The 230,686-nt window shown below is 72.5% G+C and carries 167 protein-coding genes and 13 pseudogenes (1 of these 180 running past the window's edge); 81 read left to right on the top strand and 99 right to left on the bottom strand.

The genetic code is table 11. The annotated features are described in order from the left end of the window. The 4 genes from AC0665_RS12595 to AC0665_RS12580 form a co-directional block, all read right to left on the bottom strand. Nucleotides 1–429, bottom strand: the 5' end (the start) of a protein-coding gene (locus tag AC0665_RS12595; protein WP_478704968.1) for an HSP90 family protein. Its footprint begins 1,428 nt before the window's first position; the window shows 429 of its 1,857 coding nt (coding positions 1–429); it begins with the start codon at nt 427–429; its stop codon lies off the left edge, out of view. A gap of 254 nt (nt 430–683) precedes the next feature. Further along, nucleotides 684–1,670, bottom strand: a complete 987-nt coding sequence (locus AC0665_RS12590) for a hypothetical protein (protein ID WP_478704967.1) — start codon at nt 1,668–1,670, stop codon at nt 684–686. 177 nt (nt 1,671–1,847) lie between these two features. After that, the gene (locus tag AC0665_RS12585) at nt 1,848–3,566 is read right to left on the bottom strand and encodes a PP2C family protein-serine/threonine phosphatase (RefSeq protein WP_468404471.1); all 1,719 of its coding nucleotides are present in this window, start codon (nt 3,564–3,566) and stop codon (nt 1,848–1,850) included. A gap of 304 nt (nt 3,567–3,870) precedes the next feature. Continuing rightward, nucleotides 3,871–4,737: an endonuclease/exonuclease/phosphatase family protein gene (locus AC0665_RS12580; RefSeq protein WP_478704966.1), complete on the bottom strand. Its 867-nt coding sequence runs from the start codon at nt 4,735–4,737 to the stop codon at nt 3,871–3,873. 152 nt (nt 4,738–4,889) lie between these two features. Between AC0665_RS12580 and AC0665_RS12575 the strand changes: the two genes are divergently transcribed. Beyond that, nucleotides 4,890–5,585: a GAF and ANTAR domain-containing protein gene (locus tag AC0665_RS12575; RefSeq protein WP_478704965.1), complete on the top strand. Its 696-nt coding sequence runs from the start codon at nt 4,890–4,892 to the stop codon at nt 5,583–5,585. A gap of 38 nt (nt 5,586–5,623) precedes the next feature. Here AC0665_RS12575 and AC0665_RS12570 read toward each other — a convergent pair whose 3' ends face one another. Continuing rightward, a complete protein-coding gene (locus AC0665_RS12570; RefSeq protein ID WP_478704964.1) occupies nt 5,624–6,364 on the bottom strand; it encodes an SDR family NAD(P)-dependent oxidoreductase in 741 nt (246 codons plus the stop codon). Nucleotides 6,365–6,500: 136 nt separating this feature from the next. On the opposite strand from AC0665_RS12570, the gene AC0665_RS12565 reads away from it, so the two are divergent. Continuing rightward, nucleotides 6,501–8,186: a ribonuclease J gene (locus tag AC0665_RS12565; protein ID WP_468404463.1), complete on the top strand. Its 1,686-nt coding sequence runs from the start codon at nt 6,501–6,503 to the stop codon at nt 8,184–8,186. 161 nt (nt 8,187–8,347) lie between these two features. Here AC0665_RS12565 and AC0665_RS12560 read toward each other — a convergent pair whose 3' ends face one another. From AC0665_RS12560 to AC0665_RS12515, 10 genes are all read right to left on the bottom strand, one after another. Beyond that, nucleotides 8,348–8,656 (bottom strand): SCO5918 family protein, encoded by a 309-nt coding sequence (locus AC0665_RS12560; protein ID WP_478704963.1) that lies wholly within the window; start codon nt 8,654–8,656, stop codon nt 8,348–8,350. A gap of 111 nt (nt 8,657–8,767) precedes the next feature. Then, a complete protein-coding gene (locus AC0665_RS12555; protein WP_478704962.1) occupies nt 8,768–10,261 on the bottom strand; it encodes a DEAD/DEAH box helicase in 1,494 nt (497 codons plus the stop codon). 284 nt (nt 10,262–10,545) lie between these two features. Continuing rightward, nucleotides 10,546–10,749, bottom strand: a complete 204-nt coding sequence (locus tag AC0665_RS12550) for a cold-shock protein (protein ID WP_023586116.1) — start codon at nt 10,747–10,749, stop codon at nt 10,546–10,548. Between the two features lie 436 nt (nt 10,750–11,185). Beyond that, the gene (locus tag AC0665_RS12545) at nt 11,186–11,395 is read right to left on the bottom strand and encodes a DUF6243 family protein (RefSeq protein WP_468404457.1); all 210 of its coding nucleotides are present in this window, start codon (nt 11,393–11,395) and stop codon (nt 11,186–11,188) included. Nucleotides 11,396–11,752: 357 nt separating this feature from the next. Then, nucleotides 11,753–12,265 carry a GNAT family N-acetyltransferase gene (locus tag AC0665_RS12540; protein ID WP_468404455.1) on the bottom strand — a complete coding sequence of 171 codons (513 nt, stop codon included), beginning with the start codon at nt 12,263–12,265 and terminating at the stop codon, nt 11,753–11,755. A gap of 102 nt (nt 12,266–12,367) precedes the next feature. Then, entirely contained in the window at nt 12,368–12,571 is a 204-nt protein-coding gene (locus AC0665_RS12535; protein WP_468404453.1) for an MbtH family protein, read from the bottom strand. 95 nt (nt 12,572–12,666) lie between these two features. Then, on the bottom strand, nt 12,667–32,580 hold the full coding sequence (locus tag AC0665_RS12530) for a non-ribosomal peptide synthase/polyketide synthase (protein WP_478704961.1): 19,914 nt from the start codon (nt 32,578–32,580) through the stop codon (nt 12,667–12,669). Between the two features lie 13 nt (nt 32,581–32,593). Further along, complete coding sequence (locus tag AC0665_RS12525; RefSeq protein WP_478704960.1) at nt 32,594–51,199, bottom strand: non-ribosomal peptide synthetase; 18,606 nt, start codon at nt 51,197–51,199, stop codon at nt 32,594–32,596. Nucleotides 51,200–51,480: 281 nt separating this feature from the next. Further along, the gene (locus AC0665_RS12520) at nt 51,481–52,836 is read right to left on the bottom strand and encodes a serine hydrolase domain-containing protein (RefSeq protein WP_478704959.1); all 1,356 of its coding nucleotides are present in this window, start codon (nt 52,834–52,836) and stop codon (nt 51,481–51,483) included. An 88-nt stretch (nt 52,837–52,924) separates the two neighbouring features. After that, nucleotides 52,925–54,049 carry a cytochrome P450 gene (locus AC0665_RS12515; protein WP_468404445.1) on the bottom strand — a complete coding sequence of 375 codons (1,125 nt, stop codon included), beginning with the start codon at nt 54,047–54,049 and terminating at the stop codon, nt 52,925–52,927. Between the two features lie 1,491 nt (nt 54,050–55,540). Between AC0665_RS12515 and AC0665_RS12510 the strand changes: the two genes are divergently transcribed. Both AC0665_RS12510 and AC0665_RS12505 read left to right on the top strand, forming a co-directional pair. Next, entirely contained in the window at nt 55,541–56,200 is a 660-nt protein-coding gene (locus AC0665_RS12510) for a hypothetical protein (protein ID WP_478605644.1), read from the top strand. Nucleotides 56,201–56,202: 2 nt separating this feature from the next. Beyond that, nucleotides 56,203–56,364: pseudogene (locus AC0665_RS12505) on the top strand (tyrosine-type recombinase/integrase); the annotation flags it as partial. A 90-nt stretch (nt 56,365–56,454) separates the two neighbouring features. Here AC0665_RS12505 and AC0665_RS12500 read toward each other — a convergent pair. Beyond that, complete coding sequence (locus AC0665_RS12500; protein ID WP_389971237.1) at nt 56,455–56,724, bottom strand: hypothetical protein; 270 nt, start codon at nt 56,722–56,724, stop codon at nt 56,455–56,457. Beyond that, nucleotides 56,721–57,167 carry a hypothetical protein gene (locus tag AC0665_RS12495; RefSeq protein ID WP_478605646.1) on the bottom strand — a complete coding sequence of 149 codons (447 nt, stop codon included), beginning with the start codon at nt 57,165–57,167 and terminating at the stop codon, nt 56,721–56,723. Before AC0665_RS12495 ends, AC0665_RS12500 begins: the two co-directional genes overlap by 4 nt. Before the next feature lie 281 nt (nt 57,168–57,448). Between AC0665_RS12495 and AC0665_RS12490 the strand changes: the two genes are divergently transcribed. The 3 genes and pseudogenes from AC0665_RS12490 to AC0665_RS12480 form a co-directional block, all read left to right on the top strand. After that, nucleotides 57,449–57,850, top strand: a complete 402-nt coding sequence (locus AC0665_RS12490; RefSeq protein ID WP_478605649.1) for a gas vesicle structural protein GvpA — start codon at nt 57,449–57,451, stop codon at nt 57,848–57,850. 211 nt (nt 57,851–58,061) lie between these two features. After that, entirely contained in the window at nt 58,062–58,550 is a 489-nt protein-coding gene (locus AC0665_RS12485) for a hypothetical protein (protein ID WP_478605652.1), read from the top strand. 29 nt (nt 58,551–58,579) lie between these two features. Beyond that, nucleotides 58,580–58,690: pseudogene (locus tag AC0665_RS12480) on the top strand (IS5/IS1182 family transposase); the annotation flags it as partial. A 17-nt stretch (nt 58,691–58,707) separates the two neighbouring features. Here AC0665_RS12480 and AC0665_RS12475 read toward each other — a convergent pair. Further along, nucleotides 58,708–58,902, bottom strand: a complete 195-nt coding sequence (locus tag AC0665_RS12475) for a hypothetical protein (protein WP_478606287.1) — start codon at nt 58,900–58,902, stop codon at nt 58,708–58,710. A 231-nt stretch (nt 58,903–59,133) separates the two neighbouring features. Next, nucleotides 59,134–59,298 carry a hypothetical protein gene (locus tag AC0665_RS12470; protein ID WP_478704958.1) on the bottom strand — a complete coding sequence of 55 codons (165 nt, stop codon included), beginning with the start codon at nt 59,296–59,298 and terminating at the stop codon, nt 59,134–59,136. Here AC0665_RS12470 and AC0665_RS12465 point away from each other — a divergent pair. Beyond that, nucleotides 59,297–59,512 carry a hypothetical protein gene (locus AC0665_RS12465; protein WP_478704957.1) on the top strand — a complete coding sequence of 72 codons (216 nt, stop codon included), beginning with the start codon at nt 59,297–59,299 and terminating at the stop codon, nt 59,510–59,512. The genes AC0665_RS12470 and AC0665_RS12465 overlap by 2 nt on opposite strands. Nucleotides 59,513–59,573: 61 nt before the next feature. On the opposite strand, the gene AC0665_RS12460 is transcribed toward AC0665_RS12465, so the two are convergent. Both AC0665_RS12460 and AC0665_RS12455 read right to left on the bottom strand, forming a co-directional pair. Further along, entirely contained in the window at nt 59,574–59,879 is a 306-nt protein-coding gene (locus AC0665_RS12460) for a DUF6415 family natural product biosynthesis protein (protein ID WP_478704956.1), read from the bottom strand. A 64-nt stretch (nt 59,880–59,943) separates the two neighbouring features. After that, the gene (locus AC0665_RS12455) at nt 59,944–60,531 is read right to left on the bottom strand and encodes a TetR/AcrR family transcriptional regulator (RefSeq protein WP_478508680.1); all 588 of its coding nucleotides are present in this window, start codon (nt 60,529–60,531) and stop codon (nt 59,944–59,946) included. 248 nt (nt 60,532–60,779) lie between these two features. Here AC0665_RS12455 and AC0665_RS12450 point away from each other — a divergent pair, with 248 nt between their 5' ends. The 5 genes from AC0665_RS12450 (at nt 60,780) to AC0665_RS12430 (ending at nt 69,208) form a co-directional block, all read left to right on the top strand. Further along, the gene (locus AC0665_RS12450; RefSeq protein WP_478704955.1) at nt 60,780–64,001 is read left to right on the top strand and encodes a bifunctional cytochrome P450/NADPH--P450 reductase; all 3,222 of its coding nucleotides are present in this window, start codon (nt 60,780–60,782) and stop codon (nt 63,999–64,001) included. A 195-nt stretch (nt 64,002–64,196) separates the two neighbouring features. Further along, a complete protein-coding gene (locus AC0665_RS12445; RefSeq protein WP_478704954.1) occupies nt 64,197–65,405 on the top strand; it encodes an MFS transporter in 1,209 nt (402 codons plus the stop codon). Between the two features lie 154 nt (nt 65,406–65,559). Next, nucleotides 65,560–66,906 (top strand): flavin-containing monooxygenase, encoded by a 1,347-nt coding sequence (locus tag AC0665_RS12440; RefSeq protein WP_478704953.1) that lies wholly within the window; start codon nt 65,560–65,562, stop codon nt 66,904–66,906. Further along, the gene (locus tag AC0665_RS12435; RefSeq protein ID WP_468404426.1) at nt 66,903–67,781 is read left to right on the top strand and encodes an SDR family NAD(P)-dependent oxidoreductase; all 879 of its coding nucleotides are present in this window, start codon (nt 66,903–66,905) and stop codon (nt 67,779–67,781) included. Before AC0665_RS12440 ends, AC0665_RS12435 begins: the two co-directional genes overlap by 4 nt. Further along, nucleotides 67,778–69,208: an aldehyde dehydrogenase family protein gene (locus AC0665_RS12430; protein ID WP_478704952.1), complete on the top strand. Its 1,431-nt coding sequence runs from the start codon at nt 67,778–67,780 to the stop codon at nt 69,206–69,208. Before AC0665_RS12435 ends, AC0665_RS12430 begins: the two co-directional genes overlap by 4 nt. A gap of 32 nt (nt 69,209–69,240) precedes the next feature. Here the strand turns inward: AC0665_RS12430 and AC0665_RS12425 are convergent, their stop codons facing one another. Beyond that, nucleotides 69,241–70,302 (bottom strand): AraC family transcriptional regulator, encoded by a 1,062-nt coding sequence (locus tag AC0665_RS12425; protein ID WP_478704951.1) that lies wholly within the window; start codon nt 70,300–70,302, stop codon nt 69,241–69,243. Nucleotides 70,303–70,406: 104 nt separating this feature from the next. Between AC0665_RS12425 and AC0665_RS12420 the strand changes: the two genes are divergently transcribed. Next, entirely contained in the window at nt 70,407–70,784 is a 378-nt protein-coding gene (locus AC0665_RS12420) for a hypothetical protein (RefSeq protein WP_478704950.1), read from the top strand. Nucleotides 70,785–71,068: 284 nt separating this feature from the next. On the opposite strand, the gene AC0665_RS12415 is transcribed toward AC0665_RS12420, so the two are convergent. Continuing rightward, a complete protein-coding gene (locus tag AC0665_RS12415) occupies nt 71,069–71,224 on the bottom strand; it encodes a hypothetical protein (protein WP_093436216.1) in 156 nt (51 codons plus the stop codon). A gap of 98 nt (nt 71,225–71,322) precedes the next feature. Between AC0665_RS12415 and AC0665_RS12410 the strand changes: the two are divergent. Beyond that, a pseudogene (locus AC0665_RS12410) lies at nt 71,323–71,682 on the top strand (CobW C-terminal domain-containing protein); the annotation flags it as partial. A gap of 103 nt (nt 71,683–71,785) precedes the next feature. Here the strand turns inward: AC0665_RS12410 and AC0665_RS12405 are convergent. Beyond that, the gene (locus AC0665_RS12405; RefSeq protein ID WP_478704949.1) at nt 71,786–72,751 is read right to left on the bottom strand and encodes a pirin family protein; all 966 of its coding nucleotides are present in this window, start codon (nt 72,749–72,751) and stop codon (nt 71,786–71,788) included. A 133-nt stretch (nt 72,752–72,884) separates the two neighbouring features. Here AC0665_RS12405 and AC0665_RS12400 point away from each other — a divergent pair, with 133 nt between their 5' ends. The 3 genes from AC0665_RS12400 (at nt 72,885) to AC0665_RS12390 (ending at nt 74,240) form a co-directional block, all read left to right on the top strand. Continuing rightward, a complete protein-coding gene (locus AC0665_RS12400) occupies nt 72,885–73,367 on the top strand; it encodes a MarR family winged helix-turn-helix transcriptional regulator (RefSeq protein ID WP_478605685.1) in 483 nt (160 codons plus the stop codon). Then, the gene (locus AC0665_RS12395) at nt 73,364–73,810 is read left to right on the top strand and encodes a MarR family transcriptional regulator (protein ID WP_478704948.1); all 447 of its coding nucleotides are present in this window, start codon (nt 73,364–73,366) and stop codon (nt 73,808–73,810) included. Before AC0665_RS12400 ends, AC0665_RS12395 begins: the two co-directional genes overlap by 4 nt. A gap of 70 nt (nt 73,811–73,880) precedes the next feature. Further along, on the top strand, nt 73,881–74,240 hold the full coding sequence (locus tag AC0665_RS12390; RefSeq protein ID WP_468404410.1) for a tetratricopeptide repeat protein: 360 nt from the start codon (nt 73,881–73,883) through the stop codon (nt 74,238–74,240). Nucleotides 74,241–74,307: 67 nt separating this feature from the next. On the opposite strand, the gene AC0665_RS12385 is transcribed toward AC0665_RS12390, so the two are convergent. Continuing rightward, nucleotides 74,308–75,711, bottom strand: a complete 1,404-nt coding sequence (locus AC0665_RS12385) for a PepSY-associated TM helix domain-containing protein (RefSeq protein WP_478704947.1) — start codon at nt 75,709–75,711, stop codon at nt 74,308–74,310. A gap of 153 nt (nt 75,712–75,864) precedes the next feature. Between AC0665_RS12385 and AC0665_RS12380 the strand changes: the two genes are divergently transcribed. Together AC0665_RS12380 and AC0665_RS12375 are read left to right on the top strand one after the other, a co-directional pair. After that, nucleotides 75,865–76,509 carry a peptide deformylase gene (locus AC0665_RS12380; RefSeq protein ID WP_468632795.1) on the top strand — a complete coding sequence of 215 codons (645 nt, stop codon included), beginning with the start codon at nt 75,865–75,867 and terminating at the stop codon, nt 76,507–76,509. 126 nt (nt 76,510–76,635) lie between these two features. Then, nucleotides 76,636–76,832, top strand: a pseudogene (locus AC0665_RS12375) (ABC transporter ATP-binding protein); the annotation flags it as partial. A gap of 48 nt (nt 76,833–76,880) precedes the next feature. Here the strand turns inward: AC0665_RS12375 and AC0665_RS12370 are convergent. Further along, entirely contained in the window at nt 76,881–78,311 is a 1,431-nt protein-coding gene (locus tag AC0665_RS12370; protein ID WP_478605694.1) for a dihydrolipoyl dehydrogenase family protein, read from the bottom strand. Nucleotides 78,312–78,431: 120 nt separating this feature from the next. Here AC0665_RS12370 and trxA point away from each other — a divergent pair, with 120 nt between their 5' ends. Further along, complete coding sequence (gene trxA, locus AC0665_RS12365; protein WP_363116583.1) at nt 78,432–78,812, top strand: thioredoxin; 381 nt, start codon at nt 78,432–78,434, stop codon at nt 78,810–78,812. A gap of 45 nt (nt 78,813–78,857) precedes the next feature. Here trxA and AC0665_RS12360 read toward each other — a convergent pair whose 3' ends face one another. The 3 genes from AC0665_RS12360 to AC0665_RS12350 all read right to left on the bottom strand — a co-directional run bounded on the left by AC0665_RS12360 (nt 78,858) and on the right by AC0665_RS12350 (nt 82,339). Then, nucleotides 78,858–80,294 carry a benzaldehyde dehydrogenase gene (locus AC0665_RS12360; protein WP_468404400.1) on the bottom strand — a complete coding sequence of 479 codons (1,437 nt, stop codon included), beginning with the start codon at nt 80,292–80,294 and terminating at the stop codon, nt 78,858–78,860. A gap of 244 nt (nt 80,295–80,538) precedes the next feature. Beyond that, nucleotides 80,539–81,588, bottom strand: a complete 1,050-nt coding sequence (locus tag AC0665_RS12355) for a LacI family DNA-binding transcriptional regulator (protein WP_468404398.1) — start codon at nt 81,586–81,588, stop codon at nt 80,539–80,541. Between the two features lie 82 nt (nt 81,589–81,670). Then, nucleotides 81,671–82,339, bottom strand: a complete 669-nt coding sequence (locus AC0665_RS12350) for a TetR/AcrR family transcriptional regulator (RefSeq protein WP_478704946.1) — start codon at nt 82,337–82,339, stop codon at nt 81,671–81,673. Between the two features lie 128 nt (nt 82,340–82,467). On the opposite strand from AC0665_RS12350, the gene AC0665_RS12345 reads away from it, so the two are divergent. Continuing rightward, entirely contained in the window at nt 82,468–83,031 is a 564-nt protein-coding gene (locus AC0665_RS12345) for an NAD(P)H-dependent oxidoreductase (RefSeq protein WP_468404395.1), read from the top strand. Nucleotides 83,032–83,214: 183 nt separating this feature from the next. Here the strand turns inward: AC0665_RS12345 and AC0665_RS12340 are convergent, their stop codons facing one another. From AC0665_RS12340 to AC0665_RS12325, 4 genes are read right to left on the bottom strand one after another with little or no spacing between them, the layout of a single operon-like run. Then, complete coding sequence (locus AC0665_RS12340) at nt 83,215–84,339, bottom strand: XdhC family protein (RefSeq protein WP_478705039.1); 1,125 nt, start codon at nt 84,337–84,339, stop codon at nt 83,215–83,217. Beyond that, nucleotides 84,332–86,446: a xanthine dehydrogenase family protein molybdopterin-binding subunit gene (locus tag AC0665_RS12335; RefSeq protein ID WP_478704945.1), complete on the bottom strand. Its 2,115-nt coding sequence runs from the start codon at nt 86,444–86,446 to the stop codon at nt 84,332–84,334. The genes AC0665_RS12340 and AC0665_RS12335 overlap by 8 nt, the downstream gene beginning before the upstream one ends. Beyond that, nucleotides 86,443–87,435, bottom strand: a complete 993-nt coding sequence (locus tag AC0665_RS12330; protein ID WP_478704944.1) for an FAD binding domain-containing protein — start codon at nt 87,433–87,435, stop codon at nt 86,443–86,445. Before AC0665_RS12330 ends, AC0665_RS12335 begins: the two co-directional genes overlap by 4 nt. Beyond that, a complete protein-coding gene (locus AC0665_RS12325; RefSeq protein WP_363116591.1) occupies nt 87,432–87,977 on the bottom strand; it encodes a (2Fe-2S)-binding protein in 546 nt (181 codons plus the stop codon). Before AC0665_RS12325 ends, AC0665_RS12330 begins: the two co-directional genes overlap by 4 nt. A gap of 242 nt (nt 87,978–88,219) precedes the next feature. Here AC0665_RS12325 and AC0665_RS12320 point away from each other — a divergent pair, with 242 nt between their 5' ends. The 3 genes and pseudogenes from AC0665_RS12320 to AC0665_RS12310 all read left to right on the top strand — a co-directional run bounded on the left by AC0665_RS12320 (nt 88,220) and on the right by AC0665_RS12310 (nt 90,955). Beyond that, nucleotides 88,220–88,798 carry a TetR/AcrR family transcriptional regulator gene (locus AC0665_RS12320; RefSeq protein ID WP_478704943.1) on the top strand — a complete coding sequence of 193 codons (579 nt, stop codon included), beginning with the start codon at nt 88,220–88,222 and terminating at the stop codon, nt 88,796–88,798. Between the two features lie 119 nt (nt 88,799–88,917). Beyond that, nucleotides 88,918–89,503, top strand: a pseudogene (locus AC0665_RS12315) (helix-turn-helix domain-containing protein); the annotation flags it as partial. Between the two features lie 261 nt (nt 89,504–89,764). Continuing rightward, complete coding sequence (locus AC0665_RS12310) at nt 89,765–90,955, top strand: CaiB/BaiF CoA transferase family protein (RefSeq protein WP_468404384.1); 1,191 nt, start codon at nt 89,765–89,767, stop codon at nt 90,953–90,955. Between the two features lie 86 nt (nt 90,956–91,041). Here the strand turns inward: AC0665_RS12310 and AC0665_RS12305 are convergent. The 3 genes and pseudogenes from AC0665_RS12305 to AC0665_RS12295 all read right to left on the bottom strand — a co-directional run bounded on the left by AC0665_RS12305 (nt 91,042) and on the right by AC0665_RS12295 (nt 93,550). Then, a pseudogene (locus AC0665_RS12305) lies at nt 91,042–92,039 on the bottom strand (TerC family protein). Nucleotides 92,040–92,122: 83 nt separating this feature from the next. Next, nucleotides 92,123–92,770 (bottom strand): phosphoribosyltransferase, encoded by a 648-nt coding sequence (locus AC0665_RS12300; protein ID WP_478605711.1) that lies wholly within the window; start codon nt 92,768–92,770, stop codon nt 92,123–92,125. Between the two features lie 120 nt (nt 92,771–92,890). Beyond that, complete coding sequence (locus AC0665_RS12295) at nt 92,891–93,550, bottom strand: dienelactone hydrolase family protein (RefSeq protein WP_478704942.1); 660 nt, start codon at nt 93,548–93,550, stop codon at nt 92,891–92,893. Nucleotides 93,551–93,740: 190 nt separating this feature from the next. Between AC0665_RS12295 and AC0665_RS12290 the strand changes: the two genes are divergently transcribed. The 5 genes from AC0665_RS12290 to AC0665_RS12270 all read left to right on the top strand — a co-directional run bounded on the left by AC0665_RS12290 (nt 93,741) and on the right by AC0665_RS12270 (nt 97,789). Continuing rightward, on the top strand, nt 93,741–94,730 hold the full coding sequence (locus tag AC0665_RS12290) for a GlxA family transcriptional regulator (protein WP_478704941.1): 990 nt from the start codon (nt 93,741–93,743) through the stop codon (nt 94,728–94,730). Then, complete coding sequence (locus AC0665_RS12285) at nt 94,727–95,329, top strand: DJ-1/PfpI family protein (protein WP_478704940.1); 603 nt, start codon at nt 94,727–94,729, stop codon at nt 95,327–95,329. The genes AC0665_RS12290 and AC0665_RS12285 overlap by 4 nt, the downstream gene beginning before the upstream one ends. 57 nt (nt 95,330–95,386) lie before the next feature. After that, nucleotides 95,387–95,842 carry an archease gene (locus tag AC0665_RS12280; protein WP_468404375.1) on the top strand — a complete coding sequence of 152 codons (456 nt, stop codon included), beginning with the start codon at nt 95,387–95,389 and terminating at the stop codon, nt 95,840–95,842. Between the two features lie 101 nt (nt 95,843–95,943). Beyond that, a complete protein-coding gene (locus AC0665_RS12275) occupies nt 95,944–96,396 on the top strand; it encodes a YbhB/YbcL family Raf kinase inhibitor-like protein (protein ID WP_468632773.1) in 453 nt (150 codons plus the stop codon). A gap of 133 nt (nt 96,397–96,529) precedes the next feature. Next, complete coding sequence (locus tag AC0665_RS12270; protein WP_478605719.1) at nt 96,530–97,789, top strand: MFS transporter; 1,260 nt, start codon at nt 96,530–96,532, stop codon at nt 97,787–97,789. Nucleotides 97,790–97,803: 14 nt separating this feature from the next. Here the strand turns inward: AC0665_RS12270 and AC0665_RS12265 are convergent, their stop codons facing one another. Together AC0665_RS12265 and AC0665_RS12260 are read right to left on the bottom strand one after the other, a co-directional pair. Beyond that, nucleotides 97,804–98,232 carry a VOC family protein gene (locus tag AC0665_RS12265; RefSeq protein ID WP_363116602.1) on the bottom strand — a complete coding sequence of 143 codons (429 nt, stop codon included), beginning with the start codon at nt 98,230–98,232 and terminating at the stop codon, nt 97,804–97,806. A 211-nt stretch (nt 98,233–98,443) separates the two neighbouring features. Then, complete coding sequence (locus AC0665_RS12260) at nt 98,444–98,893, bottom strand: hypothetical protein (RefSeq protein ID WP_478605721.1); 450 nt, start codon at nt 98,891–98,893, stop codon at nt 98,444–98,446. Nucleotides 98,894–99,150: 257 nt separating this feature from the next. Between AC0665_RS12260 and AC0665_RS12255 the strand changes: the two genes are divergently transcribed. After that, nucleotides 99,151–100,353: a serine hydrolase gene (locus AC0665_RS12255; RefSeq protein ID WP_478704939.1), complete on the top strand. Its 1,203-nt coding sequence runs from the start codon at nt 99,151–99,153 to the stop codon at nt 100,351–100,353. Nucleotides 100,354–100,416: 63 nt separating this feature from the next. Here the strand turns inward: AC0665_RS12255 and AC0665_RS12250 are convergent, their stop codons facing one another. The 3 genes from AC0665_RS12250 to AC0665_RS12240 form a co-directional block, all read right to left on the bottom strand. Continuing rightward, a complete protein-coding gene (locus tag AC0665_RS12250) occupies nt 100,417–101,973 on the bottom strand; it encodes a protein kinase domain-containing protein (protein WP_478605726.1) in 1,557 nt (518 codons plus the stop codon). Next, entirely contained in the window at nt 101,970–102,770 is an 801-nt protein-coding gene (locus tag AC0665_RS12245) for a serine/threonine protein kinase (protein WP_468404364.1), read from the bottom strand. Before AC0665_RS12245 ends, AC0665_RS12250 begins: the two co-directional genes overlap by 4 nt. Nucleotides 102,771–103,049: 279 nt before the next feature. Further along, nucleotides 103,050–103,985: an SCO2400 family protein gene (locus AC0665_RS12240; protein ID WP_478704938.1), complete on the bottom strand. Its 936-nt coding sequence runs from the start codon at nt 103,983–103,985 to the stop codon at nt 103,050–103,052. Between the two features lie 344 nt (nt 103,986–104,329). On the opposite strand from AC0665_RS12240, the gene AC0665_RS12235 reads away from it, so the two are divergent. Further along, the gene (locus AC0665_RS12235) at nt 104,330–104,779 is read left to right on the top strand and encodes a spore-associated protein (protein ID WP_468404360.1); all 450 of its coding nucleotides are present in this window, start codon (nt 104,330–104,332) and stop codon (nt 104,777–104,779) included. A 54-nt stretch (nt 104,780–104,833) separates the two neighbouring features. Here the strand turns inward: AC0665_RS12235 and AC0665_RS12230 are convergent, their stop codons facing one another. Continuing rightward, on the bottom strand, nt 104,834–106,222 hold the full coding sequence (locus tag AC0665_RS12230) for a glycoside hydrolase family 43 protein (RefSeq protein WP_478704937.1): 1,389 nt from the start codon (nt 106,220–106,222) through the stop codon (nt 104,834–104,836). A gap of 239 nt (nt 106,223–106,461) precedes the next feature. Between AC0665_RS12230 and AC0665_RS12225 the strand changes: the two genes are divergently transcribed. From AC0665_RS12225 to AC0665_RS12210, 4 genes are all read left to right on the top strand, one after another. Continuing rightward, complete coding sequence (locus tag AC0665_RS12225; protein ID WP_478704936.1) at nt 106,462–107,913, top strand: amidase; 1,452 nt, start codon at nt 106,462–106,464, stop codon at nt 107,911–107,913. Nucleotides 107,914–107,932: 19 nt separating this feature from the next. Next, entirely contained in the window at nt 107,933–108,151 is a 219-nt protein-coding gene (locus AC0665_RS12220; protein ID WP_362238327.1) for a hypothetical protein, read from the top strand. A gap of 135 nt (nt 108,152–108,286) precedes the next feature. Beyond that, the gene (locus tag AC0665_RS12215; RefSeq protein WP_366049605.1) at nt 108,287–109,756 is read left to right on the top strand and encodes an SPFH domain-containing protein; all 1,470 of its coding nucleotides are present in this window, start codon (nt 108,287–108,289) and stop codon (nt 109,754–109,756) included. A gap of 107 nt (nt 109,757–109,863) precedes the next feature. Next, nucleotides 109,864–110,310, top strand: a complete 447-nt coding sequence (locus AC0665_RS12210; RefSeq protein WP_363116612.1) for a type II toxin-antitoxin system PemK/MazF family toxin — start codon at nt 109,864–109,866, stop codon at nt 110,308–110,310. Here the strand turns inward: AC0665_RS12210 and AC0665_RS12205 are convergent. After that, entirely contained in the window at nt 110,273–111,118 is an 846-nt protein-coding gene (locus AC0665_RS12205) for a TIGR02452 family protein (RefSeq protein ID WP_478704935.1), read from the bottom strand. The two genes, AC0665_RS12210 and AC0665_RS12205, sit on opposite strands and share 38 nt — an antisense overlap. A gap of 291 nt (nt 111,119–111,409) precedes the next feature. Here AC0665_RS12205 and egtA point away from each other — a divergent pair, with 291 nt between their 5' ends. The 5 genes from egtA (at nt 111,410) to AC0665_RS12180 (ending at nt 116,142) form a co-directional block, all read left to right on the top strand. Beyond that, a complete protein-coding gene (gene egtA, locus AC0665_RS12200) occupies nt 111,410–112,711 on the top strand; it encodes an ergothioneine biosynthesis glutamate--cysteine ligase EgtA (RefSeq protein WP_468632756.1) in 1,302 nt (433 codons plus the stop codon). After that, complete coding sequence (gene egtB, locus AC0665_RS12195; protein WP_478605738.1) at nt 112,708–114,045, top strand: ergothioneine biosynthesis protein EgtB; 1,338 nt, start codon at nt 112,708–112,710, stop codon at nt 114,043–114,045. The genes egtA and egtB overlap by 4 nt, the downstream gene beginning before the upstream one ends. Beyond that, the gene (gene egtC / locus AC0665_RS12190; RefSeq protein WP_468404348.1) at nt 114,045–114,839 is read left to right on the top strand and encodes an ergothioneine biosynthesis protein EgtC; all 795 of its coding nucleotides are present in this window, start codon (nt 114,045–114,047) and stop codon (nt 114,837–114,839) included. Before egtB ends, egtC begins: the two co-directional genes overlap by 1 nt. Further along, nucleotides 114,836–115,798 (top strand): L-histidine N(alpha)-methyltransferase, encoded by a 963-nt coding sequence (gene egtD, locus AC0665_RS12185; protein WP_468404346.1) that lies wholly within the window; start codon nt 114,836–114,838, stop codon nt 115,796–115,798. Before egtC ends, egtD begins: the two co-directional genes overlap by 4 nt. A 128-nt stretch (nt 115,799–115,926) precedes the next feature. After that, nucleotides 115,927–116,142: a dodecin gene (locus AC0665_RS12180; RefSeq protein ID WP_033307910.1), complete on the top strand. Its 216-nt coding sequence runs from the start codon at nt 115,927–115,929 to the stop codon at nt 116,140–116,142. Between the two features lie 61 nt (nt 116,143–116,203). Here AC0665_RS12180 and AC0665_RS12175 read toward each other — a convergent pair whose 3' ends face one another. Continuing rightward, complete coding sequence (locus AC0665_RS12175; protein ID WP_478704934.1) at nt 116,204–116,698, bottom strand: phosphatase domain-containing protein; 495 nt, start codon at nt 116,696–116,698, stop codon at nt 116,204–116,206. Nucleotides 116,699–117,108: 410 nt separating this feature from the next. Here AC0665_RS12175 and AC0665_RS12170 point away from each other — a divergent pair, with 410 nt between their 5' ends. Together AC0665_RS12170 and AC0665_RS12165 are read left to right on the top strand one after the other, a co-directional pair. Further along, on the top strand, nt 117,109–117,510 hold the full coding sequence (locus AC0665_RS12170) for a DUF485 domain-containing protein (protein ID WP_478705038.1): 402 nt from the start codon (nt 117,109–117,111) through the stop codon (nt 117,508–117,510). Beyond that, nucleotides 117,504–119,099, top strand: a complete 1,596-nt coding sequence (locus AC0665_RS12165) for a solute symporter family protein (protein WP_478605748.1) — start codon at nt 117,504–117,506, stop codon at nt 119,097–119,099. The genes AC0665_RS12170 and AC0665_RS12165 overlap by 7 nt, the downstream gene beginning before the upstream one ends. 36 nt (nt 119,100–119,135) lie before the next feature. Here AC0665_RS12165 and AC0665_RS12160 read toward each other — a convergent pair whose 3' ends face one another. Then, nucleotides 119,136–119,846 carry a nucleotidyltransferase domain-containing protein gene (locus tag AC0665_RS12160; RefSeq protein WP_468632744.1) on the bottom strand — a complete coding sequence of 237 codons (711 nt, stop codon included), beginning with the start codon at nt 119,844–119,846 and terminating at the stop codon, nt 119,136–119,138. Nucleotides 119,847–119,981: 135 nt separating this feature from the next. On the opposite strand from AC0665_RS12160, the gene AC0665_RS12155 reads away from it, so the two are divergent. Together AC0665_RS12155 and AC0665_RS12150 are read left to right on the top strand one after the other, a co-directional pair. Beyond that, the gene (locus AC0665_RS12155) at nt 119,982–120,968 is read left to right on the top strand and encodes an LLM class flavin-dependent oxidoreductase (RefSeq protein ID WP_478605752.1); all 987 of its coding nucleotides are present in this window, start codon (nt 119,982–119,984) and stop codon (nt 120,966–120,968) included. A gap of 11 nt (nt 120,969–120,979) precedes the next feature. Continuing rightward, entirely contained in the window at nt 120,980–123,325 is a 2,346-nt protein-coding gene (locus AC0665_RS12150) for an ATP-binding cassette domain-containing protein (protein WP_478704933.1), read from the top strand. Nucleotides 123,326–123,330: 5 nt separating this feature from the next. Here the strand turns inward: AC0665_RS12150 and AC0665_RS12145 are convergent, their stop codons facing one another. From AC0665_RS12145 to AC0665_RS12125, 5 genes are all read right to left on the bottom strand, one after another. Further along, nucleotides 123,331–124,146, bottom strand: a complete 816-nt coding sequence (locus tag AC0665_RS12145; protein ID WP_478605768.1) for a lysophospholipid acyltransferase family protein — start codon at nt 124,144–124,146, stop codon at nt 123,331–123,333. Further along, complete coding sequence (locus AC0665_RS12140; protein ID WP_366049615.1) at nt 124,146–124,913, bottom strand: GNAT family N-acyltransferase; 768 nt, start codon at nt 124,911–124,913, stop codon at nt 124,146–124,148. Before AC0665_RS12140 ends, AC0665_RS12145 begins: the two co-directional genes overlap by 1 nt. 226 nt (nt 124,914–125,139) lie before the next feature. Continuing rightward, the gene (locus tag AC0665_RS12135) at nt 125,140–125,886 is read right to left on the bottom strand and encodes a succinate dehydrogenase/fumarate reductase iron-sulfur subunit (RefSeq protein WP_468404325.1); all 747 of its coding nucleotides are present in this window, start codon (nt 125,884–125,886) and stop codon (nt 125,140–125,142) included. Continuing rightward, entirely contained in the window at nt 125,883–127,832 is a 1,950-nt protein-coding gene (locus AC0665_RS12130; protein WP_468404324.1) for a fumarate reductase/succinate dehydrogenase flavoprotein subunit, read from the bottom strand. The genes AC0665_RS12135 and AC0665_RS12130 overlap by 4 nt, the downstream gene beginning before the upstream one ends. A 1-nt stretch (nt 127,833) precedes the next feature. Further along, complete coding sequence (locus AC0665_RS12125; protein WP_468404322.1) at nt 127,834–128,538, bottom strand: succinate dehydrogenase; 705 nt, start codon at nt 128,536–128,538, stop codon at nt 127,834–127,836. Between the two features lie 83 nt (nt 128,539–128,621). Here AC0665_RS12125 and AC0665_RS12120 point away from each other — a divergent pair, with 83 nt between their 5' ends. Further along, the gene (locus AC0665_RS12120) at nt 128,622–129,506 is read left to right on the top strand and encodes a LysR family transcriptional regulator (RefSeq protein ID WP_478605770.1); all 885 of its coding nucleotides are present in this window, start codon (nt 128,622–128,624) and stop codon (nt 129,504–129,506) included. A gap of 8 nt (nt 129,507–129,514) precedes the next feature. Here the strand turns inward: AC0665_RS12120 and AC0665_RS12115 are convergent, their stop codons facing one another. Beyond that, nucleotides 129,515–130,120, bottom strand: coding sequence for a peroxiredoxin-like family protein (locus AC0665_RS12115; protein WP_478704932.1), 606 nt, complete (start codon nt 130,118–130,120; stop codon nt 129,515–129,517). Between the two features lie 99 nt (nt 130,121–130,219). Here AC0665_RS12115 and AC0665_RS12110 point away from each other — a divergent pair, with 99 nt between their 5' ends. Further along, entirely contained in the window at nt 130,220–130,834 is a 615-nt protein-coding gene (locus AC0665_RS12110; RefSeq protein WP_478508722.1) for a TetR/AcrR family transcriptional regulator, read from the top strand. A 28-nt stretch (nt 130,835–130,862) separates the two neighbouring features. Here the strand turns inward: AC0665_RS12110 and AC0665_RS12105 are convergent, their stop codons facing one another. From AC0665_RS12105 to AC0665_RS12095, 3 genes are all read right to left on the bottom strand, one after another. After that, on the bottom strand, nt 130,863–133,007 hold the full coding sequence (locus AC0665_RS12105; RefSeq protein WP_468404314.1) for a putative bifunctional diguanylate cyclase/phosphodiesterase: 2,145 nt from the start codon (nt 133,005–133,007) through the stop codon (nt 130,863–130,865). After that, entirely contained in the window at nt 133,004–133,816 is an 813-nt protein-coding gene (locus AC0665_RS12100) for an SAM-dependent methyltransferase (RefSeq protein WP_478704931.1), read from the bottom strand. Before AC0665_RS12100 ends, AC0665_RS12105 begins: the two co-directional genes overlap by 4 nt. Before the next feature lie 331 nt (nt 133,817–134,147). Beyond that, nucleotides 134,148–135,122, bottom strand: a complete 975-nt coding sequence (locus AC0665_RS12095; RefSeq protein WP_468404310.1) for an SCO0930 family lipoprotein — start codon at nt 135,120–135,122, stop codon at nt 134,148–134,150. 788 nt (nt 135,123–135,910) lie between these two features. On the opposite strand from AC0665_RS12095, the gene AC0665_RS12090 reads away from it, so the two are divergent. The 3 genes from AC0665_RS12090 (at nt 135,911) to AC0665_RS12080 (ending at nt 137,590) form a co-directional block, all read left to right on the top strand. Further along, complete coding sequence (locus AC0665_RS12090; RefSeq protein ID WP_468404308.1) at nt 135,911–136,042, top strand: hypothetical protein; 132 nt, start codon at nt 135,911–135,913, stop codon at nt 136,040–136,042. A 24-nt stretch (nt 136,043–136,066) separates the two neighbouring features. After that, nucleotides 136,067–136,831: a bestrophin-like domain gene (locus AC0665_RS12085; RefSeq protein WP_468404306.1), complete on the top strand. Its 765-nt coding sequence runs from the start codon at nt 136,067–136,069 to the stop codon at nt 136,829–136,831. 225 nt (nt 136,832–137,056) lie between these two features. Continuing rightward, entirely contained in the window at nt 137,057–137,590 is a 534-nt protein-coding gene (locus AC0665_RS12080) for a hypothetical protein (RefSeq protein ID WP_478605779.1), read from the top strand. Nucleotides 137,591–137,739: 149 nt separating this feature from the next. On the opposite strand, the gene AC0665_RS12075 is transcribed toward AC0665_RS12080, so the two are convergent. Next, on the bottom strand, nt 137,740–138,369 hold the full coding sequence (locus AC0665_RS12075; RefSeq protein ID WP_478704930.1) for a hypothetical protein: 630 nt from the start codon (nt 138,367–138,369) through the stop codon (nt 137,740–137,742). 360 nt (nt 138,370–138,729) lie between these two features. Here AC0665_RS12075 and AC0665_RS12070 point away from each other — a divergent pair, with 360 nt between their 5' ends. Then, the gene (locus AC0665_RS12070) at nt 138,730–139,398 is read left to right on the top strand and encodes a class F sortase (protein ID WP_468404302.1); all 669 of its coding nucleotides are present in this window, start codon (nt 138,730–138,732) and stop codon (nt 139,396–139,398) included. 40 nt (nt 139,399–139,438) lie between these two features. On the opposite strand, the gene AC0665_RS12065 is transcribed toward AC0665_RS12070, so the two are convergent. Further along, a complete protein-coding gene (locus AC0665_RS12065; protein WP_468632719.1) occupies nt 139,439–140,278 on the bottom strand; it encodes a polysaccharide deacetylase family protein in 840 nt (279 codons plus the stop codon). Nucleotides 140,279–140,367: 89 nt separating this feature from the next. Next, nucleotides 140,368–143,652 (bottom strand): bifunctional lysylphosphatidylglycerol synthetase/lysine--tRNA ligase LysX, encoded by a 3,285-nt coding sequence (gene lysX, locus AC0665_RS12060; RefSeq protein ID WP_478605786.1) that lies wholly within the window; start codon nt 143,650–143,652, stop codon nt 140,368–140,370. 87 nt (nt 143,653–143,739) lie between these two features. Here lysX and AC0665_RS12055 point away from each other — a divergent pair, with 87 nt between their 5' ends. After that, nucleotides 143,740–144,201, top strand: coding sequence for a universal stress protein (locus AC0665_RS12055; RefSeq protein WP_478605789.1), 462 nt, complete (start codon nt 143,740–143,742; stop codon nt 144,199–144,201). 110 nt (nt 144,202–144,311) lie between these two features. Further along, a complete protein-coding gene (locus tag AC0665_RS12050) occupies nt 144,312–145,742 on the top strand; it encodes an amino acid permease (protein ID WP_363116641.1) in 1,431 nt (476 codons plus the stop codon). 3 nt (nt 145,743–145,745) lie between these two features. Here the strand turns inward: AC0665_RS12050 and AC0665_RS12045 are convergent, their stop codons facing one another. Further along, nucleotides 145,746–146,897, bottom strand: a complete 1,152-nt coding sequence (locus tag AC0665_RS12045) for a CapA family protein (RefSeq protein ID WP_478605793.1) — start codon at nt 146,895–146,897, stop codon at nt 145,746–145,748. 222 nt (nt 146,898–147,119) lie between these two features. On the opposite strand from AC0665_RS12045, the gene AC0665_RS12040 reads away from it, so the two are divergent. From AC0665_RS12040 to AC0665_RS12025, 4 genes are all read left to right on the top strand, one after another. Next, on the top strand, nt 147,120–147,665 hold the full coding sequence (locus AC0665_RS12040) for a sigma-70 family RNA polymerase sigma factor (protein ID WP_468632710.1): 546 nt from the start codon (nt 147,120–147,122) through the stop codon (nt 147,663–147,665). Between the two features lie 153 nt (nt 147,666–147,818). Continuing rightward, nucleotides 147,819–148,331 (top strand): hypothetical protein, encoded by a 513-nt coding sequence (locus AC0665_RS12035; protein WP_468404290.1) that lies wholly within the window; start codon nt 147,819–147,821, stop codon nt 148,329–148,331. A 151-nt stretch (nt 148,332–148,482) separates the two neighbouring features. Then, entirely contained in the window at nt 148,483–149,133 is a 651-nt protein-coding gene (locus AC0665_RS12030) for a zf-HC2 domain-containing protein (RefSeq protein WP_468632708.1), read from the top strand. A 91-nt stretch (nt 149,134–149,224) separates the two neighbouring features. Further along, the gene (locus AC0665_RS12025) at nt 149,225–150,406 is read left to right on the top strand and encodes a PP2C family protein-serine/threonine phosphatase (RefSeq protein WP_478704929.1); all 1,182 of its coding nucleotides are present in this window, start codon (nt 149,225–149,227) and stop codon (nt 150,404–150,406) included. A gap of 19 nt (nt 150,407–150,425) precedes the next feature. On the opposite strand, the gene AC0665_RS12020 is transcribed toward AC0665_RS12025, so the two are convergent. From AC0665_RS12020 to AC0665_RS12010, 3 genes are all read right to left on the bottom strand, one after another. After that, on the bottom strand, nt 150,426–151,289 hold the full coding sequence (locus AC0665_RS12020) for an Fpg/Nei family DNA glycosylase (protein WP_468404284.1): 864 nt from the start codon (nt 151,287–151,289) through the stop codon (nt 150,426–150,428). Nucleotides 151,290–151,311: 22 nt separating this feature from the next. Next, nucleotides 151,312–153,399 carry a SpoIIE family protein phosphatase gene (locus tag AC0665_RS12015; protein ID WP_478704928.1) on the bottom strand — a complete coding sequence of 696 codons (2,088 nt, stop codon included), beginning with the start codon at nt 153,397–153,399 and terminating at the stop codon, nt 151,312–151,314. 77 nt (nt 153,400–153,476) lie between these two features. Next, nucleotides 153,477–154,637, bottom strand: coding sequence for a DUF6777 domain-containing protein (locus tag AC0665_RS12010; RefSeq protein ID WP_478704927.1), 1,161 nt, complete (start codon nt 154,635–154,637; stop codon nt 153,477–153,479). Between the two features lie 145 nt (nt 154,638–154,782). On the opposite strand from AC0665_RS12010, the gene AC0665_RS12005 reads away from it, so the two are divergent. After that, nucleotides 154,783–156,204, top strand: a complete 1,422-nt coding sequence (locus AC0665_RS12005) for a lipase maturation factor family protein (protein ID WP_478704926.1) — start codon at nt 154,783–154,785, stop codon at nt 156,202–156,204. Here the strand turns inward: AC0665_RS12005 and AC0665_RS12000 are convergent. From AC0665_RS12000 to AC0665_RS11985, 4 genes are all read right to left on the bottom strand, one after another. Beyond that, on the bottom strand, nt 156,192–157,025 hold the full coding sequence (locus AC0665_RS12000) for an amidohydrolase family protein (protein ID WP_478704925.1): 834 nt from the start codon (nt 157,023–157,025) through the stop codon (nt 156,192–156,194). The genes AC0665_RS12005 and AC0665_RS12000 overlap by 13 nt on opposite strands. A 106-nt stretch (nt 157,026–157,131) precedes the next feature. Beyond that, nucleotides 157,132–158,118: an aldo/keto reductase gene (locus tag AC0665_RS11995; protein ID WP_478704924.1), complete on the bottom strand. Its 987-nt coding sequence runs from the start codon at nt 158,116–158,118 to the stop codon at nt 157,132–157,134. Next, nucleotides 158,115–158,870 carry an SDR family NAD(P)-dependent oxidoreductase gene (locus AC0665_RS11990; protein WP_478704923.1) on the bottom strand — a complete coding sequence of 252 codons (756 nt, stop codon included), beginning with the start codon at nt 158,868–158,870 and terminating at the stop codon, nt 158,115–158,117. The genes AC0665_RS11995 and AC0665_RS11990 overlap by 4 nt, the downstream gene beginning before the upstream one ends. Then, complete coding sequence (locus AC0665_RS11985; protein ID WP_478508736.1) at nt 158,871–160,199, bottom strand: L-fuconate dehydratase; 1,329 nt, start codon at nt 160,197–160,199, stop codon at nt 158,871–158,873. A gap of 328 nt (nt 160,200–160,527) precedes the next feature. Between AC0665_RS11985 and AC0665_RS11980 the strand changes: the two genes are divergently transcribed. Further along, nucleotides 160,528–161,232 (top strand): FadR/GntR family transcriptional regulator, encoded by a 705-nt coding sequence (locus tag AC0665_RS11980; RefSeq protein WP_468404268.1) that lies wholly within the window; start codon nt 160,528–160,530, stop codon nt 161,230–161,232. Between the two features lie 28 nt (nt 161,233–161,260). Here the strand turns inward: AC0665_RS11980 and AC0665_RS11975 are convergent, their stop codons facing one another. Beyond that, nucleotides 161,261–161,734: a carboxymuconolactone decarboxylase family protein gene (locus AC0665_RS11975; RefSeq protein WP_468404266.1), complete on the bottom strand. Its 474-nt coding sequence runs from the start codon at nt 161,732–161,734 to the stop codon at nt 161,261–161,263. A gap of 177 nt (nt 161,735–161,911) precedes the next feature. Between AC0665_RS11975 and AC0665_RS11970 the strand changes: the two genes are divergently transcribed. The 3 genes from AC0665_RS11970 (at nt 161,912) to AC0665_RS11960 (ending at nt 165,029) form a co-directional block, all read left to right on the top strand. Further along, nucleotides 161,912–162,934: an alpha/beta hydrolase family protein gene (locus tag AC0665_RS11970; protein ID WP_478704922.1), complete on the top strand. Its 1,023-nt coding sequence runs from the start codon at nt 161,912–161,914 to the stop codon at nt 162,932–162,934. A 120-nt stretch (nt 162,935–163,054) separates the two neighbouring features. Then, complete coding sequence (locus tag AC0665_RS11965; protein ID WP_478704921.1) at nt 163,055–164,398, top strand: amidase; 1,344 nt, start codon at nt 163,055–163,057, stop codon at nt 164,396–164,398. 211 nt (nt 164,399–164,609) lie between these two features. Next, nucleotides 164,610–165,029, top strand: coding sequence for a VOC family protein (locus AC0665_RS11960; protein ID WP_478704920.1), 420 nt, complete (start codon nt 164,610–164,612; stop codon nt 165,027–165,029). Nucleotides 165,030–165,059: 30 nt separating this feature from the next. On the opposite strand, the gene AC0665_RS11955 is transcribed toward AC0665_RS11960, so the two are convergent. From AC0665_RS11955 to AC0665_RS11925, 7 genes are all read right to left on the bottom strand, one after another. Further along, on the bottom strand, nt 165,060–165,542 hold the full coding sequence (locus AC0665_RS11955; RefSeq protein WP_468404258.1) for a GNAT family N-acetyltransferase: 483 nt from the start codon (nt 165,540–165,542) through the stop codon (nt 165,060–165,062). Nucleotides 165,543–165,596: 54 nt separating this feature from the next. Next, nucleotides 165,597–165,770, bottom strand: coding sequence for a hypothetical protein (locus AC0665_RS11950; RefSeq protein WP_102913158.1), 174 nt, complete (start codon nt 165,768–165,770; stop codon nt 165,597–165,599). A 433-nt stretch (nt 165,771–166,203) separates the two neighbouring features. Continuing rightward, nucleotides 166,204–167,706 (bottom strand): SDR family NAD(P)-dependent oxidoreductase, encoded by a 1,503-nt coding sequence (locus AC0665_RS11945; protein WP_468404256.1) that lies wholly within the window; start codon nt 167,704–167,706, stop codon nt 166,204–166,206. Nucleotides 167,707–167,810: 104 nt separating this feature from the next. Further along, nucleotides 167,811–169,154 carry a wax ester/triacylglycerol synthase family O-acyltransferase gene (locus AC0665_RS11940; RefSeq protein ID WP_478704919.1) on the bottom strand — a complete coding sequence of 448 codons (1,344 nt, stop codon included), beginning with the start codon at nt 169,152–169,154 and terminating at the stop codon, nt 167,811–167,813. A 249-nt stretch (nt 169,155–169,403) separates the two neighbouring features. Then, a complete protein-coding gene (glgC, locus tag AC0665_RS11935; RefSeq protein ID WP_468404252.1) occupies nt 169,404–170,624 on the bottom strand; it encodes a glucose-1-phosphate adenylyltransferase in 1,221 nt (406 codons plus the stop codon). A gap of 51 nt (nt 170,625–170,675) precedes the next feature. After that, nucleotides 170,676–171,827 (bottom strand): glycogen synthase, encoded by a 1,152-nt coding sequence (gene glgA, locus AC0665_RS11930; protein WP_478508742.1) that lies wholly within the window; start codon nt 171,825–171,827, stop codon nt 170,676–170,678. Nucleotides 171,828–171,866: 39 nt separating this feature from the next. After that, nucleotides 171,867–172,634 (bottom strand): (2Fe-2S)-binding protein, encoded by a 768-nt coding sequence (locus AC0665_RS11925; protein ID WP_478605823.1) that lies wholly within the window; start codon nt 172,632–172,634, stop codon nt 171,867–171,869. 210 nt (nt 172,635–172,844) lie between these two features. Here AC0665_RS11925 and AC0665_RS11920 point away from each other — a divergent pair. Then, a pseudogene (locus tag AC0665_RS11920) lies at nt 172,845–173,670 on the top strand (DMT family transporter); the annotation flags it as partial. A gap of 627 nt (nt 173,671–174,297) precedes the next feature. On the opposite strand, the gene AC0665_RS11915 reads toward AC0665_RS11920, so the two are convergent. Further along, a complete protein-coding gene (locus AC0665_RS11915) occupies nt 174,298–175,521 on the bottom strand; it encodes a transglycosylase family protein (RefSeq protein ID WP_478704918.1) in 1,224 nt (407 codons plus the stop codon). Between the two features lie 351 nt (nt 175,522–175,872). Between AC0665_RS11915 and gndA the strand changes: the two genes are divergently transcribed. Then, nucleotides 175,873–177,312 (top strand): NADP-dependent phosphogluconate dehydrogenase, encoded by a 1,440-nt coding sequence (gndA, locus tag AC0665_RS11910; RefSeq protein ID WP_468404245.1) that lies wholly within the window; start codon nt 175,873–175,875, stop codon nt 177,310–177,312. Nucleotides 177,313–177,798: 486 nt separating this feature from the next. On the opposite strand, the gene AC0665_RS11905 is transcribed toward gndA, so the two are convergent. The 3 genes from AC0665_RS11905 to AC0665_RS11895 form a co-directional block, all read right to left on the bottom strand. Then, nucleotides 177,799–178,173 (bottom strand): GNAT family N-acetyltransferase, encoded by a 375-nt coding sequence (locus AC0665_RS11905; protein ID WP_468404243.1) that lies wholly within the window; start codon nt 178,171–178,173, stop codon nt 177,799–177,801. 24 nt (nt 178,174–178,197) lie between these two features. Further along, nucleotides 178,198–178,617, bottom strand: a complete 420-nt coding sequence (gene panD, locus AC0665_RS11900; protein WP_468404241.1) for an aspartate 1-decarboxylase — start codon at nt 178,615–178,617, stop codon at nt 178,198–178,200. Nucleotides 178,618–178,747: 130 nt separating this feature from the next. After that, nucleotides 178,748–178,882, bottom strand: a complete 135-nt coding sequence (locus tag AC0665_RS11895; protein WP_478704917.1) for a winged helix-turn-helix transcriptional regulator — start codon at nt 178,880–178,882, stop codon at nt 178,748–178,750. Between the two features lie 463 nt (nt 178,883–179,345). Here AC0665_RS11895 and AC0665_RS11890 point away from each other — a divergent pair, with 463 nt between their 5' ends. After that, complete coding sequence (locus AC0665_RS11890; RefSeq protein ID WP_478704916.1) at nt 179,346–180,545, top strand: threonine aldolase family protein; 1,200 nt, start codon at nt 179,346–179,348, stop codon at nt 180,543–180,545. Between the two features lie 108 nt (nt 180,546–180,653). On the opposite strand, the gene AC0665_RS11885 is transcribed toward AC0665_RS11890, so the two are convergent. From AC0665_RS11885 to AC0665_RS11875, 3 genes are all read right to left on the bottom strand, one after another. After that, nucleotides 180,654–181,469, bottom strand: a complete 816-nt coding sequence (locus tag AC0665_RS11885; protein ID WP_468404861.1) for an oxidoreductase — start codon at nt 181,467–181,469, stop codon at nt 180,654–180,656. Nucleotides 181,470–181,576: 107 nt separating this feature from the next. Further along, nucleotides 181,577–182,146, bottom strand: coding sequence for a TetR/AcrR family transcriptional regulator (locus AC0665_RS11880; RefSeq protein ID WP_478605829.1), 570 nt, complete (start codon nt 182,144–182,146; stop codon nt 181,577–181,579). 276 nt (nt 182,147–182,422) lie between these two features. Next, the gene (locus AC0665_RS11875) at nt 182,423–183,547 is read right to left on the bottom strand and encodes a 4Fe-4S binding protein (RefSeq protein WP_478605832.1); all 1,125 of its coding nucleotides are present in this window, start codon (nt 183,545–183,547) and stop codon (nt 182,423–182,425) included. A gap of 241 nt (nt 183,548–183,788) precedes the next feature. On the opposite strand from AC0665_RS11875, the gene AC0665_RS11870 reads away from it, so the two are divergent. After that, entirely contained in the window at nt 183,789–184,490 is a 702-nt protein-coding gene (locus tag AC0665_RS11870; RefSeq protein WP_478605834.1) for an SDR family oxidoreductase, read from the top strand. 135 nt (nt 184,491–184,625) lie between these two features. Then, on the top strand, nt 184,626–185,513 hold the full coding sequence (gene argB, locus AC0665_RS11865) for an acetylglutamate kinase (protein WP_478704915.1): 888 nt from the start codon (nt 184,626–184,628) through the stop codon (nt 185,511–185,513). On the opposite strand, the gene AC0665_RS11860 is transcribed toward argB, so the two are convergent. The 3 genes from AC0665_RS11860 to AC0665_RS11850 are packed head-to-tail and all read right to left on the bottom strand — an operon-like array spanning nt 185,500 to nt 187,846. Continuing rightward, nucleotides 185,500–186,021 carry a GNAT family N-acetyltransferase gene (locus AC0665_RS11860; RefSeq protein WP_478704914.1) on the bottom strand — a complete coding sequence of 174 codons (522 nt, stop codon included), beginning with the start codon at nt 186,019–186,021 and terminating at the stop codon, nt 185,500–185,502. The two genes, argB and AC0665_RS11860, sit on opposite strands and share 14 nt — an antisense overlap. 29 nt (nt 186,022–186,050) lie before the next feature. After that, nucleotides 186,051–187,625, bottom strand: a complete 1,575-nt coding sequence (locus AC0665_RS11855; protein WP_478704913.1) for an amidohydrolase — start codon at nt 187,623–187,625, stop codon at nt 186,051–186,053. 8 nt (nt 187,626–187,633) lie between these two features. After that, on the bottom strand, nt 187,634–187,846 hold the full coding sequence (locus AC0665_RS11850) for an MbtH family protein (protein ID WP_352118251.1): 213 nt from the start codon (nt 187,844–187,846) through the stop codon (nt 187,634–187,636). 93 nt (nt 187,847–187,939) lie between these two features. On the opposite strand from AC0665_RS11850, the gene AC0665_RS11845 reads away from it, so the two are divergent. Further along, on the top strand, nt 187,940–189,046 hold the full coding sequence (locus tag AC0665_RS11845) for an alpha/beta hydrolase-fold protein (RefSeq protein ID WP_478704912.1): 1,107 nt from the start codon (nt 187,940–187,942) through the stop codon (nt 189,044–189,046). Nucleotides 189,047–189,144: 98 nt separating this feature from the next. Here AC0665_RS11845 and AC0665_RS11840 read toward each other — a convergent pair whose 3' ends face one another. The 8 genes from AC0665_RS11840 to AC0665_RS11805 all read right to left on the bottom strand — a co-directional run bounded on the left by AC0665_RS11840 (nt 189,145) and on the right by AC0665_RS11805 (nt 209,157). After that, on the bottom strand, nt 189,145–190,845 hold the full coding sequence (locus AC0665_RS11840; protein WP_478605845.1) for an ABC transporter transmembrane domain-containing protein: 1,701 nt from the start codon (nt 190,843–190,845) through the stop codon (nt 189,145–189,147). After that, complete coding sequence (locus AC0665_RS11835; protein ID WP_478704911.1) at nt 190,835–201,733, bottom strand: non-ribosomal peptide synthetase; 10,899 nt, start codon at nt 201,731–201,733, stop codon at nt 190,835–190,837. The genes AC0665_RS11840 and AC0665_RS11835 overlap by 11 nt, the downstream gene beginning before the upstream one ends. A gap of 57 nt (nt 201,734–201,790) precedes the next feature. Further along, nucleotides 201,791–203,578, bottom strand: a complete 1,788-nt coding sequence (locus tag AC0665_RS11830) for an ABC transporter ATP-binding protein (RefSeq protein ID WP_478704910.1) — start codon at nt 203,576–203,578, stop codon at nt 201,791–201,793. Nucleotides 203,579–203,582: 4 nt separating this feature from the next. After that, on the bottom strand, nt 203,583–204,641 hold the full coding sequence (locus AC0665_RS11825) for an iron-siderophore ABC transporter substrate-binding protein (RefSeq protein ID WP_478704909.1): 1,059 nt from the start codon (nt 204,639–204,641) through the stop codon (nt 203,583–203,585). A gap of 88 nt (nt 204,642–204,729) precedes the next feature. Then, nucleotides 204,730–205,587 carry an ABC transporter ATP-binding protein gene (locus tag AC0665_RS11820; protein ID WP_478605854.1) on the bottom strand — a complete coding sequence of 286 codons (858 nt, stop codon included), beginning with the start codon at nt 205,585–205,587 and terminating at the stop codon, nt 204,730–204,732. A gap of 42 nt (nt 205,588–205,629) precedes the next feature. Beyond that, nucleotides 205,630–206,691 carry a FecCD family ABC transporter permease gene (locus AC0665_RS11815; protein ID WP_478605856.1) on the bottom strand — a complete coding sequence of 354 codons (1,062 nt, stop codon included), beginning with the start codon at nt 206,689–206,691 and terminating at the stop codon, nt 205,630–205,632. Next, nucleotides 206,688–207,749, bottom strand: a complete 1,062-nt coding sequence (locus AC0665_RS11810) for a FecCD family ABC transporter permease (protein ID WP_478605858.1) — start codon at nt 207,747–207,749, stop codon at nt 206,688–206,690. Before AC0665_RS11810 ends, AC0665_RS11815 begins: the two co-directional genes overlap by 4 nt. Before the next feature lie 52 nt (nt 207,750–207,801). Continuing rightward, nucleotides 207,802–209,157 carry a lysine N(6)-hydroxylase/L-ornithine N(5)-oxygenase family protein gene (locus AC0665_RS11805; RefSeq protein WP_468632639.1) on the bottom strand — a complete coding sequence of 452 codons (1,356 nt, stop codon included), beginning with the start codon at nt 209,155–209,157 and terminating at the stop codon, nt 207,802–207,804. Nucleotides 209,158–209,405: 248 nt separating this feature from the next. On the opposite strand from AC0665_RS11805, the gene AC0665_RS11800 reads away from it, so the two are divergent. Further along, the gene (locus AC0665_RS11800) at nt 209,406–210,353 is read left to right on the top strand and encodes a methionyl-tRNA formyltransferase (protein WP_468404207.1); all 948 of its coding nucleotides are present in this window, start codon (nt 209,406–209,408) and stop codon (nt 210,351–210,353) included. A gap of 7 nt (nt 210,354–210,360) precedes the next feature. On the opposite strand, the gene AC0665_RS11795 is transcribed toward AC0665_RS11800, so the two are convergent. The 3 genes from AC0665_RS11795 to AC0665_RS11785 all read right to left on the bottom strand — a co-directional run bounded on the left by AC0665_RS11795 (nt 210,361) and on the right by AC0665_RS11785 (nt 213,808). Then, the gene (locus AC0665_RS11795; protein WP_478705037.1) at nt 210,361–211,062 is read right to left on the bottom strand and encodes a response regulator; all 702 of its coding nucleotides are present in this window, start codon (nt 211,060–211,062) and stop codon (nt 210,361–210,363) included. 288 nt (nt 211,063–211,350) lie between these two features. After that, nucleotides 211,351–211,839, bottom strand: a complete 489-nt coding sequence (locus AC0665_RS11790; RefSeq protein WP_478704908.1) for a hypothetical protein — start codon at nt 211,837–211,839, stop codon at nt 211,351–211,353. 85 nt (nt 211,840–211,924) lie between these two features. Next, entirely contained in the window at nt 211,925–213,808 is a 1,884-nt protein-coding gene (locus tag AC0665_RS11785) for an ABC transporter ATP-binding protein (RefSeq protein WP_478606261.1), read from the bottom strand. A gap of 216 nt (nt 213,809–214,024) precedes the next feature. On the opposite strand from AC0665_RS11785, the gene AC0665_RS11780 reads away from it, so the two are divergent. The 3 genes from AC0665_RS11780 (at nt 214,025) to AC0665_RS11770 (ending at nt 217,551) form a co-directional block, all read left to right on the top strand. Continuing rightward, nucleotides 214,025–215,008: a lysylphosphatidylglycerol synthase transmembrane domain-containing protein gene (locus AC0665_RS11780; RefSeq protein ID WP_468632634.1), complete on the top strand. Its 984-nt coding sequence runs from the start codon at nt 214,025–214,027 to the stop codon at nt 215,006–215,008. Between the two features lie 153 nt (nt 215,009–215,161). Continuing rightward, nucleotides 215,162–215,689, top strand: a complete 528-nt coding sequence (locus tag AC0665_RS11775) for a MarR family winged helix-turn-helix transcriptional regulator (RefSeq protein WP_478605866.1) — start codon at nt 215,162–215,164, stop codon at nt 215,687–215,689. After that, nucleotides 215,686–217,551 carry a Bcr/CflA family efflux MFS transporter gene (locus tag AC0665_RS11770; protein ID WP_478704907.1) on the top strand — a complete coding sequence of 622 codons (1,866 nt, stop codon included), beginning with the start codon at nt 215,686–215,688 and terminating at the stop codon, nt 217,549–217,551. Before AC0665_RS11775 ends, AC0665_RS11770 begins: the two co-directional genes overlap by 4 nt. 101 nt (nt 217,552–217,652) lie before the next feature. Here the strand turns inward: AC0665_RS11770 and AC0665_RS11765 are convergent, their stop codons facing one another. Further along, nucleotides 217,653–218,255 carry a sugar O-acetyltransferase gene (locus AC0665_RS11765; RefSeq protein WP_478704906.1) on the bottom strand — a complete coding sequence of 201 codons (603 nt, stop codon included), beginning with the start codon at nt 218,253–218,255 and terminating at the stop codon, nt 217,653–217,655. A gap of 483 nt (nt 218,256–218,738) precedes the next feature. On the opposite strand from AC0665_RS11765, the gene AC0665_RS11760 reads away from it, so the two are divergent. Beyond that, nucleotides 218,739–219,836, top strand: a complete 1,098-nt coding sequence (locus AC0665_RS11760; protein ID WP_363116689.1) for a mechanosensitive ion channel family protein — start codon at nt 218,739–218,741, stop codon at nt 219,834–219,836. A gap of 35 nt (nt 219,837–219,871) precedes the next feature. Here AC0665_RS11760 and AC0665_RS11755 read toward each other — a convergent pair whose 3' ends face one another. Beyond that, nucleotides 219,872–221,416, bottom strand: a complete 1,545-nt coding sequence (locus AC0665_RS11755) for a M1 family metallopeptidase (RefSeq protein ID WP_478704905.1) — start codon at nt 221,414–221,416, stop codon at nt 219,872–219,874. 187 nt (nt 221,417–221,603) lie between these two features. On the opposite strand from AC0665_RS11755, the gene AC0665_RS11750 reads away from it, so the two are divergent. Then, on the top strand, nt 221,604–223,823 hold the full coding sequence (locus AC0665_RS11750; RefSeq protein ID WP_468404191.1) for an NADP-dependent isocitrate dehydrogenase: 2,220 nt from the start codon (nt 221,604–221,606) through the stop codon (nt 223,821–223,823). Nucleotides 223,824–223,981: 158 nt separating this feature from the next. Here the strand turns inward: AC0665_RS11750 and AC0665_RS11745 are convergent, their stop codons facing one another. Next, nucleotides 223,982–224,323, bottom strand: coding sequence for a DUF5713 family protein (locus tag AC0665_RS11745; protein WP_478605876.1), 342 nt, complete (start codon nt 224,321–224,323; stop codon nt 223,982–223,984). Nucleotides 224,324–224,403: 80 nt separating this feature from the next. Between AC0665_RS11745 and AC0665_RS11740 the strand changes: the two are divergent. From AC0665_RS11740 to AC0665_RS11725, 4 genes and pseudogenes are all read left to right on the top strand, one after another. Then, a pseudogene (locus AC0665_RS11740) lies at nt 224,404–224,511 on the top strand (N-formylglutamate amidohydrolase); the annotation flags it as partial. Next, a pseudogene (locus AC0665_RS11735) lies at nt 224,505–225,486 on the top strand (IS110 family transposase); the annotation flags it as partial. The pseudogenes AC0665_RS11740 and AC0665_RS11735, both read left to right, overlap by 7 nt. Next, nucleotides 225,483–225,809 (top strand): annotated as a pseudogene (locus tag AC0665_RS11730) (hypothetical protein); the annotation flags it as partial. The pseudogenes AC0665_RS11735 and AC0665_RS11730, both read left to right, overlap by 4 nt. 135 nt (nt 225,810–225,944) lie before the next feature. Further along, the gene (locus tag AC0665_RS11725) at nt 225,945–226,658 is read left to right on the top strand and encodes a hypothetical protein (protein ID WP_478606291.1); all 714 of its coding nucleotides are present in this window, start codon (nt 225,945–225,947) and stop codon (nt 226,656–226,658) included. Between the two features lie 11 nt (nt 226,659–226,669). Here AC0665_RS11725 and AC0665_RS11720 read toward each other — a convergent pair. Beyond that, nucleotides 226,670–226,935: pseudogene (locus tag AC0665_RS11720) on the bottom strand (transposase); the annotation flags it as partial. Here AC0665_RS11720 and AC0665_RS11715 point away from each other — a divergent pair. Continuing rightward, a pseudogene (locus AC0665_RS11715) lies at nt 226,930–227,082 on the top strand (transposase); the annotation flags it as partial. The pseudogenes AC0665_RS11720 and AC0665_RS11715 overlap by 6 nt on opposite strands. Nucleotides 227,083–227,607: 525 nt before the next feature. Beyond that, nucleotides 227,608–227,790: pseudogene (locus tag AC0665_RS11710) on the top strand (ankyrin repeat domain-containing protein); the annotation flags it as partial. Here AC0665_RS11710 and AC0665_RS11705 read toward each other — a convergent pair. Next, nucleotides 227,762–228,561 (bottom strand): IS5 family transposase gene (locus tag AC0665_RS11705; RefSeq protein WP_478705036.1). Its coding sequence is split into 2 segments (ribosomal slippage): nt 227,762–228,222 and nt 228,222–228,561, totalling 801 coding nucleotides; the frame shifts between segments, so codons are not numbered across the junction. The pseudogene AC0665_RS11710 and the gene AC0665_RS11705 sit on opposite strands and share 29 nt — an antisense overlap. A 240-nt stretch (nt 228,562–228,801) precedes the next feature. Here AC0665_RS11705 and rfbA point away from each other — a divergent pair. Beyond that, nucleotides 228,802–229,689, top strand: a complete 888-nt coding sequence (rfbA, locus tag AC0665_RS11700; protein WP_478704904.1) for a glucose-1-phosphate thymidylyltransferase RfbA — start codon at nt 228,802–228,804, stop codon at nt 229,687–229,689. The last annotated feature ends 997 nt before the right edge of the window (nt 229,690–230,686 follow it).

Genomic DNA, 230,686 nt, shown 5'->3' with positions numbered 1-230,686 from the left:
GGGGGTGCGGGCGGAGCGGCTCAGGACGTGGATCTCGTCCGCCACGAGAAAGCAGGAGAGCAGGCCGATGCCGAACTGCCCGATGAAGTCCCCGCGTTGCTCGGCGATCCGGTCGGCCCGCTTGCTGCTGCGGCCGATGGTGGCGAGGAAGCTGTGCACATCGGCCTCGGTGAGTCCGACGCCGTCGTCCTCGACGCGTACGACCGAGCCGTCGGCGTACAGACGGACACCGAACGCGCCGGTGGGGGCGGCCGGTTCGAGGGTGTGCCGGGCGGTCAGCGCGTCCACCGCGTTCTGCATCAGTTCGCGCAGGTACACGCGCGGGCTGGAGTAGAGGTGGTGGGAGAGGAGATCGACGAGGCCGCGCAGGTCCACCTGGAAGGTGCGGTCGGCGCCGGGCGAGGTCGGGGCGGTGTCGGGGAGAGTCATGAGGCAGTCCGGGGGTGGGATGGATGGCGGCGTGTGGGAATGACGGTGGGGCGGCGCGGGGCCGACGGGGGCCGGGCGGGGAGGGGCGTGTGCGGCTCGGGTGTGAGCGGCGGGCCGGGGTGGTTCCGACGCGGTCCCGGCACGGGTGCTGGAACTTGTACGCCCAAACCCGGCTCGGCCGGACCGGTCGCCCGGACCCGCGCGCCCTCGGCTCGCGGCTTGTGGCTCACTGTTCGCGGGTCGCGGGTCGCTGCTCAGGCTCGGCGGTGCGCTCGGGCGAACTGCTTCTCGGGCTCGGCGAAGTACGTCCAGGGCCATGGGGTGTAGGCGCCGTCCAGCGTCTGGAAGACGCGGCGCACCGTGTGGCGCTCACCGGACAGGGACAGGGCCATGGCGAACATGTTGAAGTCGTGCTGCCAGCCCGGGCGCCACACATAGGCGGGGTGGAGGATGCTGTGGTCGGCCGCCTCGCGCAACTGCGCCTGGATCTCGGAGGTGACGAGGTAGTCCCCGCGCTCCGCCTCGACCCACTCCTCGATGTACGCCATGGCGATCACACAGCCGAGGGGATGCCCCTGCGGGGCCCGGGAGAACGCGTCCTGGGCGAACGCCAGGGCCTGCCCCGGCTTCCCGCCCCAGCGCGGCTGGAGCTGCGACAGCCATCCGAGGTGGGCGTCCAGGTTCAGCGGGTCACGGCGCAGGGCGGCGTCGCGGCGGGTCTCGTTCACGGCGCGGTCCAGCGACATGCCGCGGCCGGAGGTGAGGAGGTGGCACCAGGGGGTGACCCATTCCGGCCGCAGTTCCGCGGCCTCCAGCAGCTGCTCCTCGGCGATCTCGAGCCGCTCGTGGAAGACCCGCCACTGCTCCCGCGTGACGTTCACGGCGCGTTCGGCGGTACGCGCCTCCCAGCCCCAGGTGATGTGACGGGCCCCGGATATCAGCAGGGCGGTCGCCCGGTGTTCCTTGTCGTCCTCGACGGCCCGGCCGATCCAGTCCTGCACGCCGTCCAAGTCGGCGAGCTCCGCCAGAACCCGGCGGTCACGGCCGAGGTCGAAGGGGGGCAGCGCCGCCTTGACCGCCTCCCAGTCCCCGGCGTCGGCGGCCTCGACCAGCGCGAGCACCCGTGTGTCCCCGAGCGCGCGCAGCGTGTACATCCCGTTCTTCTGCCTGCGCGGCGCCGGAAGGACGTGCGGATCCGCCGCCGGTCTCTCCGCACCCCTGCCGAACAGCTTGCCGAACATGCCGCGCCCTCCCCTGGTCCCGCGTGATCGTCCGGTGCAGCATAAGGGGGCCCACCGACACACCCTCCACCGGGTTTTCACCGCGACTTCACGAGGTCGTACGCCCACGGGGAGGGCACCGCCCGCGGGTCGCCGCGCAAGGGCGAGCGACACGCACACCGATGTCGCAGGGGCTGCTCAGCCCTCGGGCACCCGTACCGCCAGGAGGGCCACGTCGTCGTCGTTGCCGGCGGGCCGGACGCGGCGCAGGAGTTGGTCGGTGAAGGAGGTCAGGGGGCGGTGTGCGAGGGCGGCGGCGTGCTGGCGCAGCAGGTCCAGGCCCTCGTCGAGGCTGCGGCGGGGCGCTTCGACGAGGCCGTCCGTGTAGAGCACCAGGGTGGAGCCGGGCGGGAGCAGCGCGGTGGCGTCGGGGCGCCGGGTGCCCGTCTGGGTGCCCAGGAGGATGCCGTGGCCGTCGGTGAGGTAGCGGGCCAGGCCGTCCCGGCTGATCAGCAGCGGCGGCGGGTGGCCGGCGTTGGTCCAGGACAGTCGCCAGTCGCCGTCGTCGGCCGGTTCGACCCGGGCGAAGATCGTGGTGGCCATGGTGACGTCGGTGATGTGCTGGATCGCCTCGTCGAGCCGTTCGACGATCCGGCTGGGGGGTTCGTGCTGGGACCAGGCGTAGGCGCGGAGCATGTTGCGGACCTGCGCCATGCCGGCCGCCGCCTCCAGGTCGTGACCGACGACGTCTCCGATGGCCAGGGCCGTCGACGCGTCGGACAGCGCGAAGGCGTCGTACCAGTCGCCGCCGACCTGTGACGCGTCGGGCGCGGGCAGGTAGCGGACGGTCATCTGCAGGCCCTCGACGCCCGGCATCTGGGGCAGCAGATGGTTCTGCATGGTCTCGGCCACCTTGCGCTGGCGCTGGTAGAGGCGGGCGTTGTCCAGGGCGAGACCGGCACGGCGTGCGATGTCCTCGATGAGGGGGAGGTCCACGGACGTGAAGGCCGCCGGGTTCTCGTCGCGGCCGAGGGTCAGGGCTCCGAGGACCGAGCGGGTGCTGCGGATGGGCGCGATGGCCGCGGAGTGCATGCCGGTGACGTCGAACAGGCGTCGCTGCTCGACCGCGATGCCGGAGTCCGGTGCCCCCTGGTAGGTCTGCGGCCCGGCCAGGTTGGAGGCGACACCGCGCAGGGCCCTGGACAGCGGCATCGGCGATTCCTCCGGGATCGGCGGCATGGGGCCTTGGAGGTCCTCGTGGTGGACGAGCTTGTCCCCGTCGGCGTGGACCACGACGGTTCGCCACACCTCGTCCCGCTCGGTGATCAGGTCGATCACCGCCCAGTCCGCGAGGCGGGGCAGCACCAGGCTCACCAGGCGCCGGAGCGCCTCCTCGACGTCGAGCGTCGAGGTCAGCTGCGCGGTGGTCTCGGCCAGCAGGGCCAGCCGGTGCAGTTCCGACAGCGGCTGGGCCACCGGTTCCCGGTGCGGCTCGCCGGCCTGCGGACGGCCGGGCGTGTGGAACACCACGAGCGTGCCGCCGGGCCGGCCGTCGACGTCGTACGGCGTGATCAGCCAGGAGATGCGCAGCAGGGAGCCGTCGGAGCAGGCGAAGTAGTCCTCGTCGGCCTGGGCGGTGCGACCGGCGTGGAACGCCTGCCGCATGGCGCACTGGGTGCGGGGCAGGAGCTGCCCCTGCGGGCCGCGGTGCAGCAGGTCGTGCGCGTCGTGCCCGATCATGTCCTGCGCGGGCAGGCCCAGCAGGTGCTCGGCGCGGGCGTTCACGGCGATGATGCAGCCCTGCTCGTCCACGACGTAGGCGCCGGTGCCGATGGCTTCCAGAGACCCGGTCAGCGCGATGGACGCTGTCGACACGGACGGCCCGTGAACGGCGTCCGTGTGCTGCGGCCCCGTCATCGCGGCCTCCCTGCTCCTCGGGCCGGCGTCCCGCTCGCCGGCATGCCCTGCTTGCTTGCCCTCCCCGTATGCCCCTACGAGCGTAAATTCCACGTCGTACGGTCGGAGCGCCCCCTTCCGGCCGCCCGTCCGAGTCGCTGACCTGCGGTTTCGCCGATTCGGGCGGTCCTGGGAGGTCGAGACCGCACGCGCGTTCCCGCTCTCCGTGAGCAGGTCGACGAGTGCGGCGGCGGTCAGCTCGGCGGAGCCGGTTCGTGCCGGGCGGCGGAACCCGGCAGCGGCCCGGAGAACCCGGGGCGTCCGCTCACGTCAGGTCCAGATCGGCGTACAGGGGGTGGTGGTCCGAGTACGGGCTCGGCAGCACCCGGTGTCCGAGCGGGGTGATGCCGCGCAGGAAGACGTAGTCGAATTTGCTCTGCCAGTCGGTGGTCGGCAGGCAGGTCCCGGTGGGCGAGGGACGGCACTGCGGATCCGCGTCGGTGGCCAGGGCCCAGATCCGGCCGAGCTCGGGGGCGTCCGGCACGGCGTTGAAGTCGCCGAGCAGGATCGCGCGGTCGTGCCGGGCGACCTCCGCGGCGAGCACGCGCGTCTGCTTGTCCCGGACCGTTTCCTGGCGTCGCTGGGCGAGATGGGTGTTGAAGACCCGCACGGACCGGCCGCCGACCGTGGTGGTGACCGCCATGTAGCCACGGTCCTCGGACCCGCCGTCGGGGTACTCCACGGTGACGGGGTCCGTCATCGCAGCGGCCGAGAGGATCGCCTGCCCGTAGGCCCCCGGGTTCCACGGCGCGCCGCCGCAGCGGCCCCATTTGCGCAGTACGGTCCCGTACTCGACGCGGTAGACCAGTCCGTGGAGGTTCTCCAGGTACTCCCGGATCCTCTCGACGTCGCGCACGCACGCTTCCTGCACGCCGATGACCTGGGGCGCGTACGCGGCGATCTCCGCGGCCCGGTCCACGTCGCTGGTGTCGCAGGGGTTGCAGAGGTTCCACGTCATGACCCGGTTCGGTACGGCGTCCCGGGCGGCTACGGCGGGCCGTCCCCCGGCGTAGAGGGCGCCGCTCGGGGCACTGGGGCCGACCAGCACCACGCAGAGCGCCGCAAGGGCGCCCGCGAGCAACCGTGCGCCCGTGCCGCTTCCGAGCACCTTCGCCTCCCCACGGTGGAACACCCGACGTCTCCCGCACGAGGTTATGGGACGCGGCTGTGGACCCCGCGCGCGGTGCCCTCCCGGACACGGGACCCGGCCCTGGCGCCTTCGCCGGTGAGGGGTCAGGCTGTGCGTAGGGTGGGCGGATCGATGATCGACACGGGCGGTGGCACATGGAGTGGCAGAAGTTCGCCGAGGACATGGCCGTGCTCGCGCGGACCTTGCTGAAGCAGGACTCGGTGCAGCAGACGCTGGACGAGATCGCGGCGTCGGCCGTGAAGCTGGTGGAGGGCTGTGACGCGGCCGGGATCCTCGCGGTGCGCAAGGGCCGTGCCGTCACCGTGTCCTCGTACGGGGACATGGTCGAGGAGTCCGACCGCATCCAGGGCGAACTGGGCGAGGGGCCGTGCTTCGATCTGGCCCGTCGCGCCGACGAGGACCGCGTGTTCCGGATCAAGGACATGACCCTGCCCCAGCCGGACTGGCCGCGGTACGCCGAGGCCGCCCGCGGCCTGGGCATCGGCAGCATGACCGGGGTCCTGCTCTACACGCACGACGAGGACTTCGGCGCGCTCAACCTGTACTCCCGCCGGCCGGGTGTCTTCACCGAGGAGAACGCCACCGCCGGCTGGCTGCTGGCCTCGCACGCCGCCGTCGCCCTCGCGGACGCCCGCACCATCGACCAGCTCGAACACGCCCTGGAGACCCGGCACGCCATCGGTGAGGCCATGGGGATCCTCATGGAGCGGCACGGGATGAGCGAGGACGACGCCTTCAGCGTGCTGCGCAACATCTCCCAGCACCACAACGTCAAGCTGCGCGACGTCGCCCAGCGGATCAGGGACAAGCGCACCGGCGATCGGGCGTGATCAGCCCGGCCCCTCCGCGGCGCGCGCCGGCGCCGCCCTCAGGTCAGGTTCAGCCCGCCGTCCAGGACGACGACCTCGCCGGTGAGATAGGTGCCGGCGACGAGCGTGGCCACGAGGTCGGCCACGTCGTCGGGGCGGGCCGGGCGACGCATGGGGGCGCGCTCCCGCCACAGTTCGTGCGCCTGGGTCCAGTCCTTCGTCATGGGCGTGTCCACCAGCCCCGGCGCCACCGCGTTCACCCGCACCTGGGGCCCGAGCGCGGCGGCGAGCAGCCGGGTCACGTGGTTGAGCGCGGCCTTGCTCGCCGCGTACGGCACCGAGGAGCCCTTGGGCCGGACGCCGGCGTGGCTGGTGATGTTCACGATGCTGCCGCCCGCCGGGGAGCGGCGCAGCGCCGGAACGGCCGCGGTGCACAGCACCCACGGCGCGATCAGGTTGACCTCCAGCAGGTGCCGCCAGTCCGCCGGTGTCGCCGCGGCAAGGTCGTCGTGCGGGATGGGCCAACTGATGCCGGCGTTGTTCACCAGCACGTCGAGCCGTCCGCACCGGTCGAGAGCCGTCTCGACCAGTGCCCGGGCCTCTTCCTCCTCGGCCAGATCCGCCTGTACGTACGTCCCGCCGAGCTCCGCCGCCAGGGCCTCTCCGGCCTCGGTGCTGCGCCGCGAGTGCACGACGACGCGCATCCCGTCCGCCGCCAGCCGCCGGGCGACGGCCTCTCCGATGCCCGAGGTGGATCCGGTGACCAGGGCCACGGGCTGATCCGCTTGTTCGAACTCCATGCCGCCGGATCCTGCCACGCCGGTGCCCGGCGGCAGAGCGGACGTTCCCCGGCGGGGCCTCGCCGTTTCACCCGCTGCCCCAGGGAGAACACGGGCAACGGATCATGCCGCCCCTAACTCCGGGTACCGTCAGGGTATGAGTCACCCGCACCCCGAACTGAAAGCCGCCCCTCCCCTTCCCGAAGGAGGTCTGCGGGTCATCGCCCTGGGCGGCCTGGGTGAGATCGGCCGCAACATGACCGTCTTCGAATACGCCGGCAAGCTGCTCATCGTCGACTGCGGCGTGCTGTTCCCCGAGGAGACCCAGCCCGGCGTGGACGTGATCCTGCCGGACTTCACCTCGATCCGGGACCGGCTGGACGACATCGTGGGCATCGTCCTCACCCATGGCCACGAGGACCACATCGGCGGCGTGCCGTACCTCCTGCGCGAACGGCGCGACATCCCCGTCGTCGGCTCCAAGCTGACGCTGGCGTTCCTGGAGGCCAAGCTCAAGGAACACGGCATCCGGCCGCGCACGGTGCGGGTCCGGGAGAGCGACCGGCGCGGCTTCGGACCCTTCGACCTCGAGTTCGTGGCGGTCAACCACTCCATCCCGGACAGCCTCGCGGTCGCGATCCGCACCGGCGCCGGCATGGTGCTGCACACCGGCGACTTCAAGATGGACCAGTTCCCCCTCGACGACCGCATCACCGATCTGCGCGCCTTCGCCCGGCTCGGCGAGGAGGGCGTGGACCTGTTCCTCACCGACTCCACCAACGCCGAGGTGCCCGGCTTCACCACCTCCGAGCGTGAGCTGAACCCGGCGATCGAGCAGGTGATGCGCACGGCGCCGCGACGGGTCATCGTCTCCAGCTTCGCCAGCCATGTGCACCGCATCCAGCAGGTTCTGGACGCCGCCCACCAGCACGGCCGCAAGGTCGCCTTCGTCGGCCGTTCCATGGTCCGCAACATGGGCATCGCCCGCGACCTGGGCTATCTGAAGGTCCCGTCCGGCCTGGTCGTGAGCACGAAGGAGCTGGAGAAGCTCCCGGATCACAAGGTCACTCTGGTGTGCACCGGCTCCCAGGGCGAACCGATGGCCGCGCTGTCGCGGATGGCCAACCGCGACCACATGATCCGCATCGGCAAGGGCGACACCGTCCTTCTCGCCAGTTCCCTCATCCCCGGCAACGAGAACGCCATCTACCGGGTGATCAACGGACTGACCCGGTGGGGCGCCCACGTCGTCCACAAGGGCAACGCCAAGGTGCACGTCTCCGGGCACGCCAGCGCGGGCGAACTCGTCTACTGCTACAACATCGTCAAGCCCCGCAACGTCATGCCCGTACACGGCGAATGGCGCCACCTGCGGGCCAACGGCGACCTCGCCATCCGTACCGGTGTCGACCCCGACCGTGTCGTCATCGCCGAGGACGGCGTCGTCGTCGACCTCGTCGACGGGCGCGCGTCCATCACCGGCAAGGTCCCCGCCGGCAACGTCTACGTGGACGGAATGGAAGTCGGCGGCGCCACCGAAGCGTCCCTGAAGGACCGCCTCACCCTCGCGGAGGAAGGCGTGGTCACGGTGGTGGCCATCGTCGACGCGGACACCGGCGCCCTCGCCGAGGCCCCCGACTTCCTGGCCCGCGGCTTCGTCCACGACGACGCCACCTTCGAGCCCGTCATCCCCGTCATCGAGAAGACCCTGGCCACCGCGGCCGAGGAAGGCGTCGGGGACGCGCGCCAACTCGAACAGCTCCTCGCCCGCGCCGTGGCGAACTGGGCCTTCCGCACCCACCGCCGCAAGCCCCTCATCATCCCCGTCATCATCGACGCATGAGCCACGGGCCGGGGAGGTGATGGGTCAGCCCTCGCAACGTCAGGTATGTGCGAGGGCTGACCGACGCCGACGGGAACCGGCCGCACACAGTGTGGGCCCGACCGGTACGCCGGTCGGGCCCACACTGCTGCTCAGGTGCCGGCTCGTGTCTGTTGACCCGGTCAGACCGTGACGGGGGTGCCGAGCATCGCGGAAGCCTGCTGCATCGGGCTGAGATCCTCCTGGGGCGCTGCCTGGGGTGCGACGCGGCAGGTGAAGCCGAGTTGCGCCATGGCCCGCAGGACTTCGGCGGCGCTGAAGTCACGGCGGTCCTGGCGCGTGATGACCTGGCCGACCTGCTTGACGGGGTAGTGGCGGCGGCCGATGATCACCGACTGGCCGGTGACCGGTTCGGGCTTGACGCCCTTCATCGATTCCAGCACACCGCCCTTGGTGAGCTCGAAGGGGAAGCGGGCGATGACGCAGCGCATGTGGCCTCACAGAGAGAAGAGAAGAACGGTCCGGGCAGGGGCCAGGTGTTCGGGCAGGAGAGGGCGAGGAGGCCCAGGGCGCTGCCTTGCCGCTTCCTGACCACGAGGGTTCTAGGCCACCGGGCCGAAGCCGGACTGGCGTGCGGGGGTGCGCCTGGTCGCGGAGGTGGGGCGGCGGCGACCTCGGGAGGTGGCGCTGCGCTTGGGGCGTTCGACCACCGGTGCGGTGATGACCACCGGGATGCCGGACGGGGCCTGGGCGCCGGTGATCCGGCTCAGGGCCTCGTCGCCCGAGCGGACCTGGGTGGTCTGCGGCCGGATTCCGGCGTCCGACATCAGACGGACCATGCCTCGGCGCTGGTTCGGCGTGACCAGGGTGACGACGCTGCCGGACTCACCGGCGCGTGCGGTACGGCCGCCGCGGTGGAGGTAGTCCTTGTGGTCGGTCGGCGGATCGACGTTGACGACGAGGTCGAGGTTGTCGACGTGGATGCCGCGCGCCGCGACGTTGGTCGCCACCAGCACGGTGACGTGCCCCGTCTTGAACTGCGCCAGCGTGCGGGTGCGCTGCGGCTGCGACTTGCCGCCGTGCAGCGCGGCGGCCCGCACCCCGCTGTCGAGGAGGTCCTGGGTCAGCCGGTCGACGGCGTGCTTGGTGTCCAGGAACATGATCACGCGGCCGTCACGGGCGGCGATCTCGGTCGTGGCGGCGTGCTTGTCGGCGCCGTGGACGTGCAGGACGTGGTGCTCCATCGTCGTGACCGCACCGGCCGACGGGTCGACCGAGTGCACGACGGGGTCGGTCAGATAGCGGCGCACCAGGAGGTCGACGTTACGGTCCAGGGTGGCGGAGAACAGCATCCGCTGTCCCTCCGGGCGCACTTGGTCGAGCAGCGCGGTGACCTGGGGCATGAACCCCATGTCGGCCATCTGGTCGGCCTCGTCCAGCACCGTGATGCCCACGTGGTTCAACCGGCAGTCGCCGCGGTCGATGAGGTCCTTGAGCCGCCCCGGTGTCGCGACGACAACCTCGGCTCCACCGCGCAGCGCGCCGGCCTGCCTGCCGATGGACATGCCGCCCACCACCGTGGCCAGCCGCAGCCGCACGGAGCGGGCGTACGGGGTCAGCGCGTCGGTCACCTGCTGTGCCAGCTCACGCGTGGGGACGAGGATCAGCCCCAGCGGCTGGCGGGGCTCGGCACGCTGGCCTGCGGTGCGGGCGAGCAGGGCGAGGCCGAAGGCGAGGGTCTTGCCGGAACCGGTGCGCCCGCGGCCCAGCACGTCACGGCCCGCCAGGGAGTTCGGCAGCGTCGCTCCCTGGATGGGGAACGGAACGGTCACACCCTGCCGCCGGAGTTCGGCCAGGAGCTGCTCGGGCATGTCGAGATCGGCGAAGTCCTCGACGGCGGGCAGCGCGGGGGTGATCGTCCTGGGCAGCGCGAACTCACCCTGCACCGCGGCGGGCCGACGGCCGTAACCGCCGGAGCGGACGGGCCCGCCGGTACGGCGCGGTGCCTGCGAGCCGTAGCCGCTGCCGGCCCTTCCGGAATCGGTACGGCCGTCACGGGTGCGGGCGGGGCGGTCGTTCGTGTACGTGCGGTTCATGCGGAACCTTCCTCGATGTGGCGCATATCAAGGAATTCCCGCCGCGATGAACGGCACGGAGAATTACAAGTATGGACCGGTGACAAGAGACAGCAGATCTGGCCGACCGAAATCTTTTCCGGAGGGGCGCAGGTGCTGAAATGGGTGACGCGAGGGGGACCTTGCGATCCGGGCGCCGGCTATTCTCCGGGCGTCCCGCGGGTGAAAACCACTGCGGGATACGCGTGCAGCTGGGGCCCGCACCCCGGAGGATGCGGGCCCCAGCTACAGATGGTGCGTGAGCGTCAGGCAGGAACGATGTTCTCGGCCGTCGGGCCCTTCTGGCCCTGCGCGATGTCGAAGGTCACCTTCTGGCCCTCGAGCAGCTCACGGAAGCCCTGCGCGGCGATGTTCGAGTAGTGGGCGAACACATCGGCGCCGCCACCGTCCTGCTCGATGAAGCCGAAGCCCTTTTCCGCGTTGAACCACTTCACGGTACCAGCAGCCATGTCATATCTCCTTTGGGGCAGTGCATCGGCGTCCGCACCGTGCGGACGCCGTGTCGCCGCGATGATCACCCCGCCCGGAAATGACCGGAAATACAAAAGTGCTCCCGGTCGGCAGAAGCCTGGCGGGGGCACTTGAAGTTTCGGGAACCACAACTGCAACTGAGATCGACAGTAGCACGCCGGAACGGCCCGTGCACGCTCAAGAATTCCACTCCGCTCTTCGCGGCAAAAAACTCCCGCTGCACAGCCCTCCAAAACTGATCCATGGGGAACAGATATTGTGGATTTCGCCCGGGGAATCCATCAGATCCGGACGATGCGGGGCTCGGCCGAGAGCTGAGCGGGACCGGCCGCGCCCCGTACGGCAGCAGGGCCCGGACCGCGCGTCGCGGTCCGGGCCCTGCCCCGTGCGGTGCCGCCCTGCGGCGGCGGTGCGTCAGCTCTGTGCGGTGTCGTCGCCCGTCTGACCGGCGCCCTCGGCCGCGCCTGCCTTCTCGCGCATCTTGCGCACCAGCTCGGCCTTCTGCTCGGCGGCACCCTGGCGGTCGAGGTTGCGGTGCGGACCGTTGTTCTGCCGTTCGGCGCGGGACAGCCTCTTGCGCTTGCCGCCGCCCATGCCCACGGGGTTGTTGATGTTCTTGCTCACGGGTTCTCCCGGAATGAAGTGAAGTAATCTACGGATTCATCGGTGGGGGACGGGCGCGGCGACGTCGGAGGACATCAGCAGGGGCCCGTCACGCTCTCACTCGTAAATCGGCGTCGGGAAGAACATGACCGAGACGTTACCCGGTTCCGCCGGCCCCGCACACCAGCTTTTCCGCCGTCCCGTGTCGACCGGTGCCGGGTGGGACCGCTCTACCCGACCGCCATCCGCCCGGCGGCCACCCGTGCAGGCGCGTTCCCGCAACACGCTCGTCGTCGGCGGCCTGCCGCGACTCACGGGCACCGCGGGCGGACCGCTCGTGCGCAGCGCCTGGAGGGCCGGCTGAGACGCCCTCCTGGGTCATTCGGCTTCCGTTGTCGCGATCACCATCAGCTTGGTCACCTTCCCGTCGTCGCCGGTCACGTCCCGTACGTGCCGGAAGCCCAGGCGGCGGCACAAGGCCAGGCTGGCGGCGTTGTCGGCTCCCACCATGCCGTAGGCCTCCTTCAACCCGAGGTTGTCGGCGGCGTGGCGCAGCAGGCCGTGGACCGCTTCCGTGCCGAGACCGCGACCCCAGTAGGGGGGTGCGAGGGCGGCGATCAGCTCGTGCCCGTCGACGTTCCCGGTCTTCTTCACCTCGGCGTGCCCGACGAAGACGTCCTCCTGCCACAGGCCCCACACGTCGAACAGGCGCTGAGGGTAGACGTCCTTCAGGATGGCGCGGAACAACGTGCGGATGTCCGCCTCGGGCACGCGTTCCTGGCCCATCCAGCGGCAGACCTCCTCGTCGCGCAGCAGGGCCACGAAGGCGTCCTCGTCGTCGGGACGATACGGGCGGAAGGTGAGTCGTGCGGTGTGCAGGACCGGTGTCATGAGGGCTCCGTGAGATGGGTGGGCAGAAGGGCGGACCGGGCCGGGGCGCGCTGCCGGTGAGGCGCGCCCCGGCCCGGTCCCGCGTGACCGCGCGTGGGCGGGTCAGGCTTCGGCGTTCTCCATGCGCTCACGCAGGCTGCGCGGGCGCATGTCGGTCCACACCTCGTCGACGTAGGCGGAGCACTCGGCCTCGGTGCCCTCCTTGCCCACGGGCTGCCAGCCGGCGGGGACCTCGATGCCGGCGGGCCACAGCGAGTACTGCTCCTCGTCGTTGCGCAGCACCTGGTAGCGGGTGTTCTCGTCCATGTCTGTCGGCTCGCTCTCTTTGTTCGTGACGGGTGACGTCGGTTCGGGTCGGTCGTGCGGTGACGGCGGTGGGGCCCGGCCCACGGGGCGGGGCGTCATCGGCGGTCGCGGGCGTGGTGGGCGATGTGGCGCAGGGCGTGGGCGAAATCCTCGGCGACCTGGCGCACGGTGTCGGTGGCGTGCAGGGCGGGCCGGTGGTGCCAGGTGAAGGACAGCCGGCCGCGCTGGACGGCGCCGACGATCTCCAGCGGGTGGGAGCCGCTGTCGCGCGGGTCGTGGTGGCGGCCGAACGAGCCGTGTTCGGCGCGTACGAGGCCGTCCCCGGGGTTCTCCGGGCGGGCGTCCCACTGTCCGAGGTAGTTGAAGACGACCTGCCCGTGGGCGGCGCGGCCCAGGCGCTCGCGCACCTCGGGAGGGCCGAAGGTGCGCAGCGCGCCGAAGCCGAGGCCGTTGCCGGGTACGGCGCGCAGCTGGCGGCGCACCGACTTCACCAGGGTCCGCCAGTCGCGGGCGGGGCCGAGGTCGGCCGGTTCGGGCACCTGGAGGGCGACGGGGTGGACGGTGGTGAACCAGCCGACCGTGCGGGTCAGGTCGACATCGTCGAGGACGTCCTCACGGCCGTGTCCCTCCAGGTCCAGGCGGACGTCCTCGCGGCCGGTCCAGCGGGCCAGGGCGAGGGCGAGGGCGGCGAGCAGCACGTCGTTGACGCGGGTGCGGTAGGCGGTCGGCGCGGCGCGCAGCAGTGCTTCGGTGTCCGCCTCGTCCAGTTCGACGGTGAGCGTGCCGACGGCGCCGGTGTCGGGGCCGGCCGCCGGTTCGGCCGGGAGGGGTTCGGTGTCCACCGCGCGTTCCCAGTAGGGCAGTTCGTGGTCCAGGGCGCCGGAGGCGACGTGTGCGGCGAGGCCCCGGGCCCAGTCGCGGAAGGAGGTGGTGCGTTCGCCCAGGGTCACGGGTTCGCCCTGGGCGGCCTGCCGGTAGGCGGCCTCCAGATCGTCGCGCAGGATGCGCCAGGACACGGCGTCCACGACCAGGTGGTGGCCCACCAGGAGGAGGAAGTCGGGCCGGTCGGCGGCGCCGGTGAACAGGGCCGCCCGCAGCAGCGGGCCACGCGCGAGGTCGAAGCCGGTGTGCAGCTCGTCGGCGGCCTTCTCCATCGCCGCGTCGGCATCCGTGGACGTCAGTCCGCCGAGGTCGTGACGGGTCAGGAGCCCGTCGCGGTCGGTGTCGGCCGCTGGTGGGTTGTACTGGCGCCAGCCGTCCCGGCCCGCGGTGAACCGCATGCGCAGGGCGTCGTGGTGGTCGAGCAGGGCGTTGAGGGCCGTTTCGAGGGCGGTGGCGTCCGCGCCGGGGGCGAGTTCCACTAGCAGGGACTGGTTGAAGTGGGTGTGGCTGGCGCGCGGGCCGGTCAGGAACCATTCCTGGATCGGGGTGAGCGGCACCTCCCCGCTCACCGCCTCGTCGCCGGAGTGCCGGGGTGCGGTGGTGACGACGCCGGCCAGCTCGGCGACGGTCTGGTGGGTGAACAGGTCGCGGGTGGTCACGTGCAGCCCGTCGCGCCGCATCCGGGAGACGACCTGCATGCTGAGGACGGAGTCGCCGCCGAGGTGGAAGAAGTTGTCGTGCGCCCCGACGTCGGCCACGCCGAGGACGTCGGACCAGATGCGGGCGATGCGGCGTTCGGTGTCGGTGCGCGGCGGGGTGTGCGGCCCGGTGGCGGTGTGGGCGGGCCCGGGTTCGGGCAGCGCGTTGCGGTCGGTCTTGCCGTTCGGGGTGAGCGGCAGCTGGGCCAGCGGCACGAACGCCGAGGGGATCATGTGCGCCGGGAGCAGCCCGGCGAGGTGGTCGCGCAGCTCGGGGACCGGCAGGGTCTCCGGGGTGCCGTCGGCGGGGACGACGTGGGCGACCAGCCGTGCGCCGGAGCGGCCGTCCGGGTCGCTGCCGCCGGCGCGTACGGTGACCACCGCGTCGCGCACCAGCGGGCTGCCGCGCAGCGCGCTCTCGATCTCCCCGGGTTCGATGCGGAAGCCGCGCAGTTTGAGCTGGGCGTCGGCGCGTCCGGCGAAGCGGAGTTCGCCGCTCGCGTCCCAGCGGGCGCGGTCGCCCGTGCGGTACATGCGCCCCCCGGGGGCGCCGAACGGGTCGGCGACGAAGCGGGACGCGGTCAGGCCGGGCCGGTGGAGGTAGCCGCGGGCCAGGCCGGGTCCGGACACGTAGAGGTCGCCGGTGACGCCGGGCGGGACGGGGCGCAGGGCGGCGTCGAGGACGTGGACGCGGGTGGCGCCGGCCGGGCGTCCGATGGGCGGTGCGCCCGTGCCCGGGGTGAGCGGGCCGGTCCAGGTGGCGACGACGGTCGCCTCGGTCGGGCCGTACGAGTTGATCATCCGTCGGCCGGGGGCCCACCGTTCGACGAGGTGGGCGGGGCAGGCCTCGGCGCCGACGATGAGGGTGCGCAGGTGCGGCAGGGCCTCGGCGGTCCCCGGGTCGACCGTCGCGAGGGCGGCGGGCGGAATCAAGGTGTGGCTGACGCGCCGCCCGGCGAGGACCTCGGCGAGGCGCTCGCCGACGAGGGGGCCCTCCTCCCCGGTGAGCAGGGTCGCGCCGCTGAGCAGGGACACGCACAGTTCCAGCACGGAGGCGTCGAAGCTGGGTGAGGCGAACTGCAGGACCCGGTCGCCGGGTCCCGCGTCGTAGCGGTCGGCGGCCGAGGCGGCGAAGGCGGCGAGGCCGCGGTGTGTCACCGTGACGCCCTTGGGGGTGCCGGTGGAGCCGGAGGTGTAGATCACGTACGCCGGGTGGTCGACGGTCAGCGGGGCCGTGCGGTCGGCGTCCGTGGGCGCGGTGTCCGGGCCGTCGGCGTCCCATACGGCGGCGGGGTCGTCCAGGACGAGCCGGGCGCCGGCGTCGCGGAGCATGAACTCCCGGCGCTGCTGCGGGTAGTCAGGGTCGACGGGCAGGAAGGCGCCGCCGGCCTTGGTGACGGCGAGCTGCGCCACGACCGTCTCGGCGCTGCGGGGCAGGGCCAGCGCCACGATCCGCTCGGGTCCCACGCCCCGGGCGATGAGGTGGTGGGCCAGCCGGTTGGCGGCGCGTTCCACGTGCGCGTACGTCAGCTCCCGGCCGTCGGCGTCGGCCAGGGCGACGGCGTCGGGGGTATGGGCGGCCTGTCGTTCGAACAGCTCGGGCAGGGTGGCCGCCGGGACGGGGCGGGCGGTGGCGCGGCCCTGGTCGAGCACGGCCTTGAGCGTCTCGTCGGTGGCGAGCGGCAGGGCGCCCAGGGGCCGGTCGGGGTTCTCGGCTACGGCGGTCAGGAGGGTGCCGAGCTGGTCGGCCATGCGTTCGGCGGTGGCCGCGTCGAACAGGTCGGTGTTGTAGGTGAGGACGCCGTGCAGTTCGCCGGTGCCGGTCTCGGCGAACTCCAGGGTGAGGTCGAACGCGGCGTGCCGCAGCTCGGTGTCGATGTCGCCGGCCTCCAGGCCGGGCAGGTCGAGGGCGGCGGCCGGGGCGTTCTGGAGGACCACCATGACCTGGAACAGCGGGGTGCGGCTGGTGTCCCGGACCGGCTGCACCTCGTCGACGACCTGCTCGAACGGGGCCTCCTGGTGGGCGAAGGCGTCCAGGACGGTCCCTCGGACCTCGTCGAGGAACTCGGGGAACGGGCGGTCGGGTTCGACGCGGGAGCGCAGGACGAGGGTGTTGACGAAGAACCCGACGAGGTGCTGGACCTCGGCACGGTCACGGCCGGAGGTGACCGTGCCGATGGTGATGTCCTCGCCGCCGGTCAGCCGGGCCAGGTAGGCCTGGGCGGCGGCGACCAGCGTGGTGAACAGGGTGGCCTGCCGGTCCCGGCCCACCCGGACCAGGCGGCGGGTCGTGTCGCGGGGCAGGACGAGCCGTACGGAGGCGCCGGGGTGGGTGCGCACCGCCGGGCGGGGCCGGTCGGTGGGCAGGTCCAGCGTCTCCAGCCCGGCCAGGTGCTCCTTCCAGTACGCGAGGTGGTCGTCGGTGCCGCGCCCGCGCTGCCAGTGCGCGTAGTCGGCGTACTGCACCGGCAGCGGCGGCAACGTGCCCGTCTCCGCGCCGAGTTCGGTCCGGTAGAAGTGGGCGAGGTCGCCGGTGAGCACGCCGGTGGACCAGCCGTCGGTGACGATGTGGTGCAGGGTCAGCGTCAGGACGTGCTCGTCGTCCGCGAGCCTGAGCAGGCCCGTGTGCAGGAGCGGGCCGCGCCGCAGGTCGAAGGTGCGGGCGCGTTCGGCGTCCAGCAGCTCCGCGAGCCGGGCGTCGCGTTCCCCGTCCGGGAGCGCCGACAGGTCGTGCAGGGTCAGCGGCACGTCCCCGGCCGGGTGGACGATCTGCACGCCGTGGCCGTCGACCGCGTCGAAGGTGGTACGCAGCGCCTCGTGCCGCTCCACCAGCGCGTGCAGCGCCGCGGTGAGGGCGGGCACGTCGAGCCGGCCGCGCAGCCGCAGGGCCAGCGCGGTGACGTACTCGCCGCTGCCCGGCGCGAACTCCTCCAGGAACCACAGGCGTTGCTGGGCGTACGACATGGGGGCGGGCGTGTCCCGGGTGACGGGGACGATCGCCGTGGGCGCGGTGTCGCCGGGGCGTTCCTCGGTGAGCAGGGCGGCGAGGGCCTCGGGGGTCGGGTGGGTGAACACCGCTCGCGGGGACAGTTCGGTGCCGAACGCCTCGGACAGGCGGACGGCCAGCCGGATGCTCAGGATCGAGTCGCCGCCCAGCTGGAAGAAATCGTCCCGCACGCCGGGGCGCGGCACGGACAGGACGTCGGCGAAGACCTCCACCGTGCGGCGCTCCGCGTCGGTGCGCGGCTCGACCGGTGTGCCCTCGGACGCGCCGCCCGCGGGCTCCGGAGCGGGCAGAGCCGCCCGGTCGACCTTGCCGTTGCGGCTGAGCGGCAGCGCGGGCAGGACGACGAACGCCGACGGCGCGAGGTAGTCCGGCAGGGAGCGCCGGGCGAACTCCCTCAGGGCGGTGACGTCTTCGGTGCCGACCACGTAGGCCACCAGGCGGCGGCTGCCGGGCCGGTCCTCGCGGGCCAGCACCGTCACGTCGCTGACGGCGGGGTGCGCGGCGAGGACCGCCTCGACCTCGCCGGGTTCGACGCGGAAGCCGCGGATCTTCACCTGGTCGTCGGCGCGGCCGAGGAACTCCACGGTGCCGTCGGGGAGTCGGCGGGCCAGGTCGCCGGTGCGGTACATACGACTGCCGGGCGGACCGGCCGGGTCGGCGAGGAAGCGGGCCGCGGTGTCGCCCGAGCGGCCCAGGTAGCCGCGGGCCACGCCTTCGCCGGCGAGGTACAACTCGCCCGGGCAGTCCGGCGGCACGGGCCGCAGCCGGCCGTCGAGGACGTGCACGCGCATGTCGTCGAGCGGGTGGCCGATGGGCACGGTGTCGGGGACGGTGACTGCGTCGGTGAGCGCGAAGGACGTGGCGAACGTCGTCGTCTCGGTGGGGCCGTAGCCGTCCACGACGGCCAGGCCCGGGCAGGCGGCCAGGACGCGGCGTACGGCCGCGGCGGGCACGACGTCGCCGCCGGTCCACACCTGGCGCAGGCCGGTGAAGCAGTCCGGTGCGTCCTGCGCGAGGAGCCGGAACAGGCCGGCGGTCAGCCACAGCGCGCTCAGGCCGCTGTCACGGACCAGTCGCCGCAGCAGCGCGGCGTCCAGCGGCCGCGAGGGTGCCACGACGACGCAGCCGCCGGTGAGCAGCGGAGCCCACACCTCGAAGGTGGCGGCGTCGAAGGCCACCGGGGAGTGCAGCAGCACCCGTTCGCACACGCCGCCGGTGAAACGGCTGTCGGTGGCGAGGGCCGCCACGTCACGGTGGCGTACGGCGACGGCCTTCGGTTCGCCGGTCGACCCGGAGGTGAACATCACGTAGGCGAGCCGGTCGGGGTCCGCCGGTGCGGCGACGGGTGCGCCCGGCACGGGAGCGCGCGCGGCGGTGACGTCCTCGGCGGTCAACTCGGTTGCCACGCCCGCGCGTTCGATCAGGGTGCGGCGCCGGTCCTCGGGGGCGCGGGCGTCCACGGGCACGTAGGCGCCGCCCGCCTTGAGGACCGCGAGCTGGGCGACGACGAGTGCGGCACCGCGGTCCATGAGCAGGGCCACCCGGTCCTCGGCCCGCAGTCCGCCGGCGAGGAGCCGGGAGGCCACCGCGTCGGACCAGGCGTCCAATTGACGGTACGTCAGCTCCGTGTCGCCGTCGCGCAGCGCGGGTGCGTCGGGGGTGCGGCGGACCTGCTCGGCGAACAGGTCGACGGGGCTGCGCGGCTCCGCCGGGCGGACGGCGGTGTTCCACCGGTCCAGCACGGCGCGGTCGTCCTCGGTCAGCGCTTCCAGGCCGGTGACGTCCGCGTCGGTCTCCAGGGCGTCGGCGAGGGCGCGCAGGACGACCGTGAGCCGGTCCGCGAGGCGGTCGGCGGTGTCCGCGTCGAAGAGGCCGTCGTCATAGGCGAGGTCGAGGCCGAGCCGGTCGCCGAGGTGGGCGCGCAGGCACAGCGGGAAGGTGGGCGCGTCCTCGGCGCGCACCTCCTCGACCTGTACGCCCGTGCGGGCCGTGGCGGACTCGTCGACGGGGTAGTTCTCGAACACCACCATGCTGTCGAACAGCGGCTCGCCGGGCGGTGTCTCGCTCAGCGCCTGGATGCGGGGCAGGGCGAGGAAGTCGAAGCGCCGGGTGTCGCTCTGGCGCTCCTGCACCGCGCGCAGCCAGGCCACCGCTCCCCCGCCCGCGACGCTGATGCGGGTGGGCACGGTGTTGATGAACATGCCGATCATCGACTCCACGCCGGGCAGTTCGGCGGGGCGTCCGGAGACGGTGGTGCCGAACACGACGTCGTCGCGGCCGCTGTGACGGGCGAGGAGCAGCGCCCAGGCGCCCTCGATCACGGTGTTCACCGTGAGCCCGGCCCGGGCGGCGCTCTGCCGCAGCCGCGCCGACAGGTCCTCGTCCAGCCGCCGGTGGGTCAGGGCTGCGGCGCGGGCGCGGTGCTCCTCGGCCGGCGTGCGGTCGTACGGCAGCGGGGTGCGGTCCGTGAACCCGGCGAGGGTCTCGGCCCAGTGGGCCTCGGCGGCGGTCTCGTCCTGGTCGTGCAGCCAGCGCAGGAAGTCGGCGAACGGGCGCCTGACCGGTGCGGGGGCCTCCCGGCCGCCGGTGAGGGCGGCGTAGCGCTCGCACACCTCGGTGAGGAGCTGTCCGGTGCTCCAGCCGTCCAGGATCAGGTGGTGCGAGGACCACAGCAGCAGGACCTCATCGTCGGACAGCGCGGCCAGGGTGACGCGGGTGAGCGGTGCGGTGGTCAGGTCCATGCCCGCGGCCCGGTCGGCGGCCAGGAGTTCCCCGGTGGCCGCCTCGCGCTCCTCGGGCGTGAGGCGCCGCCAGTCCAGGTGGGTGACGGGCAGTTCCACGCGCCGGTGCACGACCTGCACCGGGTGCGGCAGGCCCTGCCAGTGGACACTGGTGCGCAGGGCCTCGGTACGGTCGGCGACCTCTTGCCAGGCGGCGGCGAAGCCCTGCGGGTCGCTCACCCCGGACAGGCGCACGGCCACGCGGTCGGAGTAGGCGCCCTCGGTGTCCACCAGGCCGTGGAAGAGCATGCCGGCCTGCAGCGGTGTCAGCGGCAGCACGTCGGTCACGTGCCGTCCGTCGCCCACCAGGCGGTCCAGCTCGCTCTGGGCGAGCCCGGCCAGCGGGAAGTCGGACGGGGTGCGGCCACCCGCGTCCGGGCGGGCGCAGTGGGCCGCGATCTCGCGCAGCGCCGCGCACATCTCCTCGGCGAGCGCGCGGACGGTGGACTCGTCGTAGACGGCCGGCGGGTAGGTCCAGCCGAGTTCGAGCCGGCCGCCCTGCACCACGCCGGTGATGTCCAGCAGGTAGGGCCGGGGGGCGTCGGGGTCGGTGTCCGAGCCGGCCGGGGGCAGGGCCGCGCCGTACAGGCCGCTGCCACCGCCGTCGGCGTCCCACTGGCCGTGGTAGTTGAAGCCGACCCGGGGCGCCGGGGCGCCGGCCAGGGGGCTGTCGGGCAGCAGGTGGCGCAGCGCGCCGTGGCTCAGCCCGTGCAGGGGCACCGCGCGCAGCTGCTCCTTGACCGAGCGCAGGGTGTCGTGCCAGCCGGCGTCGGGGGTGACGGTCAGCGCGAGGGGGAACTCGGCGGTGAACCAGCCGACCGTCCGGGACAGGTCCAGGTCGTCGAAGAGGTCCTCGCGGCCGTGGCCCTCGACGCCGACCAGCACGCTGTCGCGTCCGCACCAGCGGGCCAGGGTGCGGCCGAGGGCGCTGAGCAGGACGTCGTTGACCTGGGTGCGGTAGACCTCCGGGACCTGCCGCAGCAGGGCCTCGGTGATCTCCGGCTCCAGTTCCACGGTGACCGTGGCGGCGGTGCCATGGGTGTTGGGGCCGGACCGGCCCGCGGGCAGGTCGGCGGGGGCCTCGGCGGTGCGCCGCCAGTGGTCGAGGTCGCCGTCGAGGGCGCCGGAGCGGGTGTGGGCCTCCAGGCGGGCCGCCCAGTGGCCGTACGCGGTGGTGGCCGGGGGCAGCTCGACGGGGTGTCCGGCGGCGGCCTGCCGGTGGGCGGTCTCCAGGTCGGCCAGCAGGATGCGCCAGGAGACGCCGTCGACGGCCAAGTGGTGCACGAGGAACAGCAGTTGGGCGGGTGCGTGCGGGCCGCGGTCGAGGAGCAGGACGCGTACCACCCGGCCCTCGGTGGGGTCGAGGGCGGCGCGGGCCTCGTCCGCTAGGCGGGCCGCCTCGGTCTCCAGGGCGGGGCCGTCGAAGCCGGTCACGTCGTGCCGGGTGACGGTGCCGTCCGGGACGCCGGGCAGGACCTCCTGACGCCAGCCGTCCTCGTGGCGGCGGAAGCGGGTGCGCAACGCCGGGTGGTGGCGTACGAGGGCGTCCACGGCGGTGCGCAGCACCATCAGGTCGGTGCCGGGGGCGAGTTCGAGGCGCTGCGACATGGTGAAGCGCAGTGGGTCGCCGGGGCTGCGGTCGTCGAGGTACCAGTGCTGGATGGGGGTGAGCGGCGCCTCGGCGGGGGCGGTCGTGTCGGTGGTGACCGGCGCCGACTCGGTGACCCGCAGGGCGAGTTCGGCGACCGTCTGGTGGCGGAAGACGTCCTTGGTGGTCAGGGCGAGTCCGGCCTGGCGGGCCCGGGAGACGATCTGGATGCTGAGGATCGAGTCGCCGCCGAGCGCGAAGAAGTTGTCGCGCGCGCCCACCCGTTCGACGCGCAGGACGTCGGCCCAGATCGTGGCCAGTGTCTGTTCGGTGCCGGGGCGAGGTGCCACGTAGACGGCGGTGGTGTCGGGCTGCACGGGCGGGGCGGGCAGGGCGCGCCGGTCGGTCTTGCCGCTGGTGGTGCGCGGGATCCGGGTCAGCGGCACGAACGCCGCCGGCACCATGTGGTCCGGCAGGGTGCGGCGCAGCGCGAGGCGCAGTTCGTCGGCGGACGGGGCGGTGTCCCCGACGGGCACCAGGTACGCCACGAGCATCAGCCGGCCCGCGTGCTCGCGTGCCGTGACGACGGCGTCGGTGACGTCCGGGTGGGCGAGCAGCGCGGCCTCGACCTCACCGGGCTCGATGCGGAACCCGCGGATCTTGATCTGTTCGTCGGCGCGGCCGAGGAACTCCAGCACTCCCTCTTCGTCGCGGCGGGCGCGGTCCCCGGTGCGGTACATCCGCTCCCCCGGCGCGCCGAACGGGTCGGCGAGGAACCGCGTCGCGGTCAGCCCGGGGCGGTTCAGGTAGCCGCGGGCGACCTGCGCACCGGCGAGGTACAGCTCGCCGGGCGTGCCGGGCGGCACCGGGCGCAGGGCGCCGTCGAGGACGTAGGCGCGCAGGTTGGCGCCGGGGCGTCCGATGACCGGCCTTTCCGGGCGGTCGGTGACGCGGCCGTAGGTGGCGTCGACGGTGCACTCGGTGGGGCCGTACATGTTGTAGGCGGTGACGCCGAGTTGTGCGGCAGCGGACAGTTCGCGCCAGGTGTCGGGGCCCGTCGCCTCGCCGCCGACGAGGAGGACGCGGGGGTGGTGGCGGCCCGGTGCGAGGAGTCCCGCGGCGAGCAGTTCGCGCAGGAACGACGGGGTGACGTTGACCAGGTCGAGGCGCCGCTCGGTGACCTGCGCGCAGAACGCCTCGGGGTCCAGGCGTACGTCGTCGTCGACGAGGTGGACCTCCTGGCCGAGGGCGAGCAGCAGCGGCCCCTCCCAGGAGGTGTCGAAGGAGAACGAGGCGCTGAGCGCGGCGCGCAGCCGCACTCCGTCCGCGGTGTGCGGGGCGACGAGCCCTGCGCGGTGGTCGTGGCAGAGGTTGACCAGCTGGCGGTGTTCCACGACGACGCCCTTGGGGCGGCCGGTGGAGCCTGAGGTGTAGACGATGTAGGCGGCGTGGTCCGGGCGCAGGGGGGCCGGGCGGTCGCTGTCGGTCGGGTTGTGGCCGGGCAGCCGGTCCCAGGGAGCGGCGCGCAGCGTGTCGGCGGTGAGCACGGTGTGCGGGGCGGCGTCCGCCAGGAGCCCGGCGGCGCGTTCGGCGGGCAGGTCGGGGTCGAGGTAGAGCAGGGTGGCGCCGGCCTTGGCCACGGCGAGGACCGCGACCATCAGCTCGGAGGTGCGCGGCAGCCGGACGGCGACCACCCGCTCGGGGCCGGCGCCCAGGGCCACCAGGTGGTGGGCGAGCCGGTTCGCGCGCTCGTTCAGGGCGGCGAAGTCGAGGGTGGCGTCCCGGGCCACCAGGGCGGTGGCGTGCGGGGTGCGGGCGGCCTGCGCCTCGAACAGGGCGGGGAAGGTGGTGTCCGGGACGGTCAGGAGCGGTCCCTGGCCGTCGTGCAGCACCCGCCGCCGTTCGTCGGCGGCCATCAGCTCCAGTGCCCGTACGTCGCGGTCCGGGTCCCGCACCGCCGCTTCCAGCAGCAACCGCAGGCGGGCGGCCAGGCGGCGCACGGTGTCCTCGTCGAACAGGCCGGTGTTGTACTCCAGGTGGCCGGTGACGCCGCCGTCGCCCTCCACGAAGTCGAAGGCCAGGTCGACGGTGGCGTGCCGGACCGGCGGCAGCACCGGTTCGGCGTCCAGGCCCGGCAGCGCGGGTGCTTCGGCGCCCAGGTTGTGCAGGGCGACCATGACCTGGAACAGGGGGGTGCGGCTGGTGTCCCGCTCGGGCTGGAGGGCGTCCACCAGCCGTTCGAAGGGCACGTCCTGGTGGGCGAACGCGTCCAGGACGGTGCCGCGCACCTGCTCGAGGAGCGCGCGGAACGACGTGCCGGGCCGCACCTCGTTGCGCAGCACCAGCGTGTTCACGAACATGCCGACGACATCGTGCAGTTCGGACCGCTCACGGCCCGCGGTGACGGTGCCGACGGCGAAGTCGTCCTGGTCGGCCCAGCGGGACAGCAGGACCGTGCACGCGGTGAGCAGGGTCATGTAGAGGGTGGCGTCGGCCTCCCGGCCCCGCTCGCGCAGCCGGTCGGTCAACTCGGCGGGCAGGGTGAAGGTCACGAGCGCGCCGTCGCGGGTGCGTACGGCAGGACGCGGCCGGTCGGTCGGCAGCTCCAGGGGCGGCACGCCGGCCAGCTTCTCGCGCCAGTGGGCGAGTTGGCGCTCTACCTGGTCGGTGCGGGCGCGCTGCCAGGTGGCGTGGTCGGCGTACCGCACGGGCAGGCCGGGGAGTTCGGGGTGGCGGCCCTCGGTGGCGGCCGCGTACAGCTCGCCCAGGTCCCGGCCGAGGACGCCGAGCGACCAGCCGTCGGTGACGATGTGGTGCACGGCGAGGGCCAGCACGTGCTCGTCGTGCGCGGTGCGGGCCAGGCGGGCGCGCAGCAGGGGTCCGGTCGCCAGGTCGAAGGGCGTGGCGGCCTCGCGCTCCAGCAGCTCGTCCAGTGCGGCGCGCGGATCGGGGGCGGCGGTGAGGTCGTCCACGGTTAGGGCGGCCGGGTGCGGTGGGTGCACCACCTGCCGGGGCTGCCCGTCCTGTTCGGTGAAGGTGGTGCGCAGGGCCTCGTGGCGGGCGACGAGTCCGTCCAGGGCGGTGCGCAGGGCCCGCTCGTCGAGCGGGCCGCGCAGGCGCAGCACGGACAGCGTCGTGTAGTCGGTGCTGCCGGGCTCGAACCGGTCGAGGAACCACAGGCGTTGCTGGGCGTACGACAGGGGCGCCGGGGTCTGCGGGGCGGTCGCCGGGATCGCGTCGGCGGGCGGCGCGGAGGGCTCGCCGGCCGGTTCGCCCAGTTCGGCGGCGAGCGCGGACAGCGTGCTGTGGGTGAACAGCAGGCGCGGGGAGACGTCGGGCCCGAACGCGGCGCGCAGCCGGGCGGTGACACGGACGGCGAGGATGGAGTCGCCGCCGAGCGCGAAGAAGTCGTCCCCGGCGTACACCTCCTCGACCCCGAGGACGTCCGACCAGGCGGCGGCGACGGCCTGTTCGGCGGGGGTGCGCGGTGCGGTCCGTTCGGTGTCGGCGGCGTAGCCGTCCGCCGTGGGGGCGGGCAGGGCCCGCCGGTCGAGCTTGCCGTTGACGGTGAGCGGGAGGGCGTCCATCGGGACGTAGGCGGCGGGCACCATGTGGGACGGCAGCAGCCGTTCCAGGTGGGCGCGCAGCTCGGCCGCCGGGGGTGTGGCGCCGCCGGTGCCGACGACGTGCGCCACCAGACGGCGGGTGCCGGAGGCGTCCTCGAACACGCCGACGGCGGCGTCGGCGACCCCGGGGTGGGCGTGCAGGGCGGCCTCGATCTCGCCGGGCTCGATGCGGTAGCCGCGGATCTTCACCTGGGCGTCCGCGCGGCCCAGGTACTCCAGGGTGCCGTCGGGCCGCCACTTCGCCCGGTCGCCCGTGCGGTACATGCGGCTGCCGGCCGGGCCGAACGGGTCGGCGAGGAACCGGGTCGCGGTCAGGCCGGGGCGGCCCAGGTAGCCGCGGGCCAGGCCCTCCCCCGCCACGTACAGTTCACCGGTCGCGCCCGGCGGCAGGGGTGCCAGGTCGGCGTCCAGCACGTACACCCGGAGGTCGGGTATGGCGACGCCGATGGGGCTGGCGGGGCCGTGCGCGGCGGTGGCGGGGTCGAGCGGGGCGTGGGTGACGTGCACGGTGGTCTCGGTGATGCCGTACATGTTCACCAGGCGCGGCGCGTCGGCCGGGTGCCGGGCCCACCAGTCGGTGAGCCGGCCGACGTCGAGGGCCTCACCGCCGAAGATCACGGTGCGCAGGGCGAGGCGGGCACTGGTGTCGGGGTGTTCGGCGTCGGCGCGGACGAGCGGGTAGAACGCGGACGGCGTCTGGTTGAGGACGGTGACCCCTTCGTCGGCCAGCAGCCGCAGGAAGTCCTCCGGGGAGCGGGCGGTCCCGTCGGGTACGACGACGAGCCGGCCGCCGTGCAGGAGCGGGCCCCACAGTTCCCACACGGAGAAGTCGAACGCGTAGGAGTGGAACAGCGTCCACACGTCGTCCGGGCCGAACGCGAACCAGGGTCGGGTGCGGGTGAACAGCCGCACCACGTTGGCGTGCGGGATCACCACGCCCTTGGGGCGGCCGGTGGAGCCGGAGGTGTAGATGGCGTAGGCGGGGCTCTCCGGCAGGGGGCGGCGGGCCGGGTCGGGTCCTGTGGCCGGGCGCCGGGCGAGGTCGGCCTCCACGTCCGGGTCGTCGAGCAGGACGACGGGCACACCGGTGCCGTCGAGGCGGGCCGCGGTGTCACGGGTGGTCACCAGGGTCACCGGGGTGGCGTCGGTGACGAGGTGGGCGATGCGTTCGGCGGGCGAGTTCGGGTCGATCGGCAGGTAGGCCGCGCCGGACTTCAGCACGGCGAGCATCGCGACGACCTGGTCGGTGGAGCGGGGCAGGGCGAGGGCCACGAACCGCTCGGGTTCGGCGCCGAGTTCGGCGAGCCGGTGGGCGAGCCGGCCGGCGCGGGCGTCGAGGGTCGCGTAGTCCAGGTGCTCGGTTCCGCAGGTGACGGCGATGGCGTCGGGGGTGCGGGCGGCCTGCGCCTCGAACAGGTCCACCAGTGTCTCGGCGGGGCGGCCGGACTCGGTGCCGTTCCAGTCCGTGAGGATCCGGCGCCGTTCCTCGGCCGTCGTCCACGTCAGGGCGCGCAGCGGCCGGTCGGTGCCGTCGGCCAGCCCGGTGAGGAGCAGGCACAGCCGGCCGGCGAGGGCGCGGACGGTCGCCGCGTCGAACAGGTCCGGGTCGTAGGCGAGGTCGAAGCCGAGTCGCTCGCCGTGGTAGGCGCGCAGGACGAGCGGGTAGTTGGTGGCGTCGCGGGAGGTCACCTCGGCCAGCCGGATCCCGGACCCGGCCGTGCGGGCCTCGTCGAAGGGGTAGTTCTCGAAGGCGACCATGCTGTGGAAGAGCGGACTGCCGGACGGCACGTCGCTCAGCTGGGTCAGCTCGGCGAGCGATACGGCCGCGAACCGCCTCGACTCGGCCTGGGCGTCCTGGAGTTCACGCAGCCAGGTCCCGGCGGGACGCCCGGCGTCGACGCGGACCCGGGTGGGCACGGTGTTGATGAACATGCCGACCATCGACTCGACGCCGGGCAGGTCGTCGGGCCGCCCGGAGACGGTCGTGCCGAACACCACGTCGTCCTGGGCGGCGTAGCGGGCCAGCAGCAGGGCCCAGGCGCCCTGGACGACCGTGTTGAGGGTGAGTCCGGCCGCACGGGCGGTGCGCACGAGACGGGCCGACGCCTCCGCGTCCAGACCGGCCGTGTGCACCTCCGCGGAACGGGCCTGGTGGGCTTCGCGCAGGGGGCGGTCGGTGGGCAGCGGGGTGGGTTCGGCGAACGCGGCGAGGACGCCCTGCCAGTGGGCGCGCGCGGCGTCGGGATCCTGGTCGGCCAGCCAGCGCACGTAGTCGCCGAAGGGGCGCCGCAGCGGCGGCCGGAGCTCGGTGCCCGCGGTGAGCGCCGCGTACTCCTCGCACACCTCGGTCAGCACCTGGGCCAGGCTCCAGCCGTCCAGGATCAGGTGGTGGGAGGTCCACAGCAGGTGCAGCCGGGCATCCGGCAGCCGGACCATGGCCAGCCGCAGCAGGGGCGCGGCGGCGAGGTCGATGCCCCGGGCCAGGTCGTCGGCACGCAGCCGGTCCAGGCGTTCGGCGCGGTCCGCCTCGTCCAGGTCGCGCCAGTCGAGATGTGTGACCGGCACCCGCACGTCACGGCGCACGACCTGGAGGGGTACGGGCACGTCCTCCCAGACGACGCAGGTGCGCAGGGCGGGTGTGCGGTCGGTGACGCGCTGCCAGGCGACGGCGAACGCGTGCGGGTCGGCGACGCCGTCCAGGAGCAGGCCCGCCTGGTCGACGTAGACGTCGTCGGGGCCGCCGACCAGCCGGTGGAAGAGCATGCCCTCTTGCAGTGGGGTCAGCGGCAGGACGTCCTCCACGGCCCGGCCGTCGCCGACCAGCCGGTCCAAGCGGTCCTGGTCGAGGCGGGCCAGCGGGAAGTCGGAGGGAGTGCGGCCGCCCGCGCCGGGCCGGGCGCAGTGCTCGGTGATCGCGGCGAGCGCGCCGGTCATGCCGTCGGCGAGGGCGCGGACGGTGTCCTCGTCGTGCACCTGGTCGCTGTAATGCCAGGTGATCCGCAGTTCGCCGTCGGTGACCACGGCGGAGACGTCCAGCAGGTGGTCCAGCGGTGTGTCCGGAGCGATGTCGCGGCCGGGTGCCTCGCCCGCCGGGGCGAAGTCGCCGCCGTCGGTGGCCTCCCACTGGCCGTGGTAGTTGAAGCTGATCTGCGGCAGCGGCACGTCCCGCAGGGCGCGGGCGGCCGGGTCGGGCGAACCGAGGCGGGCCAGGGCCTCGTGGCTCAGGCCGTGCCGGGGCACGGACCGCAGCCGTTCCTTCACCGCCTTGAGGGTGGCGCCCCAGTCGGGCGCCCCGGACGGTCCGGCGGGCGCGAGGGTGACGGGGTACTGGGCGGTGAACCAGCCGACCGTGCGGGACAGGTCCAGCGTGTCGTCCTCGCGGCCGTGACCCTCCAGCAGGACGGTCACGCGCTCGCCGCCCGTCCAGTCGGCGAGGACCCGGCCGAGCGCGCCGAGCAGCACGTCGTTGACCTGGGTGCGGTAGACGGCGGGCACCCGGCGCAGCAGCGCCTCGGTGGTGGCGCGGTCCACACGGGTGTCGAGGGTGCGGACCGAGCCGGCCAGCGGGGTGCCGGGGCGGTCCACGGGCAGCGGAGTGCGGGGCTCGGCGGCCTCGGCCGTCCAGTGCGGCAGGTCGGCGTCGAGGCCGCCCTCGCTCACCCGGCGCGCGAGGTCCGCGGCCCAGTCGGTGAACGGCGTGGCGACGGGCTCCAGCCGGACCGCCTCTCCCCCGGCGGCCTGCCGGTAGGCCTCGGCGAGGTCGGCGAGCAGGATCCGCCAGGAGACGCTGTCCACCGCCAAGTGGTGTGCGGTGACGAAGAGTTGGGGGCGCTCGCCGGTACGGGTGAACAGGGCGGCACGCAGCAGGGCGCCGGTTGCCGGGTCGATCGCGGCACGGGCGGTCCCGGCGGCGCGTTCGCGCTCGGCCGCCGGGTCGGCGGCGTCGGAGAGGTCGTGGCGGGTGAGCAGGCCGGTGGCCGGGCCCTCGCCGGGGTGCTGGAGCCAGGTGTCCCCGGAGCGGGCGAAGCGGGTGCGCAGCGCCGGGTGGTGGGCGGCCAGCGCCTCCAGGGCACGCTCCAGCGCCGGGGCGTCGAGGTCGTGCGGCAAATCCAGCAGCATCGACATGGTGAAGTGCCGCAGCGGGCCGTGGGTGGCGAGGAACCACTCCTGCACGGGGGTCAGCGGCGCCGGGCCCCGCTCGGCGGCGCGGCGGGGCGCGGGCACCTGCGCCGTGCGCACGGACGCGGCGGCGGCGAGGTCGGCGACGGTCTGGTGGCGGAAGACGTCCCGCGAGGTCAGGTGCAGCCCCGCCGCGCGGGCGCGGGAGACGGCCTGGATGCTGAGGATGGAGTCGCCGCCCAGCTCGAAGAAGTTGTCGGTCACGCCGACCCGGCGCGCGCCCAGCACCTCGGCCCAGATGTCGGCGAGGGTCTCCTCCTCGGGGGTGCGCGGGGCGACGAACTCCCGCTCCCGCTCGGCACCTTCGAAGTCGGGGGCGGGCAGGGCACGCCGGTCGACCTTGCCGCTGACGGTCATGGGCAGGGCGTCGAGCGCGGTGAAGGAGGACGGCACCATGTGGTCGGGCAGCACCCGCCGTACGGCGGACCGTACGTCGCCCGCGGCGGGCGGCGCGTCGGGGTCGGCGGGAACGAGGTGGGCGGCGAGCCGGACGTGGCCGTGCGGGTCGGTGACGGCGACGACCGCGGCGGCGGCGACCTCGGGCAGGTCGGTCAGGGCCGCCTCGACCTCGCCGGGCTCGATGCGGTGGCCGCGCACCTTGACCTGGTCGTCGGCGCGCCCCAGGTAGTCCAGGCGTCCGTCGGCGCTCCAGCGGGCCAGGTCTCCGGTGCGGTACATGCGGGTGCCGGGCGGGCCGAACGGGTCGGGCAGGAACCGAGCGGCCGTCAGTCCCGGCCGCCCGCTGTAGCCACGGGCCAGTTGCACACCGGCCAGGTACAGCTCGCCGCCGACGCCGGGCGGCACGGGCCGCAGCCGGTCGTCGAGGACGTAGGCGCGCACGTTGGGCAGCGGCCGGCCCACGGTCGGCCGGCCCTCGCCCTCGATGCGGCAGGCCAGCGCGTCGACGGTGCACTCGGTGGGCCCGTAGAAGTTGTAGGCGGCCACGTCCCGCCGCGCCGCCAGTTCCCGCCACAGGGCGGGTCCGACGGCCTCGCCGCCGAGCATGAGGACGCGCGGGTGGTGGCGTGGGTCGTCGAGCAGTCCGGCGGGCAGCAGCTGGCGCAGGTAGGTGGGGGTGAGGTCGAGGAAGTCGACGCGGTGCTCGACGACGTACTCGACCAGGGCGGCGGCGTCCAGGCGGGTCGCCTCGTCGACCAGGTGCAGCGGGTGGCCGTCGGCCATCAGCAGCACGCCTTCGAGCGAGGTGTCGAAGGAGAACGACGCCGTGAGCGCCACGTTCAGCGGCCCGCCGCCGGCCTCGGCGACGAACCCTTCGCGGTGGCCCGCCAGGAGGTTCGCCGCGGACCGGTGGGTCACGGTCACGCCCTTGGGGCGGCCGGTGGAGCCGGAGGTGTAGATGACGTAGGCGGTGGTGTCGGGGTGCGGCGGGGCGAGCGGACCATCGGTGGTGTCGTCGGCCTCCCGCAGGGCGGCCTCGTCGAGGACGAGCGCGGGCCGCGCGTCCTCCAGCAGGAACCGCACCCGGTCCTCGGGCAGCGCCGGGTCGAGGGGCAGGTAGCCGGCGCCGGCCTTCCAGACGGCGAGGATCGCCACGATCATGTCGGCGGTGCGCGGCAGTCGCAGGGCGACCAGGCGCTCGGGTCCGGCTCCCCGCGCCACCAGGTGGCGGGCCAGGCGGTCGGCGCGCGCGTCGAGCGTCGCGTAGTCCAGGCGTACGTCGCCGGCGACGAGGGCGGTGGCGTGCGGGGTGCGGGCCGCCTGCCGGGCGAACAGCTCGGGCAGGGTCTCCTCGGGCACCGGGCGCGCGGTGGCGTTCCATTCCCGCGTCACCTGCCGCTCCTGCTCGGGCGAGAGCAGGGGCAGGGCGCCGAGCGGCCGGTCGGGGCCGGCGGCGGCGCCGTCCAGGGTGCGCAGCAACTGGTCCGCCATGCGCTCGGCGGTGGCCGCGTCGAACAGGTCGGTGCGGTACTCCAGCAAGCCGGTCAGCCCGTCGCCGTCGGGCACGAACTCCACGCTCAGGTCGAAGGTGGCGGCCCGCCGGGGCACGGCGACCGGGGAGGCGGTCAGGCCGTGCGGGTCGGGCGCGGTGGGCGGCGCCGGGTGCAGCAGGACCATCACGTCGAACAGGGGGTTGCGGCCCGCCTCGCGGGTGGCGCCGACGGCCTCCACCAGCCGCTCGAACGGCGTGTCGGCGTGCGCGAAGGCGTCGTTGACGGTGTCGGCGGCGGAGGTGAGCAGGTCCCGGAAGGTGCCGCTCGTCTCGACGCGGGTGCGCAGGGCGACGGTGTTGACGAAGAACCCGACGGCCCGCTCCAGGTCGGTGCGTCCGCGCCCGGGGGTGAGCGAGCCGACGGTGATGTCGTCCTGTCCGGACCAGCGGGCCAGCAGGGTCTGGCAGGCGGCGACCAGGGCGGTGAACAAGGTCGTGTGCTGCTCGGCCGCGAGCTGCTTCAGCCGGGCCGTGGTGGCCGCCGGGACGGTGAAGGTGTGCACCGCGCCCGCGCCGGACTCCTCTGCGCGGCGCGGCCGGTCCAGCGGGAGTTCGGGGGCGACCGCTCCTGACAGTCTCTCCTTCCAGTGCGCCAGCTGACGCTCCAGCCGGGTGCCGGACAGCTGCTCGCGCTGCCAGACGGCGAAGTCCGGATACTGCGTGGCCACCGGCGCCGGGGCAGGGCTCGTGCCCTGGGCGAGGGCGTCGTAGGCGGTGCACAGCTCGTCGAGCACGACGCCCATGGACCAGCCGTCGGTGACGATGTGATGGGCCGTCAGCAGCAGGACGTGCGCGTCGGGTGCCTCCCGCAGGAGCAGGGCGCGCAGCAGTGGCCCGGCCTCCAGGTCGAAGGGCCGCTCGTACTCGGCCAGCAGGGCCGCCTCCAGGTCGGCGCCGGCCGCACCCGTGAGGTCGTGCACGGGCATCGGTAGGGGCCCGGCGGGGTGGACGGTCTGCGCGGGGGTTCCGTCGTGCTCCTGGAACGTGGTGCGCAGCGCCTCGTGCCGCCCCACCACGTGCTCCAGCGCGGCGGACAGGGCGGTGCGGTCGAGGGCACCGGTCAGGCGCAGCGCCACGGCGCTGTTGTAGCGCGGGTCGCCGGGGCGCAGCCGGTCCAGGAACCACAGGCGCTGCTGGGCGAAGGACAGCGGCAGCGGCCGGGTGCGGTCGGCGCGCGGGATGCCCTGCCGGGCCGCGCCGGGGGCGCCCGCGGCGGCCCGTCCGGCCAGCCGGCGGCGGAGTGCTTCCTGGAGGTCCTGCGGGAGGGCCTCGGCACGGTTTCGCTTCGAAGACGTCATGGTCGTCCGGTCCTCACCGTTCTTCGTGGTCGCTGTCGCCGCGTGCGGCGTCTTCGAGTTCGCTCAGCACCTGTTCCTCCACCAGGTCCGCCAGGGCGGCGACGGTGCGGCCCACCAGGACGTCGCGGGGCGTGAGGCTCACGCCGAAGGTGTCGTTGGCGCGGGAGGCGATGAGCAGGGCGCGCAGGGAGTCGCCACCCAGGGCGAAGAAGTCGTCCTCGGCGCCCACGGTGGTCTCCAGGGCCTCCTCCCACAGGGCGGCGACGGCCTCCTCGGTGGGCGTGCGCGGCGCTGTGTACCCCGCGTCGGGCTCCCGGGTCTCCGGGACGGGGGCGGGCAGGGCGGCGCGGTCGGTCTTGCCGTTCTCCGTGAGCGGGAAGCGGTCCATGACCACGAACGCCGAGGGCACCATCGGGCCGGGCAGGGTGCGGGCGGCGAGGGCCCGCAGATCGGCGCCGGTGGGCGGTTCGGCGCCGGGGGCGGCGAGCACGTGGGCCACCAGTCGCGGCAGCCCCGGTTCGTCCTCCCGCACGCTCACCACGGCGTCCAGCACCGCCGGGTGGCGCACCAGGGTGGCCTCCACCTCGCCGGCCTCGATGCGGTGGCCGCGCAGTTTGAGCTGGTGGTCGGTGCGGCCCAGGTAGCGCAGTTCGCCGCGGGCGTCGCGGCGGACCAGGTCGCCGGTGCGGTACATGCGTGTGCCGGGCGGGCCGAACGGGTCGGCGGTGAAGCGGGTCGCCGTCAGGCCGGGGCGGCCCAGGTAGCCGCGGGCCAGGGCCCGTCCGGCCAGCCACAGTTCGCCGGGGACACCGTCCGGGACGGGACGCAGGCGCGCGTCGAGGACGTAGGCGGCGGTGGCGGGCAGGGCGCGGCCGATGGGCGGTGCCTCGCCGTCGGGTTCCAGCGGGTCGGACCAGGTGGCGACGACGGTGGCCTCGGTGGGCCCGTAGGAGTTGACCATGCGGTGGTGCGGTGCCCACCGGGCGACCAGCTCGGCCCGGCAGGCGTCCGCGCCGACGATCAGGGTGTGCAGGTCGGGCAGGGTGCCGGGGGTGTCCGGCGGGAGGGTGGCGAGCGCGGCGGGCGGCAGCAGGGTGTGCGTGATGCGCGCGTCGCGCAGGACGCCGGCCAGGTCGGCGCCGAGCAGCGGGCCGGGCGGCGGTACGACGAGGGCCGCGCCGTGCGGCAGGGACATGCACAGCTCCAGCACCGAGGCGTCGAAGCTGGGCGTGGCGAAGGCCAGCACGCGGTCCCCTCCGCCGACCTGGTAGTGCGCGGCCTCGGCGGCGGCGAACGCGGCCAGTCCCCGGTGGGTGACGACGACGCCCTTGGGGGTGCCGGTGGAGCCGGAGGTGTAGATGACGTACGCCGGGTCGTCGAGGTGCAGCGGGCGGAGGCGGTCGGGGTCGGCGGGCCGGTGGCCGGGCGTGCCGTCGGGCGGTGCGGCGAGCAGGCCGGCGACCTCCTCGGCGGTCAGGGTGACGGCGGGCCGCGCGTCACGCAGCATCAGCTCGACCCGCTCGGCCGGGTAGCCGGGGTCCACCGGGAGGAACGCGGCGCCCGCCTTGGCCACGGCGAGCTGGGCGAGGACCATGTCCGCCGAGCGCGGCAGGACCAGCGCGACGAGGTCGCCGGGCCCCGCCCCACGCGCGATCAGCCGGTGGGCCAGCCTGTTCGCGCGGGCCTCCGCCTCGGCGAAAGTGAGCGTCGACTCCCCCGACTCGACTGCGAGTTGGTCGGGCCACCGGTCGACGGCCGCCTCGATCAGCGTGGGCAGCGTCGCCGGGAGCGGCGGCGCCAGGTGCGGGCGGGCGGGGCCGTGCAGCAGCCGGTGGCGCTCGGCGGGCGGCAGCACGTCCACCGCGTGCAGCGGCGCCTCGTCGCCGGACGCGGCCAGGGCCGTCAGGGCGTGCACCAGCCGGGAGGCCAGGGCCTCGGCGGTCGTCTCGTCGAAGTACCGCGGGTCGTAACCGAGTTCCACGGTCAGTTCGTCGCCGGGCGAGATCACCACGGTGAGCGGGTAGTTGGTCGCCTCGCGGGCGTCGAGGCCGTGCACGCGCACGCCGTGCGCACCGGCGGTGGCGTCACCGACCGGGTAGTTCTCGAACACCAGCAGACTGTCGAACAAGGGCGTACCCGGCGGCAGTTCGCCCCACTGGTGCAGGTCCGTCAGCGGCACGTGGTCGAAGCGCCGGTCCTCGGCGCGGACGGCCTGCAACTCCCGAAGCCAGGCGGTGCACGGCGTGGACTCGTCCACGGTGACCCGCGCGGGCAGGGTCGTGATGAACAGGCCGGTGATGGTGTCCGCGCCGGGCAGGTCGGCGGGCCGGCCGGAGACCGTGGTGCCGAAGCACACCTCCCGACCGCCCCCGGCGCGCGCCAGCAGCAGCGCCCAGGCACCTTGGACCAGGGTGTTGAGGGTGAGCCGGTGGCGGCGCGCGAAGTCGGTCAGCCGGGCGGTGCCGTCCGCGTCGAGCCGCTGCGACAGCCAGGTACCCGACCGTGCGGCGGCACCCGGGGCGGGCCTGCGGTCGTACGGCAGCGGGGTCGGCGCGGCGTATCCGGCGAGGGCGGCCTTCCAGTGCTCCTCGGCGGCGGCGGTGTCGCGGCCGGCCAGCCAGGCGGCGTAGTCGGCGAAGGGCCGCCGCTGAGGCAGCAGCGGCTCGGTCCCTGCGGCGAGCGCGGCGTGCGCCTGGAGCACGTCCGACAGCACGTGGAAGACGCTCCAGCCGTCCAGCAGGACGTGGTGGAAGGTCCACACCACGCGCACCTCGTCCGCGCCGAGGCGGATCAGGGTGACGCGCAGCAGCGGGGGGCGGTGCAGGTCGATGCCGAGGGCCTTGTCCTCGTCGAGCAGCCCGCGCAGTTCGCTTGCCTGCCGTGCCGGGTCGAGGTCGCTCCAGTCGAGCCGGGTGACGGGCAGCGGGAGGCGGCGGTGCACGGTCTGCAGCGGCGTCGGGACCCCGGTGAGGGCGACGGCGGTGCGCAGTACGGGCGTGGCGTCCACGACGTGCTGCCAGGCGTCCGCGAGCAGCGCGGGGTCGCGCACACCGTCGGCGACGAAGGTGATCTGCTCGACGTACAGGCCCTCGCCGGGTTCGTCCATGCCGTGCACGACCATGCCGGTCTGGGTGGGGGTGAGCGGGTAGACGTCCGTCACGTCCCGGCCGTCGCCGACGAGCCGGTCGACTGCGGCCTGGTCCAGGGCGGCCAGCGGGAAGTCGGACGGCGTGCGGCCGCCCGCGCCGGGCTCGGCGCAGTGCCGGACGATCCGGCGCAGTTCCTCGGCCGTCTCCTCGGCGAGGCGGGTGACGGTCTCCGGCCGGTGCACCGCGCGGGAGTACGACCAGGCGAACTCCAGCCGCTTGTCGGTAACCCGGCCGAGCACGTCGATGAGGTGGGGCCGGTCCGCCGAGCGGTCCATGCCACCGGTCAGGCCCTCGTGGGGCGCCCGCAGCAGACCGTCTCCGGTGGCGCTGAAGTCCTGCTGCCCGAGGTAGTTGAAGCCCACCTGCGGCAGGTCGGGCAGTTCGGGTCCCGACGGGTGCAGGTGCCGCAGCGCGCCGTAGCCCACTCCCCCGCGCGGTACGGCCCGCAGGTTCTCCTTGACGGTCTTCAGCGCGGTGCCGAGGCCGGCGTCGCGGGGCACGTCGAGGCCGACGGGGAACATGGTGGTGAACCAGCCGACGGTGCGGGACAGGTCGACGCCGTCGAAGAGGTCCTCGCGGCCGTGTCCCTCCAGCGCGACCACCACCCGGTCCCGTCCCGTCCAGCGGGCGAGGACCCGGCCGAGCGCGCACAGCAGGACGTCGTTGACGCGGGTGCGGTAGGCGTCGGGGACCTCCTTCAGCAGGCGCTCGGTCTCCTCGGCGCCGAGGCTCACCGTCACGGTCTCCTCGTCGGCGGCGGTGTTGCCGCCGGGGAGGTCGGCCGGCAGGTCGGTCGGGTGAAGGGCGCTCCAGTGGGCGGCCTCGTCGTCGAAGCCGCCGTCGGCGGTGTGCGCGGCCAGGCGCCGGGCCCAGTCGCGGAAGGAGGTCGTCTTCGCGCCCAGGTCGGGGGTTCCCCCGGCGAGCAGTGCCCGGTAGGCGGTGTCGAGGTCTTCGAGGATCACCCGCCAGGACACCGCGTCGACGACCAGGTGGTGTGCGGCCAGCAGCAGGACGGGCGGCAGGTCGCCGTCCCGGTGGCACAGGGCGGCCTTCAGCAGCGGGCCGCCGGTCAGGCCGAACCCTGAGCCGAGAGCGGCGGCGACGGCGGCCGGTTCCTCCGGAGCGCGGTGCACCTCAAGGTGCGGTGCGGCGCCGGGCGGGGTGCCCAGCTGCCGCCACCGGCCGTCGCCCGCGTGCTCGTACCGCGTGCGCAGCGCGTCGTGCTGCTCCAGCACCGCCGCGAGGGCGGCGCGCAGCAGTGTCTCGTCGGTGTCGGGCGCCACCTCGAAGGAGACCGCCTGGGTGAAGTGGGCCGGGTCGCCGGTGAGGGTGTCGAACAGCCAGTGCTGTACGGGTGTGAGGGGGACGTCCCCGACGACCGGGCCCTGGTCGGCCGTGGCGGGGGCCGGGCCGGCCGGTGAGGCGTCGACCGCGGCGGCGAGTTCGGCGATCGTCTGGTGGGCGAAGAGGTGACGGGGTGTCAGGGCCAGTCCGGCCCGGCGGGCCGCGGAGACGATCTGGATGCCCAGGATGGAGTCGCCGCCGAGCGCGAAGTAGTTGTCGGCGGCGCCCACTTCGGGCACGCCCAGCACCTGTGCCCAGATCGCGGCGAGGGTCTGCTCGGTGGCGGTGCGCGGCGGCCGGGAGTCCTCCGTGGTCGGAGCCGCGGACCACACCGGTTCCGGCAGGGCGCGCCGGTCCAGCTTGCCGGTGGCGCCCAGCGGCAGCCGCTCCAGGGGCACCACGGCCGCCGGGACCAGGTGGTCGGGCAGGGTGTGGGCGAGGAACGCCCGCAGCCCGGTCGGTGCCGGGAGGTCGCCGGCGCGCGGCACGGCGTAGCCGACGAGGCGCTTGTGGCCGTCGTGTTCAACCACGCGGGCGGCGGCCGCGGCGACCCGCGGGTGCCGGGCCAGCGCGGCCTCCAGCTCGCCGAGTTCGATGCGGAAGCCGCGCACCTTGACCTGGTCGTCGCCGCGGCCCAGGTACAGCAGGTCGCCGTCGGCGGTCCAGCGGACCAGGTCGCCGGTGCGGTACATGCGGCTGCCGGGCGGCCCGAAGGGGTCGGCGAGGAAGCGGCCGGCGGTCAGGCCGGGCCGGTTCAGGTAGCCGCGGGCCACCCCGGTCCCGGCGAGGTACAACTCCCCGGGCGCCCCGACGGGCACGGGACGCATACGGGCGTCGAGGACGTAGGCGCGGGCGCCGCCGATGGGCCGGCCGATGGGCGGGACGCGGTCGGGGTCGCCCGGGTCGCAGGTGAAGGCGGTGGCGTAGACGGTGGCCTCGGTGGGGCCGTAGATGTTCATCACGCGGCAGCCGGGGATCGCCTCGCGCACCTGCCGGACGGCGCGGGCGGGCAGGGCCTCCCCGGCCAGGACGACGGTGTCGGCGCCGACGTGCACGGTGTCCTCGGCCAGCAGCCGGCCGAGGGCGGAGGGCACGGCACTGAGCAGCCCCGCCCGCCACGGCGAGGACCGCTCGGCGAGGGCCAGCAGGTCGCGGACGACCTCGACCCGGCCGCCCGCCAGCAGCGGCGAGAAGATCTCGAACACCGACACGTCGAAGTTGAGCGAGGTGGACGCCACCACGTGGGCGAGTCCGCGGCCGGTGAACTCGGCCGCGGCCCAGTCGGTCAGCGCCACCACCGAGGCGTGCGGGACGACGACGCCCTTGGGCCGGCCGGTGGAACCGGAGGTGTGGATGACGTAGGCCGGGTGGTCCGGCAGCAGACGGGCGCGCCGCTCGCCGTCGCCGACGGGTGCGGCGGACGCGGCGGCCAGCCGGGCGGCGCAGGCCGGGTCGTCCAGGGCGATCCGCGTGTACGGGCCGTCCGGGAGCCGCGCGGAGCTCTCGGCGCAGGTGATGACCGCGTCGGGGCGTACGTCCTCGAAGAGGAACGCGATGCGCTCGGCCGGGTAGCCGGGGTCGACGGGCAGGTAGGCGGCGCCGCTCTTGAGGACCGCGAGGAGCGCCACGATCAGATCGGCGGTGCGGGGCAGGGCCAGGGCGACGAACCGCTCCGGCCCGGCTCCGGCGTCGATCAGCAGGCGGGCGAGCCGGTTGGCGCGTTCGTCGAGCTGCCGGTAGGTGAGGTGCTCGGCGCCGGCGCTGACGGCGGGTGCGTCGGGGGTGCGGGCGGCCTGGGCCGCGAAGGCGTCCGGGAGGGTGTGCCGCGGGAGCCGCGCGCCCGGTCCGGCGAGGCGGTCCAGCAGGCGGCGCCCGTCGGCCGGTGAGAGCGGGGTGAGGTCGGCGAGGGGGCGGTCGGCGTCGGCGGCGAGCTGCGTCAGGAGGGTGCGCAGGCTCGCGCCGATCCCCTCGACGGTGGCCGCGTCGAAGGCGGCCGGGTCGTAGTCGAGACTCACGGTGACGTCGTCGCCGGGGGCGACGACCACGCTGAGCGCGTAGCTGGTCGGCTCGACGTCGCGTTCCTGCTCGACGGCGATTCCGTGCCGGGCCAGGGCGCCCGCGTCGAACGGGTAGTTCTCGAAGACGACGATGCTGTCGAACAGGCCGGTGCCTCCGGGCACTTCGCTCCACGACTGCAACTGGGCCAGGGACACGAAGTCGTGGCGCCGGGACTCCGACTGGGCGGCCTGCACCTCGCGCAGCCACTCCAGCAGGGGACGGTCCCGGTCGATGCGCAGCCGGGTGGGCAGGGTGTTGATGAACAGGCCCACCATGGAGGTCACGCCGGGCAGTTCGGCCGGGCGGCCGGACACGGTCGTACCGAAGACGACGTCGTCACCGCCGCCGTAGTGGTGCAGCAGCAGCCCCCAGGCGCCCTGGAGCACGGTGTTGACGGTCAGTCCGGCCCGCTGGGCGGTGTCCCGCAGCCGTGCCGACACCTCCGTGCCGAGGGTCACCCGCACCGTGCCCGACGAGGACGCGCGGTGGGCGTCGGCGGGGCGCCGGTCGCGGGGCAGTTCGGTGGGCACGGCGAATCCGGCGAGGGTCTCGCGCCAGTGCTGTTCGGCCCGGGCGGTGTCCTGGGCGGTCAGCCACTCCAGGTAGCGGGCGAAGCGGGCCCGGTCGGGCACCTGCGGGCGGCGGCCGGCGGTCCGGGCCGCGTACCGTTCGCACACCTCGTCGAAGACCTGGGCCGCGCTCCAGCCGTCGAGCAGCACGTGGTGGAACGTCCACACCATGCGCACCCGGTCCGGTGCCAGCCGGATCAGCGCGAGCCGCATCAGCGGGGCCGCGCCGAGGTCGATGCCGGCCTCGCGGTCGGCGTCGAGCAGCGCTTCGGTATCCCGCGCGCACCGCTCGGCGGTCCGGTCGGTCCAGTCGTGGTGGGTGACCGGCACGACGGCCCGCCGCTCGACCACCTGGAGGGGTTCGGCGGTCTCCTGCCACACCAGGCGGGTGCGCAGGATCGCGTTGGCGTCCGCCGTGTCCTGCCACGCAGCGGCGAGTGCGTGCGGGTCGGTGACACCGTGCAGGACGACCTGCACCTGGTTGACGTAGGTGCGGCCCTGGGGGTCGAGGAGGCTGTGGAACAGCATGCCCGCCTGCATCGGGGTCAGCGGGTACACGTCCTCGACGCCGCGGCCGTCGCCCACGACCCGGTCCACGGCCGCCTGGTCGAGCCGGGCCAGCGGGAAGTCGGAGGGGGTACGGCCACCGGCCCCGGGCGCGGCGCAGTGCGCGACGATCTCCTCCAGCGAGCGCAGCATGCCCTCGGCGAGGGCGGCGACGGTCTCCTCGCGGTGGCGGCCGCCGCTGTAGTGCCAGGTGACCTCCAGCTCGTCGTCCTCGACACGGGCCACCACGTCCAGCAGGTGCGGACGCGGCGCCCCGGGGTCCTCGGCGCCGTCCAGGCCGCCGGGCACGGCCCGGACCAGCTCGGCGTCGGCGGCGGACCAGTCGAACCGGCCCAGGTAGTTGAAGCTGATGCCGGGCAGCGGCGCGGCGGCGAGCCGTTCGTCGCCCGCGAGGTGACGCAGCGCGCCGTAGCCGATGCCCCGGTCGGGCACGGCCCGCAGCTGTTCCTTCACGGCCTTCAGCGCGGCGCCCCAGTCGCCCTCGGGCAAGTCGAGGGCGACCGGGTAGAGGCTGGTGAACCAGCCGACCGTGCGGGACAGGTCGAGGTCGTCGAAGTGCTGGTCCTCGCGGCCGTGCCCCTCCAGGCCCACGGCGACGGTCCGACGGCCCGTCCAGTCGGCCAGGACGCGGCCGAGGGCGGTCAGCAGGACGTCGTCGACGCGGGTGCGGTACACGCCGGGGACCTTGCGCAGGAGGTCCTCGGTGCGCCGGCGGTCGAGGCGTACGGTCACGGCGCGCAGGTCGGCGACGGTGTTGCCGCCGTCCAGGTCCTCCGGCAGCGGTTCGGCGCAGTGCCGGGCGACGTCCGCCCAGTGGGCGCGCTGCGCGGCGAGGTCCGCCTCGCCGGTGCGGCCGGTGAGCCGCCGCACCCATTCCCGCACGGACGTGGTGCGCTCCGGCAGCCGGACCGGCTCCCCGGCCCTGGCCTGCCGGTAGGCGGTCTCCAGGTCCTCCAGCAGGACGCGCCAGGAGACGCCGTCGACGATCAGGTGATGGGCCGTCAGCAGCAGGCGCGGGGTCCGGCCGGCGCCGGTGAACAGGCGCGCGGCGATCAGCGGTCCGGTGTCCAGGCGGAAGCCGGTGTGCGCCTCGTGGGAGAGGCGGGCCTCGGCCTCCGAGGCGGCCTGCGCGTCGTGATCGCTCAGGTCGTGCACCCGCAGCAGCTCCGGCACGTCGTCGTCCGCGGCGGAGTACTCCTGGCGCCAGGTGCCGTCCGACGCGCGGGGGAAGCGGGCGCGCAGGGCGTCGTGGTGGGTCCACAGTGCGGCCACGGCGGCGCGCAGCGCACGGGCGTCGACGTCCTCGCCGGTCTCGACGACCACCGACTGGTTGAAGTACTCCGGGCGCGGCGGCTCGGCGTCCAGGAACCAGTGCTGGATCGGGGTGAGCGCGACCTGCCCGGACACCGGGCCGGTGTCCGCGACGGCCGCGCGGGCGCCGGTCGAGGCGGCGGCCAGACCGACGAGCGTGGGGTGGCGGAACAGGTCCCTCGGCGTCAGCGCGAGGCCCGCGGTGCGGGCGCGGGAGACGACCTGGATGCTCACGATGGAGTCGCCGCCCAGCATGAAGAAGTGGTCATCGAGGCCCACGCGTTCCACACCCAGCAGCTCGGCCCAGATGCCGGCGAGCACGCGTTCGGCCTCGGTGCGCGGCGCGCGGTAGGCGGTGTCGGCCGCCGCGGACCACTCGGGCTCGGGCAGCCGGCGCCGGTCGACCTTGCCGTTCGCGGTCAGGGGCAGCTCGGCCAGACCGACGAACGCGGCCGGGACCATGTAGTCGGGCAGTTCCGCGGCCACGTGGGCACGCAGCTCGGCCGCGGGCGGCACGACCGCGCCGGGAGCCGGCACCAGGTGCGCGACCAGGCGTTTGCGTCCCTCGTGCCGGGAGACCGACACGACCGCCTCGGCGATCGCCGGGTGGGCGGTGAGCCGGGCCTCGATCTCGGCGGGCTCGACGCGGAAGCCACGGATCTTGATCTGGTCGTCGGCCCGTCCCACGAAGTGCAGTGCGCCCTCGGCGCTCCAGCGCACGATGTCGCCGGTGCGGTACATCCGCCCGCCGGGCGGTCCGTAGGGGTCGGCCAGGTAGCGGGCCGCGGTGGCGCCGGGGCGCCCGGCGTAGCCACGGGCCAGTCCGGCACCGGCGAGGTACAACTCCCCCGGTACGCCGGGCGGTTGCGGCTGGAGGGCGCCGTCCAGGACGTAGGCGCGGGTGTCGTCGAGGGGACGGCCGATGGGGAGGGCCGCGGGCAGCGGGTCACCGGCGTGGAAGGCCTGGCGGGTGGCGAAGGTGGTGGTCTCGGTCGGGCCGTACACGTCGACGACGGTGAGGCCGGGGCAGGCGTCCAGCACGCGCCGTACGGCGGCGCCGGGCACGGCCTCACCGCCCGTCCACACCTCCCGTGCGCCGCGCAGGCAGGCCGGGTCCTCCTGGGCGAACAGGCGGAACAGGCCGATCGTCAGGAACAGGCAGCTCACGCCCTGTTCGGTGATCGCGTGGCGTACGGCGGAGGCGTCCAGGTCGCCGGGCGGGGCGAGCACGGCCGTGCCGCCGCGCAGCAGGGGCACCCACAGCTCGTAGGTGGAGGCGTCGAAGGCGTGCGGGGAGTGCACGAGCACGCGGTCGTGGCCGGCGAAGGCACGGTCGCGGGCGAGGGCCGCGACGTCCCGCTGCCGCGCGGCCACGCCCTTGGGGGTGCCGGTGGAGCCGGAGGTGAACATGAGGTACTGGACGTTGTCCGGGTGCACGCGCGGCACGGTCGTGAGGTCAGCGGTCGGCCCCTCGGCGTCCGCGTCCGGGCGCAGGACGCGCCCTTCGGGGAGCAGGTCCGCCGCCGTCTCGTGCCACTCCGCGTCCGTGAGCAGCAGGCCGGCGCCGGCCTCCGCGAGCATGGCCCGCAGCCGTTCCCGGGGTGCCCGGCCGTCGAGCGGCACGTACACGCCGCCGAGGCGGGCGAGGGCGAGCTGGACGACGACGAGGGCGGCCGAGCGGTCCATCAGCACGCCGACGGCGGCCTCCGGACGCACCCCCTGCGCGGCCAGTCGGCCGGCCAGGGCCGCCGCCCGGGCGTCGAGTTCGCGGTAGGTCAGCCGCTCGGCGCCGGCCAGCAGTGCCAGGGCGTCGGGGGTGCGTTCCGCCTGCGCAGCGAAGAGGTCCGCGGTGGTCGCGGCGGGGGTGCCGGTAGCGGTGTCGTTCCAGGTGCGGAGCACCTGCTCACGGCGGGCGGCCGTCAGCAACGGCAGGCGGGAGGGGGCCTGTTGCGGGGTGGCGGCGAAGCCCTCCAGCAGGACCGTGAGGTACTCGGCCATCCGCTCGACGGTGCCGGCGTCGAAGAGGTCCGGGTCGTAGCCGAGGCGCAGGGCGAGTTCCGTGCCGGGGTAGGCGACCAGGCTCAGCGGGTAGTTGGTGGTCTCGACACCGTCCAGGCCGGTCAGCCGCAGTCCGTGCGCGGCGGCGAGGTCGTCGTCGACCGGGTAGTTCTCGAACACGACGATGCTGTCGAAGAGGGCGGCCCGCTCGGGCAGGTCGGTGTACGCCGTCATCCGGTGCAGCGGCACCTGGTCGTGGCGCCGGTCCTCGCTCTGCTCCTGCTGGAGCCGGGCCAGCCAGCTGAGCAGCGGCTCGTCGCGCGGCACGGTCACACGGGCGGGCAGGGTCGCGATGAACAGGCCGGTGATGGCGTCGGCCCCGGGCAGTTCGTCGGGCCGTCCGGAGACGGTGGTGCCGAAGACCGCCTCGTCACGGCCCGCCTGACGGCTCAGCAGCACCGCCCAGGCACCCTGGACGAGGGTGTTCATCGTGAGGCCCGCCGTCCTGGCCAGGTCATGCAGCGCCTTCGTGGCGGACTCGGGCAGGGTGACGCGCACCGCCGCGGTCGACTCCGCGCGGTGGCTCTCACGGGGCTCGCGGTCGAAGGGGAGCGCTGTGGTCTCGCTCAGACCGTTCAGGCGGGTCCGCCAGTGCCGTTCGGCCTCGGCCAGGTCGGCGCGCTCACGCAGCCAGGCGACGTAGTCACGGAAGGGACGGCGCTCGGGCAGCGCGATCTGCACCGCGCCGGACAGTCCCGCGTGGCAGGCGAAGACGTCGGAGAGGACCTGGAACAGGCTCCAGCCGTCCAGGATCAGGTGGTCGAAGGACCACACGACGCGGACCTCACGGTCGGAGAGCCGGGCCAGCACCAGGCGCTGGAGCGGTGCGCGGGTCAGGTCGACGCCTCGGGCGCGGTCGCGGTCGAGCAGGTCGCGCAGCCGCTCGTCCCGTTCGGCGGCGGTCAGGCCGCGCCAGTCGGACAGTTCCACCGGCACCGCCGCCCGGCGCTGCACCACGAGCAGCGGCTCGGGCACGTCCTGCCACACCACCCGCGAGCGCAGCACCGGCGTGCGGTCCGTGACCCGCTGCCAGGCCTCCGCCAGCAGCCGGGGGTCGGGCACGCCGTCGAGGACGAACGTCAGCTGCTGGAAGTACACGGCGCGGTCGTCCTGGGAGAGCCGGTGGAAGAGCATGCCGGCCTGAGTGGGCGTCACGGGGTGGACATCCTCCACACCGGCGGGGTCCTCCCCCACGATGCGGTCGACGTGGGTCTGGTCGAGCCCGGCCAGCGGGAAGTCCGACGGGGTGCGTCCGGCGGTACCGGGCCGGGCCGCGTACCGGGCGAGGCCGGCCAGCGCGTCGGCGTAGCGTTCCGCCAGGTCGGTGACGGTCTCCGGCCGGTGCACCCGGTCGGAGTAGAACCAGGTGAATTCCAGGCCGTCACCGTCCAGCCGCCCCACGACCTCCAGTGCGTGCGGGCGCGTCGCCGACGGGTCGGCGTCCAGCTCCAGCGGGCGGACCAGCCCGCGGTACAGGCCCTCGGAGGTCTCGGACAGGCCGAACCGGCCGAGGTAGTTGAAGCTGATCTGCGCGCCGGTCGCCGGGAGGGGTGCGCCGTCGCGGCCCGGCAGGGCAAGGGCGCCGTGGCCGATGCCGTGCCGGGGCACGGCGCGCAGGTGTTCCTTGACCTGCTTGAGCACGGTGTCCCAGGAGGCCTGGGGCGGGACGGCCAGGGCGACGGGGTGGCGGGTGGTGAACCAGCCGACGGTGCGGCTGGTGTCGAGGTCGGCGAAGAGCTCCTCACGGCCGTGTCCTTCGACGTCGACCAGGACCCGGTCGTGCCCGCTCCAGCCGCACAGCACCCGTCCGAGGGCGGCGAGCAGGACGTCGTTGGCCTGGGTGCGGTACGTCTCGGGGAGCGTCCGCAGCAGCGCTTCGGTGTCCTCGGGGCCGAGTCGCACCGTCACCGAGCGCTGGGAGGCGTAGGTGTTGGTGCCCTCCCGGTCCGCGGGCAGAGCCGCCCCGGCCCCTTCGGTCTCGCGGATCCAGTACGCCTGTTCGTCGTCGAAACCGCCGGCGGCGGTGTGCGCGGCAAGGCGCTCGGCCCACTGCCGCAGCGGGGAGGACTTGCGGGGCAGGGCGGCCTCGCCGTCCCGGCCCTCGCGGCGGGCGCGGTAGGCGCGTTCGAGGTCTTCGAGGAGCAGGCGCCAGGAGACGCCGTCCACGACGAGGTGGTGGACGGACAGGTGCAGGACGGGCGGCCGTCCGTCGCCCCGGTCGTGCAGGACGGCGCGCAGCAGCGGGCCCCGGCCCAGGTCGTACGGGCCGAGATGCGGGGTGTCGGTGTCCGGGCCGGTGTGGTGGGTGAGGGGGCAGCGGACGGCCGGGCCGTCGATCAGCCACCGTACGCCCGTGTCCTCGGCGTGGAAGCGGGAGCGCAGTGCGTCGTGGTGTGCGACCACGTCGTCGAGGGCGGCCCGGAGCGTGCTCGCGTCGACGTCGGCAGGCAGTTCCACCGAGAGGGTCTGGGCGAAGTGTCCGGCCCGCTCGGCGGCGCTGTCGAAGAGCCAGTGCTGAATGGGTGTCAGCGGTGCGGCGCCGGTGGCCTCGTAAGGAGCGGACGGGGCGGCGTCCCGCCGGGTGCCCGTCTCGTCGGCGCGGCGGGCCAGGGCGGCGACCGTTTGGTGCTGGTAGACGTCCCGCGAGGTGATCGTCAGACCCGCCTGCCTGGCCTGGGCCACGACCTGGATGCTGAGGATGGAGTCGCCGCCCAGCGCGAAGAAGTTGTCGTCCGCTCCGACCCGCTCCACGTGCAGGACGGCGGCCCAGATGGCGGCGAGGGTCCGTTCGGTGGGCGTGCGGGGCGCGACGTGGCGTGCGGCGGGTTCGGCCGGTGCCGGATCGGGGAGCCGGTCGCGGTCCAGTTTGCCGTTGGGGTTGAGCGGCAGGGCGGGCAGCACCAGGACGGCCGAGGGGACCATGTAGTCGGGCAGGGTGCGCCCGAGTTCGCGGCGTACGGCCTCCGGCTCCACCCGGGCGCCGGGGGTGGCGACCACGTATCCGGCCAGGCGGCGGTGGCCGTCACCGTCGCGGACGGTGGCGGCGGCCTCGGCGACGCCCGCGCAGCCGCGCAGGGCCTCCTCGACCTCGCCCAGTTCGATGCGGAAGCCGCGCACCTTGACCTGCTGGTCGACACGGCCGAGGTACTCGAGCCGGCCGTCGGCGCTCCAGCGCACCAGGTCGCCCGTGCGGTACATGCGATCCCCGGGTGCGCCGAACGGGTCGGCGACGAAGCGGGCGGCGGTCAGCCCGGGCCGGCGCAGGTAACCGCGTGCGAGTCCGCCGCCGCCGAGGTACAGCTCGCCGATGACGCCCGGCGGCTGGGGGCGCAGCAGCCGGTCCAGCACGTAGGCGCGGGTGCGGGCGACGGGACGGCCGATGGGAGGGGCCTGGTCGGGGACGGTGCCGTCGGCGAACCAGGCGGTGGCGTAGACGGTGGCCTCGGTGGGGCCGTAGATGTTCGCCACCTCGGCCGCGGGCATGGCGTCCTTGATGTCCCGGACGGTCCGGGCGGGCAGGGCCTCGCCGGCCAGGACGACGGTGTCCGCGTCGATGGCACCGTCGCCGCCGAAGACGCGGGACAGCGCGGACGGCACGCCGCTGAGCAGTCCGGCCCGGCGCGGGCGGGAGCCGTCCGTGAGGTCGGCGAGGGCGGTGAGATCGGCGACCACCTCGACGCTGCCGCCGGCCAGCAGGGGGCACAGCAACTCGAACACGGACACGTCGAAGTTGAGGGAGGTGGAGGCGACGACGTGGGCGAACCCGCGCGAACCGAACGTGTCCCCGGCCCAGGCGGCGAGCGCGGCCACGCTGCGGTGGGTGACGACCACGCCCTTGGGCCGGCCGGTGGAGCCGGAGGTGTAGATGACGTAGGCGGGATGGGACGGGTCGAGCGGTCCCGTCCGGTCGGCGTCGGTCAGGTCCGTGGCGTCGGTACCGGCCGGATCCGCGACGTCGGCCTCGGCCGGGTCCGGGGTGCCGACGGCGAAGGGGGCCACGTCCTCCAGCAGCAGCGGCTCGCAGTCCTCGGGGAGGGCGTGCGCCGTTTCCCGGGTGGCCAGGACGAGGGCGGGGGCCGCGTCGGCGAGCATGAAGCGGATGCGTTCGGCCGGGTAGCCCGGGTCGACGGGCAGGTATCCGGCGCCCGACTTCAGTACGGCCCACAGCACCGGGAGCAGGCCGGCGGTGCGCGGCAGGCACAGCGCCACCAGGGACTCCGGCCCCGCACCGCGCGCCGCCAGCAGCCGGGCGAGACGGTTGGCACGCCGGTTCAGCCCGGCGTAGTCCAGCCGGGTGTCGCCGCAGGTCACGGCGGTCCGGTCGGGAGTGCGGGCCACCTGCTCCTCGAAGAGCGCCGGGAGCGTGGCGCCGTCTGCCCGGTTCTCGCCCGACGCGGGTGGGTTCCAGGACTCCAGGAGCACGTGCCGCTCGTCGTCGGACAGCAGCGGGAGTTCGGCCAGCGTCCGGTGCGGGCCGTCCGCCATGCCTTCGAGCAGGTGGTGGAGTTGCCGGGCCATCCGGGCCACGGTCGCCGTCTCGAACAGGTCGGTGTTGTACTCGACCGTCAGCTCGTGGCCGCCGTCGGCGCGCGGCGCGAACTCCAGCACGAGGTCGAAGCGGGCGGCCGGGCGGGGCAGGGGATGTTCCTCGATGCGTACTCCGGCGGCGGCCGGCGGCCGGGCGGGCGCCGCCTGCTGGACCACGAGCGCCTGCACCAGCGGGGTGCGGCTGGGGTCTCTCGGCGGGGCGAGTTCTTCGACCACCCGGTCGAAGGGCACGCCGTCATGGGCGAACGCGTCCAGCACGGTCGCGCGCATGGTCTGCATGAACCGGTCCACGGTGGCGGCGTCGTCGACCTCGCCGCGCAGTACGACGGTGTTGGCGAAGAAGCCCGTCACGTCCTCCAGTTCGCGGCGGTCCCGCCCGTTGGTGACGGTGCCGAACGCAACGTCCCGCTGCCCGGAGTAGCGGGCGAACAGCACGGCCGCCGCCGCGGCGAACACCGTGAAGACGGTGGTGTCGCGGCCCGCGGCCAGTTGCCGCAGCCGGTCCACCAGCTGGCGCGGTATGTCCTGGCGGTGAGCCGCGCCCGCGGTGGTGCGCACCGCGGGGCGCGGCCGGTCGGTGGGCAGGTCGAGCTGCTGGAGGCCGGCGAGGTGGCGTTTCCAGTAGGCGAGGTCGTCCGCGTCGGCGTCGGGCGTGTGCCGCTCGACCTCCCACAGCGCGAAGTCCGGGTACTGCACGTCCGGCCGGGGCAGGTCGTCGGGTTCACCGGCGGCCTCCGCGCGGTAGAGCGCCGCCAGGTCCCGGGTCAGGACGCCGACCGACCAGCCGTCGGTGACGATGTGGTGCTGGGCCAGCAGCAGCACGTGGTCCCCGGGTGCCCGGCGGATGAGCAGCGCCCGGGTCAGGGGCCCGGTCGCCAGGTCGTGGGGCCGGCGGAGTTCCTCGGTCAGCAGGCGCTCGACGGCCTGGTCACGCCGGTCGTCCGGCACGTGGCCGACATCGGTGGTGCGCAGCGGCAGCTCCGCCTCGGCGGCGACGAGCTGGACCCCCTGTCCGTCGACCGTGGCGAAGGTGGTGCGCAGTGAGTCGTGGCGGGCGGCGAGCCGGTGCAGGGCGCGTTCCAGGGCCGGTGTGTCGAGGGGGCCGCGCAGCCGCAGCGCCACGCCGGTGTTGTACTCGGTGCCGCCGTCGGCGAGGTCGTCGAGGAACCACAGGCGCCGCTGGGCGCTGGAGAGCGGGACGGGCTCCGAGCGCGGGGCGGCGGGGATCGGTTCCGGCGGGGCGGCGGCGGACGGATCGGCGGTCAGGGGGGCGAGCGCGCCGACGGTCCGCGCGGTGAACACGTCGCGCAGGGTGAGCCTGGCGCCGAACGCCTCCCGGATGCGGGTCAGGGTGCGGGCCGCGAGGATCGAGTCGCCGCCCAGGTCGAAGAAGTCGTCGGTGACGCCGACGGTGTCGACGCCGAGGACGTCGGCCCAGATCACGGCCAGGGTCCGTTCGTCGTCGGTGCGCGGTTCGACATGCTGCTCGGCCTGCGCGCCGCCGGGGGCGGGCAGCGCCCGCAGGTCGATCTTGTGCTGCGGGGTGAGCGGCAGCGCGTCCAGCACGACGACGGCGGAGGGCACCATGTGGACCGGCAGGGCGGCGGTGAGGCCGGCCCGCAGCCGGGCCGGGTCGGGCCTGCGAGCGGGGTCGGCGGGAGTGACGTAGCCGATGAGCCGGCCCCGGGCGGGTTCCTCGTCACGTACCACGACGACGGCCTCGCGGATCTCCGGGTCCCGGAGCAGGGCGGCTTCGATCTCGCCGGGCTCGATGCGGAAGCCCCGGACCTTGACCTGCCGGTCGGCCCGGCCGAGGAACTCCAACTCGCCGTCGGCGCGTCGGCGCACACGGTCACCGGTGCGGTAGAGCCGGGCGCCGGGCGGCCCGGACGGGTGGGCGACGAACCGTGCCGCGGTCAGACCGGGGCGGTTGAGGTAGCCGCGGGCCAGTCCGTCGCCGCCCACGTACAACTCGCCCTCGGTGCCGGGCGGCACCGGGCGCAGCGCCGCGTCCAGGATGTGCGCCTCGGTGCCGGGAAGCGGGCTGCCGATGGCGGGTGTCCCCGTGCCGGCGGTCAGTGGTCCGGTCCAGGTGGCGACGATGGTGGCTTCGGTCGGCCCGTAGGAGTTGATCATGCGGCGGCCGGGCGCCCACCGGTCGACGAGCGTGGCCGGGCATGCCTCGGCCCCGACGATCAGGGTGCGCAGCGACGGCAGGCCTCCGATGTCCGCCGGGTCGGGCAGCGTGGCGAGGGCGGCCGGCGGTATGAGGGCGTGGCTGATGCGGTGTTCGTCCAGGACGGCGGCGAGTTCGTCGCCCAGCCAGGGCCCGTTCGGCGGGACCACCAGCAGGGCGCCGGACAGGACGGAGACGCACAGTTCCAGTACGGAGGCGTCGAAGCTGGGCGAGGAGAACTGCAGCACACGGTCGCCCGGGCCGACGGCGTAGCGTTCGGCGGCCGCCGCGGCGAAACCGGCGATGCCGCGGTGGGTGACGGTGACGCCCTTGGGAGTGCCGGTGGAGCCGGAGGTGAAGATGACGTACGCCGCGTGATCGGGGAGCGCCCGGCTCGGGACCGGGTCCGTCTCCGGCTCCTGGCCCTCCATCAGTGCGCGTACGCGGTCGAGGTCGTCCAGGACGACGGCGGGAGCGGCGTCGTCGAGCATCAGTGCCCGTCGTTCGGCCGGGTAGTCGGGGTCCACGGGGAGGAAGGCGGCACCGGTGAGGGCCACGGCCAGCTCGGCGGCGATCAGTTCCATCGAGCGCGGCAGGACCAGGGCCACCGTCCGCTCCGGTCCGGCGCCGCTCGCGACGAGATGGGCGGCGAGCCGGCCGGCCCGCCGGGCGAGTTCCGCGTACGACCAGGTGCTCCGGCCGTCGGTGACCGCGGGGGCGTCGGGGTCGCGCGTCACCCACCCGGTGAACAGCTCACCGAGCGGGACGTGACGGGTGACGTCGCGGACGGGGGCCGGGGGGACGGGCATGGCGGGGCGCTGGGCGTGCGGGTCCGTCATCGGGGTGCAGTCCTTCGGGCGGGGGCGGCGCGCGGACCCGGCGCGCCGTTCTCGGGCGGCGCGTGGGCACGCCGGAGCGGTGCGGGTCCTTGCGTACGGGTCGGGTGCGGGGCGCGATCGGGCCGTGCCGGTGGCGCGCACGGCCGGACCAGTGCCGGTCCGGCGCGCGGCGGGAACGGTGCCGGTCCGGCGCACGGTCGTCAGGCGGTGCCGGGGCGGCACGCGGTCGTCGGACGGTGCCGAATCGGTACGCCGTCAGGCAGTGCCGGTCCGGCGCGCGGTCAGGGGGTGCCTGTGCGGCGCGCGGTGCGTCCGGAGATCTGCAGGCGATCGATGGCCCCGGTGGCGGGATCACGGTGGAAACGGCCGCCCGGTTCGACCCGGCCGGTGGCCGGATCCATCAGGTCGCAGGACAGGTCCGGATAGCAGACCAGCGGGATGGGGTAGTCGCCGTCGACGGACAGGGTCGGCGTGTCGTCCCCGTCCAGTTTGACCACGTACTCGGTGCCCCCGTTGCGGTAGGTTCCGGCGCACTCCGGGAGCGACACGGCGAGTCCGCGGCGGGTGCCGGCGGCCGGGGCGGTGGGCACGCGAACGCCGGTGAGCCGGGTGAGTTCTGCGACCATGTCACGCCACAGGGCGGTGGCGGCGCCCGCATTGCCGGTGAAGGCGACGACGACGCCGCTGTCCGGGTCCGCCCGCAGGTGGCAGGAGGTGCCCTGGGCGTTCCCGTCGTGGCCGCACCACACCCGGCCGTCCTGTCGGAAGAGGGCCAGGCCCAGGCCCCAGGAATCGGCGAGGGCACCGGGGTCGGCGGACGGTTCGGGGTGCCGCATCCGGTCGGCGACGGCGGCCGGCAGTCCGGCGGACCTGCCGATCACGGCCCTGCCCAGGGCGACCAGGTCCTCGGCGCTCGCCAGCAGCGCTCCGGCCGGGGCCTCCACGGGGGCGAGGTTCTGATGGGCCGGGCGTACCAGGCCCGTCGCCGTGTTGAGGGCGTGGCCGCTGGCGAGCGGCCGGGAGGGGGTGGTGTCGCCCAGGAAGGCGGGGACGATGCCCAAGGGCTCCAGGACGAGCGCTGCCACTGCTTCCTGCCAGGTCATGCCCGTCACTTCGGACAGGATGCGGCCGGCGGCGACGTAGCCCGCGTTGGAGTACGAGAAGCCGGTGCCTGGCGGGAACAGGGTGTTCCGGGCGGTGCAGACCGCGGAGAGGTACCGGGAGGCGGTGGTGCCGACGGCACTGTCGGAGTCGGGTCCGGTGGGGAGGCCGGCGGTGTGACTCAGCAGGTGACGCACCGTCACATCGGGTATCAGCCCTGATAAGTCGGGCAGCAGTTCGCTGACGGGTTCGTCCAGGTCCACGTCTCCGTCGTCGGCGAGGAGCAGGACGGCCGCGGCCGTGGCGGCCTTGGTGACGGACCCCAGGGGGACGGCCGTCTGCGCGGTGAACAGGGTGTTCGCCACGGCGTCGGCCGTGCCGGTGTGCGCGCTGAGGACATGGGTTCCTGTGTGGACGGCCAGTTGGGCGCCGGGCACGCGGTGGACGCGCGCGAGGGAGTCGAGGTGGCTGCTCAACTCCTGCTGCAAGGAGGTCGGCGGCCGGTGTGCGGCCGGAGCGGCGGTGGGGTACGGCATGGGGAGGGAACTCCTGGTGAGAGCGGGTGCGGGGAGGGGGACGCGGCCGGCCCGCGAGTGAGCGGTGCGGGTGTGCCCGTCGGCGCGCTTACGGCCTGCTGACGAGGATCGGCAGGTGGCGTACGCCGACGATGACGGCCGGATTCTGGTACGTGACGTCGTCGTACGAGGGCACCACGATGGAGGAGAAACGTTCCATCATCAGTTGCAGGGCGATACGGGCTTCCAGCCGGGCCAGTGGGGCGCCGAAGCAGAAGTGGATGCCATGCCCGAAGGTGAGATGGGGATTGGGGTCGCGGGCCGCGTCGAAGACATCCGGTGCGGTGAAGCGGGAGGGGTCACGGTTGGCAGCCCCCAGGTGCACCATCAGCAGGGTGTCGGCCGGGATCTCATGCCCGCCGAGCACTACCGGCCGGGTGGTGCGCCGGCCCAGCTCGGGGAAGGGCGGCAGCCAGCGCAGGACTTCCTCGACGGCGTCCGGCACCCGGTCCGGGTTCTCCCGCAGTGCGGTGAGCGTGCCGGGATGCCGGTCGAAGGTGACCATGGCGTTGCCGAGGAGCGCGGTGGTGGTGATGTGCCCGGCGACCAGCAGCAGGGCGACGAACCCGACGATCTCCTGGTCCTCAAGCCGTGTTCCGTCGACCTCGGCGGTGAGGAGTCTGCTCGTCAGGTCGTCACCGGGGTGGGCGCGGCGGTGCCGGATGTGGTCGAGTACGTAGCCGTTCATCTCACGCACGGTCGGGGCGATGGCCTCCAACGCCCGTTCCAGATCGGCCATGTCGAGGCTGTCCCCTAGCTGGTCGCCGCCGAAGAGGGTGGCGGCCCACTCCTGGAACAGCCGGTGGTCCTCGGCGGGGATACCGAGGAGTTCGGCGATCACGATGATCGGCAGCGGATAAGCGAGGGTGTCGACCAGGTCGAACCGGTCACGGTCGGCGACGCCGTCGAACAGCCGCGCGCACACGGCCTCGATGCGCGGTGCGAGGCCATGAACCACTCGCGGAGTGAAGGCCTGACTCACCAGGGTGCGGAGCTTGCGGTGCTCCGGCGGGTCCATGCCGACGAAGTTGCCCTGCCGGAAGGCCTCGAAGTCCTCCTGGGTGGGGGCGATCGGCGTCATGTCGGAGGAGTACGTCGCCGGGTCGGACAGGACCGCCGAGACGCCCCGGTGGTCCACGACGTGCCACTGCCGCCGCTCTTCGTCGTACGTCACGGGGCCGGCGTCGCGTAAGGACCGCCATCGCCCGGGTAACGCGTCAAGAGGCGATTCGGCCCCGGTCAGCTGTGTGCTTGTCACCGTTTCTCCTTGAGTGTGGGCGTGCGTGCCCGACGGTGGACCACCGACGGTGCGCGGTGGCCGACCGCGGGCAGTACCGGCCGTCACGGGTTCGGCCATCGGGGGTGCGGCACGGCGGAGCGGTTGTCGCTCCGCGCCGGGTGGACCCTCGCGCGGCTCAGCCGGGCCGGCCCACTGAGGGCGGCCGGCTTGTCCACCCCTCAGGCAATGGCAGCCCTGGCGTCAGCGAAACCGAGGACGGGACAGGGGACGGTGGGGCGGCGGTTCCGAGTGGTCCGGACGCCCGCCGAGCCGCGGACAAGCCTCCACGTGCGCAGCCCGGCATGACGCGCCCAGGGCACCTTGCAGACACCACCACGTCCCCCAGTGACTTCCCCGCGCAGCAGCCCTGCGCAGAACTCCCCTGTCCTTCGATGCCCGTGTCAAGAACACACTTCGACACGATCATCTCGGCCGATTGCGCTCACAGTTTTCACGTTGGGTCACAGGTTGGCAACCCCCCGAAGTTGAAGGGGATGTGACCGTTCAGCGACCCGCCAAAGAGGCCGTGTATCCCGCTCTTTCACCCTCAAACCAAGATTCTGAAGAGAAGGTCGGGCCGCACCACGACGCCTCGGGACACCATCGCGTCCGTCATCCTTGGCCGCACAGCCGCCCGCCTGCCGATTCCGTCACGACGGCCGCTGAACGGCGGTGTTGCCACAGCGGCCTCGAAACAGCCACAAGGCGACCTTCGAGGATCAGACATCGCGGCACCGCCACCCACCGGCCCGGCCACCTCTTTTGAGCCAACCCTGCCCCCTAGGACAACACGGTCCGGGCTCTGTGCGAGAAATGATCACCGTGCGCTGAGCCGGAGGATGAGTGAGGCGATCCGGAGGCCGACGAGACACGAGGCGGCCGGCTCGTCGAAACGGGTGGTGGCATCCCGGAACTGCTCGACTCCTGCCGATACAGCGCCCGATGACCTCACGGTCCTTGCACCGCTTGAGGTCGAAGTTCGGCGGCCGACCCCGGCCCGTGCACGGCGCCGTCAACCCGCGACACCAAGGTGGAGACCGGCGCGGCGCGCTCGCACCCGCAGTTCGCGCACCCGCGTTCGACGGCGGAGTGACGGATCACAACCTCCGCTTGTCACATGCATTTTCGGCCAATCAGCACAACGGTCGGAAGGCCGCTCCTGCCGCATGTCGTCCAGTTCGTGCGTGCTGTGGTTCCAGCCGCCGAGGTGCGCGAACTGCGGCCGGGTTCGAGTGCCAAGCGGGAGGGTACGGCCCAGAGTGCTCGCGTCTTGAGGCTGTGGTCGCCGCGTCGGGGAGCGGACGGTGACCGTTTGGGGGGGGCTGGCTCATGTCGGATGTGATGCGGAGGCGGGAGTACCGGGCGTCTGCTTCTACCACCAGAACCGTGCTTCTCCTCGTGGGACTCAGCCTTGCCGGCGCGGCGGTGGAGATCGCGACTGTCGGCGGAATGCCGGGCCGGCTCAAGGTGGCGGTCATCGTCTGCCTGACGGCTCTGTTCGTCCCTCTGCTCGCTTGGAGTCTGCGGAGCGCGACCGTCATCTCCCGCGAGGGCGTGACGGTCAAAGGACTCAAGCGTGCAAGACGGACGGCCTGGCGGGACATTCAGGGCATCGACATCGAGCCCGGCCCGGGGAGCCATCCCAGAATGCTTGCCGTGATGTACGACCGGCAGGGTCACCGTACGGCGCTGCCGCATCTCGACGACCGGAACGTGGCGTCGCTGGAGGACGAGGTGCTCGCCCTTTGTGCGCAGTGGAAACGGCTGCGCGGTGCGGACTGGCAGCCGGTGCAGCAGGTGGCCACCGCACAGGGATTTTTCCTTGACCTGGCGAGTTCGGTGATGGCCGGCCTCATGGCCGCACTGGCAGCGATCATGTGGTCGGCCGGTGTCTTTGTCGTCCTGCTGCTGCTCGGCGTGCCACAGGAGGCCGAGGACTACGGCCCGCCCCTGTCGGTCCTCCTCTCGGCCGAGATGCTGCTCATCGTGCCTGCTCTGGCATTCACCGTCACCACGATCCGGGTGATGCTCCACCGCGAGCGTTGAGGCGGCACTTCTTCGCCTCCACCTGCCTCGCCCACGGCCTCCCCATCACTGACGTCGCCGAGCGGATGGGCCACAGGACCATCGAGATCACCTTCAAGATCTACCGCCACCTCATGCCCGGCTCCATCAGCGAAGCCGCCAAAACCCTCAACCACGCCCTCGCCGATAAGGCAGCCGGTCGGGTAGACAGCGCTCGTCTCCGATGCGGTCGGCTTGAAGATCTCTCGTCGTAGCGGGTGCGCTGGGCTGCTGGATCAGCTGCCGGCTGGCGTCACGCCGAACATCAGGGTGTGGCGTGGGACGTCGTACTGGACTGTCTGATTGTGCTCCAGCAGATCCTTCAGGACGTCGGCGTCGTCGGCGTCGACCGTCAGGACTTCTTCTCCGGCTCCTTCGTCCAGCACCAGCTGCAGGGTGAAGGTGCCGCGCTGGCCGGGTTCCCCGGCCACCCAGCTGAACTGGTAGTGGTTGACTTGGCGAACCTTGATCGCGGCGTCTGTCAGGGGCTGCTCGACCTGTGTCATGACTGCCGACTCCCTTTCTGTTCCTGTGTTCTTGCCCATGCCTTCCCGGACTCCTGAAATCCACTGTCTGAGGGCAGCGTCTCGAAGTTGCGTACGACGTACTTGCGCAACTGCGCCCGGTCGGCCTCGCGGCGCTCAGTGCCGACGTTCATGCGTTCCTCCGAGCGCGTTATGGCGTCAGCGCCGCCGGCACCGGTGTCTGCGGAGCGCGTCATGTCGGTCGTCTCGCTGATCTCGGCGCGGGCCCACCCGCCCGCTCCGGGCTGGTTGGCCTTTTGCCAGGCCGCGTCCCAGTCGATGCCGTAGCGCTCATACAGGCGGCGCTCCTCGTCCTCGGAGAGGTGACCGCCTGCGTCCACGCCGGGTGCGTCCTTGACCTTGCACTTCGGGTAGGGGACTGCCAGGTGGTCGAGCACCCTAGGGATGTGCTCCAGGGTGATCACAGGCCGCTCACCCTCTCTCTTCTCGCGCGCGGCTCGCTCCATATCCGGCTCACCACCCCAAAGGGTGTGAAACAGGAACAAGCATGTTGAATAGCGAAGCGACAAGCGCGTTCCGGAGGCTGCTCTCACTCCCGGACCGGACCGGGTGGTGTACATCTCACCAAGCCCGTACACGCGTTTGGTGGCAGGTGGTGGGGCTACTCGCACCGGCAAGCCTGCGTCGCAGCAAGGAACAGCGTCGACGGGACCGCGCAGAGACAGACGACAAGGGGTTGGTCGCGATGACCGTCGCGACACAGCAGGGCGGCGGGGGCGGTTCCAGCGGCCTCTACGACGTTCTGGAACTCATTCTCGACCGCGGGCTGGTGATCGACGCCTACGTGCGGGTCTCCCTCATCGGTATCGAGCTCCTCACGATCGACATACGGATCGTGGTGGCCAGCGTCGACACCTACCTTCGCTTCGCCGAGGCGTGCAACCGCCTCGACCTGGAAGCGGGGCCGCGCAAACCGGCCGGGCTCGCCGAGCTCACGGGGCAAGCGACTGAGTCCGGCGCGCGTGGCAAGACCAAGGGAGCCCTGACCGGCGCCGCCGAGACAATCTCCGACGCCTTCCAGCAGACACGCGACGACGGCCGGGAACGTCAGGGCGAGCGGCCCGCCCCGCGCGGCAGAGGTGAATGAGAGAGGAGCACCTACCTCTACGGGATCATCCGCCCCTCCCATCCCTCCTTCCGCGAGGACCTGGACAGCATCGGCGACCCCCGCGGCCGTATGCGTGCTGCGCCAGTCACCTCCTCACCCAACGAGGCGCCACTGGGGATTCCCCACTGGCCCCGAGTACAGGAAAGCCCGGCCTCGCACGGCGGCGAACTGATGTTGAGAAACTCCGGCTATGGGATCTTGGGGAACGTTGGGGCCGGCGCTGTTGTCTCTGGCGGGTGTTGCGCTCGGTGCGGGCGGATCGCTGTTTGGCCAGTACCTCGTCTCGCGAGTAAGCACTCGGCAGCTCGAAGTGCAGGAGTCAGCCGCGCATCGCGCGGAGCTCAAGAACGCGGTCCTGAAGTTCCTGGGCATTGCGTCGCAGGTGGAGAAGGCGGCACTCGCCCACTCGGGCAGTGGCGACACCTCGGCCGATCCCGTGCTCGACCACCTCGTCGACGACCTGTGGTTGGCTCATGCGGAGATCGACCTGGCGGCCAGAAGCGAGCCCCTGCGGGGCGCCGCCTATCGTTATGCAGCCCGCCTCGCCGAGGCCGCCCGGGGTGAGATAGCCGACGGGGCCGCGCTGCGCGGGCCGCAGGCGCAGTTCTTCGACGCGGCGTATAGCGATATGTGGCCTGGCCGGCGACGGGCGGCCGGGGATTCCGTGGCACCTCAGTGAGACGGTGCTGAGAGTGGGGCGATCTTGTCGTGGCTGGTGTGATCACGGCGTCAGAGCCGTCTTGGATACCCCCGTTCAGCGGACTGAGCCCGCGCAGCTTCCGCAAGCTGATCACCGCGCTACGCCGAGAAGGCACGGATCAACACGGCAACCGGGACTACAGCGGGGGCCGGCCGTTGATGGCGCCGCCGGGGTCGTCTGCCAGAGCGAGGCGCGCGGTGATGCGTTTGCCGACCGGCTCGCGCTGGGCTTCGAAGCCCTGGGCGACGGCCATGACGATGTCCAGGCCGTGCTGGCCGACCCGTCCGGCGTCCACGGCCCGGGCTATCGGCAGGGCGGGGCGGAGGCCCACACCTCGATCTCGACCAGTCAGCGGCGGCCCCGGCCGGATGCAGCGGTTCAGGGTGCTGTCCGACGGATCATGTGAGCGCTCTACGTCCGGGACGTCAGGTCTTGCGTGGAGCGGGTGGTCTGACGAATGACGAGTGCGCCCGGCTGAATCCGCATCTTCCCAAGTCAGGACAGCGAGGTGGCCGGTGGGCCAGTCACCGCAAGTTGATCAGCGGGTTCTCAGCCGTGAGGGCTACCGCCCTGTGCCGTAGACGGCGGCCATGGGTGAGCTGCCTGTGGTGACGAAATCGTGGATGCCCGTCAGGTAGGCGTCACGGTCGACCAGTCCGTCGCAGTCAGCGTCGAGCGCGTCCGCCGCCGCCCGGTTGAGGGTGCGCCGTGCCGACTTCGACCGCATGGTGCGGCTCGGATGGGTCCGCTCCCCGCAGTCGATGGAGGTCCGCTTCGGCACGAGCCAGGCCGGGGCCGTCGACGTCGCGCTCTACACCACGACGTTCGTCGACGCGGTGGTCCACGCCCATCCGGTGGTCGACTGGGAGCAACTGCGCGCGGTGGAGAAAGGCCGGCGCTCTCCGCTCGCCTCCCTGCGCCCGGAACCGGCACCCGCGTAAGCCTGCTGAGGGTGCGGCCCTCCGCACCCGGGCCCCTGGTCTCGCCGGGTGCGGAGGGTGGTCATACGGCGTGGGGGCGCGCGGTCTCCAAGCGGTGCAGGCGTTCGTAGAGGGCGCGGACGAGGCGAGCGCGGTTCTGGACGCAGCGCACCGTGCCTCCGATCGTCACGGACAGCCGGCCTTCCGCCTCTCGCAGGACGATGTCGGCGAGCGCCCGGGGGCCGCTGTCTCTCGGCAGTTGGTAGGCGCGGCGGCGGACGTCGCAGGTGAGGGCGCGGGCGTGACCGGTGAGCTGCCCGGCCATTCGTTCGAGGACACGTTCGGCGACGGCGAGTCGTCCCGCTCGGCCCGCGCTTCCGCCATCCATGCACCCCGCCGGGAGCTCGTCCGGCGGGGTGCCGGCATGTGGCCGTTTCAGCCACGGAGTCACCTCAGGCCATGGCCACGACGGCCGAGATCAAAGCCTGTAGGCAGACCCTTTCGGCCTCCTCGTCCGGCAGCGAGAGGTGCTGCATCGTCAGTCCGTCGAAGCCCGCGAGGAAGAACCTCGCGATCGTCTCGGCGGGCTGGGCCAGTTGGTGGCCGGTGCGTTCGGCGGCCTCTCTGATGAGTTTTGCCGTCACTGCCGAGATCCCGCTGTAGTGGCTGTGCAGCGCCTCCCTCAGGCGGGGCGTACGCAAGGCGAACATGGTCAGCTCGGTGAGGAGCTGGTGTGACGCGGGCTGCTGCAGCACGGTGCCCCAAAGGGCCTCGGCGAGCGTGACGATGGTCTCCTCGAAGCTCGCGTCCGTGGGTGCGGTCCGCTCCACCTGGGCGACCAGGTCTTCGGTGAGCTGCTCCATGACGGCCCGGTAGAGGTCTTCCTTCGTGCCGAACGTGTAGTGCACGGTCGCCTGTGCCACTCCCAGCTCCGCGGCGATGGCGCGGGTGCTGCCGGCGGCGACGCCTTCCCTGGTCATCAGGTCGATGGCCGCCTTGATCAGTTGTGGGCGGCGCTCCGCCGCGGATACGTGAGCCATTCCTGCATCCTATGCGACTCAGTCTGCCGAACTGGTCACTCGACAATATCGCCGCTGCGGCAGGGGGTCACGGGTGCGACGCGTGGAGGCGATTGCCCGGCCTGTAGTCCCCGCCGGACGTCTTCAGGCCTCCGATCGTTCCATCAATCGACTGTGTCGACCAACACAATCGAGTGACATTGTCAGCTGACAAAGTCGCCCGTATGGTTCTGGCCAGCGACAGCCTGCGCCGAACGAAAGGCAAGCCCGTGACCCACGAGACCCTGCGCGGAACCGAGCCGATCCCCCAGCGTCCCGCCCTGCCCTTGGTCGGCCACGCCTTCGACATCCCCGGTGGCGCCGACGGCCTGCTCCACGTGATGAAGGAGGCCAAGGAGCTGGGGCCGCTGTTCAAGCTCCGCATCTTCGGCAACGAGATCAACTTCGCCTCCGGCCTCGACCTCGTCACCGAGCTGGCGGACGAGAGCCGGTTCCGCAAGAACGTGCACCCCGACCTCGTGATCCTCCGGGAGATCGGCGGCGACGGACTCTTCACCGCGTTCAACGACGAGCCCAACTGGCGCAAAGCGCACGACGTCCTGATGCCGGCGTTCTCCCTCGGCGCGATGCGCGGCTACCACTCGACGATGCTCAAGGTCGCCCGTGAGCTGATCGGCAAGTGGGACCGGGCCGCCGGCACGGAGCCCGTGGACGTCGCCGACGACATGACACGGCTGACGTTCGACACGATCGGTCTGTGCGGTTTCGGCTACGACTTCGAGTCGTTCAGCCGTGCCGAGCCGCACCCCTTCGTCACGGCCCTGTCGCGAGCGCTCGGCTTCGCCCAGGCCAAGGGGGAGTCCATCCCCGGCACGGAGCTGTTCAAGTGGAGGCAGGCCGAGCGGTTCCACGCCGACGTGACCCTCATGAAGAACCTCGTCGACGACGTGATCCGGGAGCGCCGGGCCTCCGGAGACCAGAGCACCGACGACCTGCTGGGGCGGATGCTGCACACCCCCGACGCCGTCACGGGCGAGCCCCTGGACGACGTCAACATCCGCTACCAGGCGATCACGTTCCTCATCGCCGGCCACGAGACCACCAGCGGTGCCCTGTCCTTCGCCCTGTACTACCTGACCAAGCACCCCGAGGTTCTGGCACGCGCCCAGGCCGAGGTCGACGCGCTGTGGGGCGACTCGGACGCGCCCGAGCCGGACTACGGGGACATCGGCAAGCTGACGTACATCCGCCAGGTCCTCAACGAGAGCCTGCGTCTGTGGCCGACGGCCCCCGCGTACGCCGTGGAGCCGCTTGAGGACACCGTCATCGGCGGGAAGTACGTCGTGCGCAAGGGCGAGTCGATCCAGGTGCTCATCCCGCAGCTGCACCGGGACCCCGCCTGGGGCGAGAACGTCGAGCTGTTCGACCCCGACCGGTTCCTGCCCGAGCGGGAGGAGGAGCGCCCGGTCCACCTGTTCAAGCCGTTCGGCAGTGGAGAACGCGCCTGTATCGGCCGCCAGTTCGCGCTGCACGAGGCGACGCTGGTCCTCGCGCTGGTGATCCACCGCTACCGCCTGATCGACCACACCGACTACCAGCTGAAGATCAAGCAGTCGCTCACCCTCAAGCCCGACGCGTTCACCCTGAACCTGGCCCGGCGCACCAGCGGGGAACGCCGCCTGCCCACCGCCGCGGCCGTCGCCGCGGGCAATGCTCCCGCAGGCCAGGACCGGCATTCGGTCCGGCGTGCCACCGGCACCGCGCTGACCCTCCTGCACGGTTCCAACCTGGGCACCTGCGCGGGCATCGCCCACGAGCTGGCGGCAGACGGCGAAGAGAACGGCTTCAGCCCGTCCGTCACCCCCCTCAACGACGCCGTGGGCAAGCTCATCCCCGGTGGCGGTCCGGTGGTGATCGTGGCCGCCTCCTACAACGGCAGGCCCACCGACGACGCCACGGATTTCGTGGCCTGGCTGGAGGGCCTCGAGCCCGGCGCACTCGACGGCCTGAAGTACGCCGTACTCGGCGTCGGCGACCGCAACTGGGCCGCCACCTACCAGCGCGTCCCCACCCTCATCGACGAGAAGCTCACCGCCGCGGGCGCCACGTCACTGCTCGAACGCGGCGCGGCGGACGCCGCCGGCGACTTCGCCGGCACCGTGGACCGCTGGACCGGCGACCTGTGGACCACCCTGCTGGATCGGTACGGGGCCGCCGGAGAGGCACCGGAGGCCGAACCGGCCGCCGCCCAGGAGATCGGACTGTACGAGCTTCAGGACGCGACCGACTCCATCATCGGAGGGCTCGCGGCACGGCACGGTGTGCAGCCGATGGAGGTGCTCGACGCCTACGAACTGGTCGACACGAGCCACGAGTTGGGTCGCTCCAAGCGATTCCTGAGGCTGCGGCTGCCCGACGGCGTCACCTACCGCACCGGCGACCACCTGGCCGTCCTCCCCAGCAACCCCGACACCCTCGTCCGGCGGGTGGCCGACCGCTTCGGCCTCGACCTGGACCGTACGGTCCGGCTGCGGGCCCGCCGCCGCAGCCGGGGCGCCCTGCCCATCGACCGGCCGCTCACCCTGCGCCGCCTGCTCACCGACTTCGTGGAACTGCAGGATCCCGCCACCCAGGAGCAGATCGCCGTGCTCGCCGAGCACACCGCCTGCCCGCCCGAGAAACAGCCCCTGGCCGCACTCGCGGCGGCGGCCCCCGAGGCCTTCCACGAGCAGGTGACCGCCACCGGACGCAGTGCCCTGGACCTGCTGGAGCGCTACCGCGCCTGCGAGCTGCCCTTCGAACGCTTCCTGGAACTGCTGCCCGTCCTGCGCCCGCGCCACTACTCGATCTCCTCCTCCGCCCAGGCGGCACCCGGCGAGGTGGACCTGATGGTGTCGCTGCTCGCCGCGCCCCACCGGGGCGGCGAGGGCACGTTCCACGGCATCGCCTCGCACTACCTCCAGACCGTGCACGCGGGCGACACCGTCCAGGCCAGGGTGCTGCCCTGCAGTGAGGCCTTCCGCCTGCCGCAGGACACGTCGGTGCCGGTGATCCTGGTCAGCGCGGGCACCGGTCTGGCGCCTTTCCGCGGAGCGGTCCTCGACCGCCACCACACCCGGTCCACCGGAAAGCTGCTGTGTTACTTCGGCTGCGACCACCCCGACGTCGACTACCTCCACCGCACGGAGTTCGAGGAGGCCGAGGCGGCCGGAGCCGTCAGCATGCGGCCAACCTTCTCCTGCGCCCCCGAGGACGGTGCCCGCTTCGTCCAGGACCGCATCGCGAAGGAGCGCGACGAGGTCTGGGCCGTACTGGAGGCCGGCGGACGCGTCTACATCTGCGGGGACGGCCGTCGCATGGCTCCGGCGGTGCGGGAGTCGTTCATGGCGATCTACCGCACGTTCACGGGCGCGGGTGACGACGAGGCCACCGCCTGGCTGGCCGCCCTCATCGAGTCCGGCCACTACGTGGAAGACGTCTGGGCCGGCTGACCGCCCAGCGTGCGATGGCAGACGCCCACCGCCCCGCATCCCCGATCTACGGGCCGCCGACGTCCGACACGTCGGTGGCCGCGCCCCGAAACGCGGCTCATGCCCCCTGACTCGTGAGGCTCTCATGCTTGTTGCAAGCTCGGCACACAGCCGAGGAACCCCGGTGACCTCCGACTCCGCACTGAGGAGCGCGCGGTGAACGCGCGAAGCGGCTCCGCCCTGACCTTCGGCGTGGCGGTGGCGCTCATCGCCGGAGTCACCCTCGGCAACGGCGGGGCGAACGTGATGCCCGTGTTCGTCGACGACTTCGCCTCACGCTTCGGGCTGTCGGACTCCGGCGCCGGGCTCGTGGCTGCGACCCAACTGATGGCGACGGCGGCGGTGACGCTGCTGCTGGCCAAGCGGGCCGCACGGGCGGGACGGGTGCTGATGACCCGCTTCGGGCTGGCGCTCGCGGGAGCCGGCTTCCTGGGAGCGACAGCGGCCACCGGCCCGGTGACCCTGGTCATGGCCAACCTCGTCCTCGGTGCGGGGCTCGGCGCGGTCTACGCGGCGGCCACCGCGGCGCTCGCCGCCACCGACGACACCGACAAGGCGTCCGCCGTCACCATCTCCGGCACGGTCGGTGTGACCGCACTGCTGATCATGGGCGTCCCCGCGGCCAACCACGAGCTCGGGGAGGGCACCGGCTTCCTGCTCATGGCGTTGTGCTGCTTCCTCGCCTGGCCGCTGATACGCCGACTCCCCGACGGCCCCGCCGGTCCCTCGACTCCGGACGCCGGGCCCGCCGGTACGGCGGAGGCGACCGCGGCCAGGCCGTCGGTGGTCCTGCTCCTCGGGACCGCGCTGCTGTGGGCGGTCACCCAGGGCGCGTGGTCGTACGCCTCGGTCCTGGGCCGCCAGCACACCGGTATGTCCCACTCGGCTGTGTCGGCCGTCCTCGCGACCTCCAGCGTCGTGGCGCTCGTCGGAGCGGTGGTGGGCCCCATCGCGGCGCGGCGCTTCGGACGGATGCGGTCGATGGCCGTCTTCGTCATGGCGCAGGCCCTCGCGATGGCGGTCGTCGTCCTCACCCACGACCCCGTGCTCTTCACCATCGCGGCGGTCTTCTGGCAGGCCTGCCAACTGGCCGTCCTCGTACAGATGCTCGCAGCCGCGGCGCTCATCGATCCGACCGGACGCCTGGTCGCCTCCCTCAGCGGCGCGGGCGCCCTGGGCACAGGCGTCGGACCGCCGGCCGTCGGGGCCGTCCTGGACGCCGCCGGGGCGGCCGTCCTCGGCCTCGTCCTGGCGCTCGGCACCTTCCTCGCCTCGCTGCCCCTGCTCCGGATGACGGTGGCCGGCACGGAGGCATCGGCCGGGGGCGGACTCGCCGCCTCCTCCTCCGCCGAGACCGCTCGGTGACCGGACCGGGGGACACCGCCTCGGCGGCCCCGGACAGCAGCGGTCTGTTAGTGGCCGCTGCGGTCCCCTCTGTGGCCGCGGGGGTCAGTTCCCGGCGCTCATGCGGTGCATAGGTTCCCCGCAATCCCTGATCCATCGAAGAAAGGAACAACCGGTGAGTGAGAACGAGTACGACACCTGTGTGATCGGTGCCGGACCCGCAGGACTGGCTGTCGCGAGGGCGCTGACGGAGCGGGACCTGCCGTACACGCACATAGAGCGTCACACGGGACCGGGCGGGCTGTGGGACATCGACAACCCGGGCAGCCCGATGTACGAGTCGGCCCACTTCATCTCCAGCAAGACACTCTCCGGCTACGGCGGCTATCCGATGCCGGACCACTTCGCCGACTACCCGCCGCACCGGCAGATCCTGTCCTATCTGACGTCGTTCGCCGAGGCCTACGGACTCACGGACCGGATCGAGTTCGGCACCGAGGTCCGCAGCGTGGACAAGAACCCGGACGGCACCTGGACGGTCACCCGGGCCGACGGCCGGGCCACTGCACACCGGCAGGTCGTCGTGTGTACGGGCGCGCAGTGGCATCCCAACGTCCCCGACCTGCCCGGCGAGTTCACTGGAGAGATCCGCCACACGGTCACCTACCGCAGCAGCGCCGAACTGCGGGGCAAGCGGGTGCTGGTCGTGGGCGCGGGGAACTCCGGGCTGGACATCGCCTGCGACGCGGCGCGGTCCGCCGGCCACGCGGCGATCAGCATGCGCCGTGGTTACTGGTTCATTCCCAAGCACCTCTTCGGCCGACCGGTGGACACCATCGCCGCCGGCGGCCCGCACCTTCCGATGTGGCTCCAGCAGAAGCTGTTCGGCGGCCTGCTGCGGCTCATCAACGGCGACCCGCGCAGGCTCGGTCTGCAAAAGCCCGACCACAGACTGTTCGAGACCCACCCGGCCATCAACTCGCTGCTGATCCACCACCTCCAGCACGGGGACATCACCGCCCGGCCCGGCATCGCGCACACCGACGGCCGGACCGTCCACTTCACCGACGGCACCAGCGACGACTTCGACCTGATCCTGCTGGCCACGGGATACGTCCACAAAGTCCCCGTCGCGCAGAAGTACTTCGGCGACGAACAACACCCCGACCTCTACCTGTGCTCCTTCTCCCGCGAGCACGAGGGCCTGTTCGGCGTCGGCTTCGTGGAGACCAACTCCGGGGCCTACCAGCTCTTCGACAGGCAGGCCCAGCTGATCGCCTCCTTCATCCGGGACGCGAGGGCCGGGCTGCCGACCGCCGAGCGGTTCACCCGCATGATCCGCGGTGACCGGCCGGACCTGTCCGGCGGACTGAAGTTCGTCGACTCGCCACGCCACACCGGCTACGTGCACAGTGACGCCTTCGTGAAATACCTCGGCAAGGTCGCCGAAGGGATGGGCTGGCGGACCGATGGCCTGCCGCCCCGGGCAACGTCCGTGGGACAGCAGGCGGTGGCGTCATGACGTACGACTTCCGTGACAAGGTCATCCTGGTGACCGGCGGCGCCGGAGGCATCGGCAGCGCCCTGTGCCACCGCTTCGCGGGAGGCGGTGCCCGTCTCCTCGTGGTCGACATCGACGAGGTGCGGGCGAAGCGGACCGCCGCCGAGCTGCCCGGGAGCGGTCACGCCGGGCTGGGCTGCGACCTGCTGGACGGCGCCGCCGTGCAGCGGATGCTCGACGGCGTCGCGGTCACTCATGGCCGTATCGACGTCCTGGTGAACAACGTGGGCATGACCAGCGCCGAGCGTTTCGACGTGCGCAGCGTCGAGAGCATCGAGCGGGAGATCGACGTCAATCTCGTCGCCCCGCTGGTCACGACCCGGCTCGCCGTTTCGCTGCTGCGGGCCTCCGGCGACCCCCGGGTGGTCACCACCGTGTCTCTCGGCGGGATCTTCCCGCTGGGCGAGACCCCGATCTACACCGCCTCGAAGTTCGGGCTGCGTGGCGCGATGCTCGCCATCGGGCTGGACCTGCGGGGCAAGGGCATCCAGGCCGGCTCGGTGCTGCCGTCGGCGACCGACACGCGGATGCTCCGCCAGGAGGCCGTCGACGGCGGGAACTCCATGCAGTTCCAGGACGCGCCGCAGCAGCCGTCCGACGTCGTCAGGGCGGTCGTCAGCCTGCTGGACAAGCCCCGCCTGGAGTCCTACGTCCGGCCCGGCGAGTCCCGGCTGGTGCGATTCGCGATGCTGGCGCCGAATCTGCTGCCCAGGCTCTTCCCGCTGTTCCGCAAGCGGGGGGAGCGGGGCATGGCCCGCTATCTGGAGGACCTGCGCCGCAGGGGACTGGCCCGCCAGGTCGGCGGCGGCCGGTGGGAACTGGTGGAGGAAGCATGAGCGGCACGGTCATCACCGGTGTCGCGGAGACGCTCGACGTCGTCAACCCCGCGACAGGCGCACTGATCACGACCGTACCGGCGGCGAGCGAGCAGGACGTCGTGCTGGCGGCCGAGCGGGCGCACGAGGTCTTCGTCAGCGGCGTCTGGGCCGGCCGGTCCCCGCGGGAGCGAGCCGCCGTCCTGCTGCGCCTGGCCGACCTCATGGAGCGCCATGCCGGGTTTCTGGCCCGGCTGGACTGCGAGGACGCGGGCAAGCCGATCGCGGAGTGCCGTACGGGAGACGTGCCCGCGGCGATCGAATCGATCCGCTGGTTCGCGGAGGCGGCCGACAAGGTCTTCGGCCGCGTCGCCCCCACCGGTCACGAGAACCTGGGCCTGGTGAGCCGGGAACCGGTCGGGGTGGCCGCCGCCATCCTGCCCTGGAACTACCCCCTGGCCATGGCCGCCTGGAAGGTCGGCCCCGCGCTCGCCGCGGGAAACTCCCTGCTGCTCAAGCCCGCCGAGGCCACCCCGCGCTCCACCCTGCACCTGGCCGCCCTGGCCGCCGAGGCGGGCCTGCCGGACGGCGTGCTCACCGTCCTGACCGGCCACGGCAGCGTCACCGGTACGGCGCTCGCCCGCAACCCCCTGGTGCGCGCACTGTCGTTCACCGGTTCCACGGCCACCGGACGCCGCGTCCTGGCCGACGCCGCGGAGACCAACTTCAAGCGGGTCTCCTTGGAGATGGGCGGCAAGAGCCCGCAGATCCTCATGCCGGACGCGCTCGAGTACGGCGACGAACTGATAGACCACATGACCCAGGCCGCGTTCCTGACCATGGGGCAGAACTGCACCGCCGGCTCCCGCGTCCTGGTCCACCACAGCATCGCCGAGGAGGTGCTGGACCGGTTCACCGCCGCCGCGCAGAACCTCACCATCGGCGATCCCGCCGACGCACGCACCCAGGTCGGACCGCTCATCAGCCGTGCCGCCTTCGACCGGGTCGCGGCGGCGGTGGAGGCGGCCCGCTCCGCCGGGGCCCACATCCACACCGGCGGTCTGCCGCACGGACTCCCACCGCGCGGTGCCTACTACCCGCCCACCGTGATCAGCCGGGCCCCGGCCGACAGCGACGTGCTCACCAAGGAGCTGTTCGGCCCTGTCGTGGCCGTCCAGACCTTCACCTCACAGGACGAGGCGGTGCGGTTGGCGAACGCCGGCGAATACGGGCTGGCCGCCTCGGTGTGGACCCGCGACCTCGACGCGGCGTTCCGGCTCGCGCGGGGTGTCCAAGCCGGGGTGGTCTCCGTCAACGCGTACAGCGAAGGCGACATCACCACCCCCTTCGGCGGGTGGAAGCAGTCGGGATTCGGCGGTGCGGAGAAGTCCACCGACGCCTTCGCGCAGTGGACTCGGGAGAAGACCGTCTGGATCCGCACGCGGTGACCGGGTGGCCCGGTGGCGCGTGGGCGGTCGCCTCACTGTTCCGCGGCCTCCCCGCGCAGCCGGGCCGGGGTCACGCCGTGCCAGCGACGCACCGCCCGCCGCAGTGCTCGCACATCGGAGAAACCCGCCTGCCGGGCGATGTCCCGCAGGGTCAGCTCGGGTCGGCGCAGCACCTGCTCGACCCGCTCGCGGCGCACCCCGTCGACGACCGCCTCGTACGTCGTGCCGCACTCGGCCAGCCGACGGCGCAGCGTGCGCTCGCTGGAGGCGTGCCGTCGGGCCTGTTCGACGAAGGACGGTACATCGGGCAGGCTCTGCGCGATCGAGATCTCCAGTACTTCCAGCAGGTCCTGCTGATCGCGCCTCGACGCCACCTGCTCTTCCAGAATCTCCACGACGGCGGTGTAGGTGACCTGGTCGCGGCCCGGCATCGGACGCCCGGCCCACGCCGTGGGGAACACCAGGCGGTTCCCTGCGGCGCCGAAGCGCAGGGGGCAGCGGAACAGCTCCGTGAACGGCCCCGTGTCGTGGGGGGCGGGGAAGGCGAACTCGACGCTCTGCGGGGCGAATTCCGCGCCACAACTCAGCCGCGTGAGGGCGACGACGCTGGCGAACGCCTCCTCCGCCAGGAAGACCGCGACCACCGGATCGAGGGCTGGATCGGGCAGCTCGGTCCGCAGTACGTAGCCGGTTTCCTCCGGCCCGGCGGACCAGACCACCATCGCCCCGGACAGGTTCTGGAAGCGCACGCCAGTCTCGATGGCCTCCCGCAGTGTGTCGGCGGCCATCTGAGCGAACCCCAGCAGACCCCAGGAGGTCAGGTGCTGTGCGGCGCCCACCCGCAGGCCCAGGTGGGCGTCACCGGTGAGCTCCAGCGCACGCCGGATGACGGCACCGCCCTGGCGGTAGGAGACCCGCAGTGCCGCCGAGCGCATCATCGCCTCGTCCAGCCCGACCCGGTCCAGCTCGGGCCGGAGGTCGACCCCGTACCCGTCGGTGACCGGGGCAAGGCAGCGCAGGATGTTCGGCGGGATCGTCGCCGAGGTGCTGCGGCTGGTTCCCGGCGACTGCGCCGGGGCGGGGCTGTCGGGCATGGCGTTCCTTGTGACCGGGTGTGCTCGCTGCGCACACAGTAGAAGGGGCGTGTCCCGATGCTGCTGGAGGGGGCGTCCTCCTCGTCGCCGGCAACGCGCGTGGCTTGACCGGCTTGGCTTTGTCTTTCGTTTGCGCACGCCGCTGCTGCGGCGTCACCGGCTTCTACACCACCGACCGGTTGATCATCGCCAGCGCCGCGTTCCTCGCCGGACGGCTCCCTCTCGCAACCCAGCCCGCGCCGTTCGCGGCCACCGCCGCAGTCGCCGTGCCTGGTGCGTTCCTGACCGTCGTGATCGCCTGCGCCTACGTGACCACCGATGCCCTCGCCCCTGCGGGCCGGACCAGCGAGGCATGCGCATGGCTGATCCTCTCGATCAGCGTCGGACCCTCCGCCGGTACCGCTCTGGCCGGACGCCTCGCCGAGCAGACGCTGGCCAGGGCGGCGCTCCCCGCTTGTACGCCACCATCGCTGCTGTGTTGATCGAGCCGATCTGCCACGTGGCCACGGACTACCTCACCCGCTACGGACGGCTGTGGCCATGAGAGTTGATCTGGCCGCTGCATTGAGTTGTGCAGGGCATGACGGAGGGGCGGTCCGAATTCGGACCGCCCCTCCGTCATGCCAGCCGTTCCACCCTGCGCCCCAGGCGCTCCTGCACGGGGTTCAGCTTGATCGGGCGGGCGAGCTCATCACGGTGTGGACTTTCCGCAGAGAAAGTCATGGACACGTCACTCGTCGCGGAGAGTTGGCGAGGCGCCCTGACTCTAAAAGAAGTGCTTGCGTCCACCGACCGCGCGACCGGTCGCACCCAGGATCCACAGGATGGCGCCAACCAGAATGAGGATGCCACCGATCGTCGTCAGCAGACCCATGCCGACCAGCATGCCGATGATCAGCAGAATAAGCCCAAGAATGATCATTTTAACCCCATCGTCAATTCCGGCTCAGGCGCGTGTGCGTATGAGCTTCACAAGGGCCTGAGTTCGTCCCTTTGTGGGTAGATCCCGACCAGCTCCGAATGCCAGGACCTCGGTGCGATAGCCCTTGTGCCCAGCGACACGGCGTTCACGCCCTCCTTCGAAACTTCGTTCAGTACGCCATCTCCTCGCCCGTCCTCTACTCCGGGAGGTCCGATCACCCCGGACCGGTTCGGACGTTGGTGCCGGAGACGCCGGGCAGCGGCGCCTGCGGGCAGGTCCTCAGGTCCAAGGGCTTCTTCACCCTCGCCAGCCGGCCCTGGGTGACGGGACCGTGGCCGCAGGCCGGTTCGGTGGCTCGCTTCGAGCCTTCCTCTGCTCGTCACACCGCCAGCCCTGATGCGCAGGTACTCGTCTTCATCGACACCCAGATGGACGCGGAGCTGCTGCGGGCCGACCAGAACGGCTGCCTCATGCAGGAAGGCGTAGCTCTGCCCGCTTCGGGCGAGAATGGCCCGACCGTCTTCCGACCCGCGGCCACCAATGCTCACGCGTTTCCGCAGGTCAGCGCACCCTTCCCCGCGCTTTCAACGGCACCGGCGGCAGTTCCGGTGCGGGCAGTGGAGCCCCGTCGTACCCCTTCACCTCCCCGAACCGCGTCCCCTCCATCCAGTCCCGCCGCGCCTGCTCGATCTCCGCCTGCGAGCGTCCGATCCAGTTCCAGAACATGATCAGTTCCTCGTCGAACGGTTCACCGCCCAGCAGCATCAGGCCCGCGTCCGACTCCGCCCGCAAGGGCAGTTCGTCGCGGCCGCAGCCGAGGTAGAGCATGGATCCGGGCAGGAGCGGGACCCCGTCGACGTGGGCCTCGCCGGACATGGACAGCACGGCGTACTCGAAGTCCGGTTCCAGGGGGAGGCGTACGTCCGCGCCCCGGGTCAGGGCCAGGTCGGCGCCGACGATCGGGGTGTAGGCCGTGCCGGGGGACGTCGCGCCGTCGAGGTCGCCGAGGATCAGCGTGGCCGTGAGCCCGGGGGCCGTGACGACCGGCAGCTCGGTGTGGTGTTCGAAGCGCGGCTCGGTGTGGCGGTGGCCGTCGGGGAGGGCGACCCACAGTTGCGCGCCGTGCAGGAAGCGGGCGTGGGAGCGCGGGCTCTCCTCCGAGTGGCTGATGGCCCGCCCGGAGGTCATCAGGCCGAGTTCGCGCGGGCGGATCGTCTGGAGGCTGCCGGTGGAGTCGCGGTGCAGCACCTCCCCCTCGTGAAGCCAGCTCACCGTCTGAAGACCCATGTGGGGATGCGGCGGCACCTGCATGCCCGGCTCGTCGGCGATGTCGTCGGGGCCGTAGTGGTCGACGAAGCACCAGGCGCCGACCATCCGGCGGCCGAGGTTGGGCAGCAGCCGGCGGACTTCGCCGGACTCGCCCAGCCTGACCCTGCGAGGGCTGAGGAGTTCACGCACCGGCTCCGCCACCACGAAGCCACGGCCACCGCACAGGGAGGGGGCCGCCTCGCGCTCAAGATTGCTCATGACGCACAACCTAGTCCGGCGCGGGGGCCGGCGTCAGCGTCACGTTCGGGCGGCACCTCGACGCCTCGGCACCTCGGCACCTCAGCCCGAAGAATAGTAGCCATGTACATAGTAGCCATGTACCGTATCCCGCATGAGCAACGGTTCCGAAGGCGCGACACCCGGATTCCTCGTGTGGCGGCTGTCGACGAAGTGGCGGGTCGCGGTCGACCGCGCGATGGCTCCGCTGGGGCTCACCCACGCGCAGTACGCCCTGGTGGCCTCCCTGCACGGCATGCAGCGCTCGGGCGAGCGGCCCAGCCAGCGCCGCCTCGCCGACCACACAGGACTGGAGCCGCTCTACGTGTCGAAACTGGCCCGCGCACTGGAGACCGCCGGTCTCCTGGAGCGCACCCGTGACCCACGCGACCCGCGCGCCGTGCAACTCGCGCTCACCGAACAGGGTCAGGAGGTCACCCGGCGGGCGATCGAGGTCGTGCACGGGCTCCTCCGACAGCTCCTCGGCCCGCTCGGCGGCCTCGACAGCACCCGCACCCGGGAGTTCACACGTGAGCTGACGGCCCTGCTCGACGCACCTCTTGATCCCTCCAGCGAGAACGAGACGGAGCAGTCATGACTACCACCGCACCCCGCGTCGACCCGCGTGTCATCGCCCTGGCCCACTACGTCGGCCGCGCCCTGCTGGAGCACGTGCTCGACCGGCACGGCGTCACCTTCCAGCAGTCGGTCACCCTGCGGCTCGCCGCCCTCGCCGACGGCCCGGTCGCGCGCGAGCGCCTCGTCGACGGCGTCACCGACGCCCTGAAGACCGGCGCGGCCGAGGTGCACGGCGTGCTCGACGAGCTGATCGACGCGCGATGGCTGGCTCCGGACGGGGCGTCGGACGTCCGGGTCACGGACGCCGGGCGTGAGCTGTACGCCACGACCTCCCGCGAGACGGCGCCCATCACCGCCCGCATCTACGCCGGCATCCCCGCGGAGGACCTGGCCGTCGCGGGCCGTGTGCTGAGCCTGATCACCGAGCGGGCCGGTGCCGAACTGGCCGCCCTGAGCCGCTGATCCGACCCCCGTCCGGCCGGTGGAATAACGAGCCGGAGGGCTCGGTTGTCGGCCTCGAAGGAGGCACCGAGTGAACACGATCCAGGACACGACGTACTACGCCCACGGGACTCCGGCCGAGCGCTGGGAGCGCGCGCGGCTGTTCTTCGACGCCAAGGACTACGCGGCCGCGGCGCGCGTCCTGGCCGGGCTGGTCGAGGAGGTGCCCGAGCAGACCGGGCCCCGGCTGCTCCTGGCGCGCTCCTACTACCACTCGGCGCAACTGCGGCGCGCCGAGGACGAGTTGCGGACGATCGTCGAGAAGGACCCGGTGGAGCACTACGCCCGGCTGATGCTCGGCCGCACCCTTGAGCGGCAGAACCGGCACGAGGAGGCGGAGTCGCACCTGCGGATCGCCTCGGCGCTCGCCGGTGACTTCGAGCAGCGCTGACCCACGCTCCGCCCCGGATGCCCGACCCCCCGTGGGGCCGGGCATCCGCGCGTCGGCAGGCGGTCCGCTACCCCTTCGGCGTCGCGTACGACCGCCGTCCCCGCCGGTGGGCGATCTCGCCCAGCAGGATGTCGACGGCGAGGAAGGCCGCCAGCGGGATGCCGAACAGCGGCAGGAAGTATCCGAGGACGGCGACTCCCGCCAGCAGCGGCACGAGGATCCGCGGCGGAACCTGCTGCCAGGCGCCGCGCGGGATCGGACGACCGAAGGCGCTGCCCCGGCCGCGCTGCCACCACATGCGGTATCCCCACACGATCAGCAGGATCAGGGAGCCCGCGAGCAGCATCAGGGCGATCTGGTTGGCCAGCCCGAAGAGGACGCCGGTGTGCAGGTCGATGCCCCACCGGGTGAGCTTGGCGAGCACGGGGTAATCGGCGAATCGCACCACGTCCGTGACCTGGCCGTCGGCCGGGTCGATCGCGACGGCGTCCTGTTTCGAGGGCCAGCCGCGCTGCACCTGCTTCACCACGTACGCCGAGGCCGCGTCGGCGGGCGGCACGATCTCCACCGGGTCGCCGAGGCCCTCGGCCCGGGCCGCCGCCAGGACCTTGTCCAGGCCCACGCCGTGCGCGGCGTCGCTCGCGCGCCCGGTGGCCACGTCGTGACCGGCGTGTTCACCGCCGGCCGCCGCCGACACCGACGGGGTGGCCTGGCCCAGCGAGGTCCGCAGCTCGTCGATGGTGGTTCCGGCGTAGGCCGACCAGGTAAGACCGGTCGCCGACAGGAAGAAGAATCCGGCCGCCGCCCATACGCCGACCGTGCCGTGCAGGCCGAGCGTGCGCCGGCGCCCCTTCGTCCCGCGTACCGTGCGCAGGGCCCTGCGGCGGGAGAACCACAGCACCAGCCCGCCCGCCGAGATGACCCACAGCCAGCTGGCCGCGAGCTCGCTGTACAGCCGCCCCGGCTCACCCAGGTGCAGATCGCGGTGGAACTCGTCGATCCAGGTGCGCAGCGGCAGCGCGCCCGTCGAGCCGTACTGTTCGAGGGAGCCGCGCACCTTCGCGGTGTACGGGTCGACGAACACGGCGAGGGTGTGGCCCTCGCCCACGCCCGGGACGCCGGACAGCATGACCCTGGTCGTCGCGTCGGCCTCGGGTGAGGGGCGTACGGCCGAGATCGTGCCCTCGGGGTGGGCCTTGCGGGCGGCGGCCACCTGCTCGCCGATCGGCAGCTTCTTCTCGCCGGCCGGGACGGTCAGTTCGTGGTCGTACACGAGCTTCTCGGCCTGGAAGGAACCGGCGTACAGCAGGCCGGTGACGGCGGCGACGAGGAGGAACGGCGCCACCAGCACCCCGGCGTAGAAGTGCAGGCGGAGGATCAGCGGGCGCAAGGGGGCCCAGCCGCCCTTCGACGGTGCCGGGGCGGCTGGTTGCGGGGCCTCGTCCGTGGTGGTCGAGGGAGCGGTGGTCATCGGCGGGCTTCTCCGGGGACGTCGTCAGGGCCGTTGCGGTGGGGGCGGTGGCCGTTGCGGTGCAGTAGTCGGGACGGAGGGGCGTCGAGTTCCCGGCGAACCTGTGTGACGTGCGTCACGCTGGAGTGGGAGGTGGCGTGCCATCCTGGCGCGATGGGAACACCGAGCCATCGCCCGCCCCTGGCCGAGCGGGTGGAACAACTCCTCGAAGCGGGGCTCCCGTTGACCGTCGTCGCGGCCGGCGACCCGGTGCTGCGGCAGGGCACCGAGCCGTACGACGGGCAGCTGGGGCCCGGCCTGCTGGCCCGGTTCGTCGAGGCCCTGCGGATCACCATGCGTGCGGCGCCCGGGGTGGGTCTGGCCGCTCCCCAGGTCGGGGTGCCGCTCAGGATCGCGGTGATCGAGGATCCGGCGCCGGTGCCGGAGGAGGTGCGGGTGGCGCGCGGGCGGGTGCCGCAGCCGTTCCGCGTGCTGGTGAACCCCGCCTACGAGCCGGTCGGTGACGCGCGGGCGGCCTTCTTCGAGGGCTGTCTGAGCGTGCCGGGCTGGCAGGCGGTGGTGGCGCGGCCCGCCGAGGTGCGGCTGACCGGGCAGGACGAGCGGGGCCTGACGCTGGACGAGGTGGTCACGGGCTGGCCGGCCCGGATCGTGCAGCACGAGACGGACCACCTCGACGGCGTGCTGTACCTGGACCGCGCCGAGCCGCGTTCACTGTCGTCCCACCAGGCGGTGGCGGAGCGCTGGGGCCAGCCGACCCCGCGGGAGGCCGCGCGGGCGCTGGGTTTCGAACTGCCGTAGCGCGAGCGGTGCCGCTCCGCCGACATTTCGGCGGCGCCCGTGGCGGGGTCCCCGTTCCCGTGACCGCATGTCTACGCCCCGAATTTCCTAGCCGAGGACCCCCTCTCACGCCACCCGTACGTCCTCGGCGAGAAGACCCGGCTCGCCCTGCCGGGTCTGGTGCACTCGGGGGCGAACCTGCTGCTCGCCTACCCGGGCGCGATCGTCATGGTCGCGCACGACGAGGGCGCCGTGGACGCCCTGCGGCCGGACCGGGTGCTTCGCCGCCGGAGGCGGAGGAGGACTTGTGGGACGACGGCCACCGGGAGCTGGTGGTGTCCGCGCACGGGTGGTCCCGGCCGGTGCCGTCCGGGGCGCCGGCCGGGGGCGGCTCACGCGTCCCGGTACGCCTCCAGCAGCCGCAGCCACACCTCGCTGATCGTCGGGTATGACGGGACGGCGTGCCACAGGCGGCCGACCGGGACCTGGCCCGCCACCGCGATCGTCGCGGAGTGGATGAGTTCGCCGACGCCGGGGCCGACGAGGGTGACGCCGCGCAGGATCTCGTCCTCGAGGTCGACGATCATGCGGGCGCGGCCCTGGTAGCCGTCGGCGTACAGGCCGGCCCCGGCGACGGTGGACAGGTCCACGTCGACGGCCCTGACGCGGTGCCCGGCCTGTTCCGCCTCGGCCAGGGACAGGCCCACGGCCGCGGCCTCCGGGTCGGTGAACACGACCTGGGGGACGGCGGCGTGGTCGGCGGTCGCGGCGTGGGCGCCCCAGGGCTCGGCCGCGAGGGTCTCGCCGGTGGCGCGGGCGGCGATGGCGGCACCCGCGATGCGGGCCTGGTACTTGCCCTGGTGGGTGAGGAGGGCGCGGTGGTTGACGTCGCCGACCGCGTACAGCCAGTCGTGGCCGCTGACGCGGAGGCTGTCGTCGACCGGCAGCCAGGAGCCGGGTTCCAGGCCGATGGTCTCCAGGCCGATGTCGTCGGTGCGGGGGGCGCGGCCGGTGGCGAAGAGGATCTCGTCGGCCTCGATGCGCTCGCCCGTGCCGGTGACGGCCACGACCGTCCCGTTCTCCCGGGTCACCGACTCCACCGAGGTGCCCGTACGGACGTCCGCTCCGGCCTCGGTGAGCGCCTCGGCGATCAGTTCCCCGGCGAACGGCTCCATCCGGGGCAGCAGGCCCTTGCCGCGGACCAGCAGGGTGACCTTCGAGCCGAGGGCCTGCCAGACCGTGGCCATCTCGGTGGCGACCACTCCGCCGCCGACCACGATCAGGCGGCCGGGCACGGTCTTGGAGCTGGTGGCCTCCCGGCTGGTCCACGGCTTGACCGCGTCGAGTCCGGGCAGGCCGGGCAGGGCGGCGCGGCTGCCGGTGCAGACGGCTACGGCGTGCCGGGCGGTCAGGACGCGTTCGCCGCCGTCCGGGCCGGTGACCGTGACCGTGCGGGGGGCGGTGAGCCGCCCGTGGCCGCGGTACAGGTCGGCGCCGATGGAGTCGAGCCACCCGACCTGTCCGTCGTCCTTCCAGTCCGAGGTGTAGTAGTCCCGGTGGGCGAGGACCGCGGAGGCGTCGAGGTCGCCCTGCACCGACTGGCGCAGGCCCGGTACGCGGCGGGCGTCGGCACGGGCGATGACCGGTCGCAGCAGGGCCTTGCTGGGCATGCAAGCCCAGTAGGAGCACTCGCCGCCGACCAGTTCGCTCTCCACGACCGCGGTGGTCAGCCCGGCCGCGCGGGTGCGGTCGGCGACGTTCTCCCCCACGGGCCCGGCCCCGAGCACCACGACGTCGTACGCGTTGGTTTCCGTTTCCGTCATGGGGTCAGTCTGGTGGGTGGTGTGCGCCCTGGCCACATGGGTAGGGGCGCGGAATACGTGTCCGGTCGGCCGTGTTGTGCCGACGGCTTGACCCCACCCCAGGAAGTAGGGATGTACGCCATGAGCAGCACCGTGGAGCTCACCAAGGAGAACTTCGACCAGACGGTCACGGACAACGAGTTCGTCCTGATCGACTTCTGGGCCGACTGGTGCGGGCCGTGCAAGCAGTTCGCCCCGGTGTACGAGAAGGCGGCCGGGGAGAACCCTGACCTGGTGTTCGGCAAGGTGGACACCGAGGCTCAGCCCGAGCTGGCCGCGGCCTTCGGTATCCAGTCCATTCCCACGCTGATGATCGTCCGGGACCAGGTCGCCGTGTTCGCCCAGCCGGGCGCCCTGCCGGAGGCCGCCCTGACGGACGTCATCGGGCAGGCCCGCAACCTCGACATGGACGAGGTGCGCAAGACGATCGCCGAGCAGCAGGCCCAGCAGCCGGCGGAGTGACCCGCCGGGCCCTTGTGACGGGCCCGGCGAGGGGCGGGACGCGTCCTAGAAGGGGTAGGGGGCCACGTCTCCGCGTACCGTCGTCCAGCGCAGTTCGGTGAACGCCTCCAGATTGGCCTCACCGCCGAAGCGGGCGCCGGTGCCGGAGGCGGCGACCCCGCCGAAGGGTGCCACGGCCTCGTCGTTCACGGTCTGGTCGTTGATGTGGACGATGCCGGTCGGGATGCGCTCGGCGAGGTCCAGGCCGCGGGCCGGGTCCCTGGTGATGATGCCCAGGGAGAGGCCGTAGGGGCTCTGCGCGGCCAGCGCCGCCGCTTCGTCGGCGGTGGTGAAGGAGCGGACGGGCGCCACCGGGCCGAAGACCTCCTCGGTGTACGCGGGGCTGTGGTCGTCGACGTGGGCGAGGACGGTCGGCCGGTAGAAGAGCCGGTCGTGGGTGCCGCCGGCGGCGAGCTTGGCGCCCGCGCTCGTGCTGGCCTCGACCAGGCCGCTGATCTTCGTGAGCTGGCCCGCGTCGATGATGGGGCCGAGGTGGACCTGGTCGCGGTAGGGGTCGCCGACGGCGAGTGAGTCGGCCTTGGCGGCCAGCCGCTCGACGTACTCGTCGTAGAGGGACGCGTGCACCAGATGGCGTCCGGTGGTCATGCAGATCTGGCCCTGGTGGAAGAACGAGCCCCAGGCGGCCGTGGAGATCACCGCGTCGAGGTCGGCGTCCTCCAGCACGATCATGGCCGAGTTTCCGCCCAGTTCCAGGTGGGCCCGCTTGAGGTGACGGCCGGCGGCCTCGCCCACGGCCCGTCCGGCGGCGGTGGAGCCGGTGAACGAGATGACCGGCACCCGCGGGTCGGCGACCAGGGCCTGGCCGGCGTCCGGGCCGCCGGGGAGCACGTGCAGCAGGTCCTCGGGCAGGCCCGCGGCGGCGAAGACCGCGGCCAGGGACAGCCCTCCGCAGACGGCCGTGCGCGGGTCCGGCTTCAGCAGGACCGCGTTGCCCAGGGCCAGGGCCGGGGCGACGGACCGGATGGACAGGATCAGCGGGGCGTTGAACGGCGAGATCACGCCCACCACACCGGCCGGGACCCGACGCGTGTACGACAGGCGCGGCGCCTCGCTCGGCAGGACCTGCCCGGCGGGGCGGGAGGCGAGGGCGGCGGCCTCGTAGCACTCCTGGGCGGCGACGTGCAGTTCGAAGTCGGCCTTGCCGGGGACGGAGCCCGATTCGCGCACGAGCCACGCGCGCAGTTCGGCGGCGTGCTCGGTGAACAGGTCGCCCGCCTTGCGGAGCACGGCGGCCCGGGTGAAGTGCGGGGTGCGGCCCCAGGCGCGCTGGGCGGTGGCGGCCCGCCCGGCGGCGGCCCCGACGTCCTCGGGCCCGGCGAGGGTGAGGGTGCCGAGGGCCTGGCCGGTGGCGGGCTCGGTGACGGTGTACCCGGGCCCCGTGAGGCGGTGGGGCTGCCAGCTCCTGGTGTCGAGCAACGGCATGACGGCTCTCCGATCGATCGGTCACCGGCTGACGGGGCGGTCGGACTCCCGTGCGTGCGCGGCCGGTTCGGCGGTCACATGGCGGGACGCGCCGAACGGGCGCGGCGGTGTGCGCCTCGGCCCGCGGGTGAACACGTCCCCGTTTTGTTGAGCATGCAACATCCTAGCCGTGCCGCGGCACGAAAGCCCGGTCCGCCGTCCGTCCCCCGGCCGGTCGCGTCGCGTCCCGTCGCGTCGCGTCGGATCAGCTCGACGCGCGGTGCACCACCGTCGCGCCCAGCACCTTGTGCGTCTCGGGTGCGGTGGCGGGCTGGCGGACCGTGCGGTCGACCAGTTCGGCGAGTTCGCGGCCGGAGGGCAGTTCCAGGCGGACGGTGCTGAGCCGGGGCCGCAGCAACCGGCCGAGCACCAGGTCGTCGGCGCCGATCACGGCCGTCTCCTCGGGGATGCGGATGCCCTCGTCCAGCAGGGCCCGCATCAGCAGCATCGCGTACTCGTCGTTGTAGGTGAACACGGCGTCCAGGCCGAGCCCGCGCCACCGGGCGGCGAGCCGCGCCGCGGCCTGCTCGTCGTAGGCGAGGGGCAGTTCGGTGAGCGTGGCGTCCGTACCGCGCAACGACTGGCGCACACCGTCGAGGCGGGGTGCGGAGAACGCCTCGAGACCGGGGTCCTGCGGCACCACGACGCCGATCCGGCGCCGACCGCGGTCGTAGAGGTGGGCGCCCGCGCTGTGGCCGACGACGTCGTGGTCCATCAGCAATGCGTGTGCGCCCTCGATGGTCTCGGGGCCGAGGGTGACCACCGCCCGCGCTCCCGAGCGCTTGAGCACCGCGACGCCGCGCGGGCCGAGCCCGGAGCCGGGCACGAGGACCGCCACGGGTCGTAACTCGGCCCAGGCGCGGGCGGCTTCGTCGCCGTGCGGACCGCCGGTGCCGTACTGCACGACCGTGTAGTCGAGCCCGGCGAGCGAGCTCTGGAGGTCGGCGAGGAACCGGCTGTAGAGCGGGCCGACGGGGAAGGTCGGCGCGGGGATCAGGACCATCCGGCTGTGCCCCGCGCGCAGGCTGCGGGCCGCCGCGTGCGGTACGTACCCCAGTTCCCTGGCGGCCTCGCGCACACGGCGGCGGGTGGGTTCGCTGATCCGTACGGCACTGGTGTTGTTCAGGACGTAGGAGACGGTCGCGCGCGAGACGCCGGCCAGGCGGGCCACATCGGCGCTCGTGGGCACGGAGCGCGACGGTGCGGGGGACGGGGGCGCGGGCGTTTTCGGTATCTGCACCATGACGTACGGCATCTTGGCAGAAGCCCCAATGCGCGTTTCCGGCGGGGGAGTTGTGAGGAAGCCGTGAGCGCTCACGCCGACGGGCGGGCGTGAGTCAGCGCGCCGTGCCGGCCTCCGTCACCCGGTCGACCAGGTCGACCCACGCGGCCTCCAGGCGGGACAGCGGCAGGCCGCACTGCTTGGTCAGGTGATGGATCAGGGCCGGATCGAGCTGCGCCATCAGCGCGTGGGAGAGCAGTTCGCCGTCCGCCTCGGGGACCGCCTGCCGCAGCAGCATCTCGATGTGGTGCCGCAGGACGCGGCGGGCGGGGACGACGTAGCGGCGGCTCGCGCCGGGCTCGGCCGCCAGTTGCAGCTCCAGCTCGTCGGCCGAGCGGCGCAGCATCGCGAGGCCGAACGCCCGCAGCCGCTCCACGGGCGGCGCTCCGGGTCCGAGGGGCGGCGGGCCGCTGAGGAACGCGGCCTGGAACTTCTTCTCGGAGTGGTCGAGCAGTGCCGTCAGCAGGCCGGTGCGGTCGCCGAACCTACGGAAGACCGTGCCCTTGCCGACGCAGGCCTCGGCGGCCACGGCCTCCATCGTGACGGCCTCCGCGCCGCGCTCCGCCACCAGCCGTGCGGCGGCCTCCAGCAGCCGGGCGCGATTGCGCGCGGCGTCGGCCCGCAGGCACGGCTCGTCGGCCTCCAGGGCGGTGCCGAGCTGGAGCAGCTCGGGGTGGTCGACGGGCTCCTGGGGCGTCGGGAGGGGCGGCGGGACGGCGGACATGAAGCCAGCGTAAAGCATCGGGAACAAAACTGGACCGCGGTCCGGTTAGGATGCTAGAACGTTAAACGGACCCCGGTCCGGATCGAAACGCACTGTCTCAGAGCAGTACCTCATACGTGGGAGTCAGCATGTCCGTTCGTATCCTCGCCCTGGTCGGCAGCCTTCGCGCCGGCTCGCACAACCGCCAGCTCGCCGAGGCGGCCGTCAAGCTCGCCCCCGAGGGTGCCGAGGTGGACCTGTTCGAGGGGCTGGCCGAGATCCCCTTCTACAACGAGGACATCGACGTGGAGGGCAACGTCCCGGCCGCCGCCGCGCGGCTGCGCGAGGCCGCGAACGCCGCCGACGGTCTGATCCTCTTCACCCCCGAGTACAACGGCACCATCCCGGCCGTCCTGAAGAACGCCATCGACTGGCTGTCCCGCCCGTACGGCGCCGGTGCGCTGAGCGGCAAGCCGGTCGCCGTGGTGGGCACCGCCTTCGGCCAGTACGGCGGCGTGTGGGCGCACGACGAGACCCGCAAGGCCGTGGGCATCGCCGGCGGCACCGTGCTGGAGGACGTCAAGCTGTCCATCCCCGGCTCGATGACCCGTTTCGCCGAGACGCACCCGGCCGACGACGCCGAGGTCGCCGAGCAGCTGACCGAGGTCATCGCCCGTCTGCACGGCCACGCCGGCGCGACCGCCGCGGCCTGACCGCCCTCACCGCGTGCCCACGGAGGGGCCGAGGCCGGCAACGGCCGTCGGCCCCTCCGGCATGCCGGGAGGGGCCGACGACTCCCGGGGCAGCCCCTCCGGCATGTCCCGGAGGGGCCGACGGCTCCCGGCTGACGCTCCGGCATGTCTCACAGGCGCCCACGGCTCCCGGCCGCACGCCGCTCAGACCGGCTGCGGCGCGCGCCCGGCGCGGTGGATCGGCGTGCCGGAACCGGTGAGCGGCGCACCCGTGCCGCCCTGCCGGACCGCGACGATCTCCGCCGCGATGGACACGGCCGTCTCCTCGGGCGTCCGGGCCCCCAGGTCGAGGCCGATCGGCGACCTCAGCCGGGTCAGCTCGCGCTCGCTCACGCCCGCCTCCCTCAGCCGCCGGTTGCGGTCCTCGTGGGTCCGTCGTGAGCCCATGGCGCCGACGTACGCCACCGGCAGCCGCAGCGCCTGTGTGAGCAGCGGGATGTCGAACTTCGCGTCGTGGGTCAGCACGCACAGCACCGTGCGCCCGTCGGTCCCGGTGCGCCGGAGGTAGCGGTGGGGCCAGTCGACGACGATCTCGTCGGCCTCCGGGAAGCGGGCCCGGGTCGCGAAGACGGGCCGGGCGTCGCACACGGTGACGTGGTAGCCGAGGAACCTGCCCATACGGACCAGGGCGGCGGCGAAGTCGATCGCGCCGAAGACGATCATGCGGGGCGGCGGGACGGCCGACTCGACGAGCAGGGTGACACCGCCCGGGCAAGGCGACCCGTCCTCGGACAGCTCCACCGTGCCGGTACGGCCGCCGTCGAGCAGGGCTCGGGCCCGGTCCAGCACTGCGCGGTCGAGGTCCGGGGTGCCGCCGAGGCCACCGTCGGGTGAGCCGTCGGGGCGGACGAGCAGGGCACGGCCCAGCAGGCCCGACGGGCCCCTCACCACCCGGGCCAGGGCCACCGGTTCGGCCCGGACGGCGGCTTCCAGCGCCGCCCTCTCGACCGGACGGCCGCCCACCCGCGGGGTGATCATGACATCGATGGTCCCGCCGCAGGTCAGACCCACCGCGAAGGCGTCCTCGTCGCTGTAGCCGAACCGCTCGACGAGCACCTCGCCGTCCCTGAGGGCCTGGAGACACAGGTCGTACACCGCTCCTTCCACGCAACCGCCGGAGACCGAGCCGACGGCCGTGCCGTCGGCGGAGACGGCGAGCGCGGCGCCGGGAGGGCGCGGGGCGCTGCCGCCGACGCCGACGACCGTGGCGACGGCGAAGTCCCGGCCCTCCTCCGTCCACGCGTGCAGGGCCCCCGCCAGATCAAGCATCGCCACCCGCCCGCAGCACACGGTCGGGCCGGATCGGCAGATGGCGGTGGCGTACGCCGGTCGCGTGCCACACCGCGTTGGCGACCGCCGCGGCGGCGCCGACGATGCCGACCTCGCCGATGCCCTTGATGCCGACCGGGTCGTCCGGATCGGGGTCGTCCACCCAGTCGGCCTCGATGTGCGGTACGTCGGCGTGCGCGGCGACGTGGTAGCCGGCGAGGTCGGCGCCGTAGAGGCCGCCGCTCGCCCGGTCCCGGACGGCTTCCTCGTGCAGGGCCATGGAGATGCCCCAGATCATGCCGCCGACGAGCTGGTTGCGGGCGGTCAGCGGGTTCACGATCCGGCCGGCCGCGAAGATGCCCAGCATGCGGCGCACACGGACCTCTCCGGTGCCCGGGTCGACGGCGACCTCGGCGAACTGGGCACCGAAGGCGTGCCGCTCCCTCTGGGCGAGGGCCCCGAGGGCCTCGGCCGTGTTCGACCGTACGGTGACGCCTTCCGGCGGGATGTCCGCGCCCGGCGCGAGAACGTCGCGCAGTTCCCGGGCGGCGGCCGTGACGGCCCAGCTCCAGGAGCGGGTGCCGGCCGAACCGCCGGCGATCGACGCGGGGCCGAGGTCGCTGTCCCCGATCCGCACCCGGACCCGGTCGGCGGGCACCTCCAGGGCGTCCGCGGCGACCAGGGTGAGCGCGGTGCGGGCGCCGGTGCCGATGTCCGCGGCGTTGATCCGCACCGAGTAGGTGCCGTCCGCCTCCGCGGTCAGGGCCGCCGTGGACGGCATGGCCATCGTGGGGAAGGAGGCCGCCGCGGTGCCCGTGCCGAGCAGCCAGCGGCCCTCCCGGCGCACGCCGGGCCGCGGGTCCCGTCCGTCCCAGCCGAACCTGCGGGCGCCTTCCCGGAAGCAGGGGATCAGGTTGCGGCTGCTGAACGGCAGCCCGGAGACCGGGCCCACCGCCGGCTCGTTGCGGACCCGCAGCTCGATGGGGTCGACGCCGCACCGCTCGGCGAGCTCGTCGAGCGCCGACTCCAGCGCGAACGAGCCCGGTGCCTCGCCCGGCGCGCGCATCCAGGTCGGCGTCGGGACGTCGAGCTTCACCAGCCGGCTGGCCGTGTGGTGGGCGTCGGCGGCGTACATCGAACGGCTCGCCGCGGCGCTCGGCTCGACGAAGTCGTACACGGACGAGGTCTGGTTCAGCGACCGGTGCTCCAGGGCCCGCAGCCGGCCGTCCGCGTCGGCGCCGAGCCGGACCCGCTGGGCGGTGGGGCTGCGGTAGCCGGCGAGCGAGAACATCTGGCGGCGGGTCATGACGACCCGGACCGGGCGTTGCAGGACGGTCGCGGCCATCACCGCGGCCACCTGGTGCGCACGGGCACCCTTGCTGCCGAAGCCGCCGCCGACGTGCTCGGACCGCACCCGCACCGCGCCGGGGTCGAGGGAGAACAGCTTGGCGAGCTCGTCGGCGACCCAGCCGGTGCCCTGGTTGGAGTCGACGACCTCGAGCCGGCCACCCTCCCACCGGGCCGCCGCCGCGTGCGGCTCCATCGGGTTGTGGTGCTCCTCCGGGGTGGTGTACTCCGCGTCCACCACCACGGTGGACGCGGCGAGTTGGGCCTCCAGGTCGCCCTTCTCCACCACGGCCGGCATGTGCCCGTCGAGAGCGTACGCCTCCGTCTCGCGCCCGGCGTTGAACGCCACGTCGTGCGGCTCCTGGTCGTAGTGCACCACGAGGGCCTCGGCGGCCTCCCTGGCCTGTTCGGAGGTCTCGGCGACGACCAGGGCGACCGGCCAGCCCGCGTGCCGGACCCGGTCGTGCTGGAACAGGCCGACGCTCGGGTCCGGTGGGACGCCCATGACGCCGATGTAGCCGGTGTCGACGCGCGGGGCGTTGTGGTGGTGGAGCACGGTGAGGACGCCGGGCATGCCGAGCACGGCCTCGGTGTCCAGGGCGCGGACGCGGCCGCGGGCGACGGTGGACAGCACCAGCCAGCCGTGGGCGAGGTCGGCGAAGGGGATCTCGCCGGCGTAGCGGGCCGCTCCGGTGACCTTGTCGCGGCCCTCCACGCGCGTGTGCGCGGTGCCGACGGCTGACTTGGTCGCGGTGGTCATCGGGCCGCCTCCTCGGCGAGTTCGCTGAGCACGGCCACGACGAGGTTGCGCATGAGGGTCACCTTGTATCCGTTGTCGGGCAGGGGCCGCGCGGCGGCCAGTTCGGCGTCCGCGGCGGCCGCGAAGTGCGCGGCGTCGGCCGGTGCGCCGGTCAGGGCGCGTTCGGCCGCGCGGGCGCGCCAGGGGTGGGAGGCGACCGCGCCGAAGGCCAGGCGCACGTCGTGGACGTGGCCGTCCCGTACGTCGAGTGCGGCGGCGACGGAGCCGATGGCGAAGGCGTACGAGGCGCGCTCGCGCACCTTGCGGTAGCGGGAGTTGGCCGCCGTGGCGGTGGGGGGCAGGGTGACGCCGGTGATGAGCGCACCCGGCGGCAGGGCTGTCTCCAGCTGCGGGGTCTCCCCCACCGGCAGGTAGAAGTCGGCGAGCGGCAACTCGCCCGCCCCGGCGGCCGTTTCGTACGACACGCGCGCGTCGAAGGCGGCCAGCGCCACGCCCATGTCGGAGGGGTGGGTGGCCACGCAGTGGCCGGAGGCTCCGAGGACGGCGTGGTTGTGGTGCTCGCCCGCGATCGCCGGGCAGCCGCTGCCGGGAACGCGCTTGTTGCAGGGTGAGGTGACGTCGGTGAAGTAGCCGCAGCGGGTGCGCTGGAGCAGGTTGCCACCGACGGTGGCCATGTTGCGCAGCTGCCCGGAGGCGCCGGCCAGCACCGCCTGGGCGAGTGCCGGGTAGCGGCGCCGGACCTCGGGGTGGGCGGCCAGGTCGCCGTTGGTGACGGTCGCCCCGATGCGCAGTCCGCCGTCGTCGGTCGACTCCACCCTGTTCAGGGGCAGTTCGCGTATGTCGACGAGCCGGGAGGGCCGCTCGACACCGGTCTTCATCAGGTCGACGAGGTTGGTGCCGCCGCCCAGGAAGCGGGCCTCGTCGTCCCCGTCGAGCAGCGCCACGGCGCCGGAGACGTCGTAGGCGCGCTGGTAGCCGAACTCCCTCATGCCGCCGCCCCCTTCGTCTCCCGTGCCGCGCGGGCCACGGCCTGGACGATCGACACGTAGGCGCCGCAGCGGCACAGGTTGCCACTCATGCGCTCGCGGATCTCCTCCGGGGTGAGCGGTGGTGGCCCCGCTTCGGGCCGGACGTCGCCGGTGGCCGCGCTCGGCCAGCCGGCCGCGTGCTCCTCGATCACGGCGATCGCCGAACAGATCTGGCCCGGCGTGCAGTAGCCGCACTGGAAGCCGTCGAGGTCGAGGAACGCCTGCTGCACCGGGTGCAGCCGGTCCCCGTCGGCCACGCCTTCGATGGTGGTGATCTCGCGCCCTTCGGCGGCGACCGCCAGTTGCAGGCAGGCCACGCTCCGGCGGCCGTCGATCAGGACGGTGCAGGCGCCGCACTGCCCCTGGTCGCAGCCCTTCTTGGTGCCGGTCAGGTCCAGGCGCTCACGCAGGGCGTCGAGCAGGGTGGTGCGGTGGTCGACGGTCAGCGTGTACTTCTCGCCGTTGACGGACAGGGTGAGGTCGCTGGACGTCGATGGGGGCATGGAAGCCTTCTCTCTCACATCGTGAGGTCATGGAGCACGGGCGCGCCGGACGGCGGTGCCGTCGCGCGGCCCCGCGGGATGCGGGCGGGCCGGCCCGGGGCGCGGCGGCCCCGGGCTGTGCGTACGGACGGCACGCCGATACGATGGGACAAGCGGACAGTTGTCCGTTACCGGGAAAACGTAACGGACAACTGTCCGCTTAACAAGGGTCCGGTTTCGGCCACGGCCCGCGAGGAGAGCGAGTGCGGCAGAACAAGGACGCTCCCCTGCGCTCGGACGCGCAGCGCAACCGCGAGCGCATCCTGGAGGTGGCGCTGGTCGAGCTGACGCGCTCGGCGGACGCCCCGCTGAGCACGATCGCCAAGAAGGCGGGCGTCGGGCAGGGCACCTTCTACCGCCACTTCCCCACCCGCGAGGCACTCGTCCTGGAGATCTACCGACACGAGATGCAGCAGGTCGCCGACACCGCGGCAGCGCTGCTGGAGAGCCGGGAGCCGGACCGGGCGCTGCGCGAATGGATGGACCGGCTCGCGCGGTTCGCCATGGCCAAGGCGGGCCTGGCCGACGCCATCCGCCAGGCCACCAGCGCGCCGGGGCAGCCGGCGAAGCCCGGGCACGCCCCGGTGACCGAGGCGGCCGAACGGCTGCTCCGGGCCGCCGAAAAGGCCGGCACCATCCGGCCCGGAATCACGGCGGACGACCTCTTCCTCGCCATCGGCGGGCTGTGGACGATCGACCCCCACAGCGACTGGCAGCCCCGCGTGACCCGGCTGCTCGACTTCGTCATGGACGCGCTGCGGGTGGGGGCGCCCGGGCGGTGACGCGGGCCCGGACGGCCACGCGGGTTTTGGCCCGTCCGGCCCGTCGGGCGATCGCCTCGCGGGCCAGGTCCGCGGTTCCACGAGCGCGGCGGCCGGCGCCGGCCGGGCGTGAGGGACCCACCCGACCTCGGAGTCCCCTGGCCCCGCCGGGACAGCCCGAGGAGCTCGCGGCCGCGCAGGCCGCTTCGGAGTCCCGGACCGGGCCCGTCACCGCCCCGGCCGCCCCCGTCGCCGAGACGCCCGCCACTCCCCCGGTGCCCCGCCTCCCCGCCGGGCGACTCGGGGTGGGCCCCGCCGTCCCCGTGCTCGAACTGCCTCGGTCCTGGGCCGAGGCCCGCACCGCCCTGCGGTTCACCGCCGAGGGCACCCCGCAGGATTCCGGCCCCCGGGTCGGGCACGCCGATGAACTGGGCGGTGTCGCGCTCCTCGCCGAAGTCGTCGCGCCGGGCGCGGAGCCGCCGCCGGACGTCCGCGCCCTCCAGGCCGCCGCGGCGACGACGACGCCCTGGCTGACGGCCACGCCTCACGCGGTGGTGTCCACGGCGAGCCTGCGGGCCGACGGCCGCCGAGATCAACGTCCACCACTCCACGCTCCAGGACCGCCTGGCCCATGCCGAGCACCTCCTCGGCTGGCCGATCCGCACCGCGCAGGGCCGGTTCCGGCTGCGACTGGCCCTCACGATGCGGCGCCTGACCCGGCCGTGACCCTCCCTCGTACGCCGGGCGGTGCCGCCGCACGCCCGGGCCGTGTTCGGGGACAGGCCCGATGGTGAGCTGCGCCGCCCTCGCGCCGCGCCACGTCGCCTCGCGCCGCCTCGCGCCGGGGAACCGCACCACACCGGCGTCACCGCCCCGCGAAACCACCCCTCGGCGTGATCCGGATCGCGTCGGTGGCCCGCCCCGGCGTCCTCGGCCTGCGGCAGACTGTCCGAGCGCCCTCCGTCCACGATTTCGGGAGCTTGAGGCATGAGCGTGCAGCGGTATCCCCTGACCGGGGTCACGGTGGTCAGCGTCGAGCAGGCCGTGGCGGCGCCCTACGCCACCCGGCAGCTCGCCGACCTCGGCGCCCGGGTGATCAAGGTGGAGCGGCCGGGCGGCGGCGACTTCGCGCGCCGGTACGACACGACCGTGCACGGCCACTCCAGCTATTTCGTCTGGCTCAACCGCTCCAAGGAGTCCCTCACGCTCGACCTGAAGGACCCCCGCGGCCGGGAGATCCTGCACGACCTCCTCGACGGCGCCGACGTCTTCGTGCAGAACCTCGCCCCCGGCGCCGCCGCCCGGCTCGGCCTGGACGCCGCGACCGTCACCGGCCGCCGCCCGGGCCTGATCCCCTGCACCGTCTCCGGCTACGGCACGACCGGGCCCTGGGCCGACCGCAAGGCCTACGACCTGCTCATGCAGTGCCAGACCGGGCTCGTGTCCCTGACCGGGACGCCCGAGGGGACCGCCCGGACCGGGATCTCCGTCGCCGACATCGCCGCCGGGATGTACGCCTACAGCGGCGTTCTCACGGCCCTGTACACGCGTGCCACCACCGGTGAGGCCCATCCCGTGGAGGTCTCCCTGTTCGAGGCGCTCGCGGAGTGGATGGGCCAGCCCGCCTACTACACCCGCTACGGCGGCACCCAGCCCCCGCGTCTGGGCACCCAGCACGCCACCATCGCGCCGTACGGCACGTACACCGCCGGTGACGGCAAAGAGGTGCTGTTCTCCATCCAGAACGAGCGAGAATGGATGGCCCTGTGCGCCGAGTTCCTCGGCCGGCCGGAGCTGGCCGACGATCCCCGGTTCGCCACCGGATCCGACCGTGTCACCCACCGCGAGGAGCTCAACGCCGTCGTCGCCGAGCGGTTCGCCCGTTCCGGCTCCGACGAGATCCTCAAGGACCTGGAGCGCATCGGCATCGCCTGCGCCGGGGTCAACGACGTGCCCGCCTTCCTGGACCACCCCGTGCTGGCCGCCCGCGGCCGCTGGAGCGAGGTCGAGGTGCCGGGCGCCACGGTGGAGGCCCTGCTCCCGCCCGCCGACCTCGCCGGGGTGCCCGCGCGCATGGACCCGGTCCCGGATGTGGGCGAGCACACCGAGGCGATCCTCACCGAACTGGGCCGCACCCCCGAGGAGGTGGCCGCCCTCCGCGCCGACGGAGTCGTCTGACCGGCGCATTCGGTTCAGCGCCGCCGCACATGGACACCTGCGGCCGGCGCCCCTGGTCCGAACGTCACCCGGAGACGGGCATCAGCTCACGAACCGTCCTCCGCGAGGGAGTCGGCGGCCGGTCGCGCCGCAGCCTCGGCCTCCTGCTTCTTCGACGCCCGCAGGCTGGTGAACGTCGTCACCGCCAGCACGAGCACGATGAAGCCCAGCGAGAACGGGATGCTGATCTCGGGGACATGGACGCCGGACTCGTGCAGCGCGTGCAGGACCAGCTTCACGCCGATGAAGCCGAGGATGATCGACAGGCCGTAGGAGAGGTGCACGAGCTTCTTCAGCAGGCCGCCGATGAGGAAGTACAGCTGGCGCAGCCCCATCAGGGCGAAGGCGTTCGCGGTGAAGACGATGTACGGGTCCTGGGTCAGCCCGTAGATGGCCGGGATCGAGTCGAGGGCGAACAGCACGTCCGTGGAGCCGATGGCGAGCATCACGACCAGCATCGGGGTCATGATCCGCTTGCCGTTCTCGGTGACGAACAGCCTGGTGCCGTGATAGCGGTCGGCCACGCCGAAGCGCCGCTCCGCGATCTTCAGCAGCTTGTTCTCCTGGTACTCCTCCTCGTGCTCCTCCTTGCGGGCGTCCTGGACCAGCTTCCAGGCGGTCCAGATCAGGAACGCGCCGAAGAGGTAGAACACCCAGGAGAAGGCGGAGATGATCGCCGCGCCGGCCGCGATGAACACCGCCCGCAGCACCAGCGCCATCAGAACGCCGATCATCAGCACCCGCTGCTGGTACTGCGAGGGCACCGCGAACTTGCCCATGATCAGCACGAAGACGAAGAGGTTGTCGACGCTGAGGGACTTCTCGGTGATGTACCCGGCGAAGAACTCACCGGTGGGCCCGCTCCCACCGAAGTACCACACAACCCCAGGCCGAACAGCACGGCCAGGACGATCCACACCACCGTCCACGTCCCGGCTTCCCTGAGGGACACGTCATGCGGTTTGCGTCCGACGAAGAAGTCGACGGCGACCAGCACGCACAGGGCTGCCACGGTGAGCAGCCACACGGTCAGCGAGACGTTCACTTGGTACTCCTGGTGCGGTGTGGGGGAGGACATGATGATCCGTGGTGGCTGGTTTCCGCCACACCTTCCAGGTGAACAGTGGGTCAAAGCTGCACGTGCCGGAGCGCCTCCAGGACGTCCTGGTCCGTCAGTTGGCCGAAGTTCTCGTACCACAGGCCCACGGCCATGAACGCGGCCGGCCGGTGCAGACAGATCACCTCGTCGGCCTCGGCGCGCATCAGGCCGGCTCCCTCCGGGGAGCACACGGGTGCGGCCAGCAGCACCCGCGCGGGTGCCTGACGGCGGACGAAGCGCAGCGCGGCACGGGCCGTGGAGCCGGTCGCCAGACCGTCGTCGACCACGATCACGGTCCGCCCGCGCAGGTCCGGGGCAGGTCGGCCCTGCCGGTACAGCCGCTCGCGGCGGCGCAGTTCGGCGCGCTCCCGTTCGATGACGGGGGCGAGGGCGCTCTCGCGGATGCCGAGGTGGCGCAGGGCGTCCTCGTCCAGCAGCGGCACCTCGTCGCCGGCCATCGCGCCCACGCCGAGCTCCTCCTGGTGGGGTGCCCCGATCTTGCGGACGACGAGCACGTCGAGCGGGGCGTCGAGGGCGGCCGCGACCTCGCGTGCCACGGCGACGCCCCCGCGGGGCAGGGCGAGGACGATGGGCTCGGGCAGGTCCCCTTCGCGCTGCCGGGTGCGCAGTGTTTCGGCCAGTTCCTCACCGGCCTGCCGGCGATCACGGAACCGCATGACGGTCACCTCCGCTTCCGTGACGGAGAGGCCCCCGCCCGGGCCGGTCCATCCGGGCCGGTCCGGGCCGGTCCGGCTTCCGCGTACCCCCGGCCCCGCGGGCCGATACGCGCCCGCCGGTCACCGGCCCGTGGCGTCCCGCACCCGCTCGTCGCACCACTGCCGGGCCGTCTCGGTGACCTGGTCGAGCGCGCCCGGTTCCTCGAACAGGTGGGTGGCGCCGGGCACCACGTGGAGGGTGTGCGGGCCGGGCAGCCTCCGGGCCGCCTCCTCGTTGAGCCGCAGCACGTGCGTGTCCCGGCCGCCCACGATCAGCAGCACCGGTGCCTCCACCTGGTCCAGGGCGTCACCCGCCAGGTCGGGGCGTCCGCCGCGTGAGACGACCGCCCGTACCAGGCCGGGGCGCCGTGCGGCGGCGACGAGGGCCGCGGCCGCGCCGGTGCTGGCACCGAACAGGACGACGGGCAGGTCCGCGGTGCCGGGTTCACTCGCCAGCCAGTCGAGGGCCGCCGTCAGCCGGCGGCCCAGGAGGGCGATGTCGAAGCGGAGTTCGGCGGTGACGGCGTCCTGCCGTTCCTCCTCCTCGGTGAGCAGGTCGATCAGCAGGGTGCCGAGCCCGGCGGTACGCAGGCCGGCGGCGACCGCACGGTTGCGGGGGCTGTGCCGGGAGCTGCCGCTGCCGTGCGCGAACAGCACGACCGCGTGGGCGTCCGGCGGCACGGTGAGGTCACCGGGGAGCGCGGCGCCCCCGGCGGGTACGGTGACGGTCCGGGAGATCATCGTCGGCCTCCTCTCCCCCATCTCCCTCATCTCGGCCTTTTCGCCCCCACCGCTCTGCCTCTTCCCCCCATCGCTCGACCGCCCCCGTTTCCCGTGGTACCCGCCCCGGGGCGGACGTCCCATGGCGTGGCGCGATCCGTGGGATGCGTGTCGTTGACGCCACGCGACGGGCCGGTGGAGCGTGGGGGGTGTGACCGATCGCCGTGTCGTCTTCGTCGTCTTCGACGGTTTCCAGCCGCTCGACCTCACCGGGCCGCACGAGGTGTTCCACAGCGCGGGCGGGTACGCCTGCGAGGTCGTGGCGCCCCGGGCGGGGCCGGTCCGGTCGGTGAGCGGGCTGCTCGTGCACGCCGGGCACGGCGTGGCGGAGCTCGACCCGGCCGCTGCGGACACCCTCGTGGTGGTGGGCGGCCGGGGCGTCGACCGGGCCCGTCAGGACGAGGCGCTGGTCGCCTGGATCGCCGCCGCCGCGGCCGGTGCCCGACGGGTGGCCTCGGTCTGCAGCGGGGTATTCCTGCTGGCGGCCGCCGGGCTGCTGGAGGGGCGGCGGGTCACCACGCACTGGGCACGCGGGCGGCAGTTGGCCCGGGAGCATCCCGGAGTGCGCGTGGACTGCGACCCGATCTTCGTCCGGGACGGCCGGGTGTGGACGTCGGCCGGGGTGACGGCCGGGATGGACCTCGCGCTCGCCCTGGTGGAGGACGACCTGGGCCGGGACGTCGCGCACGAGGTGGCCCGCCGGCTGGTGCTGTTCCTGCGCCGCCCGGGCGGCCAGTCCCAGTTCAGCGTGGCGCTGTGGTCACGGCAGCCGGCGACGGACCCGGTGCGGGCCGCCGTCGCCGCGATCCACGCCGATCCGGGCGCCCGGCACGACATCGCAGGTCTCGCCGCGCACGCCGGCCTGAGCCCGCGCCACCTGCAACGCCGCTTCACCGCCGAACTCGGCACGCCGCCGGGCGCGTACGTCGAACGGGTGCGGGTCGAGGCGGCCCGGCGCGCGCTCACGGAGGGGGACGAGCCGGTCGAGGCCATCGCGCGCCGCTGCGGTTTCTCGACGGCCGAGACCCTCCGCCGGACGTTCCACCGCCGGCTCGGTGTCGCGCCGTCGGACTACCGCGCCAGGTTCCGCTCCACCGCGGGCCTCCTGGCGGATCCCGCGGAGAAAGGCAGAAGCACATGACGACCTACGGCCTGCTGGTCTTCGAGGACGCCGAGGAGCTCGACTTCGTGGGGCCCTGGGAGGTGTTCACCGTCTCGGCGCGACTCCGCGGCGGCGCCGACACGGCTGTCCTCATCGCGGAGCACCCCGGGCCCGTGCGCTGCGACAAGGGGTTGCGGGTCCTGCCCGACCACACCCTGGAGGACCATCCGCCGCTGGACGTGCTGCACGTGCCGGGCGGGCGGGGCGCGCGTGAGGTCCAGCCGGACAACCCGGTGGTCACCGACTGGATCGGGAAGACGGCGCAGCGGACGGCGTGGGTGCACGGCGTGTGCACCGGCACGTTCCTGCTGCACGCCGCCGGACCCGCCCGGGGACGCCGGGTGGCCACGCACCGCGATCACGAGGACACCTTGGAAGCGCGGGGGGACGTGACCGTGGTCCGGGACGCTCGCTATGTCGTGGACGGCGGTCTGGTCACCAGCCAGGGTGTCTCGGCCGGTATCGACAGCGCGTTGTGGCTGGTCGGCCGGTTGCACGGGCGGGAGCACGCGCGGGCCGTGCGGCGTTCCCTCCAGTACGACCCGGCGCCGCCCTACCTCGCGGACGAGCCTGTCTGATCGACTGGACGGGTGACCGGGCCGCATGGGTGGGCGGGCCGGGGGCAGGTGATGTTGATGGGTGGTGACACGGGCGACGGCGGGCAGGGACGGCAGCCGGGCGAGTGCGGACACCGGGCGGTGCCGCGTGCCGGCGATATCCGGATCGAGGCGTGGGCGGCGTGCAGAGAGCACTGTCTGGCCGAGGCCGTGCTGGCGATGGTGGAGTGTTTCGCCGATGTCTCCGGGGTGCGGCCCACCGCCGTGGACCGGGTGCGGCTGTCCGAGGCCAGTGACGACGATCTGCTCGCCTCGCTGCTCGACGAGATCATCTTCCGGCTGGAGGTGTACGGCCAGGTCCCCGTGGACGTGGAGGCGGACGAGGCCGACGGCGGTCTGGACGTGCGGCTGGCGGTCACGGGCATCGCGGACGTGGAGATCACGGGGGCGGTTCCGACGGCGGTGGCGTGGGACCGGCTGCGGATCGGGCCGGACCCGTTCGGGTGGTCGTGTGCGGTGAGCGTGGACGCCTGATCCCGGCGCGCGGACGCCCGGCCCTGAGGAGTGGGCGCCGGGCCCCGGTCGATCCGGCCCGAGCCGTGTGTCCGCGGACCCCCGGGGGTACCCCGGGCCACATGACCGGCATCGAACTCAGCAGCGACGCGTTCAACGACCACTCCTTCCTCGCGCGCCGGTACGCGTACGAAGGGCCGAACATCTCTCCCCCGCTGAGCTGGAGCGGCGTACCGGACGACGCGGCCGAACTGGTTCTGCTGTGCGAGGACCCCGACGCCCCGTCGGGCACCTTCGCGCACTGGGTCGTGGTCGGCATCGACCCGCACAGCGACGGCGTGGCGGCCGGGCAGAGCCCACCGGGCGGTACGGAACTCGTCAACGGCTTCGGTCAGCCCGGCTGGGGCGGCCCGCATCCCCCGCCGGGCGACGACGCCCACCACTACGTCTTCCGGCTCTACGCCCTGTCGGAGCCGTGCGTCCTGCCCGACGCCCCGCGCGCCGACCAGGTGCACGCGGAGGTCGACAAGCGCCGCCTCGCGGACGGAACGCTCGTGGGGCTGTACCAGCGCTGAGCCCTCACCCCGGCGACACAACGAGTAGTTGTGACGCAGGTGCGTGACGGTTGTTTGCCGCCCGGCCCGCCTCTCGCTTGGATGACTCCCGGACAACACCGGGTTGTCCGGGAGAGCGGGGAGTGCGCCGGGTATGGCGGGCAGGCGGTCGCTGGGGCGGCGGTTCGGGTGGCTGTGGGGCGCGTACGCGGTCAGCACGGCCGGCACATGGCTCGCGTTCGACGCGTTCGCCCTGATCGCGGTCCTGGCGCTGGACGCCGGGCCGGCGCAGGTGTCGCTGCTGGCCGCGGTGGGACCGGCGGTCGGTGCCGCCGTGTCGGTGCCGCTCGGGCCGTGGGTCGAGGTGCGCCGCAAACGGCCGGTGATGATGGCGACGGACCTGATCCGGTGCCTGGTGCTGCTGAGCGTCCCTGCGGCGTTCACCCTCGGCCGGCTCGGCTTCGCCCAGCTGCTGCTGGTGTCGGTGGTGGTGGCGGCGTCCGACATCACCTTCAACGCGGCGGCCGGGGCGTTCCTCAAGGACCTGCTGCCACGGCAGGACCTGCTCGTGGCGAACGGCCGGTTCGAGGCGACGACGTGGACCGCGAGCATGGTCGGGCCACCGCTGGGCGGGGCCGCGATCGGCCTGTTCGGGCCGGTGACGACGGTGGTGGCCGACGCCGTGAGCTATCTGCTCTCGGCGGCCGGTCTCCGGGCGATCGGCGACGCCGAGAAGCCCCCGGCGCGGACGGAACCGGCGGTGACCCGGGCCGGTGACCTGCTCGACGGCTGGCGCCACATCCTGGCCGACCCGGTCCTGCGGCCGCTGTTCTTCAACTCACTCGTCGTGAACTCCCTCATCATGGCGGGGTCCCCGCCGCTGCTGATCCTGATGGTCCACGACCTGCACTTCGCCCCGTGGCAGTACGCCCTCGCCTTCGCGGTGCCCTGCACCGGCGGCCTGCTCGGCTCCCGCCTGGCCCCCCGCCTCGTGGCGCGTCACGGCCGGCACCGGGTCCTGTTCACCGCGGGGGCGCTGCGGGCCTGCTGGCCGGTCGGCCTGGTCCTCACCGGTCCCGGCGCGTCCGGTCTGGTCCTGGTCATGCTGGTCGAGTTCGGCCTGATCGCCTGCTGCGGCGTGTTCAACCCGGTCCTCGCCACGCATCGCCTCGACCGCACCCCCAGGGACCGCGTCACGCGCACGCTGGCCGCCTGGTCGGCCACCGGCAAGGCCGTCACCGCGGCGACGACCGCCCTGTGGGGTGTGCTGGCCGCCCGGACCGGTCCCCGGACGGCCCTCGCGCTGGCCGGTGTCCTGCTGCTCACCACGCCGCTGCTGCTCCCCCGCCGGGAGCACGCCACGGGGACCGGCTCCGAACCGGCCCCCGTGGCGGTGGAACAGGACGGCGGCTGACCGACCCGGCCGGATCAGACCGCCCCGGGCACGTCCTCCGTGACTCCGTTCAGCTCCGAAGCCGGATCGCTGCCGTACGGGCGGGTCAGTATTTCCATGCCGTGACCAGCCGGGTCGAGGAAGTAGACGCCTCGGCCGCCGTCGTTGCGGTTGATACGGCGGGGGTGGTTGCCGTGCGGGTCGGCCTGGATGGGGATCCGGGCCTTCACGAGGCGGGCCAGCGCCTCGTCGAACTCGTCCTCGGAGACGAGGAACGCGTAGTGCTGCATGGGGATGTCGGCGTCGATGGTGAGGAAGTCCAGCGTGACGCCGTTGGCGGTCGTCACCGGCAGGAACACCCCGGTCGGTGCCCCGACTTCGAGTCCGAGGATCTCTGCGAGGAAGTGAGCGGACTTCTCCCGGTCACGGGACAGGACGATGGTGTGATTGAACTCGACTGACACGGTTGAATGCCTCCACGGGCATCTCCGCGGCGCCTCCATGCCTCACCCGGACGGTGACCGGCACGCGATGCCGCGCGCAGGATCGTAGGCAGCGGCGGCGGACGCCGTCGAGCGGTTTTCGGCCGTGTTCCGCGGACGCCGAAGGGGCGGCCGTGCGGACGCCGAGGGGGCGGCCGGAGAACCGGCCGCCCCGTGTGGCGAGTCGTGGGGCTCAGTACCAGCCGGTGTACACCAGGTCGTGGCCGTCGCACGCGAGCAGGGCGCGCGAGACGCGGCCGTTGAGGTTGTTGCCCATCTTCGTGTACGCGTAGTTGATGCCGGAGTCGACGGTCTCCGAGACCCAGCCGTCGGTGCGGCCGACGCCGCTGTCGGAGCGCTGCAGCACGGCTTCGCAGCCGGGCCGGGAGTTCTCGATCCGGGCGAACGAGCCGCACTTGTCGGAGTAGAAGTACTTCAGCGCCATGCCCTCGGCGTACTTGGTGGCTCCGATCTGCCGGAAGGAACCGGTGCAGAAGGAGGTGGTGGGGTACTGCCCCTCCTGCCCGTACAGCCCGTAGTTGCCGCCCGAGTACGACTGGGCCTGGGCGGTGGTCGGAAGGAGCGCCATCACCGCGGCGGCGCCCCCCGCGGCCAGCAGTGTCCTGAGTGATCGGCGGCTCATGAGCCCTCTTTCGTGTGTCGGCGGGTGATGCGGTCGGGCGCGACGGCCGGCCCCGGCCGTCGCTCGCTGGTCGTGACCGTACGGGGCGCCACCACACCGCCGACACCTGACATTCGTCAGGGTTCGAAGCCGCAGTCCGTTCCCTGCTCGGCCGGGCCCTGACATTCGTCAGGACCGCTCGCCGCGTCCGGGCTCCTATCGTGGCGCCGCGGGCCGAGGCCCCGCGGGACCACCCGGGCGATACAGGAAGGGCAACCATGCGCATGCTCCTGCGCGGCGCGGCCGCGCTCGCGGCCGTCGTCACGGTCGCGTCACTCACGAGCGGTGCGGCGGCACAACCCCGGACGGGGAAACCCGCCGGAACCGTCCAGATCTCCCAAGCGCAGATCCCGCCCGGTGTCACCGCCGGAGTGGCCGTCTTCGACCGTGAGGCCGGCACGTTCACCGAACAGGTCAACGCGAGCGCGCAGTTCCGGTCCGCTTCGATCGTGAAGCTTCTGCTGGTCCTGGACTTCCTGTGGGACCGCGGGCCGGACTACACCATTCCCGCGGCGGACCGCGCCCGGCTGGAGCCGATGCTGCGCGGCAGCGACGACAACGCCGCGAATCACTACTGGTCGACGTACGGCGGCCCTGCGATCATCAAGCGGATGACCGAGCGGTCCGCGGTCGGTCTGCGCGACACGGCTGCACCTCCCGCCGGCTACGAGGGCTTCTGGGGCTACACCGCCCTCTCCGCCCGGGACACCGTGTCGATCTACCGGTACATCCTGGAGAAGGCACCCGCGCCCGTCCGGGACTTCATCATGGACAACCTGCGCCGCTCCACGCGCTGTTCGGCCACCGACCACTTCGACCAGCACTTCGGTGTCGCGGGGGCGTTCGACCGGCCCTGGGCGGTGAAGCAGGGCTGGTCCGGGAAGTTCGCCGAGGGCACGTGCGGGCCCGATACGGCCTCCTCGGCATCACGGGCGGAGCCGGCCGCTCCCGCCCCTTCAGGCGTAGCACCCCGTGCCGCGGCGGGCGTGAACCTCACCCGCCCCGCGCTGCACACCACCGGAACGGTGGGCCCCGACGACCGCTCGATCGTGGCCGTGCTGACACTGCACCAGGACGGCACGTCGTACGGCAAGGCGTACACCGACCTGGGCGTCCTGACCCGCTCCCTGAACGTGCCGGGGGCGAAGCGGCCCGCCGGGACCTGGTTCGGCACCTGGGGCGAGTTGGTGAGCGTCCGCAGGGGCCCGAGCACCGGCGACGAGCGTATGACCCGGCTCCCGGCCGGCGTCGAGGTCCTCGTGAGCTGCCAGATCCGGGGCGAGGAGGTCAGCGTGCCGCCGTACACCAACGACTGGTGGGCGTACCTGCCGCAGTACGGGGGTTACATCTCCAGCATCTACATCAGCTCGCCGGACAACCGGCTGCCGAACGTCCCGGAGTGCGGCTCGCCGCGGCCGTGACGGGAGCGGGGGACGAGCGGTGGGCGGGGCGTCGGCCCCGCCCACCGCTCGCGTGCGTGCGGCTCAGCTCTGGTACTCGGCGAGGTAGCGCATCACCTTGTCCACGTGCGGCCGGACCCGCTGCGGCACACCGCGTTCCTCGATGACCGTGCGGTCACTGGTGCGGTAGCCGGCGGCGACCAGCGCGGGCAGGTCCTTCTTCGGCAGGCCGGCCTGCTTGAACCGCTGGTCGAGCCAGCACACGTACAGGCTCATGGTGGAGATCGCGTCCGGCGGCGACATGTGGTCCTTGTCCCCGTCGCCGTCCCCGTCCACCGCCCAGGCGCGGAACACCGACGGCGTCCACATGGCGATGCCGTACTCCTCGCTCGCCGGGCGGGAGGCCTTCGGGTCGAAGTTGCTCTCGGCCTTGATCAGCGCGGCGAGCAGGGCGGGGGTGATCTCCTCGTCGGAGCAGCGGTGGGCCGCGCGGGCGATGACGGGGCGCAGCGCCTCCGGTACGTCGGAGTCCTCGGGGATCTCACCGGTCGGCCGGCCGGGGGTGCCGGTGACGGTGGGGGTCGCGCCGCCGCGCTCATCGTCCTGGCCGCCTCCTCCGCCTCCCCCGAGCAGGGCGGCCCCGGCGACCGCGGCGGCGGTGAGGACGATCAGCCCGGCCGCGACCGCGGGCGCCGTCCGTCTTCGGCGGCGGTGGGGCCCGCCGGTGACGGCCTCCACGCGGGCGGCGACACTGGCGGCCGTGTGCGGGAGGCGGCCGGCGTGGTCGGGGGCCAGGCAGTCGGCGATCAGCCGGCGCAAATCCTCGTCCAGCCCGGCGTCGAGCCGCAGGGGCGCGGTGCCGCGGGCGTAGGTCTGGGCGGCGAGCGAGCGGGCCCGGGCCGTCGCACCCGGGAAGGGGTGCAGGCCGCCGGTGAGCACCTGGTGGGCGAGGACGCCGAAGGCCCAGATGTCGGCCGTGGGCCGGACGACGGCGCCCTGGGTCCCGGTGCGCTGGGACCACCACTCGGGCGGCAGGTGGTCGAGGGTGCCCAGGGGCGGCAAGTGGGCGTGGGTGCCGTCCAGTTCGGCGGTGAGGCCGAAGTCGGCCAGCCAGACCTGGCCGTCGGGGCCCAGCAGGACGTTGGCGGGTTTGAGGTCGCCGTGCACCCAGCCGGCGTCGTGCATGTGGGCGAGCCCGGCGGCGACGCCGCGCAGCACGCGGTCGGCGTCGGCGATCGGCCCGCCGGTGTCCGCGGCGTCCAGCACGTCCTTCAGGCTGGCCTCGGCCCGGTCCATGACCAGTGCGATCGCGCCGTCCAGGGTGGGCAGCCGGGGGGCCTCGACGGTGCACACGGCGTGGGTGCGGACGAGGTGGGGGTGGTCGGCCTCCGCGCTGAACCGGACCTCGCGGGCCACGAGTTCGCCGAGCGCGGCACGCTGCCCGGGGCCCAGGGAGCCGGTCGGCAGCACCTTCACGGCCACGGGCGTGCCGTCGGCGACGGCACGGGCCTCGTAGACGGTCCCCCAGCCGCCGGAGCCGATGACCGGGCCCAGTTCCCAGCCCTCGATGCGGAACCCCTGCGGGAGCCGGGGCGGGCGGGGCGTCTCCAGCTCGTCGTCCCGTTCCTCGGGCGTGGTCACGCGCCTGCCTCCTGCGGGTCCGTGAGGCGGCCGGCGGTGGCGCGGGGCGGCAGCAGTGCGAGGTGCTCCTCGCGGACCAGGCCGAAGCGCAGGGCGACGGAGGCGAGCCGGGTGCGTTTGGCGCCGGTGCGGCCGCCGTCGGCCGTGGCCGCGGTGTCCTCGCCGAGGTCGAGGCGCAGTTTGGTGAAGGCCAGGTAGTCGATGTGGTAGTTGACCGCGGAGCGGGTCAGATCGCGGCAGGACGCCAGCGGCCGCAGCCGCTCCACGATCTGTCCGACGCCGGGCAGAGCGGAGTCGGAGGGGTCGCGCAGCCGGGGTTCGCACAGGGCCACCAGGACGAGGAAGTACTTCGACGTCGGGTCCAGGGCGAAGGGGTGCACGGTCTGTTCGCCGCCGCCCGGCACGGACTGCTCGCCGAGATAGGCGTGCTGGGGTGCGAAGACCTTGAACGCGGCGGTGCCGGACAGGGCGGGCAGCACCACGCGGGAGAACTCGAAGGGCACGGGCGCCCCGAGCCGCCCCGGCGCGACGGTCAGGTACTCGCCGGCCCCTTCCAGGTTCTCCACGACGTACGAGACGCTGCGGCTGAAGTTGGACAGCCGCCAGTAGTCCCCGGCCGCTTCCAGTTGCCCGGCCCGGCGGGAGATCCCCGGGTCGGTCAAGACGATGCGGACCCCCGATCCGCCGCGCCCGAAGTCGGCGATGTCCCCCGGCCCCAGGTGGATCAGTTCGGGACTGCCCGTTCCCTCCGCGCCCCACTGGTCGGTACCGGGCAATTGCACGATGATCGTTTCCACGCGGACTCCCCCGCTGATGTCGCCCCCGATTTGGTCGCGAGGATTGTACGGTCGGCCCCCGCGCCCGGCGGGGCCGCTCAGCGGGCGGTTTTCAGGCGTGGTCCGCGCCCGCTCGCGACGGCGCCGACGCCGGCAATCTCTGTCACGCCGAACGTGGCGTCGTGGTTCCACTGTTCACAGAGTGCCGGCGGTCCGGGCGGGCGATCGCCCGGGACGGGGGAGGATTCGGGCAGGGAGGGCGGTTGTGCGCGGCCACCGGTCGCCGATGGCCGCATCCGGTCAGCCGAGGCAGATGACGAGCAGGCAGAGTTCCTTCGACCCGGAGTCGGAGGTGGAGGCCGCGGGCGGTTCGGCCGCCGCGGGCGGGGCTGTCGAGGGGGCCGTCGGCTGCCGGGCGTCCGAACCGGTTCCGGCGGCCGGTGCTGCCGTCGGCTCGGTGGCCGTCGAACCCGATGAGCCGGACGGGCCGGTCGCACCTGACGTGCCGGACGAGACGGCCGAACCGGCGTTGCCGGTGACGGTGTCGACGGTGTTCGGGACGGTCCTGCGCTGCGGCGAGGTCGTCAGCCGCAGTTCGCGGGGCGCGGCGGCCGCGTCCGTGTGGGGGTCCGTCGGGGTGGTGCGGGGGTCGGCGGCCCGGGACTGCTGGTGGCGCGAGGCGCGGTCGGTGTGCTGCGCGGCGCGCGGGGAGTCGTGCCGGCTCGACGTCGGCTCGGTGTAGGTGGGCGCCTCTCCCGCGGCGCCGCCCATGGTGGTGTCCTCGGGCGTCGCGGCCGCCTGCACGCCGGGCTTGGCGTTGCCGTTCATCGCGGCGACGGTCAGGCCGCCTCCGACGAGCGCGACCGCCGTCGCGACCACGGCCCGGCGCTGGTTCTTCTTCCAGCGGGCCATCTGACGGCGCCGGGCCGCCCGCCCCTCCGGGCGGGCCTCATAGCCCTCGGTGGTGCCGGTCTCCACCGGGCCGTCCTGCTCCGGAAGGCCGGAACCGGCGGCGGGGGCCTCCCGCGGCGGCGGAATCTCGTCCCATCCGGTCCCGTCGTGTCCGCTCTCGGTGGCCGGGTACTCCCAGGCCGGCTCCGCGGAGGCCAGAACGGGCGCGGGGGCGGAGGCCGGGCGGCTGAAGGCGGAGGGGTCGATGTCCGGGGCGTAGGCGCCGCACCCCGGGCAGACCAGGGCGCCGTTGAGGTGCCGACGGCACGAGGAGCAGTAGTCCATGTGTGGTTTTCCCGATCTGGCTGTTCCGGCGGCTCGCCGGCCGCGCCTGGTCACGTTCGCACGTGGGATCGAGCCGTAACGCTAACGAGACTTTGAAAGGGCCGTGTGCAGCCTGTGTGACACCCCTGCACAGATCCTCTGGATCTCGCGTGTGCCTTCGGCGGCCCATGAGTAGAACGCGCGGCATCCGGGGAAGCTCGGGCACCCACCGCCAGGACCGCGCCCCCGGCACACGCCTTCCCCAACTGCCCTGATTTTCCTGCGAACCGACGCACAACCCTTTGGGCAGGCCGCGGGTCACACCATGCAGGAGCAACCACCTCGAAGAGTTGCAAGGGGGAAATATGCGATTCACCCGTTCCGTCCTGGCCGCGTCCGCCGTGGCGGCACTGTCCGTGGGAACGATGACCGCCCTGGCGTCGCCGGCCTCGGCCGCGCCCAACACCACCCCGCAGAAGGTCTGCGGCAGCGGCTACAAGACGGTCAACTCGGCGACCGTCGGCTCGTTGGGGACCGTCTACCTGACCTACAACGCCTCCAACGGCAAGAACTGTGTGACGACCATCCGCAACAACCCGGGCACGGCCGTGGGCATGTCCGCCTGGGTCTCCGTCCCGGACACCGAGGAAAGCGACTACGACGAGGGCGTCTTCACGTCGTACGCCGGACCGACGTACGCCTACGGCAAGGGCCACTGCGTGGACTGGGGCGGCAGCATCGCCAACACGTACGTGCAGGTGTACGGCTCCAACTGCGGCTCTCTGAAGGAGCACCGGGTCACCTTCACCCGCTGACCCCCTCCGGCCGGGCCCCACGGTGACCGTGGGGCCCGGCTTTGCATGCCGTCGTTACGCCCAGGCCGTCACCGGCACGAACGAGCTGTCCTGCCGGAACAGATCCGTTCCGTCGGAGCGCTCCACGCGGAGCTGATAGGCGTAGTGGCGCAGGTAGTACCCCGGGTAGTTGTACGACTCGAAGCGGACCGAACCCGAGGAGGCGCCGGCTCGCAGGAGGAACGTGGCGTCCTTGGCGAAGGTGCTCGTGCCGTCGTTCGGGTCGAAGCGGGCGCGGAAGTCCCAGTGGCGCAGGTAGTTCCCGGCCGCGTCGCGCAAGGAGAGGCCACTGCCGTCGGCGAGACCGGCGACGACCGTGAAGGTGGCGGCCTGCTTGTCGGCGGCGCTGCTGGAGGCGCTCACCACGGGCAGATTGAGCAGCGAGGACTGCTGCTCCCAGTAGCGGGTCGAGTAGTTGGCCGAGCGGAAGGAGCGCGTGACGTTGCGCGCCAGACTCGGACCGCCCGTGACGGTCTCCTTGACGACCGTGAAGTGCCGTGCGGTGCCGGAGATCGCGGGCAGCGCGGCGGGGGCCGACCAGGTGGCGAAGGTGTCGTAGCTGTCGCTGTAGTAGTAGTTCCCGTCACCGTAACCGTCGAAGAACATCCGCCAGCCGCCGTTGTCGAGCTGCATCAGCGCCGGTCCCTCGCGGTAGCTGCCCCAGCCCGCCCAGTCACCCGTCCGGCGGATCGTGTACGGGCCGGCGAGGTTCGAGGCGGTGGCGTACTCGATGTACTTCGTCGTCTCGTTCTTCGGGAAGGCGTGGTAGGTGGAGCCGATCTTCACGATGAACGTGTCGATGTGGTTGGCGCCGATGCCGGCCAGGGCTACGGGTGAACTCCACGCCGTCAGCGCCGAGTTGGTGGCCCTGAGCAGATACGGCGTGAAGATCCACTCGTCGTTCACGGTGGAGCAGGAGACGATGATGTGCACGCTGCCGTCACTGTCGACGAACCACTCGGGCGCCCAGGCGCGGGACAGGCCCGCGACGGGGACGGTGTAGTCGTACAGGAACGTCCAGTTGACGCGGTCGGAGCTGCGGGCGAAGCCGATGGTCGTGCTGGGGTCCTGCCAGGTGTGCGTGGTGTAGATGAGGTAGTAGAAGCCGTCGGTGTGTCTGATGACGCTGGCGTCGCGGATCCGGTTCGCGGGCGGGGTGTACGCCGAGGAGCGCACCAGCCGGAAGTCGGTGCCGTCGTCGGACTGGTAGACGTTGACGGTGCCGTCGTCGCTGTCGAGGAACGGCACGATGGTGTAGCGGGTGGCCGAGCCGTTGGGGGGTGCGGCGGCCAGGGCACTGCCGAGCAGCCCGGGGGTTTCGCCGAGCAGGACCGCCGAGGCGGGCACGGCGACCAGGGCACGCAGCAGCGTGCGGCGGGACGGGGCGGCGGGGCGTGGGATCACGGGCGACTCTCCCTGGAACACCGAGGTTCGATATCCCGAACACGGTTCGGCAACTCGATCAGAAGTGGGGCTCAGAAGGTAAGGGCGGCGCGGAGGTGCGTCAATGGTTTGAACAGGTGCCGATGTGCCCAGTGAGGAGGAAGTGGCCCATGGGTGAACTTCCACTCCTGTCGTCGGCGTTCCCCCACCGGCCACCGGACGTTACCGTTCGGTAGACAAGCCGCTTCCGGAGGTGTCCGATGACGCTCGACCGTTGCGAAGGCCTGGCGGAGACCGCCCGTGCGCTGGCCGCCGGGGAGGTGACGTCGCGGGCGCTGGTCGAGCGGACGCTGGCGCGGATCGAAGCGACGCAGTCCGGTCTCAACGCCTTCCGTGTCGTCCGTGGCGAGGCCGCGCTCGCCGAGGCCGACGCCGCCGACCGTGAGCTGGCCGCGGCCGCGGACGGGGATACGGCCCAGCACCGCGCGCACCGGCCGCTGCTCGGCGTCCCGGTGGCAGTGAAGGACGACATGGACGTGGCCGGTGAGCCCACCGCGTTCGGCTGCTGCGGGGAGTTCCCGCAGGTCGCCGAGGACGGTGAGGCGGTGCGGCGGCTGCGCGCGGCCGGTGCCGTGATCATCGGCAAGACCAACACCTGCGAATTCGGGCAGTGGCCCTTCACCGAGGGACCCGCCTTCGGCGCCACCCGCAACCCGTGGAGCACGGACCACACCCCGGGCGGTTCCTCGGGCGGCTCGGCCGCCGCGGTCGCCGCCGGGCTGGTGCCGGCCGCACTCGGCTCGGACGGCGCCGGATCGGTGCGCATCCCGGCCGCCTGGACGCATCTGGTCGGCATCAAGCCGCAGCGCGGCCGGGTCTCGACCTGGCCGCGCGGTGAGTCCTTCCAGGGCATCACCGTCAACGGCACCCTGGCCCGCAGCGTGGCCGACGCGGCGCTGCTGCTGGACGCGGCGAGCGGCAACCACCCGCAGGACCCGCACCGGCCCCCGCCCGTCGACGTGTCCGGGGCCGTCGGCCGCGACCCCGGACGGCTGCGCATCGCGCTCTCCCTCAAGCCCCCGTTCACGGCGGTGCCCGCCCGGCTCCTGCCCGAGGTGCGCACCCGGGTGGTCGAACTGGCGGAGCGGCTCGCCGCGTTGGGGCACTTCGTCGAGGAGGCGGACCCGCCGTACGGGCAGATCGGGCTGACCTTCGTGCCGCGCGCCACGGCCGGGATCGCCGAGCGCGTGGTCGAGGCGCCCTTCCCGGCGTTGCTGGACCGGCGCACCCTGGGCGCGGCCCGGCTGGGACGGCTGCTCGGCGGAGCCCCGCTGCGGGCGGCCCGGCGCGCGGAGAGCGTGCTGCACCGGCGTATCGGCGGGTTCTTCACCTCCTACGACGTCGTCCTCGCGCCCACCACCGCCGCTCCCCCGCCCCGGATCGGGGCCCTGCTCGAACTGAGCGGCTTCGCCACCGACCGGGCGATGATCGCCGCCTGCCCCTACGCCTGGCCGTGGAACGTGCTGGGCTGGCCCGGCGTCAACGTGCCCGCCGGTTTCACGCCGGACGGGCTGCCGGTCGGCGCGCAGTTGCTGGGCCCGGCGAACAGCGAGCCGCTCCTGGTGCAGGTGGCCGCGCAATTGGAGGCGGAGCTGCGCTGGGCCGACATGTGGCCGTCGCCGCCGGTCACGGCACGTTCCGCCGCTGCTTGAGCGACCGTAGGCTGTTCGCATGGCGGACGCGTCGATGGTCGGGCTCATGGGGCGGGTCACCGGAACGATCGGGCCCGGGCTGGTCGGCGAGGTGATCGTCCGGGTGCGCGGCGGTGCCGAGCACTTCCTCGCCCACCCGGCTTCGGCGGCGGACCGGATCGAGACGGGCACGGTGGTGATGGTGGTCGAGTACCTGCCGCCGAGAACCGTCTACGTCACGCCCGCGTACGACAGTTGAGCCCTCTGCGACGCAGGTGAGAGCCGTACGCGTCAAGCTTGTGCCAAGGATGCCCCGGTGTCTGTACCCGGGCTCCGGGCAGGAGCACACTCCCCTTCGTTCGGTGCCGAGAGGGCACCAGGCAAAGGGGGGCGCATGCCGATGGTCGTCGGCGTCGTGGCGGGGGTGGCGGTTGCCGCCGTCCTCGCGCTGATCGGTCTGTTCAAGCTCATGTGGCGGGTCGCCGAACCCAACGAGGCACTGATCATCTCGGGGTCCAAGCACCGTACGGAGGGCATCGAGGAGGGCATGGGGTTCCGCATCGTCACCGGACGCGGGACGCTGGTGATGCCCGGCGTGCAGGCGGTGCGCAAGCTCTCGCTCGACCTGAACGAGACCGAACTCCAGGTGGACTGCGTGACCCACCAGGGCATCCCGCTGAAGGTGCGGGGCGTGGTCATCTTCAAGGTGGGCGACGACTTCGTGTCGATCGCGAACGCGGCCCGCCGCTTCCTCGACCAGCAGAAGCTGATGTCGGAGCGGGTGCACAACGTCTTCGCCGGTCATCTGCGGTCCATCGTGGGCGGGTTGACGGTCGAGGACATGATCCGGGACCGGGAGAAGCTCACCGGTCAGACGCGGGCCGCGTGCGGCACCGAGATGGAGAAGCTGGGCCTGATCGTGGACTCGCTGCAGATCCACGAGATCGAGGACCCGACCGGCTACATCCAGAACCTCGCCATGCCGCACGCGGCGGCCGTGCAGCGCGACGCGCGGATCGCTCAGGCGGAGGCCAACCGGCTGGCCACCGAGGCCGAGCAGCAGTCGTTCGCGCGGATGGCCGAGGCCACCCGGGACAGCGAAATCCTCCAGGCCGGCTATCAGGCCGAGCGCGACAAGGCGGCCGCGAAGGCCCGGCAGGCCGGACCGCTCGCCGAAGCCGGCGCCCGGCAGGAGGTCGTCGTCCAGGAGACGCGGGTGGCGGAGCTGGAGGCGCACCGGCGCGAGCAGCAACTCCAGGCGGATGTGCGCAAACCCGCCGACGCGGCGGCCTACGAGACGCGCACCCTGGCCGAGGCCGACCGCGACGCCCGGATCTCCTCGGCCCAGGCGCAGGCGAAGGAGACGGAACTGGCGGCGGCGGCCGAGGCGACCCGGGTCAAGACGGCCGCGGGCGCCGAGGCCGAGGCCACCAAGGCCCGGGGCGAGGCGGCCGCGCAGGCGACCCGCGCCACGGGTGAGGCCGAGGCCGCGGCGGCACAGGCCCGGGGCCTGGCCGAGGCCGAGGCGGCCAGGGCCAAGGGCCTCGCGGAGGCGGAGGCCATCAAGGCCCGTGCCGCCGCCCTGGCCGAGAACCAGGAGGCCGTCGTCGCCCAGCAACTCGCCGAGAACTGGCCGGAGATCGTGAAGGCCGGCGCGTCCGCCTTCGGCAATGTCGACAACATGGTGCTGCTCAACGGCGCCGACGGCATGGCGGACCTGTTCGCCAAGGCCCTGACCATGGGCGGCACGGGGCTGGGCCTGGCCCGTCAGCTGCTGGCGTCGATGGATCACAAGGGGCAGGCACCGCAGGGGGCCTCGTCCCTCAACGGGCAGACGCAGAAGGTGCCGCTGGACGACAGGTGACCCGGGCGGCTCCACCCCTTCCCCGTGACGGGCGGACCCGGAAGATGCCGTCGGACGGAAAGTGACCCGGGCGGCGTGCGCACAGAGGCAGCCTCTAGGGTGCCCCCGTGAGCACGCCTACCGATGACAACGTCCCCGGCCGTCACGGCCCCTCCGCCACCGTCCAGGCCGACCCCCGCGAGGTGGGCCCGGTGCGGACGGAGTACTCCCCCGCGCACGACGGCGACCCCGACCCGGGGGAGATCGTCTGGACGTGGGTGCCCTACGAGGAGAACGACGGGCGGGGCAAGGACCGCCCGGTGCTGGTGGTCGCCCGCGAGGCCGGCGGCACCTTCCTGGCCGTGCAGCTGTCCAGCAAGCAGCACGACGACGACCGGGAGTGGGTGGGGATCGGCAGCGGGCCGTGGGACCGGTCGGGCCGGTTCTCGTGGGTCTCCGTGGAGCGGGTGCTGCGCCTGCACGAGGACGGCATGCGCCGGGAGGCCTGCGCCCTGGACCGCATGCGGTTCAACCGGGTCAGGCGCCGCCTTCAGGAACGCTACGGCTGGAGCTGAACGCCTCCTCGAAGGCCCCCAGCACCGCACGGTCCCGCGTCCGGTCCAGGATGCCGAACACCACGTGCTCGAAGGCCTTTGCGAAGCGGCCGCCGGGCGCGAGCAGTGCCCGGAAGGCCTCCGCCACCTGCGCGGGGTCGTTGCGGAACACCCCGCAGCCCCAGGCGCCCAGGACGAGCGCGCGGTAGCCGTGGGCCGCGGCGGTCTCCAGGACGCGTTCGGCCCGGGACGCGAGGGCTCGCGGCAGTTCGGCGGCCCGCTCGGGCGCCGTGCGCAGCACCACGCCCGCGTTGGGTGCCGGCGAGGTCAGGAAACCGGCGGTGTACGGCTCGGCCAGCAGCGCGCCCCGGTCGTCACGGAAGACGGGCACGGCCGGTGAGTGGATGACACGGTCCGTGTAGAACGGGTCGCGGTGGGCCCGGTGGTGGTCGTAGAAGGCCCGGGCCCGCAGGAGGCAGGTGTACAGCGCGGAGGCCCGGCACAGGGCTTCCTCCTGGGCCTGGGCGCCGTTCAGGTAGCCGCCGCCGGGATTGCGGGCGGAGGCGAAGTTGAGCACGGCCACGTGACCGCCGAGCCGGCGGGCCGCCTCCAGGCTGCTCTCGCCCGTGACCTCGACCAGCGTCTTCCCCGCCCCGGTCACCCGATCGGCGGGCACCGGCACCGGTTCAGGACCGTACAGGCGGGTTCCCTCGCGCGCCGCCCGCAGTTCCGCGGCGATGGCGACCTCCCGGCCGTCCGGAGCCCGGTAGGCCCCGGCCGCGACGATCTGCTCGGTCTGCTGCGCGATACCGCGCAGGCGCGCGCTCACGGCGCCACCCCCGTCCGCGCCGTGACCGCGCGCCGCGCGGCCGGTCTTGTCGTGCTCACGCAGGCATCGTGGGCGATGCCGCGTCCCGGGTGCAACCGGGTTTTCGCCACGGGAGAACGCCCGGGAAAGTGCCTGGAAACTCCGGGGCGGGCCGGGTGACGGCCCGGGAACGCCCCGCTTCGCCCCCTTGTGCCGAGCGGCGTGAGCGTCTTGGGTGGGACGGGTGATCCCGGCCCGGGCCGCCGAAGAGCCCGGACCGGTGGCATGGTGGAATCTCAGGAGGATCCCGACATGTCCGATTCGGTAGGTGGCTGTACCCGGCCACGCACCTCATTGTCCGAAGCCGAGGTCGAGGCACTCGTCCGCGGCATCTGCTTCAAGACCGGCCCGCCGCGCCGCCTCGGTGTCGAGGTGGAATGGCTCGTCCACGAGCTGCGCGAACCGCGGCTCCCCGTCACGACCGAACGACTCGAAGCGGCCTACGCGGCACTGCGGCCGCTGCCCCTGAGGTCGGCGCTCACCGTGGAACCCGGCGGCCAGCTGGAGCTGAGCTCGCCCCCCGCCGCCTCACTGACGGAAGTCATCGACACCGTCTCCGCCGACCTCGACGCCGTCCGCGCGGTCCTGCGCCGCGACGACCTCGCCCTCGTCGGCATCGGCCACGATCCCTGGCACGAACCGCGCCGGTTCCTTCGCGAACCGCGCTACGACGCCATGGAAAAGTGCCTGGACCGCACGGGCCCCGCCGGCCGCGCCATGATGTGCGCCTCCGCCTCCGTGCAGGTGTGCCTGGACGCCGGCCACGAGGAGCCCGGGCCGCAGGGCCTGGTGCGGCGCTGGTGGCTGGCCCACCAGCTGGGCGCGGTCCTGGTCGCCGCGTTCGCCAACTCCCCGCTCGCCGGGCACCGGCCGACCGGCTGGCTGTCCACCCGGCAGCTGGCGTGGACCCGGATCGGCGCCGGCCGGGCGGGCGGACCGCGGCTGGACACCGACCCGCGCGGCGCCTGGGCCCGGCACGTGCTGGACTCCCCCGTGATGTGCGTACGGCGGGACGGCGGGCCCTGGGACGTCCCCGAGGGCCTCACCTTCCGGGACTGGATCCGCACGGGCGCCCCCCGGCCGCCCACCCGGGAGGACCTCGACTACCACGTCACGACGCTGTTCCCGCCGGTCAGGCCGCGCGGCCATCTCGAACTGCGCATGATCGACGCGCAGCCCGGCGACGACGGCTGGATCGTGCCGCTCGCCGTGACGGCGGCCCTGTTCGACGACCCGGAGGCCACCGAGACCGCCTACCGGGCCGTGAAGCCGCTGGCCGAGCGGACGCTGGGGCAGCCCGCACCGCACAATCCGCTGTGGCTGGACGCGGCCCGCAGCGGCCTGGCCGACACGGAACTGCGCGAGGTGGCCGTCACCTGCTTCACGACCGCGCTCGACGCCCTGCCCCGGCTCGGCGCCGCACCGGAGGTCGTCGAGGCCGTCACGGCCTATCTGGACCGCTATGTCGTCCTGGGCCGCTGCCCCGCCGACGACCTGCTCGATCGACAGCGCGGCACGGACGGTCGCGCCCACGGGAAGGACTTCCGCCGATGACCGACACCGAGCCCGCCGTCGACGCCGGCGCCGTCGACCCCGAGACGCTCCGCGCGCGGGCGGTCGCCTCCCTCGTCGTGGCCCGTGAGCGCACCACCCTGCTGACGGGCTGCGTCGAGGACCCCGACCTGACCGCGCAGCACTCGCCGCTGATGTCGCCGCTGGTGTGGGACCTGGCGCACATCGGCAACCAGGAGGAGCAGTGGCTGCTGCGGGCCGTCGCCGGGCACGAGGCGATACGCCCGGAGATCGACGGCCTCTACGACGCCTTCGAGCATCCGCGCGCGGAACGGCCGAAGCTGCCCCTGCTGTCGCCGGCCGAGGCCCGCGCGTACGCGGCCGACGTGCGCGGACGGGCACTGGACGTGCTGGAGCGGCACGCGTTCCACGGGACGCGGCTGACGGAGGCCGGGTTCGTCTTCGGGATGATCGCGCAGCACGAACAGCAGCACGACGAGACGATGCTGATCACCCATCAGCTGCGCACCGGCCCGCAGGCCCTGACCGCGCCCGACCCGGATCCGGTGCCGCTGTTCACCGGTCCGTCCGAAGTCCTGGTCCCGGGCGGCCCGTTCACGATGGGCACCTCCGACGAGCCGTGGGCCCTGGACAACGAACGCCCCGCGCACCGGCGTGAGGTGGCGCCCTTCCGCATCGACACCACCCCGGTGACGAACGGCGCCTACCAGGCCTTCATCGAGGACGGCGGCTACGGCAACCCGCGCTGGTGGGCGCCCGAGGGCTGGGCGCACATCAAAAAGCACGGCATCGACGCCCCGCTGTTCTGGCGGCGGGACGGCAAGCAGTTCCTCAGGCGCCGTTTCGGCGTCACCGAGGTCGTCCCGCCCGACGAACCGGTGCTGCACGTGTGCTGGTACGAGGCCGACGCCTACGCCCGCTGGGCGGGACGCCGGCTGCCCACCGAGGCCGAGTGGGAGAAGGCGGCCCGGCACGACCCGGCCGGTGACCGCTCGACGCGCTACCCGTGGGGCGACGCCGACCCGGGGCCCGAGCACGCCAACCTCGGCCAGCGGCACCTGCGTCCGGCACCCGCCGGGAGCTATCCGGCCGGTGAGTCGCCGCTCGGCGTGCGCCAGTTGATCGGCGACGTGTGGGAGTGGACGGCGAGCGACTTCCTGCCGTATCCGGGGTTCAAGGCGTTCCCGTACAAGGAGTACTCGGAGGTCTTCTTCGGACCCGAGTACAAGGTCCTGCGCGGTGGTTCGTTCGCCGTGGACGCGGTGGCCTGCCGGGGCACCTTCCGCAACTGGGACTATCCGATCCGCCGGCAGATCTTCTCCGGATTCCGCACGGCCCGGTCGGAGGACGTCTGATGTGCCGTCATGTGGCGTACGTGGGGCCCGAGGAGCGGCTGGGCCGGCTCCTCGTGGAGCCGCCGCACGCGCTGTACCGGCAGTCGTGGGCGCCCCGGCACCAGCGGTACGGGACGGTCAACGCGGACGGTTTCGGGGTGGGCTGGTACGCGCAGGGCGATCCGGTGCCGGCCCGCTACCGCCGGGCGGGCCCGATCTGGGCGGACCTGTCGTTCGCCGATCTCGCCCGGGTCGTACGGTCCACCGCGCTGCTGGGCGCGGTGCGGGACGCGACCCTGTCGGGCGCGGACGCGGAGGCCGCCGCGGCCCCGTTCGCCGCGGGGACCTGGCTGTTCAGCCACAACGGCGCGGTCAGGGGCTGGCCGGGCTCGCTGGCGGCCGTGTCCCGGACGCTGCCGCACGAGGACCTGCTGTCGCTGGAGGCCCGCAACGACTCGGCCCTCGTGTGGGCCCTGGTGCTGGCGCGGCTGCGGAGCGGCGACGAGGAGAGCCAGGCGATGGCCGACACCGTCCTGGAGGTCGCCGCCGCAGCCCCCGGCTCCCGGCTCAACCTCCTGCTCACCAACGGCGAGACCATCACGGCGACCGCCTGGGGCGACGCCCTGTGGTACCTCACCCGGCCCGGCGGCGGCACCGTCGTGGCCTCCGAACCCTACGACGACGATCCGCACTGGCGGGAGGTCCCCGACCGGACCCTGCTCGTGGCGAGCCGCACGGACGTGCTGCTCACGCCGCTGAAGGACCCGGCCGACGACGCCATGCCCTCCCCCTCGCCGAAGGAGTCCCGTACGTGAGCCCGTTCCACCTCACCCGCACCCTGCCCGAGGACGCCACGGACGCCGCGCTGCGCGCCGATGTCCACCGGGGCCTGACCGGCCGCCCCAAGACGCTGCCGCCGAAGTGGTTCTACGACGCGCACGGCAGCGACCTGTTCGAGAAGATCACCGAACTGCCCGAGTACTACCCGACGCGCGCCGAGCGGGAGATCCTCCTCGCGCACTCCGGCGACATCGCGGCGGCCACCCGGGCGCGCACCCTGATCGAGCTCGGCTCCGGCTCCTCGGAGAAGACCAGGCACCTGCTCGACGCCCTCACCGAGCTGCGCACCTACGTCCCGGTCGACGTCAGCGAGAGCGCCCTCACCCAGGCCGGGCAGGCGCTCGCCGCCGAGCGGCCGGGGCTCGACGTGCACGCGCTGATCGCCGACTTCACCGCGGAGCTGACCCTGCCGGACACGCCGGGCCCCCGGCTGGTGGCGTTCCTCGGCGGCACCGTCGGCAATCTGCTGCCCGCCGAACGCGCCGCGTTCCTGGCGTCCGTACGCGCCCTGCTCGCCCCGGGCGACGCCCTGCTGCTGGGCACGGACCTGGTCAAGGACGAGGAGGTGCTGGTCCGGGCGTACGACGACGGGGCCGGGGTGACGGCCGCGTTCAACAAGAACGTCCTGACCGTGATCAACCGGGAGCTGGGAGCCGACTTCGAACCCGCCGCGTTCGACCATGTGGCGCTGTGGGACGCCGGGCACGAATGGATCGAGATGCGGCTGCGTTCCCGCACGGCGCAGACCGTCAAGGTGCCGGCGCTGGACCTCGCCGTCGACTTCGCCGCGGGCGAGGAGATGCGGACGGAGGTGTCGGCCAAGTTCCGGCAGGAGGGCGTACGCGGTGAACTGTCCGCGGCGGGGCTGGAGCTGGCCCACTGGTGGACGGACGGCGCGGGCCGGTTCGCGCTGTCGCTGAGCGTGGCGCGCTGACACCGGGGAACCCGGGGGCGGCGGTGACGGCGGGAGTCGACGTCTCGCGCTTCGCCGCCCTTTGGGGCAAGGTGGAATGACGCGTGACACTCCCGGCACAGGAACGTCATGGGAACAGGAGCAGCGGCATGTCGAACCACACCTACCGGGTCACGGAGATCGTCGGCACCTCACCGGACGGCGTCGACCAGGCCATCCGCAACGGCATCGACCGGGCCTCGCAGACGCTGCGCAACCTGGACTGGTTCGAGGTGACGCAGGTGCGCGGTCAGCTCGAGGACGGGCAGATCGCGCACTGGCAGGTGGGCCTGAAGGTGGGCTTCCGCCTCGACGAGTCGGAGTAGACGGCCGCGGGCGGGCCCTCCGACCGTCACCGCTTACGCTCCGGCGGGGGCGGTGACGGTCTCAGGTCCGCCCTTCCCGCTCCTGCGCCGCCCTCATCTGCGCGGACCGGGTCACCCAGTCGGCCCGCACGACGGTGAAACCCGCGCGCCGGGCGTCCGCGCAGACCAGTTCGTCGTCGTCCACCAGGACGCGGATCTCGCGGGTGCGGGCCAGCCGCCGCAGCACGGCCAGCTTGGTGAACCGGGCGGGCCGCCGGTCGGCGTCCCCGCGCATGTACACGGGTCCCTCGGGCAGTCCCTGGGCGGCGAGCCAGTACAGCGTGTCCCGACGGCAGCGCTCGGGCCGCCCGGTGAGGTAGACGATCTCGCACGCGCGCGCGTGCTCCTCGACCAGCGCGATGCCCTCCGGGATCGGCCGGTCCTGCGGCGCAGCGGAGAAGAAGCCGTCCCAGTCCTTCGGCCTGCGTTCCAGGAACGTCTGCCGGTGCGCGGTGTCGGCGAGGGTGTTGTCCAGGTCGAACACGGCCAGCGGGGCCCTGCTGCGGTCGTCACTCACGCCGCCCAGCCTAAGCGCATTCGGGACGGACGGGGCCGGGAATTGGTCCGTACTTGTCACCGGGGGCGTGAACGCGCCATGGACGGTGGGTAATTCGCCTTTCCAGTTGATGACTCAAGCACAGCACTGCCATACTCCGCTTCCAGCCTCGCCACCACCGTGGCCGGGGCCGTTCGGGGACTCACACCGCACCCCGAGGCCGTCCACGTGAATCCGGACAGGGAGTTTCCCGGATTCACGAACCCCCCACAGAGCCCGCACCCCACCGCGCGTCCGGCGTCTGTTCACCCTGCCCGAAAACCGGACGCGTCCACCGACCCGGCAGGGTCGAGTGCGGGGCACGATGCAGCGAAGAAGGTGCGCCTGTGCCCGAATTCCTCCCGCGGCGGGATGACACTCCGACATTCCCGCTGCCGCACGTCGAACAAACTCCGCCGGCTCGCATATCCGACCATCCCGAATTTCACTCTCTGCGCCGTGCGCAGCGTCGATTCGGCCTCCGGGCGACGATCGTGTCCGTCGGTGGATTCCTGCTGTATGTGGTGCTGTCGAGTTTTGTGCCCGGGGTGATGAACCAGCCGTTGTCCGGCCGCCTCACCGTCGGACTCGCCCTCGGTCTGGGGCAGTTCGTCGTCATGGGCGTGACGGCGTGGTGCTACACCCGGTACATGCGCGCCCGGGTCGATCCGCTCGCCCGCGGCCTGAGGTCCCGGCTGCACGAGACCGAGAGCCGCCGGGCCCGGTCGGCGGGAGTCCCGCAGCGCACCGGGCGGCCGCTCCCGCCCGGAACGAGGGGGTTCCGCACGTGGTGACCGCCGCCGCCATCGACGACAGCAGCCTGCGGCTGACGTTCGTCCTGTTTCTCACCGTGGTCGTGATCACCCTGTTCACGGCCCTGCTGACGGCTCCGCAGCGAGACGAGATCAGCGAGTTCTACCTGGGCAACCGCGCCATGTCCCCGCTGCGCAACGGCCTGGCCATGTGCGGCGACTACCTTTCCGCCGCCACCCTGCTCGGCAGCACCGGCCTCGTGGCCCTCACCGGCTACGACGGACTGATGTACCTCGGCGGCACCACCGTCGCCTGGATGACGGTGCTGCTGCTGATCGCCGAACCCCTGCACCGCACGGGCAGATTCACCCTCGGAGACACCGTGGCCCTGCGCCTGCCACGGCGGCAGCGGCCGGTCCGGGTGGCGCTGGCGGTCTGCGTCCTGGCCATCGCCACGCTCTACCTGGTCGCCCAACTCGTGGGCAGCGTTGCCCTGTTGACCCAGTTCACCGGTGTGCCGAGCGGCACCACCCGCACCCTGTGCGTGGTCGTGATCGGCGTCTTCGTGATCCTGTACGCCTCGCTCGGCGGCATGCCCGGCGCGACGGTCATCCAGATCATCAAGGCCGTCATGCTGGTGGCGGGCGTGCTGTTCACCGCGGGCTGGGTGCTGCACCACTTCGACTGGAACCCCGACCTGCTGCTGGAGCGGGCCGCCGAGCGCAGCGGCTCGGGCCTGGGCTTCCTCGAACCCGGGCTGCGCTACGGCGGCACCGTCAGCAACAAGCTGGACTTCCTCAGCCTCGAACTGGCCATCGTCCTCGGCCTCGCCGCCCTCCCGCACGTGCTGATGCGGCTGCTCACCCCGCGCGACAGCGGTGTCCTGCGCTCGTCGGTGCTGTGGGCCGTCGGCCTGGTGGGCGCGGTCTGCTTCGGGGCCGGCATCATGGGCCTCGGCGCCACCGCGCTGCTCGGCCGGGACACCATCGAGAGCACGGACCGCACCGGCAACGCCTCGGTGCTGCTGCTCGCCCACGAGCTGGGCGGCAGCCTCCTCACGGCGCTGCTGACCTGTCTGGCGTATCTGACGCTGCTGGCCGTGGCGGTCGGTCTCACCCTGGCCGCGGCCTCCTCCCTCGCGCACGACCTGTACAGCGAGGTGATCCGCGAGGGCAGGGCGAGCGAGACCGAGGAGCTGACCGTGGCCCGGCTGTCCGGGGCGGTCATCGGCGTCCTGGGCATCCTGCTGGCCCTCGTCGCCCGGGGGGCGAACACCGCCACGCTCGCCTTCCTGGCCTTCGCCATCGCGGCGTCCGCGATCCTGCCGACGATCGTCTACACCCTGTTCTGGCGGCGCTTCTCGGCGAAGGGAGCCCTGCTCAGCCTCTACGGCGGACTGCTCTGCTCGGTCCTGCTGACCGTGTTCTCCCCCGTCGTCTCCTCGGCCCGGGGGTCGTTCTACCCCGAGGCCGACTTCGCCTGGTTCCCGCTCCAGAACCCCGGCATCGTCTCCATCCCCGTGGGCTTCCTGCTGGGCTGGCTCGGCACGGTGCTGGACAAGGACCCGGGCGAGGACGCCGCCGCCCATGAGGAGTTCGAGGTGCGGATGCTCGTGGGCACCGGCGACTGACCCTCCCTGCCGCCCGTCGAGGAGGTGTGCGGAACGCTAGGCGCTGAGGGCCGAGCGCTCCGCCTGGGCGTAGAAGTGCGCCCGGACCCGGCGCAGCCACGCCTCGACGGGCGCCTCGACGGGCTCGTCCGGCAGCGCCGTGGGGCCCTCGTCGAAGGCGGCCTCGTACTGCCTGAGCAGGGGCAGCGCGGCCGACGGGTCGGCGGCGACGCGCTCACCGAAGGCGTGGTACTCCTCCGGGTTCTCGACCCGGATCATCAACCGCCCGGTGGTGTACAGCTGAAGCCCCTGCTCGCACAGCCGCTTGAGGTGCCGGGCGTGCTTCGCGGTGCGCCCCCGGGTGTCCGCGGAGAACGCACCGTCGCCGCGGGCCTCCAGCCGCCGGAACTGCTGGGTGGCGTAGCCGAGGTAGGCGTCCCTGACCCGCCTGGCGCTCAGGAACGCCGTGCGGATGCCGATGAGCTCGTCGCCGAGCGGGGTGCGCACCTCGTACAGGTCGTCGGGGAGCCACACCAGCTCCATCGCGGTCGGATTGCCGCCCAGGGCCAGCCGGCACCACTTGGCGGCCTCGTGCAGGGTGCGGTCCGGCGCGGTGCTGACATGGGACTCCTTCGGCCGGCGCAGCCCGTGCAGTTCCTCGGTCGGCGCGGCGAAGAGGCCGAGCCGGTCGATGTCCGAGCCGGGGCGGGCGAGGCCGTAGGCGGTCGATCCGACGATGCCGGAGAGCAGGACGTTGGGGACGGTCACGGTCGGCCGCCTTTCGCTACGGGACACCCGGAACATTGTCCTGACGTGCCGGGACGCGGTCACCCGGTTTTCCGGCGGTGGCCGCGGCGTGCCCACGGCGGAATACCGGCGGCCCCGTCCGGTGTAGAACCTCGTATGGAACCCGTGCGCCTGTCCGTCCTCGACCGCTCCCGCACCCGCGAGGGGCACACCCACCCCGAGGCGCTGCGCGACACCGTGCGGCTGGCGCAGGAGCTGGAGCGGCTCGGATACCACCGGTTCTGGGTCTCGGAGCACCACGGCGTGCCCGGGGTGGCGGGTTCCGCGCCGACCGTGCTGGCGGCCGCCGTCGCGGGCGCGACCCGCACGATCCGGGTCGGCACCGGCGGGGTGATGCTGCCCAACCACCGTCCGCTGGTGGTGGCCGAGCAGTTCGGGGTGCTGGAGTCGCTGTTCCCCGGCCGGATCGACATGGGCCTGGGCCGGTCCGTCGGTTTCACGGACGGGGTGCGCAGGGCCCTGGGCCGCGACAAGGGCGACGCCGAGGACTTCGAGGCGCAGCTCGGGGAGTTGCTCGGCTGGTTCCGGGGCACTTCCCCCACGGGAGTCCACGCGCGGCCCGCCGAGGGCATGAGCGTGCCGCCGTTCGTCCTGGCCATGGGCGAGGGCGCCGGCATCGCCGCGCGGGCAGGGCTGCCGATGGTCATCGGGGATCTCGGGAACCGGGAGAAGATGCGGCGTGGGATCGACCACTACCGGGACCTGTTCCGCCCCTCCCCCTGGGCTGCGGAGCCCTACGTCGTCGTCTCCGGCACCATCGCCGTGGCCGCCACCCCCGAGGAGGCCCGGCGGCTGCTGATCCCCGAGGCCTGGTCCATGGCGTACTCCCGCACCCACGGCACCTTCCCGCCGCTGCCGCCCGCCGAGCGCGTGGCGGAGCGCGCGATGACGGAGAGGGAGCGCGGCTTCTACGAGTCCGGCCTGACCGGGCACATCGCCGGCACCGAGGAGCAGGTCGCGCACGAGCTGGAGACGGTGCTGAAGGAGACGGGCGCGCAGGAGGTACTCGTCACGACCAGCACGTACGACCGTGCAGCCCTGCTGGACTCCTACCGTCGGCTGGCCGCGATCACCTCCGGTTAGAGTCGTCTCCCATGCACGACCGCGACCCCCATGACCCGTTCGTCCGCGTGCGCGGAGCCCGCGAGCACAACCTCCGGGGCGTCGACGTCGACATCCCCCGGGACGTCCTGGCCGTGTTCACCGGCGTCTCCGGCTCGGGCAAGTCGTCGCTGGCGTTCGGCACGATCTACGCGGAGGCGCAGCGCCGCTACTTCGAGTCGGTCGCGCCCTACGCGCGGCGGCTGATCCACCAGATCGGCGCGCCGAAGGTCGGGGAGATCACCGGCCTGCCGCCGGCCGTCTCGCTCCAGCAGCGCCGCGCGGCACCCACCTCGCGCTCCTCCGTGGGGACGGTCACCAACCTCTCCAATTCACTGCGGATGCTGTTCTCCCGGGCCGGCACCTACCCGCCCGGCGCCGAGCGGCTCGACTCCGACTCCTTCTCGCCCAACACGGCGGTGGGTGCCTGCCCGGAGTGCCACGGGCTCGGGCGGGTGCACCGTACGAGCGAGGAGCTGCTGGTGCCGGACCCGTCGCTGTCGATCCGCGACGGCGCGATCGCCGCGTGGCCGGGTGCCTGGCAGGGCAAGAACCTGCGGGACATCCTCGACGCGCTCGGCCACGACGTGGACCGGCCCTGGCGCGAGCTGCCCCCCGGCGAGCGGGAGTGGATCCTGTTCACGGACGAGCAGCCGGTCGTCACCGTGCACCCGGTGCGGGACGCCGACCGCATCCAGCGGCCGTACCAGGGCACGTACATGAGCGCCCACCGGTATGTGATGAAGACGTTCTCGGACTCGAAGAGCCCGGCCCTGCGGGCGAAGGCCGAGCGGTTCCTGACCAGCGCGCCCTGCCCCGCGTGCGGGGGCAGCCGGCTGCGTCCCGAGGCGCTGGCGGTGACCTTCGGCGGCCGGACCATCGCCGAGCTGGCGGCGGTGCCGCTGGTGGAGTTGGCGGGCGGTCTCGACGCGCGGTCCGAGGCCGCCCGGGTGCTCACCGACGACCTGAGGTCGCGCATCGCGCCGGTCGTCGAGCTGGGGCTCGGCTACCTCAGTCTCGACCGCCCCACCCCCACCCTGTCGGCGGGCGAGCTCCAGCGCCTGCGCCTGGCCACGCAGCTGCGATCCGGCCTGTTCGGCGTCGTCTACGTCCTGGACGAGCCGTCGGCCGGACTGCATCCGGCGGACACCGAGGCGCTGCTCACGGTGCTGGAGCGGCTGAAGGCGTCCGGGAACTCGGTGTTCGTTGTGGAGCACCACCTGGACGTGATGCGCGGCGCGGACTGGCTGGTGGACGTGGGGCCGGACGCGGGCGAGCACGGGGGCCGGGTGCTGCACAGCGGCCCGGTGGCCGGCCTGGCGGGCGTCGAGGAGTCGGCGACGGCGCGCTACCTGTTCGACCGCTCCCCCGTGCCGGCCCGGGCGGTGCGCGAGGCGGCCGGGTGGCTGAAGACCGGCCCGGTCTCCCGGCACAACCTGCGCGGGGTGACCGCCGCGTTCCCGCTCGGGGTGTTCACCGCGGTCACGGGGGTGTCGGGTTCGGGCAAGTCCACGCTCATCGGCGAGATCACGCAGGACACACCTGGGGTGGGCCGGCTGGTCTCGGTCGACCAGAAGCCGATCGGGCGCACCCCGCGCTCGAACCTCGCCACCTACACGGGCCTGTTCGACGTCGTACGCAAGGTGTTCGCGGCCACCGAGGGGGCCCGTGCACGCGGTTACGGGGTCGGGCGGTTCTCCTTCAACGTGGCGGGCGGTCGCTGTGAGACCTGCCAGGGCGAGGGGTTCGTCAGCGTGGAGCTGCTGTTCCTGCCCAGCACGTACGCGCCCTGCCCGGACTGCGGAGGGGCCCGCTACAACCCGGAGACCCTGGAGGTGGCGTACCGGGGCCGGACCATCGCGCAGGTGCTGGATCTGACGGTGGAGAGCGCGGCGGAGTTCTTCGCGGACACCCCGGCCGTGGCGCGCAGCCTCGGCGCCCTGCTCGACGTGGGTCTGGGCTACCTGCGCCTCGGCCAGCCCGCGACGGAGCTCTCCGGCGGGGAGGCCCAGCGCATCAAGCTGGCGAGCGAACTGCAACGCGGTCGGCGCGGCCACACCCTCTACCTCCTCGACGAGCCCACGACCGGTCTCCACCCGGCCGACGTCGACGTCCTGATGCGGCAGTTGCACGGCCTCGTCGACGCGGGCCACACGGTGATCGTCGTCGAGCACGACATGTCGGTCGTGGCGCGCGCGGACTGGGTGATCGATCTGGGGCCGGGCGGCGGTGACGAGGGCGGACGGATCGTGGCGGCGGGGCCGCCCGCGGACGTGGCGCGCGCGGCGCGGAGCCGGACGGCTCCGTATCTGGCGCGCGCCCTCACCGGCTCCCGCTGAGAGGGCTACGCCACGAGCACGGTGTGCGCCCAGGCCGGCGCAGCCGTCTGCCGCGGCTGCGCCGAGCGGGCGAGCGAGCGGCGGTCGGGGCTGCTGCCCGGGCGGATGGCATCCGGGACCTCGACCGTGGCGACGAGCCCGCGGGCCGTCACCACCCGCCACACGGAGGCCACGAGGGTGTCCTCGCCCACGTACGCGGGGACCGTGGTGGCCGTCGTGCCACCGGTCCGGTAGCCGATGCGCACCGGCTGGACCGGCACCCCCGCGTCCAGCGCCGCCTGGAAGACGGCCCGGCGGAAGGTGCCCTGGGCCCGGCCGCACCAGGTGCTGCCCTCGGGGAAGGCCGCGACCGCGGCGCCCCCGCGCAGCGCCCCGGCGATCCGGGCGACCGTGTCCGGCAGGGCCCGCAGCCGGTCCCGGTCGATGAACAGGGTTCCGCCGCGCGCGGCCAGCGCACCGACGACGGGCCAGTGCCGCACCTCGGCCTTGGCCAGCATCCGCGCGGGGCGTACAGCGGCCAGTAGCGGGACGTCCAGCCAGGAGATGTGGTTGGCGACCAGCAGCAATCCGCCCGTGGGGGCGGCGGCACCGGTGAAGCGGACCCGGACCCCTGCGGCCCGTACGATCCACCGGCACCACCGCCGGATCAGGGACCGCGGTATCCGGGGGCCGAGGGGCGTCAGCGCGATCCCCGCGAGAAGCAGCAGCAGGACCGCGGCCAGCCGCAGCACGGCCCGGGGCACGGCCCGCGCCCGCACGGTCTCCGGAGTCTCGACACAGGAGCGCGGTGTGCAGGGCGCGGTGGGCAGCCAGGCGCTCATCAGGCCGGCACGAGGGAGAGGAAGTGCCGCAGATAGCGTGCGTTGACGCGGCTCATCGGCAGCAGCACGTACAGGTCGGCGACGCCGAAGTCCGGGTCGTGGGCCGGTTCCCCGCAGACCCAGGCGCCCAGGCGCAGATAGCCGCGCAGCAGGGCGGGCAGTTCGACGCGGGCGGCGGGCGGGGGGCCCGGGGTCCACGGCAGCAGGGGCCGGACCCGGAACTCCGCCGGGGCGAGGTGCCTGCCGCTCACCCGGTCCCAGGTGGCCGACGCGAGGGTGCCGCCGTCGCCGAGCGGGATGGAGCAGCAGCCTGCGAGCCACTCGTGGCCGCGCTCGACCATGTAGCGGGCGATGCCGGCCCAGATGAGGCTGATGACCGCACCGTCGCGGTGGTCGGGGTGCACGCAGGAGCGGCCGACCTCGACGAGCCGGGGCCGGATCCCGTCGAGCGAGGTCAGGTCGAACTCGCCCTCGGAGTACAGCCGTCCGGCGACCGCCGCGCGCTCCGGCGGCAGCAGCCGGTAGGTGCCGACGACCTGGCCGGTCGTCTCCTCGCGGACGAGCAGGTGGTCGCAGTACGCGTCGAAGGCGTCGGCGTCGAGGCCCGGCTGCGGGCCGGACAGCGCGGCCCCCATCTCCCCGGCGAAGACGTCGTGCCGCAGCCGCTGGGCGGCCCGCACGTCCTCCTCGTTCCGGGCGAGGGCGACGGTGTAGCGGGTGGGGGCCGTGGGCTGCGCGGGGCGGTCGACGGTCAGTACGCCGGTCATGGCTCTCTCCTGGTCACGGGCCGGTTCGGTGCGGCGGGGCAGGGCGCTGAGCGGTGTCGTGCGGTCCTCGGGTCCCTGTTCTCCCGACGCCGGCTGACCGTCGCGTGTCATGCACGGAGAGAACGGATGTGGGGTTGCTGAACGGCTCGCGCCCATGGACGCGGGGAACCGCGCGATCCGCCACGACGCACCCGCGACCGCCGCGGCACCGGAGCCCTCTACGCCGCTACCGTTTCACCTTCCGCGCCGCCCGCAGCCACTCCTTGTTCATGCTCGTGATGGACATCAACGGGATGCCCTTCGGGCAGGCGGTGGCGCACTCACCCGCGAGCGTGCACCCCCCGAACCCCTCCGCGTCCATCTGCTCCACCATGTCCAGCACCCGTGTCTCCCGCTCGGGCGCCCCCTGCGGCAGCACGTTCAGATGGTTGATCTTGGCCGAGGTGAACAGCATCGCGGCGCCGTTGGGGCAGGCCGCCACACACGCCCCGCATCCGATGCACTCGGCGTGCTCGAAGGCGAGGTCGGCGTCGGGCTTGGGCACGGGCGTGGCGTGCGCCTCGGGGGCCGAGCCGGTCGGCGCGGTGATGTATCCGCCGGCCTGGATGATCCGGTCGAACGCCGACCGGTCCACGACCAGGTCCTTGATCACCGGGAACGCCGACGCCCGCCACGGCTCGACGTCGATCGTGTCGCCGTCCTCGAACGACCTCATGTGCAGCTGGCAGGTGGTGGTCCGCTCGGGCCCGTGCGCGTCGCCGTTGATGACGAGCGAGCACGCCCCGCAGATGCCCTCACGGCAGTCGTGGTCGAAGGCGACGGGGTCCTCGCCCTTGACGATGAGCTCCTCGTTGAGGGTGTCGAGCATCTCGAGGAAGGACATGTCGGGCGAGATCCCGTCCACCTCGTACGTGGACATCGTGCCGTCTGCTCGGGCGTTCTTCTGCCGCCAGACGCGCAGGGTGAGCTTCATGCGTAGCTCCGCTGGGTGGGGTGGACGTACTCGAAGACCAGGTCTTCCTTGTGCAGGACGGGAGCCTCGCCGGTGCCGGTGAACTCCCAGGCGGCCGCGTACGCGAACTCCTCGTCCCTGCGCGCGGCTTCGCCGTCGGGTGTCTGGGACTCCTCGCGGAAGTGGCCGCCGCAGGACTCCTCGCGGTGCAGCGCGTCGAGGCACATCAGCTCGGCGAGCTCCAGGTAGTCGACGATGCGGTTGGCCTTCTCCAGCGACTGGTTGAACTCCTCGCCGGTGCCGGGCACCTTGATGCGCCGCCAGAACTCCTCCCGGATCTGCGGGATGCGCTCCAGTGCCTTGCGCAGCCCCGCGTCGGTGCGGGCCATACCGCAGAACTCCCACATGAGTTCGCCGACCTCGCGGTGGAAGGAGTCGGGGGTGCGGTCGCCGTCGACGGACAGCAGCAGGTTGAGCCGGTCCTGGGTGTCGGCCAGCACCTCCTGGACGACGGGGTGTTCGTCGCTCACCGCCTCGGGGTGCGGGGTGCGGGCCAGGTAGTCGTTGATGGTCGCGGGGAGGACGAAGTAGCCGTCCGCGAGTCCCTGCATCAGCGCGGAGGCGCCGAGCCGGTTGGCGCCGTGGTCGGAGAAGTTGGCCTCACCGATGGCGAACAGCCCGGGGATCGTGGTCTGGAGGTCGTAGTCGACCCACAGCCCGCCCATCGTGTAGTGCACGGCGGGGTAGATCCGCATCGGCACCTCGTACGGATCCTCGTCGGTGATCCGCTGGTACATGTCGAAGAGGTTGCCGTACTTGGCTTCCACGGCCGCTCGTCCCATCCGGCGGATGGCGTCGGCGAAGTCGAGGTAGACGCCCTGCCCGCCGGGTCCCACTCCCCTGCCCTCGTCGCAGACGTTCTTCGCGGCCCGGGAGGCGATGTCGCGCGGGACGAGGTTGCCGAAGGACGGGTAGACGCGCTCCAGGTAGTAGTCGCGCTCGTCCTCGGGGATCTCGCCCGGGGGCCGGTTGTCGCCCTTCGCCTTCGGCACCCAGATGCGGCCGTCGTTGCGCAGCGACTCGCTCATCAGCGTCAGCTTGGACTGGTGGTCGCCGGTGCGCGGGATGCAGGTGGGGTGGATCTGGGTGAAGCAGGGGTTGGCGAACAGGGCGCCGCGCCGGTGGGCCCGCCAGATGGCGGTGGCGTTGGAGTTCATGGCGTTCGTCGACAGGTAGAAGACGTTGCCGTAGCCGCCGGAGGCCAGGACGACGGCGTCCGCGAAATAGGTGTCGATCTTCCCGGTGATCAGGTCCCGGGCGACGATGCCGCGCGCCCGCCCGTCGACGACGATCAGGTCGAGCATCTCGGTGCGCGGGTGCATCTCGACGTTCCCGGCGGCGATCTGCCTCGACAGCGCCTGGTACGCGCCCAGCAGGAGCTGCTGGCCCGTCTGGCCGCGGGCGTAGAACGTGCGGGAGACCTGCACACCGCCGAAGGAGCGGGTGTCGAGCAGACCGCCGTACTCCCGCGCGAAGGGCACGCCCTGGGCCACGCACTGGTCGATGATCTCGACGGAGATCTGCGCGAGGCGGTGGACGTTGGACTCGCGGGCGCGGAAGTCGCCGCCCTTGACGGTGTCGTAGAACAGGCGGTGCACGGAGTCGCCGTCGTTGCGGTAGTTCTTGGCCGCGTTGATGCCGCCCTGCGCGGCGATCGAGTGGGCCCGGCGGGGCGAGTCCTGGTAGCAGAACTGGACGACGTGGTAGCCCTGTTCGGCGAGGGTGGCACCGGCGGAGCCGCCCGCGAGTCCGGTGCCCACCACGATCACCGTGTGCTTGCGCCGGTTGGCGGGGTTGACCAGCCTGGCCTCGAAGCGGCGCTTGTCCCAGCGCTCGTGGACCGGCCCGGAGGGGGCCTTGGTGTCGGTGACCGGCTCGCCGGTGACGTAGTCCGTGTAAGAGGTCATGTCAGCTCACCACTCCGGTCATGACGGCCACGGGTACGGCGATGAAGCCGGCCGTGAGCAGCAACGCGAGGACGTTCGCGACGGTCTTCAGGGCGCGGTCGCGGGTGCGGCTGCCGGCGCCGAGGGTCTGGGCGGCGCTCCAGAAGCCGTGCCGCACGTGCAGGCCGAGCGCGAGCATCGCGACGATGTAGACGACGTTGCCGTACCAGGTGGAGAAGGTGTCCACGACGTTCTGGTACGGGCGGCCCGCCTCGAAGCCGGGGTGCACGGTGCCGGTCGTCAGGTCGAGGAGGTGCCAGACGATGAACAGGCCGAGGATGATCCCGCCCCAGCGCATGGTGCGCGTGGCGTAGGAGGTACGGGGCTTCTTGTGCACGTACTTGCTGGGCCGCGCCTTGATGTCGCGGCGGCTGAGCTGGTAGGCGGAGACCGCGTGCGCGACCACGGCGGCCACGAGCACGACGCGGACCAGCCAGAGCGTCCACTCGTAGTGCATGAACGGCTCGCCGACGGTGCGCAGCCAGTGCGCGTAGTGGTTGAACTCGCCCGCCCCGAAGAAGATCTTCAGGTTTCCGATCATGTGGACGACCAGGTACAGCAGCATGATCAGACCGCTGACCGCCATCACGGTCTTCTTGCCGACGGTGGAGTCCCACACGGTGCGTGCGAAGGACGGCCGCCGGTCCGTCCGCGTTGCCAGAGCCATGGAACAGCACGCTACGGACCCGCGACTGATCGGTCCAAGACATGGTCCGGCTTGATTCCATAGGCTGGGGCTATCGTGGGAGGATGCAGTTCCAGCAGCTCCAGTACTTCGTCGCCGTCGCCGAGACCCGGCACTTCACCCGGGCCGCCGATCTGGTCCACGTCGCGCAGCCGTCGCTGTCGCAGCAGATCAAGGCGCTGGAGCGGGAGCTGGGGGCGGATCTGTTCCTGCGCGCCCGGGGCAACATCACGCTCACGGACGCCGGGGAGGCGCTGCTCCCCCTGGCCCGGCGCATCCTGGCCGACGCGGACACGGCCCGGCACGAGGTGCAGGAACTGGCGCAGCTGCGCAGCGGGCGGGTGCGGCTGGGGGCGACGCCCAGCCTGTGCACCGGTCTGCTGCCGGACGTGCTGCGCGCCTTCCACGACCGCTACCCCGGGATCCGGCTTTTGATCGAGGAGGGCGGCTCGCACGATCTGGTGCGGGAGCTGGCGCGCGGCGCGCTGGACCTGGCGCTGGTGGTGCTGCCCCTGCCGACACCGGCACCGGCGCTGACCACGGTGGAGCTGCTGCGGGAGGACCTCGTCGTGGTCTCCTCGCCGGATGCCCCGCGTCCCGGCAGGGGGCGGCGCACCGTGCGCGTCGCCGACCTGGAGGGTGAGCGGCTGGTGATGTTCCGGCACGGGTACGACCTGCGGGAGCTGACGGTGGCGGCGTGCCGGGCCGAGGGCTTCGAACCCGACTTCGCGGTGGAGGGCGGGGAGATGGACGCGGTGCTGGGGTTCGTGCGGGCCGGGCTCGGGCTGGCCGTGGTGCCCCGGATGGTCGCGGCGCGGTCGGGGTCCGGCCTGCGGGTCACACCGCTGGCCGGACCGGGCCTGCATCGCACGATCGCGCTGGCGCATCGCAGTGACGTGGCTCCGCCCCGGGCCGCCCGGGAGTTGCAGCGGATGCTGCTGGAGCGGTGAGGGGCCCCCTACCGCGCCGGGAGGTGGCCGGGGGCCGGCCAGGGAGAGGACGCGAGCCGCAGGAGCTCGTCGACGGGCCACTGGTCGTAGACGTGGTCACCGTACTTGGCCGCGAGGACCCGGCCGTCGGGGCCGATCAGGAAGTCGGCCGGCAGACCGAGCCTGCCACCGGGCTGGCTGGCCGCGGGAAGTCGCTCGCGGCCGCGGAGCACCTCCCATCCGCTGCGCAGCACCGCCCCGACGACCGGCCCCCAGGCGCGCGGACTGAGCAGCGCCCGGGGAGCCGACTCGACGCCGAACTCGACGTACAGACGCTTGTCCGGATCGGCGACGACCGCGAAGGGCAGGTCGGCGGTGTGCGGGAGCAACTCCTGGGCCGGCGAGTGGAAGACCACGACCTCGCGGATCCCGGCGGCCTCGATCTCGGCGTGCCGGCGGACCACCGACCGCAGGTGCAGCTGGCACACGGGGCACCCGGCGAACCGCCGGAACTGGAGGTGCACCAGGCGCTCCGGGTCGGGAACACCCACGGGATCGCCCGAGACGGTGGCGAGCCGGCGCGCGGTGACGGTGGAACCGGGCCGTAACGGCCGTGCGGGCATAGGCGTCAGCATGGAGACATCCCTTCGTAGGCGTACGATGTACTCCTACGGAGCGTAAGCGCATCCCGTACACCTGACAAGGTAGGCGTATGACGTACGCTGATGGGCGTCATGCCTCGCCCCCGCTCACTCAGCCACGCCCGACTGGCCTCGGCCGCCCTCGCGGTGATCGACCGCGACGGGCTCGCCGGTCTTTCCATGCGCTCGGTCGCGAAGGAACTCGGCATGAGCACCATGGCGCTCTACCGGTACGTGGACGACCGCGAAGAGCTGGAGAGACTCGTCGTCGACCTCGTGCTGGAGAGCGTGGACACCGAAGCCCCCGACGCGGGGACGCACTGGCACGAACGGATCGAGGTGCTGGTGCGACGGCTGCGCGACGCCATGGCGGCCCATCCGGAGACCGTGCCCCTGACGGTCACCCACCGGCACCGGTCCCTCGCGGGGCTGCGCTGGTCGGAGTCCGTGCTCGGCGTGCTCACGGAGGCCGGGTTCGACGGCGACCGGCGGGTGGTCGCACTGCGGGGCCTGCTGGGCTACGTCATCGGCGCCATCCAGTTGGAGCACCTCGGGCCCCTGTCCGGCGAGGGCACGGTCGCCATCTCCGAGCTGCCGCCCGACGCCTTCCCCCACATGACCGAGACCGCCCGGCACGCCCGGAAGGTCAGTTCCGACCGGGAGTTCCTGGGCGGTCTCGCGCTGCTGCTGCGCGGGTTGGGCACCTGACCCGGTCGCGCGCGGCGGCCCCGGGGCGTCAGCCGGTGGCGTCCACCAGGGCCAGTTCGTGCAGGCGCTCGGGCGGGCCGGGCCTCGCGTAGTACCAGCCCTGCGCCGTGTCGCAGCCGAGTACGCGCAGTTGCTCGGCCTGGGCTCCCGTCTCCACGCCCTCCACGGTCACGGCCAGGTCCAGGCTGTGCGCCAGCGAGACGATCCCCTCGACGATCTTCAGGTCGACCGGGTCCGCGGGGAACTGCTGCATGCTCTGAGTGAAGGACCGGTCCAGCTTCAGGACGCTGACGGGCAGCCGGCGCAGATTGGCGAGGTTGGAGTAGCCCGTCCCGAAGTCGTCCAGGGCGATGTCGACGCCCATCTCCGCCAGCCGCCGCAGCGGCTTCAGCAGGTCGTCGTCGGCACCGATCAGCGCCGACTCCGTGACCTCGAGGCACAGCGCGTCGGGCGCGACTCCGGTCCGCTCCAGGATGTCGACCGTGTCCTGGACGAGGCCGGGGTGCGTCAACTGGCACGGCGACAGGTTCACGTTGATCCGCAGCGGCCCCACCGCCTCGACGCCGCCCTGCAGTTCGCGCCATTCGCGGGCCTGGCGCACCGACTGCTCCAGCACCCAGCGCCCCAGCGGCACGATGAGCCCGGTGTGCTCCGCGAGCGGGATGAACCGGTCCGGCCCGAGCACCCCGTGCTGCGGATGCAGCCAGCGCACCAGGGCCTCGGCGCCCCGGACGCTGCCGTCCCCGAGATGCACCAGCGGCTGGTACTCGATGAAGAACTCGCCCCGCTCCAGCGCCGTCGGCAGCGCCGTGGTCAGGCCGTGACGCGTGATGACGCGGGCGTCCGCCTCCGGATCGGCGAGTTCGAAGCGATTGCCGCCCGCCGACTTGGCCCGGTACATGGTGATGTCCGCGCTGCGCAGCACCTCCGCCGGGCTGCGCTCCCCGGCCGGGCCCTCGACGATGCCGATGCTGCCGCGCACGGTCAGCTCGCGGCCGTCGACACTGATCGGCGCGAGCAGCGCGTTCATGATGCGGCCGGCGAGTTCGTCGACCTCGCGCTGGGTGTCGGGCCCGGTGGTCAGTGCCACGAACTCGTCACCGCCGAGCCGCGCGACCATCTCGCCGGGCGCGGTGGCGCAGGACTGGAGCCGGTCGGCGACCTCCACCAGCAGCCGGTCGCCGGCCGCGTGGCCGAGGCTGTCGTTGACGGTCTTGAAGCCGTCGAGGTCCAGGTAGCACAGCCCGAACCGCTGGCCTTCCCCGGCGCCCAGGGCCTTCTCCAGGCGCTCGAAGAAGAAGGTGCGGTTGGGCAGCCCGGTCAGGGCGTCGTGCGTGGCCTCGTAGCGCAGCCGGAGGTTGAGCAGCCGCCGCTCGGTGGTGTCCTCCATCAGGGCGAGCTGGTACTGCGGATCGCCGTCGGCGTCCCGCAGCAGGGAGACGGTCAGATTGGTCCACAGGACGGTGCCGTCCGGGCGGTAGAACGCCTTCTCCAGGTGGTAGTGCTCCCGCTCGCCCCGCACGAGTTCGTCGTAGAGCCGCCAGGTCTGCGGAGCGTCGTCGGGGTGCGTCCACTCCCGGACGTTGCGGCTGCGCAGGCTCTGCTCGGACACCCCGAACATGCGCAGCAGGGCCCCGTTGACCTGCAGTATGTTGCCTTCGAGGTCGGCCATGCCGATGCCTATGGCCGCGCCCTCGAAGACGGCGCGGAACCGCGCCTCACTCGCGTGCAGGGCCTGCGCCACCACGCCCTGCGCCTGGAGCGCGGCCCGGGCGATGGCCTCCTGCTCGGCCAGGGTCCGCTCGCGCAGCGCCCGGGCGAAACCGGCGGCCATCGCGTGCTGGAGGCGTGCGCACCGGGCCCGCAGGCCCTCCTGGTCGCCGTCGCCGCCGCAGTACAGCACGAGGTAGGCGTCGACGCAGTCCAGGGTGCGGCTGAGCGCCTCCGGGTCGGTGCAGTGCACGTCCACGAGGGCGGCGCCGACCGTCCGGGCCGCGTCGGAGTCGAACGTCCGGGCCAGCAGCGCCTCACTCAAGCGACGTGCCAGGGGCAGCAGTTGGGCCTCGAACTCGGGGCGGGTCGACGACGTCGAGGTCACCGGGAAGACGGCCCGGCTCCAGATCGTCGCGAAGCGGCGCAGTCTGTCCTCCGGCCCGTCCGGCTCCGCGATCACGCCGTACGCCCCACGCCGGCGAACCCCGAGAACGCGTACGGATCCTCGTCCTCCGGTGCGGTGTCGGGCCGCCAGAGCGGCGGCGGCACCAGTCCGGGTTCCACCATGTCGTACCCCTCGAAGAACCGCGCGATCTCCTCGCGCGAGCGCATGATCAGCGGGTTGCGGATGTCCTCGTACACGTCCACCGCGCCCCCGGCCCGCTCCGGCGGCAGGGGGATCCCCTCGTAGGAGGCGTGGGTGAGCACGAGCAGGCTGCCCGGCGGGAGCGCCGCGCCCAGCTCCGCCACCGCCCCGTACGGGTCGTCCTCGTCTTCCACGAAGTGCAGTATGGCAACGAGGAGCAGCGCCACTGGCTGATTCAGGTCGATCAGCCGCTCCACCTCGGGGCTGTGCAGGATCTCCTGGGGCTTGCGCAGGTCAGCGGCGACGACACCCGCGTCCGCGTTGCCCTCCAGGACCGCCTCGCTGTGCGCCACGGCCACCGGGTCGTGGTCGACGTACACCACGCGCGCACCGGGGCGGGCGGCCTGGGCCACCTCGTGCACATTGCCGAAGGTGGGAATGCCGGAACCGACGTCGAGGAACTGGGAGATGCCCTGTCCGGCCGCGTAGCGCACGGCGCGGCGCATGAACGCGCGGTTCGCCTGCATGATCTTGGGGAGTCCCGGCAGGAACTCCATGGCCCTGCGGGCCGCTTCCCGGTCCACCTCGAAGTTGTGCGATCCGCCCAGGTAGTAGTCGTACATCCGGGAGACGCTGGGCACCGAGATGTCGATGCTCCGTGGGGCCCAGGCGGGACGCTCCATCTATCTCTCCAAGGCGTAGGCGATCCGGTGTTCGAGCAGAGGCTACTGATCGCCCGCCAATGGAGCGACCCGAAACGGAAATTGACCATCCGTTCCCGGTCACTGCCTGCGGCACGTGCCGAATTGATACCCCTCCGCATGCCCCTCGAACATATGACGATCAGTGTCCGGGGTGATGCGGAGAGTTCCGGTCCGGAAGAGGAGGGATGTCAGGGGGTCGAGGGGTTCGGGTGAAGGCACGCACAGCGGTCCGCCCCTCCGTGGGGCACGGAGGGGCGGACCGGGTCTGCGCTTCGGATGGGCGGGCATCAGCCCTGGGGAGGTCTCCTCGCTACTCCGAGGCGCCGACCAGCTTCCCGTCGGGCCGCACGGCGTACCAAGTGCCGCCGACGCCCTGCCCGTTGATGTCACCGGGAGCCTTGTCACCGGCGAAGGTGTAGATGGGCGAGCAGTTGATGGTCTGCTGCTCGCCCTGGCCGTCGGTCCGCTCGAAGGTCATGTAGCCCTTCTTCTGGATGCCCTTGGTGTCGGCGAAGTCGACGGGCTCCACCAGCGGCCACTTCTCCAGGCACGCTCCGCTGCAGTTGGAGACCGGCTTCGGCCAGGCCTCGTCCTTCTTGAACCGGTAGACGGTCATGCCGTTCTTGTCGACGACGATCTCGCCGAGCTTGGGGTCCTTGCGGGTGGACAGCCCGGCCTGGACCACTTCGCCACCGGCGTCGGCCCCGCCGCCCTGCGCCTTCTTGCCGTCGGGGGCGAGCGCGTACCACTTGCCGCCCACGCCCTGGCCCTTGACGTCACCCGCGTTGACGTCCTTGGCGTAACGGTAGGCGGGCCAGCCGCCGACCGTGAGCTGCTTGGTGCCGTCGGCCCGGGTGACGGTACCGAGCAGCGCCTTGTCGATGCCCTCGCCGGCCTCGGCGTCGTCGGCCGGGACCGGCGGCCAGGTCTTGGCGCAGTCGCCGTCGCAGTTCGTCTTGGGCGGCTCGGCCGTGTCCTGGTCGAACCGGTACAGGGTGAGGCCGAGGCTGTCGGTGACCACCTTGCCGACCTTCTCGGCCGTGGAGACGGACAGCTTGCCCGCGGGGCTGGACGGACTGGAGGGGCTCGGCGCGGCCGGCTGGCCGGTCGCGGTGGTGCCACCCGTCCCGCTGCCCGCGCCGATGCTCCCGTAGTCCCCGGCCGCGGCCGTCGCGCCCACGTTCTGGCTGGCCGCCGGTGGGCTGTCCTGACCGCACGCCGTCGTCAGCGCCAGGACCGCCGCGGCGCTCGCCACGAGTGAGGCGCTCCGCCAGGAGGTCTTCATCGTCAACTCCCCATAATCGCAAGGGTGTTGCAGCGCCCTGCTGCGCCGCCGCACGGCCATGAGTACGCATGGGGACCCCGGTGGCGTTCAATCGTCGGCCGAATTTCTTTCCGGGACCCGTCACGGGCGCCGCACGTCGTCGCACAGGCGTACACGCAAGACCCCCTGCGGGCTACCGCCGATCAAACCGGTGACACCCGAAGATCCCTCTTTCGGGGCAATGCCCTTGCGCCCCGGCACGTCCTGGCGGCAGAAGGTTCATGATCTTCGTCGTGCATGGACCCCTTTCGACCCAACCCGCCCTTGCCGCACGGGCCTTGGCGGTGGCGACGCTGACCTGGGTGCTCGTCGGCGCACCGGCCGGCGTGGCGGTGGCCGACGCCTGCGCGTACGCCTCGACGGGGCCGGACGGCACCGAGGCGGTGGCGTACGCCGGAAGCAGGAAGACCTGGCCGACCAAGCCGCCGTGCCCACCCCCGACTCCGACCCCCACGCCGACCCCGACCCCGACCCCGCCCCCGACCCCGACGCCTCCGCCGCCGAAGCCGACACCCCCGCCGAAGCCGACACCGGACCCGCCGCCCGCGCCGAAGCCCCCTCCCCCACCGCCGAGACCGGCACCCCCGGCCGAGCCCGAGCCTCCGCCCCCGCCGCCACCCGCGCCACGCCCGGCTCCGCCCCCGCACCGGCCCGCTCCGCGGCCCGTGCCGCCCCCACCTCCGCCCGCGCCCCCCGCACCGGCACCGGCTCCGCCGGCCACGCCCGCACCGGGTCCGTCCGCGGCGCCCGTGCACTACCCGCGGTACCGCGCGACGTCACCGCGGCCACGGACCGCCGACGGCCCGATGTCGCCGCTCACCTTCGTCCTGCTCGTCACGGTGCCCGCGGTGGTGGCCGTCGCCGCGCTGCGCGCGCGCTGATCCCTGAAGCCCTGGAGGTACCCCTTGCCGGAATGGCTTGTTCTCACCCTCGCGATGCTGGCCGCCTGCGCCGTGGTGGTCGTCATCACCTTCCTGCGTCACCGCACGGCGGCCGAGGACGAAGACCCCAGTGAGACCCCGGACGTCATCGAGTACATGACGATGTGGATCGGCGTGGTCTACGCCATCGTCCTGGGCCTGGCGATCGCCGGCGTCTGGGAGGGGCGCAGCGCCGCCCAGGACCACGTCCAGGCCGAGGCCACCGCACTGCACGAGATCTCGGAGCGGGTGCGGGTCTACCCGGCCGACGAGCGCGACCGCATCCGGGCCGACATCCACGCCTATGTGAGCCACGTCGTCACCACCGAGTGGGACTCCATGGCCGACAAGGGCGAGATGACCGAGCGCGGCACCGAGCTCTTCGAGCGGATCCGCCAGGACGTGACCGACTACGAGCCGGCGACGGACTTCGAGGCCCAGGCCTACCAGCCGCTGCTGGACCAGGTGACAGCGGCGAACCAGGCCCGGATCGCCCGGGCGGAGTCGACCGGGGAGACCATGCCGGGCGTGGTGTGGTTCGGGCTGATCGCGGGGGCCGTCGTCACCATCGGGATGATCTTCGTTCTCCAGATCCGCAGGACGACCCGCGAACTGATCCTCGCCGGGCTGTTCTCGGCCCTGATCGCCTTCCTGCTGTTCCTCATCTGGGACTTCGACTCGCCCTACAGCCGGGGCGTGACCGCGTCGGCGGACCCGTTCCTGAACCTCTTCCCGGGCGCCGGGGACTGACGGCGGTCCCCAGCACGGATCCCGGCCGGGGGGCGCGCGACACACCGTCGCCGTCCCCCGGCCGCGTGGGCGGCGTTCCCCCGGGCGGCCCACACCCGTGCCCCATTCGCGCTACTGCGATCGCGCCCTCGTGTGCGCCTTTCTAGCGTTTCGGGCATCGAGGTGCATTTGTGACGTGAGCGGAACAGGTCCGCGACTGCTCCTCGGGGACCCGGAGGATTCACCATGCGCGCGATAGGCCTCGCTTCGGCCGTACTGCTGGGCGCCGGCGCCCTCACCTCCTGCGTGCCCGCCGACGCGGCGATGCGTAACGACTTCATCTTCAGCGTCGCGCCCTCCACCATCAGGCCGGGCGGCGAGGTGGCCCTGCGCGTGGAGCGCAACCGGGCGTGCCGGGGCGAGGCCGTCGTCAACTCGGCGGTCTTCGACATGGTCACCATCGCGCCGCACGAGACCTGGGCCCCGGCCGTCGTCGACTGGGACGCCGAACCCGGCGCCGTCTACGACGTGGAGTTCGAATGCGGCAGGTCGAGCGGGGTGGCACGCCTGACGATCGCGGGCGGCCACCCGACGCATCACCCCACGCACCGCCCCACCCATCACCCCCACCATCCGCACAAGGGGGTGCACGCCGGTGAGGGCGGTACCGTCGCCGGTTTCGACCTCAAGGAGATCGGCCTCGGCGCCGCACTGATCGCCGGGTCGCTCGGCGTCGCCTACCGCTTCTCGCGGCGCCGCACCGACGAGGACGCCGGCTGACGAGGACGCCGGCCGCGTGGATGGACGCCGGGCCGCCTGCACGCCGGGCCGCATGCCTTCGCCCCGGCCCCCCTTGAGAGGGGAGCCGGGGCGAAGACCGTCCACGTGCGAGGCGAGGACGTGTCGGAGCAGTGGCGCGGGTTGCCGCGTCAGATGTGCCGCTCGGCCCGGCGGCGCATCCAGAACACCCCGCCGCCGACGACCGCCGCGGCCACCAGACCGCCGCCGATGGCCATGTCCGTCGGGGTCGCACCGGTGGTGCTGCTGCCGCCGATGCCGCCGCGGACCCCGCCGATGACGGTGAAGGCCTGCGGCTTGGTCAGGGTCCTGCCGTTGCAGGTGACCGTGATGTCGTACGAGCCGGGGCGGGCGTTGCTGTTGATGATGGCGGTGCCCCGCGCGGTCTCGTTGCCGCCGTTGTCCCGGCCGCCCTCGTTACCGCCATTGCCCCGGCCGCCCTCGTTGTCGCCGTTGCCCCGGCCGCCCTCGTTGCCGCCGGTGCCCCGGCCGGCATCGTTGCCGACGCCGCTCCGGTCGCCCTCGTTGCCCTTGCCCGCGTGGTGGGTGGGCGACAGCCGGGTCGGCGCGAACGCGTTGGAAGTGGCCGTGCCGCCGTTGCGGCAGCCGTCGACCGTGATGGTCAGCTGGCCGCCGCGGGCGATCACGCCGGGCAGGGCGACGATGTTGCTGGGCGTGTCCCACGCGAGGGCCGCGGGGGCGGAGAGGCCAACGGCGGCGACCGCTGCGCCTGCGACCGCCAGGGCACGAGTGTTACGCATGTGAACCTCCGCGGAAGACGCCCCGGGACCCGTCCCCGGTCGATCGGCGAGAAAGCGCCTCCCAGAAAGACAGTCAGTTGCCGTGCCCTGTATCGCATGTCGGGAATGGTCCGTCCTGGTGAGCGGGGGTGCTGCGGGGAAACCGCGCGATCGGGTAACGCCGCAGGTCACGGACCGTCAGAAAATTCCTCGGGGTGGCAACTCGGATGGCGCACCTCAGGTCCCCGGCGGCCCGCGGCACGCCTCGCCCGGCCCCGGTCCACCCGTTCGCACCCGCCCCGTCGCCGGTTTCCCGCAAGCCACTTAGCTTGCTGGTATGCGCGATTGACCGGCGACGGCCGCGTCGAGAGGGGATGGCGAATGTCTGCGTCCGAGCTGGCCGAGGCCGAAGAGGAGGCGCGGCCGAAGAAGCGGGCCCCGTGGGGCGTGATAGCGCTGGTTCTGCTGACCGGCCTGGCGCTCATCCGGAACGGTTCGGGAGAGTTCGACGAGGGCCCGCCGCAACCGGCGACGGCGGCCGCGGCCGACAGCCGGGTGCCCGCCGCCACCTTCGCCGGGTCCGTGCGCCCCTTGCCCTACGCGCTTCCGGACCGGGTCATGATCCCGGCGATCCAGGTCGACGCGCCGATCATCCCGGTGGGCCTGGACGCGGACGGCTGGGTCGGCGCGCCGCCGCCGGAGGACCCCAACCTGGCCGGCTGGTTCACCGGTGCCGTCACGCCTGGGGAGAAGGGCACCGCGGTCGTGGTGGGCCACGTCGACAACCAGCAGGGCCCCGCCGTGTTCTACGGGCTCGGGGCGTTGAAGAAGGGCAATCGCGTCGAGGTGGCCCGGCAGGACGGGAAGACGGCCGTGTTCGAGATCTACGGTGTCGAGGTGTTCGAGAAGGACAACTTCCCCGGCGACCGGGTCTACGCGTCCAAGGGCGCGCCGGAACTGCGGGTCATCACCTGCGGGGGCGGTTTCTCCCAGCAGGAGGGCTACGCGGGGAACGTCGTCGCCTTCGCCCGTCTGACCGAGGTGCGCTGAGCGTTCCCGGCCGGGCGGGCGAGGGCCCCGGTGGCGCCCCTCACGCGTAGTGCCGCCGGGGCACGGTGACGCGGTAGCCGGAGTCGAGCAGTTCCGGCAGATAGCGCCGCAGGGCCCGCACACTCTGCGAGCGGTCGCCCCCGGCGTCGTGCGAGAGCACCACGACGCCGGGGGCGGCCCCGTGTTCGACCCGGTCGGTGATGGACCGGACCCCGGGGGTGGTCCAGTCGAGGGTGTCGACGGTCCAGGAGAGCGGTTCCATGCCGAGGTCGGCGCCCAGTTGGAGGGCGGCGCGGTTCCAGGTTCCGTAGGGGGCGCGGAACCACTCGGGGCGCTCCCCGTAGGCGTCCTCGATGACGTCGCAGGTGCGTTCCATCTCGGAGCGGATCTGCCGGCGGGTGAGCCGGGTGAGCAACGGGTGGGACCAGGTGTGGTTCCCCACGACATGGCCCTCGTCGGCCATCCGGGCCAGCAGGTTCTTGTTGCCGACGGCCATCTCGCCGCACACGAAGAACATCGCGCGCACGTCGTACTCGGCCAGGGTGTCCAGGATGTCCGGGGTGTAGCGGGGGTCGGGCCCGTCGTCGAAGGTCAGCACCATGGTGCGGCCGCGGCCGGAGACGCGCAGCAGCGGTTCGCGGCGTACCAGGGTCCGGCGGGGCGCGGCGTGCGGCGGGCCGTAGCCGGTGATGGGCTGGAGGCGGTACGCGGAGGACGTGGCGGGGCGGTGGGCCTGCGGGCCCGCGGCCGGGTCGGCAGGGCCGTCCCCGGTGACCGCCGTGAGCACTCCTGCCGTCGCGGCCGCTCCCACGGCACCGGCGCCCGCGATCAACGCCCGGCGCCGGGTGAGCAGCCGGGAGGGCAACTGATCCTTCTTCATGACTCATCAGTCGCCCGGCGGGTGGCCGACGCACCTGAGCAACACCGGTGTGGCGGCACGCATTCACTCGTTCGGCGTACGCAGGTGGGTCAGCGGCGGCGCACCAGGGGGAAGGGCAGGGTCTCGCGGATCGTCAGGCCGGTGAGGAACATGACCAGCCGGTCCACGCCGATGCCGAGGCCGCCGGTGGGGGGCATGGCGTATTCGAGGGCGTCGAGGAAGTCCTCGTCGAGTTCCATCGCCTCGGGGTCTCCCCCGGCGGCGAGCAGGGACTGCGCGGTGAGACGGCGGCGCTGCTCGACGGGGTCGGTCAGTTCCGAGTAGGCCGTGCCGAGCTCGGTGCCGAAGGCGACGAGGTCCCAGCGTTCGGCCAGGCGCGGGTCCGTGCGGTGCTGGCGGGTCAGCGGGGAGACGTCGGTCGGGAAGTCCTTGTAGAAGGTGGGCAGCTGCGTCTTCTCCTCGACGAGCCGCTCGTACATCTCCAGGACCACGTCGCCGTGCGCGTCGTCGGCGGTGTAGGGCACGCCGGCCCGGTCGCACAGCCGGAGCAGCGCGGTCAGTTCGGTGCCGGGGTGGATCTCCTCGCCGAGGGCCTCGCTGATGGCGCCGTAGACGGTCTTGACGGGCCACCGGCCGGAGATGTCGTACTGCGTGCCGTCCTTGTGGGCGACGGGTCGGCCGAAGGCGGCGGTGGCGGCGCCCTGGACGAGTTCGCGGACGAGGTCGAGCATCACGTCGTAGTCGGCGAAGGCCTGGTAGGCCTCCAGCATCGTGAACTCGGGGTTGTGCTTGTAGGAGACGCCCTCGTTGCGGAAGGTCCGGCCGAGTTCGAAGACCTTCTCCATGCCGCCGACGCACAGCCGCTTCAGATACAGCTCGGGGGCGATGCGCAGATACAGGTCGAGGTCGTAGGCGTTGATGTGGGTGGTGAAGGGGCGGGCGTTGGCGCCGCCGTGGATCTGCTGGAGCATCGGCGTCTCGACCTCGAGGTAGCCGCGCTCCAGCAGGCCCTGGCGCAGCGCCTGGACGGCGGTGGAGCGGGCGCGGATCACCTCGCGGGCGTCGGGGCTCGCCACCAGGTCGAGGTAGCGGCGGCGGACCTTGGCCTCGGGGTCGGCCAGGCCACGGCGTTTGTCGGGCAGGGGGCGCAGGCACTTGCCGGTGAGCTGCCAGGAGGTGACGAAGACGGTCGGCTCGCCCTGGTCGCTGACGCCCGCACGGCCGGTGGCGGTGATGTGGTCGCCGATGTCGGTGTCGGCGCGGAAGTGCTCCAGGGCGGGGCCGGAGCGGTCGCGGGTCAGGGCGAGCTGGTGGTCGCCGGACCAGTCGCGCAGGACGGCGAAGACGATGCCGCCGAAGTCGCGGACCAGCATGATCCGCCCGGCGACGGTGACCTGCTCGCCCGGCCGGACCTCGGCGAGGGTGTGGGTGCGGGCCGGGATGTCCACCGGGTAGGGGTCGGTGCCGTCGGCGCGCAGCCGGTCGAGCTTGTGGTGCCGGACGCGGACCTGGTCGGACAGGCCGGAGAGGGGGTCGGCGGGCTCGGTCCCGTCCCCTCCGGCGAGGCCGAGCGCCGCCAACGACGGCAGGCCCGCCGTGGTGGCGGGCCGCTGCCCGCTCTTCGGGTGCCCTTTTCCCCAGAGTTTGCGCAGGGACGGTACGGAGACGAAACCCTCGGCGATACCGGAGGCGAGGCCGACCCGGGCGAGGGAGGCGGCCTCCGCGTAGCAGAGGAAGCGGGGGTACCACTCGGGGTGGTACTTGGCGTTGGAGCGGTACAGGGCCTCCAGCTGCCACCACTTGGAGAAGAACAGCAGCAGACGGCGCCACAGGCGCAGCACCGGTCCCGCCCCGATGCGGGCGCCTTCCTCGAACACGGAGCGGAACACGGCGAAGTTCAGCGAGACCTTGCGTATGCCCAGCTTGGGGGCGACGGCGCACAGTTCGGCGACCATGAACTCCATGACGCCGTTGGGGGCGGTGCGGTCACGGCGCATCAGGTCCAGGGAGACGCCGTCCCTGCCCCAGGGCACGAAGGACTGGAGGGCGAGGAGCCGGCCGTCCGGGTCGAGGGCCTCGGCGAGCAGGCAGTCGCCGTCCGCGGGGTCGCCGAGGCGGTCCAGGGCCATGGAGAAGCCGCGCTCGGTCTCGGTGTCGCGCCAGGCGTCGGCCCGCTCGACGAGCTGCCGCATCTCCTCCTCGGAGAGGGTGGAGTGGCGGCGGACCCGGCAGGTGACGCCGAGGCGGCGGACGCGGTTGACGGCCTGGCGGGTGACGCGCATGTCGCGGCCGTCGAGGTCGAAGTCCAGGACGTGCAGGATGGCCTCGTCGCCGAGCTGGAGCGCGCCGAGGCCGGAGCGGACGAAGGCCCGGGCACCCTCTTCGGAGGCGCCCATCACGGCCGGGACCCAGGCGTGGCGGCGGGCCACGTCCTGCCAGGCGGCGATCGCGTGCGGCCAGGCCTCCCGGTCGCCGACCGGGTCGCCGCTGGCCAGGCACACCCCGGCCTCGACGCGGTAGGTGACGGCGGCCTTGCCGCTGGGTGAGAAGACGGCGGCCTTGTCGCGGCGGGTGGCGAAGTAGCCGAGGGAGTCCTGGTCGCCGTAGCGGGCGAGGAGGGCGCGGATGCGGGCCTCCTCGTCGTCGTGCAGGGCGGCTTCGAGGCGCTGGGAGCGGAAGAGGGTGGCGGCGGCGTTCAGCAGGGCGAGGGCGCCGAACAGGCCGAGCAGGAAGAACAGGGCGTGCGGCGGGCGGCCGTCGAAGCTCCCGGCGGGGACCAGGCCGCCGCAGACCCGGTTCGCGGCCCACGCCAGGCGTTGGGCGCTGGGCAGGCTGCCGGGGAAGGCCTCGACCAGGGCCCAGCCGACCAGGATCGCCACGACCAGTCCGGCCACCAGGACGGCGAGGGCACGGCGTACGGCGGCGCGGCGGGAGGCGGCGTAGAACTCCTTGCGGGCGTAGATCAGCAGGATCAGGGCTAGGCCGCACACCACGAAGGAGGGGACGGACTCGGCGAACTCGCCGACGGCCATGCCGAGGATGTCGGTGAGGACCAGCAGGCCGAGGTAGACGACGACCAGCCACCAGGCGATCTTCTTGCGGGCGCCGGTCGCGGCGGCGAGCAGGAACAGGAAGACGGCGTAGGCGAGGTTGGCGCTGACCGGGACGAGCAGCAGGTCCAGGAAGCGCACGAGCGGGCGCAGGCCGGTGCGCAGCGGGGGGATCAGGGCCAGCAGGGCGCAGAGCAGGCCCAGTGCCCCGAAGAAGATCGCGAAGCCCTCGGGCACACGGCTCAGCACGCCGTGCGCCCGATGGGGCGGCCGTATCGGGCCTTCGGTGTCCTCGGCCGTCCCGGTGTCCGCGATGACGCTCATGCTTTCGACTGTAGGAACCGCCGGGCCTCCTCGCCCGTCGAGCGCCCGCCCGGCGGCCCGGCCACGGGGTTCCGATAGCCTCGCGGCGTGACGGAACAGCACTCCTCCCGGTTCGAGCGGGGCACGGACGGGCCGAAGGTGATCGTGGTCGGGGTGGACGGCTCCGACTCCTCGTGGCGCGCCGCGGCCTACGCCGCGGGTCTGGCCCGGCGGCAGGGCGCGCTGCTGGCCGTGGTCTACGTGCAGCCGGTGCTGGCGGCGGGTGCGGCGCTGGGGGCGCCGGTGGTGGAGACGACCGACGAGACCGCCGAGGACCTGGTGGCGCAGATCCGGGACGCCGCCGAGCGGCTCAAGGGGATGTTCGAGGTCCGCTGGGAGTTCCACACGTTGCGCGGCGACCCGTACAACGGCCTGGTGACGGCGGCCGACGAACTCAGGGCGGACGCGGTGGTCGTGGGCGCCTCGGAGCAGGCGGGCCACCGCATCGTCGGCTCGGTGGCGGTCCGTCTGGTGAAGGCCGGCCGGTGGCCGGTGACGGTGGTGCCGTAGACCGGAACGGGCGTTTTATCCGATCCATGCGTGGTGTCTTCCGTCGGGCGGTCGCGTGAGCCATCATGATCCGCCGTCAGCCGTTTGCCACTCGTGAAGAGGTGAGGCGCATGGCCGGGATCCGGATGGGTGAGGGGATTCTCCGCCGCAAACCCATCGAGCAGATCGACGAGACGGAAGCCGGCGAGGGCGGTGGGCTGGAGCGGTCGCTGGGGCTGTGGCAGCTGACCGCGATCGGCGTCGGCGGCATCATCGGCGCGGGCATCTTCACGCTCGCGGGAACCGTCGCCAACGGCACGGCGGGCCCCGCCGTGCTCCTCTCCTTCCTCATCGCGGGCGTCGCGAGCGCCGCCGCGGCCCTGTCCTACGCCGAGTTCGCCGGGCTCATCCCGAAGGCCGGCTCGGCCTACACCTACGGCTACGCGGTGCTCGGCGAGCTCGCGGGCTGGTTCATCGGCTGGGACCTGCTGCTGGAGTACACGGCGATCGTGGCGGTGGTCGCGATCGGCATCTCCGGCTACTTCAGCTTCCTGGTCGGCGAGATGGGCGCCGATCTGCCGGCCTGGATGCTGGGCGCCCCGGGCACCGGAGACGGCCACCGGGTCGACCTGTTCGCCGCGCTGCTGTGTCTGCTCACCGCCTACCTGCTGAACCTCGGCATCAAGAACGCGGCCCGGTTCGAGACGGTCGTGGTGGTCCTGAAGGTCCTGGTGGTGCTGCTGGTGATCGGCGTGGGCGTGTTCCACATCGACACGGCGAACTACAACCCCTTCTTCCCCTACGGCGTGGGCGGGGCGTTCACGGGCGCGGCGACGGTGTTCTTCGCGGTGTTCGGCTACGACGCCATGTCGACGGCGGCCGAGGAGTCCAAGGACGCGCAGCGGCACATGCCGAAGGCGATCATCTACTCGCTCGTCATCTCGATGGTGCTGTACGTGGCGGCCTGCCTGGTGCTGACGGGCATGCAGAACTACAAGGACATCGACAAGGAGAGCGGCTTCTCGACGGCGTTCAAGTCGGTGGGGCTGAGCGGGCTCGCGGACGTCATCGCGGTGGGTGCGATCATCGGCATCCTCACGGTGATGTTCACCTTCATGCTGGGCGTGACCCGGGTGTGGTTCTCGATGTCCCGGGACGGACTGCTGCCCAAGTGGTTCGCGAAGACCCACCCGACGCGGCATGTCCCGACGCGGGTCACCTGGATCGTCGGGGTGGCGTCGGCCGCCATCGCCGGGTTCCTGCCGATCGGCGAGGCGGCCGAGCTGACCAACATCGGCATCCTGCTGGCGTTCGTGGTGGTGTGCACGGCGGTGGTCGTGCTGCGGTACCGCCGGCCGGAGCTGCCGCGCACGTTCCGTACGCCGTGGATGCCGGTGGTGCCCGCGGTGGGCGTCGTGTTCTCGATCTGGCTGATCACGTTCCTGCAGTGGCAGACCTGGGTGCGGTTCGCCGTCTGGTTCGTCCTGGGGCTGGTGGTCTACTTCGCCTATTCGTACCGCCGTTCGGAGTTGGCGCGGCGCGGGACGCCGGAGCGGACGTAGGCGCTACTGACCCATCACCAGGCCGTCCCCGGCCGCGCCCCGGCTGAGCACGACGTCGCGGATGCGGTCGCGGACGGCCCGGAGGTCGGCGCCCTCGGCGATCGCCCGGTTGAGGTTCACCACCCGGCCGGCGTCGACGTCGAAGAGCTGCGGCACGAACTCCGCCTTCGTGACCTCCCAGCGCCCGCCGGGCCGCGCCGGCGGGGCGAAGGTGAAACGGCCGAGGGTGGACTGGTTGCCGCGGGGGTCCTTGACGCCCTCGTGGTTGGTCATCTCACCGGCGATCTGGTCGCCCATGCCGTAGATCACCCAGGTGCCGTTGACCTTCTCGTAGGCCTGCGGGACGTGGGCGTGGGTGCCGAGGATCAGGTCGATGTCGGGGCGGTCGCCGGTGCGCGCGGCGGTGAGGCTCCGGGCCAGGGTCAGCTGCCGGTCGTCGGGGGCGTCCTGCCACTCGGTGCCCCAGTGCAGGGAGACCAGGACCACGTCGGCGCCCGCCCGGCGCGCGGCCCTGGCGTCGGCGACGATCGTCGCCTCGTCGATGAGGTCGACGGCCCAGGGCTGCCCGTCCGGGAGCGGGAGGCCGTTGGTGTCGTAGGTGTAGGCGAGGTGGGCGATCCTCGCGGGGCCGGCCCGCAGGACGGTCGCGGTGGCCGCCTCCTCCTCGGTGCGTGCCGAGCCGGCGTGCCGGACACCCGCGCGGTCGAGGGCGTCGAGGGTGCGGCGGATGCCGTCGGCACCGTCGTCCAGCGTGTGGTTGGAGGCGGTGGAACAGCCGTCGTAGCCGGTGACGGCGAGGGCCCGGGCCACCTCGGGCGGGGACTTGAAGGTGGGGTAGCCGGTGTAGACGCCGTCCGCGCCGTAGACGGTCTCCATGTGGCACAGGGCGACGTCGGCGCGGGAGACGACGGGGCGGATCCCGGCGAGCATCGGCCGGAAGTCGTAGCCGGCGTCACCGGCGTCGAAGCGGGCCCGGTCGATGATCGTGCTGTGCGGGAGGACGTCACCGGAGGCGACCAGCGTGAAACCGCGGGGCCCGGCGTCCGGTGCCGGGCGTCCGGGGCCGGGTGTGTCGTGACCGCGAGCCTGGCAGGCGGCGCCTGCGGCGAGGACGACGGTCAGGGCCAGGGCGATCTGTCGACTGCGTGCGAGCATGCATTCACCCCACTGTGGGCGTTGTGGTCGTATTTACACACGAACAGGAAAGAAGGCCCGCGTCGCCTCACGCGGCTCCGACACGCTCATCGGCCCCTCCGGCACCCGCATGGCCGGGCGCGCCGACCGTTCGTCGAACCGTTCGTCGACGCGATCGACCGTCCGCCGCACAGCCGGGTACGTGCCCTGTGCCCCGGCCGCCCCCTGCGGTGGCATACGGCCATGACGGCCGGATCCACACTCATGAACGGAACGACCGCCGAGCACGAGCTCGCCGCATTGCAGCGGGAGCACGGCCGGCCTCTCTTCGCGCTGCTGCTCCGGCTCTGCGACGGTGACCGGCAGCGCGCCGAGGACCTGGTGCAGGAGACGCTGGTGCGCGCCTGGCAGCACCCCGAGGCCCTGCGCGCCGACGACTTCGACTCGGTGCGGCCCTGGCTGATGACCGTGGCGCGGCGGCTCGCGATCGACGCCCGGCGGGCCCGCCAGGCACGTCCGGCCGAGGTCGGCGACGCGGTGCTGGAGAACGCGCGGGTCAGCTCCGACCACGCCGAGCGGGCCGCGGCGATGCTCGACGTCCGCCGGGCTGTGAAGACACTCACTCCGGAGCACCGTGAAGTCCTGGTGCTGGTGTATTTCCAGGGGGCGAGTGTGGCGGAAGCCGCGTCGGCCCTCGGGATCCCGCCCGGTACCGTGAAGTCCCGCGCGTACTACGCGCTGCGCGCCCTGCGCAGGGTGCTCCCGGGATACGCCGCCGACCTGCGGTGAAACCAATGGGTGGGTCAAGCCTCCGTAAAGCGCCTTGCCGGGGACCCCGGTTGAGTAATCGGCTGTCCTCATCCGTGTTCCGGAGGGGGCCGTCAGTGTCCCCGGGGGCCCGGTGTCGGGCGACGCGCACGTACCGGAGGAAGGCAGGAAGGGATGCTGGACGAAGAGCAGGGGAGCACGGACGGTGCCGACGGTGAACTGACCGTCCCCATGGCGTGGTTGTACGCCGAGTACATCGCCGACGAGCTGCTGCGGACCGGCGATCTGATGCCGCCGACGTCCTTCGAGTTCCGCGCCGGGCGGGACGCCCTGGCGCTCACCATCTTCCTGTCCGACACCGACGGGGAGCTGTCCGGCATCCGGGTGGTCACCCAGCTGGAGACCTGGTTGTCGCTGACCGCGTACGACCAGCCGTGGCAGGAGTGGGTGCGCGACCGGCTGGCGCAGCTCGCCGTGGGCGCCGCGCGCTCGGGCCGGCCCGCCCCGGACCTGGACCTCGCGCGGGAGGCCTGGCGCTGGCTGCGGGAGACGGAGCTGCTCGCGCCCGATCTCAACGCGGTGCCGGGGGGCGCGCCGGTGGTCGGGGAGGACGAGGGACCGAAGGTCTGGACGCCCGCCTGGCAGCTCGGACTGCCGCTGGGACACCTCGCGATCCATCTTTTTTAGACTTCCGCGGCCCGGGACCAATCCGCGGGCCGGAGGGCTCCGAATCCTTTGGTTGCGATTGTGTCACCGGCTTGAGTGATTCCGCTGCCTGGTCCGTACCGGTGGGAGCAAGGAGTAACCCCACCCGCACCCAACGGCACGAGGATTCGGCATGAGGTCCCTGGAGAGGCATCGCGACGTCGCGGCCTACGCGCTCGGCGTGCTGGACGAGGCGGAGGCCTTCCGCTTCGAGGACCACCTCATGGAGTGCCCTCGGTGCGCTGCAGAGGTGACGGAATTCGGCGCGACCACACGGCAGTTGATGCTGTACCGGCGGGCGACACCCAGGTTCGTGCACCCGATGGCACAGCCCGGGCCGCGCATGCTGGACGGGCTGCTGGCCGAGGTCGCGACCCGGCGCCGGGCCGGACGCAGGCGCCTGCTGTTCACCCTCGCCGCCTCGGTGGTCTTCGCGGCCTCGGTGCCCGGCATCGCGATGATGGCCGAGGGCGACTCCCCGCAGCCCCGCACGGTCGCGGCGACCGACACGCGGACGGGCGTGTGGGCGCAGGTCACCACGGCGGACGAGGCCTCCGGCAGCCAGGTCGAACTGAAGGTGAAGGACGGCTCGGGACCGCGCGCCTGCCACCTGGTGATCATCGGCCACGACGGCACCGAGGAGACCGCCACCAGCTGGCACGGCCCCGGCCACGACGACCCCAACACGATGATGGCCAGCTCCTCCATGCATCCCGAGGACATCGCCCGCTACGAGATCCGCTCGGCGGCCGGCGAGGTCCTGTGGAGACTCCGGCCGAGCTGACCATCCGTCCGCCCCCGCCGCCGGGCGCCCGGCGCGCCCCGGTGTGAGACTGCTGGGTGACGCACCGGGACAGCGCGCGAGGGGAGACGAAGTGACGACGGCGGAGACCGGCGACAGTCGTCTGGAGGAGTTCCTCGCCGACCCGCGGACCGCGGCGCTCGACCTGACCACCGCGGCCGCCCGCTGCACCAAGGCCCTGGGGATCCCGCGCTCCGTGGTCTACCTGGCCGACATCCAGCAGCGCCGGCTCGTGCCCCTCACCGACGTCACCGCGTCCCTGCTCGTCGACGACTCGCTCGCGGGCTGGACCTACCGCACCCAGTCGCTGCGCGTGACGGACTCGGAGTCGGGCGGCATGACCGCCTGGCTGCCCCTGGTGGACGGCGCGGAACGCCTCGGCGTCCTCGCCGTGCACGTTCCCGCGCTGACCCCGGCCGTCCTGCGCAGCAGCCGGGCCCTCGCCACGCTGATCGCCATGATGATCACGACCAGCCGGGCGTACGAGGACTCCTTCGTCCGGCGGACCCGCACGCACCGGATGCGGCTGCCCGCCGAGATGCTGCGGGCCTTCCTGCCGCCCCGCACGATCGGCACCGCCCATGTGGTCTCCACGGCCGTGCTGGAGCCCGCCTACGAGATCGGCGGGGACGCCTTCGACCACTCCCTGACCGAGACGACCCTGCACGCCACGGTCCTCGACGCCATGGGCCACGACCTGGCCGCCGGGCTCACCACCGCCGTGTCGCTGGCGGCGTGCCGCAACGCCCGGCGGACCGGCGCGGACCTGCCGGAACTGGTGCAGTGCGTCGACGAGGCGCTGGCGCAGTGGCTTCCCGACCAGTTCTGCACGGGTGTCCTGGCCCAGCTGGACCTGGCCTCGGGAGTGCTGCGGTGGGCCAACTGCGGTCATCCCGCCCCGCTGGTGATCCGGGACCGGCGGCTGCTCGGGGACGCCATGCTGCGTGAGCCAGAGCCGCCGATGGGCCTGCCCTCCCTGCTCGCGGGACGGAAGCGGTCGGTGCACGAGATCGCGTTGAAGCCCGGCGACCGGGTGCTGATGTACACCGACGGGGTCACCGAGGCGCGGTCGGCGGACGGCGGGGAATTCGGCCTCGAACAGTTCGCCGACTACATCATCCGGGCGACGGCCGCCGGTGAGCTGGCGTCCGAGACACTGCGGCGTCTCATCCACTCCATCCTCGACTCCTCGACCAGCCGGCTGCGCGACGACGCGACCATCCTGATGTTCGAGTGGGCGCCGCCGTCCCGGTGACCCGGGCGCGGTTCGCGGGTCACTTCAGCAGGCGGGACATCCTGCGGTCCGCGAGCGGCTTGCCGCCCGTCTGGCAGGTCGGGCAGTACTGGAGCGAGGAGTCGCTGAAGGACACCTCCCGGACGGTGTCGCCGCACACCGGGCACGGCTCACCGGTGCGGCCGTGGACCCGCAGTCCGCTCTTCTTCTCGGCCTTCAGCCGCCCGGCCGCCACGCCCCGGGAGCGTTCGACCGCCTCGGTGAGCGTGTCGCGCAGGGCCGCGTACAGCCGCGCGGTCTCGTCCTCGCTCAGGGACGCCGCCAGCTTGAACGGCGACATCTTCGCCGCGTGCAGGATCTCGTCGCTGTAGGCGTTGCCCACGCCCGCGATCAGGCTCTGGTCCCGCAGGGCGCCCTTGAGCTGCCGCCGTTCACCGGCCAGCAGCCGGGCCAGGCGCCGCTCGTCGAAGTCGTCGGCCAGCGGATCGGGACCGAGCCGGGCCACGCCGGGGACCTCCCGCGGGTCGCCCACCACGTACACCGCGAGCCGCTTCTGGGTGCCGGCCTCGGTCAGGTCGAAACCGGCGCCGGTCTCCAGGGCCACGCGCAGGGCGAGGGGTCCCTTGCCGGGGCGCGGGGGCCCGTCGGGCAGACGGTCCTTCCAGTGCAGCCAGCCCGCGCGGGCCAGGTGCGTCACCAGGTGCGGTCCGTCGGCGGTGGCCAGGTCGAGGAACTTGCCGTACCGGCGCACGGCGGTGACCTCGTGGCCCTCCAGTGCGGACAGGGGCGGTTCGTACGTCTTGAGGACGCTGATCGCGACGGGCAGCACCCGTACGATCTCGTGGCCGACGAGGTGCTCGGTCAGGAAGTCCTTGAGCGCCTCGACCTCGGGGAGTTCCGGCATGGTTCCAGAGTGCCACGCGGGGTCAGTCCTGGCCGGGCACGACGAACTCGCACCACACCGCCTTGCCGCCGCCCCGGGCCTCCACGCCCCACACGTCGGTGAGCAGCTCGACCAGGAGCAGGCCCCGCCCGGAGACGCCCGACTCGCCCGCCTCGCGGCGGCGCGGCAGGGCGCTGGAGGAGTCCTCCACTTCGACGCGCAGGCGGCGCTGGGAGCCGGTGAAGGCCCGCAGCGTCACGACCGCGGAGCCCTCGGTGTGCATCAGGGCATTGGTGATCAGCTCGTCGGCGACCAGTTCGATCTCGTCGGCGCGATCGCCGGCTCCCCAGGCGGCGACCGCGGTGCGGATCATCCGCCGGGCCTCGGTCAGGGCGGCCGGGTCGCCGGGGGCGACGTGCTGCTGGAGCCGGCGGCCGGACTGCGGGTGGTCGGGGCCGCGGCGGCGCAGCAGGAGCAGGGCTACGTCGTCGTCGCCGCAGCGCTCGGCGGCCACGTCGATCAGCCGGTCGGCGAGCTTCCGTACGTCGTCGGGGCCGGTTTCGACGAGCGCGCTCAGGGTGCGCATGCCGTCGTCGAGGTCGGCGCCGGGCTGCTCCACCAGGCCGTCGGTGCACAGCAGCAGCGTGTCGCCCGGGTCGAGCTCTATGGCGCTCACCGGGTATTCGAGGCGGCCGAACTCGGCGGACAGCCCGAGTGGCAGCCCGCCCGGGACGGTGACGCGGCGGCAGGAGCCGTCGGTGTGGCGCACCAGCGGGTCGATGTGGCCCGCCCGGACGATCTGGAGGACGCCCGTGGACAGGTCGGCCTCGGCGTAGAGGCAGGTCGCCGAGCGGTCGGTGTCGAGTTCGTGCAGGAAGACGGAGGCCCGGGCCATGACGGTGGCCGGCGGGTGGCCCTCGGCGGCGTAGGCGCGCAGCACGATGCGCAACTGGCCCATGACGGCGGCCGCGTGGGTGTCGTGGCCCTGGACGTCGCCGATGACGGCGCCGACCCGGCCGCCGGGCAGGGGGATCAGGTCGTACCAGTCGCCGCCGATGTCCCGGCCGACGGAGCCGCCGATGGTGGCGGCGCGGTAGCGGACGGCGACGTCGGCGCCGGGCACGCTCGGGATGGTCCGGGGCAGCATGGCCTGCTGGAGGCCCTGTGCGAGGTCCATCTCCTGCTCGAAGAACATAGCCCGTTGCAGGCTCTGCGCGATGCTGCTGCCGAGGGCGACGAGGATGTTGCGCTCCTCGGGGGTGAAGCCGTACCGGTCGCTGTAGAGCAGGCCCATCGCGCCGATCGGCCGGGCCTGGACGATGAGCGGCAGATAGGCGGCCGAGGTGATGTCGAGGCCGGTGATGTGGGGCCACAGGACCGGGTAGCGCTCGGCGAACTCCTGCGGTGACTCGATGAAGCAGGGGCCGAGCGTCCGCACGGCCTCGCTCATGGGGTAGGGCTCGTCGATCCTCGTGACGCGGGTGCCGGGCACGAAGCTGTCCGTGGGGCCCTCGGCGACCAGGCGGATGCGGTCGGCCTCGACCAGGCCCATGACGAGGCTGGTCGCGCCGAGGTGGACGAGGCCGTGGGTGTCCTTGAGGACGTCGATGACGTCCTGGACGGTGCGGGCGTGGGCGAGGGCGGCCGTGGTGAGTTCGACGACGCTGGTCTGCTCCCTGCGGGCCTCGTCCTTGGCGGCCTGGTCGCGGCGGGCGTCGCTCTCGCCGAGCTCCTGGGTGGCGTCCCGGACGATGCCGATGATGCGGCGCGGGCGTCCGGTGTCGTCGCGCCGGATGTAGCCCTGGGTGTGGGTCCAGCGCAGGGTGCCGTCGCGGCGGCGGATGCGGAAGTAGGCGCCGTAGTTCTCGCTGCCGTTCTTCAGCGCCTGGGAGACCGCGGTGTCCAGGCGTCGGGACTCGTCGGGCGGCACACGTTTGGCGAGGGTCTCGGGATGGTCGTCGTACTCGTCGGGGCGCACGTCGAAGATGTCGTGGGCCTGGGCGTCCATCTGCATCAGGCCGGTGTCCAGATCCCAGTCGAAGCTGCCCATCCGGTTGAGCGCGAGGATCGGGTCCGGGTGGGCGGGCCAGTCGTCCGGGAGGGAAAGGGCGTTCGCTCCCCGATCAGCCATGGGCCCACCTTGCCAGGATTCGTCCGATTCTTCGACCGGATGTGCCGAGTGTACGGGCCGCCCCGCCGGAGCGGCCCTCAGTCACCGAAGACGCCTGTGGGGCCGCCGGGGATGCGTCCGGCGGCCCGGTCGTCGGGGATCAGCCCGGCTCCGTCGGGCGGATCGGGGTCGTCCGGGACGGCCGCGGGGCCGACCTCGTCGAGGCCGCCTGGGTCCTCCGGGGTGGCCGGCTCGTCGGGAAGCGGGACGGTCTCCTCGGGTCGGGGCAGGGCCGCCTCCGTGTTCGGGTCCCTTCCCGGGCGGCTGGGGGCGGCGGGGATGTCGCGAGGGACGGAGCCGCCCGGGTCGGGGGCCGGCTCCGCGAACGGATCCGATTCGGGCACGGCCTGGGGCCGGGGCGGGGTGGGCGGTGGGGACGGCTCCGGGGTGCCCGTCACCCGGGCCGGTGACGGCAGGGCCCGGTCGTGGCGTACGTCGTGGCCGGTACGACGCTCGATCCAGGTCCGGGCGACGACGTCGACGATCGTGAAACCGGTGACGGCCCGGGGGGCGGGCGTCACGACGATCACCTCGCCTGGCCGGTAGCCGGGCCAGGGGGTGCCCCGCGTGACCGGCGTGCCGCGCGGCGCCGTCGGGGGGCGCAGCGGGTTGCCGCAGGCGCAGCGCACGCGCGGCACGCCCCGGTCGTCGACCAGGACGGCGCTACCGGCCTGGAGGACGGACGGGTGACGGGTGACGCGTCCGGCCCGCAGCCCGTGGCCGGTGACGCGGGTGTCGGCGCGCAGCACGACCGGGGTCAGCGCACGGATGTAGTCGGGGACGGCCGCCGGGGAGACGCCCACGACCCGGGCGAAGGCACGGCGCCGCACCCGGTCGCGGGTGAGGTGGCCGATCTGCCGGCCGATGTCACAGATGCCGGTGCGCTCGGTGCCGCCGTACAGGCCGGGTGTCGCGCCGGACAGGGAGCGCGGCCCGCTCCGGGCGGTGAGGGCCCGATCGGTGCCGCTCGGCGTTCGCGGGGCGGGAGACGGGGTAGCCGCCGTGAAGGCCGTGGAGTCCGTGAAGGGGTCGGGCCCCGGCGCGGCGGCCGGCTGGAGGAGGAGTTCCTCCCGGGCGTGCGCGTCATCTCCATGACCGGTGGCGTCGCCGCGCCCGGTGATGTCGTCGCCGCAGCCGGAGAGGAGGAGCACCGTCACGAGCGCGCAGGTCGGAACGAGGGTCCCGGTGGGTGTCCGCACCTCGTCCTCCCGCTCACCTCGGCCCTTTTCGGCCCCTGCGTCACTATTGTTTGCTTCGCTCACTCGGGTCACGCAACCGGAAGCGCCGGTACACGCGGCGTGACGACCGGGCCGGGCGCCGCACCGGAAGGAGGACCGCACGGCCGTGGACTGGTTCACCGCGTCCGGCTACTGGCTGACCCGGCTGGTCTTCCAGCGGGCGCTGGCCGCCGTGTACCTCGTGGCCTTCTTGACGGCGGCCCTTCAGTTCCGCGCCCTGATCGGGCGGCGCGGCATGCTGCCGGTGCCGGGGTTCGTCGAGCGGGTGCCGTTCAAGCGGGCGCCGAGCCTGTTCCAGCTGCACTACTCGGACGGTTTCTTCGCGCTGTGCGCGTGGACGGGCTGCGCCGTGTCGGCGGCGCTGCTGGCCGGGGTGGACTCGCTGCTGCCGTTGTGGGGCGCCACGCTGCTGTGGCTGGTGCCATGGGTGCTGTACCTGTCGATCGTGAACGTCGGGCAGACCTGGTACTCGTTCGGCTGGGAGTCGCTGCTGCTGGAGGTCGGGTTCCTCGCCGTGTTCCTCGGCAACGACGAGGTGGCGCCGCCGGTCGTGGTGCTGTTCCTGCTGCGCTGGATCCTGTTCCGGGTGGAGTTCGGGGCAGGGCTGATCAAGATGCGCGGCGACGCGTGCTGGCGCAAGCTCACCTGTCTGGACCACCATCACGAGACGCAGCCGATGCCGGGCCCGCTGAGCTGGTTCTTCCATCACCTGCCCAAGCCCCTGCACCGCGTCGAGGTGGCCGCCAACCACGTCACCCAGCTCGTGGTGCCGTTCGCGCTGTTCACCCCGCAGCCCGTCGCGACGGCCGCCGCGTCGCTGATGATCGTCACCCAGCTGTGGCTGGTGCTGTCGGGCAACTTCGCCTGGCTGAACTGGATCACGATCGTGCTGGCACTGTCGGCGGTGCGCTTCCCGGCCGATCCGCCGGACCTGCCCGGCGCGCCGCTCTGGTACGTCGTCGTGGTGCTCGCGGTGTCGGCACTGCTGGCCGGCCTCAGCCACCGGCCGGTCCGCAACATGCTCTCCCGCCGCCAGGTCATGAACCGCTCCTTCGACCCGCTCCACCTGGTCAACACCTACGGGGCGTTCGGCAGTGTGAGCCGGGTGCGCTACGAGGTGGTGGTGGAGGGCACGGCCGACGAGGTGCCGCGCGCGGAGTCGGGCTGGCGGGAGTACGAGTTCAAGGGCAAGCCGGGCGATCCGCGGCGCTGGCCGCGCCAGTTCGCGCCCTACCATCTGCGGCTCGACTGGCTGATGTGGTTCGCCGCCCTCTCCCCCGCCTACGCCGAGCCCTGGTTCGGGGCGCTGGTGGAACGGCTGCTGGAGAACGACCGGGACACCCTCAGGCTGCTGCGCCGCTCACCGTTCCCGCCGGACGAACCCCCGACGTACGTGCGCGCCCGCCTGTTCCGCTACCGCTACACGACGTGGCGTGAGCTGCGGGAGACGGGCGCGTGCTGGGAGCGGACGTACGTCAGGCAGTTCCTGCCGCCGACGCGGCTGGCGAAGCCGGTTCACAGGCCGTAGACGCGGGTGGCGGTGGCTTCGAGGATCTGCGGGTGGTCCTTCGGGTCGGTCAGGCGGCGGGTGAGCTCCAGGGTGTCGCCGTACGGCAGCGCCCGCGTGGACACCGGCCAGTCCGAGCCGTGCATCAGCCGCTCGGGGCCGAACGCCTCCAGGGCCACGTCGGCGTAGGGGCGCAGTTGGTCGACCGTCCAGGAGGCGGGGTCGGCCTCGGTGGCCAGGCCGGACAGTTTGGCGACCGTGTTGGGCAGGGCGGCGAGGGCGCGCAGGCCGGCCGCCCAGGGTTCCAGGGCTCCGGCGGAGATGGGGGGCTTGCCGAGGTGGTCGAGGACGAAGGTGAGACCGGGCAGGTCGGCGGCGGCCCTGACGCAGGCGGGCAGGTGGTGCGGGAGCACGACCAGGTCGTAGACGAGCCCGGCGTCGGCGACGGCGGCCAGTCCGCGGCGCACGTCCGGGCGCAGCAGCCAGGCCGGATCGGGTTCGCCCTGGACCTGGTGGCGTATACCCTTGAGGTACCGGCCGCCGGGGAGGGCGCGCAGGCGGGCGAGTTCGTCGGCGACGTCGGGGCGGGTGAGGTCGGTCCAGCCGACGACCCCCGCGATCAGGTCGTGCTCGTCTGCCAGGGCCAGGAACTCGGGGGTCTCCTCGGCCACGGTGACGGTCTGGACGAGCACCGTGCGGTCCACCCCGGCGGCCCTCGCCTCGGGTTCGAGGTGCTCCATCGTGAAGTCGCGCCGCAGGGGCGCGAGTTCGGGGCCGGTGAGCCAGTCCTGGTCCCGGACGGACAAGTCCCAGACATGGTGGTGGGCGTCGACCGCGCTCATGACGGCAGCTCCCGGACGACGGGTGAACGGGCGCAGTCCTCGCGCTCCGGGACCTCGCGGTGGGCGGCGACGCGGCCGGTGCCGTCCTCGGTGTGCGGGGCCGCTCTCATGACGGCTCCTCGCGGGGTACCGGGGCGTCGTCGGGCAGCAGGCCCCCGGCGCGCAGGTCCTGCCAGAACCCGTCGGGCACCCGGGCGGCGAACTGGTGGGCGCAGTCGCGCACTTCGTGCGCGGAGCGGGCGCCGACGAGGACGCTGGCGACGGCCGGGTGGGCGGCGCAGAAGGCCAGGGCGGCGGCGCGCAGCGTGGTGCCGTGCCGGTCGGCGACCGACTTCAGGCGCAGGGCGCGCTCGACGAGGGCGGAGGGGGCGACGGTGTAGTTGTACCTCGCCCCGGGTTCGGGGTTGGCCAGCAGGCCGGAGTTGAAGGCGCCGCCGATCACGACGGACGTGCCGCGTTCGTGGGCCGCGGGCAGCAGGTCGGTGAGGGCGCTCTGGTCGAGCAGCGTGTAGCGGCCGGCGCACAGCACCACGTCGACGTCGGTGTCGCGGACGAAGCGGGTGAGCATCTCCGCCTGGTTCATCCCGGCGCCGATCGCGCCGACGACCCCCTCGGAGCGCAGGCGCTCCAGCGCCGGATAGCCCTCCCGGAAGGCCGCTTCGGCGTGCTCGTCGGGGTCGTGGAGGTAGACGACGTCGACCCGGTCGAGGCCGAGGCGTTCCAGGCTGGACTCCAGGGTGCGGCGGATGCCGTCGGCGGTGAAGTCCCATACGCGGCGGTGGGTCGCGGGCACGGCGAAGCCGCCCGCCAGGTCGTCACCGGAGCCGTCCGAGGGCTCCAGGCGGCGGCCCACCTTGGTGGAGATCGTGTACCGGTCGCGCGGGTGGGCGCGCAGGGCGGCACCGAGGCGGCGTTCGGACAGGCCGAGGCCGTAGTGCGGGGCGGTGTCGAAGTAGCGGATGCCGCGCTGCCAGGCGGCCTCCACGGCGTCGTGGGCCTGCCGCTCACCGACCTCGGTGTACAGGTTGCCGATGGCGGCGGCGCCGAAGGACAGGGGGCTGACCGCGACTTCGCTGCGGCCGAGCCGGTTCACCGGGCCACCGGGCGCGGCCGCAGGCCCTGCATGCCGCCGTCGACGGCGAGGGCCGTGCCGGTGGTGGCGCCGGACAGGGGGCCCGCCAGGTAGGCGACGGCGCCCGCGACCTCGGCTGCCGAGACGAGCCGGCCGGTGGGCTGGCGGGCCTCCAGGGCGGCCCGTTCGGCGGCCGGGTCGGGCGCGGCGTCGAGGAGGCGGCCGACCCACGGGGTGTCGACCGTGCCCGGGTTGACGCAGGTGACGCGGATGCCCTCGCGGACGTGGTCGGCGGCCATGGCCAGGGTGAGGGAGTACACCGCGCCCTTGGTCGCGCTGTACAGGGCGCGCTGCGGCAGGCCGGCGGTGGCGGCGACGGAGCAGGTGTTGACGATGGCGGCGTGCGCGGAGGCACGCAGGTGGGGCAGGCAGGCGCGGGTGGTGCGGACCATGCCGACGACGTTGACGTCGTAGACGCGGTGCCATTCGTCGTCGGGGTTGTCCTCGACGGTGCCCTGGGCGCCGATGCCGGCGTTGTTGATCAGCACGTCCAGTCCGCCGAGGTCGGCGACCGCCGCCGCGACGGCCTCGCGCACGGACTGGTCGTCGGTGACGTCCGCGCGGTGGCCGATCAGCGGCTCGCCGACCGGCGAGGGGTCGAGGTCGAGGACGGCGACGCGGGCGCCGCGCTCGGCCAGGAGCTCGGCGGTGGCCCGGCCGATGCCGGAGGCGCCGCCCGTCACCAGGGCTCTGAGGCCCTCGAAGTCGCTCATTCAGTGCTCCTTCACGAGGTCGGCGGCCCAGAACGCGCCGCCCGGGTAGCTGTACCGCGCGAGCGACTCGGGCCGCATGGCCGCCGAGAAGCCCGGCGCGGTGGGTGCCATGTAGTGACCTTCGCGGATCACCACCGGGTCCAGGAAGTGGTCGTGCAGATGGTCGACGTATTCGATGACGCGGTTCTCGGTGGTGCCGGTGAGCGCCACGTAGTCGAACATCGACAGGTGCTGGACGAGTTCGCACAGGCCGACGCCGCCCGCGTGCGGGCACACCGGTACGCCGAACTTGGCGGCGAGCAGCAGGATCGCGAGGTTCTCGGGGACGCCGCCGACCCGGGCCGCGTCGATCTGGACGACGTCGAGCGCGCCGGCCTGGAGGAGCTGTTTGAAGACGATCCGGTTCTGCACGTGTTCGCCGGTGGCGACCTTCACGGGGGCGACGGCCCGGCGGATCGCCGCGTGGCCGAGGATGTCGTCGGGGCTGGTGGGCTCCTCGATCCAGTAGGGGTCGAACTCGGCGAGGGCCTGGGTCCAGCGGATCGCCTCGCCGACGTCCCAGCGCTGGTTGGCGTCGACGGCCATGCGCACGTCCGGGCCGATGACCGAGCGCGCCACGCGGCAGCGGCGGATGTCGTCGTCGAGATCGGCTCCGACCTTGAGCTTGATCTGCCGGAAGCCGTCGGCGACCGCCCGGGCGGCGAGCCGGGTGAGTTTCCCGTCGTCGTAGCCGAGCCAGCCGGGCGAGGTGGTGTAGGCGGGGTAACCGCGCTCCAGCAGACGGGCCGTGCGCTCCTCGGCGCCCTGCCGGCCCCGGCGCAGCAGCGTCAGGGCCTCCTCGGGGGTGAGGGCGTCGGTGAGGTAGCGGAAGTCGACCTGGCGCACGAGCCAGTCGGGTTCGGCCTCGGCGAGCAGCCGCCACAGCGGCAGACCGGCGCGTTTGGCGGCCAGGTCCCACACGGCGTTGACGACGGCGCCGATCGCCATGTGCATCACGCCCTTCTCGGGTCCGAGCCAGCGCAGCTGGCTGTCGCCGATCAGGTCCCGGTCGAGGGTGGAGGGGTCGGCGCACAGCGCGTCGAGGTCCCGGCCGACCAGGTGCCCGCGCAGCGCCTCGATCGCGGCGACCTGCACCTCGTTGCCCCGCCCGATGGTGAAGGCGAATCCGTGCCCCTCGTGACCGTCGGCCGCGTCCGTGCGCAGGACGACGTAGGCCGCCGAGTAGTCGGGGTCCGGGTTCATCGCGTCGGAGCCGTCGAGTTCGCGCGAGGTGGGGAAGCGGATGTCGTGGGTGTCGACCGCGGTGATGCGGGCGGGCGTCGGGGACACGGAGGGCCTTTCGGGTCGGGACGCGGCGGGGAGGTCGGTCCTGGGCGGGGCCGGTGGTGCCCCGGGCGGGCCGTGGGCGGTGAGCACCAGGGGCTCCGGAGGCCGGCACACCCGCGCCGGGTCCCGTGACGTGTCCGGTCTCCGCCCTGTGCTTCCGGGCATCCCAGGGAGCTCCCTCCGACCGGTGGTCCAGCAGATGTCCGCATATTTATCAGACCACTCGCCCGCCGGGACACCCTCCGACAGCAGATTGTCCCATCTCCGACCCGGAGTGGTCCGACCACTTGGCTGGTTACACTGCGCCGGAGCGCGTGATCGGAGGAACGGCGTGGACGACGGAACAGCCCCGCAGAAGGGCACCGTGACGCAGCGCGCCATCGACCGGATCAAGGCGATGATCGGCGAGGGCCGGCTGGAGCCCGGCCAGCGGTTGCCGACCGAGCGCGATCTGGCCGCCCGGCTCGGCATCTCGCGCAGCTCGATGCGGGAGGCGATCCGCGCGCTCACGGTCCTGGGCGTACTGGAGGCCCGGCACGGCTCGGGCATCTACGTCACCCGGCTGGAGGCCGGCGATCTGCTGGAGACCTTCGGCGTCGTGGCCGACCTCTCGCGCGGCCCGCAGCTGGTCGAACTGCTGGAGATCCGGCGGGTCCTGGAGTCGACGGCGACGGCCCTGGCCGCCGCGCGGATCACCGCGGACCAGCTGGCCGAGGTGGAGAAGCACCTGGCGGCCATGAACGCCACGGACGATCCGGAGGAGATCCTCGCCCACGACCTGGCCTTCCACCGGGAGATCGCGGCGGCCGCGGGCAACGAGACGATGGCCGCGATCCTGGAGGGCCTGTCCTCGCGGACGTTCCGCGCCCGCGTCTGGCGCGGCTATCAGGAGGAGGGCGCCTTCGCCCGCACCCGCCGCGAGCACGCGGCCATCCACCGGGCCCTGGCGGCCCGCGACCCGGAGGCGGCCCGCACGGCGGCGGCCGCGCACGTGGGTGAGGTGGAGCAGTGGCTCCGGGCACGGCTCGGGCCCTAGGGCAGTCCCAGGGCCCGGTTCCGCGCGGCTACTTGAACTGGCCGGGCTGATAGTCGCCCGCCGGCTGCTGGAGTATGACGTTCAGCCGGTTCGCGGTGTTCATGAAGGCGATCAGGGTCACCAACGCCATCAGCTGTTCCTCGTCGTAGTGCTTGGCGGCCCGCTCCCACACCTCGTCCGGCACCCCGCCGGCGCCGTCGGCGATCCGGGTGCCCTGCTCGGCCAGTTCCAGCGCGGCGCGCTCGGCCTCCGTGAAGACCGTGGCCTCCCGCCACCCCGCCACGAGGTGGAGCCGTACGGCGCTCTCGCCCGCGGCGGCGGCCTCCTTGGTGTGCATGTCGAGGCAGACCGCGCACCCGTTGATCTGGCTCACGCGCAGCGAGACCAGTTCCCGGGTGGCGGCCGGCAGCGGTGACTCCACCACCAGCCGCCCGACGGCGGAGAACTGCTTGACGAGCTTGCTCGCGCTCGGGCTGCCGAAGATGTCCAGTCGTGCGCTCATGGTGAGCTCCTCTGCCGTTGTCGGTGCGTACACCCCTATGAGGCAGCGGCCCCTCACGATGTGACATGGACGGATGTGACCTGCGTCTCCCCTCTCCCCGGCAGCCCCGCGGAGGCGCGGGGGCAGGCCCGGGCCCGGCCTGTTCATCCCGTGCCCGGCGGGGTCACACTGGGCCGTATGCGGCTTCGGGGCATCGCCTGCGCGGCCGCCGGAGTGTTGCTGGCCGTCACCACGGGCCGCACCGGCGGTGCCGGGGACGCCGTGCCCGCGACCTCCACGGCCTCGGCCCGGGTCACTGGGGCCGGTCCCCGCACCGCCTCCCCCGCCCCGGCCGACCCCGTCTCCCTCCAGGCCCTGATGCGGCGCGAGCACACGGGCTCCGGCCTGCGTCTGGGCACGGTGCTCGACCGCACCTCCGCCTACACCCGCCACGCCGTCACGTACGAGGCGAACGGCCTGACGATCTCGGGGATCATGAACATCCCCCGGGGCGACGGCCCCTTCCCGGCGCTGGTGCTGGCCCACGGCTACATCGACCCGGACGTCTACTCCAGCGGCCAGGGCATGCCCCGCGAGCAGGACCGCCTGGCCCGGCGCGGCTACGTCGTCCTGCACACCGACTACCGCAACCACGCCCGCTCCGACAAGGACCCGGACAACGACGTGAACCTGCGCCTCGGGTACACCGAGGACGTCATCGGGGCCGCTCTGGCCCTGCGCGATGCCGGGCGTCCCGAGATCGACGGCGACCGCATCGGGCTGTTCGGGCGGTCCATGGGCGGAGGCGTCGTGTACAACACGCTGGTCGTGGCACCGGGCCTGTTCGACGCGGCGGTGGCGTACGCCCCGGTCAGCGCGCGGCCGGAGGAGAACATCGACCACTTCCAGCGGTCCGACGGCGACCCCGTGGTGGCCGAGATCGAGGCCGAGCACGGCACGCCCGAGACGAACCCGGCCTTCTGGCGCGGTGTCACGCCCCTCGGCCACCTCGACCGTGTCACCGAGCCGCTGCTGATCCAGCACGGCACCGCGGACGACACCTGCCCACCGGCCTGGTCCCGGGAGACCGCCGCCGCCTTCGCCAGGGCGGGCAAGGACGTCGAGCTGCGCGGCGTCCCCGGCGAGGGGCACACCTTCGGGCCGAAGTGGGCGTCCTCGATGGACGTCACCGAGGCCTTCCTCGCGCGGCATCTGCGCTGAGCGCGCACCGCGGTGACGCACGCGAGCGGTCGGCGATCTCGACGCGCGGTCCCCACCCGGTGCACAGTTCTCCCTACGTACTCGTCAGTAAGTCCGCCCTCTGCCCTCCGAGGAGCCGCTGTGACCACCTGGGCCGGCCGCACCGCCGCCGAGATATCCGCTGCCGTACGCGAGAAGCGGGTCACGCCCCGCGAGGTGGTCGCCGAGCACCTCGCCCGGATCGAGCGGCTCGACGGCCGGGTCGGGGCCTTCCGCACGGTGCGCGCCGAGGCGGCCCTGACCGAGGCCGACGAGGTGGCGGCACGCGGTGACTTCGCCGAACTGCCGCTGGCCGGGGTGCCCGTGGCCGTCAAGGACAACCTCGCCGTGCGCGGCGAGTCCCGGCGGATCGGCTCGGCGGCCACACCGGACACACCCGCCCCGCGGGACCATGTGACGGTGGCCCGGCTGCGAGCCGCCGGCGCGGTGGTCGTGGGGCTGACGAACGTCCCCGAGCTGTGTGTCTTCGGCACGACGGACGGCGTGCTGGGCACCGCCCGCAACCCCTGGGACCCCACGCGCTCGGCGGGCGGTTCGTCGGGCGGCAGCGCGGCGGCGGTCGCCGCCGGGATGGTGCCGATCGCCCTCGGCAACGACGGCATGGGCTCCCTGCGCATACCGGCCGCCAACTGCGGTCTCGTCACCATCAAGCCGGGGCAGGGAGTGGTCCCGACCGGCGACGGGGACAGCACCTGGTTCGGCATGGCGGAGAACGGGCCGCTCGCCACGACCGTCGAGGACGCCCGGCTGATGTTCTCGGTCCTCGCCGGCCTCGCACCCGCCCCCGTGTCCGCGCCCGGTGTCCTCAAGGTCGCTCTGTCGCTGCGCAGTCCGCTGGCCGGCGTCAGCGTCAGCCGCCCGTACGCGGCGGCCGCCCGGGACGCGGCCGGGCTGCTGATGCGGGCCGGCCACCAGGTACGGCGCGCCGACCCGCCCTACCCGATGTCCCTCGCCACGACCTCCCTGGCCCACTGGACCGCGGGCACCGCCGCGGACGCCCGGCCGCTTCAGGCCCGGCTGCTGACGCGACGCACCAGTGTCCACGCCCGGCTCGGCCGGCCCTTCCTGCGCACCGCCGCGTCCGGCACGAGCCGGGACCGGCTGCGCCGGCGGCTCGAGCCGTTCTTCGCCGAGCACGACGTGCTGCTCACACCGGCGCTCGCCCGCCGTTCCCCGAAGGCCGGGCCCTGGCACGAGCGGGGCTGGCTGGCCAACGTGCTGGCGAACACGGCCTACTCGCCGCTGACGCCCCCGTGGAACCTGACCGGCTGGCCGGCCATGTCCGTGCCCTGCGGGACGCTCCCCTCCGGGGCGCCGTGTGCCGTCCAGCTGGTGGGCCGCCCGGGTACGGAGTCCCAACTCCTGGAGCTGGCAGGGCAGCTGGAGGAACGAAACCCGTGGCAGCGGACGGCGCCCATGGACTAAGGTCGGCCGGGTGACTGCCGGGTCGGCCGTAGGCCATGCACGAGTGAGGCGCCCGGCCTCGGCGTGAGCGCGGCGGGGGTGACCCCGCCCGGACCCGCCCGAGTGCCGGACAGGGCACGCGCCCCGCCTCTCGTCTCCGTGTCTTCCTTCTTTCCCGCGCCCCTCAGCGGCGCCTCATCACGGACCACGAGACCCGGAGACGAACCCACGCATGTCCTTCATCCCGCACGCCCCCGAAGCGCCGACCACGATCGCCCACCTGAACCACACCGCCGTCTACGCCCGCGACCGCCGGCTGTCGGCGGACTTCCTCGCGGCCGTCCTGGGTCTGCGGGTGGGCGCCCCCTTCGGCCCGTTCCTGCCCGTCGACCTGGGCAACGGGGTCACCCTCGACTACTACGAGAAGACCGACGAGCCGATCCAGTCGCAGCACTACGCGTTCCTGGTGCCCGAGGAGCAGTTCGACGGCATGATCAGCCGCCTCGAGGCGCTCGGCGTCACCTACTACGCCGATCCGAACCACACCCGTGCGGGCCGGGTCAACGACCTCTTCGGCGGCCGCGGGGCCTACTTCGCCGACCCGGACGGCCACAACATGGAGATCATGACCCGCCCGTACGCCCGGCCCTGACCGCCATGAGCGCCATGACCGCCCGGACGGTCACAGCGCGCGGTACATGATGTGCAGTCCCACCCGGCCGTGCCGGGGGTGGTCGAACGCCTCGGGCACGGTGCCGAGGATCGTGAAGCCGAGGGAGGTCCACAGCCGCACGGCCGGGTTGGTCTCGACGACGGCGTTGAACACCATGCCCCGGTAGCCCGCGGCCCGGGCCTCGGTCAGCAGATGTTCGGCGAGGGCCCGGCCGTAGCCCCGGCCGCCCCGGCCGGGGTCGACCATGAACCCGGCGTTGGCGATACGGGCCGCGGGACCACCGTAGTTGGGGGTGAGATAGGCGGAGGCGACCACGGCGCCACTGTCGTCCTCGACGACGTACACCCGCTTCGCCGGGTTCATCCACAGGACCCGGGCCTCCTCCTCGGAGGTACCCGGGTCCCAGGCGTAGGTCTCACCCGCGGCGACGATGCGGTGCCAGAACGGCCAGATGCGAGGCCAGTCGTCAGGCGTCGCTTCCCTGATCAGCATGATCGTGAGTCTGGCACGTCCATGCGCCGCGATCGCGGTGGGGGCTGCCCGCTGTCAGTCGACGCTGGGCAGGATGTGGGGCTCCGCGAGGTCCTCCTCGTAGCCCGCCAGGCGGATCGGGGCCGAACGGGCCCACACGTCGAGGCTGCCGAGCTCGTCGACCCGTCGGCCGGCGCGCTCGCCGCGTTCCTTGGGGCGCTGATCGCGATTCGTCTTCTCCGGTGTCACCGCGCACTCCTTATGTGTCGGTCACCCTCGGGACGTACGCGCCGGTCCTGCTGCGCCTGACGCCCGCTCGGGCCTCTATGTCACTTGCAGTTCGGACGCGGTGGCGCCGGTCGATTCACGGGAGAGCCCGTGGTGTACCGGCTGGTCCCATGACGGACGTGGGTGTGGGTAGGACCCCGTGGTGCTGTCCGTCCGCATCAGACTAACCAGATGAGCAGGGCCCCGCTCGATGGGGCTGAAAACAGCCGGTAACGATCCCGCGTCATCTGCCGTTCAACTCGGGTTTCCACGCGGGTCTGTAGGCAGAAGCCCCTTTTGTGAATCACCCGAACGGCGTACGTCGGCGATGGCGCTTTCCAGCCGGTCGCGCCGTTGACGAGCCGCGGCCGAGCCCGAGTGGCTCGGCTCACGGCCCGTCACGTGGGGCGCGTGACTACCACTTCCCGGGCGCGTAGTCCTTCATGAAGACCCCGTACAGGTCCTCCCCCGCCTCGCCCCGCACGATCGGGTCGTAGACGCGGGCCGCGCCGTCGATCAGGTCCAGCGGTGCGTGGAAGCCGGCCTCGGCGAGGCGCAGCTTGTCGTAGTGCGGCCGTTCGTCGGTGATCCAGCCCGTGTCGACCGAGGTCATCAGGATGCCGTCGGTCTGGAACATCTCCTGGGCGCTGGTGCGCGTGACCATGTTCATCGCGGCCTTCGCGGCGTTCGTGTTGGGGTGGCCCGCGCCCTTGTAGCCCCGCCCGAAGACGCCCTCCATCGCCGAGACGTTCACGACGTACGCGCGTTTGCTCGCGGCCTTCCTGGCGGCCTCGGCCATGGCCGGACGCAGCTTGCTGATCAGGATGAAGGGCGCCGTGTAGTTGCACAGCTGCGTCTCCAGCAGCTCCACCGGGGAGATCTGCTCGATCGTCTGCACCCAGGTGTTGGAGTCGACCACGTCGGGCACCAGCCCGCCCGCGTCGATCGCCGTGCCGGCGAGGTGCCGTTCGACGCTGGCGTTGCCCGCGACCAGGGCGAGGTCGGCGACCTGCTGGGCGTCGAGGCCGCTCGTGCCGAGGGGCAACGCGGCGAGGCCGTCCACCGCACCGGAGTTGAAGGCGCCGATGACGTGGTGGGCGGGCAGCTCACCGGCGGGCAGCGGCGCGCTCTCGCCCTCGACCAGCGCGGCGTAGGCGGAGGGCAGACGGCGCACGGTCTGCGTCGCGTTGTTGACGAGGATGTCCAGCGGTCCCGCCTCGGTGACCTGCTCGGCCAGGGCCACGGCCTGGGCCGGGTCGCGCAGGTCGATGCCGACGACCTCCAGGCGGTGCAGCCAGTCCGCGGAGTCGTCCATGGCCTTGAAGCGGCGGATGGCGTCCTTCGGGAAGCGCGTGGTGATCGTGGTGTGGGCACCGTCGCGCAGCAGCCTCAGCGCGATGTACATGCCGATCTTGGCCCGGCCGCCGGTGAGCAGGGCACGCTTGCCGGTGAGGTCGGCGCGGACGTCGCGCTTCTCGCGGTTCATGCGGGCGCAGTCCGGACAGAGCTGGTGGTAGAAGTAGTCGACTTCCACGTAGCGGGTCTTGCAGGTGTAGCAGGACCGCGGGCGCTGGAGTATCCCCGCGATCCGGCCCTCCTCGGTGCGCGAGGAGGGCAGCAGACCCTCGGTCTCGTCGTCGATGCGCTGGGCGGACCCAGTCGCCGTGGCCTCCGTGACCGCCTTGTCGTGGGCGGTCTTGGCGGCCCGGCGCTCCTGGCGGCGGCGCTGCTTGACCGTGCGGTAGATCCCGGCCGTGGCCCGGCGCACCGCGATGGCGTCCGGGTGGTCGACCTCCAGCTTGTCGAGCTCCTCGAGCACGCTGAGGCAGACGGCCAGCCGCTCCGGGTCGATGCCGGGTCCGTGCGAGTGCCCGCTCGCCTCGTCCATGGCCTGCGGGCCGTCCTCTGTCACCGTCATCGCCGCTGTCGTTCCCTGCTCTGCCGTCGCGGCGCGCCGGTCGCGCCCGCTTTCGAACGGCGAATTCTACGGAGCGTCGGGCCGCACCGCCAAAGTCGCCTTGATCACGGGCGGCAGGCCTTGATCAGCGTCGCCACCTCCTGGGAGACGGCTGTGGCCAACAGGTCGAGGTCGGGGACCGCCTCGCCGTCGGCGACGAGGCCGTAGTGGACGCTGCCCCGATAGGTCGACACGGCGACCGCCAGGGAGTGGCCGGGGGCCAGCGGGGCGAAGGGGAAGACGGCGGTGAGGGGGTGGCCGCCGAGTTTCAGGCCCAGGCTGGGCAGGGGCACGCTGGTCACCAGGATGTCGAACCAGAGCCGGGCCGCCTGGCCGACCAGGGGGCCGCCGAGCCGGTGGGCGAGGGCGGGGACGTGGTCGGCGAGCAGGGCGACGGCGCCCGCGCCCCGGTTGGGGCCGGCGTCCTTGTTGCGGTCCATGGCGTTCCGGACCGAGGCGAGGCGGGCCAACGGGTCCGGGTCGTCCACCGGTAGCCGCATCAGGTACCCGGAGAGCCGGTTGCCCTGGGGGTAGGCGGTGCGCGGCCGGCGCTTGGACACCGGGATGAGGGCGCGGGGTGCGATGTGCTCGCTGCCGTCGCCGCGCTCGTCGAGCCAGCGGCGCAGGGCGCCCGCGACGACCGCGATGAGGACGTCGTTGACGGTGCCGCCCACGGTCTTGCGGATCCGGTGCACGTCGTCGAGGTCGAGCACCACTCCGGCGGTGCGGCGGGTGCCGCTCGGCTCGCAGGTGAGCGCGGGGGTGGAGCGCACGTCGAGCGAGGAGCGGGCGACGGACGCGCCGATGTCCAGGGCGCGACCCACGTCGGACAGGGCGTCGCGCATCATCCCGGGCAGATCGCGCACGTCCGGCACGAGGCCGCGCGGGGGTGCGGCGGGGCGGGGCCGGGGCGGGGGCATGTCCATCGGGTCCATGACGCCCGCGGCCAGGGTGAGCGCCCGCAGGCCGTCGGCCAGGGCGTGGTGGAACTTGAACAGCACCGCGAAGCAGACCCCGTCCTCGCCCGGCAGCACATGGGCCTCCCAGGGTGGCCGGCCGCGCTCCAGGGGACGCTCCATGAGCCTGCCCGCCGCCGCCTGGAAGTCGGCGGTCGGGGCGTGCAGCCGCACATGGTTCAGGGGGTCGAAGTCCGGGTCCGCCTCGCGGGCCGCGCCGCCGAAGGCCAACGGCCGGCGCAGGGCGGAGGGCAGCGGCTGCCACACGTCGCGGATGCGCATCCGCAGTCCGGGAACACCGGCGGCCCGGGCCGCGAGCAGGTCCGCCGCGTGGGCGCCCGCGGCGGGCGAGTGAGCCGAGAAGATCCCGAGCGCACCGAGGTGCATCGGGTGTTCGGGGGACTCGATGTTCCAGAACGCCAGATCGAGAGGAGCGAGCAGGTCAGCAGTCAAGGGCTTGCCTCGCGTGGACGACGGGTGGGCCAGCAGTCAACCGCCCCCAGCCGATTACGGTCAAGTACGATCGCGCTACGCACAGTTAACAACACATGAAGCCCCGCCCGGCGAAAAGGGTGGGACTCATGGTGCATGTGCGGTCAGTCCAGCACAGATCGCGCCGCCGGGCACCCCGTGTCACCCGGGAGGCGTCACGGAAGCCACCCGGTCGGCGCCGGCCCTCGACCAGAGCCGGCGCGCCCCGTGTCAGGGGACCAACTGCCCCTTCCCCAGGGCGATGACGCCGCCCTTGGACACCGTGTACAGCTCCGCGTCCCGCTCCGGGTTGACGCCGATGGTGGCGCCCGGCGGCACCTCCACGTTCTTGTCGAGGACGGCACCGCGCACCACCGCGCCCCGGCCGATGTGCACGTTGTCGTGCAGCACCGAGCCCTGCACCACCGCCCCCGGGTCGACCACCACCCCCGGCGACAGCACGGACCGCGTCACCTGTCCGCGGACCAGGCAGCCGGCGCTGATGATCGACTCGCTGGCGATGCCGCCGGCGTTGAAGCGGGCCGGCGAGAGCTGGTACGAGTGCGTGTAGATCGGCCAGCTGCGGTTGTACAGGTTGAAGGCGGGGCGCTCGGCGATGAGGTCCATGTGGGCCTCGTAGTAGGCGTCCAGCGTCCCCACGTCCCGCCAGTAGCCCTGGTCGCGGGTGGTCTCGCCGGGCACGTGGTTGGCGCTGAAGTCGTACAGCGCGGCCTCGCCCCGCTCGGTGAGCTGGGGCAGGATCGAGCCGCCCATGTCGTGCACGGAGGACTCGTCCTCGGCGTCCCGCTTGAGCGCCTCGATGAGGGCCTTGGTGGTGAAGATGTAGTTGCCCATCGAGGCGAAGACGCAGTCCGGGTCGTCCGCGAGGCCCGGCGGGTCGGCCGGCTTCTCCAGGAAGCGCTCCACCGTCTGCCCGTCCGAGCCCGGCGTGATCACGCCGAACGACGAGGACTCGGTGCGCGGCACCCGGATCCCCGCGACGGTCACGCCCGCGCCGCTCTCGATGTGCTGGGTGAGCATCTGGCGCGGGTCCATGCGGTAGACGTGGTCGGCGCCGAAGACGGCGACGTACTCGGGGCGCTCGTCGTAGATCAGGTTCAGCGACTGCAGGATCGCGTCGGCGCTGCCCAGGTACCAGCGCGGGCCGAGGCGCTGCTGGGCGGGCACGGGCGTGACGTAGTTCCCGAGCAGGTTGGACATCCGCCAGGTCGTGGTGATGTGCCGGTCCAGCGAGTGCGACTTGTACTGCGTCAGGACGCAGATGCGCAGGATGTCGGCGTTGACGAGGTTGGACAGGACGAAGTCGACCAGGCGGTAGGTGCCGCCGAAGGTCACCGCCGGTTTGGCACGGTCCGCGGTCAGGGGCATCAGCCTCTTGCCCTCACCGCCCGCCAGCACGATCCCCAGGACCGAAGGACCACCACCTCGCATGGCCGCTCCCCTCACGCCGATTTCCCGATGCCTGCCCCTGAGCAGTACCCACTAAGCCTGTTTGACGATCTCCTCGTAGAGCCGGACCGTGCGGCGGGCCACCGCGTCCCAGCCGAATTCGCCGACCGCGCGCTCCCGCCCGGCCTCGCCCATCCGCCGGGCGGCGGCCGGATCGCCCAGGACGGTGTCCATGGCCCGGGCCAGGCCCGCCTCGAAAGCGTCGCCGGGCGCGACGAGCAGGCCGGTGGTGCCGTCGTCCACGACCTCGGGGATGCCGCCGACCGCCGAGGCGACCACCGGCGTGCCGCAGGCCATCGCCTCCAGGTTCACGATCCCGAGCGGCTCGTACACCGAGGGGCAGACGAACAGCGCGGCGTGCGTCAGGAGCTGGATGACCTCCGGGCGCGGCAGCATCTTCGGGATCCAGAACACCCCGTCGCGGACCTCGCTGAGCTCCGCGAACAGCTCGCGGAACTCCCGGTCGATCTCCGGCGTGTCCGGGGCCCCCGCGCACAGCACGACCTGCGCGGCCGGGTCGATGTCCCGCACCGCGCGCAGCAGGTGGGGAACGCCCTTCTGGCGGGTGATCCGGCCGACGAACAGCACGTACGGGCGGGAGCGGTCGAGGCCGACGCGGTCCAGGGCGTCCGTGCCGTGGTCCGGCCGGTAGAGCGTGGTGTCGATGCCGTTGTGCACGACGTGGACCCGCTCGGGGTCCAGCGCCGGGTAGCAGCCGAGGATGTCCTCGCGCATGGCGGCGGACACGGCGATCACCGCGTCGGCCGCCTCGATCGCGGTGCGCTCCGCCCAGCTGGACAGGTCGTAACCGCCGCCGAGCTGCTCGGCCTTCCAGGGGCGCAGGGGCTCCAGGGAGTGCGCGGTCATCACGTGCGGGATGCCGTACAGCAGCTTGGCGAGGTGGCCGCCGAGGTTGGCGTACCAGGTGTGGGAGTGCACCAGGTCGCGCCCTTCGAGGGCGGCGGTCATGGCGAGGTCGACGGAGAAGGTGCGCAGCGCGTCGTTGGCGCCGTCGAGCGCGGACCAGGGCCGGTGGCGCCGCACACCGTCGGCGCGGCCCTCGCCCCAGCAGTGCACGTCCAGATCGACGAGCGGTCTGAGCTCGCGGGCGAGGAACTCCACATGGACGCCCGCACCGCCGTACACATCCGGCGGGTACTCCCGGGTCAGCAGTCCGACGCGCACCCGCAACTCCCTGCTCTCAGCGGCCTTTCCCTTTCATGGTCACCCAGAAGAGGCGCGTGGGGAAGAGCGGGGCGGCCGTGTGAAGCAACAGTCACCGCAGACGCCCCCGCCGGGCACCCGGTAGTACAGGCAGCAGCTGCGGCGCCGGAAGGCGGTGCCGGTCAGGCTTCCGGCGCCCTCGAGCAGGGGGTGTGCGAGGAGTTCCGAGGTCAGGGAACGGGCCCGGGCGGCGACGTCCGTGCGGCCGTGCCGCCGGGCCCAGCGGTCCAGTTCCCGGGCCGCGCCGGCCAGCGCGGAGGCGGCGTTGCCCCGCAGCAGGCCCGGCGCGAGACGGTGGTGGGCGCGCAGGGCCGCCGCCAGGGGTAGGAGGTGCCCGCGCAGCACGACGTCCGCGACGGTCGCCGCGTCCCCGGGCAGGGGCCGTACCTCCGTGAGCCACAGGTCGTCGGGGGCGCTGCCGTCGGCGTCCCACCGCAGCAGCCGGGCGTCGAGGTCGGGGACACCGCCGTACAGCGCGGCGCACCCGAGGGCGATCGACCAGAGCCGGGCCGCGAGGCCCTGGTGGGTCACGGACGCGGCCACCCGCGACTCCGGTGCGCGCAGCGCGGTGGCCACCTTCCGCACACGAAAAATCAGGGGATTTACCGACACATCCGGTGACACGACGGCATAGGCCTGTGCGAGAGTGGGAAGAGAACTCGCCGATGCTCCGGCCGGCGCTCCTTCCGTACGCAGCACGAAGAAGCCGGCGAGCGGGCGGAGCGCGGCAAGGTCGGGGTCGAGGTCCACGAAGAGCAGTAGTACCAAGGCCCCTAGGGGATGCGACCCGGTGGCCCCCTCACCGGAGCGCCCACCCTGGGGATGACGGGGTTCGACTCGTACTCCATCGGCAGTAGGACCCAATGAGTGCTCAGGGACGACGACGGGAAGACCTGGACACGGCAGGGTGTTGGTCATGAAAGCCCACCTTTCGCCGCGCCGGGCCGAGCGCCCCCGCCTGACGCAGAGGAGCAGCCGATGAGCGCCCTCGCGTTGTCCGTCCTGCTCTCCCTCGTCTCGGCGTTCGCCTACGCCGGCGGGGCGATCGTGCAGGAGCGGGTGGCGGAGTCCTCGCCGGGCGAGCAGTACGCTCCGCTGCGCCGGCCGGGCTGGTGGGCGGCGGTCGGGCTGAACGGCCTCGGTGGTCTGCTGCACGTGGTGGCGCTGGCCTATGGTCCGCTGAGCCTGGTGCAGCCGCTGGGCGCGCTGACCATCGTGGTGGCCCTGCCGATGGCGGCCCTGTTCGTCGGCCGCAAGGCCGGTGCGACGGCCTGGCGGGGCGCGATCATGGCGACGGTGGGGCTCGCCGGTCTGCTCTCCCTGGTCGCCGCGTCCGACGCGCGGTCGCTGAGCGCGGCGCAGCGGGTGGCCGTCGCCGTGGTCACGGCCGGTGTGGTCGTCGCGCTGATGATCGCCGCCCGGGCCGCGCACCGGCACCCGGCGGTGCGCAGCATGCTGCTGGCGACGGCCTCCGGAATCGCCTTCGGCATGTCCTCCGTCTTCACCAAGACCGTCGCGGTCGACTGGACCGGCGGCGTGTCGGCCGCGGACGTGCCGTCCCTCGCGGTGATCGGTGTGCTGGCCACGGCCGGCATGCTGCTGTCGCAGGCCTCCTACCGGGGTGCCGGCCTCGCGGCCCCGCTGGCCACCCTGACGGTCGTGAACCCGGTGGTCGCGGCGGCGGTCGGCATCACGATGTTCGGCGAGACCTTCCGCTACGGCACGACGGGCACGGCACTCGCGCTGAGCTGTGGCGTGGTGGCCGCGGGTGGCCTGATCCTGCTCACGACGGAACGGCTCACGCACGGCCGGCCGGAGACTGCGGAGGGCCTGCCGGCGGGACCCGTGCCGGAGGTCGTGGGCGAGGCTTTGGAGGAGGCGCCTGCCTCACTGCTCGTGACGGCGGACGGGGAGCTTCTCACGGCAGGGCCGGAGCCTCGGCCGGCCGCGACTGCCGCGGTGCTCGTGCCGGGGCCGGGGACACCTGCGGTACTCGTACCGGGATCGGTGATCCCCGCGGTGCCCGCCCCGGGGCCGGGGGTGACGGCGGTCGCGGCCAGGGCGGAGGCCCCGGCGGAGATCCTGGCGTCGGTGTCGGTACCGGACGTACCGGCCGCGGTCGGGATTCCGGTGACCGTGCCGGTATCGGACGCACCGGCCGCCGTCGGGATTCCGGTGACCGTGCCGGTGCTGGACGTACCGGCCGCGGTCGGGATTCCCGTGACCGTGCCCGAGACGCCGGCCGCGATACTCGAACCCCTGCCGGTGCCGGGGCCGGACGCGGAGGTCACCGGGGCGCTCTCCGTGGAGGACGGGGCGTACGAGAGCGGGGAGTCGTCGGTGCCGGTGCCCGACGAACGCCCGCTCTACGTACCCTTCTACGGCATCCCGTACGTGCCGCTGCCCACGGTCGACCGGCACCGCATGCGTGTCAGATCCTGACGCCACCGGCCCGGAGATACGCCACCGGGTCGACATCCGAACCGAACCCGGGCCCCGTCCGCACCTCGAAGTGCAGATGCGGGCCCGAGCTGTTCCCGGTGGAGCCGGAGCGGCCGATGCGCTGACCTGCGCTCACCGACTGCCCGTCCCGCACGGAGATCGCGGACAGGTGGGCGTACTGGCTGTAGCGGCCGTCGGCGTGCCGGACGACGACCTGGTAGCCGAACGAGCCACCCCACCCCGCGCTGACGACGCTGCCCGCCGCGACCGACTTGACGGTCGTGCCCGTGGGCACGGGGAAGTCGATGCCGGTGTGGTAGCCCTTCGACCAGGAGGAGCCCGCCTTGCGGTAGGGCGTGCCGAGCGAGGCGCTGACGGGGGCGACGAGGCCCTGCCGGGTGGCCGTGGACCGTCCGGCCCGCTCCCGGCTCTCCTCCTTGGCCCGCTCCTTGGGCCGTTCCTTCGCCCGTTCCTTCGCGTGGTCCTGGGCCGGCTTCTTCGCCGGGGGCTCGGCCGACGGCGTCGGACGGTGCGCGGGGCGCGTCTTCGTGGCTCCGTCGCCGCGCAGCGCGAGACGCTGACCCGGCACGATCAGATCGGGGTCGGACCCTATGGCCGCCCGGTTCACGGAGTACAGACCCCGCCAGCCGCCCCGGACGTCCTGCTCGTCCGCGATGCCGGAGAGCGTGTCACCCCGCACGACGGTGTACATCTCGGCGTTGCCCGCCCGGGACTGCGGTGTGGAGTGCGGCCGTACGTCGTCGAAGGAGGTCTTCCTGGCCGCCTCCTTCCGCTTCGTGCGCTCGGCGGCCGGCCGGATGTCGGGCTCGGCACCGCCCCGGGTCAGTCCGGCTCGAGCCGAGCAGACCGGCCAGGCGCCCGGGCCCTGCCCGTCGAGGACCTTCTCGGCGACGGCGATCTGCTGGTCCTTGCTCGCCAGGTCGGCGCGGGCCGCGTAAGCCCGGCCGCCGTAGGCCTCCCAGGTGGACTGGGTGAACTGCAGCCCGCCGTAGAAGCCGTTGCCGGTGTTGATGCTCCAGTTGCTGGTGGACTCGCAGGCGGCGACCTTGTTCCAGGTGTCGACGTCCGCCGCCTGGGCGGCGCCGGTCCCCATGAACGGCAGCGCCATACCCGCGCCGCCCGCTGTGACGGTGAGTGAGGCGCGGTTGATCCTGTTCGGCTGATACCGGCGGTGCCGGCCGCGTACGGCCATCGAAAGCCCCCCTAGACATGCGTCAGGAGGGGCAAAAGTAAGCGCTGCGAACCGGCCAGAACAAGACGGCTTTTCGCCGCCCGGGAGCCCAAATGGCCGGTATGAGGCCCCTGTTGCGCGACGTGCGCCCCGATGGTGCACCGCGGACGGCACACCGTGCGCGGGTGCGCCGTGCGCGGGGACGCGTGCGTCGGCTGAGTGCGACGGGGGCTGCCGCGCGTATCAGGCTGCGCGACGTCGTGCCACCCGCGCGTGCGGACGAAGGAGCGGCACGTAAGGATGGTCGGCGGGTGGTGCCCGGGGCACCTCCCGGCGTCAGCACCGATACCGAGGTCTTTAGGAGCGAACCGAATGAGCAGTACAGCGCAGATCGGCGTCACGGGTCTCGCGGTCATGGGCCGCAACCTCGCGCGCAACTTCGCCCGCAACGGCTACACGGTCGCGGTGCACAACCGGACGCCGGCGCGTACGCACGCCCTGGTGGACGAGTTCGGCGGTGAGGGAGAGTTCATCGCGTGTGAGAGCGCCAAGGACTTCGTTGCGGCGCTGGAGCGGCCCCGCCGGCTGGTCGTGATGGTGAAGGCCGGTGAGCCCACGGACGCGGTGATCCAGGAGTTCGCGCCGCTGCTGGAGCCCGGCGACATGATCATCGACGGCGGCAACGCGCACTTCGCGGACACCCGGCGCCGGGAGCGCGAGCTGCGCGAGCAGGGCATCCACTTCGTCGGCATGGGCGTCTCCGGAGGTGAGGAGGGCGCGCTGAACGGCCCGAGCATCATGCCGGGCGGCCCGAAGGAGTCCTACGACTCGCTGGGCCCGATGCTGGAGAAGATCTCGGCGAAGGCGGCGGACGGTTCGCCGTGCGTCTCCCATGTCGGTCCGGACGGGGCCGGGCACTTCGTGAAGATGGTGCACAACGGCATCGAGTACGCGGACATGCAGCTGATCGGCGAGGCGTACCAGCTGCTGCGGGACGTCGCCGGGTACTCCCCCGCCGAGATCGCGGAGATCTTCCGGACCTGGAACCGGGGCCGTCTGGACTCGTACCTGATCGAGATCACGGCCGAGGTGCTGTCGCACGTGGACGCGGAGACGGGCAAGCCGTTCGTGGACGTGGTGGTGGACCAGGCCGAGCAGAAGGGCACCGGCCGCTGGACCGTGCAGATCGCGCTGGACCTGGGCGTGCCGGTGTCGGGGATCGCCGAGGCGGTCTTCGCGCGCTCGCTGTCGGGCCACGCCGAGCTGCGGGAGGCCTCGCGGGGGCTGGCCGGTCCGAAGGCGCGGCCGCTCGGCGAGGCGGAGGCCCGGGCGTTCGCCGACCGGGTGGAGCAGGCGCTGTACGCGTCGAAGATCGTCTCCTACACGCAGGGCTTCCACGAGATCGACGCGGCCCGCGGCGAGTACGGCTGGGACATCGACCTGGGTGCGGTGTCGGCGCTGTGGCGGGGCGGTTGCATCATCCGTGCGGCGTTCCTGGACCGGATCCGGGCCGCGTACGACGCCCGGCCGGACCTGCCGAGCCTGCTGGCGGACGCGACGTTCGCGCAGGAGATCGCGGACGCCCAGGAGGACTGGCGTGAGGTGCTGGTCGCCGCGACCCGTCAGGGCGTGCCGACGCCCGGTTTCGCAGCGGCCCTCGCCTACTACGACGCCCTGCGCGCGGAGCGGCTGCCGGCGGCGCTGACTCAGGGGCAGCGGGACTACTTCGGTGCGCACACGTACCGCAGGGTGGACCGCGACGGTTCGTTCCACACGCTGTGGGGCGGGGACCGGTCGGAGACCTCCGCGTAGGCGCTGCCGCCGGGGGACGTACGCGGGGCGGTGGACGGCAGGGTGTGCCGTCCACCGCCCCGTTCGCGTACCGGCGTCAGGACAGGGGCGGGCCCGGCTCCGGGTTCGGTACGGGCTCCGGACCCGGCGGGATCGGGGACGGGTCGGGCCCCGGTACAGGGCTGGGACCCGGCGGCGCCGGCGGGGTCGGACCCGGCGGCGGGGTGGGCGCGGGCGGCGGCGGGGTCGGCTCCGGGCCCGGCGGGGGCTGCGGGTTCGGGACCGGGTCGGGATGCGGCTCCGGGCCCGGTGTCGGGGCCGGCGGCACGGGGTCGGGGATCGGGTTCGTCATCAGGTCCTCCAGCCAGTTGGGTCGACTCCGGCTCTGGACTACTGCCCCGCCTACCCGGCCCCCGCCTCCCCAGTCACTCCCCCGCAGGACGGGAGGGGACCAGGTGGGGGGGTAGCGGGGCCGGGCTCGGGTGTCCGGCGGGGCGGGCCCCGTCGTCAGAAGCGGCCGGGGTGGGCCCTCAGCCAGTCCTTGGCCGCCGCCAGGAGCTCCTGGTCGGCCGGCTGCGCCTCGTCGGGATGGCGTTCGGCCCACTTGGTGACGTACGGGCAGAGCGAGGCGACCGCGCTGTGCTCGCGGCGGGCGAGGGCGAACAGCTCGCGGGCGAGCGAACCGGCGATGCCCCGACCCTCGTGGGCCGGCTCGACGACCGTGTGCACGGGTACGAGTGCGCGCTCGGGGCTGCCCAGCACGAAGTACTCGATGCGGCCGACGACTTCACCTCCGGACACGGCCTCCAGCCGGCCGGCCTCCCGGTCGTCACGGATCTCCGGGTCGCCGGTCTCCGGGTCGCCGGTCTTCGGGTCGGTCATCGCCACGCTCCTCCTCGGCTTCGGTCAGGCCCGGACGGCCTGCGGGCTGCGCTCCTGGTCCGAGCCCGGCACCGGCTCGGACGGGTCGGCACCCAGGGCCACGATCCGGTTGTCGTGATCCACGTGCACGACCCGGGGAATGAGTGCCCGCGCCTCGGCGTCCGTCACCTGGGCGTAGCTGATGATGATCACGAGATCGCCGGGGTGGACGAGATGGGCGGCGGCCCCGTTGATCCCGATGACACCGGACCCGCGCTCCCCCTCGATGACGTACGTCTCGAGCCGGGCGCCGTTGGTGATGTCCACGATGTGCACGAGCTCGCCGGGCAGCAGATCGGCGGCGTCGAGCAGGTCGGCGTCGATGGTCACGGATCCCACGTAGTGCAGGTCGGCCTGGGTGACGGTGGCTCGGTGGATCTTGGACTTGAACAGAGTACGCAGCACTTTGGACTCCTGAAGGACGGCTCCCTGCCGGCTTTCTGCAGGTCAAGGGCGGTCATCACTGTACAACTGGCACGCGCTCGACTCGGGGAGTGTGAGGAACATCGCTCGGCTCCCCGGCTCGCGACTGACATCAGTCGGACGCGGACGCGGGCTTCACGCACCGGCGGGGACGATCCAGCCGATCGGCCCAGTCGTCGAGGGCGATCAGGACGGGCAGGAGGCCGCGGCCCTTGTCGGTGAGGCGGTACTCCTCACGTCCGCGCACCGGGAGCGCGTCCGCCCCTGCCCGAGCGGGCCAGAGGGACGCCTCGCCGTTGAGAACCGTCACAAAGGCGTTCGGTGTTTCCGGGAGGCGAACAGGCGCCGATGGGGCTCTTGCGCGGGAAGATGTGCGGCCCAGGTCCGGCCTCGCAGGTGATTTTGCGGTGATCCATTGACCGCGGCCAAGACACCCGGATAGAAAGATCACGACCAGGATCGCGATCGCGGATCCGGTCCGTACAGCTCTGCCCCGGGGGATTTCGCTTTGCCGCACACAGATGCACTTCGTGCTGCCCGCGCGCTCGTGGTCGAACCCTCTTCCCCGGTGACCCCCAATGCCGAACTGCGGGCCGCAGCCGAACGGGTCGGCTCTCGGACGGAGCCGGCGCCGGCCTGAGCGGGCCGGCCGGTGCCCGTCCGGACCGCATGTGTCAGACCCGTCCGACCGAGACAAGTAGGCGAGCACCATGACCGTACAGCGACGACACGACCCGGACGAGCGCGGCTTCGCCAGCGACAACTACGCGGGTGCGCACCCCGAGATCCTCGCGGCCATCGCCGTGGCCAACGGCGGCCACCAGGTCAGCTACGGTGCCGACGTCTACACCGAGCGCCTCCAGGAAGTGGTGCGCGGTCACTTCGGCCCCACCGCGCACACGTACCCGGTCTTCAACGGCACCGGCGCGAACGTCGTCGCGCTGCAGACCATGCTCGACCGCTGGGACGCCGTGATCTGCGCCGAGTCGGCGCACATCAACGTCGACGAGGGCGGGGCGCCCGAGAAGGTCGCCGGGATCAAACTCCTGACGGTGCCCGCATGGGACGGCAAGCTCACCCCCGAGCTGATCGACCGTCAGGCATGGGGCTTCGAGGACGAGCACCGTGCCCGGCCCAGGGTCGTCTCGATCGCCCAGTCCACCGAGCTCGGCACCTGCTACACGCCGGATGAGATCCGTGCGATCTGCGAGCACGCGCACGGCCTCGGCATGCTCGTCTACCTGGACGGCGCCCGGCTCGCCAACGCCGCCGCCACCCTCGGCGTGCCCCTGCGTGAGATGACCACCGACGCCGGCGTGGACGTCCTCTCGCTCGGCGGCACCAAGAACGGGCTGCTCTTCGGCGAGGCGGTGATCGTGCTCAACGAGGGCGCGGTGCGCGGCATGGCCCACCTGCGCAAGACGAGCATGCAGCTGGGCTCCAAGATGCGTTTCCTGTCGGTGCAGTTCGAGGCGCTGCTGGGCGGCGACCTCTGGCTGCGCTCGGCGGCGCGCTCCAACGCGATGACCCAGCGGCTGTACGAGGCGGTGCGCGACCTGCCGGGCCTGGAGATCTCCCGCCCGGTGCAGGCCAACCAGATCTTCGCCGTCCTGCCGCCGGCCGTCACCGAGCGCCTCCAGAAGCGTTTCCGCTTCTACACCTGGGACGAACAGGCCGGCGAGGTCCGCTGGATGACCTCCTTCGACACCACCGAGGGCGACGTGGACGCGTTCGCGGCGGCGATCGCGGAGGAACTGGCGGCGGAGCGAGGCCAAGGACCGGCGGGCGCGCTGACCACGGCCGAGCGCGAGGAACTGGTGCGACTGCGCCGTAAGGTCCGCGCGTTGGAAGAGGCGATCGAAGTGCTGAGGGAAGAGCATGCCCTCACCGCGAACAGCAGGACGAAGTAGCCGGGCGGCGGAAGCCCGGGAGGTCGGGAGTTCGGGCGAGGCCCTGATCCCCGGGCGGGGGAAGCGCGAAGAGGTCGTCCCGGCTCACTCGGCCGCACAGCACGTGTGTCAGCCGGCCAGGCGGTTGATCTTGCGGATCTGCTGGTCGAAGACCCGGGCGGGCACGAGACGGCGCAGCGTGCGCACGCGTCCGGCCGTTGGCCCGGCGGTGTAGCGCAGCTTCGGCCTGGCCTCGGTCGCCGCCGCGACGATCGCCTCGGCGACGACGGCGGGCGCGTCACCGTTCCTGATCGCCTCCGCCAGCACGCGGTCGACGGTCTGCCGCTGCTTCGCGTAGGCGTGCAGGGGTGTGTCGGGCTTCGCGCTGTTGGACTCGAATCCGGTCCTGGTGTAGGCGGGTTGGACGAGAATCGACCGGATGCCGTACTCACGGACCTCGTGGTCCAGGGACTCGGAGTAGCCCTCGATCGCGTGCTTGGAGGCGGCGTAGACGGCCATGTACGGCTGGGGGACGAACCCGAGGACGGACGAGATGTTGATGATGCGTCCGCGCTTCTGGGCGCGCATGTACGGCAGGACCTCCGTGACCATGCGCATGACCCCGAAGACGTTGGTGTCGAAGACCGCCCGGGCCTGCTCGACGGAGGTTTCCTCCGCGGCGCCCGTCGAGCCGACACCGGCGTTGTTGACCAGGACGTCGATCCGCCCGAACCGCTCGCTCACCTCTTGGACCGCCGCGGCGACCGAGGCGTCGTCGGCCACGTCGAGGCCGACGAGCGCCACACCGTCGAGCGGGGTGACGCGTGAGGTGTCGCGGCTTGTGCCGACGACGTCGAAACCCGCTGCCACCAGTGCGAGCGCGGTCGCCTTACCGATGCCGGAGGACGCACCCGTCACGAGTGCCACCGGCCGTTCTGTCGTCATCATGACTCCTGCGCTCATCGAGAAACCGATCGGTTTCACCACCGTAAACCGATCGGTTTCCTCTGGCAAGTCCAGGCAGGGAAGAGGCGAGCACCCGGGGCGACGCGTCAGCGCATGCCTGCCGCGTCGAGCAGGGTGGTCACCGTGGGCGCGACGAGGCCCGCCAGTTTGTCCGCCCCGATGCCCGCGCGAGCGCTGGCGCCGTCGAAGACCAGGCTGAGCTGCCGGGCCAGCAGACCGGGGTCGCTCGCCCCGCCCCGCTCGGCCTCGGCGCGGAAGAAGGCGGTGAGGTTCTCCTTGACCTGATGCGCGACCCGGCTCGCGGGGTGACTCTGGTCCTTGAGTTCGATCTGCGCGGCCAGGAAGGGGCAGCCGTGGAACTCGGGCGCGCCCGACTGCGATTCCACCTGCTCAAAAACGTGCATGATCCGCTCCCGGGACGAGCGTTCGTCGTCCGCCGCGGGCAGAAGTGTCGTCACGTAGGCGGACGTGCGCTGCTCCAGGCTCGCCGCGAGCAGATCGTCCTTGCTCTCGAACAGCTGGTACATGGAGCGCTTCGACACCCCCGCCGCTTTGCACAGCGCCTCGACGCCGATGCCAACGCCGTCTCGGTAGGTGAGCGTGGCCGCCGCCTCCAGCAGCCGCTCCCTGGGACTTCGCTTCACTTCGGTGGTCATGCTGCGAGGTTAACTCGATCCCCACAGAATGAAAACTGATCGGTTTCCAGGGAGGGGCGCCGTCGAGCGGGGGCGGCTTTCACCAGGCCGGGACCGCCGTCTTCCCGGGTGGCGCCTCCACCGGGATGCGGTGCAGTCCCTTGCGGTCGTACCACCCCAGTACGCCGACGTCATGCCGTCGCCCTTGCCGAGCTCCTCCTTCAGTTGCTTCTCGTCCGTCACCTTGCAGTCGACCTCGCCCTCGCTCGTGGGGGACGCGGAAGGGGTGAGCGCCCCTCATGACGTACGGGCTTCTCCCCCGGTGGACGCCGAACGTGGCGCCGGGGGCTGCCAGCCGCCGGTGACTTCCTTGACGGGCTTGTGCGGAAAACGGCGCTTGGCGTACTCCTGCGCGTGGGAGCCCGGCAGGACGTAGAGCGTTTCCTTCTTGTCCCGCAGCGGTCGCAGCACGGTGTCCATGAACGTCTTGCGGTCGTCCAGATAGGGACCGAGGACGTCCTCACCGGCGGGGCACACGGCCACGCAGTAGCCGGACTTGTAGCCGGGGGGCGAGCTCAGGCTCTGCCACATGGAGGCGCTCTCGGAATCGCTGACCCGGGAACGGTAGTCGGCGGCGTCCTCGCTGTCGGCCACGGTCTGCGCCCAGTCGGTGAACCCGCTCATGAACTCGCGGTAGTTGTGGGTGGTGCAGGCCAGCGCGTCGAAGGCGCCGTCCTTGGCGATGGCGCCGACCGGGCAGACGGCGACGCACAACTTGCAGTCGATACAGGGGTTGTAGTCCAGCGGCTGCCCGTACTCGCTCACCTCCGCGTCCACCAGGACGGTGACCAGCAGGATGAAGCTGCCGAACTTCGGGTGGATGACGTTGCGGTGCAAACCCATCACGCCGAGCCCTGCGGCCACCGCGACCGTCTTGTGCGCCACCACCCAGATCCGCTCTTTGGGGAAGCGGTCCATCTCCTGCGGGAAGCCCACGGACGGATTGAGCGCGCGGTAGCCGGCGTCCTGGAGCGCCTGGGTGACGCTGCGCGCGGCGTGGTTGGCCTGCTCGTCGGCCTGGTGGAACTCCTGGTTGGCCACGCTGCGCGCCGTGGAGCGGCAGTTGTCGCGGTTCATCCGGACCGCCATCGCGATCAGGGAGCGGGTGCCGGGCAGCGCGGACTGCGCGTACTCGCGCTCGCCGGCCAGGTCGGGGTGGTCCAGGCCGACCGCGGCCGCGTCGTCCGCGCCGGCCGCCAGGCACAGCTCGCGCAGCCAGGCCGCGTCGATCACCGCCGGCGGGCGTGCCGCCTCACCGGCTCTGCGCCGGGCGAGCACGGCCTGGACCGAGGGGTGGGCGGCAAGCTTCGCCGGAAGTCTGGGACTCGGCGCTTGTCCGTCGGCGGCACGCGCGGCAGTCATCCGATGCTCCTGGTGAGTCGGGGTCGAGCCTCGCCTCCACGGCGAGAAACCGATCAGTTTTCACACCGTAAACTGATCGGTTTCCAGTTGGCAAGTCCATGCCGCGGGCCGCTCCGCTCCTCTCGCGGCACCGGTGACCACGGGCGCCCCGCCGGGGAACAAGCGTCGCGCTTGCTCCTGGAAACCGAACGGTTTACCGTGTTGGAAACCGATCAGTTTTCTAGTTTTCGTGGAGGCAGTCATGACCGCTCTGAAGGGCGCAAGCGTCTTCGTCACCGGGGGCAGCCGGGGCATCGGCAAGGCGCTGGTGGAGGAGCTGTACGTGCGCGGCGCCGCCAAGGTCTACGCCACGGCCCGCGACCCGCGCAGCGTGACGCACCCCGACGCGGTCCCGGTGCGGCTGGAGGTCACCGACCCGGCCTCCGTGGCGGCGGCCGCCGCACAGGCGGACGACGTCACCGTGCTGATCAACAACGCCGGCGCGGCGGTCGGCGCCTCCTTCCTCGACTCCCCCGTCGACGACGTGCGCAAGGAGTTCGAGACCAACTTCTACGGCCCCCTGCTGCTCACCCGCGCCTTCGTGCCGATCATCGAGCGCAACGGCGGCGGCCACATCCTCAATGTGCACTCCGTGCTCTCCTGGCTGGCCCTGGGCGGCTCCTACAGCGCCTCCAAGGCAGCCCTGTGGTCGCAGACCAACTCCCTGCGCCTGGAGCTTCAGCCCCTTGGCATCGCCGTCACCGGACTGCACGTCGGATACGTCGACACGGACCTGGCGGCGGACGTCGACGCACCCAAGTCCGCCCCTCGTGACGTCGCCGCCCTCGCCCTCGACGGCGTCGAGACCGGCGCGTACGAGGTGCTCGCCGACGACATCACGCGCCAGGTCAAGGCGGGCCTGGCCGGCGACCTGACGGAGCTGTACGCCCAGCTGGCCGCGTAAGTGGTACTGGCCCCGGGCGACCCAGCTCCTGTTCCTGGATGAGGAGTTGGGGCATCGCCGTTAGGTTAGGCTAAGCTAAATCGAGCTCCCCTGGCCCGGGCCTGCCCGGTCCCGCCATGAAAACGGAGTGACCGCGTGACCGTGACACCCGCCCGAGCAGGGGATCCGTCCGCCCAGGCTCTTCCCTGGCCCGAGGAGCTGCGGGGCAGTGTCGTCGTCGTCAAGTTCGGCGGCAACGCCATGGTGGACGCGCGTGCCCAACAGGCCTTCGCGCGGGACGTCGTGGAGTTACGGCACGGTGGTCTGCGCCCGGTCGTGGTGCACGGCGGCGGGCCGCAGATCAGCGCGATGCTCGACCGGCTGGGGCTGGAGACCCGTTTCGAGGCCGGGCTGCGGGTGACCACGCCCGAGACCATGGACGTCGTGCGCATGGTGCTGACGGGCCGTGTGCAGCGGGAGCTGGTCGGGCACATCAACGCCCACGGGCCCTTCGCGGTGGGCCTGACCGGGGAGGACGCGCACACCATGACCGCCGTGCGGCGGCCGGCCCGGGTGGACGGCCGGGCGGTGGACCTCGGTCTCGTCGGCGAGGTCGTGGACGTCAACCCGGTCATGGTGCGCGCACTGCTGGAGCGGGGGCACATCCCGGTCGTCTCCCCGGTGGCACGCGGCACGGACGGGCAGGTCTACAACGTCAACGCCGATCTCGCGGCGGCTGCCCTCGCCGTCGCTCTCGACGCCGAGCGGCTGGTGATGCTCACCGACGTCGAGGGGCTGTACGCCGACTGGCCGCGCAGCACCGAGGTGATCGGGCGTTTGACGGCCGGTGCGCTGGACGAGCTGCTGCCCGGTCTCGCGAGTGGGATGCTGCCGAAGATGGAGGGCTGCCTGCGTGCCGTCCGCGGCGGGGTGCGCAAGGCGCATGTCGTGGACGGGCGGGTGCCGCACGCGGTGCTGCGCAGTGTGCTCGCAGCGGCCGGTCCGGGCACCACCGTGGTCCCCGACGAGGTCACCCCGTCCTGACCAGCACGTGGGCGTTGCGTCGCGGGTCCAGGGACTGCGCCCAGGGCCGCAGCGCCTGCCGGGCCGTCGTCCGTGTGAAGCCGTGGCGGAGGAACAGTCCCGCGCTGCCGGTGGTGGCCGTGAACAAGGTGTCGAGCGACCTGGCGCGTGCCGTGGAGAGCACCGCGCGTAACAGTCCGGCTCCCGCTCCGCCGCCCTGCCGGTGCGCGGCCACGCAGAAGTTGTAGACCACGCCCGCGCGTTCGCCGCCCTCCCGCGCGTCCATGGAGTACTCCCGCAGGCCCACGCAGCCGTCGAGGGCGCCGTCGGAGGCCTCCAGCACCAGGAAGTCGGCGGCCTGGGCGGCGTAGAGGGAGACGGGGCGTTCGCGCAGCGCGCCCGAGCGGACGAAGGGCCGGGACAGGGCGGCGAGGGCGAGGGCCTCGTCCGGGCGGGCGGGACGTACCAAGGGCGTCAGCACCGGAAGGGTGTGTGGCGGCGCGGCGGGGGGCGGCGTGGCCGTGGTCAAGGGGTTCCTTCCTCGGTCCGGACCGGGAATCAGGAGCCCGGACGGCTCGGGACGCCGCCGACGTATGTCTCCACCACCTCGATGTCGCCGATGCGCGAGGTGTCGACGCGCCGGGGGTCGTCGCCGAGGACGACCAGGTCGGCGTGTTTGCCCGGGGTGAGGCTGCCCAGCCGGTCCTCCCAGTGGCAGGCCCGGGCACCGGCGGCGGTGTAGGCGTGCAGGGCCTGGTCGACGGTGACGGCCTCGCCGGGACCGATGAGCCGACCGGACAGGGAGGCGCGCTCGACCATGAACTGCACGGCGCGCAGGGGCGATCCGTCGGCGACGGGGCGGTCGGAGCTGCCCACGAGGGGGATGCCGTGGTCCAGGAACGCCTTGCCGCGGTACATCCAGGGCGCCCGTTCCTCGCCCATGATCGAGGCGTAGTCGTCGCCGAAGCAGCGCAGGAAGGTGGGCTGGACGACGGCGGTGACGCCGAGCCGGGCGAAGCGCGGGAGCTGGTCGGGCCGGATCAGCCCGGCGTGTTCGATGCGGTGGCGGGCCTCGGGGCGGGGGCGCAGGCGCTGGGCGCGCTCGATGGCGTCCAGGGCGATGTCGGCCGCGCGGTCGCCGATGGCGTGCACGGCGAGCTGCCAGCCGGCGAGGTGGCCGTCCACGATGAGCTCGGTGAGCGCCTCGGGGTCGTCCTGCAACTGCCCGGCGTGGTCGAGTCCTTCGTACGGGCTGGTCAGCGCTGCGGTGCGGGCCATCATGCCGCCGTCGGTGTAGATCTTCAGTGCGCCGACGCGGAGCCGGTCGTCGCCGAAGCCGGTGCGCAGGCCGAGGTCGAGGGCGCGCGGGATGCCGTCGCTCGCGTGGGCGGTGACCGGGCGCAGCCGGTCCGCGGCGACCATGAGCTGCACGCGCAACGGCAGCAGGCCCTTGTCGCGCGCGAGTTGGTAGGCGCCGAGTTCGACGGGACTGTGGCCGAAGAGAGTGCCGCCGATGCCCGCTTCGGCGCAGGCGGTGACGCCCTCGGCCAGGCAGGTGCGGGCGGCGCGGCCGATCGCCTGGGCCAGGTCCTCCTGGGAGTACGGCAGGCGCAGGGCACGGGCGGCGCCCATGGACTGTTCGGCGAGGAAGCCGTTCTCGTGCGGGAGGTCCGCGGGCAGCAGGTCCAGGACGGCGGTGTTGACGACGCAGCCGTGCCCGGAGTCGTGCAGCAGGTAGAGCTTGCGGCCGTCGCTGACCCGGTCGAGGTCGGCGGCGGTCAGGTGGCGGCCCAGGGCCCGCTGGTCGTAGCCGGCGATGCTCACCCAGTCGCCGGGGGCACGGCTGCGGGCGACGGCCTCGGCCACGACCTCGAGTACGTCGTCGATCCGGGTGCGGCCCGCGATGCTCGGGGTGGTCTGCCGGAACCCGGTCCAGGCCAGGTGGACATGGGCGTCGATGAAGCCCGGCAGCACCGTGGCGCCGTGCAGGTCGACGACCTCCCGGGCGGGCAGGGACGTCACGGCCTCGTCGAGACCGACGATCCGGCCCCGCCAGATGCCCAGCTCATGAGCGACCGGGTGGTCCGGATCCATGGTGAGGAAACGGGCGTTGGTCAGCCTGGTGCACAGCATGGGCAGGGTCAGGCGTCCTGCGCCGCGGCGAGGGACCGGGGGCGCAGGTCCGTCCAGTGGGTCTCGACGTACTCCAGGCATGCCTCGCGGGTGTTCTCGGCGAAGGCGATGGTCCATCCCCCGGGCACCTCGGCGAAGGACGGCCACAGGGAGTGCTGGCCCTCGTCGTTCACCAGGACCAGGAAACGGCCTTCGTTGTCGTCGAAGGGGTTGGTGCTCATGCGCGGTGCCTCCTCGAAGGGCCAAGATTAGGTTAGGCTCGCCTAATTGACGGAGCTTAGCCTTTGCCCCTTCCCTCTCACAAGGAGACGTTCATGCGCCTGGCAGCGGCCGACTGGGAGGACGCCTTCGCGGAGTTCGGACTGCCGGGCAGGCCGGGCAGTGACGTGTTCTGGGCCGCCGCGGGCGCGCCCGCGGCGGTGCCGGACGGCGACGGCGGCTGGGTGACCCTGTTCCTGTGGCGCGGATCGGAGCCGGTGACCGTCGAGTTCGAGAGCTGGTCGGGTCCCGTCGCCCTGCGCCGGTGGGAGGACTCGGACTGCTGGTACGCCGAGGTGCGCATGCCGGCGCGGCTGCGGGTGACGTACCGGTTCGTGGCGGGGGACGTCTCCCGTGCCGACCCCTTCAACCCGGCCGGTGCGGGCGGCGAACGCTCCGTCGCCTCGACGCCGGACGCCCCGGAGCAGCCGCACTGGCCCCTCCTCGGGGCCGACGCGGTGCTGCCCGTGCCCCGGGCTCGGATCCGCTGGGCGAGTGCGCGGCTGGGCGGGCGGCGGACCGTACGGGTCCATCCGGCGGGGGGCGGGGGGCCGGTGGTGCTGCTGCTCGACGGGGACGACTGGCTGTATCTGCATCCGGCCATGACGGCGTTCGACTCGGCGGTGGAAGCGGGGGATCTGCCGCCGGTCACTCTCGTCTTCCTGCCCGCCAAGGACCGGGCAGCGGAGTTCACGTGCCGGCCGGAGCTGTGGGAGGCGGTGCGGGACGAACTGCTGCCGCTGGTGGCCGAGTCGGGAGTCAACGCCGATCCGGAGCGGCTCGTGGTCGCCGGGCAGAGCCTCGGGGGGCTGAGCGCGCTGTACGCGGCGCTGGAGTTTCCCGAGATGGTGTCGCGGGTCGCCTGTCAGTCGGGGTCGTTCTGGTGGACGGCTGATGCGTCGGGGTGGGCCGATCCGCTGCGCGGGCCGGCCGGGGGTGCGATGGCCGAGCGGCTGCGGGAGGGTGCTGATTTGTCGGGTCTTCGGGTCGCGTTCGACGTCGGTGAGCACGAGGACCGGATGCTGCCCCACTGCGAGGTGACCGAGCGTTCGGTGGAGCGCGCGGGGGCGACCGTGCGGGTTTCCCGGTCCGCATCGGGGCACGACCGGGCCGGGTGGCGTCACGCCCTGCTCAGGGATGTCGGCTGGGCCCTCGGCGAGTAGCCGCCCGCGAGCCGCTGGGCTGGTCGCGCCCGCGGGGCCGAGCCGTACACCGGCTCGGCCCCGCGCCCCTGGGGGCATGGCCCCCAGCCCCTCGGCGGCTACCGGGCGACCGCCAGGCCGTACGCCTCGTCCTTGGACAGCAGATTGCGGTGGGTGTCCTCCGCCGTGATCGTGCCGTCGTCCAGGACCAGCACCCGGTCCGCCGCGTCCAGGAACGCCGGGCTGCTGGTGATCACGATCGTCGTGCGGCCCCGGCGCAGCTTCGCCACGTTGCGGGCGATGAGCTGCTCGGTGACCGCGTCCACCGCCGTCGTCGGGTCGTGCAGGACGAGGACGTCGGCGTCGGCGGCCAGGGCGCGGGCCAGGGACAGGCGCTGACGCTGGCCTCCGGAGAGGTTGGCGCCCCGGTCGCGGACGCCGTGGTCGAGGCCCTCGCGGTGCAGGGCCACGACGTCGGTCAGCATGGAGGCCTCCACGGCGTCCTGAACGGTCCGGCTGGTGCCCGACGGGTCGATGTTCGAGCGGAGGGTGCCCGCGAAGATCTCCCCGTCGTACGGGTTGACCAGCAGGTGCTCGCGGACCGCCTCCACGGACAGCTCCGCCAGCTCTTGGCCGCCGATCCGCACCGTCCCCTCGTAGGCGGTGGGCGGGACGCGCACGGCCAGGACGGCGGCGAGATCGGCCGCCGCCCGCGGCTGATACGGCGCGACGGCGACGAACTCCCCCGCCTTCACGCGGAACGTCACATGGTTCAGGGCACCGTGGCGGACCGCGTCGATCTCCAGGTCACCGCCCGGGGAAGGGCGTCCGGAGCCCGGGGTCGTCACCGGCGGGGCCGACAGCACCAGTGCCATCCGCTCGGCCGAGGCCCGCGCGATCATCACGTACTTGGGCATCTCCGAGAACAGCTTCAGCGGCTCCATGATGAACTGCGCGAGCCCCACGGCCATGACGAGTTCCCCGATGGTGATGCGGCCGTCGAACGCCAGCAGGCCCGCCAGCAGGGTGACGGCACCGGCGAGGACCGCGTTGAGGGCCAGCGCGGTGCCCGCGTAGGCACCGTTCACCTTGGCGACGGTGATCGACTGCTGCTTCGCCTCGGTGCTGACCCGGCGGTAGGACCGGAACGCGGCGTGGTTGCCGCCGAAGCCGTGCAGCGGGCGCAGGCCGGTGATCAGGTCGGCGACCTTCGCACCCGCCCGCGCCACCCGGGCCTGCTGCTCCTGGGTGCTGCTGCCGATCCGCTTGGACATGACACTGAGGACCGACAGGATCGCGACGGTCCCCACGATGACCAGCAGTCCCAGCCGGACATCCGCCAGGCCCAGCGCGACCGCCGCGACCAGCACCGCGACGAGCGAACTGATCAGCAGCGGCACCACCTCGATGATGTCGGCGGTCTGGTCGGCGTCCTCGGTGGCGATGGTCAGCACCTCGCCGGACTTCAGATCGACGTCCCGGGCCACGGGTTGCAGGCCGCAGGCCGCGACCTTCACCCGCCAGCGGTGTGCCTCGGTGGTGTTGGCCTTCTGCAGGATCCGCATGCCGAAGCGCCACGACAGCGACACCGTCGTGATGATCACGGCCAGCGCGCCGATCGACAGGGCGAGGGCCTGGAGGCCGCGGCCGTCGCGCATGGTGTGCTCGACGATCAGGCCGAGCGCGATGGGGAAGGCCGTCTCACCGGCCTGGTACAGGCCCATGAGGAGGGTGCCCCAGGCCATCGCGCCGAGGTTGCGCCGCAGGGCGGTCCGAAGGATGGCGGCCCCTTGGCGGGGCCGCTGCGTGTCAGTTGTCATCGAGATGGCGGGCAATCGCTTCCGGGGTTCGCAGGGTGAACAGATCGCGGATCGTGATCACGGGACCGTACTCGCGGCGGAGCAGCCCGACGAGCCGCACCGCCAGCATGGAGTGTCCTCCCAGGGACACGAAGTCGCTCACCGCGCTCACCTCGTCGTCGTCCAGGTCCAGTGCCTCGGCGAAGTACTCGCAGACCACGGTCTCGGTCTCGGTGCGCGGGCCCCGCTCCCCCGCCGTGGTCAGCGCGCCCAGCGGCTTGGCCTCCGGCAGCGCCTTGGTGTCGGCCTTCCCGTTCACCGTCAGCGGGATGCCGTCGACCTGCGCGTAGTGCGTGGGGCGCAGGAAGTCCGGCAGTCCGGCGCCCACCTCGGCGGCGACGGACGCCAGCTCCGCGCCCTCCAGCACCAGGTAGGCGGCCAGCCGGTACGCGCCGTCGACCTGGGGGTCGGGCTGGGCGACCGCGGCGACGAACCGCACCGCCGGATGGGCCGCGAACAGCGCCTCGACCTCGCCGAGTTCGACGCGGTGGCCGCGGATCTTGACCTGCTGGTCGGTGCGGCCGAGGTACATGAGGTTGCCGTCGGGCCGGCGGACCACCAGGTCGCCGGTGCGGTACATGCGCTCGCCGGGCGCGCCGAACGGGCAGGCGACGAAGCGGTGCGCGGTCTGGGCGGGCTGCCCCAGGTAGCCGCGCGCCATGCCGATGCCCGACACGTACAGCTCGCCGGGCACACCGTCCGGCAGCGGCCGCAGCCACGGATCCAGGACGTACACGTCCGTGTTGTCGATGGCCACGCCCACCACGGGGTCCGCGCACTCGAAGGTGCCGACGCCGAGGGTGTTGATGGTGTACTCGGTGGGCCCGTACAGGTTGTAGCCGACCGTGCCCTCGGTCTCGGCGAGCCGCTGCCACAGGGTCGGTGTGACGGCCTCGCCACCGAGCAGCACCAGCGCCGGCCGTCGACCGGGGTTGTCGAGCAGGCCCTCGGCCACCAGTTGCTGTGCGTAGGTCGGGGTCACGTTGACGACGTCGATCCCGTGCTGAAGGCAGTAGGCGACCAGCCGGGGCGCGTCGCGGCGCAACTCCTCGTCACAGATGTGCACTTCATGGCCGTCCGCGAGCCACAGCAGCTCCTCCCACGACATGTCGAACGCGAAGGACACGGTGTGCGCGATCCGGAAGACCCGGTGGCCGTGCTGCGCCAGCACGGGTTCGAAGATGCGGCGCTGGTGGTTGATCAGCATGTTGGTGAGCCCGGCGTACTCGGTCACCACGCCCTTGGGCTTCCCGGTCGAGCCGGAGGTGTAGATCGTGTAGGCCGGGTGCCGCAGCCGGTCGGGGTCCTCAGGTGCGAACGTCACGAACGGCTCGGCCTCGGGAAGCGGCCGGTCCAGCTCGATCAGCTCGCCGGTCAGCCGGGGCGAGACCGCGCTCACGGTGAGGATCAGGTCCGGCCGGGCGTCCTCGACGATGGCGGCGATCCGCTCGTCGGGATGGTCCAGTTCCAGCGGCACGTACGCGGCGCCGACCCGCAGGACGGCGAACAGGGCCACGATCCAGTCGAGGGAGCGGGGGATCGCGAGGCCCACGGTCGTCTCGGGTCCGATGCCGCGTCCGGCGAGCACGCCCGCCACGGCCCGGCTGCCGTCCCGGAGTTCGCCGAAGGTCATCGTCGCGCCGTGCGCGACGAGCGCCACCCGCTCCGGGTCGCGGTCGGCCGCCCGGTCGAACCGGTCGACGACGGTGTCCGTGCCGACGTCGGTGCGTGCACCCGGCTCGGGCACCGGGCCCGGGCCCCGCAGCGCGCCGACCGGCCCGGTCGCCCGGGAGAGGTCCTCCAGGACGCTCAGGTAGTCGTCGAGGAGACGGCGCGCGTTGCCGGTGTCGCCGTCGCGGTATTCCAGCTTGACCGTGAGCCGGTCGCCGGGCGTGACGACCCAGGTGAACGGATAGTGGGTGGAGTCGTCGGCCTTCACCGAGGTGATGCCGTGCCGGGCGTTCATCTCGGCGAACGCGTCCATGTCCAGGAAGTTCTGGAGCACGAACAGGTTGTCGAACAGGGTGTCGTGGCCGCTGGCCCGCTGGATCTCGCCGAGCCCGAGGTGTTCGTGTTCCATGGCCTCGACCCGGGCGGCCTGGACGGCCGACAGGTAGGCGCCGACCATGTCGTCCGGGCGGGCCCTGGTCCACATCGGCACGGTGTTGAGCAGTACCCCGACGATGCCGGACAGCCCCTCGCCCTCGCGGCCGGACACGGTCACGCCGAACACGGCGTCGCTGCGGCCCGTGTGGGCGCCCAGCAGCAGCCCGAACGCGCCGGTCAGCACCGAGTTGAGGGTGACGCCGTGCACCCGGGCCGCTTCCCGTGCCAGGTCGGACTGTTCGGCGGACAGCGTGTGCACGAGGGCCTTCGGCAGGTCGTCCGAGAAGGACGGTGCTGGTCCGGCGAGAAGCGTCGGGCCGGGCAGAGCGGCCAGGTGGTCCGCCCAGAAGCGCTCGGACACCGCCGGATCCTTGGCGGCGAGCGCCCGGGCGTGTTCCTCGAAGGTCGGTGTGGCCGGCGTCGCGTCGAAGGGCTCGCCGGCGAGGACGGCACGGTAGGCGTCGAACAGGTCGCGCAGGACGATCTCGCGGGACCAGCCGTCCCACAGCAGCAGGTGGTAGCTGAGCAGCAGGCCGTCCCGGTCGCCGGGCAGGTGCACGACGGTCAATCGGATCAGCGGCGGCTCGCCCGGGTCGAACCCGGTGTCCCGGTCCCGGACTCGCAGGGCGTCGGCCTCCGCGTCCGAGGACACGGCGACCGTGCGGACGTCGACCCGGCGCCCGGCCTTGAGGACCTGGACCGGGTTGCCGTCGTCGTCGGTGCCGAAGCCCGCGCCGACGACCGGGTGCCGTGCGATCACGTGGGCCATCGCCTCGGCCAGCGCGTCGGTGTCGAGGCGCCGGTCGAAGGTGAACCAGTTCTGTGCGACGTAGTGTCCGGCGGCGCCCGCCAGCTGGGCCTGGAAGAACAGTCCGCGCTGGAGGGGGGTGACGGGGGCCGTGCGCTCGGCGGTCGTCGCGGCGTCCGCGAAGTGCCGCAGTGCGCTGCGCCAGTGTTCGGTGATCGCGTCGGGAACGCCCTCGGCGAGGACGAACTCGGCGAGCAGACTGCCGGTGCTCTCGTCGGTCCACGCGTTGACCTCGACGGCGTACGGGCTGCCCTGGTCGCCCCTGGCGATGGGCAGCGCCTGGGACTCGCTGCCCCGGCCGAGGTAGTTGAACAGCACCTGCGGGCGGGCCGTCAGCAGCGGCGCCGTCTGCGGGTTGAGGTACCGGAGCCGGCCGTAGGCGACGTGCCCGGCCTCGTCCGGCTGACGTTCGGCGACCTCGCGCGCCGCCGCGACGGGATCGGTGTGCGGGGTGAGCCGCAGGGGTGCGATGGAGGTGAACCACCCGACGGTACGGCTGTAGTCGTGCTCTTCGAGGACCGGGACCCGGCCGTGCCGCTCCAGGTCGATCGCGAGGTCGGTGGGCGACGGCTGGATCCGGGTCAGCGCGGTGCGCAGGGCGCCGCACAGCAGCTCGGTGAGACCGACGCCGAGTGCGGCGGGCGCGGTGCGCGTGAGGCGCTCGCTCACCTCCGGGTCGAGCGCGACGGTGGTCTCGCGCAGGGCGCCGGGGGCGGGCAGCAGTTGGGGCGCCTGGAGTGTGGTGATCCAGCGGCCCAGGTCGTCGACGGCGTGGGCCGACCGGAGGGTCAGGGCTTCGGCGTACTCGGCGTAGGAGGTGGTCGGCGGGGCCGGGTCCTGTCCGCGCAGGGCCGCTGCCAGGTCGTCGAGCAGGATCAGCCAGGACACCGCGTCGACGGCCAGGTGGTGCACGGTGACCACCAGGGTGCGGGGGGCTTCCAGCCAGGCGAACGCGATGACCTCGCCGTTCTCGGGGTCGAGTTGCCCGGCGGCGTCGTCGGCGACGGCTGTCGCGTCGGTGGTGTCCGGGCGGACGACGGTGACCTCGCCGGCCGGGTCGGTTCGCAGGGTCCACACGCCGTGTTCCGTGTGCAGCCGCAGTCGGAGTGCGGGATGTGCGGCGACCACGGCGTTCGCGGCGCGTACGGCGTCGGCGTATCCGGTGCCTTCGGGGGCCTGGAGGGTCCTGGCCTGGGCGAAGCGGGTGAGGGAGCCGCCGAGTTCGCGTTGGCGGAGGATGATCGGGGTGGGGGGCAGCGGGCCGTCTTCCCGGTGGGTGGCCTCCGGGATGGCTCGGGGTGTGCTTGTTCCCAGGTGTTCGGCCAGGGCGCGGGGCGTCTTGAGCAGGAAGACGTCCCTCGGGGTGATGGGCAGGCCCAGTGTCCTGGCCCTGTTCACGACCGTGATGGCGATGATGCTGTCGCCTCCGGCGCGGAAGAAGTCGGTGTCGGCGGTCACGGCGGTGCCGGGCAGGGTCTCCGTGAAGATCTCGGTGAGTGCGGCTACCGGGGGCATGTCGCCTGCGGGTGCTTCGCGGCTGATCGCGTTCCCCGCGCCGCTCAGGGCGTGTTCGGCCAGCGCCTTTCGATCCAGCTTGCCGTTGACGGTCAACGGCAGAGCGTCGATCGGCAGGACCCGGCCCGGAACCATGTGGACGGGCAGCCTCGACGACAGACGGGCGGTGAGGTCGCCGGGCACACCGCCCACCACGTGCGCGACCAGGTGGTCACCGGTGTCCGCCACCGTCACGGCCACGTCGGTCACGCCGTCCAGGGCTCTGATCGCGGCCTCGACCTCACCCAACTCGATGCGGAAACCCTTCAGTTGCACCTGGTCGTCGGCTCGGCCGGTGAACCTCAGTTCGCCGTCGAGGGTGCGGACCGCGAGGTCGCCCGTGTGGTACATGCGGGAGCCGTCGGCCGCGAAGGGGTCCGCCACGAAGCGGCCCGCGGTGAGGCCGGGCCTGCCCAGGTAGCCCAGCGACACCTGGTCACCGGCGACGTAGATGGCGCCCTCCCGGCCCGGCGGCACCGGCCGGAGCCGGTCGTCGAGGAGGTGGGTGACCAGGCCGGGGATGGGGCCGCCGATGGGGCTCACGTCCTCGCCGGGGCCGAAGTCCCGTTGGGTGAGCACCCGGTGGGTGACATGGACGGTGGTCTCGGTGATGCCGTACATGTTGACCAGCTCGGGGGCGGTGGTGCCGTGCCGCTCGACCCAGCCGCGCAGCCGCCCGAGGTCCAGGGCCTCGCCGCCGAAGACGATCCGGCGCAGTGCGGGCAACGGCTCGCCCGCCAGCCGGTCGGCCTCGATGAACTGGTAGAAGGCCGACGGGGTCTGGTTGAGGACGGTCACGCCGCGTTCGCGGACCAGCCGGTGGAAGTCGACCGGGGAGCGCGTCAGCCCGTACTCGGGCACCAGCAGCTCACCGCCGTGCGCGAGCGCGCCCCACAGCTCCCAGACGGCGAAGTCGAAGGAGAAGGAGTGGAACTGGACCCAGACGTCGTCCGGGCCGAAGTCCATGGCGGGCCGGGTGCGGGCGAGCAGGGTCACCACGCTGGAGTGCGGGACCACGACGCCCTTGGGGCGGCCGGTCGACCCGGAGGTGTAGATCACGTAGGCGGGGGTGTGCCAGTCGGGCTCGGGGCCGGGATCCGTGCGGGCGGCCGGGGGTTCCTCACCCTGCACCAGGACACGGGCCGCGACGCCTGCGCGGGCCAGGAGACGGGTGAAACGGTCGCGTTGGGCAGGGTCCACGAGGACGACCTGGGGGGCGGCGTCGGCGAGGATGTACTCCAGCCGCTCGTCCGGGTACGCCAGGTCCAGCGGGACGTACGCACCGCCCGCGCCGACGATCGCGACCAGGGCGACGACCTGTTCGAGGGAGCGCGGGACGGCCACGGCGACCCGTCGGCCCGGGCCCACTCCGGCCGCGCGCAGGGCCGAGGCCAGGTCGTCCCTGGCGTCGGACAGCTCACCGTAGGTCAGGGAGCGGGTGGCGCCGTCGAGGCCGCACTGGGTGACGGCGGTGGCCGCCGGGTCGCGGCGTGCGGCGGCGTCGAAGAGCGCGCCGAGGGTGGTCGGCGCGATCGGCGCGGGACGCTGTTCGGTTCCCCGTGCCAGCGCGTCGACGGGGGTGTCCGGGTTCGTGAGCAGGGTGGCCAGGGTGCGGGTGAAGGTGCGCAGGATCGCGCGGGCGGCCGGCTCGTCCAGCAGGTCACCGTCGTGGATGAGGTTGAAGCGCGGGCGGCCGTCGTGCGTGCGCTCGGCCACCAGGGTCAGCGGGTAGTGCGGGGCGCCCTCGTTGACGATGTCCGTGATGGTCAGGGTGTCGCCGGGGCGGCCGAGCGAGGCCGGGTCGGTGGCCACGTCGAACACCACGAGGGTGTCGAAGAGGGGACCTGAGCCGGCCTGGCGGCCGATGCGTGCCAGGGAGACGTGCTGGTGCGGCAGGACCGCGCTCTGGTGGTCGCGCACCGAGGTGAGCAGATCGCCCGCGGTGCTGTCCGGTGTCCAACGGACGCGTACGGGGATGGTGTTGATGAACAGGCCCACCATGTCCTCGATGCCGGGGAGCTCGGCGTCGCGGCCGGAGACCGTGGAGCCGAACACCACGTCCCTGCCCTTGAGGATGCCGCCCAGGGTGACGGCCCAGGCGCTGTGCACGGCGACGCTGAGCGGTACTCCGGCCTCGCGGGCGGCGGTGTCGATGTCCTCCTCGGGTTCCACGGCGGTGTCGGCGAACCGGTCGGAGGGGGTGTGCCCTTCGGCGACCAGCGAGGGACCGGGCAGCCCGGCGAGTTCCTCGCGCCAGACGCGGTCGCTCTCGTCGGCGTCGCGGCCGGCGAGCCAGTGCACGTAGTCGGCGAAGCCCCCGAGCGGGTGGACGCTGCCCGGGGCGTGGTACTCGGCCAGCAGCGCGCGCAGCATCGGCGGCACGGACCAGCCGTCGGCGATGATGTGGTGCACGGTCTGCACCAGGACGTTCCGGCCGGAGCCGGCGCGCAGCAGGGTGTAGCGCATCAGCGGGCCGGAGGCCAGGTCGAAGCCGGTGCGGCGGTCCCGTTCGGCGAGGTCGCGTAGCTCCTCGTCGGTGATGCCGGGGCGGTCGAGCGTGGTGAAGGGGGCCTCGACGCCGTTGTCCAGGACGCAGACCACCCGGCCGTCGGCCAGGGCGGTGAAGCGGGCGGCCAGATTCGGGAACAGCGTGAGCAGGCGGGTGGCCGCCGCGGCGAGCCGGTCGGCGTCCACCTCGCCGTTGAGCGTGAGCAGTTGCTGCTCGACGTAGGCGCCGGCGGAGTCGTCGTCGAAGACCGAGTGGAAGTAGAGGCCTTCCTGCAACGGGGTCAGCGGCAGGATGTCCCGCAGCGCCGGGCCGTCGAGGGTGTCGACGTCGTCCTGGGTGAGCGGGACCAGGGGGAAGTCGCTGGGCGAGTGGCCGCCTTCGTCGAGCGCGGCGAGTCCGGCCAGGGCCGTGCGGAAGTAGTCGCCGAGTGTCGTGATCTCGGCGTCGGTGAACATGCCGTCGGGCCAGGACAGGGTGGTGACCAGTTCGTAGGCGCCGGAGGCGGCGGGTTCGGCGATCGCGTTGAACTCCAGGGCGCGCGGCAGGCGCATCCGCGGATCGCGCTTCTCGCCCAGTTGGCCTGTGCGACCCGCGAGTTGCCAGTCCCCGGGGGTGCCGGCGGCGAAGCGGCCCAGGTAGTTGAAGAGCACCTGGGGGGCGGGGGCGTCGAACTCGGTGTGGGTGAGGTAGCGCAGGGCGCCGTAGGAGACGCCGTTGTCCGGTATCCGGGCGAGGTCCTCCTTGACCGCCTTCAGGGCGGCTGCCAGGTACGCGGGGGCGGTGAAGTCCGACGTGGTGCCGGGGTCCACGGTCACCGGGAACAGGGTGGTGAACCAGCCCACGGTGCGCGACAGGTCCGGCTCGAAGCCGGCGGAGGGCGCCACGAACCGCCCCTCGCGGCCGTGGCCTTCGAGTTCGATGTGGGCGAAGGTCTGGTCCTGGCCGAGGTCGCGGCGTCGGCGGGCGAGGGCGACGGCGAGTGCGGTGAGCAGGACGTCGTTGACACCCGCGTGGAACATCGCGGGGATCTCGTTCAGCAGCGCGGCGGTGATCTCGGGGCCGACCGAGACGGTGCGCAGGCGTTCGTTCGCGACGGTGTCGGTGTGGGACAGGGCGCGGCGGGCCAGCGGCTGGTCCGCACCGGGCAGGGGGCGGCGGTAGGGGGAGCTGTCGACGTCGAAGGCGGCGCGTTCCAGCAGCTGGGTCCAGCGCCGGAACGACGTGCCGACCGGGGGCGGTTCGATGGGCTCGCCCGCGGTGAACTGCCGCCAGGCGGTGGCCAGGTCGTCCATCAGCACGCGCCAGGAGACGCCGTCGACGACCACGTGGTGGGCGACGAGGACGAGCTGGCGTGCCCGGAAGCGCCAGACCGCCCGGAGCATCACGCCGCCCATGGGGTCCAGCCGGTCGGTGGCGAGGGCGAGGCAGGCGTCGAGCGGCCGGTCGCTCTGCTCCCAGCAGGGCTCGGCAGGGGCCGCCTCGGGGATGTCGAAGCTCCAGCGGCTGCCGCGCACGAGCCGGGCGCGGAGCATGTCGTGCCGGGTGACGAGCGCGCCGAGGATCGCGTCGAGGGCGTCGGCGGTCAGGTCCGCCGGAGTGTTCAGGACGACCGACTGGACGAAGCCGTCGACGGCGTCCGTGGTCTCGCCGAGCCACTGCACGATGGGCGAGCCGACGACGGTGCCGGTGGCGACGTCGGCGTGGTCGACGGCGGTGACGTCCTCGCGGCTCGCGACCGCGGCCAGCGCGCCCACGGTGCTGTGGGTGAGGATCTGCCGTGCCGTCACGTGCAGGCCCCGCTCGCGCAGTGCGCTCAGCAGGGAGATGGCCAGGATGCTGTCGCCGCCGAGCTGGAAGAAGTCCTGGTCGACCCCGACCTCGTCGAGGCGCAGCACCTCCGCCACGGCCGCGCACACCGCGCGTTCGTCGTCGGTGGCGGGGCGCACGAGCGCGCCGGCGCCCACCGTGGGTTCGGGCAGCGCGTTGCGGTCGAGCTTGCCGTTGGCGGTGAGCGGGAACTCCTCCATCACCACGATGTGGGCGGGGACCATGTACTCGACCATGTGGGCGCCGGCCCACGCCTTGACCTCGTCCGCCCGCAGGTCCTCCCCGCCGGCGGCCGGTAGGACGTAGCCGATCAAGTAGGTGCCGCCGGCGGCGTTCTTCTTCGCGACGACGCAGGTGTGCCGGACGCGGGGGTGTTCGGCGAGGCCGGCCTCGACGTCCTCGAGTTCCAGCCGCATGCCGCGGATCTTGATCTGGTTGTCGGCGCGGCCGAGGAAGTCCAGCGATCCGTCCGGGGCGAAGCGGGCGAGGTCGCCGGTGCGGTAGAGGCGGGAGCCGTCGTCCGCGAAGGGGTTGGCGACGAAGCGGGAGGCGGTCAGGCCGGGCGCGCCCACGTAGCCGCGGCCCAGGAGAAAGCCGCCGACGTAGAGTTCGCCGCCGACGCCGACCGGGACCGGGCGCAGTTCGTCGTCCAGGACGTAGAGCTGGGTGTTGGGGTTGGCCTTGCCGATGGAGGTCGACAGGCGTTCGGCGGCACCCCGGTAGATGACGTGGGAGACGCCGATGGTCGTCTCGGCCGGGCCGTAACCGTGGTAGAGGGGAATGTCGAGCTTGGTGCGGAACCGCTCGTACAGCTCGGGGGTGAGCACCTCGCCGCCGCACCACACGTGCCGCAGGCTGTCCAGGCGCCCGGAGTCGCCCGCCATCTCCAGCAGCACGTCCAGCATGGACGACACCAAGTAGGTGAAGGTGACGCGCTGTTCGGCGATGACGCCCAGCAGGTGATGCGGATCGCGTTCGCCGCCGGGTCGCAGGACTACGAGCCGGCCGCCGGAGACCAGCGGCAGGAAGATCTCGTTGATGGAGATGTCGAAGGACAGCGGGGCCTTGAACAGGGAGGCGTCGTCGGGGCCGAAGCCAAGGATTTCGTTCACCTGCCACAGCAGGCGCTCGCTGATGGCCTCGTGACGGATCATCGCGCCCTTCGGCCGCCCGGTGGACCCGGATGTGAAGATCACGTAGGCGAGCGCGTCGCCGAGGGCCGTGATGCCCGTCCCGTCCGCCGGATACGAGCTGTAGCGCCAGTCGGCGAGGTCGACGGCCACGGCGTCCGGTTCGGCCGGGTCGTGCTCGCCCGAGGAGTTGAGCTGCACGACGACCCGGGCGTCCTGGATGACGACGGCGCGGCGCGCGGCGGGCCACTGCGGGTCGAGCGGTACGAAGGCGCAGCCGGCCTGGAGCACGGCGAGCAGCCCGATGACCATGTCGGCGGAGCGGGTCAGGGAGATGCCCACGACCTGCTCGGAACCGAGCCCGCGCGCGAGCAGATGGTGGGCCAACTCGCTGGAGCGCTCGGCCGCTTCACGGTAGGTCAGTGTCCGGTGCTCGTCGACGACGGCCACGGCGTCCGGCCGGGCGCTCGCCTGCTCCCGGAACATCTCCACGATGCCGGGGCGGACCCGGTCGGCCCGGTTGTCGTTCCAGCGCGCCAGGGTCCGGAGCCTGTCCGCGACGCCGGACGGGCCGATGGTGCCGAGGGGCCGGTCAGGGAAGTCGGCCAGGTCGTCCAGCGCGAGTTGCGCGTCCTCGGGTGGGACGCCGTCGGGGACGGTGAGGCCGCGGCCGTCCGGGGCGAGGTCCCAACCGCCGGGCGTGCTGCCGCCGTTGTCGACCCAGCCGAGGACATCGGCGAAGAGCGTGCCGGGGGTGAGGTCGATGCCTTCGGGGCTGTCGCCGGTCGCCCAGTACGCCAGCCCGATGGCGCAGGCCTCGAGGATGGTCCGGTCGGGGTAGTCGCCGATCCTCCGGCGCACATCGGCCAGACGCTCGGGAGACGGCAGGGTGAGACGAGCACGCGGTTGCATCATCGAAGACTCAGCGTCCCTTCCAGAATGTGGAGTTAGGCTAGCCTAAATAAGGCTTACCTAACTACCCTCTCGCCAGGCCCGCCACAGTCGTGCGTACCGGCCTCCCGCGGCCACCAGTTCCTCGTGCGTCCCCTGCTCGACGACCCGGCCCGCGTCCAGCACGGCGATCCGGTCCGCGGCCATCGCCTGGGTCAGCCGGTGCGCCACGAACAGGGTGGTCCGGCCCGCGCAGGCGGCCCGCACGGCCCGCTCCAGTTCGGCGGCGCCCTCGCTGCCGGCCTCCGCGGTCGACTCGTCGAGCACCACCACCGGCGCCCGGCCCAGCACCAGCCGCGCCAGGGCGACTTGAGCGACCTTGGTGACGTCCAGGCGCTCCCCGCCCTCGCCGACCGGGGTGTCGAGCCCCTCGGGCAGCGCGGCGACCCAGCCCCCGGCGCCGACGGTGCGCAGCGCCTCCTCCAGTTCGGCGTCGGTCGCCCCCGGCGCGGACAGCCGCAGGTCGTCGGCGAGCGGGCCGGCGAACACATGGGTCTCCTGGGTCAGGATGCTCACCAGGGCCCGCGCCCCGGCCTCGTCCACATCGGCCAGGTCGGTCGTCCCGATGCGCACCGATCCGGCCTCGGGGGTGCCGACACCGGCGATGAGCGCGGCCAGGGTGGTCTTGCCCGCCCCCGTGGCGCCGACCAGGGCGAGGGAACCGCCCGCGGGGATGGTGAGGTTCACGTCCCTGAGGACCGGCTCCTCGGAGCCGGGGTAACGGAACGTCAGCCCCTCGACCGTCACCGGGTACGCCCCGGCCTCGGCGAGCGCGACGGACGGGTCGCCGACCAGCCGCTCCTCGGCGCACTCGCCCAGCACCCCGACCAGGCGGGTCAGGCTCGCGCCCGACTTCTGCGCCTCGTCGAAGGTGAACATGATGGCGCCCAGCGGGGTGAACAGCCGGTGGAACAGCAGCGGGGCCGCCGACACCTCGCCCAGGGTGGCCGCGTCCGCCTCCAGGAGGGCGTAGCCCACCACGAGGATCAGGACCAGTCCGATGAACTCGGCGCGGTTCTCCCGGCCCACGAACCGGCCGAAGAACCGGAACACCTCGACACCGAGTTCGCGCACCCGCCACGACTCGGCGGTGACCTTCTCGCGGAAGGCGCCCTCCAGGCGGTACGCGCGGACGGTGTCGATGCCGTTCAGGCCGCTGATGAACGCCTGGGCCCGGTCGGCCTGGGCGACGCGCTGCTTGCGGTAGAGCGGGGCGGAGCGGGGCAGGTACCAGCGCAGGGCCAGCGCGTAGGCGGGCAGCGCGCCGGCGCCGGCCAGGCCGAGCCGCCAGTCCAGCCCGAACATGCCGAAGGTGGCGATGACGACCAGCACGCCGGCCGAGAACACCGTCGGGACGGCCGTGCGGATACCCTTGGACAGGACGGCCACGTCGTCGCCGACCCGGGAGAGCACATCCCCCCGGCCGACCTGTTCGACGCGTGCGCTGGGCATGCCGAGCACCGCCCGGACGGCGCCTTCGCGCAGCCGTGCGAGCAGATCCGCCCCGAGCCGTCCGATCAGGTAGGTCGACACCGCGGTGGCCGCCGCGCCGAGGAGCGCGGCGGCACCGATCAGCACCCCGACCGTGACCAGGACCGAACGGTCCTCTCCCCCGACGACCCCGTCGACCACCCGGCCGAGCAGGAGCACCGGGAGGACCTGGAGCGCCGCCCCGGCGACGGTGGTGAGCACGGTGGCGGCCGTCAGCCCGGGCGTCTCGCGGCAGTGTGCCGCGACCCAGCGGGCTGCTTCGCGTCCGGTCGTGGTGCGCAGGGCCGCCGGGGCGACGCGCGTGTCGGTGGTGCTCACTTCCCTACTCGACCGACTTGACGAGCTCGTCGATCGCGTACGGCATGGACAGCAGGGTGCCCTGGGAGATGGCCGCGCCGACCGCGGGTCCCTCGCTGTCGAGCAGGTAGGACACGTTGCCCTTCTTCACGGCGTCCAGGTTGGCGAACAGCTTGAACTTCTTGAGCGCCTCGGTGTCGGCTTTGTCGTTGATGACGAAGATGTGGTCGACGTCGACGAGGTCGATGCGCTCGGGCGAGAGCGTGGTGTAGAAGTTGCCGCCCGCGACCTTGTCAATCTCGGTCTGGTACGTGTAGCCGATGCCGGTGATGAGCCGGCCGCGTACGTCGGTGGAGGTGAAGGGTGCCACCGAGTCCTTGTACCAGGACAGCGCGACGGCGGTCTTCTTGGCGAGCTCGGGGTGCGCCTTCTTGGCCGTGTCGAGTTGTCCCTGGATGTCGTCGACCATCTTCTGGCCCTCGTCGGCCTTGCCGAGCGCCTTGGCGATGTGCAGGGCGTTGTCCTGCCAGGGGGCGCTGAAGGGCTCCTTCTCGGCCTTGGTGCGCGCCACGGTGGGGGCGATCTTCGAGAGCTTGTCGTAGGCGGCCCGGTCGATCTCGGAGTAGACCGCCACGATCAGGTCGGGGCGCAGGGCGGCGATCTTCTCGTAGTTGGGGCCGGAGTCGCCGTTGCTCATGACGACCTCGGGCTTGGTGTCGCCCCACTTGTCCTTCACCCAGGGCCACTGGGTGTTGATGTCGGGGCTCTTGCCGGGCGGGTTCGGGTACTGGTCGACCATGCCGACGGGCTTGATGCCGAACGCCAGGACGGTCTGGTCGTCGGTGTAGCCGACGGAGACGACCCGCTGGGGCGCCCTCTCGACCGTCGTGGATCCGAAGGCGTGCTCCACGGTGACCGGGAACGCGCCGTCGGCCGCGGCCGGGGCGCCCTCGCTCTTGTCACCGGCGGTGTCCGACGAGCCGGAACCGCATCCCGCGAGGAGACCGACGCCGAGGGTGGCCGCGGAGAGGACCGCCGCCAGTCGCCGCCATGGCTTCCCGGGCGTCGTTCGATGGAGGAGCATCCAAATCCCCTTGCTTTCGCGCTAGTTCGCTGCACCCTCGCCTAAGGGCAGCCAAACCTTACCGCGACTTAATGAGGTAAGCCTAGCCTTACTCAGATGCGTCTGCCGGGACGTGCCCCGGCCGCACGTGGGTGCGCCCGATCGGCACGACGAGTGGCCGGTCGCCGACCGGGTCCTCGATCACCTGGGCGCGCAACCCGAAGGCCTCGTGCAGCAGTTCGGCGCTGACGACGTCCCGCGGATGGCCCTGCGCGAGGATCGAGCCCTCCCGCATCACCACGAGGTTGTCGCTGTAGCGGATGGCCAGGTTGAGGTCGTGCAGCACCATGACGACGGTGCGGCCCGCCTCATGCAGGTCGTCCACCAGATCGAGGACGTCGATGGCGTGCGCCAGGTCCAGATAGGTGGTCGGCTCGTCCAGCAGCAGCAGATCGGTGCCCTGGGCCAGCGCCATCGAGATCCACACGCGCTGGCGCTGCCCGCCGGACAGTGCGTCGACCGGGCGGTCGGCCAGGTCGGACACTCCCGTCATGGCCAGGGCGCGTGCCACCACGTCGGCGTCGTCGGACGACCACTGCCGCAGCCAGCTCTGGTGCGGATGGCGGCCCCGGGCGACCAGATCGGCCACGGTCAGCCCGTCCGGCGCGACCGGCGCCTGCGGGAGCAGGCCGAGTTTCCTCGCCACGTCCCGGGTCCTGAGCCTGCCGATGTCCTCGCCGTCCAGGACGACGGTGCCCCTGGCCGGCTTCAGCAGCCGCGACAGGGTCCGCAACAGGGTCGATTTCCCGCAGCCGTTGGGGCCGATGATCGTGGTGATCACGCCCGGCGGTATCGACACGTCGAGCTCGTCGATGACGACCCGGCCGCCGTAGCCGACCGTGACGCCTCGGGCGGCCAGCCGCGCGGCGCCGCCGACCGCGGCCTCGGTGACGGACTGTGCGACCACGGGTCCCCCCTTGTTGCTTAGGTTCACCTGACTCTTGTACCTCTACCGGAGGTTCGCCCGCACCAGCAGGTAGACGAGGAAGGGCCCCCCGATCGCGGCGGTGACCACGCCGACCGGGAGCGAGACCGGCAGCGCCGTGCGCGCCACGAGGTCCGAGCCGATCAGCAGCAGCGCGCCCACCAGGCCCGAAGCCGCCATCGGCGGTGTGGGGCAACGCGCCAGACGCATCGCCACCTGGGGCGCCACCAGCGCGACGAAGGGAACCGGGCCCGCCGCGCTCACCGCCACACCAGCCAGCAGCACGGCGCACAGCAGCAGGACGGCCCGCACCCGCGCGTACCGGACGCCCAGCCCGGCGGCGACCTCGTCGCCGAAGTGCATCGGCTTGAACTGGAAGGCGACGCACGACACGACGGCCAGGAGGACGAGCCCGCACCACAGGGCGGTACGGACCTCGTCCCACGCGCGGTCCTCCAGCGAGCCGACCAGCCACGCCTGGGCCCGGGCCACGTCCCTGATGTCGGCCGTGACGAGCAGCCAGGTCGTGATCGCCTCCATCACGGCGCTCACACAGATGCCGATGAGGATGAGCCGGAAGCCGTCGACCCCGCGCCGCCACGCCAGGAAGTACACCAGCAGGCCCGTGCCGAGCCCGCCCGCGAGCGCGGCCGCCGACAGGCCCACGGAGTCGGTGATCGCCGTGGCGGCCCCGCCCGAGACCGTCACCAGGAAGACCGCGACCGTGCCAGCGCCCGAGGTGATGCCGAGTACGTCCGGGCTGGCCAGGGGATTGCGCGCGATGGACTGCGTGATCGCCCCGGACACCCCGAGCGCGACGCCCACGACGAGCCCGGCCAGGGCGCGCGGCATCCGCAGGTCCATGATGATGAACTCGTCGACCCGCTCGCCCCGTCCGAAGAGGGTGGCGATCACCCGCGTCAGCCCCACGGGGAAGTCGCCGACGGCGATGGACCCGCAGAACACCAGGAAGGTCGCCGCGGCCAGCAGCAGTGTGACGCACACGATCCAGGGCCGCCAGACGAACGACACCCGGCCCAGCCGCACCCCCGGCGGCAGCGACGGCTTCACATCGGTCGCGTTCATGCGCTCCTGAACTTTCCGCGCCACACGAGCACCGCGAAGAAGGGGGCGCCGAGGAGCGCCACGAGGACACCGGCGTCCAACTCGCCCGGCCGCACCACCAGTCGGCCGGCGATGTCGCAGAGCAGCAGGATCACCGCCCCGAGCAGACCGGCGTACGGCACCAGCCAGCGGTAGTCGGGCCCGGTGAGGTACCGGGCGACGTGGGCCACCATCAGGCCGAGGAAGGCGACGGGCCCGCACGCCGCCGTCGCCGCGCCCGCCAGCAGGGTGATGGCGGTGATGCCGACGCTCCGGCTGAGCGCGATGTTCACGCCCAGGCCCCGGGCCACGTCGTCCCCCAGGTTGAGCAGGTTGAGGGAGGGCAGCGTGCTCAGGGCGAGCACGAGTCCGACGCCGACGAACGCGGTCACCGGGCGGATGACGTCGAATCCGACTCCGGCGAGGGAGCCGGCGTTCCAGAACCGCAGGGCGTTCAGCGCCGCCTGGTCCGACAGTGCGACGGCGGTGGTCATCGCGGCGAGGAACACGGTGACGCCCTGCCCGGCCAGGGCGAGGGTCAGCGGATTGCCGGCCCCTCGCCCGATGCTGGCGAGTCCGAACACCACGACACCGGCCGCGGCCGCCCCGGCGAAGGCGAACCACACGTACTGGAACGGGTCGCCGAGGCCGAACACGGCGATGGCCACCACCACCGCGAACGAGGCTCCCGAATTCACGCCCAGCAGGCCGGTGTCGGCGATCGGATTGCGGGTGAACCCCTGGATGAGTGCCCCGCCGACGCCGAGCGCCAGACCCGCCACGATCCCGAGGACCGTACGGGGCACGCGGACGGTCTCGACGATGAGTCTGATCTCCGTGAGCCGCCGGTCGGCGTCCGGGGTGCCGGTCAGCGCGTGCCATACCTCGGCGGGGCTCAGGGCGCGGGCGCCCACGGCCAGCGACAGGACCGCGGTGATCGCGAGGACCGCCAGAAGGATGCCCAGACCCGCCACCCGTCGCCGACGGGTCTGCGTGGAGCCCCTGGGCGTGGGGCGCTCCACTGCGGCAGTCGTGCCCATGTCGACGTACGTTATCCCTTGCGCTGTCGGCGAGTTGAGGAAGGTGCCCCCGCTAACGGGCCGCACTGCCCGTGCCGTCGGCGAGGGTCCGCGTCCGGTCCGTGGCGGACCCGGCCCCGCGGCCGAGGAGCGAGTCGAGGATCTCGCCCACCCTGATGGCGGTGTTGGAGAGCAGGGACGAGGTGATGCCGTGCGTGTGCTCGGTACCGCCCTGGAGGTAGATGCCGCAGCGCAGGGCGGGGTCGGTCGCGATGCGCCAGTCGCGTTCGACACGGACCCGGCCCTCGTCGTCGCGCAGGCAGCGGTCGGCGACCTCGCCGAGCAGGCCGGTGGGGTCGGCGGGGCTGTAGCCGGTGGCCAGGACCACGACGTCCGCGTCCAGGTCGGTGTCCTCGCCGGTGACGAGGGAGGTCACGGTGACCCGGACGCCGGACGGGGCCTCCTTGACGCCGGTGAGCCGGGAGACGTTGAGGAACCGCAGGCGCTCGGTGCCGAGGACCTTCTCCTGGTACGACTGCCGGTAGAGGTCGTCGATCAGGTCGATGTCCACCACGGAGTAGTTGGTGTTGCCGTGGTAGTCCATCAGCCGGCGCTTGACGTCCTCGGGCGCGGCGAAGTATTCGTCGACCGCCTGCGGGTCGAAGATCCGGTTGGCGAAGCTGCTGTCGTCGGCGGGGCTGTAGCCGTAGCGGGAGAAGACCGCGCAGACCTCGGCCCCGGGGAAGCGGCGGTGCAGGTAGGCGACGTTCTCGGCGGCGCTCTGACCGGCGCCCACGACGACGAACCGGGAGGGCGAGGTGCCCTCCAACTCGTCGACTCTGGCGAGCAGTTCAGAGTTGTGCCAGACGCGTTCACCGCGCTCCACACCCTCCGGCATCAGGGGGCGCAGGCCGGTGCCGACGACGAGGTTGCGGGCCCGGTGGACTTCGAGGCCGCCGCCCGAGCGGACGGTCACCTCCAGGTGGTCCACGACGCCGTCCCGGGTGACGGGCGCGACGCCGACCACCTCGCGGCCGTAGGAGACCATGTCGTCGACCTGCGCCGCGGCCCACTCGAAGTAGTCGTGGAACTCCACGCGCAGCGGGAACAGGTTCTTGTGGTTGATGAAGTCGATCAGCCGGCCCTTGCTCTGCAGGTAGCACAGGAAGCTGTAGGGACTGGCCGGGTTCCGCAGCGTCACCAGGTCCTTGAGGAAGGAGACCTGCATGGTGGCGTCGTCGATGAGCATGCCGCGGTGCCAGCCGAAGCGGGGCTGCTGCTCGAAGAAGTGAGCGGTGACCGCCTCCTGCCCGCCGGCGCGGGTGTTGTGCTCGCGGAGCGCGATGGCCATGGCCACATTGGACGGCCCGAAGCCGATACCGATCAGATCGTGGACCGGTGCTGTGTCACCGGGGAGAACCTGCGACATGTCACTCCCATCGTGCGGGGCAGCCGCGTATCAGGTGTGGAGGGAAGGAGAGTCGGGCATGCCCAACAGAGCGACACGCCAAGGAACTTAGGTGAGCCTAAGCTAAACCGGTGATGGTGTCGACAGGGCAAAACGGACTCCCGTCGCGGGGGAAATGCTCAACTCGCCGATCTCGCACACCCGTTGCGTACTAAGGTAAGCCTTGCTTTACTTGTCTCGGCCAACACCTTGCTCTGAGGAGGAACCCCATGCGGGTCGTCATGTTCGGTTACCAGACCTGGGGGCACCGCACCCTGCGAGCCCTCCTGGAGTCCGAGCACGACGTGGTGCTGGTCGTGACCCACCCCAAGAGCGAGCACGCCTACGAGAAGATCTGGAGCGACTCCGTCGCCGACCTCGCCGAGGAGCACGGCGTCCCGGTGCTGATCCGCAACCGGCCCGACGACGAGGAACTGTTCGAGCGGCTCAAGGCGGCCGACCCGGACATCATCGTGGCCAACAACTGGCGTACGTGGATCCCCCCGCGCATCTTCGGCCTGCCGCGTCACGGCACCCTGAACGTGCACGACTCACTGCTGCCCAAGTACGCCGGGTTCTCCCCCCTGATCTGGGCGCTCATCAACGGCGAGCCCGAAGTGGGCGTCACCGCGCACATGATGAACGACGAGCTCGACGCCGGTGACATCGTCCGGCAGGAAGCGGTGCCGGTCGGACCGCGGGACACCGCGACCGACCTCTTCCACAAGACCGTCGACCTCATCGCGCCGGTCACCATCGGCGCGCTCGGCCTGATCGCCTCCGGGCAGACCGAGTTCACCCGGCAGGACCGCTCCCAGGCCTCCTTCTTCCACAAGCGGGCCGACGAGGACAGCCGCATCGACTGGAACTGGCCGGCCGAGGACCTGGAGCGCCTGGTGCGCGCCCAGTCCGAGCCGTACCCCAGCGCCTACACCTTCCACAAGGGCAAGCGGCTCGACGTCCTGGCCTCGTTCGTGTCCGAGGGCCGCTACGGCGGCACGCCCGGCCGCGTCTTCTACCGCGAGGGCGACGGCGTGGTGATCGTCGCCGGCGCCGACGCCCGCACCGGACGCAACCACGGCCTTGCCATCACCCGCGTACGCACCGAGGACGGCCGGGAGCTCCCCGCCACCGAGTACTTCACCTCCATGGGCGGCTACCTCACCGGCCGGCCCTGACACCCCCTCAGGACCGACGGCCGTAACGGCGTTCGGGCCGGCCGGTGGCGCCGTAGCGCAGGGACACCTCCACGTCGCCCGTGCCGTGGAAGTACTCCAGGTAGCGGCGGGCGCTCACCCGGGACAGTCCGGTCACGGCCGCGCATTCGGTGGCGGACAGAGTGCCGTCGGCCTCCCGCAGGGCCCGTTCGACCAGTGCGGCGGTCTCCACGCTCATGCCCTTGGGCAGGGTGGGGGCCGGCGCGGGGGCGAAGGCGCCGGCCAGGACGCGGTCCACGTCCGCCTGGCCCCGGACCACCGTCGTGAGCAGCCGGCCCCGCTGCGCCGCGTAGCGCTCCAGACGGAGGCGCAGCTCCTCGAACCCGAAGGGTTTGAGGAGGTAGTCGACCACGCCGCGGCGGACGGCCCCGCGTACGGTGCCGGCCTCCTGTGCGGCGCTGATGACCATGACGTCGCAGTCGTGGCCGGCCGTGCGCAGCCGGGGGATGACGTCGAGTCCGAACAGGTCGGGCAGGTACAGGTCGAGCAGGACGAGGTCGGGGCGCAGCTCGTCCACCGCCGCGATGGCCTGACCGCCGGTGTGGGCCACGCCGACGACACGGAACGGCTCGACGCGTGCGACGAACGCGCGGTGCACCCGGGCCACCATGAAGTCGTCGTCGACGACCAGGACGTCGATCGTGCCCGGCTTGCCGCTCGCCGCGGTCATGAGGCCGCTCCTTCCGCCACCGTGCCGGTGAGGCCGTTCGCGGACCAGCGTGGTCAGGGCCGGTCCGATGCCGCACTCGGTGAGCTGCCCGGACCGGGCGCGTCCTTGGGCGGTGCCCGGGCCCCGGCGCAACCGCTCGCCGACGGCCGTGGGGTCGGTGGAGCTGACGATCCGCCCCGCGCCGAGGCCGCCGCGAGGGACCGCTCGTGTGCCGAGTCGCACCATGATGACCTCCACCAGCGCAAACCGAAAGGGAGGCGCCAAGAGGAGGTCAGGAACGCGGGAAGGTCAGGAGGCGTTCGCGCGCGGGCCCACGCCGCTCAGCTTCCGGACGCTCCCGCCGAGCTTCGCGCGGAGCGCCTCCAGCACCCCGGGCTTGGCGCTGACCACCCAGCGCATGCCGACCAGGTACGTGCCCCCGTACACGCGGGCGGATTCCAGCCAGGTCTCCTTGAGCCGCTCCTGCGGGAAGGTGGTGATGAGGTAGTCGCCCTGCCGGGTGTGGCACACGCCCTCGCGCAGCTCGTCCGCCTCGGTGCGGATCTTCACCTCGCAGCCGGTCAGACCGGCGATGACCTCCACCTTGGCCGGCGCGACCACCCCGGCGGCGGGAGCCGCGGACCCGCTCGGCGTCGCCGCCGCCCCACGGCCGTCGTCGCCACCGCAGGCCGTGACGAGGACAAGCACGGCCAGGACCCCGGCCGCCGCGGCGGTGCGGCGCCGGGTGCGGTACGGGGTCCTGGGGGTGGATCGTACGTGCGGTCGCTGCTGGGACACGTCGCCTCTCCGGGTGCGGTCTTTCGGCCTGTCGGCAGGAGTACTCGACGGGAGTACGGACGGGTCCGGGCGGGTGTTCACCGCTCTAGGCGGCCTCCTCCACCTCCGTCGCCCGCGGACCGCCGAACTGGGTGCGGTACAGCTCCGCGTAGCGCCGCCCGGCCGCCAGGAGTTCCTCGTGCGTGCCCCGTTCCACGATCCGGCCGGCCTCGACGACCAGGATCTGGTCGGCCGCTCGGACGGTGGACAGGCGGTGGGCGATCACGACGGCCGTGCGGCCCTCGAGGGCTTCGGCGAGGGCTTCCTGGACGGCGGCCTCGGAGGTGTTGTCGAGGTGGGCGGTCGCCTCGTCGAGGATGACGACGCGCTGGCGGGCCAGCAGCAGCCGGGCGATGGTCATGCGCTGCCGTTCGCCGCCGGAGAGGCGGTAGCCGCGTTCACCGACCACCGTGTCGAGGCCGTCGGGCAGGGACCGTACGAGGTCGTCGAGACGGGCCCGGCGCAGGGCGTCCCACAGTTCGTCCTCCGTGGCCTCGGGGCGGGCGAGCGAGAGGTTGGCGCGGACGGTGTCGTGGAAGAGGTGGCCGTCCTGGGTGACCATGCCCAGGGTCTCCCGCAGGGACGTGGCCGTGAGGTCGCGGACGTCGACGCCTCCGATGCGTACGGCGCCCTCGTCGGTGTCGTACAGGCGCGGCATCAGCTGCGCGATGGTGGACTTGCCCGCGCCGGAGGAGCCGACGAGCGCCACGGTCTGGCCGGGTTCGGCGCGGAAGGACAGGCCGTGCAGGACCTCGTCGCCGCCGCGTCCGTCGAGGGACGCGACCTCCTCCAGGGAGGCCAGGGAGACCTTGTCGGCGGCGGGGTAGCCGAAGCGGACGTCGTCGAACTCGACGGCCACGGGCCCGTCGGGCACCGGGCGCGCGTCCGGCTTCTCCTCGATGAGCGGCCGGAGGTCGAGCACCTCGAAGACCCGCTCGAAACTCACCAGGGCGCTCATCACCTCGACGCGCGCCCCCGCGAGCGCCGTCAGCGGCGCGTAGAGCCGGGTGAGGAGCAGCGCGAGGGAGACGACGGCGCCCGGTTCCAGGGTGCCGCGCAGGGCGAACCAGCCGCCGAGGCCGTAGACCAGGGCCAGGGCGAGGGCGGAGACCAGCGTGAGGGCGGTGATGAAGGCGGCCTGGGCGGTGGCCGTGCGGATCCCGATGTCCGCGACCCGGCGGGCCCGTTCGGCGAACTCCCGCGACTCCTCCTCCGGCCGGCCGAAGAGCTTGACCAGGGTGGCGCCGGGGGCGGAGAAGCGCTCGGTCATACGGGTGCCCATCGCCGCGTTCAGGGTCGCCGCCTCCCGCTGCATCCGGGCCATCCGGCTGCCCATGCGCCGGGCCGGGAGCACGAACACCGGCAGCAGCACCAGCGCGAGCAGGGTGATCTGCCAGGACAGCGTGAGCATCACCGCCAGGGTGAGCAGCAGGGTGACGAGGTTGCTGACCACGCCGGAGAGGGTGTTGCTGAAGGCGCGCTGGGCGCCGATGACGTCGTTGTTGAGCCGGGAGACGAGGGCGCCCGTACGAGTGCGTGTGAAGAACGCGACCGGCATGCGCTGCACATGGTCGAAGACGGCGGTCCGCAGATCGAGGATGAGGTGTTCCCCGAGTGTCGCCGACAGTCTCCGGCCGAGGATGCCCAGCGCCGCCTCCGCCACCGCGATCAGTGCGATGAGCAGGGCCAGGCGTACGACCCTGTCCTCGTCGCCGCCCGAGACGATCGTGTCCACGACCCACCCGGCCAGGACGGGCGTCGCCACGGCGAGCAGGGCGCTGCCCACGCCGAGCAGGACGAAGAGGGCGATGCGGCGCCGGTGCGGGCGGGCGAACGCGCCGATGCGCCGCAGGGTCGCCCGGGCGAAGGGGCGGCGCTCTTGTTCGGCGTTGATGACGCTGTGCAGCTGTGTCCACGCTGTGGTCTCCATGCTCATGGGAGAGACCGTAGAACCTCAAGCAATGTTGAGGTCAAGGAGATGGCACTTTCACCCCGACATCCCGCACAATCGGCCCGATCCCCCTCTTCCCCGTCCCTTCGCGCAAAGGCCCCGATGACGCTCCCCACACAGCCGCTCCCGGCGCGCAATCCCCAGTCCCCGCTTCCGCAACCCGCAGTTGGCACGGCCTGGACAGCCTCTTCCGATGTGACAGCGGTCCAACTCCCCGAACTCCGCCCGGGACGACTCCCCCGTCGCGTCCCGGTCCGCCGCCTGCGGCAGATCCTGTGTCTGCTCCCGCTCCTGCTGGTCACCGTGGTCGCGGTGCGGCACCGGTCCGTGCTGGCCGAGGGCTTCGCGCACCTGCGCACCGCCGAGTGGCCCTGGCTCGTGGCCGCCGCCGGGGCGACCTGTCTGACCTGGGTCGCCGCCTCCTGCACCCGGCAGGGCGCGGTCGTCGAGCGGCTGCCCCGACGGCGGCTGCTGGCCACGCAGTTCGCGGCGGGCGCGGCCAACCATCTGCTGCCGACCGGGCTGGGCGCGAGCGCGGTCAACCTGCGGTTCATGACGGTGTGCGGGCTGCCGCTCGCCCGCTCCTCGGCCGCCCTCGGTCTGTACCTGCTCGCCGAGAGCGTCGGCCGGGTGGTGCTGCTGGGTGCCCTGCTGATCGCGTTCCCCGACGCGCTGCGCCTCGACGCGCTGGTGCCGGAGACGGCGTACGGCCCGCTGCTGGCCGGGGTCACGGCGGTGCTCGTGATAGCGGCGGCCGTGCTCGTGCTCGTCCGGAGGCTGCGCTCGGCCCTGGTGTCGTTTCTGCGGACGGCGCTAGGCGAGGCGCGTTCGGTGCACACCCGTCCGGCCCGGGCCCTGGCGCTGTGGGGCGGGTCCTTCGCCTTCCCAGCGCTTCAGGCGTCCGTACTGGTGCTGGTGGGACGGGCGCTGGGACTGGACGTTCCGGTGGCCCACATGGCGGTGGCCTACCTGGCGGCCACGGTCGCCGTCGCCCTGGTACCCACCCCGGGCGGGATCGGTTCGGTGGAGGCGGCGCTGGTCATGGCCCTGGTGGCGGCGGGCGGCCCGGCCGCGGTGGCCACCGCAGTGGTCCTGGCCTTCCGGGTCATCACCGTCTGGCTGCCCCTGGTGCCGGGCGCCCTGACGCTGGCGGCGCTGGTCCGACTGAAGGTGATCTGACGGCGGAGAGGGGCTGAACGAAGCTGTTCGACTGGCCTATGGCGGCCTGCAAGGGACGTCGAGCCGCTGCCCCGAATACAAAGAAGAAGTTTTGCATATCAGCCGATGCGATGGGGTTGATGGCTTCCGCTGCCAAGCTTTAGCTTGGCATGCATGGATGATGAGACATCTGAGCCGACCGCGGAAGACCTGGCGCTGGCCGAGTCGTTGCGCTGGGCGGTGTCGCGGCTCGCTTCCCGGCTGCGCGCCGAACAGCCGGGCGCCGGCCGGCCATTGACCCGGTTGGCCGCCTCAGTGCTCGGAAATCTTCGGCACAGCGGTCCACTGACCCCCTCGGAACTGGCCGCCATCGAAGGCCTGCAGACCCAGTCGCTGACCCGGGTACTCAACGAACTGGAAGAGCAGGGCCGCATTCGCCGTTCGCGCAGCGAGGTGGATGCCCGTCGCCAGAACATCCAGATCACCGAAGCAGGCCGGGAAGCCTTGCGCGAGCATGTGCGGGACGGCAACGCCTGGTTGGCCTCGGCGCTGCGGCAGACACTGTCCCCGGCCGAGCGCGGCGTGCTCCGGATCGCCGCCGGGCTGCTCGAACAAGTAGTAGAGGCCAAAGGGACCGCGGAGGGACGCAGCGGGCCGGCGAGGACGCCCGCGCCGGCAGAAGGAGCGGCTCCCGCGTTATGACTGCTCATTCCACCGGAAAGTCATCGCACCGTCTCCCCGGTCCGCACGCCACCGGCCTCCAACGGGCCCGGATGCTGCCGGTGTTGGCGGGGCTGAGTGCCGCCAGCCCGCTGGCCACGGACATGTACGTGCCGGCGCTTCCCGATCTGGCACGCTCCTTAGGTACCAACGCCTCGGCCGCGCAGGGGTCGCTGACCGGCTTTCTCGTGGGCATCATCGTTGGGCAACTCGTTCTGGGGCCCCTCAGCGATGCGGTCGGCCGCCGCCCTGTGCTCGTCTGGGGCTCCCTGCTGTTCGCCGCCTTCTCCGCCGCATGCGCCCTGGCGCCCACGGTGCAGGTGCTGAACGCCGCACGGGTGGGGCAAGGCATCGCGGGAGCAGCCGGGATCGTCGTCTCCCGAGCGGTCGTCGCCGACCTCTTCGACGACCGGGAACTCCCCGTCGTCTTCGCCCGGCTGGGAGCAATCACCGCCGCGGCTCCGGTCCTGGCCCCGCTGATCGGCGGCGCCCTGCTCCTGGCGGTCTCCTGGCGCCATGTCTTCGCCGTCCTCGCCCTCGTCGGCCTGCTCCTGGCCTTGGGTGTGCTGCGTTGGGTTCCGGAATCCCACCCACCCCACGCGCGCCTCACCGGCGGACTGGCCGCCAGTCTGCGCGCCATCGGGAAAGTCGCCGCACAACGCGCGGTGCTCACACCGGTACTGGCGCTCGCCTTCGGCGGGGCAGCCGTCTTCGCCTACATCGCCGGGACCACCTTCGTCTTCCAAGACATCTACGGGCTCTCCGCAGCCCTCTCCAGCCTCATCTACGGTGCCAACGCCGTCGGCAACATGATGGACAGTCTGGCCTATGGCTCTCTGGCCAAGCGCCGGTCGCCTGAGACCCTCCTCATCAGCAGCGGCATCCTGGCGACAGCTGGGCCGGCAGCACTGCTCGTCGTCCAGACGACCGTGGGCAACACCATGGCCTTGACCTGGTTGGGCCTGCTCATCTCCATTACCGCGTTCGGGGTCTTCTTCCCCGCCGTGATCACCATTGCGCAAAGCCGGGGACGCGCGGCCCCCGGGGCCACCTCCGCCCTCCTGGGCGGGAGCCAGTTCCTGTTCGGTGCGGCCGTCTCACCCTTGGTCGGGTTGTTCGGCGCGCACAGCCCCGCCCCTATGGCGGCAGTCATGGCCACATGTCTCACTCTGGCCACCCTTGCCGCCGTCGCGACCAGGTTGGGAGGAACCTGCCTCCGCCTCTGTTCGATTCATGGTTCGGGGCGGCGCCGCTTGAGGCGGCCGCGATGGGCTGTCAGTCCTTTCTGTCAGCATGCTGCCGTGACAGACACACATGACCAGCGTCCCGACGAAGCCACTCTCGACTTCCTGCGCTCCGTGTTCCCGCCGGAATGGCGCGAGCCGGCGCTCGGGCATCAAGCCGTCGCGGAGTGGGAGCAGGAGAACGGGGTGGTCCTGCCGGAGCCGTACAGAACCTTCATCGCGGAGGTGAGCAACGGGTCGAGCCGGGGCCCCGCAGGCGATGGCGGTCTTCAGCCGCTCGGTCGGCTGCCCGGCACGTGGCCCGACCTCGGCCCCCGGCAGCCTGGGGAACCGTTCCCCCTGGAGGCGGCCTGGGGCTGGGAGGACGATGAGAGTGTCGACCCCGAGGACCCGCGGATCGATGCCGTGTTCAACAAGGGGTCCATTGTTCTCGGGTCCGAGGACGGGCAGTCGTTCTGGCTTCTGCTGACCACCGGCCCCCGCCGCGGCGAGGTGTGGATGGTCGCCGACGTCGGCGCCGTCCCAGCGCACGGCGACCAGGCATGGGGCTTCGAGGACTGGGTGCGACGTTGGCACACCGGCGACGACTGGTGGGACTGACCGCTTCGTCCCGCACGGTCGCAGGTTGCGGACTGTTCGAATCTTCGGTGCCTCCCGAAGTGGGGTTCGAGCGATGTCGCGGTCGTGGCGCTTCGCCACCCCTAATGCCCGGCGGTACGTGTGGTGAGGTCCTCGTCCGTGATGGCGCGGACCACCCGGCAAGGGGTTCCGACCGCGACCGTCATCGGGGGAATGCTGCGGCTGACGACGCTGCCGGCGCCGATGACCGACCCGTAGCCGATACGAACGCCGGGCAGGACCACCACGTTGCTGCCGATCCACACCTTGTCCTCGATCACGATCGGTTCCGAGAACCGTCCGAAGTCGGCACGTCGTTCGGGATGCACCGGGTGTCCCGTCGTGGTCAGCGTCACGCTCGGCGCGATCATGACGCCGTTGCCTATGCGTATGTCCACGTCGTCGACGAACGTGAGGTTCACGTTCCCGAAGAAGTCGTCGCCGATGTGGACGTTGCTGCCGAACCCGGCATGGAACGGCGGCAGCAGCACCGTGCGTTCACCGACCGAGCCGAAGATCGCGGCGAGCAGCGATCGACGCTTCTGCGTCTCGCCCGGTGGCGTGTGGTTGTACTCGAAGATCTGCTCGGTGCGGCGCCGCGGGTTCTGGAAGGCCGCTTCCGACTCGGTGTAGACAAGTCCTTTGGCGATCCGGGCCAGGACTTCTTCCTCCTGAGCATGTCCCACAGCGGAAAGCTCCCTTCGTCCGAACCGCCGGACCCAGCACCGGCGCGGTCGCGGTCGACCCCGCGCAATCCGAGCCTACGTGCGCCGCGAAAAGAGGGTGATTCCTTTCGGACTGCGGATGGTGGTCCGGCCGGGGGTCGTCGCAGAGGACGACGGTGAGTCCCGTCCAGGGCGCCGTTACTCCGGTGGAGGCGGCCGCCCGCTTCGTCTCCGGCGTGGGACGCAGCGGGTGGGGTCGCCGACCTGTGAGCGAGCCGGTCGTGACGGTGTGTCATGTGCAGCAACTCACCCTGCGCCGGCCCCCGTCTCCGGTACGGACCCCCGTGCGGGATGCGGCAGGATGAACGATCGTGCCGACCGCGGGTCAGGGTGGTCGGACACGCTACGGACATCCCGGAAACGAGCAGGTGACGACGTGACGAGACTTCACATCCGGCCGCCGGTAGCGGCGTCCGCCGCCCTCGACCGTCCCGGAGGTGACCGGTGAACCGGGCACTCACCGTGGACGATCTGCTGTTCGCCGGCATCGCCCTCGGCTCGGGTCTGCTGGCGGCGTTCGCGCTGCGCATCCTGCTGCGCTGGCTGGGCGGGCACGCCGACCGCACCCGCTGGACCGGCGACGACGTCATCGTGCACGCGCTGCGGGCCGTGGTGCCCTGGGCCGCGGTCGTCGGCGGCGTCGCGGGCGCGGCGGCGGTGCTGCCGCTGACGCGGGCGGTGCAGCACACCACCAACCAGGTCCTCACCGTGCTGCTCATCTTCGTCGCGACGGTGTCGGCGGCGCGGGTGATCACCGGGCTGGTGCGCACGGTCACGCAGTCCCGCTCCGGGGTCGCCGGGTCGGCCACGATCTTCGTCAACATCACCCGGATCCTGGTCCTGGCGATCGGCTTCCTGGTGGTGCTCCAGACCCTGGGCATCTCCATAGCGCCGATGCTCACCGCCCTGGGTGTCGGCGGTCTCGCGGTCGCGCTGGCGTTGCAGGACACCCTCGCCAACCTCTTCGCGGGCATCCACATCCTCGCCTCCAAGACCGTCCAGCCCGGTGACTACATCCGGCTCAGCAGCGGCGAGGAGGGCTACGTCGAGGACATCAACTGGCGGCAGACCACGATCCGCAACCTGTCGAACAACCTCGTCGTGATCCCCAACGGCCAGCTCGCCAAGGCGAACATGACCAACTTCATGCGCCCGGAGGAGCAGCTGACGGTCCTGGTCCAGGTCGGGGTGGCCTACGACAGCGATCTGGAGCACGTGGAGCGGGTGACCAACGAGGTCATAGCCGAGACGATGACCGAGGTCGAGGGCGCCGTGGCGGACCACGAGCCGATCATCCGGTTCCACACCTTCGGCGACTCCCGCATCGGCTTCACCGTCATCCTGGGCGTCGGCGAGTTCAGCGACCAGTACCGGATCAAGCACGAGTTCATCAAGCGCCTGCACAAGCGCTACCGCCTGGAGGGCATCCGCATCCCCGCCCCGGCCCGGACCGTGGCGCTCCAGCAGGGCGCGGTGGTCATCCCGCAGCAGCGCACCGGCGCGATCGAGCCGGGCGAAGTGGCCTCCGCCCGGCTCGACTAGCACCTCACCGCCTCACGGCGTCACCGCTCACCGCGTCACAGCGTCGCGGAGTTGTCGTGGTGCCCGCTGTCCCTCCGGCCGCGCGGAGCCGTGAGGGACGGCGCGACGGGCGTCACGGTCCAGTCGGGGTGGCCCGGCATACGCGGCGTCTTCGTGCCGTACAGCCAGTCCCGCAGGAATCCGGTGAGGTCCTGTCCTGAGACCTCCGAGGCGACGGCGATGTAGTCCTCCGTGGAGGCGGAGGAGTCGCGGTAGCGCTCGAGGAAGGCGCGCTCGACGGCGTTGAAGGCCGCCTCGCCGATCTGCTGGCGCAGTGCGTACAGGACGAGGACGCCGCCCAGGTAGCGCTGGCTGTCGAACAGATTGGCCGCGGTGGGCGCGGCGACCGGCCCGGAGGTGCGACGCCACTGGTCGCCCATGGCGTAGGTGTCCTTCATCCGGGCTTCCATGGTGGTCAGGCCCTTGGAGTCGGCCCAGCCGCGCTCGTAGCGGTACAGCAGCCCGTAGAAGTCGGCGTGGCCCTCGTTCAGCCACAGATCGGCCCAGGTGGCGGGGCTGACGCTGTTGCCGAAGTAGGAGTGGACCAGCTCGTGCATCATGTGCGAGCCGATCTTGCTCTCCTCCTGGAGGAGGTAGTTCGGCTTGTAGAGCGTGAGGGTCTGCGTCTCCAGGCCGGTGAAGTCGAAGGCGTCGGAGGCGTCGTTGTTGCAGGGCAGCAGGCCGTACGTCTCGAAGGGGTACGCGCCGAGCCGCTGCTCGACCCAGGCGATGAGGGCCGGGGTGAGCGACAGGGCCGGTTCCAGGGCGGCGGCCCGGGCCACGGGGACGACGTCGCGCAGCGGCAGGCCGTGCGGACCCTGCCGGTCCTTGATCACGTAGTCGCCAACGGTGATCTGCACCACCTCGGTGGCGATCGGCGAGCGCGAACGGTAGGTGTACGCGGTGCGGTCACCGGAAAGCTGTTCGGTGCGCTCCAGCATGCCGCTCGCGACGCCCCGCAGTCCGGCGGGCACGGTGATGCGGAAGGTGAAGTCGGCCTTGTCGGAGGGGTGGTCGTTGCAGGGGAAGACGGTGTGCGCCAGGTTCGGCTGGCAGCACACCGCGAATCCGTCCGGAGTGGCCACCCAGCCGCCGGCGGGCGGCGGGGTCCGGCGCGGGTCGGCGCCGTAGGCCACGCGCACGGTGACCCGGGCCTTCGCCGGGAGCCGGCAGGCGGGGGTGATCCGCAGCTTCTCGGCCACCTGCTCGAAGGCGGCCGCGCGGCCGTCGACGCTCACCGATCGAATGTCCAGGCCGAGCGCGTCCAGGGAGAAGCGGCTCAGGGCCTGGGTGGTGCGCAGGGTCAGGGTCGCGGTGGCCTCGACGAGCTTGGTCGTGGCGTCGTACGCGAAGTCGAGGTGGTAGGCCCCGACGCGGTAGCCGCCGTTGCCCAGGTCGGGGTAGACGGAGTCACCGAGGGTCTCGGGGCCCGGGGTGCCGCCTGTCCTGGTGGCCGCCTGGGCCGGTACCCCCGTGGTCAGTGCCGCCGCCGTGCCGAGAAGGGCGACCGCCGGGGCCGTCACTCTGGTGCGATATCTCATGGTCAGCTTTCGCTCGTACGGCCGGGTGGTCAGGTCCGGCCGTGGCTTGAAGTGAGTGATCTCTCTGCAGGACTCGGGAACGGCCCGATCGGTTGCACGAAACTGGGCGCGGACCCCTGTCGAGACGAGGTCGATCACGAGATATCTTGATGTCGAGCAATGTTGCAGACGTGGAGCGGAGCACCCGGTGACTGACTCGACCATCATCTATACGCACACTGACGAGGCCCCCGCCCTGGCGACGTATTCCTTCCTGCCGGTGGTCCGGGCGTACGCGTCGCAGGCGGGTGTCCCCGTGGAGACCCGCGACATCTCGCTGGCCGGACGCATCATCGCCGTGTTCCCGGAGTACCTGACCGAGGACCAGCGCATCCCGGACGCCCTCGCCGAGCTCGGTGAGCTGGCCAAGACGCCCGCCGCCAACATCATCAAGCTGCCGAACATCTCGGCGTCCATCCCCCAGCTCAAGGCCGCCGTCGCCGAGCTGCAGGGCCAGGGCTACGCGCTGCCGGACTACCCGGACGACCCGAAGACCGACGAGGAGCGCGAGATCCGCGCCCGCTACGACAAGATCAAGGGTTCCGCCGTGAACCCGGTCCTGCGTGAGGGCAACTCCGACCGGCGCGCCCCCGCCTCGGTCAAGAACTACGCCAAGTCGCACCCGCACCGCATGGGCGCCTGGACCCCCGAGTCCAAGACGAATGTGGCGACCATGGGGCAGAACGACTTCCGCTCCACCGAGAAGTCCGTCGTGATCGCCGAGGACGGCGCGCTGCGCATCGAGCTGGTCGGCGACGACGGCACCACCACCGTGCTGCGCGAGTCCGTACCGGTCACCGCCGGCGAGGTCGTCGACGCCTCCGTGATGCGCGTCGCCGCGCTGCGCGAGTTCCTGACCGCGCAGGTCGCCGAGGCGAAGGCCCAGGGCGTGCTGTTCTCCGTGCACCTGAAGGCCACGATGATGAAGGTCTCCGACCCGATCGTCTTCGGCCACGTGGTGCGCGCCTTCTTCCCGAAGACGTTCGCGCAGTACGGCGACAAGCTCGCCGCGGCCGGCCTCACCCCGAACGACGGTCTGGGCGGCATCTACAAGGGCCTGGAGGCCCTGCCGGAGGGCGCCGAGATCAAGGCCTCCTTCGACGCCGAGCTCGCCGAGGGCCCGGAGCTGGCCATGGTCGACTCCGACAAGGGCATCACGAACCTGCACGTCCCCTCGGACGTCATCGTCGACGCCTCCATGCCGGCCATGATCCGCACCTCCGGCCACATGTGGGGCCCCGACGGCCAGGAGCACGACACCCTCGCGGTGCTGCCGGACTCCTCCTACGCGGGTGTCTACCAGGCCGTGATCGACGACTGCCGGGCCAACGGCGCCTACGACCCGTCCACCATGGGCTCGGTGCCGAACGTCGGTCTGATGGCGCAGAAGGCCGAGGAGTACGGCAGCCACGACAAGACCTTCGAGATCGCCACCACGGGCACGGTCCGCCTGGTCGACGGCAACGGCACCGCGCTCATCGAGCAGAGCGTCTCGGCCGGTGACATCTTCCGCGCCTGCCAGACCAAGGACGCGCCGATCAGGGACTGGGTGAAGCTGGCCGTCACCCGCGCCCGCGCCACCGGCGACCCGGCCGTGTTCTGGCTGGACGAGACCCGCGCGCACGACGCCAACCTGATCGCCAAGGTCAACACCTACCTCGCCGAGCACGACACCGAGGGCCTGGACATCCGGATCCTCAACCCGGTCGAGGCGACGAAGCTGTCGGTGGAGCGCATCCGCCGCGGCGAGAACACGATCTCGGTGACCGGCAACGTGCTGCGCGACTACCTCACCGACCTGTTCCCGATCCTGGAGCTGGGCACCAGCGCCAAGATGCTGTCGGTCGTCCCGCTGATGGCGGGCGGCGGCCTGTTCGAGACGGGCGCGGGCGGCTCGGCTCCCAAGCACGTGCAGCAGCTGGTCAAGGAGAACTACCTGCGCTGGGACTCGCTCGGTGAGTTCTTCGCCCTGGTTCCCTCCTTCGAGCAGTTCGCGAAGGTCACGGGCAACGCCCGCGCGCAGGTCCTGGCCGACACCCTGGACCGCGCCACGGCGACCTTCCTCAACGAGGACAAGTCCCCGACCCGTCGCGTCGGCGGCATCGACAACCGCGGCAGCCACTTCTACCTGTCCCTGTACTGGGCCCAGGAGCTGGCGCGCCAGACCGAGGACGCCGACCTGGCGAAGGCCTTCGCCCCGCTGGCCGAGACGCTCGCGGCGAACGAGCAGAAGATCGTCGACGAGCTGATCTCCGCCCAGGGCAAGCCCGTCGACATCGGCGGCTACTACCAGCCCGACCCGGCCAAGGCCGCGGAGGCCATGCGCCCGTCCACCACGTGGAACGAGGCCCTGGCGTCCCTGAGCTGACGCTCCGGGCCACATCGGCCCCCCGACTCCGCCCCGGCCGGCACCGCGCCCGGCCGGGGCGGAGTCATGTGCGCCCCCGGGCCCTCGACACTGCCCCGGGCCTCGCCACTCCCCCGGCCCCTCGACGCTGCCCCGCCCTCACCGCTCCCGGGGGCCTTTCACCACTCCCGTGTGGCGATCAGCTCCTCCACGTCCGCGTCCGGGAAGCCGTACGCCCGCGCGAGGAAGGCGAAGTCCGCGGCTATCTCCTCCCGGGCCACCGTCTCGATCTCGCTGCCGGCCGCATGGAACGCGGCTTCCAGGTCGTTGAACTCCTCCGTGGCCGCCCGCGTCAGCGCGTACAGCGTGCCGAGGCCGGTGGGCCGCTCCGACTCGATGCGCTCGCACAGGGCGAGCAGGATCGCGCGTCCGCGGTCCACCACGTGATCGGGGTAGTACGGGTCCTCGTACAGACCTCGGAGAAACGGGTGGGTGCTCACCTGCTCGTTGCTGATCGGCATGACGTCCTCGGTCTCGGCGGTCCGGCGATGTGACACCTGATCGTGCCGCACCCCACTGACAACGTCCCCGGAGCCGCCTCATGACCGACGCCCCTTCCTCCTTCGCGCTGCTGCCCGGGGACGCGCGGTCGCCCATGATCCTCCATGTGCCGCACTCCGCCCGGGAGATACCGCACGCCGTGCGGGCTGCAAGATCCTGCTGGATCTGCTCGTCGAGCCCGGCGACAGTGAGGAGAACCCGATTCCGGTCGCGATCGAGACCTCCTGCGGCTTGCTCGTGGCGGTCCTGAGGACCGGCAAGCGTCGAATCCTCGCGATCAACCCGATGGCCACCGCCCGCTACCGCGACCGGCACTCCGTCCTGCGCAAGAAGTCCGACCCAGGCGACGCCCTGATTCTGGCGAACATCCTGCGCACCGACATGCACGCCCACCGCACGCTGCCCCATGACAGCCACTCGGGCGGGCCATCGCAGTTCTCGCCCACGCTCAGCAAGATTTCACTCTGAGACCGGCAGCAGCTGTCCAACCAGCTCCGCTCACTACTACGGGAGTACTACCAGCCGCGCTGACGGCCTTCGAGCCCTGGCGCAACGGCCTGTGTCGGCCGGAGGCCCGGGAACTGCTGAAGGCGGCTCCGACCCCTACGCGTGCTGCGCGGCTGCCCCGCACCCCGCTGGAGGCCGCGCTCAAGCGGGCCGGCCGCAAGCAGGGCGTCGCGGCCGAGGCCGAGCGACTTCGTGACGTCTTCCGTGACGACTGCGCCCACCAGCCACCTCTGGTCGAGGACGCGTTGGGCAAGCAGATGAGTGCCCTTCTGGTCCATCTGGAGGCCGCCTGCACCGCCACCGACGATCTCGCCGAGATGGTCCAAGAGGCTTTCCCCAGCACCTGGACTCCGAAGTGATCTTGAGCTTTCCTGGTCTCGGCGTTCAGCTCGGCACCCGGATGCTCGCCGAGATCGGAGACGACAAGTCCTGCTTCGCCGACGCCCGCGGTCTGAAGGCCTACGCCGGTGCCTGGCCCATCACCAGGGCCTCCGGCAAGAAGTCCGGTATCACCAGGCGTTGGGGTGAGAACGACCGGCTCAACCAGGCCGGCTGTCTCTGGGCCTTCGCCTCCATCACCGCGTCACCCGGCGCCAAGACCCACTACAGCCGAAGAACTACCGGTACTCGACCAACCACCGGGTCGTGATCGATGCCGACACACGGCTCGTCGTCGCTGTCGGCCGGCCGCTGCCCGGCAACCGCAATGACTGCACGGCGTGGGAGCTGTCCGGCGCCAAGGATGCCGTCGGGAAGACCACTGTCTGCCGCCTGAAGGGCGACTGCGTCCATCACGCCATGCTCGGCATCGCCCGCCTGCACAACCTCACCCTCGCCGGGCAACGGAGGAACAAGCAGGTCAACGAGCATGTCGTAGATCATTTACGGGACAGCCCTCAAACGCTGTTTCTGTTGGTGGCCGGACCTTCAGCCCGTTAGTCATTTAAGCCGAACAGGCGTGGTCCAAGCTGAGCGGCGAAACAAATCACATTTTTCCCTCGCCCACCCTCCACTTGGGGCAATGGTGGGCGCGGATGCCTTCGTATGCGGACCCGTCTCCAGCAGCATGAACAGGTGAAGCAGACGGGTGGTGGGTACGAACCCGCTGAAACGTTCGACGAGATCCAGGCCAGCGTCGGGAAGCGCCTGGACGACGTCGCCAAAATCCTCGCCGGTGCCCTGGTCACGGTGGCCGGAATCATGACCGCGCTCGGGCTGACGAGCGATCTCGTCTTCGTGGCACTCAACAACGAGTCCTGGCCCATCTATGTGGCCTCACTCTGCGCCATCCTGGCGATCGTCTGCAGCATCGTGGCACTGCTCATCCACCCGACCAAGAGGGGCAATCTGTGGGAGACCGTCGTACTGGCGATCGGAGTGGTTCTCTACATGGTCGCCCTGAGCGTGGCGGTCGTCGGCGCGGCCAAGGCAGCTGGCGGGAACGGCCGACCGACGATTAGCAACGTCGAACTCGATGGACCGAGGTCGAGCCTCAGGCTTAAATTCGACGTACGGGCAGACGGCGTTGATACATGGGCGAGTGTCGGCGTCTATGTCGTCGCCGTGGATGCTGACGGGGAATCACTCAATACCCGAGACCAAGAGCCCTACACCAGCAGCCTGAGGCCCGACGGCAAGGGCAGGATCGAACAGCACGTAAGCATCCCGATCTCCGCAGCACGAGACGCCTGGGGACTCGAAATCAACGCGATCAACGCCAGCGGTACCGACGAATGTGAGGCCCGGGCGGCGCATGGATCCGCGTGTACGACAATCCAGCTTCCTTGATCACGTTCTTTTTAGACGTCGGCCAGTGGGCGGTATCCGATGAGGGCTGCAGCTATGCCGGCGAAGGCGAGGAAGTGCTCGGCTTTGCGTTCGTAGCGGCGGTGCAGGCGTCGGCATCCGGCCATCCAGGACACGGTCCGTTCGACGACCCAGCGGGGCGGCCCAGACCCTGCGAGGACCCAATGCCCTTGCGGGCGATGCGGTGCCGGATCCCTCGACTGCGGAGCCATCGCCGCAGGTGGTCGTAGTCGTAACCCTGGTCCGCATGGAGCTTGGCCAACACCGTTGGGTCGTCGAGAGAACGGTCTCCTGGCTGGGCGGATGTCGAAGGCTGCACCGCCGTTACGAGCGAAAGGCCGAGCACTTCCTGGCCTTCGTCGGCATAGCCGCCTCCCTCATCAGCTACCACCGACTCACCAACTGAAACGGTGTCTCAAGGTCTGAGAGCACGCGGTGAGCTGACTTGTTCAGCCGCCCCGGCTCGGACACACGGCTTCGGAACACACCGGCGCTTCCGGCAGCGACCGCATCTGTCGTCAGAGCCTGCAGTGATGCAGCCCGGGGGAAGGGCGAGGCCACCGCCAGGGCCAGATGCCAGCGGCCTGCGCGCAGATACGCCCACTGCTGCCGCAGAGTGGTGAGGAAGGACTGCATCAGCTCGACCGATGAGGAGTCGCTGATAGCGAGCCGGGGACGGCGGCGCACGGCGATCGACAGGTGGTGCACAGCGCCATCGCCCGCTCGCAGCCAGGCTGAGGGCATCCCTCAACTGGCGCTCGGCGGCCAGCCGGTCAACACGGACTGGGTCCGGATCTCGCCCACGCCATGACCGCCCTCGGCGTCGCGCTCCATGAAGAGGTGACGCTCGACCTCCTGGTGGACGACCTGTCACACCGGGCGCAGACGTCGACACCTCCGTGCCGGGCTCCGGGAGCCACCTGGGAGCCGACTTCAGAGCGGCCAAGCCCTGACTGTGCACACCACTGCTGCGCTGCTGGCCTTCGGTGCTGACCCGGAGCTGGCAGATCCAGATGGTCACACGCCCATGAACATGGCCATTCACTACGGCCACGACCTAGCGGTAAAGCTGTTGCAGGCCCACATCAGCAGGAGAGCCGCCGGTAGCAGATGAGGGTGCAGGCGATGCTGGTGAAGGCGAGGAAATGCTCGGCTTTGCGCTCGTAGCGGCGGTGGAGTCGGCGGCATCCGGCGAGCCAGGACATCGTGCGTTCGATGGTCCAACGGTGGCGGCCGAGACGGGCCGAGGGCTCGATGCCCTTGCGGGCGATGCGATGCCGGATGCCGTGCCCGCGTAACCATCGCCGCAGGTGGTCGTAGTCGTACCCCTTGTCGGCGTGGAGCTTTCCCGGTCTGCGCCGCCGGCGTCCGCGCCGGGAGCGAATCGGCGGTATCCCCTTCACTAGCGGGACCAGCGCCTGGCTGTCGTGCAGGTTCGCCCCCGAGATTCCGACGGACAGGGGCAGACCGGCCCGCTCGGTGATCAGGTGGATCTTCGAGCCGTACTTGCCCCGGTCGACAGGATTCGGACCTGTCAGGTCCCCCTTTTCAGGGCTCGCATGTTCACCGAGTCGATCGCACAGCGGGACCAGTCCAGCTCGCCGCGGGCGCCAAGTTCGTCGAGGACCAGGCGGTGGAGCTTGGCCCACACCCTTGCCTTCGTCCACTCAGCAAAGCGCCGGTGTGCCGTCGCTCCCGACGGCCCGAACGACGCGGACGGCAACTGCTGCCACGTGCAGCCCGACGTGGCCACGAACACGATCGCAGCCAGCACCTCCCGGTCACCGTGCCGACGCCGACCGCCTCCCTGGGGCCGCGACGGAGCCTCCGGGACCACACGCTGGAACAGCTCCCACAACTCATCCTGCACCAGCCGCTCCACGATCGAAAGCACGACCGACAGCCTACTGACCCAAATGAGATGACGTCTTAGTACTCCAGCAGGGCTTTGCTGTCTGATCTGCGGGTTTCGCTGGGCGGCTGGAGTATTAGTCCGCACCTAGCACGGAGCGAACGAACTCGGAACCGTAAACCCGGCGCCGCCGGTAACCAGGATGCGGATCGTGGGCAGCTTCTAGCTCCACGATATGTGACCGAATCGGCCATCAAGTCATACGCTGTCGCCATGCGAGGCATTCTGTTGGCCGGTGGCACTGGTTCCCGATTGTGGCCGCTTACTCGATCGGTATCCAAGCAACTGCTGCCGGTCTTCGACAAACCGATGATTTACTATCCTATTTCCACCTTGGTCATGGCCGGCATCAGCGAAATCCTGATCGTCACCACGCCCGACGACCAGCCCCAGTTCGACCGTCTGCTCGGCGACGGCAGCCAATGGGGCCTCCGCCTTGAATATGCGGTGCAGGCACGTCCGGAGGGCATCGCGCAGGCTCTCGTGCTCGGTGCGAATTTCATCGGGGACGAGTCTGTCGCCCTGATTCTGGGCGACAACATCTTCCACGGCAGCGGTCTCGGCACCAGGCTCGCCCAGCACTGCGACATGAAGGGCGGCAGGGTGTTCGCCTACCCCGTCGCCGACCCGTCGGCGTACGGGGTGGTGGAGTTCGACGAGCTGGGGCAGGTGCTGAGCATCGAGGAGAAGCCGGCCCGTCCGAGATCCAGGTACGCGGTTCCCGGACTGTACTTCTACGACAACCGGGCGGTGGAGATCGCCCAGGGCCTACGCCCCAGCCCCCGTGGGGAGTTGGAGATCACCGAGGTCAACCGGGCCTATCTGGACATCGGTGAGCTCTACGTCACCCCGCTCGACCGGGGCACGGCCTGGCTGGACACCGGGACCTTCGCCTCGATGGTCCAGGCCTCGGAGTTCGTCCGGGTGATCGAGGAGCGGCAGGGCCTCAAGGTCGGCTGCGTCGAAGAGACGGTCTGGCGGTCCGGGCTCATCGGCGACTCCCAACTGCGCCTGCTGGCAGAGCCGCTGATCCACAGCGGGTACGGCCAGTACCTTCTCGGGCTGCTTGAGGAGGGTGAGCGGTGCAAATCTGCGAGTTGACGATCGCCGGCGCCTTCGAGATCGTCCCGCATACAGGCCCCTAGGCCAATTGCATGAAACGCAGTGACATTCGTGTCAACTGTCGGCGTGGAATTGGGACCCTGCCGACTGATGTCGGCACGCTGCGCAACGGCATGGGCGCTCCGGGGCCGTCTCTGACGTGCCGATGTGGCATGCCCATGCGACTCGTACCCCACTTCTACGTATCAGTTTTCAGTACTGTAGGAAGGTTCCATTGTGAAGCGCCAGTCTCTTCGCAGATCGTGGGTCCGGGCCGCCACTACGCTCTCGGCGGCGGGGACTCTTGGCTTGCTTGTCAATCTCGGTTCGTCGACGACCGCTCCAGCCAATGCGGCAGTTATGTCCGTCGATTATTCCATCGGCGTGCCAGGCCCGAACGGTGCTGTGAGTGCCACTTCCGAGCCCCGCCCACCGCGGCCGGCCAAGGACGGTCACCCACCAAGCGGGCACCATGGCAAGCCACAGAAGCACCCCCGCCCACCAGGCACCGGCCCCCAGGGCCCCCGTGGCCCCCAGGGCAGTCAGGGGTTCCAGGGCACGCAGGGATTCCAAGGCACGCAGGGCACGCAAGGGTTCCAAGGCACGCAGGGATTCCAGGGCACACAGGGGTTCCAGGGCACACAGGGCACGCAAGGGTTCCAAGGCACGCAGGGATTCCAAGGCACACAGGGGTTCCAGGGCACCGGGTCCCAGGGTTCCCAGGGCAGTCAGGGCACGCAGGGCACGCAGGGATTCCAAGGCACGCAGGGATTCCAGGGCACACAGGGGTTCCAGGGCACACAGGGCACGCAAGGGTTCCAAGGCACGCAGGGATTCCAGGGCACACAGGGCAGCCAGGGCACCGGGTCCCAGGGTTCCCAGGGCAGTCAGGGCCCCCAGGGCACTCAGGGTTCTCAGGGCACCGGCTCCCAGGGCAGCCAGGGCGGGGCGGGCCCGCAGGGCACTCAGGGCAACCAGGGTGGTACGGGAGCTCAGG

This window comes from Streptomyces sp. NPDC043685 (assembly GCF_056436585.1).
This window is presented reverse-complemented; position numbering and strand designations above follow the sequence as displayed.

Coding starts and splice junctions, on each gene's coding strand:
- AC0665_RS12590 (WP_478704967.1), bottom strand. CDS start 1,670: ATGTTCGGCAAGCTGTTCGGCAGGGGTGCGGAGAGACCGGCGGCGGAT.
- egtC (WP_468404348.1), top strand. CDS start 114,045: ATGTGCCGTCATGTGGCGTACGTGGGGCCCGAGGAGCGGCTGGGCCGG.
- AC0665_RS11905 (WP_468404243.1), bottom strand. CDS start 178,173: ATGACCGACCCGAAGACCGGCGACCCGGAGACCGGCGACCCGGAGATC.
- AC0665_RS12350 (WP_478704946.1), bottom strand. CDS start 82,339: ATGTCCGCCGTCCCGCCGCCCCTCCCGACGCCCCAGGAGCCCGTCGAC.
- AC0665_RS11975 (WP_468404266.1), bottom strand. CDS start 161,734: ATGAGCGCACGACTGGACATCTTCGGCAGCCCGAGCGCGAGCAAGCTC.
- AC0665_RS12120 (WP_478605770.1), top strand. CDS start 128,622: ATGCAGTTCCAGCAGCTCCAGTACTTCGTCGCCGTCGCCGAGACCCGG.
- AC0665_RS12520 (WP_478704959.1), bottom strand. CDS start 52,836: ATGCCGTACCCCACCGCCGCTCCGGCCGCACACCGGCCGCCGACCTCC.
- AC0665_RS12095 (WP_468404310.1), bottom strand. CDS start 135,122: ATGAAGACCTCCTGGCGGAGCGCCTCACTCGTGGCGAGCGCCGCGGCG.
- AC0665_RS12335 (WP_478704945.1), bottom strand. CDS start 86,446: ATGACCACCGCGACCAAGTCAGCCGTCGGCACCGCGCACACGCGCGTG.
- AC0665_RS12285 (WP_478704940.1), top strand. CDS start 94,727: ATGACGACCTACGGCCTGCTGGTCTTCGAGGACGCCGAGGAGCTCGAC.
- AC0665_RS12555 (WP_478704962.1), bottom strand. CDS start 10,261: ATGAACCGCACGTACACGAACGACCGCCCCGCCCGCACCCGTGACGGC.
- AC0665_RS12275 (WP_468632773.1), top strand. CDS start 95,944: ATGACCGGCATCGAACTCAGCAGCGACGCGTTCAACGACCACTCCTTC.
- AC0665_RS11955 (WP_468404258.1), bottom strand. CDS start 165,542: ATGCTGATCAGGGAAGCGACGCCTGACGACTGGCCTCGCATCTGGCCG.
- AC0665_RS12075 (WP_478704930.1), bottom strand. CDS start 138,369: ATGCGTAACACTCGTGCCCTGGCGGTCGCAGGCGCAGCGGTCGCCGCC.
- lysX (WP_478605786.1), bottom strand. CDS start 143,652: ATGAGCGTCATCGCGGACACCGGGACGGCCGAGGACACCGAAGGCCCG.
- AC0665_RS11890 (WP_478704916.1), top strand. CDS start 179,346: ATGACCGTACAGCGACGACACGACCCGGACGAGCGCGGCTTCGCCAGC.
- AC0665_RS12180 (WP_033307910.1), top strand. CDS start 115,927: ATGTCGAACCACACCTACCGGGTCACGGAGATCGTCGGCACCTCACCG.
- AC0665_RS12260 (WP_478605721.1), bottom strand. CDS start 98,893: ATGAGCCGCCGATCACTCAGGACACTGCTGGCCGCGGGGGGCGCCGCC.
- AC0665_RS12065 (WP_468632719.1), bottom strand. CDS start 140,278: ATGAAGAAGGATCAGTTGCCCTCCCGGCTGCTCACCCGGCGCCGGGCG.
- AC0665_RS12240 (WP_478704938.1), bottom strand. CDS start 103,985: ATGGACTACTGCTCCTCGTGCCGTCGGCACCTCAACGGCGCCCTGGTC.
- AC0665_RS12220 (WP_362238327.1), top strand. CDS start 107,933: ATGGCGGACGCGTCGATGGTCGGGCTCATGGGGCGGGTCACCGGAACG.
- AC0665_RS12425 (WP_478704951.1), bottom strand. CDS start 70,302: ATGCCCGACAGCCCCGCCCCGGCGCAGTCGCCGGGAACCAGCCGCAGC.
- AC0665_RS12310 (WP_468404384.1), top strand. CDS start 89,765: ATGAGCGTGCAGCGGTATCCCCTGACCGGGGTCACGGTGGTCAGCGTC.
- AC0665_RS12145 (WP_478605768.1), bottom strand. CDS start 124,146: ATGAGCGCCTGGCTGCCCACCGCGCCCTGCACACCGCGCTCCTGTGTC.
- AC0665_RS11850 (WP_352118251.1), bottom strand. CDS start 187,846: ATGAGCACCAACCCCTTCGACGACAACGAAGGCCGTTTCCTGGTCCTG.
- AC0665_RS12385 (WP_478704947.1), bottom strand. CDS start 75,711: ATGACCACCGCTCCCTCGACCACCACGGACGAGGCCCCGCAACCAGCC.
- AC0665_RS11990 (WP_478704923.1), bottom strand. CDS start 158,870: ATGAGCGACTTCGAGGGCCTCAGAGCCCTGGTGACGGGCGGCGCCTCC.
- AC0665_RS12360 (WP_468404400.1), bottom strand. CDS start 80,294: ATGCCGTTGCTCGACACCAGGAGCTGGCAGCCCCACCGCCTCACGGGG.
- AC0665_RS12550 (WP_023586116.1), bottom strand. CDS start 10,749: ATGGCTGCTGGTACCGTGAAGTGGTTCAACGCGGAAAAGGGCTTCGGC.
- AC0665_RS11970 (WP_478704922.1), top strand. CDS start 161,912: ATGCGGCTTCGGGGCATCGCCTGCGCGGCCGCCGGAGTGTTGCTGGCC.
- AC0665_RS12125 (WP_468404322.1), bottom strand. CDS start 128,538: ATGGCTCTGGCAACGCGGACGGACCGGCGGCCGTCCTTCGCACGCACC.
- AC0665_RS11880 (WP_478605829.1), bottom strand. CDS start 182,146: ATGACCACCGAAGTGAAGCGAAGTCCCAGGGAGCGGCTGCTGGAGGCG.
- AC0665_RS12330 (WP_478704944.1), bottom strand. CDS start 87,435: ATGAGGGAGTTCGGCTACCAGCGCGCCTACGACGTCTCCGGCGCCGTG.
- AC0665_RS12100 (WP_478704931.1), bottom strand. CDS start 133,816: ATGGAGCGTCCCGCCTGGGCCCCACGGAGCATCGACATCTCGGTGCCC.
- AC0665_RS12030 (WP_468632708.1), top strand. CDS start 148,483: ATGAGGTCCCTGGAGAGGCATCGCGACGTCGCGGCCTACGCGCTCGGC.
- AC0665_RS11855 (WP_478704913.1), bottom strand. CDS start 187,625: ATGCTGTGCACCAGGCTGACCAACGCCCGTTTCCTCACCATGGATCCG.
- AC0665_RS11960 (WP_478704920.1), top strand. CDS start 164,610: ATGTCCTTCATCCCGCACGCCCCCGAAGCGCCGACCACGATCGCCCAC.
- AC0665_RS12020 (WP_468404284.1), bottom strand. CDS start 151,289: ATGCCGGAACTCCCCGAGGTCGAGGCGCTCAAGGACTTCCTGACCGAG.
- AC0665_RS12235 (WP_468404360.1), top strand. CDS start 104,330: ATGCGATTCACCCGTTCCGTCCTGGCCGCGTCCGCCGTGGCGGCACTG.
- egtA (WP_468632756.1), top strand. CDS start 111,410: ATGTCCGATTCGGTAGGTGGCTGTACCCGGCCACGCACCTCATTGTCC.
- AC0665_RS12040 (WP_468632710.1), top strand. CDS start 147,120: ATGACGGCCGGATCCACACTCATGAACGGAACGACCGCCGAGCACGAG.
- AC0665_RS12155 (WP_478605752.1), top strand. CDS start 119,982: ATGGAACCCGTGCGCCTGTCCGTCCTCGACCGCTCCCGCACCCGCGAG.
- AC0665_RS12540 (WP_468404455.1), bottom strand. CDS start 12,265: ATGACACCGGTCCTGCACACCGCACGACTCACCTTCCGCCCGTATCGT.
- glgC (WP_468404252.1), bottom strand. CDS start 170,624: ATGCGAGGTGGTGGTCCTTCGGTCCTGGGGATCGTGCTGGCGGGCGGT.
- AC0665_RS12015 (WP_478704928.1), bottom strand. CDS start 153,399: ATGGCTGATCGGGGAGCGAACGCCCTTTCCCTCCCGGACGACTGGCCC.
- AC0665_RS12150 (WP_478704933.1), top strand. CDS start 120,980: ATGCACGACCGCGACCCCCATGACCCGTTCGTCCGCGTGCGCGGAGCC.
- AC0665_RS12575 (WP_478704965.1), top strand. CDS start 4,890: ATGGAGTGGCAGAAGTTCGCCGAGGACATGGCCGTGCTCGCGCGGACC.
- AC0665_RS11795 (WP_478705037.1), bottom strand. CDS start 211,062: ATGACCGCGGCGAGCGGCAAGCCGGGCACGATCGACGTCCTGGTCGTC.
- AC0665_RS11945 (WP_468404256.1), bottom strand. CDS start 167,706: ATGACGGTGACAGAGGACGGCCCGCAGGCCATGGACGAGGCGAGCGGG.
- AC0665_RS11785 (WP_478606261.1), bottom strand. CDS start 213,808: ATGGAGACCACAGCGTGGACACAGCTGCACAGCGTCATCAACGCCGAA.
- AC0665_RS12325 (WP_363116591.1), bottom strand. CDS start 87,977: ATGCCCCCATCGACGTCCAGCGACCTCACCCTGTCCGTCAACGGCGAG.
- AC0665_RS12585 (WP_468404471.1), bottom strand. CDS start 3,566: ATGACGGGGCCGCAGCACACGGACGCCGTTCACGGGCCGTCCGTGTCG.
- AC0665_RS12215 (WP_366049605.1), top strand. CDS start 108,287: ATGCCGATGGTCGTCGGCGTCGTGGCGGGGGTGGCGGTTGCCGCCGTC.
- AC0665_RS11755 (WP_478704905.1), bottom strand. CDS start 221,416: ATGAGATATCGCACCAGAGTGACGGCCCCGGCGGTCGCCCTTCTCGGC.
- AC0665_RS11835 (WP_478704911.1), bottom strand. CDS start 201,733: ATGATGCAACCGCGTGCTCGTCTCACCCTGCCGTCTCCCGAGCGTCTG.
- AC0665_RS11825 (WP_478704909.1), bottom strand. CDS start 204,641: ATGCTCCTCCATCGAACGACGCCCGGGAAGCCATGGCGGCGACTGGCG.
- AC0665_RS11815 (WP_478605856.1), bottom strand. CDS start 206,691: ATGAACGCGACCGATGTGAAGCCGTCGCTGCCGCCGGGGGTGCGGCTG.
- AC0665_RS11915 (WP_478704918.1), bottom strand. CDS start 175,521: ATGGCCGTACGCGGCCGGCACCGCCGGTATCAGCCGAACAGGATCAAC.
- AC0665_RS12430 (WP_478704952.1), top strand. CDS start 67,778: ATGAGCGGCACGGTCATCACCGGTGTCGCGGAGACGCTCGACGTCGTC.
- AC0665_RS11810 (WP_478605858.1), bottom strand. CDS start 207,749: ATGGGCACGACTGCCGCAGTGGAGCGCCCCACGCCCAGGGGCTCCACG.
- AC0665_RS12415 (WP_093436216.1), bottom strand. CDS start 71,224: ATGATCATTCTTGGGCTTATTCTGCTGATCATCGGCATGCTGGTCGGC.
- AC0665_RS12535 (WP_468404453.1), bottom strand. CDS start 12,571: ATGGACGAGAACACCCGCTACCAGGTGCTGCGCAACGACGAGGAGCAG.
- AC0665_RS12115 (WP_478704932.1), bottom strand. CDS start 130,120: ATGCTGACGCCTATGCCCGCACGGCCGTTACGGCCCGGTTCCACCGTC.
- AC0665_RS12485 (WP_478605652.1), top strand. CDS start 58,062: ATGGGATCTTGGGGAACGTTGGGGCCGGCGCTGTTGTCTCTGGCGGGT.
- AC0665_RS12435 (WP_468404426.1), top strand. CDS start 66,903: ATGACGTACGACTTCCGTGACAAGGTCATCCTGGTGACCGGCGGCGCC.
- AC0665_RS12560 (WP_478704963.1), bottom strand. CDS start 8,656: ATGCGCTGCGTCATCGCCCGCTTCCCCTTCGAGCTCACCAAGGGCGGT.
- AC0665_RS12300 (WP_478605711.1), bottom strand. CDS start 92,770: ATGCGGTTCCGTGATCGCCGGCAGGCCGGTGAGGAACTGGCCGAAACA.
- AC0665_RS11770 (WP_478704907.1), top strand. CDS start 215,686: ATGACTGCTCATTCCACCGGAAAGTCATCGCACCGTCTCCCCGGTCCG.
- AC0665_RS12405 (WP_478704949.1), bottom strand. CDS start 72,751: ATGAGCAATCTTGAGCGCGAGGCGGCCCCCTCCCTGTGCGGTGGCCGT.
- AC0665_RS12110 (WP_478508722.1), top strand. CDS start 130,220: ATGCCTCGCCCCCGCTCACTCAGCCACGCCCGACTGGCCTCGGCCGCC.
- AC0665_RS12345 (WP_468404395.1), top strand. CDS start 82,468: ATGTCCGTTCGTATCCTCGCCCTGGTCGGCAGCCTTCGCGCCGGCTCG.
- AC0665_RS11840 (WP_478605845.1), bottom strand. CDS start 190,845: ATGACAACTGACACGCAGCGGCCCCGCCAAGGGGCCGCCATCCTTCGG.
- AC0665_RS12460 (WP_478704956.1), bottom strand. CDS start 59,879: ATGGATGGCGGAAGCGCGGGCCGAGCGGGACGACTCGCCGTCGCCGAA.
- AC0665_RS12465 (WP_478704957.1), top strand. CDS start 59,297: ATGGTGCGGCTCGGATGGGTCCGCTCCCCGCAGTCGATGGAGGTCCGC.
- AC0665_RS12380 (WP_468632795.1), top strand. CDS start 75,865: ATGGGAACACCGAGCCATCGCCCGCCCCTGGCCGAGCGGGTGGAACAA.
- AC0665_RS11805 (WP_468632639.1), bottom strand. CDS start 209,157: ATGTCGCAGGTTCTCCCCGGTGACACAGCACCGGTCCACGATCTGATC.
- AC0665_RS12340 (WP_478705039.1), bottom strand. CDS start 84,339: ATGCTTGATCTGGCGGGGGCCCTGCACGCGTGGACGGAGGAGGGCCGG.
- AC0665_RS12255 (WP_478704939.1), top strand. CDS start 99,151: ATGCGCATGCTCCTGCGCGGCGCGGCCGCGCTCGCGGCCGTCGTCACG.
- AC0665_RS12280 (WP_468404375.1), top strand. CDS start 95,387: ATGGGTGGTGACACGGGCGACGGCGGGCAGGGACGGCAGCCGGGCGAG.
- AC0665_RS11885 (WP_468404861.1), bottom strand. CDS start 181,469: ATGACGACAGAACGGCCGGTGGCACTCGTGACGGGTGCGTCCTCCGGC.
- AC0665_RS11745 (WP_478605876.1), bottom strand. CDS start 224,323: ATGCCGATCAGCAACGAGCAGGTGAGCACCCACCCGTTTCTCCGAGGT.
- AC0665_RS11800 (WP_468404207.1), top strand. CDS start 209,406: ATGCGGGTCGTCATGTTCGGTTACCAGACCTGGGGGCACCGCACCCTG.
- AC0665_RS12225 (WP_478704936.1), top strand. CDS start 106,462: ATGACGCTCGACCGTTGCGAAGGCCTGGCGGAGACCGCCCGTGCGCTG.
- AC0665_RS12080 (WP_478605779.1), top strand. CDS start 137,057: ATGCGCGCGATAGGCCTCGCTTCGGCCGTACTGCTGGGCGCCGGCGCC.
- AC0665_RS12395 (WP_478704948.1), top strand. CDS start 73,364: ATGACTACCACCGCACCCCGCGTCGACCCGCGTGTCATCGCCCTGGCC.
- AC0665_RS12355 (WP_468404398.1), bottom strand. CDS start 81,588: ATGCCGTACGTCATGGTGCAGATACCGAAAACGCCCGCGCCCCCGTCC.
- AC0665_RS12070 (WP_468404302.1), top strand. CDS start 138,730: ATGTCTGCGTCCGAGCTGGCCGAGGCCGAAGAGGAGGCGCGGCCGAAG.
- AC0665_RS12500 (WP_389971237.1), bottom strand. CDS start 56,724: ATGACACAGGTCGAGCAGCCCCTGACAGACGCCGCGATCAAGGTTCGC.
- AC0665_RS12525 (WP_478704960.1), bottom strand. CDS start 51,199: ATGACGGACCCGCACGCCCAGCGCCCCGCCATGCCCGTCCCCCCGGCC.
- AC0665_RS12565 (WP_468404463.1), top strand. CDS start 6,501: ATGAGTCACCCGCACCCCGAACTGAAAGCCGCCCCTCCCCTTCCCGAA.
- AC0665_RS12035 (WP_468404290.1), top strand. CDS start 147,819: ATGCTGGACGAAGAGCAGGGGAGCACGGACGGTGCCGACGGTGAACTG.
- AC0665_RS12400 (WP_478605685.1), top strand. CDS start 72,885: ATGAGCAACGGTTCCGAAGGCGCGACACCCGGATTCCTCGTGTGGCGG.
- AC0665_RS12370 (WP_478605694.1), bottom strand. CDS start 78,311: ATGACGGAAACGGAAACCAACGCGTACGACGTCGTGGTGCTCGGGGCC.
- AC0665_RS12000 (WP_478704925.1), bottom strand. CDS start 157,025: ATGAGCGCGGTCGACGCCCACCACCATGTCTGGGACTTGTCCGTCCGG.
- AC0665_RS12490 (WP_478605649.1), top strand. CDS start 57,449: ATGACCGTCGCGACACAGCAGGGCGGCGGGGGCGGTTCCAGCGGCCTC.
- AC0665_RS12470 (WP_478704958.1), bottom strand. CDS start 59,298: ATGCGGTCGAAGTCGGCACGGCGCACCCTCAACCGGGCGGCGGCGGAC.
- rfbA (WP_478704904.1), top strand. CDS start 228,802: ATGCGAGGCATTCTGTTGGCCGGTGGCACTGGTTCCCGATTGTGGCCG.
- AC0665_RS12135 (WP_468404325.1), bottom strand. CDS start 125,886: ATGAAGCTCACCCTGCGCGTCTGGCGGCAGAAGAACGCCCGAGCAGAC.
- AC0665_RS12295 (WP_478704942.1), bottom strand. CDS start 93,550: ATGATCTCCCGGACCGTCACCGTACCCGCCGGGGGCGCCGCGCTCCCC.
- AC0665_RS12045 (WP_478605793.1), bottom strand. CDS start 146,897: ATGCTCGCACGCAGTCGACAGATCGCCCTGGCCCTGACCGTCGTCCTC.
- AC0665_RS11875 (WP_478605832.1), bottom strand. CDS start 183,547: ATGACTGCCGCGCGTGCCGCCGACGGACAAGCGCCGAGTCCCAGACTT.
- AC0665_RS11775 (WP_478605866.1), top strand. CDS start 215,162: ATGGATGATGAGACATCTGAGCCGACCGCGGAAGACCTGGCGCTGGCC.
- AC0665_RS12530 (WP_478704961.1), bottom strand. CDS start 32,580: ATGACGTCTTCGAAGCGAAACCGTGCCGAGGCCCTCCCGCAGGACCTC.
- AC0665_RS12130 (WP_468404324.1), bottom strand. CDS start 127,832: ATGACCTCTTACACGGACTACGTCACCGGCGAGCCGGTCACCGACACC.
- AC0665_RS11845 (WP_478704912.1), top strand. CDS start 187,940: ATGCGCCTGGCAGCGGCCGACTGGGAGGACGCCTTCGCGGAGTTCGGA.
- AC0665_RS12270 (WP_478605719.1), top strand. CDS start 96,530: ATGGCGGGCAGGCGGTCGCTGGGGCGGCGGTTCGGGTGGCTGTGGGGC.
- AC0665_RS12140 (WP_366049615.1), bottom strand. CDS start 124,913: ATGACCGGCGTACTGACCGTCGACCGCCCCGCGCAGCCCACGGCCCCC.
- trxA (WP_363116583.1), top strand. CDS start 78,432: ATGAGCAGCACCGTGGAGCTCACCAAGGAGAACTTCGACCAGACGGTC.
- AC0665_RS12570 (WP_478704964.1), bottom strand. CDS start 6,364: ATGGAGTTCGAACAAGCGGATCAGCCCGTGGCCCTGGTCACCGGATCC.
- AC0665_RS11870 (WP_478605834.1), top strand. CDS start 183,789: ATGACCGCTCTGAAGGGCGCAAGCGTCTTCGTCACCGGGGGCAGCCGG.
- AC0665_RS12050 (WP_363116641.1), top strand. CDS start 144,312: ATGGCCGGGATCCGGATGGGTGAGGGGATTCTCCGCCGCAAACCCATC.
- gndA (WP_468404245.1), top strand. CDS start 175,873: ATGAGCAGTACAGCGCAGATCGGCGTCACGGGTCTCGCGGTCATGGGC.
- egtB (WP_478605738.1), top strand. CDS start 112,708: ATGACCGACACCGAGCCCGCCGTCGACGCCGGCGCCGTCGACCCCGAG.
- AC0665_RS12455 (WP_478508680.1), bottom strand. CDS start 60,531: ATGGCTCACGTATCCGCGGCGGAGCGCCGCCCACAACTGATCAAGGCG.